The organism is Actinocorallia populi (assembly GCF_002995495.1).
In the GTDB taxonomy this organism is placed as follows: domain Bacteria; phylum Actinomycetota; class Actinomycetes; order Streptosporangiales; family Streptosporangiaceae; genus Actinocorallia; species Actinocorallia populi.
In genome coordinates this window covers 1-224,472 of the sequence record NZ_PVZV01000007.1, presented here as the reverse complement: position 1 = coordinate 224,472, position 224,472 = coordinate 1, and the positions used below count along the sequence as shown (strand labels likewise).

General features: G+C 71.1%; 214 protein-coding genes and 6 pseudogenes (1 of these 220 only partly in view). 124 read left to right on the top strand and 96 right to left on the bottom strand.

From position 1 onward, the window contains the following. Both C2865_RS27800 and C2865_RS27795 read left to right on the top strand, forming a co-directional pair. Nucleotides 1-513, top strand: partial view of a phosphotriesterase family protein gene (locus C2865_RS27800; RefSeq protein WP_106401547.1) — the 3' portion only. 471 nt of this gene lie to the left of the window's left edge; only the last 513 of its 984 coding nucleotides appear in the window; its start codon lies beyond the left edge, outside the window; it ends in the stop codon at nt 511-513. A gap of 109 nt (nt 514-622) precedes the next feature. Next, complete coding sequence (locus tag C2865_RS27795; protein ID WP_106401546.1) at nt 623-979, top strand: group I truncated hemoglobin; 357 nt, start codon at nt 623-625, stop codon at nt 977-979. Nucleotides 980-988: 9 nt separating this feature from the next. Here C2865_RS27795 and C2865_RS27790 read toward each other — a convergent pair whose 3' ends face one another. Together C2865_RS27790 and C2865_RS27785 are read right to left on the bottom strand one after the other, a co-directional pair. Beyond that, nucleotides 989-2,230, bottom strand: a complete 1,242-nt coding sequence (locus tag C2865_RS27790) for a methyltransferase family protein (protein ID WP_106401545.1) — start codon at nt 2,228-2,230, stop codon at nt 989-991. Further along, nucleotides 2,227-3,111 carry a hypothetical protein gene (locus tag C2865_RS27785; RefSeq protein ID WP_106401544.1) on the bottom strand — a complete coding sequence of 295 codons (885 nt, stop codon included), beginning with the start codon at nt 3,109-3,111 and terminating at the stop codon, nt 2,227-2,229. Before C2865_RS27785 ends, C2865_RS27790 begins: the two co-directional genes overlap by 4 nt. A 99-nt stretch (nt 3,112-3,210) precedes the next feature. Between C2865_RS27785 and C2865_RS27780 the strand changes: the two genes are divergently transcribed. Continuing rightward, a complete protein-coding gene (locus C2865_RS27780; protein WP_106401543.1) occupies nt 3,211-3,828 on the top strand; it encodes a TetR/AcrR family transcriptional regulator in 618 nt (205 codons plus the stop codon). Nucleotides 3,829-4,020: 192 nt separating this feature from the next. Here C2865_RS27780 and C2865_RS27775 read toward each other — a convergent pair whose 3' ends face one another. From C2865_RS27775 to C2865_RS27760, 4 genes are all read right to left on the bottom strand, one after another. Next, complete coding sequence (locus C2865_RS27775; protein ID WP_198653655.1) at nt 4,021-4,647, bottom strand: PaaI family thioesterase; 627 nt, start codon at nt 4,645-4,647, stop codon at nt 4,021-4,023. A 50-nt stretch (nt 4,648-4,697) separates the two neighbouring features. Next, complete coding sequence (locus tag C2865_RS27770; protein ID WP_106401542.1) at nt 4,698-5,564, bottom strand: acyl-CoA thioesterase; 867 nt, start codon at nt 5,562-5,564, stop codon at nt 4,698-4,700. Between the two features lie 95 nt (nt 5,565-5,659). Beyond that, entirely contained in the window at nt 5,660-6,682 is a 1,023-nt protein-coding gene (locus tag C2865_RS27765; RefSeq protein ID WP_106401541.1) for a DUF2889 domain-containing protein, read from the bottom strand. 104 nt (nt 6,683-6,786) lie between these two features. Then, complete coding sequence (locus C2865_RS27760; protein WP_106401540.1) at nt 6,787-8,016, bottom strand: CoA transferase; 1,230 nt, start codon at nt 8,014-8,016, stop codon at nt 6,787-6,789. A 65-nt stretch (nt 8,017-8,081) separates the two neighbouring features. Here C2865_RS27760 and C2865_RS27755 point away from each other — a divergent pair, with 65 nt between their 5' ends. Together C2865_RS27755 and C2865_RS27750 are read left to right on the top strand one after the other, a co-directional pair. Beyond that, entirely contained in the window at nt 8,082-9,134 is a 1,053-nt protein-coding gene (locus C2865_RS27755) for an enoyl-CoA hydratase/isomerase family protein (RefSeq protein ID WP_106401539.1), read from the top strand. Nucleotides 9,135-9,249: 115 nt separating this feature from the next. Further along, nucleotides 9,250-9,843 carry an alpha/beta hydrolase family protein gene (locus tag C2865_RS27750; RefSeq protein ID WP_106401538.1) on the top strand — a complete coding sequence of 198 codons (594 nt, stop codon included), beginning with the start codon at nt 9,250-9,252 and terminating at the stop codon, nt 9,841-9,843. Between the two features lie 68 nt (nt 9,844-9,911). Here C2865_RS27750 and C2865_RS27745 read toward each other — a convergent pair whose 3' ends face one another. Beyond that, on the bottom strand, nt 9,912-10,115 hold the full coding sequence (locus C2865_RS27745; protein WP_106401537.1) for a DUF5999 family protein: 204 nt from the start codon (nt 10,113-10,115) through the stop codon (nt 9,912-9,914). A gap of 180 nt (nt 10,116-10,295) precedes the next feature. On the opposite strand from C2865_RS27745, the gene C2865_RS27740 reads away from it, so the two are divergent. From C2865_RS27740 to C2865_RS27730, 3 genes are read left to right on the top strand one after another with little or no spacing between them, the layout of a single operon-like run. Continuing rightward, nucleotides 10,296-11,012, top strand: a complete 717-nt coding sequence (locus tag C2865_RS27740) for a (Fe-S)-binding protein (RefSeq protein WP_106401536.1) — start codon at nt 10,296-10,298, stop codon at nt 11,010-11,012. Beyond that, nucleotides 11,006-12,250, top strand: a complete 1,245-nt coding sequence (locus C2865_RS27735; RefSeq protein ID WP_106401535.1) for an LUD domain-containing protein — start codon at nt 11,006-11,008, stop codon at nt 12,248-12,250. Before C2865_RS27740 ends, C2865_RS27735 begins: the two co-directional genes overlap by 7 nt. Then, nucleotides 12,247-12,864: a LutC/YkgG family protein gene (locus C2865_RS27730; protein ID WP_106401534.1), complete on the top strand. Its 618-nt coding sequence runs from the start codon at nt 12,247-12,249 to the stop codon at nt 12,862-12,864. Before C2865_RS27735 ends, C2865_RS27730 begins: the two co-directional genes overlap by 4 nt. 6 nt (nt 12,865-12,870) lie before the next feature. Here C2865_RS27730 and C2865_RS27725 read toward each other — a convergent pair whose 3' ends face one another. Then, nucleotides 12,871-13,431 carry a TetR/AcrR family transcriptional regulator gene (locus tag C2865_RS27725; protein ID WP_106401533.1) on the bottom strand — a complete coding sequence of 187 codons (561 nt, stop codon included), beginning with the start codon at nt 13,429-13,431 and terminating at the stop codon, nt 12,871-12,873. Between the two features lie 175 nt (nt 13,432-13,606). Between C2865_RS27725 and C2865_RS27720 the strand changes: the two genes are divergently transcribed. The 3 genes from C2865_RS27720 to C2865_RS27710 all read left to right on the top strand — a co-directional run bounded on the left by C2865_RS27720 (nt 13,607) and on the right by C2865_RS27710 (nt 15,140). Further along, complete coding sequence (locus C2865_RS27720; protein WP_106401532.1) at nt 13,607-13,996, top strand: plectin; 390 nt, start codon at nt 13,607-13,609, stop codon at nt 13,994-13,996. Between the two features lie 172 nt (nt 13,997-14,168). Beyond that, complete coding sequence (locus C2865_RS27715; RefSeq protein ID WP_106401531.1) at nt 14,169-14,822, top strand: maleylpyruvate isomerase N-terminal domain-containing protein; 654 nt, start codon at nt 14,169-14,171, stop codon at nt 14,820-14,822. Between the two features lie 69 nt (nt 14,823-14,891). Beyond that, nucleotides 14,892-15,140, top strand: a complete 249-nt coding sequence (locus C2865_RS27710; RefSeq protein ID WP_106401530.1) for a hypothetical protein — start codon at nt 14,892-14,894, stop codon at nt 15,138-15,140. Between the two features lie 27 nt (nt 15,141-15,167). Here C2865_RS27710 and C2865_RS27705 read toward each other — a convergent pair whose 3' ends face one another. Next, on the bottom strand, nt 15,168-15,662 hold the full coding sequence (locus tag C2865_RS27705) for an NUDIX domain-containing protein (RefSeq protein WP_106401529.1): 495 nt from the start codon (nt 15,660-15,662) through the stop codon (nt 15,168-15,170). A 145-nt stretch (nt 15,663-15,807) separates the two neighbouring features. Here C2865_RS27705 and C2865_RS27700 point away from each other — a divergent pair, with 145 nt between their 5' ends. The 6 genes from C2865_RS27700 to C2865_RS27675 all read left to right on the top strand — a co-directional run bounded on the left by C2865_RS27700 (nt 15,808) and on the right by C2865_RS27675 (nt 24,430). Then, nucleotides 15,808-17,931: a molybdopterin oxidoreductase family protein gene (locus C2865_RS27700; RefSeq protein ID WP_106401528.1), complete on the top strand. Its 2,124-nt coding sequence runs from the start codon at nt 15,808-15,810 to the stop codon at nt 17,929-17,931. Between the two features lie 51 nt (nt 17,932-17,982). Continuing rightward, nucleotides 17,983-19,476, top strand: a complete 1,494-nt coding sequence (locus C2865_RS27695; RefSeq protein ID WP_106401527.1) for an FAD-dependent oxidoreductase — start codon at nt 17,983-17,985, stop codon at nt 19,474-19,476. A gap of 184 nt (nt 19,477-19,660) precedes the next feature. Further along, a complete protein-coding gene (gene nirB, locus C2865_RS27690; RefSeq protein ID WP_106401526.1) occupies nt 19,661-22,180 on the top strand; it encodes a nitrite reductase large subunit NirB in 2,520 nt (839 codons plus the stop codon). Then, nucleotides 22,177-22,515: a nitrite reductase small subunit NirD gene (nirD, locus tag C2865_RS27685; protein ID WP_106401525.1), complete on the top strand. Its 339-nt coding sequence runs from the start codon at nt 22,177-22,179 to the stop codon at nt 22,513-22,515. Before nirB ends, nirD begins: the two co-directional genes overlap by 4 nt. A gap of 14 nt (nt 22,516-22,529) precedes the next feature. Further along, the gene (locus C2865_RS27680; protein ID WP_198653654.1) at nt 22,530-23,696 is read left to right on the top strand and encodes a uroporphyrinogen-III synthase; all 1,167 of its coding nucleotides are present in this window, start codon (nt 22,530-22,532) and stop codon (nt 23,694-23,696) included. 47 nt (nt 23,697-23,743) lie between these two features. Then, the gene (locus tag C2865_RS27675) at nt 23,744-24,430 is read left to right on the top strand and encodes a sirohydrochlorin chelatase (RefSeq protein ID WP_198653653.1); all 687 of its coding nucleotides are present in this window, start codon (nt 23,744-23,746) and stop codon (nt 24,428-24,430) included. 6 nt (nt 24,431-24,436) lie between these two features. Here C2865_RS27675 and C2865_RS27670 read toward each other — a convergent pair whose 3' ends face one another. The 3 genes from C2865_RS27670 to C2865_RS27660 form a co-directional block, all read right to left on the bottom strand. Further along, nucleotides 24,437-24,901 carry an SRPBCC family protein gene (locus tag C2865_RS27670; protein WP_157963931.1) on the bottom strand — a complete coding sequence of 155 codons (465 nt, stop codon included), beginning with the start codon at nt 24,899-24,901 and terminating at the stop codon, nt 24,437-24,439. A 154-nt stretch (nt 24,902-25,055) separates the two neighbouring features. Then, nucleotides 25,056-26,471: an RNA polymerase sigma factor gene (locus C2865_RS27665; RefSeq protein WP_106401522.1), complete on the bottom strand. Its 1,416-nt coding sequence runs from the start codon at nt 26,469-26,471 to the stop codon at nt 25,056-25,058. A gap of 295 nt (nt 26,472-26,766) precedes the next feature. Further along, on the bottom strand, nt 26,767-27,912 hold the full coding sequence (locus C2865_RS27660; protein ID WP_106401521.1) for an AMP-binding protein: 1,146 nt from the start codon (nt 27,910-27,912) through the stop codon (nt 26,767-26,769). A 58-nt stretch (nt 27,913-27,970) separates the two neighbouring features. Between C2865_RS27660 and C2865_RS27655 the strand changes: the two genes are divergently transcribed. Genes C2865_RS27655 through menD form a run of 3 tightly spaced genes read left to right on the top strand, consistent with a single transcriptional unit; the run spans nt 27,971 to nt 31,451 of the window. After that, complete coding sequence (locus tag C2865_RS27655) at nt 27,971-28,870, top strand: 1,4-dihydroxy-2-naphthoyl-CoA synthase (RefSeq protein WP_106401520.1); 900 nt, start codon at nt 27,971-27,973, stop codon at nt 28,868-28,870. After that, complete coding sequence (locus C2865_RS27650) at nt 28,870-29,787, top strand: o-succinylbenzoate synthase (protein ID WP_106401519.1); 918 nt, start codon at nt 28,870-28,872, stop codon at nt 29,785-29,787. The genes C2865_RS27655 and C2865_RS27650 overlap by 1 nt, the downstream gene beginning before the upstream one ends. Further along, nucleotides 29,784-31,451: a 2-succinyl-5-enolpyruvyl-6-hydroxy-3-cyclohexene-1-carboxylic-acid synthase gene (menD, locus tag C2865_RS27645; protein ID WP_106401518.1), complete on the top strand. Its 1,668-nt coding sequence runs from the start codon at nt 29,784-29,786 to the stop codon at nt 31,449-31,451. The genes C2865_RS27650 and menD overlap by 4 nt, the downstream gene beginning before the upstream one ends. A gap of 67 nt (nt 31,452-31,518) precedes the next feature. Here the strand turns inward: menD and C2865_RS27640 are convergent, their stop codons facing one another. After that, complete coding sequence (locus C2865_RS27640; protein WP_157963930.1) at nt 31,519-32,742, bottom strand: phosphodiester glycosidase family protein; 1,224 nt, start codon at nt 32,740-32,742, stop codon at nt 31,519-31,521. A 174-nt stretch (nt 32,743-32,916) separates the two neighbouring features. Here C2865_RS27640 and C2865_RS27635 point away from each other — a divergent pair, with 174 nt between their 5' ends. Beyond that, on the top strand, nt 32,917-34,323 hold the full coding sequence (locus tag C2865_RS27635; protein WP_106401516.1) for an amidase: 1,407 nt from the start codon (nt 32,917-32,919) through the stop codon (nt 34,321-34,323). Between the two features lie 28 nt (nt 34,324-34,351). Here the strand turns inward: C2865_RS27635 and C2865_RS27630 are convergent, their stop codons facing one another. Continuing rightward, nucleotides 34,352-35,989, bottom strand: coding sequence for a serine/threonine-protein kinase (locus C2865_RS27630; protein ID WP_106401515.1), 1,638 nt, complete (start codon nt 35,987-35,989; stop codon nt 34,352-34,354). Between the two features lie 131 nt (nt 35,990-36,120). Between C2865_RS27630 and C2865_RS27625 the strand changes: the two genes are divergently transcribed. Further along, the gene (locus tag C2865_RS27625; RefSeq protein ID WP_106401848.1) at nt 36,121-37,005 is read left to right on the top strand and encodes an aminoglycoside phosphotransferase family protein; all 885 of its coding nucleotides are present in this window, start codon (nt 36,121-36,123) and stop codon (nt 37,003-37,005) included. Between the two features lie 111 nt (nt 37,006-37,116). Here C2865_RS27625 and C2865_RS27620 read toward each other — a convergent pair whose 3' ends face one another. Both C2865_RS27620 and uxaC read right to left on the bottom strand, forming a co-directional pair. Then, nucleotides 37,117-38,481, bottom strand: a complete 1,365-nt coding sequence (locus C2865_RS27620) for a mannitol dehydrogenase family protein (RefSeq protein ID WP_106401514.1) — start codon at nt 38,479-38,481, stop codon at nt 37,117-37,119. Then, a complete protein-coding gene (uxaC, locus tag C2865_RS27615) occupies nt 38,478-39,884 on the bottom strand; it encodes a glucuronate isomerase (RefSeq protein ID WP_106401513.1) in 1,407 nt (468 codons plus the stop codon). The genes C2865_RS27620 and uxaC overlap by 4 nt, the downstream gene beginning before the upstream one ends. A 101-nt stretch (nt 39,885-39,985) precedes the next feature. Between uxaC and C2865_RS27610 the strand changes: the two genes are divergently transcribed. Both C2865_RS27610 and larC read left to right on the top strand, forming a co-directional pair. Further along, nucleotides 39,986-41,212, top strand: a complete 1,227-nt coding sequence (locus tag C2865_RS27610; RefSeq protein ID WP_106401512.1) for a lactate racemase domain-containing protein — start codon at nt 39,986-39,988, stop codon at nt 41,210-41,212. Beyond that, the gene (larC, locus tag C2865_RS27605) at nt 41,209-42,426 is read left to right on the top strand and encodes a nickel pincer cofactor biosynthesis protein LarC (RefSeq protein WP_198653652.1); all 1,218 of its coding nucleotides are present in this window, start codon (nt 41,209-41,211) and stop codon (nt 42,424-42,426) included. The genes C2865_RS27610 and larC overlap by 4 nt, the downstream gene beginning before the upstream one ends. Nucleotides 42,427-42,430: 4 nt before the next feature. Here larC and larB read toward each other — a convergent pair whose 3' ends face one another. The 7 genes from larB to C2865_RS27570 are packed head-to-tail and all read right to left on the bottom strand — an operon-like array spanning nt 42,431 to nt 54,226. Further along, on the bottom strand, nt 42,431-43,111 hold the full coding sequence (gene larB / locus C2865_RS27600) for a nickel pincer cofactor biosynthesis protein LarB (RefSeq protein ID WP_106401846.1): 681 nt from the start codon (nt 43,109-43,111) through the stop codon (nt 42,431-42,433). After that, nucleotides 43,104-43,949, bottom strand: coding sequence for an ATP-dependent sacrificial sulfur transferase LarE (gene larE, locus C2865_RS27595; protein WP_106401511.1), 846 nt, complete (start codon nt 43,947-43,949; stop codon nt 43,104-43,106). The genes larB and larE overlap by 8 nt, the downstream gene beginning before the upstream one ends. 14 nt (nt 43,950-43,963) lie before the next feature. Continuing rightward, nucleotides 43,964-45,757, bottom strand: a complete 1,794-nt coding sequence (uidA, locus tag C2865_RS27590) for a beta-glucuronidase (RefSeq protein WP_106401510.1) — start codon at nt 45,755-45,757, stop codon at nt 43,964-43,966. Further along, a complete protein-coding gene (locus tag C2865_RS27585; protein ID WP_106401509.1) occupies nt 45,751-48,246 on the bottom strand; it encodes an alpha-L-rhamnosidase in 2,496 nt (831 codons plus the stop codon). The genes uidA and C2865_RS27585 overlap by 7 nt, the downstream gene beginning before the upstream one ends. Nucleotides 48,247-48,255: 9 nt before the next feature. Next, entirely contained in the window at nt 48,256-50,574 is a 2,319-nt protein-coding gene (locus C2865_RS27580) for a beta-glucosidase family protein (protein WP_106401508.1), read from the bottom strand. Further along, entirely contained in the window at nt 50,567-52,990 is a 2,424-nt protein-coding gene (locus C2865_RS27575) for a glycoside hydrolase family 2 TIM barrel-domain containing protein (protein WP_106401507.1), read from the bottom strand. Before C2865_RS27575 ends, C2865_RS27580 begins: the two co-directional genes overlap by 8 nt. A 24-nt stretch (nt 52,991-53,014) precedes the next feature. After that, on the bottom strand, nt 53,015-54,226 hold the full coding sequence (locus C2865_RS27570; RefSeq protein WP_106401506.1) for a glycoside hydrolase family 1 protein: 1,212 nt from the start codon (nt 54,224-54,226) through the stop codon (nt 53,015-53,017). A 112-nt stretch (nt 54,227-54,338) separates the two neighbouring features. On the opposite strand from C2865_RS27570, the gene C2865_RS27565 reads away from it, so the two are divergent. From C2865_RS27565 to C2865_RS27555, 3 genes are all read left to right on the top strand, one after another. Then, on the top strand, nt 54,339-54,959 hold the full coding sequence (locus tag C2865_RS27565) for a TetR/AcrR family transcriptional regulator (protein WP_198653651.1): 621 nt from the start codon (nt 54,339-54,341) through the stop codon (nt 54,957-54,959). 59 nt (nt 54,960-55,018) lie between these two features. After that, entirely contained in the window at nt 55,019-56,002 is a 984-nt protein-coding gene (locus C2865_RS27560) for a LacI family DNA-binding transcriptional regulator (RefSeq protein ID WP_106401504.1), read from the top strand. A gap of 284 nt (nt 56,003-56,286) precedes the next feature. Beyond that, nucleotides 56,287-57,735: an L-fucose/L-arabinose isomerase family protein gene (locus tag C2865_RS27555; protein WP_106401503.1), complete on the top strand. Its 1,449-nt coding sequence runs from the start codon at nt 56,287-56,289 to the stop codon at nt 57,733-57,735. Nucleotides 57,736-57,745: 10 nt separating this feature from the next. Here C2865_RS27555 and C2865_RS27550 read toward each other — a convergent pair whose 3' ends face one another. The 4 genes from C2865_RS27550 to C2865_RS27535 all read right to left on the bottom strand — a co-directional run bounded on the left by C2865_RS27550 (nt 57,746) and on the right by C2865_RS27535 (nt 62,918). After that, nucleotides 57,746-58,597: an ATP-binding cassette domain-containing protein gene (locus C2865_RS27550; RefSeq protein ID WP_106401502.1), complete on the bottom strand. Its 852-nt coding sequence runs from the start codon at nt 58,595-58,597 to the stop codon at nt 57,746-57,748. Then, nucleotides 58,594-60,357: a dipeptide/oligopeptide/nickel ABC transporter permease/ATP-binding protein gene (locus C2865_RS27545; protein WP_106401501.1), complete on the bottom strand. Its 1,764-nt coding sequence runs from the start codon at nt 60,355-60,357 to the stop codon at nt 58,594-58,596. Before C2865_RS27545 ends, C2865_RS27550 begins: the two co-directional genes overlap by 4 nt. Next, nucleotides 60,354-61,295 carry an ABC transporter permease gene (locus C2865_RS27540; protein ID WP_106401500.1) on the bottom strand — a complete coding sequence of 314 codons (942 nt, stop codon included), beginning with the start codon at nt 61,293-61,295 and terminating at the stop codon, nt 60,354-60,356. The genes C2865_RS27545 and C2865_RS27540 overlap by 4 nt, the downstream gene beginning before the upstream one ends. Before the next feature lie 72 nt (nt 61,296-61,367). Then, complete coding sequence (locus C2865_RS27535) at nt 61,368-62,918, bottom strand: ABC transporter substrate-binding protein (RefSeq protein ID WP_106401499.1); 1,551 nt, start codon at nt 62,916-62,918, stop codon at nt 61,368-61,370. Nucleotides 62,919-63,096: 178 nt separating this feature from the next. Here C2865_RS27535 and C2865_RS27530 point away from each other — a divergent pair, with 178 nt between their 5' ends. Then, nucleotides 63,097-64,134, top strand: coding sequence for a LacI family DNA-binding transcriptional regulator (locus tag C2865_RS27530; RefSeq protein ID WP_106401498.1), 1,038 nt, complete (start codon nt 63,097-63,099; stop codon nt 64,132-64,134). A 49-nt stretch (nt 64,135-64,183) separates the two neighbouring features. Here C2865_RS27530 and C2865_RS27525 read toward each other — a convergent pair whose 3' ends face one another. From C2865_RS27525 to C2865_RS27510, 4 genes are read right to left on the bottom strand one after another with little or no spacing between them, the layout of a single operon-like run. Beyond that, on the bottom strand, nt 64,184-65,662 hold the full coding sequence (locus C2865_RS27525) for a class I adenylate-forming enzyme family protein (protein ID WP_198653650.1): 1,479 nt from the start codon (nt 65,660-65,662) through the stop codon (nt 64,184-64,186). Beyond that, nucleotides 65,659-66,375 (bottom strand): ABC transporter ATP-binding protein, encoded by a 717-nt coding sequence (locus C2865_RS27520; RefSeq protein WP_106401496.1) that lies wholly within the window; start codon nt 66,373-66,375, stop codon nt 65,659-65,661. The genes C2865_RS27525 and C2865_RS27520 overlap by 4 nt, the downstream gene beginning before the upstream one ends. Next, nucleotides 66,372-69,176 carry a branched-chain amino acid ABC transporter permease/ATP-binding protein gene (locus C2865_RS27515; protein WP_106401495.1) on the bottom strand — a complete coding sequence of 935 codons (2,805 nt, stop codon included), beginning with the start codon at nt 69,174-69,176 and terminating at the stop codon, nt 66,372-66,374. The genes C2865_RS27520 and C2865_RS27515 overlap by 4 nt, the downstream gene beginning before the upstream one ends. Nucleotides 69,177-69,218: 42 nt before the next feature. Then, nucleotides 69,219-70,502 (bottom strand): ABC transporter substrate-binding protein, encoded by a 1,284-nt coding sequence (locus C2865_RS27510; protein WP_106401494.1) that lies wholly within the window; start codon nt 70,500-70,502, stop codon nt 69,219-69,221. Between the two features lie 282 nt (nt 70,503-70,784). Between C2865_RS27510 and C2865_RS27505 the strand changes: the two genes are divergently transcribed. The 10 genes from C2865_RS27505 to C2865_RS27460 all read left to right on the top strand — a co-directional run bounded on the left by C2865_RS27505 (nt 70,785) and on the right by C2865_RS27460 (nt 79,928). Next, complete coding sequence (locus C2865_RS27505) at nt 70,785-72,002, top strand: CaiB/BaiF CoA transferase family protein (RefSeq protein WP_198653649.1); 1,218 nt, start codon at nt 70,785-70,787, stop codon at nt 72,000-72,002. Then, nucleotides 71,999-72,433: a Zn-ribbon domain-containing OB-fold protein gene (locus C2865_RS27500; protein WP_198653648.1), complete on the top strand. Its 435-nt coding sequence runs from the start codon at nt 71,999-72,001 to the stop codon at nt 72,431-72,433. Before C2865_RS27505 ends, C2865_RS27500 begins: the two co-directional genes overlap by 4 nt. Further along, nucleotides 72,430-73,632 (top strand): thiolase family protein, encoded by a 1,203-nt coding sequence (locus C2865_RS27495; protein ID WP_106401493.1) that lies wholly within the window; start codon nt 72,430-72,432, stop codon nt 73,630-73,632. Before C2865_RS27500 ends, C2865_RS27495 begins: the two co-directional genes overlap by 4 nt. A gap of 37 nt (nt 73,633-73,669) precedes the next feature. After that, nucleotides 73,670-75,139, top strand: a complete 1,470-nt coding sequence (locus C2865_RS27490) for an aldehyde dehydrogenase family protein (RefSeq protein ID WP_106401492.1) — start codon at nt 73,670-73,672, stop codon at nt 75,137-75,139. A gap of 26 nt (nt 75,140-75,165) precedes the next feature. Next, nucleotides 75,166-76,371 carry an amidohydrolase family protein gene (locus C2865_RS27485; RefSeq protein ID WP_106401491.1) on the top strand — a complete coding sequence of 402 codons (1,206 nt, stop codon included), beginning with the start codon at nt 75,166-75,168 and terminating at the stop codon, nt 76,369-76,371. 1 nt (nt 76,372) lies between these two features. Further along, nucleotides 76,373-76,597 (top strand): ferredoxin, encoded by a 225-nt coding sequence (locus C2865_RS27480; RefSeq protein WP_198653647.1) that lies wholly within the window; start codon nt 76,373-76,375, stop codon nt 76,595-76,597. Further along, on the top strand, nt 76,594-77,370 hold the full coding sequence (locus C2865_RS27475; protein ID WP_106401490.1) for an SDR family NAD(P)-dependent oxidoreductase: 777 nt from the start codon (nt 76,594-76,596) through the stop codon (nt 77,368-77,370). The genes C2865_RS27480 and C2865_RS27475 overlap by 4 nt, the downstream gene beginning before the upstream one ends. Before the next feature lie 5 nt (nt 77,371-77,375). Then, nucleotides 77,376-78,623, top strand: coding sequence for a cytochrome P450 (locus C2865_RS27470; RefSeq protein WP_106401489.1), 1,248 nt, complete (start codon nt 77,376-77,378; stop codon nt 78,621-78,623). A 10-nt stretch (nt 78,624-78,633) separates the two neighbouring features. Further along, nucleotides 78,634-79,068, top strand: a complete 435-nt coding sequence (locus C2865_RS27465; protein WP_106401488.1) for a nitroreductase family deazaflavin-dependent oxidoreductase — start codon at nt 78,634-78,636, stop codon at nt 79,066-79,068. Nucleotides 79,069-79,244: 176 nt separating this feature from the next. After that, nucleotides 79,245-79,928 (top strand): TetR/AcrR family transcriptional regulator, encoded by a 684-nt coding sequence (locus tag C2865_RS27460; RefSeq protein WP_106401487.1) that lies wholly within the window; start codon nt 79,245-79,247, stop codon nt 79,926-79,928. 78 nt (nt 79,929-80,006) lie between these two features. Here the strand turns inward: C2865_RS27460 and C2865_RS27455 are convergent, their stop codons facing one another. From C2865_RS27455 to C2865_RS27440, 3 genes are all read right to left on the bottom strand, one after another. Further along, on the bottom strand, nt 80,007-80,927 hold the full coding sequence (locus tag C2865_RS27455) for an aminoglycoside phosphotransferase family protein (RefSeq protein WP_198653646.1): 921 nt from the start codon (nt 80,925-80,927) through the stop codon (nt 80,007-80,009). A 203-nt stretch (nt 80,928-81,130) separates the two neighbouring features. Continuing rightward, the gene (locus C2865_RS27450; RefSeq protein WP_198653645.1) at nt 81,131-82,669 is read right to left on the bottom strand and encodes an SMP-30/gluconolactonase/LRE family protein; all 1,539 of its coding nucleotides are present in this window, start codon (nt 82,667-82,669) and stop codon (nt 81,131-81,133) included. 696 nt (nt 82,670-83,365) lie between these two features. After that, entirely contained in the window at nt 83,366-83,944 is a 579-nt protein-coding gene (locus C2865_RS27440) for a recombinase family protein (protein WP_198653644.1), read from the bottom strand. A gap of 140 nt (nt 83,945-84,084) precedes the next feature. Between C2865_RS27440 and C2865_RS27435 the strand changes: the two genes are divergently transcribed. After that, entirely contained in the window at nt 84,085-85,026 is a 942-nt protein-coding gene (locus tag C2865_RS27435) for a hypothetical protein (protein WP_106401483.1), read from the top strand. Between the two features lie 16 nt (nt 85,027-85,042). Next, on the top strand, nt 85,043-85,573 hold the full coding sequence (locus C2865_RS27430; protein WP_106401482.1) for a hypothetical protein: 531 nt from the start codon (nt 85,043-85,045) through the stop codon (nt 85,571-85,573). 17 nt (nt 85,574-85,590) lie between these two features. Here the strand turns inward: C2865_RS27430 and C2865_RS40245 are convergent. The 3 genes and pseudogenes from C2865_RS40245 to C2865_RS41000 form a co-directional block, all read right to left on the bottom strand. Beyond that, nucleotides 85,591-86,369: pseudogene (locus C2865_RS40245) on the bottom strand (Tn3 family transposase). After that, complete coding sequence (locus C2865_RS41005) at nt 86,297-87,268, bottom strand: hypothetical protein (protein WP_232835837.1); 972 nt, start codon at nt 87,266-87,268, stop codon at nt 86,297-86,299. The pseudogene C2865_RS40245 and the gene C2865_RS41005 overlap by 73 nt, the downstream one beginning before the upstream one ends. Continuing rightward, a pseudogene (locus C2865_RS41000) lies at nt 87,177-88,102 on the bottom strand (DUF4158 domain-containing protein). The gene C2865_RS41005 and the pseudogene C2865_RS41000 overlap by 92 nt, the downstream one beginning before the upstream one ends. A 178-nt stretch (nt 88,103-88,280) precedes the next feature. Between C2865_RS41000 and C2865_RS27410 the strand changes: the two are divergent. After that, a complete protein-coding gene (locus C2865_RS27410) occupies nt 88,281-89,003 on the top strand; it encodes a hypothetical protein (RefSeq protein WP_106401478.1) in 723 nt (240 codons plus the stop codon). A gap of 123 nt (nt 89,004-89,126) precedes the next feature. Here C2865_RS27410 and C2865_RS27405 read toward each other — a convergent pair whose 3' ends face one another. The 4 genes from C2865_RS27405 to C2865_RS27390 all read right to left on the bottom strand — a co-directional run bounded on the left by C2865_RS27405 (nt 89,127) and on the right by C2865_RS27390 (nt 93,583). Further along, nucleotides 89,127-90,014, bottom strand: a complete 888-nt coding sequence (locus tag C2865_RS27405) for an alpha/beta fold hydrolase (protein WP_106401477.1) — start codon at nt 90,012-90,014, stop codon at nt 89,127-89,129. Nucleotides 90,015-90,123: 109 nt separating this feature from the next. Next, nucleotides 90,124-92,379: an ABC transporter permease gene (locus C2865_RS27400; protein WP_106401476.1), complete on the bottom strand. Its 2,256-nt coding sequence runs from the start codon at nt 92,377-92,379 to the stop codon at nt 90,124-90,126. Beyond that, entirely contained in the window at nt 92,376-93,062 is a 687-nt protein-coding gene (locus C2865_RS27395; protein ID WP_106401475.1) for an ABC transporter ATP-binding protein, read from the bottom strand. The genes C2865_RS27400 and C2865_RS27395 overlap by 4 nt, the downstream gene beginning before the upstream one ends. Beyond that, nucleotides 93,059-93,583 (bottom strand): PadR family transcriptional regulator, encoded by a 525-nt coding sequence (locus C2865_RS27390; RefSeq protein ID WP_106401474.1) that lies wholly within the window; start codon nt 93,581-93,583, stop codon nt 93,059-93,061. Before C2865_RS27390 ends, C2865_RS27395 begins: the two co-directional genes overlap by 4 nt. Before the next feature lie 105 nt (nt 93,584-93,688). Between C2865_RS27390 and C2865_RS27385 the strand changes: the two genes are divergently transcribed. Continuing rightward, nucleotides 93,689-94,339 (top strand): class I SAM-dependent methyltransferase, encoded by a 651-nt coding sequence (locus tag C2865_RS27385; protein ID WP_106401473.1) that lies wholly within the window; start codon nt 93,689-93,691, stop codon nt 94,337-94,339. A 260-nt stretch (nt 94,340-94,599) separates the two neighbouring features. On the opposite strand, the gene C2865_RS27380 is transcribed toward C2865_RS27385, so the two are convergent. Continuing rightward, on the bottom strand, nt 94,600-95,052 hold the full coding sequence (locus C2865_RS27380) for a winged helix-turn-helix transcriptional regulator (RefSeq protein ID WP_106401472.1): 453 nt from the start codon (nt 95,050-95,052) through the stop codon (nt 94,600-94,602). A 96-nt stretch (nt 95,053-95,148) separates the two neighbouring features. On the opposite strand from C2865_RS27380, the gene C2865_RS27375 reads away from it, so the two are divergent. The 4 genes from C2865_RS27375 (at nt 95,149) to eno (ending at nt 99,973) form a co-directional block, all read left to right on the top strand. Next, nucleotides 95,149-96,441, top strand: coding sequence for an MFS transporter (locus tag C2865_RS27375; protein WP_198653641.1), 1,293 nt, complete (start codon nt 95,149-95,151; stop codon nt 96,439-96,441). Between the two features lie 208 nt (nt 96,442-96,649). Continuing rightward, nucleotides 96,650-97,624, top strand: a complete 975-nt coding sequence (locus tag C2865_RS27370) for a C-terminal binding protein (protein ID WP_106401471.1) — start codon at nt 96,650-96,652, stop codon at nt 97,622-97,624. Between the two features lie 10 nt (nt 97,625-97,634). Beyond that, nucleotides 97,635-98,636 carry a phosphotransferase family protein gene (locus C2865_RS27365; RefSeq protein ID WP_106401470.1) on the top strand — a complete coding sequence of 334 codons (1,002 nt, stop codon included), beginning with the start codon at nt 97,635-97,637 and terminating at the stop codon, nt 98,634-98,636. After that, nucleotides 98,633-99,973: a phosphopyruvate hydratase gene (gene eno, locus C2865_RS27360; RefSeq protein WP_106401469.1), complete on the top strand. Its 1,341-nt coding sequence runs from the start codon at nt 98,633-98,635 to the stop codon at nt 99,971-99,973. The genes C2865_RS27365 and eno overlap by 4 nt, the downstream gene beginning before the upstream one ends. Nucleotides 99,974-100,053: 80 nt before the next feature. Here eno and C2865_RS27355 read toward each other — a convergent pair whose 3' ends face one another. Next, nucleotides 100,054-100,992 (bottom strand): LysR substrate-binding domain-containing protein, encoded by a 939-nt coding sequence (locus C2865_RS27355; protein WP_198653640.1) that lies wholly within the window; start codon nt 100,990-100,992, stop codon nt 100,054-100,056. Nucleotides 100,993-101,285: 293 nt separating this feature from the next. Here C2865_RS27355 and C2865_RS27350 point away from each other — a divergent pair, with 293 nt between their 5' ends. The 4 genes from C2865_RS27350 (at nt 101,286) to C2865_RS27335 (ending at nt 105,348) form a co-directional block, all read left to right on the top strand. Further along, nucleotides 101,286-102,191, top strand: coding sequence for a flavin reductase family protein (locus tag C2865_RS27350; protein ID WP_106401467.1), 906 nt, complete (start codon nt 101,286-101,288; stop codon nt 102,189-102,191). Nucleotides 102,192-102,293: 102 nt separating this feature from the next. After that, entirely contained in the window at nt 102,294-103,220 is a 927-nt protein-coding gene (locus tag C2865_RS27345; RefSeq protein WP_106401466.1) for a VOC family protein, read from the top strand. 14 nt (nt 103,221-103,234) lie between these two features. After that, on the top strand, nt 103,235-104,209 hold the full coding sequence (locus C2865_RS27340; protein ID WP_106401465.1) for a fumarylacetoacetate hydrolase family protein: 975 nt from the start codon (nt 103,235-103,237) through the stop codon (nt 104,207-104,209). A 41-nt stretch (nt 104,210-104,250) separates the two neighbouring features. Then, the gene (locus C2865_RS27335) at nt 104,251-105,348 is read left to right on the top strand and encodes an FAD-dependent monooxygenase (protein ID WP_106401464.1); all 1,098 of its coding nucleotides are present in this window, start codon (nt 104,251-104,253) and stop codon (nt 105,346-105,348) included. Nucleotides 105,349-105,416: 68 nt separating this feature from the next. Here the strand turns inward: C2865_RS27335 and C2865_RS27330 are convergent, their stop codons facing one another. Next, nucleotides 105,417-106,046: a TetR/AcrR family transcriptional regulator gene (locus C2865_RS27330; RefSeq protein WP_106401463.1), complete on the bottom strand. Its 630-nt coding sequence runs from the start codon at nt 106,044-106,046 to the stop codon at nt 105,417-105,419. Between the two features lie 136 nt (nt 106,047-106,182). Between C2865_RS27330 and C2865_RS27325 the strand changes: the two genes are divergently transcribed. The 3 genes from C2865_RS27325 to C2865_RS27315 all read left to right on the top strand — a co-directional run bounded on the left by C2865_RS27325 (nt 106,183) and on the right by C2865_RS27315 (nt 108,111). Further along, nucleotides 106,183-107,016, top strand: a complete 834-nt coding sequence (locus C2865_RS27325; RefSeq protein WP_106401462.1) for a TauD/TfdA dioxygenase family protein — start codon at nt 106,183-106,185, stop codon at nt 107,014-107,016. Further along, nucleotides 107,016-107,588 carry a nuclear transport factor 2 family protein gene (locus tag C2865_RS27320; RefSeq protein ID WP_106401461.1) on the top strand — a complete coding sequence of 191 codons (573 nt, stop codon included), beginning with the start codon at nt 107,016-107,018 and terminating at the stop codon, nt 107,586-107,588. The genes C2865_RS27325 and C2865_RS27320 overlap by 1 nt, the downstream gene beginning before the upstream one ends. 79 nt (nt 107,589-107,667) lie before the next feature. Beyond that, entirely contained in the window at nt 107,668-108,111 is a 444-nt protein-coding gene (locus C2865_RS27315; RefSeq protein ID WP_106401460.1) for a TIGR03618 family F420-dependent PPOX class oxidoreductase, read from the top strand. Between the two features lie 111 nt (nt 108,112-108,222). Here C2865_RS27315 and C2865_RS27310 read toward each other — a convergent pair whose 3' ends face one another. After that, entirely contained in the window at nt 108,223-109,107 is an 885-nt protein-coding gene (locus C2865_RS27310) for an AraC family transcriptional regulator (protein ID WP_106401459.1), read from the bottom strand. Between the two features lie 87 nt (nt 109,108-109,194). On the opposite strand from C2865_RS27310, the gene C2865_RS27305 reads away from it, so the two are divergent. The 4 genes from C2865_RS27305 (at nt 109,195) to C2865_RS27285 (ending at nt 111,887) form a co-directional block, all read left to right on the top strand. Next, nucleotides 109,195-110,205: an aldo/keto reductase gene (locus C2865_RS27305; RefSeq protein WP_106401458.1), complete on the top strand. Its 1,011-nt coding sequence runs from the start codon at nt 109,195-109,197 to the stop codon at nt 110,203-110,205. Between the two features lie 673 nt (nt 110,206-110,878). Further along, nucleotides 110,879-111,205 carry a PadR family transcriptional regulator gene (locus C2865_RS27295; RefSeq protein ID WP_106401456.1) on the top strand — a complete coding sequence of 109 codons (327 nt, stop codon included), beginning with the start codon at nt 110,879-110,881 and terminating at the stop codon, nt 111,203-111,205. Between the two features lie 27 nt (nt 111,206-111,232). Beyond that, nucleotides 111,233-111,559 carry a DUF1048 domain-containing protein gene (locus C2865_RS27290; protein WP_332873394.1) on the top strand — a complete coding sequence of 109 codons (327 nt, stop codon included), beginning with the start codon at nt 111,233-111,235 and terminating at the stop codon, nt 111,557-111,559. A 1-nt stretch (nt 111,560) separates the two neighbouring features. Beyond that, on the top strand, nt 111,561-111,887 hold the full coding sequence (locus C2865_RS27285) for a DUF1048 domain-containing protein (protein WP_106401455.1): 327 nt from the start codon (nt 111,561-111,563) through the stop codon (nt 111,885-111,887). Between the two features lie 85 nt (nt 111,888-111,972). Here C2865_RS27285 and C2865_RS27280 read toward each other — a convergent pair whose 3' ends face one another. After that, complete coding sequence (locus C2865_RS27280) at nt 111,973-112,539, bottom strand: TetR/AcrR family transcriptional regulator (protein WP_198653639.1); 567 nt, start codon at nt 112,537-112,539, stop codon at nt 111,973-111,975. 96 nt (nt 112,540-112,635) lie between these two features. Here C2865_RS27280 and C2865_RS27275 point away from each other — a divergent pair, with 96 nt between their 5' ends. The 3 genes from C2865_RS27275 to C2865_RS27265 all read left to right on the top strand — a co-directional run bounded on the left by C2865_RS27275 (nt 112,636) and on the right by C2865_RS27265 (nt 114,439). Continuing rightward, nucleotides 112,636-112,920: an antibiotic biosynthesis monooxygenase family protein gene (locus C2865_RS27275; RefSeq protein ID WP_106401453.1), complete on the top strand. Its 285-nt coding sequence runs from the start codon at nt 112,636-112,638 to the stop codon at nt 112,918-112,920. Between the two features lie 10 nt (nt 112,921-112,930). Further along, nucleotides 112,931-113,542 (top strand): DUF2867 domain-containing protein, encoded by a 612-nt coding sequence (locus C2865_RS27270; protein WP_106401452.1) that lies wholly within the window; start codon nt 112,931-112,933, stop codon nt 113,540-113,542. A 282-nt stretch (nt 113,543-113,824) separates the two neighbouring features. Continuing rightward, nucleotides 113,825-114,439: a hypothetical protein gene (locus C2865_RS27265; RefSeq protein WP_106401451.1), complete on the top strand. Its 615-nt coding sequence runs from the start codon at nt 113,825-113,827 to the stop codon at nt 114,437-114,439. Between the two features lie 104 nt (nt 114,440-114,543). On the opposite strand, the gene C2865_RS27260 is transcribed toward C2865_RS27265, so the two are convergent. Next, on the bottom strand, nt 114,544-115,737 hold the full coding sequence (locus tag C2865_RS27260; RefSeq protein ID WP_106401841.1) for an MFS transporter: 1,194 nt from the start codon (nt 115,735-115,737) through the stop codon (nt 114,544-114,546). Nucleotides 115,738-115,827: 90 nt separating this feature from the next. Between C2865_RS27260 and C2865_RS27255 the strand changes: the two genes are divergently transcribed. Continuing rightward, on the top strand, nt 115,828-116,307 hold the full coding sequence (locus tag C2865_RS27255) for an RrF2 family transcriptional regulator (RefSeq protein WP_106401450.1): 480 nt from the start codon (nt 115,828-115,830) through the stop codon (nt 116,305-116,307). A 795-nt stretch (nt 116,308-117,102) separates the two neighbouring features. Here the strand turns inward: C2865_RS27255 and C2865_RS27245 are convergent. Continuing rightward, a complete protein-coding gene (locus tag C2865_RS27245) occupies nt 117,103-118,299 on the bottom strand; it encodes an MFS transporter (RefSeq protein WP_232835835.1) in 1,197 nt (398 codons plus the stop codon). Nucleotides 118,300-118,401: 102 nt separating this feature from the next. Here C2865_RS27245 and C2865_RS27240 point away from each other — a divergent pair, with 102 nt between their 5' ends. From C2865_RS27240 to C2865_RS27230, 3 genes are all read left to right on the top strand, one after another. After that, a complete protein-coding gene (locus tag C2865_RS27240) occupies nt 118,402-119,019 on the top strand; it encodes a TetR/AcrR family transcriptional regulator (protein WP_106401448.1) in 618 nt (205 codons plus the stop codon). Between the two features lie 298 nt (nt 119,020-119,317). After that, a complete protein-coding gene (locus C2865_RS27235; protein WP_157963929.1) occupies nt 119,318-120,295 on the top strand; it encodes a serine/threonine-protein kinase in 978 nt (325 codons plus the stop codon). Nucleotides 120,296-120,500: 205 nt separating this feature from the next. Continuing rightward, entirely contained in the window at nt 120,501-120,707 is a 207-nt protein-coding gene (locus C2865_RS27230; RefSeq protein ID WP_106401446.1) for a hypothetical protein, read from the top strand. A 278-nt stretch (nt 120,708-120,985) separates the two neighbouring features. On the opposite strand, the gene C2865_RS27225 is transcribed toward C2865_RS27230, so the two are convergent. Further along, a complete protein-coding gene (locus tag C2865_RS27225) occupies nt 120,986-121,864 on the bottom strand; it encodes a MerR family transcriptional regulator (protein ID WP_106401445.1) in 879 nt (292 codons plus the stop codon). 217 nt (nt 121,865-122,081) lie between these two features. Here C2865_RS27225 and C2865_RS40995 point away from each other — a divergent pair, with 217 nt between their 5' ends. Next, on the top strand, nt 122,082-122,528 hold the full coding sequence (locus tag C2865_RS40995) for a transposase (RefSeq protein ID WP_106401444.1): 447 nt from the start codon (nt 122,082-122,084) through the stop codon (nt 122,526-122,528). Here C2865_RS40995 and C2865_RS27215 read toward each other — a convergent pair. Next, a complete protein-coding gene (locus tag C2865_RS27215) occupies nt 122,523-123,116 on the bottom strand; it encodes a TetR/AcrR family transcriptional regulator (protein ID WP_106401443.1) in 594 nt (197 codons plus the stop codon). The two genes, C2865_RS40995 and C2865_RS27215, sit on opposite strands and share 6 nt — an antisense overlap. Nucleotides 123,117-123,248: 132 nt before the next feature. On the opposite strand from C2865_RS27215, the gene C2865_RS27210 reads away from it, so the two are divergent. Then, a complete protein-coding gene (locus C2865_RS27210; RefSeq protein ID WP_106401442.1) occupies nt 123,249-123,650 on the top strand; it encodes a nuclear transport factor 2 family protein in 402 nt (133 codons plus the stop codon). 305 nt (nt 123,651-123,955) lie between these two features. Here C2865_RS27210 and C2865_RS27205 read toward each other — a convergent pair whose 3' ends face one another. Further along, nucleotides 123,956-124,807: a coiled-coil domain-containing protein gene (locus C2865_RS27205; RefSeq protein WP_157963927.1), complete on the bottom strand. Its 852-nt coding sequence runs from the start codon at nt 124,805-124,807 to the stop codon at nt 123,956-123,958. Between the two features lie 222 nt (nt 124,808-125,029). Between C2865_RS27205 and C2865_RS27195 the strand changes: the two genes are divergently transcribed. Both C2865_RS27195 and C2865_RS27190 read left to right on the top strand, forming a co-directional pair. Then, entirely contained in the window at nt 125,030-126,643 is a 1,614-nt protein-coding gene (locus C2865_RS27195; RefSeq protein WP_110554892.1) for a pentapeptide repeat-containing protein, read from the top strand. A gap of 35 nt (nt 126,644-126,678) precedes the next feature. Next, on the top strand, nt 126,679-127,431 hold the full coding sequence (locus C2865_RS27190) for a tyrosine-type recombinase/integrase (protein ID WP_106401438.1): 753 nt from the start codon (nt 126,679-126,681) through the stop codon (nt 127,429-127,431). Between the two features lie 306 nt (nt 127,432-127,737). On the opposite strand, the gene C2865_RS27185 is transcribed toward C2865_RS27190, so the two are convergent. Next, nucleotides 127,738-127,989 (bottom strand): hypothetical protein, encoded by a 252-nt coding sequence (locus C2865_RS27185; protein ID WP_198653638.1) that lies wholly within the window; start codon nt 127,987-127,989, stop codon nt 127,738-127,740. A 120-nt stretch (nt 127,990-128,109) separates the two neighbouring features. On the opposite strand from C2865_RS27185, the gene C2865_RS40225 reads away from it, so the two are divergent. After that, nucleotides 128,110-128,262 (top strand): hypothetical protein, encoded by a 153-nt coding sequence (locus C2865_RS40225; RefSeq protein ID WP_198653637.1) that lies wholly within the window; start codon nt 128,110-128,112, stop codon nt 128,260-128,262. 108 nt (nt 128,263-128,370) lie between these two features. Beyond that, entirely contained in the window at nt 128,371-128,508 is a 138-nt protein-coding gene (locus C2865_RS40220; protein ID WP_198653636.1) for a hypothetical protein, read from the top strand. Nucleotides 128,509-128,521: 13 nt separating this feature from the next. On the opposite strand, the gene C2865_RS27175 is transcribed toward C2865_RS40220, so the two are convergent. After that, complete coding sequence (locus C2865_RS27175; protein WP_157963926.1) at nt 128,522-129,319, bottom strand: endonuclease/exonuclease/phosphatase family protein; 798 nt, start codon at nt 129,317-129,319, stop codon at nt 128,522-128,524. Between the two features lie 135 nt (nt 129,320-129,454). Here C2865_RS27175 and C2865_RS27170 point away from each other — a divergent pair, with 135 nt between their 5' ends. After that, nucleotides 129,455-130,675 (top strand): MFS transporter, encoded by a 1,221-nt coding sequence (locus C2865_RS27170; protein ID WP_106401437.1) that lies wholly within the window; start codon nt 129,455-129,457, stop codon nt 130,673-130,675. Here C2865_RS27170 and C2865_RS27165 read toward each other — a convergent pair. Both C2865_RS27165 and C2865_RS27160 read right to left on the bottom strand, forming a co-directional pair. Then, a complete protein-coding gene (locus C2865_RS27165; protein ID WP_106401436.1) occupies nt 130,654-133,140 on the bottom strand; it encodes an excinuclease ABC subunit UvrA in 2,487 nt (828 codons plus the stop codon). The genes C2865_RS27170 and C2865_RS27165 overlap by 22 nt on opposite strands. A gap of 1 nt (nt 133,141) precedes the next feature. After that, nucleotides 133,142-133,669 carry a pyridoxamine 5'-phosphate oxidase family protein gene (locus tag C2865_RS27160; RefSeq protein WP_106401435.1) on the bottom strand — a complete coding sequence of 176 codons (528 nt, stop codon included), beginning with the start codon at nt 133,667-133,669 and terminating at the stop codon, nt 133,142-133,144. 380 nt (nt 133,670-134,049) lie between these two features. On the opposite strand from C2865_RS27160, the pseudogene C2865_RS41895 reads away from it, so the two are divergent. Beyond that, a pseudogene (locus tag C2865_RS41895) lies at nt 134,050-134,172 on the top strand (hypothetical protein); the annotation flags it as partial. 61 nt (nt 134,173-134,233) lie between these two features. Then, nucleotides 134,234-134,560 carry a recombinase family protein gene (locus C2865_RS40210; RefSeq protein WP_198653635.1) on the top strand — a complete coding sequence of 109 codons (327 nt, stop codon included), beginning with the start codon at nt 134,234-134,236 and terminating at the stop codon, nt 134,558-134,560. Between the two features lie 229 nt (nt 134,561-134,789). Here the strand turns inward: C2865_RS40210 and C2865_RS27150 are convergent, their stop codons facing one another. After that, a complete protein-coding gene (locus tag C2865_RS27150; RefSeq protein WP_106401839.1) occupies nt 134,790-135,992 on the bottom strand; it encodes an MFS transporter in 1,203 nt (400 codons plus the stop codon). Nucleotides 135,993-136,048: 56 nt separating this feature from the next. Here C2865_RS27150 and C2865_RS27145 point away from each other — a divergent pair, with 56 nt between their 5' ends. The 3 genes and pseudogenes from C2865_RS27145 to C2865_RS39100 form a co-directional block, all read left to right on the top strand. Continuing rightward, on the top strand, nt 136,049-136,627 hold the full coding sequence (locus tag C2865_RS27145; RefSeq protein ID WP_232835833.1) for a CGNR zinc finger domain-containing protein: 579 nt from the start codon (nt 136,049-136,051) through the stop codon (nt 136,625-136,627). Nucleotides 136,628-136,883: 256 nt separating this feature from the next. Then, a complete protein-coding gene (locus C2865_RS27140; protein WP_106401433.1) occupies nt 136,884-137,672 on the top strand; it encodes a GNAT family N-acetyltransferase in 789 nt (262 codons plus the stop codon). 62 nt (nt 137,673-137,734) lie between these two features. Next, nucleotides 137,735-137,845, top strand: a pseudogene (locus C2865_RS39100) (transposase); the annotation flags it as partial. A 405-nt stretch (nt 137,846-138,250) separates the two neighbouring features. Here C2865_RS39100 and C2865_RS27125 read toward each other — a convergent pair. Next, nucleotides 138,251-138,883, bottom strand: coding sequence for an FMN-dependent NADH-azoreductase (locus C2865_RS27125; protein WP_106401430.1), 633 nt, complete (start codon nt 138,881-138,883; stop codon nt 138,251-138,253). Between the two features lie 133 nt (nt 138,884-139,016). Here C2865_RS27125 and C2865_RS27120 point away from each other — a divergent pair, with 133 nt between their 5' ends. Next, complete coding sequence (locus tag C2865_RS27120; protein WP_106401429.1) at nt 139,017-139,631, top strand: TetR/AcrR family transcriptional regulator; 615 nt, start codon at nt 139,017-139,019, stop codon at nt 139,629-139,631. Between the two features lie 53 nt (nt 139,632-139,684). On the opposite strand, the gene C2865_RS27115 is transcribed toward C2865_RS27120, so the two are convergent. Next, nucleotides 139,685-141,928, bottom strand: a complete 2,244-nt coding sequence (locus C2865_RS27115; RefSeq protein WP_106401428.1) for an LLM class flavin-dependent oxidoreductase — start codon at nt 141,926-141,928, stop codon at nt 139,685-139,687. Between the two features lie 135 nt (nt 141,929-142,063). Here C2865_RS27115 and C2865_RS27110 point away from each other — a divergent pair, with 135 nt between their 5' ends. Continuing rightward, a complete protein-coding gene (locus tag C2865_RS27110; protein ID WP_106401427.1) occupies nt 142,064-142,558 on the top strand; it encodes a MarR family winged helix-turn-helix transcriptional regulator in 495 nt (164 codons plus the stop codon). Nucleotides 142,559-142,598: 40 nt separating this feature from the next. On the opposite strand, the gene C2865_RS27105 is transcribed toward C2865_RS27110, so the two are convergent. Together C2865_RS27105 and C2865_RS27100 are read right to left on the bottom strand one after the other, a co-directional pair. Further along, nucleotides 142,599-142,955, bottom strand: a complete 357-nt coding sequence (locus C2865_RS27105; protein WP_106401426.1) for a hypothetical protein — start codon at nt 142,953-142,955, stop codon at nt 142,599-142,601. Nucleotides 142,956-143,097: 142 nt separating this feature from the next. Further along, nucleotides 143,098-143,622 (bottom strand): DUF6326 family protein, encoded by a 525-nt coding sequence (locus C2865_RS27100; RefSeq protein ID WP_106401425.1) that lies wholly within the window; start codon nt 143,620-143,622, stop codon nt 143,098-143,100. Between the two features lie 162 nt (nt 143,623-143,784). On the opposite strand from C2865_RS27100, the gene C2865_RS27095 reads away from it, so the two are divergent. Together C2865_RS27095 and C2865_RS27090 are read left to right on the top strand one after the other, a co-directional pair. After that, nucleotides 143,785-144,930, top strand: a complete 1,146-nt coding sequence (locus C2865_RS27095) for a sensor histidine kinase (RefSeq protein ID WP_106401424.1) — start codon at nt 143,785-143,787, stop codon at nt 144,928-144,930. Continuing rightward, complete coding sequence (locus C2865_RS27090; RefSeq protein ID WP_106401423.1) at nt 144,927-145,574, top strand: response regulator; 648 nt, start codon at nt 144,927-144,929, stop codon at nt 145,572-145,574. Before C2865_RS27095 ends, C2865_RS27090 begins: the two co-directional genes overlap by 4 nt. A gap of 312 nt (nt 145,575-145,886) precedes the next feature. Here C2865_RS27090 and C2865_RS27085 read toward each other — a convergent pair whose 3' ends face one another. Together C2865_RS27085 and C2865_RS27080 are read right to left on the bottom strand one after the other, a co-directional pair. Further along, nucleotides 145,887-146,675: a hypothetical protein gene (locus C2865_RS27085; protein WP_106401422.1), complete on the bottom strand. Its 789-nt coding sequence runs from the start codon at nt 146,673-146,675 to the stop codon at nt 145,887-145,889. A gap of 99 nt (nt 146,676-146,774) precedes the next feature. Further along, on the bottom strand, nt 146,775-147,884 hold the full coding sequence (locus C2865_RS27080) for a LacI family DNA-binding transcriptional regulator (RefSeq protein ID WP_198653634.1): 1,110 nt from the start codon (nt 147,882-147,884) through the stop codon (nt 146,775-146,777). A gap of 288 nt (nt 147,885-148,172) precedes the next feature. On the opposite strand from C2865_RS27080, the gene C2865_RS27075 reads away from it, so the two are divergent. The 4 genes from C2865_RS27075 to C2865_RS27060 are packed head-to-tail and all read left to right on the top strand — an operon-like array spanning nt 148,173 to nt 153,062. Next, complete coding sequence (locus tag C2865_RS27075; protein WP_106401420.1) at nt 148,173-149,417, top strand: sugar ABC transporter substrate-binding protein; 1,245 nt, start codon at nt 148,173-148,175, stop codon at nt 149,415-149,417. A 33-nt stretch (nt 149,418-149,450) separates the two neighbouring features. Beyond that, nucleotides 149,451-150,431, top strand: a complete 981-nt coding sequence (locus C2865_RS27070) for a carbohydrate ABC transporter permease (protein ID WP_106401419.1) — start codon at nt 149,451-149,453, stop codon at nt 150,429-150,431. After that, a complete protein-coding gene (locus tag C2865_RS27065) occupies nt 150,428-151,246 on the top strand; it encodes a carbohydrate ABC transporter permease (RefSeq protein ID WP_106401418.1) in 819 nt (272 codons plus the stop codon). Before C2865_RS27070 ends, C2865_RS27065 begins: the two co-directional genes overlap by 4 nt. A gap of 49 nt (nt 151,247-151,295) precedes the next feature. After that, entirely contained in the window at nt 151,296-153,062 is a 1,767-nt protein-coding gene (locus tag C2865_RS27060) for an amylo-alpha-1,6-glucosidase (protein WP_106401417.1), read from the top strand. A gap of 199 nt (nt 153,063-153,261) precedes the next feature. Here the strand turns inward: C2865_RS27060 and C2865_RS27055 are convergent, their stop codons facing one another. Further along, a complete protein-coding gene (locus C2865_RS27055; protein WP_198653633.1) occupies nt 153,262-154,419 on the bottom strand; it encodes a tyrosine-type recombinase/integrase in 1,158 nt (385 codons plus the stop codon). 128 nt (nt 154,420-154,547) lie between these two features. Here C2865_RS27055 and C2865_RS27050 point away from each other — a divergent pair, with 128 nt between their 5' ends. The 3 genes from C2865_RS27050 to C2865_RS27035 all read left to right on the top strand — a co-directional run bounded on the left by C2865_RS27050 (nt 154,548) and on the right by C2865_RS27035 (nt 157,541). After that, nucleotides 154,548-155,660: a coiled-coil domain-containing protein gene (locus tag C2865_RS27050; protein ID WP_106401415.1), complete on the top strand. Its 1,113-nt coding sequence runs from the start codon at nt 154,548-154,550 to the stop codon at nt 155,658-155,660. A gap of 352 nt (nt 155,661-156,012) precedes the next feature. Beyond that, nucleotides 156,013-156,531: a ricin-type beta-trefoil lectin domain protein gene (locus tag C2865_RS27045; protein ID WP_157963925.1), complete on the top strand. Its 519-nt coding sequence runs from the start codon at nt 156,013-156,015 to the stop codon at nt 156,529-156,531. Nucleotides 156,532-156,956: 425 nt separating this feature from the next. Further along, complete coding sequence (locus tag C2865_RS27035) at nt 156,957-157,541, top strand: hypothetical protein (protein ID WP_106401838.1); 585 nt, start codon at nt 156,957-156,959, stop codon at nt 157,539-157,541. A gap of 244 nt (nt 157,542-157,785) precedes the next feature. Here the strand turns inward: C2865_RS27035 and C2865_RS27030 are convergent, their stop codons facing one another. The 3 genes from C2865_RS27030 to C2865_RS27020 all read right to left on the bottom strand — a co-directional run bounded on the left by C2865_RS27030 (nt 157,786) and on the right by C2865_RS27020 (nt 160,014). Then, the gene (locus tag C2865_RS27030) at nt 157,786-158,763 is read right to left on the bottom strand and encodes an alpha/beta fold hydrolase (protein WP_232835858.1); all 978 of its coding nucleotides are present in this window, start codon (nt 158,761-158,763) and stop codon (nt 157,786-157,788) included. 91 nt (nt 158,764-158,854) lie between these two features. After that, nucleotides 158,855-159,343 (bottom strand): DinB family protein, encoded by a 489-nt coding sequence (locus tag C2865_RS27025; RefSeq protein WP_106401411.1) that lies wholly within the window; start codon nt 159,341-159,343, stop codon nt 158,855-158,857. Nucleotides 159,344-159,387: 44 nt separating this feature from the next. Continuing rightward, entirely contained in the window at nt 159,388-160,014 is a 627-nt protein-coding gene (locus C2865_RS27020; RefSeq protein WP_106401410.1) for a class I SAM-dependent methyltransferase, read from the bottom strand. Between the two features lie 87 nt (nt 160,015-160,101). Here C2865_RS27020 and C2865_RS27015 point away from each other — a divergent pair, with 87 nt between their 5' ends. After that, nucleotides 160,102-160,710, top strand: a complete 609-nt coding sequence (locus C2865_RS27015) for a helix-turn-helix domain-containing protein (protein ID WP_106401409.1) — start codon at nt 160,102-160,104, stop codon at nt 160,708-160,710. A 112-nt stretch (nt 160,711-160,822) separates the two neighbouring features. Then, nucleotides 160,823-160,963: a hypothetical protein gene (locus C2865_RS39590; RefSeq protein ID WP_157963924.1), complete on the top strand. Its 141-nt coding sequence runs from the start codon at nt 160,823-160,825 to the stop codon at nt 160,961-160,963. On the opposite strand, the gene C2865_RS27010 is transcribed toward C2865_RS39590, so the two are convergent. Then, nucleotides 160,960-161,661 (bottom strand): TetR/AcrR family transcriptional regulator, encoded by a 702-nt coding sequence (locus tag C2865_RS27010; protein ID WP_106401408.1) that lies wholly within the window; start codon nt 161,659-161,661, stop codon nt 160,960-160,962. The genes C2865_RS39590 and C2865_RS27010 overlap by 4 nt on opposite strands. A 207-nt stretch (nt 161,662-161,868) precedes the next feature. Between C2865_RS27010 and C2865_RS27005 the strand changes: the two genes are divergently transcribed. From C2865_RS27005 to C2865_RS26990, 4 genes are all read left to right on the top strand, one after another. Then, nucleotides 161,869-162,798, top strand: coding sequence for an SDR family oxidoreductase (locus C2865_RS27005; protein ID WP_106401407.1), 930 nt, complete (start codon nt 161,869-161,871; stop codon nt 162,796-162,798). Nucleotides 162,799-163,554: 756 nt separating this feature from the next. Further along, nucleotides 163,555-164,475: a hypothetical protein gene (locus tag C2865_RS27000; protein WP_106401406.1), complete on the top strand. Its 921-nt coding sequence runs from the start codon at nt 163,555-163,557 to the stop codon at nt 164,473-164,475. Between the two features lie 208 nt (nt 164,476-164,683). Further along, nucleotides 164,684-165,925, top strand: coding sequence for a pentapeptide repeat-containing protein (locus C2865_RS26995; protein ID WP_106401405.1), 1,242 nt, complete (start codon nt 164,684-164,686; stop codon nt 165,923-165,925). A gap of 621 nt (nt 165,926-166,546) precedes the next feature. Continuing rightward, a complete protein-coding gene (locus C2865_RS26990; protein ID WP_106401404.1) occupies nt 166,547-166,951 on the top strand; it encodes a hypothetical protein in 405 nt (134 codons plus the stop codon). A gap of 764 nt (nt 166,952-167,715) precedes the next feature. Here C2865_RS26990 and C2865_RS26980 read toward each other — a convergent pair. Next, a complete protein-coding gene (locus tag C2865_RS26980) occupies nt 167,716-169,086 on the bottom strand; it encodes an MFS transporter (RefSeq protein WP_232835832.1) in 1,371 nt (456 codons plus the stop codon). A 76-nt stretch (nt 169,087-169,162) separates the two neighbouring features. Between C2865_RS26980 and C2865_RS26975 the strand changes: the two genes are divergently transcribed. Next, entirely contained in the window at nt 169,163-169,897 is a 735-nt protein-coding gene (locus C2865_RS26975) for an AraC family transcriptional regulator (protein WP_106401837.1), read from the top strand. Between the two features lie 59 nt (nt 169,898-169,956). On the opposite strand, the gene C2865_RS26970 is transcribed toward C2865_RS26975, so the two are convergent. The 9 genes from C2865_RS26970 to C2865_RS26930 all read right to left on the bottom strand — a co-directional run bounded on the left by C2865_RS26970 (nt 169,957) and on the right by C2865_RS26930 (nt 179,287). After that, nucleotides 169,957-170,703, bottom strand: coding sequence for an SAM-dependent methyltransferase (locus C2865_RS26970; protein ID WP_106401403.1), 747 nt, complete (start codon nt 170,701-170,703; stop codon nt 169,957-169,959). A gap of 17 nt (nt 170,704-170,720) precedes the next feature. After that, nucleotides 170,721-170,921: a hypothetical protein gene (locus C2865_RS26965; RefSeq protein WP_232835831.1), complete on the bottom strand. Its 201-nt coding sequence runs from the start codon at nt 170,919-170,921 to the stop codon at nt 170,721-170,723. A gap of 497 nt (nt 170,922-171,418) precedes the next feature. Then, nucleotides 171,419-172,471: a dienelactone hydrolase family protein gene (locus tag C2865_RS26960; protein WP_106401402.1), complete on the bottom strand. Its 1,053-nt coding sequence runs from the start codon at nt 172,469-172,471 to the stop codon at nt 171,419-171,421. After that, nucleotides 172,471-173,751, bottom strand: a complete 1,281-nt coding sequence (locus C2865_RS26955; protein ID WP_106401401.1) for a Gfo/Idh/MocA family protein — start codon at nt 173,749-173,751, stop codon at nt 172,471-172,473. Before C2865_RS26955 ends, C2865_RS26960 begins: the two co-directional genes overlap by 1 nt. 81 nt (nt 173,752-173,832) lie before the next feature. Beyond that, nucleotides 173,833-175,095 (bottom strand): ABC transporter substrate-binding protein, encoded by a 1,263-nt coding sequence (locus C2865_RS26950; RefSeq protein ID WP_106401400.1) that lies wholly within the window; start codon nt 175,093-175,095, stop codon nt 173,833-173,835. A 47-nt stretch (nt 175,096-175,142) separates the two neighbouring features. Beyond that, nucleotides 175,143-176,006, bottom strand: coding sequence for a carbohydrate ABC transporter permease (locus C2865_RS26945; RefSeq protein WP_106401399.1), 864 nt, complete (start codon nt 176,004-176,006; stop codon nt 175,143-175,145). Further along, complete coding sequence (locus tag C2865_RS26940) at nt 175,987-176,970, bottom strand: carbohydrate ABC transporter permease (RefSeq protein ID WP_106401398.1); 984 nt, start codon at nt 176,968-176,970, stop codon at nt 175,987-175,989. The genes C2865_RS26945 and C2865_RS26940 overlap by 20 nt, the downstream gene beginning before the upstream one ends. A 374-nt stretch (nt 176,971-177,344) precedes the next feature. Next, a complete protein-coding gene (locus C2865_RS26935) occupies nt 177,345-178,328 on the bottom strand; it encodes an aldose epimerase family protein (protein ID WP_106401397.1) in 984 nt (327 codons plus the stop codon). Beyond that, nucleotides 178,325-179,287 carry a LacI family DNA-binding transcriptional regulator gene (locus C2865_RS26930; protein ID WP_106401396.1) on the bottom strand — a complete coding sequence of 321 codons (963 nt, stop codon included), beginning with the start codon at nt 179,285-179,287 and terminating at the stop codon, nt 178,325-178,327. The genes C2865_RS26935 and C2865_RS26930 overlap by 4 nt, the downstream gene beginning before the upstream one ends. A gap of 147 nt (nt 179,288-179,434) precedes the next feature. Here C2865_RS26930 and C2865_RS26925 point away from each other — a divergent pair, with 147 nt between their 5' ends. The 6 genes from C2865_RS26925 to C2865_RS26900 all read left to right on the top strand — a co-directional run bounded on the left by C2865_RS26925 (nt 179,435) and on the right by C2865_RS26900 (nt 186,502). Continuing rightward, complete coding sequence (locus C2865_RS26925) at nt 179,435-180,322, top strand: NAD-dependent epimerase/dehydratase family protein (protein ID WP_106401395.1); 888 nt, start codon at nt 179,435-179,437, stop codon at nt 180,320-180,322. Beyond that, a complete protein-coding gene (locus C2865_RS26920) occupies nt 180,319-181,221 on the top strand; it encodes a 5-dehydro-4-deoxyglucarate dehydratase (RefSeq protein ID WP_269802752.1) in 903 nt (300 codons plus the stop codon). Before C2865_RS26925 ends, C2865_RS26920 begins: the two co-directional genes overlap by 4 nt. Further along, nucleotides 181,218-182,261: a mandelate racemase/muconate lactonizing enzyme family protein gene (locus C2865_RS26915; protein ID WP_106401393.1), complete on the top strand. Its 1,044-nt coding sequence runs from the start codon at nt 181,218-181,220 to the stop codon at nt 182,259-182,261. The genes C2865_RS26920 and C2865_RS26915 overlap by 4 nt, the downstream gene beginning before the upstream one ends. After that, nucleotides 182,258-184,150, top strand: a complete 1,893-nt coding sequence (locus C2865_RS26910; RefSeq protein WP_106401834.1) for a DUF6807 family protein — start codon at nt 182,258-182,260, stop codon at nt 184,148-184,150. Before C2865_RS26915 ends, C2865_RS26910 begins: the two co-directional genes overlap by 4 nt. A 31-nt stretch (nt 184,151-184,181) precedes the next feature. Next, on the top strand, nt 184,182-185,693 hold the full coding sequence (locus tag C2865_RS26905) for an aldehyde dehydrogenase (NADP(+)) (RefSeq protein ID WP_106401392.1): 1,512 nt from the start codon (nt 184,182-184,184) through the stop codon (nt 185,691-185,693). Between the two features lie 68 nt (nt 185,694-185,761). Then, the gene (locus C2865_RS26900; RefSeq protein ID WP_106401391.1) at nt 185,762-186,502 is read left to right on the top strand and encodes an alpha/beta hydrolase; all 741 of its coding nucleotides are present in this window, start codon (nt 185,762-185,764) and stop codon (nt 186,500-186,502) included. 73 nt (nt 186,503-186,575) lie between these two features. Here the strand turns inward: C2865_RS26900 and C2865_RS26895 are convergent, their stop codons facing one another. The 7 genes and pseudogenes from C2865_RS26895 to C2865_RS26860 form a co-directional block, all read right to left on the bottom strand. Further along, nucleotides 186,576-187,001: a VOC family protein gene (locus C2865_RS26895; protein WP_198653690.1), complete on the bottom strand. Its 426-nt coding sequence runs from the start codon at nt 186,999-187,001 to the stop codon at nt 186,576-186,578. A 283-nt stretch (nt 187,002-187,284) separates the two neighbouring features. Next, nucleotides 187,285-188,052, bottom strand: a complete 768-nt coding sequence (locus tag C2865_RS26890) for an SDR family NAD(P)-dependent oxidoreductase (protein WP_106401389.1) — start codon at nt 188,050-188,052, stop codon at nt 187,285-187,287. A 156-nt stretch (nt 188,053-188,208) separates the two neighbouring features. After that, a complete protein-coding gene (locus tag C2865_RS26885; RefSeq protein WP_106401388.1) occupies nt 188,209-188,619 on the bottom strand; it encodes a (R)-mandelonitrile lyase in 411 nt (136 codons plus the stop codon). Between the two features lie 107 nt (nt 188,620-188,726). Beyond that, nucleotides 188,727-189,011: pseudogene (locus C2865_RS41760) on the bottom strand (IMP dehydrogenase); the annotation flags it as partial. A 416-nt stretch (nt 189,012-189,427) separates the two neighbouring features. After that, entirely contained in the window at nt 189,428-189,787 is a 360-nt protein-coding gene (locus C2865_RS26870) for a MarR family winged helix-turn-helix transcriptional regulator (protein WP_232835830.1), read from the bottom strand. A gap of 95 nt (nt 189,788-189,882) precedes the next feature. After that, the gene (locus C2865_RS26865) at nt 189,883-190,263 is read right to left on the bottom strand and encodes a hypothetical protein (protein WP_106401385.1); all 381 of its coding nucleotides are present in this window, start codon (nt 190,261-190,263) and stop codon (nt 189,883-189,885) included. 75 nt (nt 190,264-190,338) lie between these two features. Then, nucleotides 190,339-190,797: a nuclear transport factor 2 family protein gene (locus C2865_RS26860; RefSeq protein ID WP_157963923.1), complete on the bottom strand. Its 459-nt coding sequence runs from the start codon at nt 190,795-190,797 to the stop codon at nt 190,339-190,341. 130 nt (nt 190,798-190,927) lie between these two features. On the opposite strand from C2865_RS26860, the gene C2865_RS26855 reads away from it, so the two are divergent. From C2865_RS26855 to C2865_RS26825, 7 genes are all read left to right on the top strand, one after another. After that, nucleotides 190,928-191,311 carry a winged helix-turn-helix transcriptional regulator gene (locus tag C2865_RS26855; protein WP_232835829.1) on the top strand — a complete coding sequence of 128 codons (384 nt, stop codon included), beginning with the start codon at nt 190,928-190,930 and terminating at the stop codon, nt 191,309-191,311. A gap of 203 nt (nt 191,312-191,514) precedes the next feature. Continuing rightward, nucleotides 191,515-192,525 (top strand): LacI family DNA-binding transcriptional regulator, encoded by a 1,011-nt coding sequence (locus C2865_RS26850; protein WP_232835828.1) that lies wholly within the window; start codon nt 191,515-191,517, stop codon nt 192,523-192,525. A gap of 94 nt (nt 192,526-192,619) precedes the next feature. Continuing rightward, nucleotides 192,620-193,762: a Gfo/Idh/MocA family protein gene (locus C2865_RS26845; RefSeq protein WP_106401381.1), complete on the top strand. Its 1,143-nt coding sequence runs from the start codon at nt 192,620-192,622 to the stop codon at nt 193,760-193,762. Next, nucleotides 193,759-194,916 (top strand): dihydrodipicolinate synthase family protein, encoded by a 1,158-nt coding sequence (locus C2865_RS26840; RefSeq protein ID WP_106401380.1) that lies wholly within the window; start codon nt 193,759-193,761, stop codon nt 194,914-194,916. Before C2865_RS26845 ends, C2865_RS26840 begins: the two co-directional genes overlap by 4 nt. Continuing rightward, the gene (locus C2865_RS26835; protein ID WP_106401379.1) at nt 194,913-195,821 is read left to right on the top strand and encodes a sugar phosphate isomerase/epimerase family protein; all 909 of its coding nucleotides are present in this window, start codon (nt 194,913-194,915) and stop codon (nt 195,819-195,821) included. The genes C2865_RS26840 and C2865_RS26835 overlap by 4 nt, the downstream gene beginning before the upstream one ends. Continuing rightward, nucleotides 195,821-196,966, top strand: a complete 1,146-nt coding sequence (locus tag C2865_RS26830) for a glycerate kinase (RefSeq protein ID WP_106401378.1) — start codon at nt 195,821-195,823, stop codon at nt 196,964-196,966. The genes C2865_RS26835 and C2865_RS26830 overlap by 1 nt, the downstream gene beginning before the upstream one ends. A 24-nt stretch (nt 196,967-196,990) precedes the next feature. Then, nucleotides 196,991-198,022 (top strand): dipeptidase, encoded by a 1,032-nt coding sequence (locus C2865_RS26825; RefSeq protein WP_106401377.1) that lies wholly within the window; start codon nt 196,991-196,993, stop codon nt 198,020-198,022. Nucleotides 198,023-198,086: 64 nt separating this feature from the next. Here C2865_RS26825 and C2865_RS26820 read toward each other — a convergent pair whose 3' ends face one another. From C2865_RS26820 to C2865_RS26805, 4 genes are all read right to left on the bottom strand, one after another. Continuing rightward, nucleotides 198,087-198,872: a MerR family transcriptional regulator gene (locus tag C2865_RS26820; RefSeq protein WP_106401376.1), complete on the bottom strand. Its 786-nt coding sequence runs from the start codon at nt 198,870-198,872 to the stop codon at nt 198,087-198,089. 143 nt (nt 198,873-199,015) lie between these two features. Then, nucleotides 199,016-200,110, bottom strand: a complete 1,095-nt coding sequence (locus C2865_RS26815) for a serine hydrolase domain-containing protein (RefSeq protein WP_269802751.1) — start codon at nt 200,108-200,110, stop codon at nt 199,016-199,018. Between the two features lie 262 nt (nt 200,111-200,372). Beyond that, complete coding sequence (locus C2865_RS26810; protein WP_106401374.1) at nt 200,373-201,464, bottom strand: sensor histidine kinase; 1,092 nt, start codon at nt 201,462-201,464, stop codon at nt 200,373-200,375. Continuing rightward, nucleotides 201,457-202,152 carry a response regulator transcription factor gene (locus C2865_RS26805; protein ID WP_106401373.1) on the bottom strand — a complete coding sequence of 232 codons (696 nt, stop codon included), beginning with the start codon at nt 202,150-202,152 and terminating at the stop codon, nt 201,457-201,459. Before C2865_RS26805 ends, C2865_RS26810 begins: the two co-directional genes overlap by 8 nt. A 219-nt stretch (nt 202,153-202,371) precedes the next feature. Between C2865_RS26805 and C2865_RS26800 the strand changes: the two genes are divergently transcribed. Both C2865_RS26800 and C2865_RS26795 read left to right on the top strand, forming a co-directional pair. Continuing rightward, nucleotides 202,372-203,400, top strand: a complete 1,029-nt coding sequence (locus C2865_RS26800) for an endonuclease/exonuclease/phosphatase family protein (RefSeq protein ID WP_106401372.1) — start codon at nt 202,372-202,374, stop codon at nt 203,398-203,400. A 69-nt stretch (nt 203,401-203,469) separates the two neighbouring features. Beyond that, nucleotides 203,470-204,201, top strand: a complete 732-nt coding sequence (locus C2865_RS26795) for an HAD family hydrolase (RefSeq protein ID WP_106401371.1) — start codon at nt 203,470-203,472, stop codon at nt 204,199-204,201. A gap of 92 nt (nt 204,202-204,293) precedes the next feature. Here C2865_RS26795 and C2865_RS26790 read toward each other — a convergent pair whose 3' ends face one another. Together C2865_RS26790 and C2865_RS26785 are read right to left on the bottom strand one after the other, a co-directional pair. Continuing rightward, nucleotides 204,294-205,286 carry a VOC family protein gene (locus tag C2865_RS26790; protein ID WP_106401370.1) on the bottom strand — a complete coding sequence of 331 codons (993 nt, stop codon included), beginning with the start codon at nt 205,284-205,286 and terminating at the stop codon, nt 204,294-204,296. Next, nucleotides 205,283-206,029, bottom strand: a complete 747-nt coding sequence (locus tag C2865_RS26785) for a TetR/AcrR family transcriptional regulator (protein ID WP_106401369.1) — start codon at nt 206,027-206,029, stop codon at nt 205,283-205,285. The genes C2865_RS26790 and C2865_RS26785 overlap by 4 nt, the downstream gene beginning before the upstream one ends. A gap of 189 nt (nt 206,030-206,218) precedes the next feature. Here C2865_RS26785 and C2865_RS26780 point away from each other — a divergent pair, with 189 nt between their 5' ends. The 10 genes from C2865_RS26780 (at nt 206,219) to C2865_RS26735 (ending at nt 214,130) form a co-directional block, all read left to right on the top strand. Further along, the gene (locus C2865_RS26780) at nt 206,219-207,262 is read left to right on the top strand and encodes an iron-siderophore ABC transporter substrate-binding protein (protein WP_106401368.1); all 1,044 of its coding nucleotides are present in this window, start codon (nt 206,219-206,221) and stop codon (nt 207,260-207,262) included. 32 nt (nt 207,263-207,294) lie between these two features. Further along, the gene (locus C2865_RS26775; RefSeq protein ID WP_106401367.1) at nt 207,295-208,374 is read left to right on the top strand and encodes a FecCD family ABC transporter permease; all 1,080 of its coding nucleotides are present in this window, start codon (nt 207,295-207,297) and stop codon (nt 208,372-208,374) included. Next, nucleotides 208,371-209,384, top strand: coding sequence for a FecCD family ABC transporter permease (locus C2865_RS26770; RefSeq protein WP_106401366.1), 1,014 nt, complete (start codon nt 208,371-208,373; stop codon nt 209,382-209,384). The genes C2865_RS26775 and C2865_RS26770 overlap by 4 nt, the downstream gene beginning before the upstream one ends. Before the next feature lie 84 nt (nt 209,385-209,468). Further along, complete coding sequence (locus tag C2865_RS26765; protein ID WP_106401365.1) at nt 209,469-210,065, top strand: DUF1349 domain-containing protein; 597 nt, start codon at nt 209,469-209,471, stop codon at nt 210,063-210,065. Between the two features lie 74 nt (nt 210,066-210,139). After that, the gene (locus C2865_RS26760) at nt 210,140-210,613 is read left to right on the top strand and encodes a carboxymuconolactone decarboxylase family protein (protein WP_106401364.1); all 474 of its coding nucleotides are present in this window, start codon (nt 210,140-210,142) and stop codon (nt 210,611-210,613) included. A 270-nt stretch (nt 210,614-210,883) separates the two neighbouring features. Continuing rightward, on the top strand, nt 210,884-211,240 hold the full coding sequence (locus tag C2865_RS26755; RefSeq protein ID WP_106401363.1) for an RNHCP domain-containing protein: 357 nt from the start codon (nt 210,884-210,886) through the stop codon (nt 211,238-211,240). Next, on the top strand, nt 211,240-211,653 hold the full coding sequence (locus C2865_RS26750; RefSeq protein WP_106401362.1) for an RNHCP domain-containing protein: 414 nt from the start codon (nt 211,240-211,242) through the stop codon (nt 211,651-211,653). The genes C2865_RS26755 and C2865_RS26750 overlap by 1 nt, the downstream gene beginning before the upstream one ends. Before the next feature lie 115 nt (nt 211,654-211,768). Beyond that, complete coding sequence (locus tag C2865_RS26745; protein ID WP_106401361.1) at nt 211,769-212,653, top strand: DUF2268 domain-containing putative Zn-dependent protease; 885 nt, start codon at nt 211,769-211,771, stop codon at nt 212,651-212,653. 10 nt (nt 212,654-212,663) lie between these two features. Next, nucleotides 212,664-213,422, top strand: coding sequence for a MerR family transcriptional regulator (locus C2865_RS26740; protein ID WP_106401360.1), 759 nt, complete (start codon nt 212,664-212,666; stop codon nt 213,420-213,422). 270 nt (nt 213,423-213,692) lie between these two features. Next, entirely contained in the window at nt 213,693-214,130 is a 438-nt protein-coding gene (locus C2865_RS26735; protein WP_106401359.1) for a hypothetical protein, read from the top strand. A 157-nt stretch (nt 214,131-214,287) separates the two neighbouring features. Here C2865_RS26735 and C2865_RS26730 read toward each other — a convergent pair whose 3' ends face one another. Then, nucleotides 214,288-215,232, bottom strand: a complete 945-nt coding sequence (locus tag C2865_RS26730) for an alpha/beta fold hydrolase (protein WP_106401358.1) — start codon at nt 215,230-215,232, stop codon at nt 214,288-214,290. An 85-nt stretch (nt 215,233-215,317) separates the two neighbouring features. Here C2865_RS26730 and C2865_RS26725 point away from each other — a divergent pair, with 85 nt between their 5' ends. Then, complete coding sequence (locus C2865_RS26725; protein ID WP_106401357.1) at nt 215,318-216,274, top strand: helix-turn-helix transcriptional regulator; 957 nt, start codon at nt 215,318-215,320, stop codon at nt 216,272-216,274. A gap of 275 nt (nt 216,275-216,549) precedes the next feature. On the opposite strand, the pseudogene C2865_RS40985 reads toward C2865_RS26725, so the two are convergent. Both C2865_RS40985 and C2865_RS26715 read right to left on the bottom strand, forming a co-directional pair. Next, nucleotides 216,550-216,855 (bottom strand): annotated as a pseudogene (locus tag C2865_RS40985) (NUDIX hydrolase); the annotation flags it as partial. Between the two features lie 335 nt (nt 216,856-217,190). Next, nucleotides 217,191-217,946: a DUF6461 domain-containing protein gene (locus tag C2865_RS26715; protein ID WP_106401356.1), complete on the bottom strand. Its 756-nt coding sequence runs from the start codon at nt 217,944-217,946 to the stop codon at nt 217,191-217,193. A 428-nt stretch (nt 217,947-218,374) separates the two neighbouring features. On the opposite strand from C2865_RS26715, the gene C2865_RS26710 reads away from it, so the two are divergent. Both C2865_RS26710 and C2865_RS26705 read left to right on the top strand, forming a co-directional pair. Beyond that, entirely contained in the window at nt 218,375-219,289 is a 915-nt protein-coding gene (locus C2865_RS26710) for a phosphotransferase (protein ID WP_106401833.1), read from the top strand. Nucleotides 219,290-219,559: 270 nt separating this feature from the next. Beyond that, nucleotides 219,560-219,862, top strand: coding sequence for a hypothetical protein (locus C2865_RS26705; RefSeq protein ID WP_106401355.1), 303 nt, complete (start codon nt 219,560-219,562; stop codon nt 219,860-219,862). Nucleotides 219,863-219,936: 74 nt separating this feature from the next. Here C2865_RS26705 and C2865_RS26700 read toward each other — a convergent pair whose 3' ends face one another. From C2865_RS26700 to C2865_RS26690, 3 genes are read right to left on the bottom strand one after another with little or no spacing between them, the layout of a single operon-like run. Next, nucleotides 219,937-221,751 carry an ABC transporter permease gene (locus C2865_RS26700; protein WP_106401354.1) on the bottom strand — a complete coding sequence of 605 codons (1,815 nt, stop codon included), beginning with the start codon at nt 221,749-221,751 and terminating at the stop codon, nt 219,937-219,939. A gap of 5 nt (nt 221,752-221,756) precedes the next feature. Continuing rightward, nucleotides 221,757-222,503 (bottom strand): ABC transporter ATP-binding protein, encoded by a 747-nt coding sequence (locus tag C2865_RS26695; protein WP_198653631.1) that lies wholly within the window; start codon nt 222,501-222,503, stop codon nt 221,757-221,759. After that, on the bottom strand, nt 222,500-223,027 hold the full coding sequence (locus C2865_RS26690) for a PadR family transcriptional regulator (RefSeq protein WP_106401352.1): 528 nt from the start codon (nt 223,025-223,027) through the stop codon (nt 222,500-222,502). The genes C2865_RS26695 and C2865_RS26690 overlap by 4 nt, the downstream gene beginning before the upstream one ends. 185 nt (nt 223,028-223,212) lie before the next feature. On the opposite strand from C2865_RS26690, the gene C2865_RS26685 reads away from it, so the two are divergent. Together C2865_RS26685 and C2865_RS26680 are read left to right on the top strand one after the other, a co-directional pair. Further along, complete coding sequence (locus C2865_RS26685) at nt 223,213-223,557, top strand: PadR family transcriptional regulator (RefSeq protein ID WP_106401351.1); 345 nt, start codon at nt 223,213-223,215, stop codon at nt 223,555-223,557. Beyond that, on the top strand, nt 223,544-223,918 hold the full coding sequence (locus tag C2865_RS26680; RefSeq protein WP_106401350.1) for a DUF1048 domain-containing protein: 375 nt from the start codon (nt 223,544-223,546) through the stop codon (nt 223,916-223,918). Before C2865_RS26685 ends, C2865_RS26680 begins: the two co-directional genes overlap by 14 nt. The last annotated feature ends 554 nt before the right edge of the window (nt 223,919-224,472 follow it).

Below are 224,472 nucleotides of genomic sequence, written 5' to 3'. Positions count from 1 at the left end.
ATGACCCCCGGCGTGGCGCGGGTGATGCGCGCCGTAGCCGAGGCCCACCGGCGGACCGGCGCCCCCGTCACCGTGCACACCCATCCCGGCACCCGCACCGGCCTGGACGTCAGGCGCCTGCTGTGCGACGAGGAGGGCGTCGACCCCCGCCGGGTCGTGCTGGGCCACAGCGGCGACAGCGCCGACTGCGACCACCTCGCCGAACTCGCCGACGCCGGTTTCCTGCTCGGCATGGACCGCTTCGGCCTCAACCTCGACACCACCTTCGAGGCCCGCGCCGACACCGTCGTGGAGATGTGCCGCCGCGGCCACGCGGAGAGCATGGTCCTCTCCCACGACGCGGCCTGCTACATCGACTGGATCGACCCCGGGGTCATGCCCTTCCTTCCGCAGTGGAACTACCTGCACATCGAGCGGGACGTCCTTCCCTACCTGCGGGCGAAGGGCGTGACCGAGGAGCAGATCACCACCATGCTCGTCGACAACCCGCGCCGCTTCCTCGGCGGGGCCTGACCCCGCGGCGGGCCGTGCCCGGTCGTTTTCTTTCGCGAGGGATCTAGTACTGATAACGGGCGTTTCCTATCATGCCCGGGACACGGCACCCTTCCGGAAGCAGGAGAACATGAGCATCTACGACACGATCGGCGGCTCCGCCGCGGTCGGCGCGGCGGTGGACGACTTCTACGTGCGCGTCATCACGGATCCGAAGCTGGAGGGCTTCTTCACCGGCACCGACCTGGCACGCCTGAAGTCCCACCAGCGGGCGTTCATCGCCGCCGCGCTCGGCGGACCCGAACTGTACGAGGGGCGCGACCTCGCCGCCGCCCACGCGCACCTCGCCATCGCGGACGAGCACTTCGACGCCGTCGTCGCCCACCTGGCCGCCACCCTCGCCTCCCTGGGCGTCCCGGAGGAGACGATCGGCGAGATCGCCGCCGCCCTGGCCCCGCTCCGCGCCGACGTCGTCTCCGCCGGCTGACCCACCGGTTCACGGGCGCCGCGCCGCCTCCCGCGACGGTCCCGCGCCGAAGGCGTCCGCGCACAACTGCGCGCAGTGCCCCAGGCCGGGCAGGAGGAGGAGCCAGCCGAGCAGGGCCCAGCCGAGGGAGATGTGCCCCGCGGCCTCCGCCCACGCGGCGACGCCCTCGGCGCGGCGCCCGTCGGCGCGCTCATAGGTCATGCGGCGCAGGCCCGCCGGATGGTCCGCGGCGTCGCGGACGTTCAGCGCGACGGGGGAGCGCCGCAGGACCCAGGAGGCGACGGGGTGGCAGCGGTCGCAGCCGTCCGCGATCCACAGGACGGCGTGTGGCATGCCGGGGTAGGGGCGGACGCGCGGCAGCCAGGGGCGGACCCGGGAGCGGTAGTGCTCCCACGCCCGGCCGTGCGCCTCTTGCAGCTGCGCCCCCTCATGCCAGGCGGCCAGGCCCAGCCCGTAGGAGACGGCCGCGGTCACGGCGTAGAGGAAGACCGGGTCCAGCAGGGACAGGAGCAGGTAGACGAGCGTCATGCCGAGCTGCATCGGGTTGCGTACGTAGGCGTACGGACCGGTCGTCACCAGGCGTACCGGCGGGTCGTAGGGAAGAGGGGTGCCGCCGCCGGAACGGGCGAACTCCCCGACGGCGGCGGTGGCGATCGCGGCGGGGACGAGCATCAGCTGGGCCACCGTGCCGAGCGCCCACTCCGGCCGTCCGGGCACCCGGCTCAAGGCCACCGGCAGGACGACCATGAGCCCCGTGGCCAGCGCCGCCTGGAGCACCACCCGGGCCATGAGCCGGCGTCCCTCGAACGTCCACCGGGCCAGGAGAAGCCCCGGTAGCAGGGCCGCGGCGACCGCCACCGCCTCCCCGGTGAGCCAGGAGCCGTCCAGCAGCAGGACGGGTTCGCCCAGCGGCATCGCCGCCAGGTCGATCCACACGGCGAAGCCCGCCACCAGGGGCAGCGGAAGGCCGTGACGCAGCGCCAGGACCGCGACGCCGCCCCACAGCACGGCCCAGCCCAGCAGGAGGTCGACCGGCACCCCCGCGACCGTCCCGCCCTCGGCGGCGAACGACCACCATCCGACGCGCAGCGCCAGGACGTTGACCGCCGACAGCGCCAGCACGTTCCAGCAGAAGCCGAGGATGAGCGCCGCGGTCTCCCGCCGTGCGGGCGGTCTGAGGCGGAGCAGCACCGCGGCGATGAGGACCGGGCCGAACAGGCCGACGCCGCGGATCAGCGCGGGATCGTTCACACCGCGCCGCCCGTGAAGGTCTCGGCCAGGTACGCGGCGGCCTCCCGCATGCCGTAGCGCTGGACGGGACCGAAGTACCAGGCGGGGTCGAAGGTCCTCTGGTACCGGAGGGTGACGCTCAACCGGCCCTCGTTCCAGCGGAACTCCGCCTCGGTGAGCCGCAGCCAGCGCGCCAGCGTGGTGTCCCGCGTGATGGCGAAGACCGCGAGGCCGGGTTCGCTGCGCACCACCGTGAGGTCCATCGACCTCGGGGTCGGCTGCGCCCCGATCCCCAGCGACCGGCGCGGGGTGAAGACGATGTGCCGGGTGTCACCGGGCTCGAGGCCGCCGCCTTCCGCCCGCACCGGGTGGGGGAACTTGAGGCGCAGGAAGCGGGAGCGCACCGGCCCGAAGGCCGGCGCCGCGGCGATCTCCGCCGCCAGGTCCGTCCCCGCGGGCGCGGTCCGGGTGACCGTCACCTCTCCGTCGCGCGGCAGGGAGACCGCCGCGCCCTCGAGCCCGAGCAGCAGGGGGACGACGAGCAGCGCCTGCATGCCCCTGCCGGGCCGGGAGCGGTCGGCGATCACACCCACGACCGCTCCGCACAGGTAGAACAGCGGCGCCGCGATGACCAGGCAGACGACCCCCTCGTCCAGCAGCGGTCCCGCCAGCGCCAGGCCCACGGTGATCGTCGCCATGATCGTTCCGAGCGTGCTGCGCGGGCGCGCCGCGGACACGACGGTGAGCGCGATGAGCGCGGGGATGCCGACGTAGAACAGCGCGGTCTGCTCCAGCCGCCCCGCCTCGAGCACCTCCTGGACGAGCATGGCGGCGAACAGCGCGGCCACGACGCCCAGCAGCGTCCTTCGGGCGTGGCGTTCGCGCCGCGGATCGGTCTCCATCAGGGGCACCTCTTCATCGGTCGGTTTAACCAGTCGTTTTAATCGAGTGATTAAACCGTATGATGAACTCCTGGGGAACCGCCTGGCGCGAGGAGGAAAGTGAGCAAGCAGAGCAGTGAGGAGACCAGGGACCGGCTCATCGAGGCGGCCGCGCACACCTTGCGGACCGAGGGATACGCGGGCACCAGCGCCCGCACCATCGCCAAGTCCGCAGGCTGCAACTCGGCGCTGGTCTTCTACCACTTCGGCGGCGTCGACCCCCTGCTGCTCGCGGCCCTCGACCGCTCCTCAGCGCAACGTATGGCCGCCCACCGGGAGGCCGCGGCCCAGGCCAGGACCCTGGAGGAGCTCGTCGAGGCCGCCACCGCGATCTACCGCACCGATCTCGAAGGCGGCCACATCACCCTGTTCACCGAACTGGTCGGGGCCGGCATCGCGCGCCCCGAACTGCGCAAGGAGATCGTCGAGCGCGCCGAGCCCTGGATCGACTTCGTCGAGCAGACCCTCGACCGCGTCATCGGCGGCTCGCCCCTGGCCGCCCTCCTGCCCCCGCGCGACCTGGCCTACGCCGCCATCACGTTCTACCTGGGCGTCAACCTCTTCACCCACCTGGACGCCGACCGCACCCGCACCGAGGCGCTGTTCGGCCTGGCCGCCCGCGTGGCGCCCCGCGCCAGGCTCCTCACCCTGCGCCTGCCCCGCCGCAGGGAACGCTGACGGCCCGAAGCCGCTTCCGCCGGGAGGCGCGGTGGCCGTACGGGGGCGGCACGGTGTCCGGCGCACGGCCGGGAGCGCGCCGAGCGGGCTCCGGCTTCCGCGCGGGCCGCGCGTCCCGGACGGGGGACGTTCCGGGGATGCCGCGGGCCGAGGGAGCGGGGCCGGTCGGCCCGCACGGGCGCGGGAGCGGGGTCAGGGCTGGCCGGGCCTGAGGGCGATGAAGAGGCCCTCGGCCTCGGCGCAGAGGGTCTCGCCGTGGTAGATGGCGCCGTGGACGTAGCGCTTGCGGCCCTCCTCGCGGGTGAAGCGGACCTCCACGCGCAGGTCGGCGTCGATGGGGGTGATGGCGCGGTAGTCCACGTGCAGGTAGGCGGTGCGGCTGGGGGAGCGTCCGCCGGAGGCGGCCAGGCGGCCCAGCAGGGAGTCGAAGACCAGGGGGACGGCGCCCCCGTAGACGGCCCCGTTGCGTCCCAGGTAGTAGCGGCCGAACCGGGTCGTGGCGCTGATGTGGTCGGGCCCGGAGGAGTGGACCTCGATCAGCGGGATGAGGGTCTGGCCGCGCCCCGGCATGTCGATGCGGCCGATGACCTGCCGGCTCTCGGGGATCTGGTGCTCGGCGAGCTCGTCGTTGAGGAGCTCGATCTGCCGGAGCATCTCCTTGGTGAGCTCGGGGGGAGCGTCCGCGCCCGTCCTCAGGTCGAGGAACCTGCGCAGCGCGTCGGCGAGCGCCGGGAGGTCGGGACCTCCCCGGTCGGCGGGCAGCAGGGCGAGGTTCCAGTTGGGGTGGTCGGCACCCTCCCCGGCGGGCATTTCTGACATGGCAGATTAATATCCGACGGCCTCGGACGCTCCGCGCACCGGGTCCCGCGCTAGGCGCGGGGGAGCGGCCTGATCAGGCCCTCCTGCGTCACGCTGCCCACCAGGCGGTGGGAGCGGTCCGAGAGGGTGCCGCGGCACAGGGCCCGGGCGCCGCCCGACCAGACGGCCTCCTGGTCGTAGAACAGCCACTCGTCCGCGCGGACGGGGGCGTGCAGCCACAACGTGTGGTCGAGGCTGGCGAACTGGAAGGCCGACTCCAGCACCACGCCGTGCGGCGCGGCGGCCGTGGTGAGCAGCAGCAGGTCCGAGGCGTAGGCGACGACGCAGGCGTGCAGCAGCGGATCGTCCCCCAGCCGCTCGCGGGTACGGAACCAGAAGCCCTGGACGGGCGGTGCGGGTTCCCCGCGCATCGCGGCGAAGCGCGGCAGCTCCCCGACCGGCCGCACCTCCAGCGGAAGGCCGCGGTGGGTGTCGCTGAACCAGCGCCGGGTGCGTTCGTCGGCCGCGCCGAAGACCTCCCCGGCGTCCGGCAGGCCCTCGGGCTCGGGCCGCTCCACCTTGGCGGACTGGTACTCGTAGCCCTCCTCGGGCCGGTGGAACGACGCGGTCAGGTGGAAGATCGGCTTCCCGCGCTGGACGGCCACCGTCCGGCGGGTGGTGAAGCTCCCGCCGTCCCGCATCGGATCGACCTGGTAGACGATCGGCACGGCCGGGTCGCCCGGCCGCAGGAAGTGGGCGTGCAGGGAGTGCGCGAGCCGGTCCTCCGGGACGGTGCGGCCCGCCGCCATCAGCGCCTGCGCGGCGACCTGGCCCCCGAACACCCGGGCCGAGCCGGTCTCCCGGGAGCGGCCGCGAAAGAGGTGGTCCTCCAGCCGGTCCAGTTCCAGGATCTCCTGGAGCCCACCCGTCGTGCCCACTCCCGCTCCCCTCCGCGTGCCCCGTGCCGGGGCCGACTCGCTTGAACAGGCAAAGTCTGGCTCATCGCCAGGAGAGAGAGGCCGCCGGTCCCGGGTCAGCCCGCCAGGCCGAGCAGGACCGGAACGTCGTGCAGGGAGCGGAGCATGTCGTTGAGGTGGGTGCAGGTGGAGACCCCGGCGAACCGCGTCCGCACATGCGAGCGCAGTTCGTCCAGCCGCACCCCGGCGATCCGCCCGGCGCTGGCGACGGCCCCCGGGCACTCAGTCCAGGGCAGGACGCGGGCCTGCGCGCGGCACTCGGTGACGACGCCGTCGCGGGCCCGCGCCGTCAGGGTGTACTCGTGGATCACGGTCTCCCGGCCGTCGCCCAGCACGTAGGAGTCCCGGAAGAGCGCCTCGATCTCCGCCTCGGAACGGCCGTCGCGGGCGGGGGAGACGTCGATGCGGCGGGAGCGGCGCATCCCGGTCGGCGGCAGGGGATCCATGTCGTGCCAGCCCGCGGGGTCGTCCGGATCGTCCAGCGCCGGGGCGAGCGGGCCGGTGACGACCGGGGGCGTGCCGAGCTCGAGCACCCCGCTGATCAGCGTGCCGCCGGTGACGAACCCGGCGCACAGGTCGGCGGGGAAGTGCCGCCGCCTCTCCGGGGGGATCTCCGAGCCGGGAAGGCGCTCCACGGTGACGGCGTGCCCGGAGACCAGGGTGGTCACGGGGACGTCGTCGAGCAGGAGGTAGAGCAGGTCGCACTCGTCGATCAGCGCCGGGTCCAGGACGTCCAGCCCGCGCCGGAAGCCCGAGGCGACGCTCCTGCCGCACAGCTCCGCCAGGGCGGGCCGCGCCGGATCGGTCCGCAGCTCCAGCAGCGTCTTGCCGTCGTGGTAGTCGACGACGGCCTCGCCGGAGGCCTCGGCCAGGAGTTCGGCCTCACCCGCGGGGCCGGTGCGCAGGTCCCGCCCGCGCAACCGCAGGACGAGCGGCCCCTGGACGCCCTCGGGGCGCAGCATGTCCGTCGTAACGGTGCGCCGCACGGTGCCCGGACGCCGGACGGGGGTCCCCGAGGTCGGTTCGTGGATGCCGTGCCGCGGGTGCAGGACGAGGGGCTCGTCGGGGATGGTCGTCACGGGTCGTGCCTCCGGAGCGGCGTGTTCGTCTTCCTACGGGGCTGCGCGCTGTCGGCTTCCCGTGCCGGACGGCGGCCGCCCGGCCGGACAAGTCTGACGTATCGCTAAGGGAGCGGGATCCCCAGCCCCTGAAGGACGTCCTCGGTGTCGGCCCCGCTCTCCGGCGCGGGAGGGACGGAGCCGGTCCGCCGTTCGGGGACCGCGACGGGGACCGGGCCCTGCGCGGTGTCGACGGACCAGCCGCCGGGGCCGGGGCGTGCCGCCTGGCAGGGGCCGGGCGGGTCCTCCGGAAGGGTCGTGGCGACGACGTCGGCCATCGCCACCTCCCACAACACGCCGCGCCCGCCGGGAGGGGCGGTGGCGGCCAGGACCGCGGCGGTCAGGCCGGTCAGCGGGTCGGCCAGCGCGTCGCCGCAGAACACCGGGCCCTCCCCGTCCCAGGCGATCAGTCCGGCGCAGGCGGCGACGTCGTCGCCGAAACCGACGCGGTCGGCGCCCCGGCCGTGGGAGGTGATGGACACCCACGTCTTGCCCGCCTCCACCGCCTCCCCCGCGTCCAGGCCCCAGCGGGCCAGCGCGCGGGGACGGGACGCCTCGATCACGATGTCGGCGGCGTCCACCAGCCTCGCCAGTGCCCGGCGGCCGGAGGGGGTGTCCGGATCGAGCACCACCGAGCGGTGTCCGGAGTGCAGCAGGTCGTAGAAGTCCCGGTTCCCCCGGCGCGCCCCGTCGGGCCGCGCTGGCGTCTCGACCTTGACGACGCGGGCTCCCGCCAGGCCCAGCAGGTGGGCGCACAACGGCCCCGCCCACAACGCGCTGAAGTCGACGACCAGCGCGCCCTCGAGCGGGCGGGGCTCGGCGGGGGCGGGGACGGCGGGCCGCGGCGGGCGGCGCACCGGACCGGCCGCCACCCCCAGCAGCGCGGCGCGCTCGGCCAGCTCGTCCCCCGAGTGCGCGGCCAGCCAGCGGCCGAGCGCCGGCCACGGCTCCTCGCCGGGCCCGGCGAAGGCCAGCGCGGCCAGCAGATCGGGATCGTCCGGCCGGGCGCAGGAGACCGCGGCCCAGCCGTCGGCGGTCGGCAGCAGCCGGCAGCTTCCGCCCAGCGATACCGCCCCCTGGCGGGAACGCCGGGTATAGGCGGCGCGTTCGGAGAGCAGCCGGGGCCCGTCCACCCGCACCGGGCGGCCGGTCCGCGCGGTGGACTCCGCCAGCAGCTCCGCCAGCCCGGCGGCGCGCAGGGCGGCGCTCCCCGGCGGCACGAGGGGCGGCTTCCCGGGACGGCCGGTCAGCGCCACCACGCCGCTGCGCGCCCAGGCCGCGGCCCGCGCCGTCATCGGCTGCTCCGCATGGCCCGACGATACACTCGCGGTGCTGGAAGATCGTCAAGGGCGGAGCACAGATGAACGGGCCTCTCCTGCTGTCGGTCGCCGACCTGGCCGACGGCGCCGCGCACACCCGCGTCCTCGGCCCGGACGCGGCGCCGGCCGATCCCCTCATCGGGATCGACCTCGGCTCGGCACCCTCCGCGCCGGTCCTCTCCCGCGCCGTCGAGCGGGCCCGCAGCCACGACCGGCTGCTGGTCGGCGTCCACGACGGGACCGGCCTGCCGGAGGCGGCCCGCGCCCTGTCGGCCTACCTGGACCTCACCCTGGTCAGGTCCGGCCGCCCGGCCCCCCGCCCGTACGTCGGCGTCGAGGACCCGCGGGCCGCCCTGCGGCGGCTGGGGGAGGCCGCTTCGGCCAACCCGCGCGCGTCCTTCGTCCTGGGCGGGGTGCTGCGCGCCTCGGCTGCGCTGCCCGTCGCCGAGGCGCTGGACGTGGAGTCCTTCGCCTACTCCACGCTGCTGGCCGGGCCTGAGTTCACCTCCTGGCTGGCCGGGCGCGGCACCGTCGACCCCCCGCCCGCGGCCGACGAGCCGGTCCGGATCGTTCGCGACGGCGACACCCTGCACCTGACGCTCAACCGCCCCGAACGCCGCAACGCCTACGGCCGCCTCCTGCGCGACGCCCTGGTGGACGGCCTGGCGGTCGCCGAGTCCGACCCGTCGGTCCGCCGTGTCCTGCTGGACGGCGCGGGCCCGGTCTTCTCGGCCGGAGGCGACCTCGCCGAGTTCGGCACGGCCCCCGACCTGACCACCGCCCACCTCGTCCGCACCAGGGCCGGCGCGGCCCTGCCCCTGCACCGGCTGCGCGACCGCCTCACCGTGCGCGTCCACGGCCGCTGCGTCGGCGCCGGCGTCGAGCTCCCGCCCTTCGCCCGCACCCTGATCGCCGACCCCGCCACCACCTTCCGCCTTCCCGAGGTGGCCATGGGCCTGATCCCCGGTGCGGGCGGCACCGTCAGCCTCCCCCGCCGCATCGGCCGCTGGCGCACCCTCTACCTGGCCCTCACCGGGGTGGAACTCCACGCCCCCACCGCTCTTTCCTGGGGCCTCGTCGACCGCCTCGCCTGAGCCCGCCGCCGCGGGACGGCGCCCGGCCCCCGAGGGGCGGCGGCGGACGGGAAGGAGCTCCCAGCCCGCGGGGGCCCGTGGGGGCGGTGGCGGGCGGGGCTGGGAGCATGGGCGCATGGAGATCGAGACCGTGGCGGGACCCGCGGCCGTCGTGATCGACGAGACCGAGGACGCGCGGCTGCTGGTGGTGCTGACCCACGGGTCGAACGGCGGTGTGGACGCGCCGGACCTGCTGGCGGCGCGGGAGGCCGCGCTGGGGCTGGGGGCGGCGGTGGCGCGGGTGACGCAGCCGTTCCGGTTGGCGGGCAGGCGGGCGCCGGGCGGCGCGGCCAGGCAGGACGCGGCCTGGGTGGAGGTCGTCGAGGCGCTGCGGGCGCGTCATCCGGGGATCCCGCTGGTGCAGGGCGGGCGCAGCAACGGGGCACGGGTGGCGTGCCGGACGGCGGCGCGCGTGGGCGCGACCGGTGTGCTGGCCCTGGCGTTCCCGCTGCACCCGCCGGGGAAACCGGAGAAGAGCCGGGCGGCCGAGCTGCGCGGGGCGGGCGCGCCGGTCGTGGTCGTCAACGGCGACCGCGACCCCTTCGGGGTGCCGGCGGCGGGGGACGCCGCCGAGGTGGTGGTGCTGCCGGGGGAACGGCACGACCTGACCAGGGACCCCGCCCGGGTGGGCGTCGCCGTGGAGCCGTGGCTCCGGCGCTGGCGGGGATGACGGGACCGCCCGGCCGACAGAAGATCACCCGAACGGACTAGTTCGGCCTGGCCCGGACGGCTCCGGGCTCAGGCCGCGGAGGTGGCGTGCACGTCCGTGGGGCGGTGCGGCGCGATGATCTCCCCGTCGGGCAGCAGCTCACCGGTGTCGTCGAACACCACCACTCCGTTGCACAGCAGGCTCCAGCCCTGCTCCGGGTGGTTGGCCAGGGTACGAGCGGCGTCGCGGTCGGGGTCGTCGGACGAAGGACAGGCTGGCTGGTGCGGGCACATCGGGGTGCCTCCGGTTCTCACACTCGTGGGTTTGTGTCTTGTGTCACGTTGGACGTGTACCAGTGTGCAACGGTTCGGCCTTTCATGGACATAGTCCGATGGGACTGTTGTGACAACGTCTCCCCGGAGACAGCCCCCCGTGCGACCTACGATGGCCGTTCCCCACGAGGAAGGGCACGAGTGCGCGTCGCGTTGTTCGTCAGCTGTGTCAACGACGCCCTGCAACCGCGGACGGGTAGAGCGGTCGTGCGGTTGCTGGAACGTCTCGGCCACGAGGTGGTCTTCGAGCCCGCGCAGACCTGCTGCGGGCAGATGCACTGGACCACCGGCTACCACAGGGAGGCCGCCGGCCTGGCGGCGAGGTTCGCCGGGGTGTTCGGCCGCCACGAGGCGGTCGTGACGCCCTCCGCGTCCTGCGCGGCCACCGTCCGGGCCGTCCATCCGAGGCTGACGGGCGGCGCCCCGCCGCCCGTCTACGAGCTCACCGAGTTCCTGGTGGACGTGCTGGGCGTGACCGACGTCGGCGCCTGCTACCCCCGCAAGGTCGTCTACCAGCCCACCTGCCACTCGCTGCGCGCCACCCGGCTGGGCGACAGGCCGCTGCGGCTGCTGCGCGCCGTCCGGGGCCTGGAGTTCGCGGAGCTCCCGGACGCCGAGGAGTGCTGCGGGTTCGGCGGGGCGTTCGCGCTGAAGAACGCCGACACCTCGGTCGCGCTGGGCGCCGACAAGGTCCGGCACGTGCGCGGCACCGGCGCCGAGGTGGTGTGCGCCGTGGACGACTCCTGCCTGGCCCACATCGGGGGGATGCTCTCGCGGCTGCGCACGGGGGTCAGGGCCGTGCACCTGGCCCAGATCCTGGCGGCCACGGGATCCGGCGGCGAGGGGGAGGAATGGTGACGCCCCTGCCGCTGCCCGTCCGGTTCGCCGACGCCGCCCGGACGACGCTGGCCGTGCCGGGCTCCGAGGAGGCCGACTCCCGGCGGCGCAGGGCCGAGGCGGTGGCCGAGCTGCCCGACTGGGAGGAGTTGCGCCACGCCGGCGAGGAGCTGCGCGACCGGACCCTCCGCCATCTCGACACCCTGCTGGAGACGCTCGAGGCGGCAGTCGTCCGGGCGGGCGGGACGGTCCACTGGGCGCGCGACGCCGCCGAGGCCCGCCGGATCGTCACCCGCCTGGCGTCGGCCGCCGGCGGGGGAGGGGCCGTCGAGCTCCCCTCGCCGCTCACCCGCCGGATCGACGCGGCAGGGGCGCTCGCCGCCGCGGGGATCACCCTTCACCGGGCCGGGGGCCCCGCGCGCGAGCGCCTCCTGGACGCCGCCCTCGCCGTCTCGGGCGCCCGCTTCCTGGTGGCCGAGACCGGCACGGTGGTGGCCTTCGAACCGGACGGGGACGCGCGGATGTGCCTCACCCTGCCCCGGACGCTGATCACCGTGGCGGGCATCGAGCAGGTCGTGCCGCGCCTGCGCGACCTGGAGGTGCTGCTGCAGCTCCTCCCCCGCTCGGCGGGGGAGCGGATGAGCCCGTACGTCACCATGTGGACGGGCGTCACCCCGGACGACGGGCCGCGGGAGTTCCACCTGGTGCTGCTGGACGACGGCCGCACCGCCGCGCTGTCGGACGGGACGGGCCGCACGGCGCTGCGCTGCGTCGGATGCGAGGCGTGCCTGCGGGTGTGCCCGGTCTACAAGCGGGTCGGCGACGACCCCTACGGGGAGCTGCCCGGCCCCATCGGCGCGATCCTCACCCCGCAGCTGCGCGGGATCGAGGCGGCGCACGAGGCCTCCCTGCCGTTCGCCTCCACTCTGTGCGGGGCGTGCGCGGACGTCTGCCCGGTCCGCATCGACATCCCCGACGTCCTGGTGCACCTGCGCGCCAGGGTCGTGGAGTCCCGGCGCCGCCACCCGGTGCCCACGCCGGAGCTGGCCCTGATGCGCGCCGCCGCCTGGACGATGGGCGACCGGTGGCGCTACGAGCGCGCCCTGGCCAGGGCCACCCGCTGGGGCGGGCTGCTGCCCGGGGGCCTCCTGCGCAGGCTGCCCGTCCTGCCGCTCCTGCTGGGCAGGTGGACCGATGCCCGGGACCTGCCCGCCCTGCCCGACCGGTCCTTCCGCGACTGGTGGAAGGCGCGCCGGTGAACGCGCGCGAGGAGATCCTGCACCGCGTCCGCGAGGCGCTGGGCGCGGACCGGGGCGGCGGGTTCCCCGCTCCGTCCGGGCGCGTCCGGCGCACGGACGGGCGGGCGTCCGGGCAGGGCGAGCTCGCCGCCCTGTTCGCCGAGCGGGCGGCCGAGCACGCCGGGGGAGGCACCGCGGTCCGGCACGTGGGGGCGGACGGCCTGGGCACGGCGGTGGCCGCGGCGCTGTGGGCGCGCGGGGCCGGGCGCATCGCCGTCCCCGCCGACCTGCCCTTCGGGTGGCTGGCCGCGCTGCGGGGCGTGGAGGCGCTGGCCGACGCGCCCCCGCTGGAGCCCGACGAGCTGGCGGGGGTGGACGGGACGGTGACGGGCTGCGCGCTGGCCGTCGCCGAGACCGGGACGGTCGTGCTGGACGGCGGCGGGACGCAGGGCAGGCGGGCGCTGACCCTGGTGCCCGGCTACCACCTGTGCGTGGTGCGCGCCGAGCAGATCGTCGCCACCGTGCCCGAGGCGGTCGGGCGGCTGGCGCCGGGCCGCCCGCTGACGTGGATCTCGGGCCGGCCCGCGGACGGCGCCGGCGCGCGGGTCCTGGAGCTGCTCATCGTGGAGGAGTGAGGCGGCCTACAGCAGCGCGGTGAGCATCCCCGACAGCAGGACCTCGAGCCCGTCCTCGAACCGGCGGTCCCAGTCGACCGGATAGGGCTGGGGGCCCTCCATCCCGCGCACCTCCAGGGCGGCGTGGCCGATGAGGAAGGACAGCAGGGTGTGGGCCGCGGGCGCCGCGGCGGCCTCCAGGAAGCCCCCGAGCCGCAGGACCTCGGTCAGGGAGCGGGAGGTGGCGGCGAGCGCGGCGGGGTTGCGGCGGGTGACGACCAGCGGCAGCACCCCGGCGTGCTCGACCAGCCGGGACCGGTAGTCGCGGGCCCAGACGCGGATGCGGTCGCGCCAGTCCTCCCCGGCCAGGGGGCGGGTGTCGGCGGGCAGGGCGGCCACGTGCGCGACCAGCCCGTCGAGCAGCTCCTCCTTGCCGCGCGGCAGGTGGTGGTAGATCGCCATCGCCTCGACCTGCAGGGCGTCGCCCAGCCGGCGCATGGTCAGGCGCCCCAGGCCCTGCCCGTCGACGATGTGCAGCGCGGCCTGGATGATGCGGTCGCGGGTGAGCGGTTCACGCAGGGTGTTCATGGCGGCCCTTCATGGTGCTCTCGGCGGACACCCCGCACCTTACTACGTAAAGGCCACGTCCGTCGCGCCTTCCGGCGCGCCCCCCGAGAAGGCGCCACGAAACCTTCCGGCGGGGATGCCGTCCGGGCCGGGGAAGCGTAGGCTGCTGGGCCAGACGTGAACGGAAGGATTGATCATGGTCTTCGGCCGACGCACCAGCCCGGAGGACGCGGCGCGGTACGCCGCCGACCGCGAGATCGCCGGGGGCTATCCCGACCGGATCGCCGCCGTCGAGCGCGCCGATGCCGCCCTGCGCGAGGCGCAGGCCGAGGGCGGGGACGGCGCCGGGCTGCGGGGCCTGCACGGCGCGCTGGAGGCCGCCCTGCGCGAGGCGATCACCGCGGCGGAGGCCGCCGAGCGGGTCGCGATGGGTCCGCGCACCTACGGCTCCACCAGGGCCGCCGAGATCTCTCGGCGCAAGGCGCGGGCGAAGGCCTCCGTGCGCCCCTACAGTGAGGAACTGGACCGGTTGCGGACCGCCCGCGAGGCGCACAAGCTGAGCTTCCGGGCCCTCACGCGGGTCTAGTCGCGCGGCCCTCCGCGGGCGGGGAGACGGGTGTTCCGGCGTGCTGTGCGCCGAGTGGCACGGCGGCCGGAACTCTGAGAATCTGACCTGCGCGCACGCGGATGGTCGCGGTGGGTCACCAGCGTGGCGAGGTACCTGAGCCAGCGGCTCGGCGGGGGATGGGGGAGACGACTTGGATCGCAGGCCGCCGGACGGCGACCGGGTACTGGAGTCCTACCGGGCGGGCGTCGCCGCCATCAGGTGGTTCGCCGCCCGCTGCACGGACTGGGACGCCCTCACCCCCTGCCCGGAGTGGCTGGCGGTCGACCTGGCGGGGCATCTGCGCTGCGTCGCGGAGAACAACCTGGAGTACCTGCAGGACGCCCCCGACAGCCGGCTGGCCAAGCTTTTCGCCCAGGACACCGCCACGGCGGTGCTCATCCGCCAGCAGGCCCGCCAGAACGCCGCCGAGCTGGCGGTCCTGCCGCCCGAGTCGGGCCGGGAGCGGATCATGTCGTTCACGGTGTCGGCCGACGCCTACCTCGACCTGATCCCCGACTCCTGGAACCGCACCCACCTGATCTACCGGGGCACCAAGTACACCGTCGGCGACCACACGGGCTCGGCGAGCGTCGAGTGGCACCTGCACGCCTGGGACCTGGCCAGGGCGGTCGGCGAGGACTACCGTCCCGACGACCCCGAGGTGCTCGTGGCCGCCTGGGCGTGGGGGGTGCCGCACCTGCCCCTGTGCCGGGAGGACGACCCGTGGATCCGGGTGCTGCGCTCGTCCGGGCGCTCACAGGAGTGGACCAGGGAGAACCCCGTCCGGGCGCGCCGCCGCAGGTGAGGCGCATGAGCGGGCGCCCCCGGGGGTAGGTCCGCCTCCGAAAGGATGCGATTTCGGGGGGAGTCCGGCATGGGTAGGTGCGAGGTCTGCGGCAACGATTACGACCTGGCGTTCGAGGTGCACACCCAGGGGGTGGTGCACGTGTTCGACAGCTTCGAGTGCGCGATCAGCCGGCTGGCGCCGGTCTGCGAGCACTGCTCGTGCCGGGTGATCGGCCACGGGGTGGAGGTCGGCCGGCACTGGTACTGCTCGGCGCACTGCGCCAGGGCCGGCGATCCGGTCGGCGCCGAGCAGATCCGCGACCGCGCCCCCGTCTGACGGCCGCCGGCCCCTGGCACGTCCTGCCTAGCGCGCTCCCGGCCGGGGCAGCGCGGCGCGCGGGTGCGTCCCGTCCTCCAGGTAGAGCGTCCGGCCGTCCGCGGCCAGGACGGATTCCAGGCGGCGGGCGATGTGCGGCGGCGCGAAGTCGGGGATCTCGGCCCGCGTCACCAGCCGGTGGTCGGAGAGCTCGTCGGGCGGCAGGGCGATCCGGGCGACCTGCCCGGCGCTGATCCGGCCGGCGAAGACCCAGACGTTGGTGGCGTCGATCTCGCCTTCGGGCGGGGCCCAGTCGAAGCAGGCGATCCCGTCGAGGTCGGGGACGAGGCCCAGTTCCTCCATGCATTCGCGCAGGCAGGCGGCGAGGGGGGACTCGCCCTGTTCGATCACCCCGCCCGGCAGGAACCAGCCGGCCTTGTAGGTGGGTTTGACCAGCAGGACGCGGTCGTGTTCGTCGAGGAGCAGGGCGGAGGCCGCCCCGCGGGTACGGGGAAGGGAGGCGAAGAACGCGGCGTCGGACATGTCTCGACATTAGGCCAGGAACTATGGCGGAAACCTACGGTCCAACCATTTGCTGACAAGTGGTCGTGGTCCGGGTGAGTCCCAATTAACACCGCGGTCATGCGAGGGACGCGGGCCGGAAACGGCTCCCGAACACGATCGTTGCATGGCCGCAAGCGAAGTGGGCGCCACACCCACCCATTGCCCGTACTGCGCCCTGCAGTGCGGTATGTCGATCGCCGCCGGAGCGGGGACCGCGGTGATCGCCCCGCGCGAGGACGTGCCCGCCAACGCGGGCGGCCTCTGCCAGAAGGGCTGGTCGGCGGCGGAGATGCTGGATGTCCCCGACCGGGTGACCGGCCCGCTCATGCGGGCGCACGAGGGGGCCCCGCTGGAGCCGGTGTCCTGGGAGGCCGCGCTCGACGCGATCGCGGCCCGGGTCACGGCGCTGCAGGACGCCCACGGCAGGGACGCGGTCGCGGTGTTCGGCGGCGGAGGGCTGACCAACGAGAAGGCCTACCAGCTCGGGAAGTTCGCCCGGATCGCCCTGGGGACCTCGCAGATCGACTACAACGGGCGCTTCTGCATGTCCTCGGCGGCCGCCGCGCTCAACCGGGCGTTCGGCATGGACCGCGGGCTGCCCGGCCCGATCACCGACGTGGGCGACGCCGACGTGGTGTTCATGGCGGGCGGGAACGTCGCCGAGACGATGCCGCCGTTCATGCGGCACCTGAGCAGGCTGAAGGACGGCGGCGGCGCGCTGATCGTCGCCGACCCGCGCCGCACGCCCACGGCCGCGCGGGCCGACCTGCACCTGCAGCTCACCCCCGGCACCGACCTGGCGCTGGCCAACGGCATGCTGCACCTGGCGATGAGCGAGGGACTGCTGGACGAGGCCTACATCCGGGACAGGACCAGCGGGTTCGACACGCTGCGGACCACCGTCAACTCCTACTGGCCCGAGCGGGTGGAGCGCGTCACCGGGGTGCCGGTGGCGCACATGCGCGAGGCCGTGCGGATGCTGGCGGCGGGCCGCCGCTCCCTGATCCTCACCGCCCGCGGCGCCGAGCAGCAGGCGCAGGGCGTCGACACCGTCACCGCCTTCATCAACCTGGCGCTGGCGCTGGGCCTGCCGGGCACCGAGGGCTCCGGGTACGGGTGCATCACCGGGCAGGGCAACGGCCAGGGCGGCCGTGAGCACGGCCAGAAGGCCGACCAGCTGCCCGGCTACCGCAGGATCGACGACCCGGCGGCGCGGGTCCATGTGGCGGCCGTGTGGGGGGTGGAGCCGGAGGCCATCCCCGGTCCCGGCCGGTCGGCCTACGAGCTGCTGACGGCTCTGGGCACCTCCGGCGGGCCCCGCGCGCTGCTGCTGTTCGGCTCCAACCCGGTGGTCTCGGCACCGCGCGCCTCGGTCGTGGAGGAGCGGCTGAACGCCCTGGACCTGCTGGTGGTCGCGGACTTCGTGCTCTCCGAGACGGCCCTGCGCGCCGACATCGTCCTGCCCTCCGCCCAGTGGGCCGAGGAGTCGGGCACGATGACCAACCTGGAGGGCAGGGTGCTGCGCCGCAACCGGGCGCTGCCGCCGCCGGAGGGGGTGCGGACCGACCTGGAGATCATCCGGGGGCTGGCGGTCCGGCTGGGCGCGCCCGGCACCTGGAGCACCGATCCCGAGGAGGTCTTCGCCGAGCTCGGCCGGGCCAGCGCCGGCGGGATCGCCGACTACTCGGGCATCACCTACGAGCGCATCGAGCGAGAGGGCGGGGTGTTCTGGCCGTGCCCGTCCCCCGGCCACCCCGGCACGCCGCGCCCGTTCCTCGAGCGCTTCGCCACCCCCGACGGGCGCGCCGTGTTCACCGCGGTGGAGCACCGCGGGCCCGAGGAGGACGTCGACGACGGCTACCCGGTCTACCTGACCACCGGCCGGGTGCTGGCCCACTACCAGAGCGGCGCGCAGACCCGGCGGGTGAAGCAGCTGGTGGAGGCCTCGCCCGAGCCGTTCGTCGAGCTGCACCCCGACCTCGCCGAGCGGCTGGGCGTCGAGCCCGGCTCGCTGGTGCGGGTCTCCAGCAGGCGGGGGGTGTCGGTCGCCCGCGCGCGGCTGACCGACACCATCCGCGAGGACACCGTCTTCATGCCGTTCCACTGGGGCGGGGAGGGCAGGGCGAACACGCTCACCAACCCCGCGCTGGACCCGGTCTCCCGCATGCCGGAGTTCAAGGTCTGCGCGGTGCGGGTCGAGCCCGCCGGACCGCACGCCCAGGACCCGCTCCCGCAAGGCTTCCGTTGACCTTCTCCCCTGCCCGCGCGCAGGGGCCGCACCCCGACCGAGGGATTTCCGATGAGCATCGTCGTCGTCGGCAACGGGATGGCCGGATCACGTCTGGTCACCGAGTTGCGAGCCAGGGACCGCAAGGTCCCGATCACCGTCTTCGGCGCGGAGCCGCAGCGGCCCTACAACCGGATCCTGCTGTCGAACGTGCTGGCGGGATCGGCCAGGCCCGACCACATCGGGCTGGTCGACCCCGCCTGGTACGAGCGGCAGGAGGTGGACGTCCGGGCCGGGGTGCCGGTGGTGTCGATCGACCGCCGGGCGCGGCTGGTGTCGGCCGCCGACGGGTCGGTGACCCCGTACGAGACCCTGGTGCTGGCCACGGGCAGCACCGCGTTCATCCCGCCGATCCCGGTCCGCCACCCGGACGGCGGGGAGGCGAGCGCCGTCGACGGGCTGCCGGCGGGCGCGCTGGCGTTTCGCACCCTGGAGGACTGCCAGGAGATCATCGAGATGGCGCGGACCGTCCGCAGGGCGGTCGTCGTGGGCGGCGGGCTGCTGGGGATCGAGGCGGCCCGCGGCCTGGTCGGCCGGGGCCTGGAGGTCACCGTCCTGCACCTGGCGGGGCATCTGATGGAGCGGCAGCTCGATCCCGAGGGCGGCAGGGTGCTGGCGCGGACGCTCGCCAGGCTGGGGATCGGCTCGAGGCTGAACGCGGCGGTCTGCGCGTTGGGCACGGTCCCGGGCGCGGACGGCGCCCCGGTGGTCTGCGGGGTGGAGCTCGCCCTGCCGGACGGCGGGCGCGAGTTCGTCGAGGCCGATCTGGTGGTGCTCTCCTGCGGGGTGCGGCCCGAGGTGTCCCTGGCCCGTGAGGCGGGCCTGGCCGTGGGCCGCGGGATCCTGGTGGACGACGAGCTGCGTTCGGTCACCGACCCGGACGTCCGGGCGATCGGCGAGTGCTGCGAGCACCGGGACGAGGTGTACGGGCTGGTCGCCCCGGCCTGGCAGCAGGCGGAGGTGCTGGCGGACCTGCTGGCCGGGACCGAGCCGGCGGCCCGGTTCACCGGCGCCAGGCAGATCACCCGGTTGAAGGCGGCGAGCATCGAACTGGCCTCGATGGGCGAGACCCACCACGACGACGAGGCCGAGGGCGTGGAGGTGCTGCAGTTCGCGGACTCCTCGCGCGGCACCTACAAGAAGGTGGTGATCCGGGACGGCCGGCTGGTCGGCGCGATCCTGCTCGGGGACACCTCGACCGCCGGGACGCTCACCCAGCTGTACGACCGGGCCGCGGCGCTGCCGTCGGAGCGGCTGAGCCTGCTGTTCGGCGGGATCGGCGGTGCCGAGCCGGCCGGCACGCCGTTGCGGATGCCGGATGCGGCGACCGTCTGCCACTGCAACAATGTGACCAAGGGCCGGATCCGTGCCTGCTGGCAGGAAGGCGCCCGCACCGCCGCGGACGTGGCGGAGCGGACCAGGGCCGGCACGGGCTGCGGCTCCTGCCGAAGCGCGCTGGAGGGCATCGTCTCCTGGTTGGGCGAGCAGGAGTCCGTGGACGCCTGAGACCCCGACCGCAGATCCGCCGTGACTCGAAGTCACGGCGGGTTTTACGTTTTGGGGAAAAAGCGAAGTTTGTCTGCTTATTGGTCACGCCATGACAACGGCCGCGTCTCGACGTGAGCGTGTTTTAACACAGGGGTGACAATGGGGACGCCGACGCGAAACGCGTTCTTCCGAATATCTGTTCATGGCAGTTGGAGGAGAGGCAACCCCGGAGAACCTGGTGGTGGTGGGCCACGGCCCGGCCGCGCACCGGCTGGTCGAGGCCCTGCGCGAGCGTGACACCGCAGGGGCATGGAAGGTCACGGTCGTGGGCGAGGAGCCGCGCACCGCCTACGACAGGGTCGCGCTGACCACGCACCTGGAGGGCGCGGAGCTGGCCTACCCCCCGCACGGCGACGAGGTCACGGTGATCACCGGCGAGCGGGTCACCGCGATCGACCGCGAGGGGCGCACGGTCACCACCTCGGGCGGGCGGGTCCTCGGCTACGACGCCCTGGTGCTGGCCACCGGCTCGGCCCCGTTCGTCCCTCCGGTCGAGGGCAGGGACCTGCCCGGCGTCTTCGTCTACCGCACCATCGACGACCTGGACGCCATCCGCGACTACGCCGCGGGCCGCTCCAGCGGCGCGGTGATCGGCGGCGGCCTGCTCGGCCTGGAGGCCGCCCGCGCCGTCCAGGGCCTGGGCCTGGCCAGCAGCGTCGTGGAGGTGGCGCCCTGGCTGATGCCGCGCCAGCTCGACGAGGGCGGCGGCGCCATGCTGCGCCGCCACATCGAGGCCCTGGACATGGCCGTGCACGCCGGCACCCCGATGACCCGCCTGGAGGCGGGCGGGGACGGCGCGGTCGCCAGGGTCGTGCTGCAGGACGGCTCGGAGATCGACGCGCAGGTCGTGGTGTTCTCCGCCGGCATCCGCCCGCGCGACGAGCTGGCCCGGGAGAGCGGCCTGAAGGTCGGCGAGCGCGGCGGGATCGTCGTCGACGCCGCCTGCCGCACCGAGGACCCCGACGTCTACGCCATCGGCGAGTGCGCGCTGATCGGCGGCATGGTCTACGGCCTGGTCGGCCCCTGCTTCAGCATGGCCGAGGTGGTCGTCGACCACCTGCTCGACGGCGACAGCTCCGCCTCCTTCGAGGGCGCCGACCTGTCGACCAAGCTCAAGCTGATGGGCGTGGACGTCGCCAGCTTCGGCGATCCCTTCGCCGACACCGCCGGCGCCCTGGGCGTCACCTACACCGACCCGGTCGCCGGGGTCTACAAGAGGCTCCTGGTCAGCGACGACGCCCGGACACTGCTCGGGGGTGTCCTGGTCGGCGACGCCGAGTCCTACTCCACGCTGCGCGCCTACGTCGGCGGCAGCCTGCCCGGCGCGCCCGAGCAGATGCTCTTCGGCGGCACCGAGGCCGCGGGCGGCGACCTGCCCGGCACCACGGTGATCTGCTCGTGCAACAACGTGACGGCCGAGAAGATCCGCTGCGACATCGCCGAGCACGAGCTGCGCGACGTCCCCGCGGTCAAGAGCTGCACCCGCGCGGGCACCAGCTGCGGCAGCTGCGTCCCGCTGGTCAAGAAGCTGCTGGACGCCGAGCTGGCCGCCGCCGGCATCGAGGTCAGCAAGGCCATCTGCGAGCACTTCGAGTACTCCAGGGCCGAGCTGTTCGACATCATCCGGGTCCGTCAGATCACCACCTTCAGCCGGCTCATCGCCGAGCACGGCACCGGGCGCGGCTGCGACATCTGCAAGCCCACGGTCGCCTCCATCCTGGCCAGCCTGGGCAACGGCCACGTCCTCAAGGGCGAGCAGGCCGCGCTGCAGGACACCAACGACCACTTCCTGGCCAACATGCAGAAGAACGGCACCTACTCGGTGGTGCCGCGCATCCCCGGCGGGGAGATCACCCCGGAGCGGCTCATCGTGATCGGCGAGGTGGCCCGCGACTACGGCCTCTACACCAAGATCACCGGTGGGCAGCGCATCGACCTGTTCGGGGCGCGGGTCGAGCAGCTCCCGCAGATCTGGAAGCGCCTGGTCGACGCGGGATTCGAGTCCGGCCACGCCTACGGCAAGTCGCTGCGGACGGTGAAGTCCTGCGTCGGCTCCACCTGGTGCCGCTACGGCGTCCAGGACTCCGTCGGCATGGCGATCAGGCTGGAGCTGCGCTACCGCGGCCTGCGCGCCCCGCACAAGCTCAAGTCCGCCGTCTCCGGCTGCGCCCGCGAGTGCGCCGAGGCCCAGTCCAAGGACTTCGGCATCATCGCCACCGAGAAGGGCTGGAACCTCTACCTGGCGGGCAACGGCGGCATGCGGCCGCGCCACGCCGACCTGTTCGCCACCGACCTGACCGACGAGCAGCTGCTCACCTGCATCGACCGGTTCCTGATGTTCTACATCCGCACCGCCGACCGGCTGCAGCGCACGTCCGTGTGGATGGAGTCGCTCGAGGGCGGCCTGGACTACCTGCGCGAGGTCATCGTCGACGACCGGCTGGGCATCTGCGCCGAGCTGGACGCCGCGATGGCCCGGCACGTGGCGAGCTACTCCGACGAGTGGGACGACGCCCTCAACGACCCCGAGGTGCTGCGCCGGTTCGTCTCCTTCGTCAACGCGCCCGAGACCCCCGACCCGAGCATCTCGTTCGAGGTCGAGCGTGACCAGATCAAGCCGGTCCTGGTGGCCGGCACCAGCCTGGAGGTGATCAGCAAGTGACCGTTACCGCCGTCGCTACCTGGGTGGACGTCTGCTCCTACACCGAGCTCCTGCCCGAAAGGGGTGCCTGCGCGCTGGTGGAAGGCCGGCAGGTCGCCGTCTTCCGCACCTACGACGGCGAGCTGTACGCGTTGTCCAACCTCGACCCCTTCAGCAACGCGTACGTGCTCTCGCGGGGCATCCTCGGCAGCCGCAACGGGGTGCCGACGGTGGCGTCCCCGATGTACAAGCAGGTCTTCGACCTCACGACGGGCCTGTGCCTGGACGATCCGGCCACGTCCGTCCCCACCTATTCCATCAGGCTCAACGGCGACCGTGTGGAAGTGATGACGTGACGATTCAGGCGGGTGTGCTGAACAACAGTGAGCCCCTTTCGGGGTTCGCCGTCGGGGTGACAGCGGCCCGCCGGCACGAGGAGCTGGCAGCCCTGCTCGAAAGGCGGGGCGCCCGCGTCGTGCACGCCCCGGCGATCCGGCTGGTGCCGCTCCAGGACGACGCCGAACTGCTGCACGCCACCGAGGAGTGCCTGAACCGCCCGCTGGACTACGTCGTCGTCACCACCGGGATCGGCTTCCGCGCCTGGCTGGAGACCGCCGACGGGTGGGGCCTGCGGGACGCGCTCGTCGGGCGGCTGGGCGGTGTCAGGATCATGGCGCGCGGCCCCAAGGCCCGCGGCGCGGTCCGGTCGGCGGGCCTGCAGGAGGAGTGGTCGCCGGAGTCCGAGAGCTGCGAGGAGGTGCTCAAGCACCTCCTGGAATGCGGCCTGGAGGGCACCCGCATCGCCGTGCAGCTGTACGGCGAGCCGCTTCCGGAGTTCACCGACGCGCTGCGCGAGCGCGGCGCGGAGGTGATCGAGGTACCGGTGTACCGCTGGTCCAGGACCGACGACCCCACCCCGCTGCGCCGCCTGGTCGGCCAGGCCGTCGCGGGGACGGTCGACGCGATCGCCTTCACCAGCTCCCCGGCGGTGAACGCCACCCTGGCGGTGGCCGCCGAGGACGGGCTGGAGGGCGCGCTGATCGAGGCGCTGCGCACCCACGTGGTGGCGGCGTGCGTGGGGCCGGTCACGGCCAACGTGCTCACCGAGCGCGGGGTGCCGACGGTCCAGCCGGAGCGCGCCCGCATCGGCGCGCTGGTGCGCGCGCTGGTGGAGAACCTCCCGATCCGCCGCTCCCGCAGGCTGCACGTGCGCGGCCACTCCCTGGAGCTGCGCGGCCACGCGGTCGTGCTGGACGGCCAGCTCAAGCCGATCGCGCCGGCCCCCATGGCGATCCTGCGGGCGCTGGCGCACCGCCCCGGCCACGTGGTCTCGCGCGCAGAGCTGTGCGGGGTGCTGCCCTCCCGGGTGGTGGCCGCGGGCTCGGCCTGGGCGGTCCGCGACAACGGGCGCCCGCAGGCCGACGAGCACGCGGTGGAGATGGCCGTGGCGCGGCTGCGCCGGGGGCTGGGGCGGACGGGGATCGTCGAGACGGTCGTCAAGCGCGGATACCGGCTGGCCTGCGACCCGGTCCGCTAGGGCGGGCGGCGGTCGGGGCGGTCGGAGGACATCGGGGAGGTAGGGCGTTGTCGATTCTGCTCGCAGTGGCGCACGGGACCCGTGATCCCGCGGGTGCCGGAGTCGTCGGGGAGCTGCTGGCACTGGTCCGGGCGGCGCGTCCGGAGCTGACGGTGGGGGAGGCCTACGCCGAGATCGCCGCCCCGTCGGTGAGCGAGGCGGCGCGGGCGCTGGGATACAGGCCGCTGGTGGTGGTGCCGCTGCTGCTGGGCCGCGGCTACCACGTCCATGTGGACATCCCCGAACAGCTGGCCGAGGCGGGCGCGGACGCCGTGGTCTCGCGCCCCCTCGGCCCCCACCGGGAGCTGACGGGCGTGCTGCTGGACCGGCTCGGCGACGCGACGGCGGCCGACGCGGTGGTGCTGGGCGCCGCCGGTTCCACCGACCCGCGGGGCCTGGCCGACGTGCGGGCCGCCGCCCGGCTGCTGGGCAGGGCGCTGGGCCGTCCGGTGCCCTACGGGTTCGCGGGCGGTCCGGGCCCGGCGCTGCCGGACGTGGTGGACCAGGCCAGGCGCGGCGGGGCGCGGAGCGTGGCGGTGGCGTCCTACCTGCTGGCGCCGGGGTTCTTCCAGCGGCGCCTCGAGGCGGCCGGAGCGGACTTCACCGCGGCCCCGCTGGGCGTGCACCAGGGCCTGGCGCGGCTGATCCTGCGCCGGTACGACGAGGTGGGCCTGCGGGCCCGCGAGGTGGCCTGAGGGCGTTCATCCGGCGGCCTCCAGGCCTCGGGGCCGGCCGTCGGCCGCGAGCAGGTCCAGGGCGGCCAGGGCGGCTCTGGTCTGGCTGCGCGCCTCGGCGCCGGCGACCCGCACGAGCACGCCTCCGGCGCGCCCGCCGGACACCTCGTAGCGGCAGGTCATCAGGGTGCCGCCTCCTTCCGGTTCGAGCCGGAAGGAGGCGCGCAGCCGCGCGCGGGCGGTGAGCCGGGTCTCCAGGACGGCCAGGCGCGCCGGCAGCACCTCCTCGAACGTCCAGTGGAGCTCGCCGGTCATGCCCAGGACGGTGACGCACTGGACGAAGGCGTCGCCGGCCCGGGGCGGCGTCTCGGGCGGCTCGGGGAAGGAGTCGTGGACCGCCAGCCACTCGTGGTAGCGGTCGAACCGCTGCAGGAGGCGCCACAACCTCTCCGGCGGCGCGGTGAGTTCGGCGGAGACGGTGAGGATCGCCATCGGCACTCCGGGATGTGGGGATGACCCCCTCATGCCCGGTGACGGCGGCCCTCATGCGTCGGGCCGGACGACCGCAGCGAAGCGAGGATCGGCCGGCCCGTTCTCGGGGGTCTGGGGGTCGTCCCCCAGGCGGGTGGCAGGCGACCGGAGCGACTCAGACCGCGAAGTCCAGCAGCGGCTGGGCGTTGCTGGGGTGGCGCAGCTTGGACAGCGACTCCTTCTCCAGCTGGCGGATGCGCTCGCGGGTGAGGCCGAGGTGCTTGCCGATCTCGTCCAGCGTGCGCGGGGTGCCGTCGTAGAGCCCGAACCGCATCGCCATGATCTTGGCCTCGCGGGGCGAGAGCACCGCCAGGGCCCGGCGCAGCTGGTCGGCCATGAGCTGGCGGTCGACCAGCTCGGAGGCCTCGGGGCTGTCGGTGTCCTCGATGAGGTCGCCGATGCGGGTCTCGCCGTCCTCGCCGATGGTGGAGTCCAGGCTGATCGGCTGGCGGCTGGTGCGCAGCAGCTCGCGGACCTGCTCGGGGCTCTTGCCCATCTCGACGGCGATCTCCTCCGGGGTGGGCTCGCGGCCCAGCCGCTGGTGCATGTCGCGTTCGATGCGGCTGAGCTTGCTCAGCAGCTCCAGGACGTGGACGGGCAGGCGGATGGTGCGGGCGGAGTCGGCGAAGCCGCGCTGGATGGCCTGGCGGATCCACCACATGGCGTAGGTGGAGAACTTGTAGCCCTTGGTGTAGTCGAACTTCTCCACCGCGCGGATCAGGCCGAGGTTGCCCTCCTGGACCACGTCCAGCAGGGACAGGCCGCGGTCGGAGTACTTCTTGGCGACCGAGACGACCAGCCGCAGGTTGGCCTCGAGCATGTGGGCCTTGGCGCGGTTGCCGTCCTCGGCCAGCCACTCCAGCTCGTCGCGCAGGCGGGCGGGCAGGTCCTGCTCGGTCTCCAGCTTGTGCTCGGCGTACAGGCCGGCCTCGATGCGCTTGGACAGGTCGACCTCCTGCTCGGCGGTGAGCAGCTGGCGGCGGCCGATGGCCTTGAGGTAGGTGTGGACCGAGTCGCCCATCACCGAGCTGTTGTCGTCGAGGTCGCGGGTGCCGACCTCCTCGACCTCCTCCTCCTCGGCGGCGGGGTCGAAGCCGGTGTCGTCGTCGTCCAGGGAGGTCTTGTCGGGCGCGGTCTGCACGGCGGTCGCCTTGGCGGGCGGCCCGGCGTCCCCGCCCTGGGCGGCGGTGGCGCGCGTCCCGGCCCGCCGGGCGGGGGCGTCGGCGGCGCCGGCGGTGCCGGCCTTGCCCGCCGCCTTCTTCGCGGTGGCCGCGGTGGTCTTCTTGGCGGGGGTCCTGCGCTGCTTGAGGGCGGTTCCAGAGGTCTGGACGGTGTCGGCCAGGCTGACGCCGTCCTCGGAGAGCTGCTTGAGCAGGGACCGTCCCTGGGCGGGGGTGATCCCGGCCTCCTCGAACGCCTCGCGGACCTCGGCGAGGGAGAGGCTGCCACGGGAACGGCCCAGCGCCAGCAGGTCGTCGAGGTGCTTGCCGTCCTGCTCGACGGGCGAGTTCACTGAGGGCTTGCGGGGCATGGGGACCGGCCCTCCCTTCTGAAGACTGGCAGGTGAGCCATGCTGAGCCATTTTGGTGCGCACTATCCGAAACGGAGGGGCATGTCCAGAATGTTCCCGAGCGGCAGAACTCTTGGCCACCGATCTACGGTGTGAACTGGGGAGATGTGCCGCCCGCCCGTGCGCCGCAGGCCGGCGGCGGTGCGGGGTTTCGGATGCGGTCGAGCCGGTTCCTGACGGCTTCTGACATCTCAAGAGACGCGTGAGGGCCCCGGGGGGTTCACCCCGTCCACGGCGTTCTGGCTCACATCTTGACTTACTTTGTAAAGGCGCCGGGCGTCGCGGGCGCCCGCAACGCCTCCCGGTCGGGCTTGCCCGAAGGCAGCAGCGGCAGCGCGTCGCGCAGCTCCAGCTCCCGCGGCGCGGCGGGAGCAGGCAGTTCGGCGCGCACCCACTTGCGCACCTCCTCCAGGCTCAGCGGCGTCTCCGCGACGACGACGGCCGTCACGCGCTGGCCCCACTCGGGGTCGTCGCGCCCCACGACCACCACGTCCCGGACGGCCGGATGGCGCGAGATCACCGCGGCGACCTCCCCGGCGACGACCTTCTCGCCGCCGGTGTTGATGACGTCGTCGGCCCGCCCCCGCACGCGCAGCCGCCCGTCCTCGTCGAAGGCGCCCAGGTCGCCGGTGGTGAACCACTCGCCGTCGCGGGGCGCCTCCCCCCGGTAGCCGGAGAAGAGGACGGGGCCCGCCAGCCGGATCCGGCCGTCCCCGGCCAGGGAGACGCGCACCCCCTCCAGGGGCACGCCGTCGTAGACGCAGCCGCCGCTGGTCTCGCTCATCCCGTACGTGGTGAAGATCCGCGCCCCCGTGGCCAGGGCGCGTTCCAGCAGCGCCGCCGGAGCCGCCGCGCCGCCCAGCAGGATCGAGGCGTACCGGGTGAGATCGGCTCCGGCGTCCAGCAGCCTCGCGAGCTGGGTGGGCACGAGGGAGACGTGCACCCGTCCCGCGGCGGCCACCGCGGCGAGGTCGAAGCCGGGGTGGACCACCGGATCGGTCCCGGCCAGCAGCGCCCGCACCAGCACCTGGATCCCGGCGATGTGGCTGGTCGGCAGGCAGCACAACCACGGCGCGCCGTGCCCGCCCACCCGCTCGAGGGTGGCGCGGGCCGAGGCCAGCAGCGCCTCGGCCCGCAACTCCACGATCTTGGGGGTCCCGGTGGACCCGGAGGTGGCGATCAGCACCGCGGCGCCGGTGGGGGACCCGCCGGGCAGCGGACGCAGGCCCCCGGCGTCCAGCAGGGCGGCGGGCCGCGCGGCCTTCAGAAGCCGCTCCAGCGCGGCGGGCGGCAGGCCGGGGGACAGGGGCAGGAGAGCGGGGCCCGAGCCGTCCAGGGCGGCGGAGAGCGCCTCCAGCAGGCGGGGTCCGGGCGGCAGGACGGCGGCGTGAACGGGTCTCATGGCCCGATCAGGCTACCGGTGGCCGAAGAGGGGCCGCGGAAGCGATTGAATAGAGCGCATGGTCTCCCAGCTTTTCGACGCGAACCGGTGGAAGGAAGTCGAAGGTTTCGACTTCACCGACATCACCTACCACCGGGCAGTGGACCAGGGCACGGTCCGCATCGCCTTCAACCGCCCCGAGGTGCTCAACGCCTTCCGCCCGCACACGGTGGACGAGCTGTACCGGGCCCTGGACCACGCCCGCCTGACCGGCGACGTCGGCGTCATCCTGCTCACCGGCAACGGCCCGTCGCCCAAGGACGGCAAGTGGTCCTTCTGCTCCGGAGGCGACCAGCGCATCCGCGGCAAGGACGGCTACAGGTACTCCGAGACCGAGACGGCCGAGGGCATCGACCCGGCGCGGGCGGGCCGGCTGCACATCCTGGAGGTGCAGCGGCTGATCCGGTTCATGGGCAAGATCGTCATCTGCGTGGTGCCGGGCTGGGCCGCGGGCGGCGGGCACAGCCTGCACGTGGTCTCGGACCTGACGCTGGCCTCGCGCGAGGAGGCGCGGTTCAAGCAGACCGACGCGGACGTGGCCAGCTTCGACGGCGGGTTCGGCTCGGCGTACCTGGCCCGCCAGGTCGGCCAGAAGTTCGCGCGGGAGATCTTCTTCCTGGGCGAGACGTACTCGGCCGAGGACGCCCACCGCATGGGCATGGTCAACGCGGTCGTGCCGCACGAGGAGCTGGAGAACGTCGCGCTGGAGTGGGCGGCGAAGATCAACGGCAAGTCGCCGACGGCGCAGCGGATGCTGAAGTTCTCCTTCAACCTCATCGACGACGGGCTGGTGGGCCAGCAGGTGTTCGCAGGCGAGGCCACGCGGCTGGCCTACGGCACCGCCGAGGCGGCCGAGGGCCGTGACCAGTTCCTGGAGAAGCGCGACCCCGACTGGTCGCCCTACCCCTGGTACAGCTGATGCGGGCCTTCTCCATCCCGATGCGCACCCGGTTCCGGGGGCTGACGCGCCGGGACGGCGCGCTCGTCCGCGGCCCGGCGGGGTGGGGGGAGTTCTCGCCGTTCGCCGAGTACGGGCCGGCCGAGGCGGCGCGCTGGCTGGCCGCGGCCCGCGAGGCGGCGTTCGAGGGCTGGCCCGCCCCGCTGCGCGACCGCATCCCGGTGAACGTGACGGTCCCCGCGGTGGGGCCGGAGCAGGCGCACCGGATCGTGCGGGAGGGCGGCTGCCGGACGGCGAAGGTGAAGGTCGCCGAACGCGGCCAGAGCGACGCCGACGACCTGGCGCGGGTCGAGGCCGTCCGCGACGCCATCGGCCCCGAGGGCAGGGTGCGCATCGACGTGAACGGCGGCTGGGACGTCGACTGCGCGGTGCGGATGGTCCGGCTGCTGGACCGCTTCGGCCTGGAGTACGTCGAGCAGCCGTGCGCGACGGTGGAGGAGCTGGCGCGGGTGCGCCGGCGCGTGGAGGTCCCGGTGGCGGCGGACGAGTCGATCCGCTGTGCCGAGGACCCGTACAAGGTCCGCGACGCCGAGGCCGCCGACGTCGCGGTGCTGAAGGTGCAGCCGCTGGGCGGGGTGCGTCCGGCGTTGCGGATCGCCGAGGAGATCGGGCTGCCGGTCGTGGTGTCCAGCGCGGTGGAGACCTCGGTGGGGCTGGCCGCGGGGCTGGCGCTGGCCGCCGTGCTGCCGGACCTGCCGTACGCGTGCGGGCTGGCGACGCTGCAGCTGCTGGAGGGCGACGTGGTGTCCGATCCCCTTCTGGTGGAGGACGGGTGCATCGCGGTGCGCCGCCCCGAAGTGAAGGAAGAGGAGCTGGCGCGCTTCGAGGTGGATCCCGGAGCGTGGCGTCGGCGAGCTGAAGAAGCGGGGAGCGCATGAATCCAGCGACCGCGCTGGCGACGGTGCTGGTGGACGAACTGCTGTGCGCGGGGATGGCGGAGGCCGTGCTGGCGCCGGGGTCGAGGTCGGCTCCGCTGGCGCTGGCGCTGGAGGCCGCGGACCGGGCCGGGCGGGTCCGGCTGCACGTGCGCGTGGACGAGCGGTCGGCGTCGTTCCTGGCGCTGGGCCTGGCCAAGCGCACGGGTCGGCCGGTGGCGCTGGTGTGCACGTCGGGGACGGCGGCGGCGAACTTCCACCCGGCGGTGATCGAGGCGTCGGAGACGGGGACGCCGCTGCTGGTGCTGACCGCCGACCGGCCGCCGGAGCTGCGGGGGACGGGCGCCAACCAGACCATCGACCAGGTGAAGCTGTACGGCTCGGCGGTGCGCTGGACGTGCGAGGTGGGCGCGCCGGAGGAGCGGCCGGGGATGGTCGCCTACTGGCGGTCGATGGCCAGCCGCGCGTACGCGGTGGCGATGATGCCCGACCCGGGTCCGGTGCACCTGAACGTGGCGTTCCGCGAGCCGCTCATCCCGGGCGGGGACGAGTCGTGGTGCGAGCCGCTGGACTCCGGCGCCGGGAGCGGGCCGTGGACGAAGGTGCGGTCGGGGATGCCGGGGGCGGTCCTGCGGGTCCCGGCGACGCGGCGCGGTGTGCTGGTGGTGGGCGACGGGGCGGCGAACGTCAAGCGGTACGTGGCGGCGGCGTCGATGGCCGGCTGGCCGGTGCTGTCCGAGCCGATCGGCAACGGCCGCTACGGCGACAACGCGATGTCGTCGTACCACTTCCTGCTGGGGGTGCAGGAGTTCGTGGAGCAGCACCGCCCCGAGGTGGTGGTGACGCTCGGCAAGCCGGGGCTGTCCAAGCCGCTGCTGTCGCTGCTGCGGCGCGCGCAGGAGCACATCGTGGTGAGCCCGTCGCTGGCGCGCTGGCCCGATCCGGTGCGGTCGGCCACGCAGGTCGCCCAGGAGGTGGAGATCCCGGTCGTGTCGGGGGACGACGGGTGGCTGAAGTCGTGGAAGGCGGCCGACCAGGCGGCGGCCGCGGCGGTGGACAAGGTGCTGGACGAGGGCGACGAGGTGACCGAGCCCCGGCTGGCCCGCGACCTGGCGGCGTCGATCCCGGGCGGTTCGCTGCTGTTCGCGTCGGCGTCGATGCCGGTGCGGGACCTGGACCAGACGATGCGTCCGCGCCGCGGCCTGCGGATCCTGGCCAACCGGGGCGCGTCGGGCATCGACGGGCTGGTGTCGACCGCGATGGGCACGGCGCTGGCGCACAGCGGCCGCTCGTACGCGCTGCTGGGCGACCTGGCGTTCCTGCACGACCAGAACGGGCTGGTGATGGGTCCGGCGGAGCCCGTCCCGGACCTGGCGCTGGTGGTGGTCAACAACGACGGCGGTGGCATCTTCTCGCTGCTGCCGCAGGCGTCGCTGCGGGGTTCGTTCGAGCGGATCTTCGGCACCTCCCACCAGGTGGAGCTGGCGCACATCGCGGCGGCCCACGGGATCCCCTACAAGCGGCTGGAGAAGGCCTCCGGGCTGTCCCGCGCGGTGGCGGGCGAGGGCCTGCGGATCGTGGAGGCGCGCACGGACCGCGAGGTGAACGCGGCTCTGCACGTCCGGATGCGGCAGGCGGCGCACGACGCGGTCAAGACCATGCTGTAGGCGTCGCGCCGGAGCCCTTCCTTCCTCGCCCTCCCTTGCTTTACTGCGTAAAGGCGCGGGCTTGTCGTCAGGAACGGGCGAAGATGCCCAGACCGTTGGCCACGGGACGCTCCCGGCCGTCGGAGGGGACGTTGCGGACGGTCACGGTGGGTCGGCCGGGGAGCCGTGTGACGAGTTCGGAGGAGCCTCCGCTGTCGAGGGCGGCGGCGTCGGAGGCTCCGAGGGCGGCCATGAGGTCGGCGAGACCCGACATGGTGAGGCCGCCGCTGCTCTCCGACCGGCCGTCGACGACCACCAGGAGGACATCGTGCCCACCGGGGCCGGTACCGACGGCGGTGTGCGGGGCGCGGACCTCGTCGTCCAGGGCCGTCGCCTTCCGGCCGTCGCGCAGGATCGGGTAGGCGCCGACGGCCTCGGCGAACGGCGGTTCGGCGCCGGTGAGCCGGTAGGCCAGGCGGGCGGGACCGCCGGCCGTCAGCGTCCGCAGGGTGCGGGCGCCCCGTTCCCGTCCGACGAGCTCGGTGGTGCCGGGCGGGATCGCGTCGTCGGTGAGCGGTTCGGGCCCGCGGGTGACACGGCCGCCGGAGATCCATACCCGGGCGGTGTCGGCGGCGCAGGGGGCCTTGCGGCGGGTGTCGCTGCCGCAGGTGGCGCGGACCCGGGATGCGGCGCCCCACAGGGAGGTGAAGATCCCGATCCCGTTCTCGGGAAGCGCGTACTGGTTGAGTCCGTCGACGGCGTGGCGCGACCGGCCGGTGGTGAGGACCGCGTCCAGGCGCAGCCGTCCCAGCCGGGCGACGCCGTCCAGGCCGATGCCGAACACGTCGCGGGCGGAGCCGCCGGGCGGCAGTGAGGGACCGAACCGCTGCCGGTCGGGCACCGCCGCCTTGCGCGGCCGTCCGCCGGCGACCTCGGGCCCGCCGGCCGAACCGGTCTCCACCACGCCCGGGTGCTCGGACCTGATGTCGAAGAAGTCGCCGTTGACCCCCGCGACCGCCGCCCGGCCGTTCACCATCGCGCTCACGGTGGTCCGGGCGGCCACGGGCCCGGGGTGCAGCAGCCCCACCGACACCCCCGGTGCCCGCAGGTCGGCCCGCACCTCGTGGCCCGCCACCGGCTTCGACCCGTCGACCAGGTGGAAGGCCCGGTAGACCACTCCCGGCGCGAGCCGCACCACCGGGCCGCCCCGGTCCGGCCGGGACGCGACCGCACCGGCGGAGCACATCACGACGACGCAGCAGGCCGCGGTGGAACAGGCCACCGCCCGAACCCGGTCACCGATGGAGAGCATCGTGTCACTTTAGGTGCGGCATGGCGCGCCGTGCGGTTCCCCGGCCGTATGCCGGCCGATCCGTGATGGACAAGTCCCGTGTTGTGATCTTTGGCCCTGTATGCTCCGCACGGTCCACCTTGCGTAGACGACCGCCCGGGACGAGCCGGAGTTCAGCGGAGGCACGGAAAACTCATGAGCACCGTTCATTCCTTCACCGACGACGCGCTCGGCGACCTGGACGCGGTGGGGTTGGCAGAGCGGATCCGGTCGGGAGAGGCAAGCCGCGCGGAGGTCGTCGAGGCGGCGATCGCCCGGGTGGAGAGGGTCGACGGACGGCTCAACGCGGTGCAGGCGGAGTGTTTCGAGAAGGCCAGGCGGGATGTGCTCCACGGGCGGCCCGGGGCGTTCTCGGGTGTGCCGTCGTTCGTGAAGGACAACACCGATGTCGTCGGGCTGCCGACGTGCCATGGGTCGGCGGCGTTCGATCCGCGTCCGGCGAAGCGCAACGGTCCGCCCGCGGACCAGTTCCTCTCGCAAGGGTTCGTGCTGCTGGGCAAGTCGACGCTGCCGGAGTTCGGGTTGACGGCCAGTACCGAATACGTGGATCGTCCTCCGACGCGAAACCCGTGGAACACCGCGTACTCGGCGGGCGCCTCTTCGGGCGGTGCGGGGGCGTTGGTGGCCTCGGGAGCAGTGCCGATCGCGCACGGGAACGACGGCGGAGGGTCGATCCGGATTCCGGCCGCGGTGAACGGACTGGTGGGGTTGAAGACGACGCGCTGCCGCCTGCTGGACCCGCCGGGGGCGCGCGGCCTGCCGGTGAATCTGGGGTCGGAGGGGGTGCTGAGCCGGACGGTCCGCGACACGGCGCGCTACTTGGCGGCCGCTGAGAAGTTCCGGCCGAACAGGAGGCTGCGTCCGGTCGGGCTGGTGGAGGGCCCGGCGGAGCGGCGGTTGCGGATCGGTGTCGTCCGGTATGACGTGCTGGGCCGTCCGGTGCACCGGGAGACCGGCGCGGTGCTGGATTCGGCGGTGGAGACGCTGGCGGCGCTCGGCCATGAGGTCCGCGAGGTGCGTTTGGACCTCGACGCGCGGTTCGTGGAGGACTTCAAGCTGTACTGGGCGTTGTTCGCGATCCTGCTGTCGGTTTCATACAAGGCCGGACACGGGCGTTCCTTCCGTCCCCGTGACCTGGATCCTTTCACCAAGGGACTGGCGGGCCTGGTGAGGCGGAGCCCGCTGGAGATCGTGCCGGCGGTGCGGAGGCTGCGAGGGGCGACCGCGCTCTACGACGCGCATTTCACCGATGTGGACGTGCTGATGAGCCCGGTGTTGTCGCATCCGGCGCCGCTGCTGGGGGAGCTGGCCCCCGACCGGCCGTTCGAGGAGACCTTCGCCAAGCTCGTCGATTACGTGGGTTTCACCCCGATCAACAACGTCGGCGGAGGCCCGGGAATCTCCGTGCCGCACGGTCTCTTCTCCAACGGCATGCCGGGTTCGGTCCAGCTCTCGGCCGCGCGCGGCGGCGAGCGCACGCTGCTGGAACTGGCGTACGAGCTGGAGGAGGCCTGCCCGTTCCCGCGGATCCACTCGTCATGACACGGCCCGCCGAGGTCCGGCCGCGGGTTCAGCCGCAGCGGACCCAGCCGGTGGATTCCCGTCCGTGGGGGCCGCCGCCCGCAATGCGCACACAGACGCCGGGCGCCAGGATGCTGGCCGTGGCGTAATACCGGTAGGAGCCGCGTTCCGCCTTGATAAGGCCGTCGGACTGGCGGGCGATCTCCACCCAGATAGGCGTGTACGTTCCGACGTCGGCGGTCTTGATGACCGTCACGCAGTTGAGCCGGCTCGTCCTGCTGTAGAGCAGGTGGAGGGTGCCGCCGGGGAACGTGCGCGACTCCTGGAGGTGGAAACCGTCGCCTTCTTGCTCGTTGCAGGCGTGGACGGCGTCGTAGGGCGGCGTGGTGTGGGCGGGCGCGGGTGCGGGCGCGGCGGGTGCCGGGTCGTTCGCGGGAGGTCGCGGTTCGGTGGAGGGCGGGGGCCCGGGTTCCTCTGTGGCCGGGGGAACGTCGTTCTTGGGTGCGTCTTGTTCCGGCTGTTCTTCCTTCTCCGGCTTGTGATCGGTGGGCTGCGGGGAGCCGGTGCGCGGGGGGCCGGTCGGTGCGGGAGCCCGGGAAACGCTTCGGGTGGGACTCTGCGTAGGACTCTGCGTGGGGTTCGGCGGCGGGGCGGAGGCGGCCGGTGGCGGCGTGGACGGGGTGTTCACGGCTGCGTTGGTGTTGCCGTGGCTCGGATCGGTACGAGGGAGGATCCAGGCGGCGGCCGTGCCCAGCACCACGACGGCCGCGGTGGCGAGGACCGCGGCGGCGGCCGGGTTCGCGGAGGGCCGCCGCGGCCGGTCCCTCCGGGTGGGCGGTGCGGGATCGGGTTCGGTGGCGGGCGCGGCGGCGCGGGCCGGGAGGGGCGGGACCTCTTCGCCCAGGAGCAGGGCGTGGGCTCGCGCGGCGTCCGGGCGTGCCGCCGGATCGTGGTCCAGGCAGGCCTCGACGACGTCGCGCAGCGGCTGGGGGAGGGACGAGGTGTCGGGGCGGACGTGGAGGATGCGGTGCACCGTGGCGCCGACCTCGGAAGCGGCGAACGGGGAGGTGCCCGTGGCGGAGAACAGCAGGCATGACGCCCAGGAGAACAGGTCCGAGGCGGGGGTCAGTGTCCGTTCGTTGAGCTGTTCGGGGGACATGTAGGGCAGCGTCCCGACCCGGCCGCCGGAGGTACCGGCGTCCAGGGCGCGGGCGATGCCGAAATCGACGACCCTCGGCCCGTCGGGGCCCATGATGATGTTCGCTGGTTTGAAGTCCCGGTGCACGAACCCGGCACGGTGGATCGCGGCCAGAGCGGTGAGCGTGCTGACCGCCAGCCGTTCCAGGGCTCCGCCGGTGCGCGGCCCGTCCTGCAGTACCAGTTCCTGGAGCGAGGGCCCGGGGACGTACTCGCTGACGATGTAGGGGCAGCGGCCCTGGACGTCGGCGTCGAGCACCTGGGCCGTGCAGAACCGCGCGACCTTCTTGGCGGCCTCGAGCTCACGGACGAACCGCCGCCGCGCCCGGGCATCCTGGGCGTACCGCTCGTGCATGAGTTTGATCGCGACGCGCCGTCCTGCGAGCGTGCCCAGGTAGACGGCGCCCTGGGAGCCCTCGCCGAGGACGCCGAGCAGCGTGTACGGGCCGATCGAGGTCGGATCGGCGGGATGCAGCGGCCGGGACGTCACCGTGAGAGCTCCTGCCCTGAGCGCTTGGGTCGACGAGCCACACTCTAGAGCAGCGGGTGAGAATTTCGGATCTTTCGTTGCATCTGTGGAAGGAGGGGTTTGCCGCCCTCGGACCGGTCAGGGTGAAGGCCATGGAAATCTTCGAGGGGCTCGTGCCCGCTGAAGCCAGGGAGCGGCTCTCCGTCCGGTTCGGTCCCGGCGTACTCGCCTGGTGCGAGGCTCTTCCCGTACTGGTGGGGGAGTTCGCCGCTCGCTGGGGTCTGGAGCTTTCGGGGGCCGATGGCGGCGGGACGTCGCGGGTGTTCCGGTGCCGGCGGGAGGACGGTTCGCAGGTGTGGTTGAAGCTCACGCCGGATCCCGTGATCGCGCGTGAGGAGGCCGAGGCGCTGCGGTCGTGGGCGGGCAGCCCGTCGGTGGTCTCCCTGCTGGAAGGGGACCTGGAGGCGGGGGTGCTGCTGCTGGGCGGGGTGGAGCCGGGTGTGCCGGCTCTGCGGTCGTCCTGGAGCGTGCCGCAGGCCGCCGCGCTCCTGCGCGGGTTGCGGGATGCGTCGCCGCTGCGGGGGGAGGGCTCGGTGCTGCGACCGCTGGAGGAGAGGGTCCGTTTCCTCTTCGACCTGGCGGGGCGCGGGCCGGCCGCGTCGCTGGGCGGTGCGCTGGAGCGGGGCCGGGCGGCGGCCTTGGAGCTGGCCTCCGGCGGGCACGCCGCCCTGGTGCACGGGGACCTGCATCCGGGCAACGTGCTGTGGGGGCCCGGGGGACGGCTGGTGGCGATCGATCCCCGTCCCGCTTGGGGGGACCCGGATTTCGACGCGGTGGACTGGGCGCTCGAAGGCGTCCGCGACGGGGAGGAACTGGAGCGCCGGGCGGCGGAGCTGGCGTCGCTGGTGCCCGGGTCGTCGCCGGAGCGGGTGCTGGGGTGGTGCGGGGCGCTGGCCGTCCTGTTGGCGGCCTCCCGGTTGCGGGCGGGCCTGCACGGGCCGGAGACCCGCTTCTTGGTGGAGCTGGCCTCCCGGTGATCCAGAAGAACCTTACTGCGTAAAGGCCCCGGGTGGATGAACCCCACAGACCCGACAACAAATGGACTGAAGACTCATCAAAGAAGCGGTGTCGGCGTCCAGGTCCGGAGGTCACGCTGTTCGTGCGGCCTCTGATGCCCGTGCGGTGATCGCATCGGTCAGGGCGGTGTCCTCGCCCAGCCGCGGGTCGAGTGCGGTGAGCACGGTGCGGGCGGCGTCGCGCAGGGGGCCGGCGGCGGGTGGGGCGGCGGTGTCGTGTACGGGTGCGCCGTGTCCGCGCAGGTGCAGCAGCCAGGATGCCAGGATTCGAGTAGCGCCTGGTGGCAGGGTGCCCTTCTCGCGTTCGGCGCGGAGCACCGGTAGGAGCCGGACGGGCAGTTTCTGTGTTCCGTCCTGGGCGATCTTGGCGAGGGTGTGGCGGATTCCCGGGTTGGCGAAGCGTTGCAGCAGGGATGTCCGGTAGGCGGCTGTTTCGTGCTGGGGGGAGTTCAGGTGGCGGGAGGCCTCGTCCCACCATTGTTGCAGCCAGGTGCGGCATACGGGGTCGGCGACGGCTTCGGCGACGGTGGTGTGTCCGCGGAGCGGTCCGGCGTAGGCGAGGAGGGAGTGGCCTCCGTTGAGCAGCCATAGTTTGCGTTGCGCGTAGGGGCCGGTGTCGGTGGTGAAGCGGGCGCCGGCTTCTTCCCAGCGGGGTCTTCCCGCGGGGAATTCGCCGCTGAGTATCCATTCGGTGAAGGGTTCGGTGATGACTGGTGCGGTGTCGGTTCGTCCGGTGGCGGCCGTTGTGGTCTTGGCGTCTTGTTCGGTGGGTGAGGGTGTGATCCGGTCGACCACGGTGGTGATGTAGGAGGCGTGTTCGGCCGCGGTGCGCAGTGTTCTGGTTCCTGTGGCTTCGGCGAGTTCGCGTATTGCGCGGGCGGTTGTTCTTCCGTTGTCGGGCAGGTTGTCGCAGGGCACGATGGCGATTGGTCCGTATCCGGCTTTGTGTCGTGCTGCGAGTCCGGTCAGGAGTCGTCCTGCCACGGTGATGGCCGGGGCGGACGGGTTCGTCGCCAGTGTTGCGATATCGGTTCGTACGTCTTTGTGGGCGAGGTCGAGGCCGCCTTCGGGGAGGGTGGTGTAGGCGGCTTCGGTGACGGTGAGGGTGACTGCGGCGAGTTCCGGGCGTCGCCAGTGTTCCAGCCATGCGGTGTGGTCGGTTGCGGTGTGTACGGCGCTGAGTGCGCTGATCACTTCGTGGCGGTCTCCGTTCTGTGTTCGGGTGACCAGGGTGTAGAGGTTGTCTTGGGCGGCGAGCCTGTCGGCCAGTTCTCGGCTGCGGCCGCTGAAGGCGGTGATGCCCCAGGCGGCGGCGTCGGGGGCGTGTTCGGTGTACCAGGCTTGGTGGGCGCGGAAGAATCCGCCGAGGCCCAGGTGCAGGAGGCGGGTGGGGGCTGCGGGGCGTCCGTCTGTGGTGCGGTTCAGGGGTCGGGTCATAGTTTGAAGGCCTTTTTGGGGTTGGTGGTGACCAGTTCCATGGCGGTTTCCAGTGCTTCTTCTTCGTTCAGTCGGTGTTCGGTGACGAGTTCGGCGAGGTATCCGCAGTCCAGTCGTCGGGACATGTCGTGGCGGGCGGGGATGGAGCAGAAGGCGCGTGTGTCGTCGATGAATCCGGAGGTGCGGGAGAAGCCGGCGGTTTCGGTGACGGCTCGTCGGTAGCGGCGGATGGCGTCGGGTGCGTCGAGGAACCACCAGGGGGCGCCTGCGTAGACCGAGGGGTAGAACCCGGCGAGTGGTGCGATTTCGCGGGAGAAGGTGGTTTCGTCCAGGGTGAAGAGGACGATGTGGAAGCCTTCTGCTGTTCCGTAGCGTTCGAGGAGGGGGCGCAGGGCATCGGTGAACTCGGCGCGGAGCGGGATGTCGTGGCCGGTGTCGGGTCCGAACCGGTGCAGGGTCGGGGTGTGGTGGCCGCGGCGTACTGCGGGGTGGAGGGTCATCACCAGGCCGTCTTCGCATGACATGCGTGCCATTTCCAGCAGCATGTGGCGGCGGAACGCGGTGGTCTCGGCTTCGGTGGCCTTTCCGGCGAGGGCGGAGCGGTAGATGCGGGAGGCTTCGGAGTGCGGTAGCGGGTCGGTGCGCAGGTCGGTGTGGCTGTGGTCGGCGGAGGTCGCTCCGTGTGCCGCGAAGTACCGGCGGCGTTCTTCCAGGGCGCGGGTGTAGCCGTCGTAGTGGGTGGTGTCGTGGCCGGTGGTCTCGCCGAGTCGGGTGATCAGTGTGGTCCAGCCGTTCTGGCCGGGTTCGAGGTAGGGGTCGGGTCGGAAGGTCGGGATCACGCGTGCCGTCCAGGTGGGGTCGTCGGCCAGTGCGCGGTGGGCGGTCAGGTCGTCGCAGGGGTCGTCGGTGGTGGCCAGTACCTCGATGTTGAACCGGTGGAAGAGTGCTCTGGGCCGGTAGGCGGGGTCGGTCAGGCGGGTGGCGATCTGGTCGTGGACGCGGTCGGCGGATCGGGCGGTGAGGGGTTCGGTGATGTCGAAGATCTCGCTGAGTTCGGTTTCCATCCAGGAGCGGACGGGTGTGCCGCGGAAGATGTGCCAGTGTTCGCACAGTCGTCGCCACACTTGCCGGGCTTGGGGTTCGGGCAGGGGGCCTTGTCCGACGCCGAGTTCTTCCAGGGGGATTCCGGTGGCGTGCAGGAGTCGGGTGACGTAGTGGTCGGGGGTGACCAGCAGGCTCGCCGGGTCGCTGAACGGGGTGTCGTCCGCCAGTAGTCGTGCGTCGACGTGGCCATGGGGGGAGATGATCGGCAGGTCGCGGACGGCCTCGTAGAGGCGGCGGGCGACCGGGCGTGTGTTCGGGTCGGCCGGGAGGAGCCTGTCGGGGTGGGGGTAGGGCGGCATGTGACGCATCGTGATCGTTGCGGGGCGGCGGCGGCAAACGGTTGCCATGTGTTGCCGTGCGGGTTTGCGCGGGGGAGTGCGGTCGTGGTCGGCTGCCGGGCATGGTCCAGTGCATCGGAGAAGCCGGAACGGTCCTGGCCGAAGACCGGGTTCGGGAGTTCGTCGCGGCCCGGTTGGCGGCTGAGGATCTCGATGGGCGCAGTGTCTGTCTGGTGGTTCCCGACGCGACGCGTTCCTGTCCGCTGCCGTTGTTGCTTCGGGCGGTGCACGGTGCGTTGTACGGCCGGGTGAGCCGGATGACCGTGTTGGTGGCGCTGGGTACTCATGCCCCCATGAGTGAGGCCGAGTTGGCGGCGCATGTTCCGGCGCTGCCCGGTATGACGGTGCTCAATCATGCTTGGTGGGAGCCTTCGACCTTTGTTTCGCTCGGCACGATCAGTGCCGGGCGGGTGGCGGAGTTGTCCGGGGGGTTGTTGTGCCGTGAGGTGGATGTGCGGCTCAACCGGGCGGTCGTGGAGCATGATGTGGCGTTGGTGGTCGGGCCGGTGTTCCCGCATGAGGTGGTGGGGTTCTCCGGTGGCAACAAGTATTTCTTTCCCGGGGTGGCGGGGGCCGAGATCATCGATCTGTCGCATTGGCTCGGGGCGCTGATCAGCAGTGTGGAGATCATCGGTGCTCGGGGTGTCACGCCGGTGCGGGCGTTGATCGATGAGGCCGCTTCTTTGGTTCCGGGCCGGAGGTCGGCGTTGTGCGTCGTGGTGAAGTCGGGTTCGGATGATCTGCATGCGGTGGCGTATGGGGCTCCGGAGGAGGCGTGGGCGGCGGCGGCCGAGGTTTCCGCCGCTGCTCATGTGCGTTATCTGGATGCGCCGGTCAAGCGGGTGGTGTCGCTGGTTCCGGAGAAGTACGGGGACATGTGGACGGCGGCGAAGGGTTTTTACAAGTTGGAGCCGGTCGTCGCCGACGGGGGTGAGGTGATCTTGTATGCGCCGCACGTCACGCGGGTCTCCGAGATGCATCCGGAGATCGAGGAGGTCGGTTATCACTGCCGTGACTACTTCACGGCTCAGTGGGAGCGTTTCGAGCATCTGCACTGGGGCGTCCTGGCGCATTCCACTCATCTGCGCGGTGCGGGCACCTATGATCCCGAGCGTGGTGAGCGTTGCCGGGTGAAGGTCACTTTGGCCACCGGCATCCCTGAGGATGTGGTTCGCCGGGTGAATCTGGACCATCTCGATCCGGCTTCTGTCGATCTCGATGCCTTGGCCGCCGATCCGGACACTCTCGTCGTGCCGCAGGCGGGCGAGGTCCTCTACCGGTTGCGATGATGCGCAGCGCCTGGATCGATGCTTCGGGTGGTGTGGCGGGGGACATGCTTCTGGCTGCGCTTGTGGATGCCGGGGCTTCGCTGGAGGCGGTGCGTGCCGCTGTGGGGGACGTCATTCCCGGTGAGGTGCGGATCGTGCCGGAGCAGGTGACCCGTGCCGGGCTTCGCGCATTGCGTGTTCGGGTGGTTCCTGCGGATGGTGGTCATCCGCATCGCGCTTGGTCGGGTTTGCGTGTTCTCCTCGCCGGTGCGGGTCTTCCCGAGCCGGTCCGTGACCGTTCGTTGGCGGTCTTCGCCCGGCTCGCCGAGGCGGAGGCCCGTGTTCATGGTGTGCTGGTCGAGGATGTGCATTTCCACGAGGTGGGGGCTTGGGATTCCATTGCCGACGTCGTCGGGGTCTGTTCCGCTCTTCATGATCTGGCGGTCGAGGACGTGTCGGCGGGTCCTGTCGCTCTCGGGTCGGGCGGGGTGGCCGCCGCCCATGGGCTGCTGCCCGTCCCGGTTCCCGCCGTCGCCGAGCTGGCCGCCGGCCGGCTGGTTCTGGCGGGGGGTGAGGGTGAGCTGGCCACTCCGACGGGCATGGCGCTGCTGTCCGTTCTGGCGCGTGAGCAGCCGGGGCTGCCTTCGATGCGGTTGGAGCGGACGGGGGTCGGCGCGGGTGGCCGGGACACGCCCGGCAGGCCCAACGTCGTGCGGGTGTTCCTGGGTGAGTCTGTCGCGGAGCCGGTGGTGGAGGCTTTCGTGTTCGAGACCAACGTCGATGATCTCGATCCGCGGGTCTGGCCGGACGTGCTGGCCTGTCTTCTGCGGGAGGGCGCGCTCGACGCGTGGCTGGTTCCGATCCTGATGAAGAAGGGCCGTCCCGCGCACACGCTGTGCGTGCTGGTTCCGCCTTCCCGTGCTGATGCGTTGCGGGACGCGGTGTTTCGTCTGACGAGCACTCTGGGGATGCGTGAGCGGCCCGTTCGCCGTACGGTGCTGGATCGCGGTTGGAGCGATGTGGAGGTCTTGGGCGCGTGTCTTCCCATCAAGGTCGGTCATCGTGACGGTGTGATCGTTCAGGCGACTGCGGAGTACGAGCCCGCCGCGCGGCTCGCCGAGGTGCGTGGTCTGCCTTTGCGTGCCGTTCTGGATGCGGCGGGTGTCGCCGCGCATGCCGCGGGTCTGCTTCCGGGTGCGCCCGTGCCCCGCCTCGTCTCCGTGCTTTCCGTCTGAAGGGTCAGCGCGGTTGGGGGGCGGCGATCTGGGCGGCCAGGTGTCCGGCTCCGTATCCGTTGTCGATGTTGACGACGGCCACGCCGGGGGAGCAGGCGTTGAGCATGGACAGCAGTGGTGCCAGGCCTCCGAAGGCCGCGCCGTAGCCGACCGAGGTCGGGAGTGCGACCACCGGTGCGGACACCAGGCCGGCCACCACGCTCGGCAGGGCGCCGTCCATGCCCGCCGCGACCACGATCGCCCGTGCCGAGCGCAGCAGGTCCAGGCAGGCCAGGACGCGGTGCAGTCCGGCCACTCCGACGTCCGCGACGAGTTCGCATGGGCGGCCGAGGTAGCGGGCGGTCAGTTCGGCTTCGCGGGCGATCGGCAGGTCGGAGGTGCCGGCGGCGAGCACGGCGACGAGCCCTCCGGAGGTTTCGGGTGGGTCGGGGGGCCAGGCCACGAGCCGTGCCTGCGTGTCGTGGCGGGCGTCGGGGAGTTCGGCCAGGACGGCGCGTGCGTGTTCGGGGTCGGCGCGGGTGAACAGCGCCACCCCTGTTCGGCGTTCGCGTAGTTCGGCCGCGATCGCCCTGACCTGCTCGGGGGTCTTGCCCGCGCAGTAGACGGCTTCGGGGTAGCCGCGGCGGGCGGTCCGGTCGTGGTCGAGCCGGGTGAAGGAGGCCGGGGGGCTCCAGGTGTCATCCATGCCGGACACCCACCAGCGGCAGTGTGAACGCTCCGGACCGGATGCCTTCCAGGTCGGCCGTGACCGTGGTGAATCCCGCTTCCCGGACGGCGGCCAGTGCCCGTTCGCGCAGGCCTCCCGCCAGCAGGGGCAGTTCGTCGACCGGTATCTCGATCCGGGCGGTCTCGCCGTGGTGGCGTACCCGGCAGTCGGTGAATCCCAGTTCTCGCAGTGCCCGTTCGGCTCGTTCGATTTGTGCCAGTTTGTGTGGTGTGACCTCGCTGAAGTGCGGGATCCGGGAGGCCAGGCAGGGCGCGGCGGGCTTGTCCGCGCACGGCAGGCCGAGCGCGGTGGCGATCCGCCGGACCGCTGTTTTGTCCAGTCCGGCGTCGGCGAGCGGCCGCAGCACCCCGTGGAGTGCCGCGGCGCGGCTGCCGGGCCGGTCGGGCCGCAGGACGTCGTCGGCGTTCTCACCGTAGGCCAGCGCGGTGATGCCGTGCTCGGCCGCCGTGCGCGCCGAGATCCGGGTGAACAGTTCGTTCTTGCAGTGGAAGCAGCGGTCGGGGCCGTTGGCGCGGTAGGCGGGCAGGTCGCCTTCGCGGGTGTGGACCTCGACCACTCGTACTCCGAGGCGGTCGGCGACCCGGTGGGCCGCCGACCGTTCGTCGTCGGCCAGGCTGGGTGAGACGCCGAGGACGGCGATCACCCGGTCTTCGCCCAGTGCCCGCGCGGCCAGGGCCAGCAGCACCGAGGAGTCCACGCCCCCGGAGAAGGCCACGCCGAGCTTTCCGGGTGTGTCCAGCAGTGCGGCGACCCGGTCGGCGGCCGCGGCGTCGGTGTCCTTCAGTTCCGGGAACACGGTTTTCCTTCTTCTCAGTTCGTGTCCGCCGGTTTGCGGTCGCCGAGTTCTCTCCAGCGCCGCCGCAGGGAGTGCGCGGCGCTCTTGGGGCGCCGGTCGCGGGTGAAGACGCCCTTCTTGTTGCCGTCCACCCGGTGGATGCCGTTGGAGGTGGCGAAGTCGGCGAAGTTCCACACGTGCTCGCCGACGAACGCCTCGACGCGGTCGAAGACGCGGTGGTGCATCTCCAGGTAGGCCTGCTGGTACTCCTCGGTCCACGGCACGTCCCATACCGAGTGCAGGCCGGTCTGGGTGTCCGCGCCGTACTCGCCCATGATGATCGGTTTGCCGAACTTCTCCGCCCAGGCGCGCAGGTCCGTCTCCAGGTAGGTCTCGGCCGTGGCGAGGTCTCCGGTGGCGACGTACCAGCCGTAGTAGCGGTTGAGGCAGATGACGTCGAACAGGTCGGCTATGAGGTCGTTCTTCGAGCTGGCGAACATCACCGCCGTGTAGCACAGCGGCCGGGTCGGGTCGAGTTCGCGGGCCAGTTCCACCAGCGGCTCGAAGTACTCGCGTGCTCCCTGCTCGCTGGAGGACGGCTCGTTGGCGAGGCACCACATCACGACACTGGGGTGGTTCTTGTCGCGGGCGATCAGCTCCCGCAGGTGTTGTGCGTGCGCCTGCCGGGTGGTGTCGCCGAACGTCTCCGCAGACCAGGTGGGGTCGTGCGGCCGGCCCGCCAGGCCGCCCTGGACCGCGAGGTTGAGGCCCACGGCCGCGGTCTCGTCGATGACGACGATGCCGTGCCGGTCGGCGAACTCCATCACCTCCTCGGCGTAGGGGTAGTGCGCGGTGCGGAAGGAGTTCGCGCCGATCCAGTCCATCAGCTGGAAGTCGTGCACGAGATAGGCGTCGTCGTGGCCTTTGCCGCGCACGGGTGTGTCCTCGTGCTTGCCGAATCCGGTGAAGTAGAACGGTTCGCCGTTGATGAGGAACCGCGTGCCGCGCACCTCGACCGTGCGCACTCCGAACGGTTCGGTGTAGGAGTCCACGACCTCCTCGCCGTCGAGCACCTCGACGACCAGGTCGTAGAGGTAAGCAGCGCCAGGCCGCCACAGGTTCACGTCGTCGATCCGCAGGGTTCCACTCGCGCCCTCACCTGAGGTGACCTCGGCTCCGGCGGCGTCGAGCACCCGTACGCGTACCGGCGCGGGCGCGCTGGTTTTCACCGTGTAGCCGACCGTCCCGGTGCTCCCCTCCACGCCCGTCACGATCGTGACGTCCTGAACGTGGACCTGCGGGACGCTGTACAGCCACACCGAACGGGCCAGGCCCGCGTAGTTGTAGAAGTCGTGCAGGTACTTCTGCTGCCGTCGGCCGTCCTGCGTGACGGTGATGGTGCCCGGCGGGATCGTGGTGTTCGTCAGTTCGTTGCTCACCCCGATCGTGAGCCGGAACTCCCCGCCCGCCCACACGTGTTCGGTGATGTCTGCCTCGAACGGCGTGTACCCGCCGACGTGCTCGGCCACCAGCACGTCGTCGACGTAGACGCGGCCTTCGTGGGTGGCGGCGCCCACGCGAAGGAGGACCCGTTCACCTGCCCAGCCGCGCGGCACCCGCACCTGGCGCTGGTACCACGCCCAGCCCACGTGGTCGCGGATCGCCGGGTCGGTGAACAGGTCGTTGTAGCTCGCGGGCACGGCCGCCTCGAGCGGGGTGTCGAGCAGGCCCTCCCAGGGCCGCTCGCCGACCCGCCCGGACACGGCGAACCGCCAGAGACCGTCCAGGTTGACCAGTTCGCGGGTCGGGGTGGAGCGGGGTTTCAACATGAGGGCGTTTCCTTCAGGGCGTTGACGAAGGCGGACTCCAGGGCGTCCGGGACATCGGGGAGCCTGTCCAGGACGGTCCGCAGGGTCGTGTCGGGGGAGGCCTTGGCGGCGTGTTCGACCGGCAGGTGGGGCAGGTGCTCGGCGAACACCCGCTTCACCGCCTCCCAGACCCCGGTGTCGGACAGCAGGGTCCTGATGGGGGTGGTCAGGGTGTAGCGGTGCAGCGGGTCGTATCCCTCCGGCAGGTCGTAGGTCCAGATGTGGGCGCCGGGGGAGATGACGGTCTCCAGGGCCTCGGGGTGCAGGGGGAGGACGACCTCCGCCTCGGTGCCGGGGGGGATGGCGGCCTCGACCGTGATCCGGCCGTCGGCGGTCTTCCAGGAGACGGTGACCTCGCCATGGACGGTCAGATGGCGCAGGGACGCGTGGGTGAGGCCGATGCCGGGCCGGGGAGCGATGCGCATGCGCCCGTAGCCGGGCTCGATCGGGGTGAGGCCGCCGACGGTGGTGTGGAGCCAGTGCACGGACGCGCCGAGGGCGTAGTGGTTGAAGGAGGTCATCTCGGCCGGATGCATGGTGCCGTCCGGCAGGAGGGCGTCCCAGCGCTCCCAGATGGTGGTGGCGCCCATGGTGACCGGGTAGAGGAAGGAGGGGCGGCCGGTCTGCAGCAGCATCCGGTATGCCTCCTCCAGGTGGCCGGTGCGGGTGAGGGCGGGCAGGACATGCGGGGTCCCGGCGAAACCGGTGGAGATCCGGTATCCGGCGTCGGTGACGAGGGCGGCGAGGCGGTCACCGGCCTTGCGCTCCTGGACGGGGTCGAGGAGGCCGAAGGCGATCGCCAGCGAGTAGGCGGTCGCCGTCTCCCCGGCCAGGCGCCCCCCGGGAGTGGTGTACTCGCGCCGGAACGCCGCGCGTACCCGGTCGGCGAGCGCGGAGAAGTGGTCGGCGTCGGCGGCCTCGCCGAGGATCTTCGCGGTCTCGGCCAGCTCGCGGGTGGTCCGGGCCAGGTAGGCGTTGGCGACGAGGTACCTGTCGGTCTTGGCCGCGGCGGCGTTGTCGGCGGGGGCGTCGGGGTCGAGCCAGTCGCCGAACTGGAAGCCGCTGCTCCACAGGCCGTCTGCGTCGAGCCTTGCTTCGACGTCGCGGACGAACCCGGTCATGGACGGGTAGGCGCGCCGCAGGATCCCGGCGTCGCCGTACTCCTGGTATAGGGCCCAGGGCAGGCTGACGGCCGCATCCGCCCACAGGGCGGTCGGTTCGCAGGGGCTGTGCAGCGCGTCCGGGACGACGAACGGGACGTACCCCAGCTCGCGTTGTTCGGCGGCCAGGTCGTCCAACCAGGAGCCCAGGACACCGCGCACGTCGTAGAGGAAGGCGGCGGTGGGGCCGAAGGCGTTGATGTCGCCGGTCCAGCCCATGCGCTCGTCCCGCTGCGGGCAGTCGGTGGGCACGCCCACGAAGTTGTCGCGCATCGACCAGACGGTGTTGGCGTGCAGCTTGCCGACCCTCTGGTCGGAGCAGTCGAACCAACCGGTGCGCCTCATGTCGCTGTGCACGACGACCGCGGCCACCTCGTCGAAGGGACCGTCGATCTCGGCGTAGCGGAAGCCGTGGAAGGTGAAGCGCGGCTCCCAGGTCTCCGGACCGCCGCCGCGCAGGGTGTAGCGGTCGACGGCCTCGGCCCGGCGGAGCGACCGGACGTTCAGCTCCCCGTCAGTGAGGATCTCCGCGTGGCGGATCGTCACGGTCTGCCCGGCCCGGCCGGTGGTGGTGAGCCGCACCCGGCCGGAGATGTTCTGCCCGAAGTCCACGATCGTCCTGCCGGACGGGCTGGTGGTGACGGCTACGGGGGAGAGCTCCTCGACGCGGCGGATCGGCTCGGCGGCACGCGGGATCAAGGCGGCCGGGTCCCAGTCGAACGGCTCGGCCGGAGACCAGCCGGAGTCGTCGAACCCGGCCGTGCTCCAGCCTTCGGGCTCCAGCCGCGCGTCGTAGGTCTCCCCGTCGTACAGGCTGTGGCCGACGACGGCTCCGGAGGCGCAGGTGAAGGCTTCGTCGGTGCGGATGGTCTCGGTGTGGTCGCCGTAATCCAGCTCCAGCTGGAGAAAGAGCGCCGGCCGGTCGGTGTAATGGAAGCGGTCGGCGTTCTCACCGGGCTTCGTCAGCGACTCGAAGCCGATCCGGCCCACCGCCCAGCCCTCGCCGACGATCGCGCCCAGCGCGTTCGTGCCGGGCTCGACCAGGTCGGTGACGTCGTGGGCGCTGACGGGCAACCGGTGCCTGTAAGAGGTCCAACCGGGGGAGAGGGCCTCGTCTCCCACCCGTGTCCCGTTCAGGTACGGCTCCACGATGCCGAGCGCGGTGACGTGCAGGGTCGCCCTCTCGGGCCGTCGGCCGACGGTGAACTCGCGCCGGAAGTACGGTGCCGGGCCCTCGGGCCTGCGAGGAAACGACGCCGCGACGAACCCGGCACGGTATTTCTCGTTCATGGGCCTCTCTCAGGCGTTGATCGCGTCGACCGTGACGGTCGCGGTGCATCGGATGTCGGCGCTGGCGAAACCGGCCAGGAGCGTGACGTCGCCCGCCTCGAGCCCGCGCTGGCCGCCGGGCAGCGTGTGGCACAGCCGCTCGAGCGGCGCTTCGAGGACGAGGTCGGCCGACTGCCCGGCGGCCAGGGCGACGCGCTGGAACTGCAGGAGCTGCCTGACCGGGCGGACGACGCTCGCGTACTCGTCGCGGGCGTACAGCTGCACGACGGTCTCGCCGTCCCGCTGTCCGGTGTTGGAGATCCGGACGGGGGCCCGCAGCGTGCCGTCGCGCACCTCGGCCTCGCCGGTGTACTCCAGGTCGAAGGCGGTGTAGGACAGGCCGTGGCCGAAGGCGAACAGGGGGCTCTGGTCGTCCAGGTCGACGTAGGTGTAGGTGTCTCCGGTCGGATGGTCGTAGCCGCTGCCGTGGCGGTGGCCGTGGTAGATCGGGATCTGGCCGAGGTGGCGGGGGAAGGAGGCGGGCAGCCTCCCGCTCGGGTCGGCCGTGCCGAACAGCGCCGCGGCGATCGCCTCTCCGGCGGCCTCGCCGAGCAGCGGGGCGAGCAGCAGCGCGCTGGACGCCCGGGCGACCGGTTCCAGCAGCAGCGGTCTTCCCGAGACCACGACGGTGACGACCGGCAGGCCCGTCGCGGCCAGCAGCCCGAGGAGTTCCTCCTGGTCGCCCGGCAGGGACGGGGAGACGCTGGAGCGGCCCTCGCCTGCGGTGTTGGCGCCCACCCGCCCGGTGCGCTCGCCGACGGCGGCGACGACCAGGTCGGCTCCGGCGACGGCGGCCTCCACCGCCGCGGCGTCCAGCGGCCCGCCGCGGTCGAACCCGCCCAGCGGGGCGTACTCGATCCGCGGGTCGAACTCGCGCAGGGCCTGCAGGACGGTGCGGGCGGTGGGGTGCAGGGCGCGGGCCATGTCCTCGAAGACCGGCCCCAGGGCGGGCAGCGGAGTGGTGACGATGTCCTTCGCGTCGAAGGCCGCCGGGTCGATCCCGGGGATCCGTCCCGTCCGGACCGCCTTGACCGCGGTCGGCATCTCGGCGGCGGCCACCGAGGTGTAGGCGCCGAAGTGGACGCGCAGCTCGTCGGCGGCGGGTCCGGTGACCACGATCCGGTGCCGGCCGGGGGCCAGCGGCAGGATGCCGTCGTTGGCCAGGAGGACCGTGCCGCGGGCGGCGATCGCGCGCCGCACCTCGGCGGCCTCCTCGCGGTCCGGGCGCCGCCGGGGCGCGGCGGGCGCGCCGAACCCGGGGACCAGCCCGACCCTGGCCTTGATCTCCAGGACCCGGGCCGCCGCCCGGTCGAGCACCCGCTCGTCCAGGCGGCCGCTCGCGACCTCCTGCACCAGGTGGGGGAAGTTCAGCGCCTGCGGCAGCTCGGCGTCCAGCCCGGCCGTGAGCGCCTGCGCCGCCGCCTCGCCCGGCGTCTGCGCCGTGCGGTAGCGGGTGCGCAGCATGTCGACCGACTCGTAGTCGCTGACGACCATCCCGGTGAAGCCGAGCTCGCCGCGCAGCAGCTCCGTCAGCAGCCAGTGGTCGGCCGCCGCGGGCGTCCCGTCGATCTCGTTGTAGGAGTTCATGACGACCGACAGCCCGGCTTCGGCGATGGCGCGGCGGAACGGCTCGGCGTACTCGTCGACGAGGGTGCGCCGCCCCAGCTGGGTGGCGGCCATGTTCAGGCCGCCCTCTGAGGCGCCGAAGCCCAGGAAGTGTTTGCCGGTGGCCAGCAGTCCCGTCCCTTCCTGGACGCCCCGGACGAACGCGACGGACAACCGCGCGGCCAGTTCCGGGTCCTCGCCGTAGGTCTCGTGCACCCGGCCCCAGCGGGGGTCGCGGCTGAGGTCCATGACGGGGGAGAAGAGCAGCTGGACGCCGATGTCGCTCATGTGCGCGGCGGTGACCGCGGAGGCGCGCCGCACCAGTTCCGGATCCCAGGTCGCGGCCTGCGCCCACGCGGTGGGGAACTGCTCCCCGGCCGCGTGCAGGAACCCGTTGATCCCTTCGAAGTGCACCAGCCCGCCGATCCCGAACGGCGAGGCCTCCCGTACGGCCTCCTGGACCCGGGTGAGCGCGTCGCGCAGGCTGTCGGCGTCCTGGCCGAGGAACCACGCCAGGGACAGGTGCCCGACGCCGTGCGGGCACAGCCCGGCGAGCCGCCCGGTCTCCAGCCGGGGTCCGGTGCGCGGGTCGAAGGCCATCAGGCTCGGCAGGCTGAGGCCGCCGAGCTGGGCGGCCTTCTGCTCGAGCGTGAGCCTGGAGACCAGCCGGTCGATATCAGTCATGGGACACCTCGACGGTGAGGGAGGCGTTCTCGCACTCCGGAGCGGACACGGTCAGCTGGATCTCGCCCGGACCGGTGGGGCGCACGACCGCAAGGGCGCGGCCGTCGTAGGTGGTGTGGGTGCCTCGGGTGAAGGTCTCCTCGGTGGCGGGGCGGGCGCTGCCCAGGCCCGCCAGCGTGCCGGGCCCCTCGACCGCGACGGTCACGGCCCGGTCGGCGAGGTGGTGGAGGGCGCCGGCGGCGTCGGTGAGCGTGATCGACACGAACGCCAGGTCGCCGGGGGAGGCGGTGATCTTCGGCCGGTCGGCCTCGGCGGACAGCACTACCGGGCCGGTCGCGGAGGCCAGCCGGGTGCGGCCGGTCTCGACGCCCCCGGCGTAGGCGACGGCGACGAGCTCGCCGGGCCGGTAGAGGGTGTCGAACACGGCCCGGTACCGGTGCTCGGGACCGGCCGGGGCGCGGCCGAGGGGCTCGCCGTCCAGGAGTAGTTCCACCTCGTCGGCGGCGCTGTAGACGTCCACCTGGACGGGTGCGCCTTCGCGGTCGCCCCAGCTCCAGGAGGACACCACGTCCGGCCACGACCACGGCCCGGCGACGGTCTTTCGCCCGTGGTCGTCCGGCCGGTGCACGGCGAGGTACGGCTCGGTGCGCAGCCCGAAGACGATCTCCCGGTAGTAGGAGGGGGCGCGGCGGTGTCCGGTGATGTCGAGGTCGCCGGTGCGGGCGGTCAGCCAGGGGAACGGTCCGGCGATCCCCTGGCCGCCGGAGTCCTCGTCGGCGTAGCCGATCCGGCCGATTCCGGCTTCGCCGAGGTAGTCCCAGCCCGTCCAGGTGAAGTCGCCGATCACGTGGCTGTTGCCGGTCACCAGCCGCCACAGGGTGTCGATGCGGGTCGGGTGGGTCTCGGAGCCGACGATGATCCGGTTCGGGAAGAGTTCGCGGTCGGCCTCGTAGCGGACGTCGAGGTAGTTCATCCCGGCCACGTCCAGGGCCGAGAAGAGCTCACGGGTCTGCTCGGTGACGAGTTCGGAGGTGCCCAGTTCGTGCAGGACGTCGCCCATCACGGCCATCATCGTGTTGACGCCCATGGTCTCGGCGGACTCCCGCACCCGCTCGCGGGCGATCTTCATGGCCTCCTGCATGACGCCGAAGGTGGCGTTGGTGGCGTTGGTGACGAACCTGGTGGGGTCGAGGGAGCGGACCTTCTCGGCGATGCGGCGCGCCCGGGCGGCGCCGTGGGGGGTGGCGGCCTCGGGGATCTCGTTGCCGATCGAGTAGAAGATCACGCTCGGGTGGTTGAAGTCCTTGCCGACCATCGCCTCGATGTCGTGCTCCCACCACTTCGGGAAGGACAGGGCGTAGTCGAAGTCGGACTTGACGGCCGTCCACATGTCGAAGGCCTCGTCCATGACGAGCATGCCCAGGCGGTCGCAGGCCTCCAGCATCGCGCGGCTCAGCGGGTTGTGGGAGGCGCGGACGGCGTTGAACCCGGCGGCCTTGAGCAGTTCGATCCGGCGTTCCTCGGCGCGTGCGATCGCCGCCGCGCCCAGGACGCCGTTGTCGTGGTGGACGCAGGCGCCGCGCAGCTTCACCGTCTCGCCGTTGATGCGCAGGCCGTGCTCCGGGTCGAGCCGCAGGGTGCGGATCCCGAAGGAGGTCTGCTCGCTGTCCAGGCCGGCGAGGGTGACGGTGGCGGTGTACAGGTGGGGTGTCTCGACGCTCCACAGCGCGGGTCGGCGTACGTACAGGCGCTGGCGGACGGTCGCGGGTTCGCCGGGCAGGACCGTCACGGTGGTGGTGTCGCAGGCCACGACCGTTCCCGCGGGGTCGCGGATCTCGGTGAGCGCCTCCACGGTCGAGGTGGTGGGGTCTGTGTTCTCCACGATCGTGGCGATCTCGACGACGGCTCGTTCGGCGTCCACGTCCGGGGTGCTCACCCGCACCCCTTCGAAGGCGACGCGCACCGGTCCGCCGACGACCAGGTGGACCGGCCGGTGCAGCCCTGCCCCGGAGTACCAGCGGGAGTCCTGGTGCGCCCGGCACTCCACGCGTATCTCGTTGGCCTCCCCGTAGCGCAGGAACGCGTCGGCGGGCACGGTGAACTCGCCGTACCCGTTCGGGCACTGCCCGGCGAAGGCTCCGTTGAGGTAGACCATCGCGTCCCGGTAGACGCCCTCGAAGTGCAGGAGCACCTGCTTGCCGCGGTGGGCCTCGGGAGCGTCGAACGTCGTGCGGTACTCGTAGACCCCGCCGGGGAAGAAGCCGCCCGCTCCGCCCGCCTCGGGCGTGCGCACGCCTTCCAGCATGGCGTCGTGGGGGAGCGTCACCTTCTTGAAGGGCTGGGCGCGGCCTCCCATCTCCAGGAAGCGGTTGGCTTTGGGGCGGAACTCCCAGTCGGCCAGCGGTGTGCGGATCAAGGTGTCTCCTTGCTGGGGCCGGGTCTACAGGCGGCCGCGGCGGGCGACGTCGCCGAGCCAGGCCAGGCTCGGCTTGGGGTGGCGTTCGAAGGTCTCGCGGTCGACGGCGATGAGGCCGAAGGTGGGCTTCCAGTGGCCCCATTCGAAGTTGTCCAGGGCGCTCCAGTGCAGGTAGCCGCGCACGTCGACGCCCTCGTCGATGGCGGCGGACAGGTGCTCGAGGGCTTGGGAGGTGTAGGCGATGCGGCGGGTGTCGTCGTCGGTGGCGATGCCGTTCTCGGTCACCAGGACCGGGGTGCGGCCGGTGCGCTCCCAGGCGTGGCGTACGGCGATGCCCAGGGCGTCGGGGCGGTAGGCGTTGCCGGTGAGGGTGGTGTCGGGGCCCTGGGGGTGGGGGACGATGCCGTTCTCGTCCACGTCCTGGCTGGAGTAGGACTGCACGCCGATGAACTCGTCGCCGCGGGCGGCGTCGAGGTAGAGGTCCTCGCGGGTGTAGCGGATCTTCTCCAGCAGTTCCCGGCAGCCGGGCCGGGCCACCAGTGCCTGGCTGGCGACGGTCCAGCCGACCTTGGCGCCGGTGTGCTCGCGCAGGACGGCGCGGGCGGCGCGGTGGGCCTCGACCAGGCGCCGGCCGACCTCGGGGTCGGGGTCGGGCAGCACGGGGCGGGCGGCTCCCTCGACGGTCGGGCTCATCCACTTCCTGGCGTCCTCGCCGGACTCCGCCGCGGCCTTGGCCGCGCGGCCCATGCCGACCATGAGGGCGAGCATGTTCGGCTCGTTGATCGTGCAGACCCACTCGACCCCGTCGAGGATCTCCGCGGCCTTGCGGACGTAGCCGGCGAACCGCTCGATCCCTTCGTCGGCCATCCAGCCGCCGCTTTCGGTGAACCAGCGCGGGTGGGTGAAGTGGTGCAGTGTGACGACGGGCTCGAGGCCCAGCTCCAGCGCGGTGTCGATCATCCGCCGGTAGTGGGCGAGCTCGGCGCCTGAGAAGTGGCCGGGGACCGGTTCGATGCGCGCCCACTCGATGCCGAAGCGGTAGGCGTTCAGCCCGGCCTCGGCCAGCAGCCGCATGTCCTCGGCGTAGCGGTGGTAGCTGTCGACCGCGTCGCCGCTGCGCTCCATGCCGGGCATCAGCTGCTCGCGCACCCACCAGTCGCTGTTGAGGTTGTTGCCCTCGATCTGGTGCGGCGCGGTCGAGGCGCCCCACAGGAAACCGGGAACGGAAAGGGTCATCGGCGGGTCCTTGCTGGAGGCGTGGGTGGGCCGCGGGGTCGTGGCGGCCGTCTCAGGTGATATGAAAACAGTATTGCAACACTAATTTCAACCGTTGAGGCAGGATGGTCCCGTGGCATCTCAGACGAGTCGTGGTCCGTACGCGAAGTCGGCGGCGGTCCGGCGCCGGGTCCTGGAGGCCTGCGTCGAGGCGTTCGCCCAGACCGGCTTCCACGGCGCCACCATGAAGGACATCGCCAAGCGCGCCGGCATCAGCTACACCGGCCTGCTGCACCACTTCCCCCGCAAGGAGGACCTGCTCATCGCCGTCCTGGAGTTCCGCGGAGAGCAGAGCGCCCGCCTCCTGGAGGCCGTCGACGCCCTCGACCCCGCCGAGCACCCCCTGGAGGTGCTGCGCGGCATGCTCGCGGTGACGGCCGACAACGAACGAAGCCCCGGCCTGCTGGAACTGCACTGCGTCATGTCGGGCGAGGCCGTCTCACCGGAGCACCCCGCCCACGCCTACTACACCGAGCGGTACCGCAACCTCCGCCGGTTCTACACGGCCGCCTTCACCGCCCTGGCCGAACGCGGCGAACTTTGCTCACCGGTCGCCCCGGCCGCCCTGGCGACCATGACGATCTCCCTGCTCAACGGCCTGCAGGCGCAGTGGCTCTACGACCGCGACACCGTCGACCTGGCGGGCTGCCTGCGCGCCTTCCTGGTGACCTTCGCCCCCGCCGTGGGCGACTAGAATTCCCTGGCACGGGCGGAGGCCCGATCGCAGGCGGCACGGACGGGAGGACGGCGAACATGGACCGTCCCGCGCGCATCCAGGACGTGGCCGCGGCCGCGGGGGTCTCGGTGGCGACGGTCTCGAACGTGCTGAACCGCCCGGAGCGGGTCAACGCCCGGACGGTCGAGAAGGTCAGGTCCGTCATCGCGGAACTCGACTACGTGCGCCACCCCGGAGCCGCCGGCCTGCGGACCGCCCACGCCAGGTCCCTCGGCCTGGTCCTGCCGGACATCGCGAACTCCTTCTACGCGCGCATCGCCAAGGGCGCCGCGGACGCCGCCTACCGGCAGGGCTACGCGCTGTCGCTCTGCCACAGCGGCGACGACCCCGAACGCGAGCAGGGATACCTGTCGATGCTCGTCGAGCAGCGCGCGGGCGGAGCGGTCGTCGTGCCCCTGGGCGCCGCCTCCGGGCGGCTGGAGCGGCTGGAGCGGCGCGGCGTGCCGCTGGTGCTGGCCGACCGGGCCAGGCCCACCGCGGAGGGCTGCTCGGTCTCCGTGGACGACGTCGCCGGCGGGGCGCTCGCGGTGCGGCACCTGCTGGAGGGCGGCGCCAGGTCCATCCTCGTGGTGAACGGGCCCCGCGGGATCCGCCAGTGCGCCGACCGCCACCAGGGGGCGCGCCAGGCGGCGCGGCGCTTTCGCGGCGCCGTGCTGGAGCAGGTCGTCGTGGAGAGCATGACCATCGAGTGCGGGGCGGAGGCCGCCCGGCGCCTGGACCGGCTGCCGGACGCCGCCTTCTGCACCAACGACTTCCTGGCCGCCGGTTTCTGCCGCGGCCTGGCCGAACGCGGCGCGGCCGTCCCGGGAGACGTCCGGGTCGTGGGGTACGGCGACCTGGACGTCGCGGGCCTGGCGGCCCTCACCACGGTCCGCCAGCCCGTGGAGGAGCTCGGGTCCGCCGCGATCGAGCTCCTGCTCGACGAGGTGGAGGCCGGGGCCGACCACGTCCACGAGGCCCGTGTCCTGGCGTCGTCGCTCGTCGTCCGGGAGACGGCCTGACACTCGCGGCCACCCTCGCATGAAACGTTACACATCGGGGCCGCCCCCCGTGGAAGCCGGATCCCGTACCAGGTCAAAGCGGATTTCCCTGGGGGCCGGGTGCGAATAGCGGATGCCGCATTCGCAGGATTTTTCACCCTGTGCGCCGGATTCATCACCTAAAGACAGGGCATGGCGTGTGCGCCCCTGAGGGCTTGTAAAACGTTTCATAAGGTCTTATCGTCGCACCGGTACGGCCGCGGCACCCCGCACGCCCCGCCCTCCCGCACGAAGGGATCTCGACGATGACCTCCACCGGACCCCGCACACCGGTCCTGGACCTGCTCGCCCCCGTCACGCGCCGCAAGACGCGCATCGGCCTGGTGGCCGGCGGGCTCGGCACCTACTGGCCGCAGTTCCCCGGCCTGCTGCCCCAGCTGCAGGAGAGCGCGCGCTACGTCGCCGAGAGGTTCCAGCAGATGGACGCCGAGGTCACCGACGTCGGCTTCATCTCCGACGCACAGGAGGGCGCGGCCGCGGCCGAGAAGCTCCGGCAGGCCGACTGCGACCTCATCGTGCTGTTCCTCACGACCTACCTGACCTCCTCCATGGTCCTGCCGATCGCGCAGCGCTCCCACACCCCGGTCCTGGTCATCGACCTGCAGCCCACGGAGAAGATGGACCACGCCTCCTTCGACACCGGCGCGTGGCTCGCCTACTGCGGCCAGTGCCCCGTCCCGGAGGTCGGCAACGTGTTCCGGCGGGCGGGCATCCCGTTCCGGTCGGTCTCCGGATGGCTGCGCCAGGAGTCGGCGTGGGAGCGGATCGGCCGGTGGATCAAGGCCGCGCACGTGCGCGCCGCGCTGCGCCACGCCCGCCACGGCCTCATGGGCCACCTCTACCCGGGCATGCTCGACGTCTCCACCGACCTGACCCTGCTGCCCTCCACCTTCGGCTCGCACGTGGAGGTCGTGGAGTTCGACGACCTGCGCCACCGCGTCGAGAAGGTCACCGACGCCGAGACGCGCGCCCGCATGGACCTCGCCCGCCAGATCTTCACCCTCGACGACACCGTCGTCGAGGAGGACTTCGCCTGGGGCGCGGCCGTCTCGGTCGCCCTGGACCGCCTCGTCGAGGACTTCGGGCTCGACACCCTGGCCTACTACCACCGCGGCCTGGACGGCGAGCAGCACGAACGGCTCGGCGCCGGCATGATCCTCGGCGCGTCCCTGCTCACCGCCCGCGGAGTCCCGGCGACGGGCGAGTACGAGCTGCGCACCACCGTCGCCCAGCTGGCCTCCCAGGCCGTCGGCGCGGGCGGCTCCTTCACCGAGATCCAGGCCCTGGACTTCGAGGCCGGGGTCGTGGAGATGGGCCACGACGGCCCGGCCCACCTGGCCGTCAGCGCCCGCGACCCGCTCCTGCGCGGCCTGGGCGTCTACCACGGCAAGCGCGGCTGGGGCGTCAGCGTCGAGTTCGACGTCAGGCACGGCCCCGTCACCGTCCTGGGCCTCGGCCAGGACGCCGACGGCACCCTGTCCTTCATCGCCTCCGAGGGCACCGTCGTGCCCGGCCCCCTCCTGGAGATCGGCAACACCACCAGCCGCGTCGACTTCGGCCGCGACCCCGGCGAGTGGGTCGACGCGTGGAGCGCCACCGGCGTGGGACACCACTGGTCCCTGTCCGTGGGCCACCACGCCGCCGACTACCGCGCCGCCGCCGACCTCCTCGGCATCCCCTGCCGGCAGGTGTGACCGCCGCCGCTCACGCGGGCGGGGCGGCCCGTTCGGCCTCGGCCAGGCGGCGGCGTTCCTCGCGCCGCCCGGCCTGCACGACGGGGTCGGCGACGGGCGAGGCGAGCATGAGACGCCGGGTGTAGGGGTGCCGGGGAGCCGAGGTGACGGCCGCCGCGGGACCGGTCTCGACGATGTCGCCGCGGTGGATGACGCTGACGCGATGGCACATGTGGCGCACCACGGACAGGTCGTGGGAGATGAACAGGTAGGCCACCCCCGTGCGGCGCTGGAGGTCCAGCAGGAGGTCCAGGACGCGGGCCTGGGTCGACAGGTCGAGTGCGGAGACCGGCTCGTCGCAGACGATCAGCCTCGGCTCCGGAGCCAGGGCGCGCGCGATCGCCACGCGCTGGCGCTGGCCGCCGCTGAACTCACGGGGCAGCCGCTCGGCCGCGTCCGCGGGCAGCCCGACCCGGTCGAGCAGCTCGCGGACCCGCCTGCGGGCGTCGGCGGGGGCGGAACCGTGGACGACGAGGGGCTCGGCGAGGATGTCGCCGATCGTCAGGGACGGGTTGAGGGAGGTGTAGGGGTCCTGGAAGACGACCTGGATGTCGCGGGACAGGGCCCGGCGGGCCCTGCCCGACGCACGGGTGATGTCGCGGCCGCCGAACGAGATGGTCCCTGCGGTGGTCTTGACCAGGCCGAGGACGGCCCGGCCGATGGTCGTCTTGCCCGACCCGGACTCACCCACCAGGCCGTGGGCCTCGCCCGAGCCGACCGTCAGATCGACACCGTGCAGGACCTCGACGGGCTCGGCGCGCCATCCGCGTCCGGGGAAGGCCACGCGCAGGCCGCTCACGTCGAGCAGGGGTGCGGTCGTCATGCCGTCGCCTTTCCGAAGGCCCGTCCGGCGGTGGCCGGGGGATCGGTCCGCACGGTGTTCTCGTCGAGGATGGAGTCCAGCAGCATCCGGGTGTAGTCGTGTTCGGCCCCGCCGAAGATCTTCTCCGCGGTTCCGGTCTCGACGATCTCGCCGGTGCGCATGACGGCGACGCGGGCGCAGACGTCGGCCACGACCCCGAAGTCGTGGGTGACCAGCAGGACCGCCATGTCGAGTTCTTCCTGCAGGTCGCGCAGCAGGTCGAGGATCTCGGCCTGCACGGTGACATCGAGTGCGGTGGTCGGCTCGTCGGCGATCAGCAGCTTCGGGCGGCCGGCGACGGCGCCGGCGATGAGCACGCGCTGGGCCATGCCGCCGGAGATCTGGTGGGGGTAGCAGCCGAAGGTGCGCTGCGGATCGGGGATGCCGACCCGCTCGAGCAGGGCCAGTACCCGCTCCTTCGCCTCGCCGCGGGAGATCCCCGAGACGGCGCGCAGGCCCTCGACGAGCTGGGCGCCCACCGTGAACGACGCGTCGAGGTTGGACATGGGCTCCTGCGGCACGTAGGCGATCGCCTTTCCGCGCAGCTTGCGCAGCTCCCGCTCGCTCAGCCCGAGCAGCTCGCGCCCGTCCAGGCGGATCGAGCCGCGGGTGACGACCGCCTCCGAAGGCAGCACGCCCAAGGCCGCGAAGGCGGTCTGGGTCTTGCCGGAGCCGGACTCGCCGACCAGCCCGAGCGTCTCACCCGCCGCCAGAGTCAGGTTCACCCCGCTGACGACCTCCTTCAACCCGCCTGAGGGAGTCGGGTAGGCGATCGTCAGGTCCTCGACCGTCAGCAGCGCGGGCGGCGCGGTACTGGCGGGGCTCGCGGGCCCGGCCTTCGGAGCGGCGATCTTGGCGGGCTTGCGCTTCGCGCCTTCGAGGGTGTCGCGCAGCGCGTTGCCGAACAGCACCAGGCAGGAGGTGAGGGCGCCGAGCACGAGACTGGGCCAGACGAACTGCAGGGGGGAGACGTAGAGGTTGTGGAAGCCCTCGGAGATCATCGCCCCGAAGCTGGGGACGGTCGCAGGCCCCACGCCCAGGAACGCCAGCCCGGACTGCACCCCGATGGACGAGCCGCACAGGAACGCCGCCGCGATGATCACCGGCCCGCGCACCGCGAACAGCACATGGCGGGCCAGGATCCGCCGGTCGCCCAACCCGGAGACGCGTGCGGCATCGACGAACAGCTCCTTCTTCACCCCCACCACCTGGTTGCGCACGATCCGGTAGATGCCCGGCGACAGCAGCACCCCGAAGATCGCCATCGTGACCCGGAAGTCCCCACCCGTCAGCGGCATCAGCACGATGAGCAGCAGCAGACCCGGGAACGTCATGACCAGGCTGAACACCCACTCGGTGATCGAGCGGGCGCGGTCGTAGTAGCCGCCGACCAGCCCGGCCGTCACGCCGATGACCAGGGCGATGCTGGAGCCGATGAGCGCCGAGACCGTGCTGGTGTTGATCGAGTGCAGCAGCCGCGCCCAGATGTCGCGGCCGCTGCGGTCGCCGCCCAGCGGATAGCCGTCGGTGCCCACGCCCGCGTCGATGTGGTCGAGCGAGGCGTGGTCGGGGCTGTGCGAGGCCAGCACCGGGGCGAGGAGGCCGAGCACCACGATGATCAGGAGCACGCCCGCGGTGACGACCGCCTGCGGGTCTCTCAGCAGCCTGCGGAACGCCGACCTGCGGCGCACGGCGGTCGCGGGGGCGGTTGCGGCGGTCAAAAGATCCTCGCCTTCGGGTTGAGCCAGCCGTTCACCAGGTCGACGGCGAGATTGACGGTGATCACCAGGAGCACGGCGAACACGGTGACGCCCATGATCGCGGGGACGTCTCCCTGCAGCGAGGACTCGAAGGCGTACCCGCCGAACCCCGCGATCGCGAAGATGCTCTCGATGATGAGCGCGCCGCCGAGCATGGTGATGAACTCGAACGACAGCACGGTCAGCGCCGGCCCGGCGGCGTTGCGCAGGGCGTGGCGCAGCACCACCGAACGGGTCGAGATCCCGCGGGTGCGCAGGGTGCGCACGTAGTCCTTGCGCAGCTCGTCGATCATGGTGCCGCGCACCTGCGCGGTCAGCCCGGCGATCCCGGCGATCACCAGAGCGGCCACCGGGATGGCGATGGACCGCGCCCACTGGAGCGGGTCCTCGGACAAGGGCGTGAAACCGGTGGCGGGCAGCACCTCCAGCTCGACGGCGAACACGTAGACCAGCACGATCGCCAGCAGCAGGCTCGGGAAGAGGTTGCCCGCCAGCGAGACGCCCTGGGTGGCCCGGTCGACCGCGCCGCCCCGCGAGGCGGCCAGGACACCGAGCACCACGCTGATCACGACCGTGACGCCCAGCGCGACGACCACGATCGACATCGTCACGCCGAACCGCTGCAGGATCGTGTGCGCCACGGGCTCGCCCGTGAACAGCGAGGTCCCGAAGTCGCCGCGCGCCGCGTGCGCGAGCCAGTCGAGGTACTGCACGAGCAGCGGCCGGTCGAAGCCCAGCTCGGCCTTGAGCGCCCGGACGGCCTCGGGGGTGGCGCCCGGTCCGAGGCGGTTGCCGACGACGCCGTCGAAGGAGGGCGCCAGCAGGAGGAAGGTGATCAGGGTGACCAGCACCGCGAGCACCACTCCGGTGCCCAGGCGGCGCAGTACGTACAGGAGCATGAGCGGTTCGTCTTTCGAGCCGGTCCGATGAGAGGGAGGAAGCCGGGCCGCCCGCGGGCGGCCCGGCCCCGCTCAGCCGCCGGTCCCGAAGGCACGGATCTGGCTGTAGGTGGAGGAGCCGTCACCGAGGTACCTGACGCCCTCGGCGGTCACCCAGGTGGATCCGATGTAGAAGACCGGGGCGAACCAGGCGTTGTCGACGGCGAATTTGTTGACCTTCCGGTAGGCCTCGGCCGCGGCGGCCGGGTCGGCCGCCTTGTTCGCCTCGTCGATCAGCTTCGCCAGCTCCGGGTCGGTGCTGGCGAACGGGTTGCGCTGGTTGCGCGGGGTGAAGAACACCACGGTCGACGCCGCGTCGCCGGCCAGGCCGTCGATCATGAAGTACATCGGGTACTTCTTCGAGGACAGCGCCGCGGCCTGCTGCTGCGGCGGCACCGGAGTCCAGTTCACCTTGACGCCGATGTCGGCCAGGCTCTGGGCGATGGTCGGCTCGAACATCTTGGTGATGGCGAGGCTGGGCATCGTCACGGAGAACCCGTCCGGATGCCCGGCCTCGGCCAGCAGCTTCTTGGCGGCGGCGATGTCGTGGGGGTAGGTCTCGTCCAGCTGCGGGTCGTGGGCGCCGCCGCCCTTGGGGCTGAACACCTGGGCCGTGGGACGGCCGGAGCCGCGCAGGAAGGTCTCGGCGAGCTTGGCGCGGTCGAACGCCATGTTGATCGCCTTGCGCACCCGCAGGTCGCCGAGCGGCCCGGCCGTCTCGCCGCCGCGGTCGGCCAAAACCAGGCTCGCCACCGCGGTCGCCTCCACCGAGGTGATCTGCATGCCCTTGGCCTTCAGCGGCTGGAGCTGGGTGAAGTCGACGCTGCCGGCGTTGAGCTCACCGGCCTGCAGGGCGTTGGTGACCGCGGACCGGTCGGCCATCACCCGGACCTTCACCGTCTCGAACGGGTAGGCGGCGGCGTTCCAGTAGTCCTCGCGTTTCTTCAGCACGTACGTCGATCCGGTGACGGTGGCGCCCTTGTCCAGGGTGTACGGGCCGGAGCCGACCGGGTCGGCCGCGGCCGCCGGGCCGGTCATCGTCGCCGGATCGGCGATCACCCCGTTGAGGAACGACAGGTTGCCCAGCAGGGCGCCGTCGGGCCGCTCGAGCTCGATCACGACGGTGCCCGCGTCGGGGGCCTCGACCGCCTCGACCGCCGCCATGGCGGACTGGTTGGGGCCCGGGGTCCGCAGGATCCGCTCCAGGCTCGCCTTCACCGCGGCCGCGTCGACCGGGGCGCCGGAGCTGAAGGTCATGCCCTTGCGGAGCTTGAGGGTCAGCGTCCGGCGGTCCTCGGAGTAGGTGTGGCTCTCGGCGGCGTTCGGCTGGATCCGCCCCTGGTTGTCGGTGTAGAGCAGCGTGTCGTAAAGGGCGCTCCAGATGTAGGCCGACTGGCCGCCGTTGAGCTGGGTGATCTCGAGCGAGGGCGGCGTTCCCTGGATGGCGAGCGCGAGCTCCTGGGTGCCCGCGGACTTCGAGGACGAGTCCGATCCGCCGCACGCGGCCGTCGCGAGCAGCGCCGTGGCGGCGAACGCGGCGAGGAGCCGCGAGCGGGGCCGCACGGAGGGGGAGGGGGTGGACATGGGGACTCCTCGTCTTGGTGCCTGGAGTGGGCGTTCCGTTTCTGGAGACGTGTCGGCCATTAACGTTGTGTCCCCGGTCACTCGGCAAGCGGTTGCCATCAGTTGTCACCGCCCGGAGCGGAATTGACGTTCTTTATATCGGCATAGCATCCTCTCGTGAAAGCAGGGGAGGATCACCATGCAGGATCCGGCCGACGGCCGAGCGGACCGGCCTCCGACGATCTATGACGTGGCCAGGGCCGCGGGGGTCTCGGCCTCGACGGTCTCGCGGGCCTTCGCCCGGCCCGGACGGGTGAACGCCGGGACCGTCGAGCGCGTCCGCCTGGTCGCGGCCGAACTCGGCTACCGGATCAACCCGCTGGCCTCCGCGCTGCCGACGGGCCGCACCTCGATGCTCGCGCTGGTCGTCTCCGACGTGACCAACCCCGTCTACGCGGAGATCATCCGCGGTGCCGAGTCCGCCGCCGCCGAGGCCGACCACGTGCTGATCCTCATCGACGCCCAGGAGTCCGTCCGGCTCGAGCGCAGCAGCCTGGAGCGGGTGCTGCTGGGCGTCGACGGCGTCGTGCTCGCGGGCACCCGCATGTCGGACTCGGCGATCCGCACGGCCGCCCGGCGGCGGCCGGTCGTCGTGCTCAACCGCGACGTCGCCGACGTGCCCAGCATCGTGCTGGACAACCGCTGCGCGATGCGCCTGGTGGCCGGGCACCTCGCGGAGCTCGGCCACCGCGACGTCCTCTACATCTCCGGGCCCGAGGCCTCCTGGGTCAACGGCATGCGCTGGAGCGGGCTGCGCGAGGCCGCCGCCGAGCTCGGCCTGAAGGTGCAGCGGGTCGGCCCGTTCGTGCCCACCGTCGAGGGAGGCAGGCACGCCGCGGGCGCGCTCGACGCCGGCAGGCCGACCGCGATCCTGGCCTACAACGACCAGCAGGCCATCGGCCTCATGCGGGTGCTGCAGTCCCGGGGGATCCGGGTGCCCCAGGACGTCAGCGTGGTCGGCTTCGACGACATCTACCCCGCGCGGATCGTCACGCCCGGCCTGACCACGGTCGCGGCGCCGCTGCGCACCCAGGGCGAGGCCGCCGTGACCGCGCTGCTGTCCTCGTGCCCGGCCACGGCGCCCAGCCGCCTGATGACGCTGCCGGTCAAGCTCATCGTCCGCGGCTCCACCGCCCGGCGCCGCCCCCTCCGGATCCCGCGGCCCGCCGCCTCCTGAGCGCTCACCTGCCGACGGGCGGGCGTCCGCCGGCCGGTGAGCGCCTCGTTCAGCCGCCCCGGACGGTGACGAGCGCGCGGCGGTTCACCTTGGTGGCCTCGCTGCGCGGGATCGCCTCCACGAACTCGACGGTCTTGGGCACCTTGTACGCCGCGAGGCGGCCCTTGGCGTAATGGATGACCTCCTCCGGTGCCGGCGGGGCCTCCGGACGGGCGGGCTGGACGATCGCGTGCACCCGGCGGCCCCATTCCGGGTCGCGGAGCCCGACCACGACCACGTCGGCGATGCCGGGATGGTCGATGAGGGCCGTCTCGACCTCGGCGGGGAAGACGTTGGCGCCGCCGGTGATGATGAGGTCGGCCCGCCTGTCCACCACGTACAGGTAGCCGTCGTCGTCGAGGCGGCCCATGTCGCCCGCGCTGGTGAAGCCGTCCTCGGTCTCGGGCATCCGGGGGGCGTCGCCGAGGTACTCGTAGCCGGAGTAGACCGGCGAGCGCAGGTAGATGTCGCCGATCTCGCCGGCGGGCAACTGCCTGCCGTCCTCGTCCAGGATGCGTATCTCGGTGCCGCGCAGGCCGCGTCCGACGCTGCCCTCGTGCTCGAGCCACTCGTCGCCGCGCAGCGCGGTGATGCCTATGCCCTCCGTCATCCCGTAGGCCATGACGATCTTCTCGGCGCCGACCAGCTCCACCCAGCGGTGCACCAGCGACGGGGGCATCGGCGCCGCGCCCTGGGTGAACCACACGATGCTCGACAGGTCCCGCGAGTCCACGTCCGGCAGGTCCGCGATGCGCTGCAGCATGGTCGGGGTGGCGGTGAAGTTGGTGATCCGGTGCCGTTCCACGACGTCGACGACCCGCGCGGCGTCGAACTTCTCCAGCACCACCAGGCGGTCGCCGGTGAGCATGCTGAAGATCGTCGCAAAACCGTTCGCGTGGTACATCGGCGCGATGACGAGGATCCTCTGCGGCCGCGGCACCGGCCCCCACCGCTCGGCCAGCGGCGTGGCCAGCACCGGGTCGTAGAGCCCCGGCCGGGCACCGAGGATGATCTTGGGTGTCCCGGTCGAGCCGCTGCTGCAGATGCCGTTCATCCGCGGGGAGACCGCGTCCGGCAGGTCGGGCACCGCGTGGTCGGCGGTCGCGTCGATCCAGGGCAGGTCCGCCGGGTCCAGGAAGACCGGGGCGCCGACGGCCTCGCGCAGCCGGGCCAGCTCCCACTCGGGCAGGTCCCAGCGCACGGGCACCGGGACGGCTCCGAGCTTCCACGCCGCCAGGACGGCGAGGACGAACTGCGGCGAGTTGCGCAGGCCGAGCCCGAGCCGGTCGCCCAGGCCCAGGCCGCGGGCGGCGAGCCCGCCCGCCAGCTGGGCGGCGCGCCGGTCCAGCTCGCCCCAGGTGTACACGGATTCGCCGCCGTCCAGCGCGATGTGCCGCAGAGCCTCCTCATCGGGACGCTCCCGGGCGAGCCGCCGGATCCTGCGGGCGTTGCTGACCGTTTCCACCTCGGCCTCCTCCTTCATGGTCATTCCGGGTTCTCTCCCTGGCCGAAGTACGCGTCCCGCAACCGTGCCGGGTCGGCGGCCAGCTCCGCCGCGGGCCCGCGCGCCACGACCTGCCCGCTGCGCAGCACCATGGCCTGGTCCGCGGCTTCGAGCGCGAGTTCCACGTGCTGCTCGACGAGCACCACCGCGCATCCGTGGTCCGCCGCGATGGCGCGGACCGTTTCGAACAGGCTCTCCACCACCAGGGGCGCGAGCCCCATACTCAGCTCGTCCACCAGGAGCACCTTCGGCTGCTGGATGAGCGCCCTGGCCAGGACGAGCATCTGCTGCTCCCCGCCGGACAACGCCCCGGCGGGGAGCTTCCACCGGCTCTCCAGCGCGGGGAAGACCTCGAGCATCGCGGTCGGCCCGGGACCGCCGCGGCGTGCTGCCACCCGCAGGTTCTCCTCCACCGTGAGGCCGGTGAACAGGCACCGGTCGTCGGGGACGAGCACCAGCCCCGCCCTGTTCGCCGCCGCGGGCCTTCCGTTCCTGAGGGGCGTCCCGTCCACCGAGACGGATCCCCGCCGCGAGGGCAGCAGGCCCGCCAGGGTGAGCAGCAGCGTGGTCTTGCCCGCGCCGTTGGGCCCGAGCAGGGCGAGCACGTTGCCGCTATCGACCGAGAGGTCGATGTCCCGGATCACGGTGTCGGTGCCCCGGCCTCCGGCGAGGCCGGTGGTGGTGAGTCCGCCCGTCATGATCCCGCCTCCGCTGAGTCTCGGACGGATCCCAGGTACGCCTCGGCGACCCTGCCGTCGGCGCGGATCTCCCCGGGGGTCCCCTCGGCGATGAGGGAGCCGAAGTCGAGCACGTAGATGTAGTCGCAGACGTCGAGCACCAGGCTGATGTCGTGGTCCACCAGCAGCACCCCGGCTCCGGCGTCGGCGATGCCCTGGATGCGTTCGCCCAGCCATCGGCTCTCCTGCGTGTCGAGCCCGGCGGAGGGCTCGTCCAGCAGCAGGACGCGTGCTCCTGTGGCGCACGCACGGGCGATCGAGACGAGCTGTCGTTCTCCCTGGCTGAGCTCGCGGGCCGGGCGGTCCGCCCGGTCGCCGATGCCGACGAGGTCGAGCGCGCCGGTGAGCGCCCGCCGCCGCTCCCGCACCGGGACGCCGGCCAGCGCGGCGCTGATGTTCTCCTCGACGCTCAGGTCGCCGTACAGCTCCAGGGACTGGAACGTGCGCGCCATTCCCCGCCGCACCAGCTCGTGCGGGGCGAGCCCCTCGACGTGCTCGCCTTCGAGCAGGACCGTGCCGCTCGACCCGGCGAAACCGGTGGCGGCGTCGATCGCGCTGGTCTTGCCCGCGCCGTTCGGGCCGATGAGCCCGACCACCGCGCCCGCGGGTATGCGCAGGGAGAGGTCCGACACCGCCTTCACACCGCCATAGTGCACGGTGAGCCCCTCCAGGCGCAGGAGTGGTTCAGTCGGCCGGGGCGGTCCCGGCGGCGCGCCCGGTGGCGTTTTGCCTCGGGCGGGCTCCGCCGCCGGACCGGTGACCGGCTCGGGCGGGGCGGCCACTCCCGGTGCCTGCGCTTTCGCGGACGTCCGGCCGCTGCCCGGAGCGAACCGCGAGAACGACCTCCGCAGGCGCGCGGCCGCGTCGTGGCCGACGCTGGCCAGCCCCTCGGGATGGCCGATGAGGATGCCGATGACCCCCAGGCCGCCCAGGAGCTCGAACCAGTCGCCGATGTGCACCCACCGGTCGAACATGATGGACACGATGCCCGTGGTGGCCATCATCCCGGCGATGATGCCGCCCGACACGGAGGTGACTCCGGCCAGGTAGGCGGCGGACAGCACCGCCAGGCCGGCGATGGCGGTGAACGACTCGTAGGTGACGACGGTCTGCCGGTAGGCGATCAGGCCGCCGCCCAGACCGGCGATGAACGAGGCGATCGCGAAGCTCACCACCTTCACCCGCACCACGTTCACCCCGATGCCGGCGGCGGAGTTCTCGTTCGCGCGGACCGCGAGCATCTGCAGGCCGAGCGAGCTCATGCGCAGCCGGGCCACCCCCCACGCCACCAGCACCAGGACGAAGAGGCACAGCAGACCGAAGTGCAGGCGGGGGAACGCCGCGCCGGAGCCGACCGACAGGTCGAGCCCGAAGAGGGACGGCGGCGCGACCTGCGCGCCGTCGGTCCCGACGAGGTCGGTGTTGCGGAACCACACCGCTTCGATGGCGTACGCCAGGGCGAGCGTGACGATGCCCAGGGTCAGCCCGTGCAGGCGGAGCGCCGGTATGCCCACCAGGACGCCGATCACGACGGTGACGCCGGCGGCCAGCAGCGGTGCGACGGGGAACGGCACGCCCCAGCTCTGGGTGAGGTGGGCGAGGGTGAACGCCGAGGTGCCGGCCAGCGCCAGCTGGGCCAGCGACACCTGCCCAGCGTAGCCGGTCACGACGATGAGGGACAGGCCGATGATCGCGGCGATGAAGGTGTCGATGACCGACGCGCGCCAGGTGCCGGTCGTGGCCAGCAGGGCGATGAGCCCCACGGCGGTGCCCAGGACGGTGGGCAGGGCCAGTGACCGCGGGCGGGGCGCCCCGGCGAGCGGCTGGCGCACCAGCCGCCCCCGGACGGGCATGCCGCGCCCCGTGGCCAGCAGCGCCACGACCAGCACGATCAGGGGGACGAGTTCGGACAGTCCGACCTGCGGGAGCCAGGAGTGGCCGGCCGCCAGGCCGCTCGCCCCCGACTGCAGCATGCCGATGGCCAGGCCGGCGAGCACGGTGGGCACCATGTGCTGGAAGCGGCCGACCACGGCGGCCGCGAGCGCCGGCACGACGAAGAGCGTGTAGGTGCTGGGGGCGAGCGGGCTCAGCGGCGCGATGAGGATGCCGGCGGTGCCCGCCACCAGCGTGCTGATCATCCAGTTCGTCAGGGCGACGCGGTCGGGCGAGATGCCGCTGAGGTAGGCGCCGGACTCCGACTCGGCCGTCGCCCGGGTGAGCAGCCCGAACCGGGTGCTGCGGAACACCACGGCCAGGGCGAGGGTGAGGAGCAGGACGGTGACCGCCAGCCAGAACCGGTCGGACAGCAGCGCCACGGGGCCCCATTCCCAGCGTTCCGCCGGGAAGACGGGGTCCACGCTGACCGGGTTGCCGCCCACCTTGATGACGAGCAGCGTCTGGATCACCGTCAGCACGCCCAGCGACGCGACCGCCTTGGCCAGCGGCGGCGCCTCCCGCAGGGGGCGGAAGACCAGCAGGTACAGCAGCGCTCCGAGCGCCGCGGCCACCGCCAGGGAGATCGCCAGCGCGGGCACGAGCCCGAGCGGCCCGCCGATGTCGACATAGGTCGGCAGCCCCGGGACGACCACGAGGAGCTCGCCGTCGCGCAGCGCGGCGTAGGTGTAGGCGACGTACAGCGCCACCGCTCCGGTGCCGAAGTTGATGACCCCGGAGCTGCGGTAGGTCAGCACGATGGCCAGCGCGAGCGCCGCGAAGACGCCTCCGTTGCCGAGCCCGAGGAGAAGCGAGCCCACGTCACTCATGGCGGTCCCTCCACGCGTCGCAGATCCGGTCGGGGAGGGCGGTCACGAGTCCTCGTCCAGGGTGTACTCGGCCGGGTGCCCGTCCTCGCCGAGGATCCCCATGAACCCGCCCTTCGCGCAGACCGCGGGCATGGCGGGCTGTGCGCCGCCTCCGCACCGGAAGGTCCGTCCGCCCGCCACCGGCAGCTCCTGCTCGGGCATGTTCTTGATCGCGGCCGTGATGCTCTGCGGGGTGACCTCGCCCTCGAGGGTGGTGGTGGCGGCCTGGACCGCGAGCACCGCGGAGAACATGTTCATCCCGGCGGGCATGCTGGTGTCGATCTCCTTGCCCTTCTCCCCGTACGTCGCCACGGCCGTTTTGTACAGGAGTGTCGAGGGGTTGTCGGCTCCCGAGGGGTGCGAGGCGGCGACGACGATGCCCTTGAGGGAGCTTGCGGGCACGGCCTTGCGCGTCGCGTCGGTGAAGCACTGCTCGGTCGCGGTGACGGGGCCGTCGAAGCCCACGGCGCGCAGGCCGTTCAGCGCGCCGATGCAGAAGGAGTCGTTGCCGATGACCTGCACGAGGCCGGGTTCGCCCGACGCGATGCGCTGCATCTGCGGCGTCATGTCGGCCGTGCCCAGCGGGACCGGCACGACGTTCAGGGTGATGCCCTGCTTCTCGAAGACGTCCGGCGTCGCGATGGTCTGGTAGGGGGCCATCGCGGTGGGGACGTCGATCACGACCACCGTGACGCTCTTGAGGTTCTTCTCCTTGGCCAGCCTGACCGGCAGGGTGACCAGGGGGAAGAAGGGGTCGGCCAGCGCGAAGGTCGTCTCGCGGTCGCCGAGCATCTTGGCGCCGTTGGCCGCGTAGAACATCGTCGGCACCTTGGCGTCGTGCAGCGGCTGCCACACGTTCTCCACCGCGGGGGTGGAGCCCACGACGACGACCGCGGCCTTCTGCTCCACCATGCGGTTCGCGCAGTCGGCGGCCGTGGCCGGGGTCGCGCCGGTCTCACAGGTGATCAGCTCGATCGGGCGGCCGGCGATGCCTTTCTTGTGCTGGTTGAGGTATTTCACCGCCGCCTGGCCGACGAGGGCCTCGAGTTCTCTGGCGCCGGTGGAGCCCTTGCCGGAGATCAGCCCGAACTTGACGGGGGTGCCCGCGGCGGCCTGCTCGGGGCCGAGGACCTCGGCCGCGTTCACGTCGGCGGGGACGCCGTCCCGGTCGGTCTCGCCGCCGCAGGCGGCTGCCAGCACCAGCGCGGCCAGCGCGAGCGCGGCACGGCCGGTCGGTCGCCGCCCGGACCGGGCGGCTTCGTTGACGGTGGTCTTCCTGCGTCCCATGCGGTCCGCTCCCTTGGCGTCGAAGGATCTGGGGGGTGGGTGCCCATGGCGCGGAGGCGATGGGCCGAGTCTTCGGCGTAACGCTCGATGCGGGCGGTGGGGGTGGAGCCGGCCGCCTGGCGCGTCGCCGCGCTGCGGGGCTCGATGCACGAATCCTCATTCCACCCCTGGCAAAAGTCAACCTCTCCTTTTTTGTGGAATCAGGTATTCCCAGCAACGAGAGTGTCGTTCTACATTGGTCCGCAGTCACGTTCTACACACGAGGCGATCAAGGAGGCAGACGTGCCGGAGGCTCCCTTCGAGGGCGTACGCGTCATCGAACTGGCCCAGTGGGTCTTCGTCCCCGTGGCCGGCGCGCTCCTGGCCGACTGGGGCGCCGACGTGGTGCGCGTCGAGCACCCCCGGGGCGATCCGTACCGCAACCTGTCCACGCAGGGCATCGGCGCCGACGGCGGCGGCGTGAACCTGTCGGTGGCACTGGCCAACCGGGGCAAGCGCTCCCTCGCCCTCGACCTGCGCGACGGCGAGGGGAGAGCCGTCCTCGACAGGCTCCTGGAGGACGCCGACGTCTTCCTCACCAGCCTGCGGCCGGGCGCGCTGGAACGGCTGGGGCTCGGCGCCGGGGAACTGACCCGGCGCTTCCCCAGGCTCGTGTACGGCAGGGGGCACGGCTACGGAGTCCGCGGCCCTGACGCCGGCCTGCCGGGCTACGACTCGTCGGCCTTCTGGTCCCGGGGCGGCCTGGCCCACGTGCTCAGCCCCCCGGACCGGGACCTGCCCGTGAGCCAGCGGGGCGCGATGGGCGACCGCAACGGCGCCATGGCGCTGGCCTTCGGGGTGTCGGCCGCCCTGCTGAAGCGCGACCGCACCGGCGAAGGCTCGGTCGTCGACGTCTCGCTGCTCTCCACCGCGCTGTGGACGCTGTCCTCCGACCTGCTCGCGGCACTGCAAGGCGGCAGACCGCGGGCGGTGTCCGGGAGGGAGTCGTCCCCCAACCCGCTCGTCGGCGCCTACCGGACCAAGGACGGGCGGCACATCCAGCTCGTCTTCCTGCAGCCGGACCGGTACTGGCCCGAGTTCTGCCGGCTGATCGGACGGCAGGACCTGGCCGCCGACCCCCGCTTCGCCGACATCGAGGCACGCCATGAGCACCGGGCGGCCTGCGCTGCGGAGCTGGACGCGGAGTTCGCCACCAGGACCTACGAGGAATGGAGAGAACTGCTGAGCGGGATCGACGCCCCGTGGGCGCCCGTGCAGACCGTCGAGGAACTCCTCGACGACCCCCAGGTCACCGCCAACGGCTACATCAGCGAGGTCGCCGACGACGGATCGGGCCATCCTCCCTACCGGCTGCCCACCGTGCCGGTGCAGTTCGACGAGCGCCCGCCCGTACCGCGCCGCGCCCCCGAGCACGGCGAGCACACCGAGGCCGTGCTGATCGAACTCGGCTACACGTGGGACGAGATCGGCCGCCTCCAGGAGGCGGGGGTGATCCCGTGACCCGCCCGCGGCCCCCGCGCCCCGTGCCGGTGCCGGACGGGCTGTCCGCGCCGTACTGGGAGGCGGCGGCCCGCGAGGTCCTCGTCGCCGCCCGGTGCTCCCGCTGCTCGGCCCTGTCGGTTCCCCCCGACCCGGTGTGCCCGCACTGCCGCAGCACCGATCCGGCCTTCACGTTCGAGCCGGTGAGCGGGCGCGGCGTGCTGCGGTCCTGGACGATCGTGCGGCAGCCGTTCCTGCCCGGCTTCAAGGCCGACGTGCCGTTCGTCCTCGCCGATGTCGAACTGGCCGAACAGGCCGGGGCCCGCATGATCGGGCGCCTGCTGGACGGCCCCGACGCCCCGCTCCGGCAGGGAGCCGCGGTCCGGGCGGCGTTCGAGGACGTCGCGCCCGGCGTCCGCGTGCCCGCCTTCGTCCTGGAGACCGGCGCATGAGCGGGACCTTCGCGGCACGCAACCGGGTGGCCGTCGTCGGCTACGCCCACAGCCAGGTCCAGCGGCACGCGGACCGGCCCCTCGGATCCCTGGCGGTGGACACCGCCCGCGCGGCGATCGCCGACGCCGGGCTCGAGCCCACCGCGGTGGACGGCTTCGTCACCGCCGCGCTCTTCCCCACCGCCGGCTCGCACACCGTCCAGGACGGCGTCAGCACCGTGTCGGCGAACTGGCTGGCCGAGCACCTGGGCGCGGACCCCCGCTACACCGCGGGCTTCCAGGGCGTCGGGCAGATCCCCGGAGCGGTCGGGCTCGCGGTGAACGCCGTCGCCAGCGGCGCCGCCGATCACGTCCTGCTGCACCGGGCACTGCACAACCCCCGCGGCTCGTACCACTCCAACCCCATGACGCAGGTCGCCGGACCCCAGCAGTGGACCGCGCCCCAGGGCTACTTCGGCCCGCTGTCGGCGATAGCGCTGCCGTACAACGAATACCTCCAGCGCTACGGCGCGAGCAGGGAGGCCATGGCCGCCGTCCTGGTCGAGGCCCGCAAGAACGGCGCCCGGATCCCCTGGTCGTACTGGCACGGCCGGCCGCTCACCGCCGAGGACTACCTCGCCGCCCCGATGATCAGCGACCCGGTGTGCCGCCTCGACTGCGACATCCCCGTGGACGGCGTCGCGGCCTTCGTCCTCACCTCCGCCGAGCGGGCCCGGGACCTGCCCCACCGGCCGGTGTACGTCTCCGGCTACGCCTCCAGCCCGCCCCCTCCGCGGCGGCTGCCACTGCACTGGCCGCTCGACGACATCATGGCCGGCGGCGCCGCGACGGCCCGCCGCCTGTGGCGGCACGCCGGGGTCGGGCCGGACGAGATCGACCTGCCGCAGGTCTACGACGGGCTCTCCCCGTTCGTCTGGTTCTGGCTGGAGGCCCTCGGCCTCTGCCCGGAAGGCGAGGCGCACCGCTTCGTCCAGGACGGCGGAATCGACGGCGACGATCCCAAGGCGATCCCCGCGCTCTCCGGCGGCGGAGCCCTCGGCAACGGGCGCATGCACGGCATCCCCCAGATGCTCGAGTGCTACCTGCAGCTGTCCGGCCGGGCCGGCGACCGCCGGCGCGAAGGGCTGACGACCGCTCTCGCCTGCCACTCCTCGCCGCACTTCGGCGGCGCCGTGGTCTACAGCAACGAACCGTTCTGACGCCCCCGACCCCGATACAAGGAAGGCCCCGACACCCGTGGCAGACATCATCCCGCAGCGGCTCTCATACGTGGCCGGCGAGTGGGTGGAGGGCGACGAAGCCCTCCCCGTGGAGAACCCCGCCGACGAAACCCAGGTGGCCGAGCTGTCCGCCACCCCCCTCGCCCAGGTCGAACGGGCGGTCCTGGAGGCACGCCGCAGCTTCGACTCCGGCGTGTGGGCCGACGCCTCGCCCGCCGACCGGGCCAAGGTGCTCTCCGCCCTCCTCGACCACCTCGAGGCGAACCGGGCCGAACTCGTCGCCACGATGGTCGCCGAGGCGGGACAGCCCCCCGCCTTCGCGGAACGGGCGCAGTTCCTCGCCGGCATGGCGGTGGCGCGCGGCACCCTCGACCTCTACCTGTCCATGCCGCACGAGGACACCAACCCCGTCCCGGTCGACGAACTGGTGCGCGGCAGGGTGGCGCTGAGCGTGCGCCGGCACGAGCCGGTGGGCGTCGTCACCGCGATCACGCCCTACAACGGCGCGATCATCATGGCGCTGCAGAAGCTCGCCCCGGCGCTGATGGCGGGCAACTCGGTGGTGCTGCGGCCCAGCCCGCTCACGCCGATCTCCTCGCTGGCGATCGCCGCCGCGGCCGAGGCCGCCGGGATCCCGCCGGGCGTCCTGAGCGTCGTGGTGGAAGGCGGCGCGGCCGGAGCCGAGCTGCTCACCACCCACCCGGCGGTCGACATGGTCTCCTTCACCGGATCCACCACGGTCGGCCGTCGGATCCTCGCCCAGGCCGCGCCCACGGTGAAACGGGTGGCGCTGGAACTCGGCGGCAAGTCCGCGCAGATCCACCTGCCCGACGCGGTCGACCGGGCGGCCGCCGCCGCGGTCGCGGTCGTCGCCGCCACGGCGGGCCAGGCGTGCGTCGCCGCCACCCGCATGCTCGTCCCCCGAGAGCGCAAGGACGAGGTGCTGGAGGCGGTGGCGAAGGCCTACTCCTCGCTCGTCGTCGGCCCGCCCACCGACCCGGCCACCACCCTGGGCCCGGTCATCAGCGCCGCCCAGCTCGAGCGCGTCGAGCGGTACACCGCGCTCGCCACCGACCACGGCGCCGCCGTCGTCACCGGCGGGAGGCGCACGCCCGGGCTCGACCGGGGCCACTACTTCGAACCCACCGTCCTGGACCTGCCGGACAACGACAACCCCGCCGCGCGCGAGGAGATCTTCGGGCCGGTCATCGGCGTGCTGGGCTACCGCGATCTCGACGACGCCGTCCGGATCGCCAACGACAGCCACTACGGGCTCTCCGGCCAGGTCTACGGCTCCGACACCGCCACCGCGACTGCCGTCGCCCGCCGGCTGCGCACCGGCGCGGTCAACGTCAACACCGGCATGTACAGCGCCTACGCCCCCAGCGGCGGCTACAAGCAGAGCGGACTCGGCCGCGAACGCGGACCCGAGGGCATCCGCGCCTTCCAGGAAGTCAAGCACATCCTCATCGGCGAATTCCGCTGACCACCTCTGAGAACGGAGCGACCACCATGGCATCCGAGCCGAACCTCGACTGGATGATCTCGGTCGACGACCACATCCTGGAACCGCCCCACCTGTGGACCAGCAGGGTCCCCGCGGCCGACCGGGACCGGGCCCCCCGCATCGTGAAGGACGACAAGGGGGAGGCCTGGGTCTACGACGGCAAGCGCTTCCCCAGCTCGGGCCTGTCCGCCGTCGCCGGCAAGTCCAAGGAGGAGTTCAGCCCCGAGCCGCTGCCCTACAGCGAGATGCGGCCGGGCTGCTACGACCCGAAGGCACGCCTGGCGGACATGGACCGCGCAGGGATCCTGGCCTCCCTGTGCTTCCCGACCATCACCCGGTTCTGCGGGCAGATGTTCATGGAGGCCGGCGACCGGGAGTTCGGCCTGGTGTGCCTGAAGGCCTACAACGACTGGATGATCGAGGAGTGGTGCGGCTCCGCCCCGGGCCGCTACATCCCGCTCGTCCTCATCCCCCTGTGGGACCCGCGGCTGGCGGTCCGGGAGCTGGAGCGCTGCGCCGCCAAGGGCGCCACGACCTTCGCGTTCTCCGAGAACCCCGAGCCGCTCGGCCTGCCCACCATCCACGACCCGAACGGGTACTGGGACCCGGTGATGGCGGCGGCCGACGAGCTGGAGATGGTCGTGTCGATGCACGTCGGCTCCTCCTCCCAGCTCCCCAAGATCTCGGAGGACGCGCCGTTCATGGCCAACCTGGCCTGGGGCGCCATGCGCACCTCCGGCACCATGCTGTCCTGGATCTTCAGCGGGATGTTCCAGCGCTTCCCGAACCTGAAGATCGCGCTGTCCGAGGGCGAGGTCGGCTGGATGCCCTACTTCCTGGAGCGGGCCGAGCAGGTCCTGGACAAGCAGCGGCACTGGGTCCAGCGCGGCGGGAGGTTCCAGACGCACGCCGGAGGCGGCGGCGTCGACCTCGACACGCTCGACATCCGCGAGACGTTCCGCGCGCACGTGTTCGGATGCGTCATCGAGGACAAGCACGGCATCGCCAGCATCGCCGAGATCGGCGAGGACAACATCATGTGCGAGACCGACTACCCGCACTCGGACTCGACCTGGCCGAACTGCATCCAGAAGGCGAAGGAACTCGTCAGCCCGCTGTCTCCCGAGGTCCAGTACAAGGTCCTGCGGGGCAACGCCGAGCGGCTGTACCGGTTCACTCCGGCCGAGCCCCCCGTCCTCACCGAGGCCTGAGTTGACCGCGCAACCAGCCGTCGTCGTCGACCGCGCCCGGTGCATGGGCACCGGAGTGTGCATCGCCCACGCACCGGGCGCCTTCACGCACGACGAGAAGACGAAGGCGGTCGTTCTCTCCCCGATCGGCGACCCGCTGGAGGTGGTCGCCGAAGCGGTGGAGGCGTGTCCTACCGGAGCCCTGCGCCTGCTGGACTCCGCAGAAGAGGAAGGGACGGGAGCATGACGAGCATGCTGCTCGACGGCAGGACCGCCGTGGTCATGGGCGCCGCCTCCGGCGTGGGGCTCGTGACGGCCCGGCGCTTCGCCGAGGAGGGCGCACGCGTGGTGTGCGCCGACATCGACGCGGCGGGGGCCAAGGAGGCGGTACGCGTGATCGAGGCGGCCGGCGGCACGGCCGCCGCCGCGGAGTGCGACGTGTCGCGGGAGGAAGACGTGGCGGCCGCCATCGCCAAGGCGGTGGAGCGGTTCGGCCGCCTGGACGTCGTCTTCAACAACGTCGGCATCCCGACACCGCGGCTGGGCGCTTCACTGGAGGAGCACACGGTTGAGGACTTCGACCGCCTGGTCGCCGTCAACCTCCGGGGGGTCTTCCTCGGATGCAAGCACGCCGTGCTGCAGTTCAAGCGGCAGGGCGGCGGCGGTGTCATCCTCAACACGGGCTCGGTCGCCGGACTCGTCGCCTGGGGCGGATCGGTCTACGGCGGGACCAAGGGCGGCGTGCACCAGCTGACCCGCGCGGTGGCGATCGAGGGAGCGCCGTTCGGCATCCGGGCCAACGCCATCTGCCCGGCGGGCATGCCCTTCACGAACTTCATGGCGGCGGGAGGGCTGGCGGGCAGCGAGGAGGCGGTCGCGCGGGTGGGCGCCAACCACCCGCTCGGACGTCCGATCACCGCCGAGGACTGCGCCGAGGCCGCCGTCTATCTGGTCTCGGACCGCGCGGCGAACATCTCCGGCGTTCTGCTGCCGGTCGACGGCGGCTACGTAGCGAGGTGACCCGAATGAGTACCACTCCCACTCTCGACCGCGAACGCGTGCGGCAGCTGTTCAATCTGCGCGGCTCCTACCACGCGGAGGTCGGCGGCGGATACGAGGACGATCCCTACCCCGCCTGGCACCGCCTGCGCGAGCAGGCGCCGGTGCACCCCGGCGTGGTGCACGAGCTCACCGGGTACCCCGGGCCGGCGGTGTTCATGGGGCTCCCCTTTCCCGACCGGCCGCACTTCTCGGTATTCGGCTACGCGGCGTGCGCCGACGCGTACCGCGATCCGGAGACCTTCGCGTCCTCGCCGAGGCCGGTCGACCTGAACGACGGGACGCTGAGCGCGAGCAACAGCATGATCTCGATGGGCGGCGCCCGGCACCGCCGCCACCGGGCGCTCGTCCAGCCGTCGTTCGTCCCGGCCAAGGCCCGGTGGTGGATCACCAACTGGATCGAGGAGGCCGTCCACGATCTGATCGACGGGTTCGCCGCAGAGGGCCGGGCCGAGCTCAACGTGGACTTCTGCGCGGCGATCCCGATCCTGACGATCACCGGGAGCTTCGGCGTCCCGGTGGACCGGGCGCTGGCGCTGCGCGCCGCCCTGCGCGAGCCCGAGGAGTTCGTGCGGATCCTGCGGCCCATCGTGGCGGCCCGGCGCGAGTCGCCCCAGGACGACCTGATCAGCGTGCTGGTGGAGGCCGAGCTGACCGACGAGGAGGGGGCGACCCAGCGGCTCTCCGACGCCGAGATCCACTCGTTCGCGATGCTCCTGCTGACGGCGGGGTCGGGCACCACCTGGAAGCAGATGGGCATCACGCTCTCGGCCCTGCTGCAGCGGCCCGACGTGCTGGAGGCGGTCCGGGCGGACCGCGGCCTCCTCGGGCCGGCGATCGAGGAGTCGCTGCGCTGGACGCCCACGGACCCGATGTTCTCCCGCTTCGTGACCCGCGACGTCGACTTCCACGGCGTGCGCCTGCCCGCGGGATCCGTCCTGCACCTGTGCGTGGGCGCGGCGAACCGCGACCCGGCCCGGTGGGAGCGCCCGGACGAGTACGACATCACCCGGCGGGTGCGGCCGTCGTTCGCCTTCGGCGGGGGCGCCCACGTCTGCCTCGGCATGCACGTGGCACGGGCGGAGATGCGGGTCGGGATCGGCGCCCTGCTCGACCGGCTCCCGAACCTCCGGCTCGATCCGCACGCCGAGCCTCCGCGCTTCATCGGCATGTACGAGCGCGGTGCCACCGAGATCCCCGTCGTCTTCGGATAAGGACGTGATGATGACCGAGCCGCACTACCGGGCCCCCGACCTCTCGCTGCGGGGCGCCGAGCACATAGCCCGCTACCGGGAGACCGACGGCGAGATCGGCCACCTCTGGAACGGCGTGCCGGTCCTGCTGCTGACCGCGAGGGGGCGGCGGACCGGCGAACCGCGCACCTCGGCCCTGATCTACGGCCGTGACGGCGACGACCACCTGGTGGTCGCGTCCACGGGCGGAGCACCGAGGCACCCCGCCTGGTACCTGAACCTCCGGCAGACGCCGGAAGCCGAGATCCAGGTCAAGGCGGATCACCTTCCGGTCACGGCACGCACCGCCTCGGACGCCGAGAAGCCGCGGCTGTGGAGGATCATGACCGAGGTGTGGCCCAACTACGACGCCTACCAGGCCCGCACGCAGCGGGTGATCCCGGTGGTCGTCCTCAGCCCGCGCTGAGCCCGCAGGGATCGGGGCCGTCGCGGCCGCCGGCGCTCCGGCGCCGGCGGCCGCGGCTCCGCCGGCCGGTCGACGGAAACTATGATGGTCACCGAAGCCTCCTGGGCAGCCCATCCGCCTCACTGCTGCAGCACGACGACGGAGCCGGAACACGAGGACGGAAGCGACCCGACGACATGAGCGACTCTCGAGAGACGGCCCCCGCTGCGTCCGGGAACCCGCAGCGGGCCTGGGCCGACCGGGCCGCCGACCGGTCTCCCGCCGTGCGGCGGTCCCGCGACCGCACCGTGCAGCAGGCCATGGTCATGGTCCAGGCCGCCCGGCGGCTGATCGAGGCCAAGGGCACCTCCTTCACCACCCAGGAGCTGGCGGCCGAGGCCGGGGTCGCGCTGCAGACCTTCTACCGGCACTTCTCCAGCAAGGACCACCTGCTCCTCGCCCTCTTCGAGGAGCTGCTGGCCGAGTGGACCACCCGGGTGGACAGGTCGGTCCGCGACCTGCCCGACCCGCTCGCCCGGCTGCGCTTCCTCATGACCATCGCGCTCGACTCGTTGCGCGGCAACCTCAACCCGGTCGGCCCGAAGTTCATGACCGCCGAGCACTGGCGGCTGTACCAGCTGTTCCCCGAGGAGATGTCGCGGGCGAACCAGCTCTTCGCCGACCTCATCGAGCGCGAACTGCGCGCCGCGGCGGCCGCGGGGCAGCTGCGCTCGGCCGACCCGGCCGCCGACGCGTGGCTGGTGATGAAGCTCGTCATGTCGGTCTACCACCACTACGCGTTCGCGACGTCGCATGAGGACGCGGACGAGGTGGCCGACCGCCTGATGTCCTTCTGCCTGAGGTCGTTCGGCGTCCATTGACCTTTGGGGGTCCGGCAGGACTCCTTTTCGGGGAACGGCCCTGTCCGGGCGAGGCGAACGCCTGCCCGGACAGGGCTTTCAGACACCGAGAGCGGCGAAGGAGTCGTGGTCGGCCACCGCCGTTCCGAGGCGCGCCTGGAGCACGCTCGTGATGCCGGGGTCGACTTTCAGGGTGATCGACCACAGGAAGAAACCGTGGACGATGCCCAGGCGGAATCCCCGCCATGCGTCTTGCCCGCCGGGCGCGTCGACGCCGCCAGCGCGCAGCCGGTCGAGGTAGTGGTGGAGGAGGTCGCGTTCCGACTTCCGGCGGTCGGCGATCGTCAGGGCGCTCGCGATGTGGTAGCCGACGTCGAGGTACCACGGGCCCCGCTTCACCAGCTGCCAGTCCGCGAAGCACGGCCGGCCCCCGCCGTCGAGGTAGAGGTTGCCGATGTGGGCGTCGCCGTGGATGACGCACCAGGGTGACTCGTCCGCCGCCAGGACGTCGAGCGCCCGGTACGCCTCGACGAGGCGCCGCGCGTCGCGCGCCTCCTCGGGCACACCCGCCCCGACGGGGCCGTCGAAGTTGCCGCTGATCTCCTTCAGCCCGCGCCTCTCGAGATGGATCCCCAGCCGTTTGCCCAGCCACGAGGAGGCGCCCACCGCGGGGTCGCACCAGGTGGCGGCGTGGAGTTTCGCCAGTTCCGCCAGGCTCTCGGCGGCCTGATCGGGGGTGTACTCGCTGTGGGCGTCGAGGAACACGGCGCCTTCGGCGATCGCGTCCTGGGTGATGAGCACGTTGTCGTGGGTCGCCGGATCGAGGTCGGCGTAGATGTTGCGCAGGGTGCGCATCCCCGTCCCGGCCGCCAGGTCCCGGTAGAAGCGGACCTCCGACACGCCGGTGCCGCGGGTCATCCGGCTGGCCTCGGTGAAATAGCCCTTGGCGTGCAGATGAGGGGGCAGCCCTTCCGGGAGCCCGTCCGCGCATTCGATGCGAAAGCGCAGGTTGGCCGACATCCGGTTGACCATGGGGCCAGGGGTGGCGGCGGTGACCGCGATCCCGGGAAAACGTGTTCCGAGAGCCGCGCTGAGCCATTTCGGGGACAGGAGATCTTCAAGGCGGGTGGGTATGTCGACCTGCGGGTTCACCGACATGCCTTTCGTTCGTGATTCAGGTGTGGAACTCTCTATGGGCCCCTGTCGAATGTGGGGAGACCCGCTCAGGCCGTCTCGCGAAGCACCAGAACGCCGCCCTCGCCGTCGGCGGAGAGGTAGAGCGATCCGTCCGGTCCGGCGGCGATGCCGGCGAAGGGCCCCTGGGGTCCGGAGAAGAGCGGCATCCCCCGCAGCGGCCTGGGGGTCACGCCGGGCGGGGAGCCCACCGGCAGGTCGCGGGCGATGACGTGCCGGGCCCCGGTGTCGAGATCGAAACCGATCACCGCTTTGAGGGCGGCGTCGACGACGTAAAGCCGCCGGCCGCGCACGAGGATCCCGTGCGGGTCCCGCAGCCCGTCCACCAGTGTGTCGGTGCCGGAGCCGGTGATCGAGAGGATTCGTCCGGTACCCGATTCGGAGACCAGGCACGCCCCGTCCGGGCCGAACGCCACACCGCGCGGTTCACTGAGACCGGTGGCGAGCTCCTCCACCCGGCCGCCGGGCCGGACGGACAACACGCGGCCCGTGCCGAGCTCCGCGGTCACCACGGCCCCGCTCGGGGCGACCTCCACCCCGTAGAGCTGGTCGAGCCCCTCGGCCAGCACCTCGCTTCGGTGCTCTCCGGGCAGGTAGCGGACCACTTCGCCGAAGGAGGTGGTGGCGATGAGCTCGCCCGCCGCGACGGCGGTCATCCCGCGGAGGTAGCCGGGGTATCCCGGAGTGGAGCGCCGGGCGAGCGTCCGCGGTTCGCCGCCGGGCGGAATCACCTGCACGGACATGCCGTCGGCGACGTAGAGGGATCCGTCGGGTCCCACCGTCAGGTCGAGCGGCCAGTTCAAGCCGCCCGGCAGCGTCGAGCGGGTCCGGCCGTCCTCCAGGACCTCCGTGATCCGGCCGGTGAGATGGGAGACGAACAGCTGGTCGCCGACGAAGGTGAGGTTGTCCAGGTCGGGGGACAGGCGGGCCAGGACGGTGCGCTCGCCGCTGCGCGGATCGATGCGCAGCACCTCGCCGGTCATGATCTGCGTGGAGACGATGCGGCCTCGCGCGTCGAACTTCACCGAGTCGGGGACGCCGAGGTCGCCCGCGACCCGTTCGGGCGCGCCGCCGTCCGGGTCGACCCGCCAGATGTCGTTGGTGCCCATCACCGGGTAGTACAGGAGGCCGTCGGGTCCCACCTCCATGGCGTTGGGCAGCGCCAGGTTCTCGAGGATCACGCGGGGCGCGCCGCCGTTCGGGTCCAGCTCCAGCAGGCGCCCGTCCCTGCGGCACTCGTTGACGAACAACCGGCCCCGGTGCACGGTGATGCCGTTCGCGCACGGAACGTCGTCGCGCAGCACCCGCGTGCGGCCGTCGGCGCCGCGCACGCTCACCCGCCCGTCCATGACCTCGGTGGCGTAGAGCTCGCCCGAGGGGCCGAAGGCCAGGTCGTCGGGCGCGACGATGTCGCAGCCCCTGGCGCTGACGACCTCCAGTGCCCCGGTCTCGATGTCGAGCGCGCTGATCTGGCTGCCGGTCACCTGCGCCACGTAGACGCGCCCGTCGGCGCCGGTGCGCAGGCCGTTCGCGCCGAACAGCCTGCTCGGGCCCGTGAGCCGCTCCACGCTCCACCCGTCCGCGAGGCCGATCGGCGGAGCGCCTGCACAGCGCCCTCCTGGAAGCAGCATGATGATGGACTCCCGGCGACCTTGAAGTTAGAGCGGCCTTCACATTTAGCAAGAATGTGACTCTCGTAGAACGTAAACTACTGTTCTACCTCAGTGCAATGGGAAGACCCCGAAACGTCCGCGATCGTCTGCGCCTCATCGAAGGGCCTCGCCGACGGAGCGCCACACGTGCGGACAACGGGTCCTGGTCGTCTGAACACCGGCCGCGCACCGCCCCTGCCCTGCGTTCCCGAAGGCGTCCCCGGCCCCCGAAGCAGGGTGTCGGTAAGACTCGTGCAACCAGGTACAAGGGTTTGATTTAGCCCAGCTCAGCAGCGGGATGGTGCGCCGCGCAGGGGGCTCTAGCCCGAGAGAACAGCCAGCTTGGCGATCTCAATCAGCCGGGTGACGTACGGGGCGTCGTCTTCGGTCAAGGACGGGAGCACAGCTGAGAGTTCGCTCGCGCAGACGTGCAGGATCTGGTGTCGTTGGGGGTCGAGGGTGCCTTCGTTGGCGAGGTAGGTGGTGATGCAGCCTGCGATGTAGGCGTCCAGTGCGGGGACCGATTCTCCGCTGGGTGCGTCGACCCGGCGCAGGCGTCGGGGAGGGGCTGGTTCATGTGGTCTGCCCAGAGGGCGGTGATGGTGTCGAGGTTCATGGTTCCCGAACCGAGGTGATGGAGGTGACGGAGCGTTCGGGGTCGGGGAGGAGGTCGCGGGCGGCTTTGAGGAGTTCGGTGTTGACGACGGTGGGGCGTCCGCCGGTGCGGCCATGGGCTCGGGTGGCGGCGAGGTCTTCGTGGGTGCCGATGACGACGAGTTCGCGGATGAACTCGGCGAGGGCGGCGAAGACGTGGAAGATGAGCCGTCCGCCGGGGGTGGTGGTGTCGAGTTCCTCGTGGAGGGAGGTGAAGCCGATCTGGCGGCGTTGGAGGTCGGCGACCATGGTGATGAGGTTTTTCATGGTGCGGCCGTACCGGTCGAGGCTCGGAACGACGAGGGTGTCGCCTTCGGCGAGGAAAGCATGACAGGCCTGGAGTTCGGGACGCAGCGCGGTCTTGCCGGACTTCTTGTCGGCGAAGATCCGGCGGCAGCCGGCCTCCTTGAGGGCGTCGATCTGCCGTTCGAGGTTCTGGCCCCGGGTCGAGTCCCGAGCGTAGCCGATGCGGATCTCAGACCGGGCTGCGAGGAAGGCTTCGAGGAGATCGTCGGGGAGCTCCGGAGGGGGTGTCACGACTCCGATTCCCTCAATAAAGGGTCTACGAGGTTGTTGAAGAGGGTTTTGAGGGAGATCTGGCCGGTGACGCCCGCGATCGCGATCTCTTCATTAAACGATGGTTTCTTGAAGGTTCATGAAGGCGCTAACCTCCCGGAATGGTCCAGCCCCCTCGCTCCCTACAGATCATCACGCGGCTCATTGACGGACAGATCTGCGCCTACGATGTAGCCTCTCCCTCTCCGGGCGCCCTGTCGCCGGCTGCGGTCTTCACCCCGCGCCCTGGAGATGACGTCATTGAACACGCCGCGACGGTCGATCTTGGTCGGGTCTTCTATACGACACTGAACAGCGTCGTATGCGTGACGAGCTCCGGGGATGAGCGGTGGAGGGCCGTGTTCGAGCCGCACTCGGATCAGCTGCACGGGCACCGGCCAGGATGCGTCCTGTCGCTGAACGGCCGCACGGTCTGGGTCTATCGGCCCGATGCCATGGCCGGCCGCAATCTGCCGGACCAGTGGGTCGTGCTCGACGCCGAGAATGGAGCGGTCCTGGCTCGGTCGGATCTGGAGACCGTCGGGCACGGCGGCCAGCAGTACCGGCACCCGACCGACGAGCACGTCCTCCTGGATATCGGCGAGGGTCAGGACGGCTCGGTCATCTACTGGGCCTCCCTGTCCGATGGTCGACTGGCTCCCGTCCGGTATCCGTGGGCGGACCGGGTCCTGATCGACTTGGCGCCCGACGGGCAGCAGTTCATGACGGTCGATCACGGCCAGGCCGACGTCGCCTTCCACACCTACCCCAGCGGGGAGATGACAGCGACGCTGCAGATCGAGGACTTCGGCCACGACCCGGACGAGGTGTTCCTGGAGTGGAGCGGCGGCTACCTCTCCCCAGACGTCGCCGTCGCCACGTTGGTGGGCGAAGACGAGGACGGCGAGGAATGGTTCCGCCACTACCGGATCAACGTGGCCGCAGGCAGGGTCGAGGAGGAGTTGGCGTCCAACGCCGAACATGCTTATGACCTTCAGCCTCTCGGAGACGGATCCTGGCTCACCACAGACCCCTCCGGACATCCCGTCCGCTGGTCCGCCTGACGAGCGGAGGGAGACCATGACGGACAGCATTGACGGATGGTCGTTCGCCTCCGCCCGGGAACCCGCCAGGTTCGGGGCCGCCGAACAGCGACGATCACGCGGGACGGAGCACGCGCTCGGCGGCAACCACACCACCCTGTGCGGTATCCCTGAGGCCCAGCTCGTGGTCTGGATGCACCTGTTCGAACCTGACGGTCCGCAGGCCTGCGCCGACTGCAGGAGCCACGCCTTGGAAGCACCGAGCGTGCCATGCGGTCAAGAACGCCTGCATGACAAGCTCGTCTCTGCCCCGGCCAGCCCTCTGCAGCGGCGCGTGCTTGAGGCTTTGCTGGCCGGCGCCAAGATCCGCATCTGGATCAGTGGGCCCGCACAGAAAATGGCGGTCTACGCGAACGTCGATAGTCTCACCGACGGCGCCGCGGCAGCGAGCGATCTACTGGCGGCAGGCTGTCGACTCAGTGTCGCCCGGGTCGTGCAACCCTCCGGCGAGTTCGTCATCCTCATGCCCGAGGAAGCCGACCCGGTGATCGCCTGGTCCGTAGCCTGACCTCGGGCCGTCGAGGTTCAGTTCTTGGCCGTCGGCGCGGGTGCCTCGATGGTGCTGAGCGCCAGCCGCTTGGTCAGGTTGAGTTGGATCTCTCCGTACGGGGTCATGTTGGTGATGTAGTCGTTGACGCCGTTGTAGTTCTCCACCACGTTCAGCCCGAATTCGGTCTCCCGCGGGCTCGGCCCACTTCGAGCATGGCGGCGTAGGCGGGGCGGGTGGTCTCGCTGGTGAACCGACGCAGCAGCGCTCGGTGGAGGCGGGCCGAGCAGCGGATAGGAGAACTCGTCGCCGCGGCCAGGCACGTAGAGCTTCATCCGGTTGATCTGCTTGAACCGGGCGACCAGATCGAAGTCCAGCAGCCTGGTGATGCAGAACCCGACGAAGCTGGCACCGTGGGAGTCGACGTAGTTGGCCTCGATCTCCATGTCGGTGCCGTGCCGCATCGCACCCTCGACCATCGCGTGGACCTCCGAGGCCGAACAGCCGATCAGCTGGCTGTGCACGGCCATCGCCCCGGACGTCTCGACCGTCCAGTAGATCAAGACCCCGCGCTTGGCGCGCCGGTAGCGGGAGTGCCATTCGGTGAAGATGTTCTGGTCGTAGGCGGAGAAGTGGGTGGAGTCCGAGGCGACCGCGGTCGTGCCCTCGCCCCACAGGGCGGTGCGACGCGCGGAGAATGTGGCGTTGGCGATCGTCCGGGCGACCTCACGGCAGCCTCCACGCTCAGGTAGCGGCGCCGCACGTACCGCAGGTCGTCCTCGCTGTGGTCGTGGGCGCCGGCCGCCGCCGCGCGGATCCCCGTCCCGGTCCCGTAGGCGTAGATGACCAGCAGCAGCCGTTCGAACAGCTGCTGGGGGTCCACATGGCCCTGGACCGGATCGCAGCCTTCAATCGGCGCAGGTTGACCGGCTCGGGCAGCACGTCCAGCGGGCTCAGCTGGACCGCGCCGGTCTTTTGCTCGGAGATCTTCAGCCAGGGCAGCTTCTGGTTGCCGAGCACGTCGTTCAGCTGCCCCAACTCGTGGTCGAGCTCATCGCGCAGGTCGTCGATGAACTGCCTGGGGTCCAGCGGCTTGCGGAGTTTGGCGTAGTTCTCGGCCCGCCGCGCTTCGTAGTCCTGGGGCAGGTCGTCGTCGGGGTTGCGCCACTTCTCGGCGCCCTTCACCCAGATCTCCTTGCACCGCAGCTTCTCCCGCAGGGACTGGAACACCCCGCACTCGTACACGCTGCGCAGGATCCGCTGGCGGCGCCTGCTGTCGGCCCGGTAGAGCAGGTCCACCAGCTCCGGCGGGACGATCCCGTCGATCGGGACGGCCTCACCGAGCTCGTAGCAATTGATCCGGTTGGACTTCTCCGACTTGTACCGCTTGATCAGTGCCAGGGCCTGCATCATCGGCGCGTGCACGGTGTTCGTCGACCCGAACTCCAGCGCCTCGATGATCTGGATCAGGCCGGTCCGGTAGTGGTTGGTGTAGGAGGCCTTGAAGACCCGCTGCTTGTGCTGCCGGTAGGAGGTGCCCTTCGCCCGGTACTCGTGCAGCAGCGACACCAGCGTCTTGTGCCCGCCCGGCACCGCCGGATAGATGACGTCCTCGACCCGAAATTCAGGCGCCTCCAGCGCGGCCTCGGTCATCTTGAACAGGATGTTCTCCTTGCCCGAGACCCGATTCAGCTCCGCTACGAAGTCGCTGGTCACCTTCGTCTCCGCGCGGGCGTTGATCCGATGCACCGTCGTGATCAGCAGATCGACCAGGGTGTCGGTGATCTCCCGACCCCGGCAGAACAGAGCTGATCGAGTGGAGCTTGAGCACCTCCTTCTCGATCGTCTTCACGCTCACGTTCCCCGGCTCCTCCTGGATCTTGGCGAAGAGGTCGACGCCCGTCACCTCCTCGGCGTCGAACAGAGCGCCGTCCTCGGTTTCGGCCTGGTCTTCCTCCGCGCCCGGGTCGGCGGACTGTGCGATCAACGCGAGCATCCGCGCCACCGCCTCCGCCGGCACCCTGCTCGCGATCAGGGCGGTCTGGGCCTTCTCCTCCTGGCTGATCGCCTTCCCCACGATCCGGCGGATCCGGTCCGGCGCGGGCTGCTCGACCTTCTCCTCTCGCAGGTGCGTCAGCAGCTCCGCCCGCACCCGGTCGGCCTGGCGCTCCTTGTCGCAGACGTTCGCGGCCAGCCAGTCTGCCGCCTTGTCCGAATCGGCCATCGAGCACTCACGGAACCCGAAATGCCTCCGGACCTCCTTGCGGTGCTCCTTGCTCGTCCGGCCGTCCCACCCATACGACGCGAGCTCGCCAACGGGACCTTCACCAGCCGGGCCACGTAGTCGACCACTTGGTCCGGCAGCTCGTACCGGCCCCGGGGGAACCGGCCGCGCAACGCGTAGAACCTCAGCATCAGCGCGAAGGCCAGCTTCGTCGCCGGCCGCCGATTCGACAGCAACGCCAACTCGTCCCCGACGAGCGTCCAGTTCCCGAGGAACTCGTCGTCATCCAGCACACGCGCCACGACGCATCCGGCTCTCTCGCGCATGGGCGACACCAGAAGCCGCCACAAACCCTACGAATCCGGATCAATACTGGCTGCCCAAGATCGGGCGCGTCCCGAGAACCAGTGAAGAGCTCTTTCCTCTGCCCATCGGCGCAATGCCGCTTCTGAGGCGGTTCCTGGGGTCGAGTGATCGCTCCCCCTCGTCTGCTTTACTCACCAGGTGATCGACTGGGCGCGACTGCAGAACATGTGCAACGAGCCGACCACGGATGTACCTGTTCTCCTTGCCGCGGCTGCAGAAGGCAGTGCGCATGCCTGGGACGGGTTCTGGGGGCACCTGGTGCATCAAGGGACTACCTGCGAGGCCGGCGTCGCTGCACTGCCCGCGCTTGCGGACCTCGCCGGCAATGACTCCGCCCAGGCAGTGGCGCTCCAGGCGATAGAACTCGCCGGAGCGATTACCGTCAGCGCCATAGCCCTGAACCTCATGGCAGACGACCGCTCCGAACTCCTCACCGCACTCAGCCAACAAGCCGATCAACGGCTGTCGGCGAAACCCGACTCCTACCTGCTCTACTTCGCGGCCAAAGCCGCCCTGGACGGACTCCTTGCTCTCAGCGAGACCGCGCTCGACTTCGACGACACCTGCTTCCCGGTGCCCTGCCCGGCCTGTGCGACCGAGGTCGACATCGTCCTGGGCGACTACGGCCAGTACTCCTCGATCCGCGACTGGGACCTCGGCGACGACGCACCTGTACCCCTGCGACCGGCCGACCCAGAGGCGATGAGCGGTCCTCAACGGGATCTGTACGACATCGCCGTGCGCGACGAGCAGCCAAGGCTTGCCTGGGGGCTGCGGCATCTCTTCGGCGACGCCGAGTGCGGCGTCTGCAGCGCGGTCTTCCCGATCGGCGAGGCCCGGGAACGGTCATGGCGGCAGTAGCACGAACACCGAAGGCTCGATCAGCGCGCCTGCTGTTGAGCTGCGATTACTCAAACGCTTGTACCTGGTTGCACGAGCCTTACCGACACCCCGAAACAGCCGGGTGAGCGATTCAAAGACTGATCATGGGCGGCGGCGCACCAGCTCGACGATGACCGCAGCCGTCTCGGCGGGCCGTGTCATCGGCACGTTGTGGTTGGCCGCGACCTCCACCAGTTCCCGGTCCGGAGAGGCATCGGCCAAGGCCTGCACCTCGGCGCGGCGCTGGGCGTAGAAGCCGCGGTCGGGCAGCACGTACGTGATCGGGCACTCGACATGCGCGTACACATCCACGCTCGGGTAGATCGCCGCGTGAGGGTCGGGAGCGCTGACGGTGGCGATCTCCTCGATGGTCGGACGGCGCTCCCCGAGCCCGTCCGCACGACGCAGGAAGGAGCGCCGCATGACCTCACGCACCAGTTCCGGGCGCGCTCCGGCGTTGAGCCAGTCGGTCCCGCTCGCGTCCACGCATTCTTCGACGTATGCATGCATCTGCTGCTCGTCGGCCCGCCAGCCGTAACGGAACATCTCCCGTAGCCGCTCGGCCGCGTCCGGGCCCTGCCATTGAGCCTGGGAGAGTGCCGCGGTGTCCCTGTCGTCGAGCACCAAGCCGTCGACCACGCACAACGCCGCCGCGTCCACCAGGCCGGCGGCGGCTGCCGCGGTCACCGCGTACCCGCCCGTGGAATGACCCACCAGCACGGGACGCTCCCATCCCAAGGCCGCCACGACGTCGCCGAGATCCCGCCAGTACCGCTCGGGCGTGCTCGACGCGAGCAGGCTGTGCCCGTGCCCACGCAGGTCCACCGCCACCGGGTGGCAGTGGTCCACCAGATGGGATGCCACATCAGTCCATACCGCGGCGTTATGACCACTGCCGTGGACCAGCAGCACGCCCGCCCCCCGACCGCCGAAATCCAACCCCGCCAGAACACCGTCGCCGACGGGAAACTCGACCTGCCTTCCCCACATTGTCGACACCCTGCCCGCAGTACCCAGGAGAGGCGACCCGTTAACGCGACAGGTAAATCCCACTACCTGCCGCCACTGCGAAACAGCGACGGTGACCCGGGCCCCGGCGTCACTCGTTGCGGGCGGTCTCGGGGCCGGTGATCCGGCTGAGGAGGGGGAGGGTGGAGGCGATGACGGTCAGGGCGGCGACCAGGCCCGTGACGACGGTCAGGTGATAGCCGATGCCGGGCGGTTGGAGTGAGTGGCCGAACTGGGCCTTGAGGAACAGGTGGGCGGCCAGGAACCCGGCGCCGATCGCGACGGCGGCCACGGCCAGCAGCGGGACCGCGCTTTCGAGCAGCACCGTGCGGCGCAGCACGCCGAGCGGTACGCCGGTCAGGCGCAGCAGGCTGAACGGGCGTTTGCGGTCGTTGAGCCCGCCGACCACGCTCACCGCCAGGCTGCAACCGGCGATGGGGAAGCTGAGCAGCAGGATCATCGAGGCCAGGTGCTGGAAGGCCGCCAGTTCCCGCATCGACCGGTCCCGGTCCTCGGCGATGGTGGCGAAGGGGCGGGTGCCGGGGAAGGCGGACACGAGAACGGTGCGTGCCCTCTCGATCGCCGAGGTCGATCCGTCGGTGGCCACGACGATCTGCTGGACCGGAAGCTCCCGGAGCCGGTCGGCGGAGATCGCCGCCGCGGGCCATGTCCCGGGCCAGTCCTCGAAGCCGCGACCGCCGAAGTACTGGAAGTCCGGGGTGACCGAAGCAGCCTCGGCACCGTCTCGGCAGGTCCCGAACACCGGCATGGCGGCCAGCTGGGCGCACGACGCCAGGCCGGCCGGCTGCGGCGGCCCGTGCAGGGCGGGGTCACCCCAGGCCGGGTCGGCGGTGCCGAGCGGGTTGGTGCGGATCGCGGCGACTCCCCGGACCCCGGGTATCGCCTGGAGTTCGGCCATGGTCCCGTCGGGGAGCGCGGGCGCCGACCCTTGCGGTTCCGCGTCGGAGAGTTCCGCGACCAGGGCGTCGCCGGCCGCGGCGCTCGGTGCCGGCAGGCCACGCTCGGCGACCATCGCGGTGATGACTCCGACGGTCGCGCTCATGATGCAGAGCGCAAGCACCAGCCCGCTGACCGAACGGAATCCGCCCTTGGGGTCGTCGGCCAGGCGGCGCCCCGCGACGAGCAGGGCCGGCCGGCCGGTGCGCCGGGCCAGGGTCCGGGCGCCGACCATCGTCAGCCACGGCCCGGCGATCACGAGCCCGGCCAGCACCAGCAGCATCCCGGAGGCGTAGGCCAGCACCTGCCCGTTCGTGCTCTGGGGCACCCGGCCGACGAAGTACGCCAGCTCACCCAGCCCGGCGGCCAGCGGGATCACCCGGTAGGCGCGCGGCGGCTCGGGGGTGACCCGCCGGGCGACGCCGAGCGGCGAGATCCGCACCCGGTGCAGCGAGATCCAGGAGGCGACCGCGGCTCCGATCGGTACCCCGGCGGCGACGAGCAGGACGTCCCGCCACCCGAGGGCCAGGTCGTCGGCGAAGAACCGTGCTCCGGTCAGATCAACTTCGGCCAGCAGCGGACGGCACAGGAAGAACAGCCCGAACCCGGCCGCGACACCGATGGCCGAGGCGACCGCCGACTCGACCGCCGCGATCACCGAGATCTGCCCCGGTCCCGCCCCGACCAGCCGCAGCGCGGCGAACCGCTGCTCGCGCCGCGCCGCCGACAGCCGCGTGGCCGTCCCGATCAGGATCAGCACCGGGAAGATCAGCGCGACCGCCACGACCGCCAGGACGAGGGCCATCCCGTTGGCGTTGATCCCGGCGCGGACCGTGCAGTCGGTGCCGGAGCACCCGCTCGGCGAGTTCGTCGAGATCGCGGTGACGCGCCGGGCCCCGTGGACCTCGGCGAGCTGTTCCGGGCTGCGCCCGACGACGACGATCAGCGAGTCCGGACCGGGCAGCGCGGCACGGCCGAGGGTGTCGGCCGGACGCCCGGGGAACCGGTCGCCGAGCCGGGCCGCCGGGACGGTGCGGAGCAGCGCGCCGAGCGCCGGTGAGACGTGGTACTCCCCAGGCCCAGGTGGCCGCGTGAGGCCGGGCGGGACCGGCGAGTCCGGCCCGGTGGCCGCGACGTCCACCCGGGCGATGGCCCGGCCGTCGAAGGTGTCGGCCCGCAGCAGCCACCACAGCGGGTCGGTGGCCCCGGGCGGGCCCGCCTCGGTGTTGAGCCAGGCGTTGCGGGCGTTCTGGGTTCCGGTCGCGTTGATGCCGGCCAGGCAGCCGAGGAGCAGGCCGGCCCCCAGCGCCACCGCGGAGGCGATGACGGTGAGCCGGATCGCCGCCTCCCGGCCGCCGGCCAGCGCCAGCCGCAGCGCGAGCCGGATCACGACGCGGTCCTGGTCAGGGTGGTGACCTTGCCGTCGCGGACGACGAGCTCCCGGTCCGCGCACGCCGCCACCCGGGCCTCGTGGGTGACGAGGACGACGGTGGTGCCCCCGTCGCGGGCGGCGGTCACCAGCAGGTCCATGACGTGTTCTCCGGTCAGCGAGTCCAGCGCCCCGGTCGGCTCGTCGGCGAACAGCACGTCGGGCCGGGCGACCAGGGCGCGGGCCAGCGCGATCCGCTGCGCCTGCCCGCCGGACAGCTCTCCGGACCGCCGTCGTTCCAGGCCGTCCAGGCCGAGCCTGCCGAACCACGAGCGGGCCTCGGCCAGCGCCCGCGCCCGGCGGACACCGGCCAGCAGCAGCGGCATGGCGACGTTCTCCTCGGCGGTCAGCTCGGGCACGAGCTGACCGGACTGGAAGACGAACCCGAACCGCTCCCGCCGCAGTGCGCTGCGTTCCCTCTCACGCAGCGTGTCGAGCCGCCGCCCGTCGAACCGGATCTCCCCGGAGTCCGGTGTGAGGATCCCGGCCAGGCAGTGCAGCAGCGTCGACTTGCCCGACCCGCTCGGCCCCATGATCGCGAGGATCTCGCCGGCGGTCACCGCCAGGCTCGCCCCGCGCAGCGCGGGCGTCCGCCCGAACGACAACGTCGCCTCCCGCGCCTCGACGAGCACCGTTTCCGTCATCGTCCGACCTCCGAGGCCAGCGCGCCCAGGCGGGCCTCGGTCAGGTCGATCCAGCGCAGATCGGCCTCCAGATGGAACATGGCGTGGTCGGCGAGCAGCTTGTCAACGAGCGGGCCGGACCGCTTGATCTCGGTCAGCTCCCGCATTCGCTGCAGGTGGGCGGCTCGCTGGGCGTCGAGGTAGGCGGCCGCGTCCCGCCCCAGCATCAGCGCCAGCACGACCTTGGTGAACAGCACCGTCTGCAGGTGCGGCTCGGCCTCGGCCGGCTCGGCCAGCCACGTCTCGACCTCGGTCACGCCGAGCTCGGTGATGACGTAGCGCTTGCGGTCGGGCCCGGCCCCCGGCTCCGGATCCCCGGCGACCACCTTCCCGTCACGGGCGAGCCGGCCCAGCGTCGAGTACACCTGCGAGGTCGACAGCGGCTTACCCCGCCCGAAGTACGTGTCGTAGTCGCGTTTCAGGTCGTAACCATGGCTCGGCTCCCGCTCCAGCAGGCCGAGCAGCGCAAGAGGAACACTCATGCCTGAGTGTATACACCACGTCTATACACTCGGTCTATAGTTAGAATCAGGCCACCGCACGAGCACGGACGGGGCGCCGGGCCGTGCGGGCTAGGGTCGTCAGCCATGATCGAGACTTCCTCCCTGGACGCCACCCGGGCGGCCTACGACGCCGTCGCCACCCGTTACGCCGAGCTGTTCCGCGACTCGACCGAAGGTCTTCCGCTGGACCGCGCCCTGGTCGACGCGTTCGCGGAGTCCGTACGGGCCGCGGGCGCCGGGCCGGTCGCCGACCTCGGATGCGGTCCCGGCGGCGTCACGGCGCGCCTGGCCTCCCTCGGCGTGAGCGCCTTCGGCGTCGACGCGTCACCGGCGATGATCGAGCTGGCCCGCCGGGAGTACCCGGACCTGCGGTTCGACGAGGGATCGATGCTCGCGCTGGACATCGAGGACGGGACGCTGGGCGATGTTCTCTCCTGGTACTCCATCATCCACACGCCCCCGCGGGACCTCCCGGTGATCTTCGCGGAGTTCGCAAGGACGCTGGAACCGGGCGGCCACCTGCTCCTCGGGTTCTTCGCGACCGACGACGACCCGCACCCGGCCGAACCGTTCGACCACAAGGTCTCCCTCGCCTACCGGCTCTCCATCGACCACGTCGCGGACCTGGCCGCCAAGGCCGGACTCATGGAGATCGCCCGGCTGCGCCGCGAGCCGAGCGAAGGCGAGAGGTTCCGGCACGGCCGCCTCCTCGCCCGCAAACCGACAGAGCCGTAGGCCCGGTCGACGCTTCGACGAAGCGCCCGCTGGATCCTCGGCGCCCTCCTGCTCGTCCAGGGATGCGGCTCGGCCGCCACCGAGGCCTGGAACGGCACCGGCTTCGGTGTGGCGCGCGGGCCCGCCCCCGCGGACGGAACTGGTGCTCGGCACCGCAGGCGCCGTCCCGCTCGTCTGGGGCCCGGATCGCGCCGTCGCGCGTAGGAGCACCTGCGCCTGAGGAGCCGCCCGTCCGCGCGGTGCCAAAGCTCCGGCTCGGATCACCCGGGGGAGAGCTTGTGGACGGTGGTGTCTTCGGGGTCCAGCCGTCGGCCGTCCGCGGACAGCACCTCCAGGGGGCGGAGGCGCTGCCCCTGCCGGCGGTCGACCAGCTGTGAGTGCGGTTCGCCGGGGGTGAAGAAGTTCTGTTCGCCCCACTGCCGCAGGGCCACGATGACGGGGAAGAGCGCCTTGCCCTTCGGGGTCAGCACGTACTCGCGGTAGGCGCTGCCGTCCGAGGCGGGGACGGACTCGAGGACGCCGCCGGCGACCAGGGCGCGCAGGCGCGCGGTGAGGATGTTCTTGGCCACGCCGAGGCTGCGCTGGAACTCCCCGAAGCGCCGGCTTCCGTCGAAGGCGTCCCGCACGATCAGCAGGGACCACCAGTCGCCGATCGCGTCCACCGACCGGGCGACGGGGCATTCGTCGTCGTCGAAGCGCGTCCTGGACACCATGGCTTCCCCCACTCTCACAACGGTTGCAACATGCTACCAGTACGGCTACGGTTGCCATCGGTAGCAAGTTGAAACCAGATAGGCGGGGGAGTGCCGATGCTCGACAACGGTGAGGCCGCGACACGACGGGCCGAGGCCCGAAGCGGGGGAGGTTCCGCGTTCGTCCTGTCCCGTGGCGTCGTCATACTGTTCGCCGTCGCCTGCGGAGCCGCGGTGGCCAACGTCTACTTCTCCCAGCCGCTCCTGGTGACCATGGGCCAGGATCTCGCCATGAGCCCGGCACTCGTCGGCGGCGTGGTCACTCTCACGCATGTCGGATACGGGATGGGACTCTTCTTCCTCGTGCCGCTGGGCGACATGGTCGACCGCAGACGGCTCGTCGTGGCCCAGTTGCTGCTCCTGGTGCTGGCGCTGGCCGTGGTGGCCGTCGCCCACACGGCGGCGGTCCTGCTCGCGGGCATGGCCGCGATGGGTCTTCTCGCGGTCGTCACGCAGACGCTGGTGGCCTTCGCGGCGTCGCTGGCCCCTCCCGCAGGACGCGGACGGGTCGTCGGCCTGGTCACCAGCGGCGTGGTCATCGGGATCCTGCTCGCCCGCACCGTGTCCGGCCTGATGGCCGACCTCGCGGGCTGGCGCTCCGTCTACCTCGCCTCGGCGTCGCTCACCGCTCTGCTCGCCCTGGTCCTGTACCGGGTGCTGCCGCGCCACCATGACGCTCCGCCGGCGACGCTGCACTACGGGCGGCTCCTGCGCTCCACGATCACCCTGTTCGCACGGGAGCGGACGCTGCGGCTCCGGGCCCTGTTCGGCCTGCTGGTCTTCGCGGCTTTCAGCACCCTGTGGAGCAGTGTCGCGCTGCCGCTCAGCGAGGCCCCGTACTTCCTGTCCCACAGCACGATCGGGGCGCTGGGGCTGATCGGCGTCGCAGGAGCCCTGGCCGCGACCGTGACGGGCCGCCTGAACGACCGCGGACTCTCCAGGCAGACCACGGGCATCGCCCTGGCACTGCTGACCGCCTCCTGGTTGCCCTTGGCCTTCACCCGCAGCTCGCTCTGGGCCCTGGTCGTCGGGGTGGTCCTTCTCGACCTCGCCGTGCAGGCGGTCCACGTCACCAACCAGACCCTGATCTACGCGCTGCACCCGGACGCGGGCAGCCGTCTGATCGGTGGATACATGGTCTTCTACTCGATCGGCAGCGCCACCGGCGCCATCGCCGCGACCTCCCTCTACACGGTGGCCGGCTGGGGCGCCGTATGCGCGCTGGGCGCCTCGTTCAGCTGCCTCGGGCTCGTGCTGTGGGCGTCCACCCGGCACGACGACCGCGCAGGCGGGACCGAATCTCGCCACCATGCCCGCAGGCTCTTCTCACGCGGCAATCCGCACTCCTGATACCACATATCTGCGATGGAAATCCGAAAGCCAAGACACTCTTTTCTGCAGTGCATTCGCCGTGCGAATGCCAGCGATCGCCACTGCATATTTCCGGTGACGGCACCGCTGGTGGTGGGATGGGTGCGTTCCAAGCCACGAGGAGGCGACGGGGGTCGGTCTCGGCCCGTCGAACGCCGTCTCCGCTGTTCGCAGAAAGGCTGGTTTCATGAAACCGACCGTCCTGGTCACCGATTACGCATGGCCGGACCTGGAGGTCGAGCGAAGCGTCCTCGATGCCGAACTTCTGGTGGCGCGCACAGGCGAGAGAGAAGAACTCCGCGAACTCGCCCCCGCGGCGGATGCGATTCTGACGTGCTGGAAGACCGTCGACGCATCGGTCCTGGACGAGGCGAAGCGGTGCGTCACCATAGGCCGGTACGGCGTCGGCCTGGACAACATCGACGTCGCTCACGCCACCGCGCTCGGCATGGTCGTGACGAACGTCCCGGATTTCTGCGGCGACGAGGTCGCCGACACCACGCTGCTGCTGATCCTGGCGCTCGCCCGCCGCCTGGGCCCGCTGTCCACCGACGTGCGGACCGATGGCTGGGACAACCGGGCGGGCGGGATGCCCGTGCGGCTGCGCGGCAAGAAGGTCCTGCTCGTCGGTCTGGGCGGCATCGCCCGGCGCGTGGTCACGCGGGTGCAGGCGCTCGGAATGGAGGTGCTGGCGCTGCGCAGCGGACGGGGCTCCGGCGACCTGCCCGAAGGCGTTCGCGTGGTCGGCGGCCTCGCAGAGGGGCTCGCCGAAGCCGACGTCGTCTCCCTGCACTGCCCGCTGACCCCGCAGACCCGGGGCCTCATCGGCGCCCGCGAACTGGCCGCGATGAAGAGCAGCGCCTACCTCGTCAACACCTCCCGCGGCGGGCTGGTGGACACCGAAGCACTGGTTCAGGCGCTGGACACAGGGATCATCGCGGGCGCCGGCCTGGATGTCACCGACCCTGAGCCGCTCCCGGCCGGACACCCCCTGCGCACCCACCCCTTGGCGGTGATCACCCCCACGTCGGGTTCTACTCCGACGGGTCGACGGCCGAACTCGCCGAGAAGGCCGCGCGGAACGTCGCCGCGGTGCTGCGGGGAAGGCGTCCGCCGACCGTGGTCAATCCCGAGGTCTTCCGCACCCCGGCCCTGCGTATGAAGGAAACACCATGAGCTCCCAGCCATCGGGCGAAGTCCAGGCGCTCCTCGGCCATCTGACAGCGCGAGGACTGGTCACCGTTCCGGACCGCACGAAAGCGGTTCCGCTCACCGGCGGGGTCTCCAATGACGTGTTCGCCGTCTCCGGGCCCGGGGTCGACGTCGTCGTCAAACGCGCGCTGCCCGTTCTCCGGGTCGCCAGACCGTGGCAGGCCGACGTCGCGCGGATCGGCATCGAGGCCAGGGCACTGCGCTTCGCCCACGCCGAGACACCGGAGGCGGTACCCGCCGTCCTGGACTTCGACGGCGGCTACCTGGTGATCGAGCGCGCGCCCGAGAGCTGGACGAACTGGCGGGACGACCTGCTGGCGGGCGTGGTGGACGCCGAAGTCGCCCGAGCGCTGGGACACGCCCTGGGCGTCTGGCAGACCCGGACCGCCACGGAGCGGTCACGCCTCTCCGGCTTCGAGGACCGGAAGGTCTTCGCGCAGCTGCGCACCGACCCCTTCCACCGCGAGGTCGCCGCGGCCCACCCGGACCTCGCTCCCATCGTCACCAGGACCGTCGACACGATGTACGCGGCGCGCGACTGCCTGGTCCACGGCGACCTCAGCCCCAAGAACGTGCTGGCCTCCGGCGGCCGCATGTGGGTGCTCGACTGGGAGGTCGCCCACATCGGCGACGCGGCCTTCGACCCGGCGTTCATGCTCAGCCACCTTCTGCTCAAGAGCGTCCACGCCCCCCGTCGCGCGGACCTCTACCGCGGCCTGGCCGCGGCCTTCCTCGAGTCCTACACCCGGCAGGTGAAGGACACGCTCACCCTCGACGGCGGGCACCTGATGCGGCAGGTCGGATGCCTGCTGATCGCCAGAGTCGACGGCAAGAGCCCCGCCCCCTACCTCACCGGGCCCCAAAGGCCGCGCACCAGGGACCTGGGCAGGGCGCTGCTCGTCGACGACCACCGGAACGACCAGATGAACGGCGTCCTGAACGCCTGGGAGTTGATCAAATGACGTCCGATACCGCCATCTCGACCCTGCACGCCTGGCAGGCCCTGGATTCGCGCGGCAAGCCCACGGTCGGCTGCGAGGTCGTCCTGGCCGACGGCAGCCGCGGCGACGCCACCGTCCCCTCCGGCGCGTCGACCGGTACGCACGAGGCACGGGAACTGCGCGACGGGGACGCGGGCCGCTACGCGGGCAACGGCGTCCTCAAGGCGGTCGCCAACGTCGAGGGCGAGATCGCCCGCGCGGTCCGCTGCCGGGACGCCGCCGACCAGGCGGCCCTCGACCGGCGGATGCGCGAACTCGACGGGACCGCCGGACTCGGCCGGCTGGGCGCGAACGCGATCTTGTCGGTGTCCGTCGCCGCCGCCGTCGCCGCGGCCCGCAGCAGGGGACGGGAGCTGTGGGAGCACGCCGCCGCGATGGCCGGTCGCGAGGGCGAGGCCCCGCTGCTGCCCGTGCCGATGGTCAACATCATCTCCGGCGGGGCCCACGCGGGCCGCTCGATCGACGTTCAGGACTTCCTCGTCGTCCCGCTGGGCGCCGGTTCCTTCGCCGAGGCGATCGAGTGGGCGTCGCGCGTACGCGAGGGGACCGCGCAGGTCCTGGCCGAGCGGGGGCTGCCGGTGGCGCTGGTCGCCGACGAAGGAGGACTGGGGCCGGTCCTGCCCGCCAACCGGACCGCCCTGGAGGTGCTGTGCCGCGGCATCGAGCGGGCCGGGCTGGCACTCGACGGCGGGGACGGCCGCGGGGTGGGCATCGCCATCGACATCGCCGCGACGCAGTTCTTCGACCGGGACGGCCACTACGTGCTGGCCGCCGAGCAGCGGCGGCTGACGTCGGCGGAGCTGATCGCGGAACTGGCGCAGTGGTGTGCGGAGTTCCCGATCGTCTCCCTGGAGGACGCGCTCGCCGAGGACGACTGGGAGGGCTGGCCCGAGGCCACCCGCGTGCTCGGTTCGGCGAGGTCCGGACAGCACGTGCAGTTGCTGGGCGACGACTTCTTCGTGACGAGCCTGGACCGCCTGGAGGACGGCATCACCGCCCGCGCCGCCAACGCGGTGCTCGTGAAGCCCAACCAGGCCGGCACGCTGTCCGACGCGCTCGACGTGGTCCGCCGCGCGCACTCCGCCCGTTACACCACCGTGCTGTCGGCTCGCTCCGGCGAGACCGAGGACACGTGGCTGGCCGACCTGGCCGTGGGGTGGCGCACCGGTCAGATCAAGGTCGGGTCGACCATGCGCTCGGAGCGTACGGCCAAGTGGAACCGGCTCATCCGGCTGGAGTCCGCGCTGGGCGGCAAGGCCGGCTACGCCGGCGGCCGGGAGCTGTCCCGCTTCGCCTGAACCCCGAGGGCACGACAGGCCCGCGTGGCTGACACGCGGGCCTGCGCCGTCCTACCCGGCGCTCCGGCCAGGCCGGCCGCTCACGCCGGGGCATCCGGGTCGGCGAACTCCGCCTGCGAGGTGGCCAGCAGTTCCCGCCTCAGCCACACATGGCCGCCGTCCCGGTCGCGTCGCGGATGCCAGAAGGCGGACTGGGTGAGCGGCCGCAACCGGAAGTCCGGCTGGACGACGACGACCTGCGCGGCGGGCGCCACCCTGGCGGCGAGCCGCTCCGGAAGGAAAGTGATCATCATGGTGTCCGGAAGCATGAACGCCAGGGAGGCGAAGTTCGACCCCGTGGCCTCCACGGAGCGGCTGATGCCCAGTTCGTTCAGCCCGTCCTCGACCAGGCTCGTTCCCTGGGGCGGGGCGAAGGCCAGGTAGGGCCAGCGGCCGAGGTCGGCGGCCGTCAGCCGGCCCTGGGCGGCGGCCGGGTGCTCCTTCCAGACGACGGCGACGAAGCGGTCCTCGATCAGCCGCGTGCTCGAGAGCGATTCGAGGTCGCTCCCGGTGACCATCCGGTCCGGGACGATCGCGAGGTCCACCTCGTCGCGCTTGACCTGGTCGAGCCACCCGGCGGTGAGCGCGCTCATGTCGATGCGCACGCGCGCGGCCTGGTCGCCGATGCGGGCCAGCAGCGGCCGCAGGAGGGCGATCCCGACATAGTCGCTGGCCAGGATGGAGAAGGTCCGGGTGTCGCTTTCGGGATCGAATCCGGGCGACTGCAGAATGCTCTGCTCGATGGTCGCCAGCGTCTCGCGGACCGGCCCGATGAGCGCCTCCGCTCGCGGCGTGAGGGCGAGGTGCCGTCCCTGCCGGACCAGCAGGGGGTCGTCCAGCATCTTGCGCAGCCGCGACAGGGCCGTGCTGACTCCCGGCTGGGACAGGTGCAGCCGTTTGGCGGCCTGGGTGACGTTCTTCTCCCGCAGCAGCGCGTCCAATACGACCAGCAGGTTGAGATCGAATCTACCCAGTTCCATGCGGCGCCGCTTTCCTCGAAAATCTCCGGGCATGGGGTGGTGCCCGGCCACTCGACACTACCGGCAAGTGTGACGTGCGATACAACCCCCGATATCGCGGTGCGGAAAATGCGCATTTCATAACTGGTATCGCGTCCGCACATGATCCACTCCGGCGGGGGCGATGCCGCGCTCATTACCTTCCAGGCATGACCTCCGAACCTTCCCCTCTTCCGGCACACGGGTGGCGATCCCCCTACGGGCGCACCCGCCCCCCCGCGCGCAGACCGGGCGGCCCAGGGGGGTCGCTCGTCGTGGCGGACAAGACCTTCCTCAGCCCTTCCCTCGTCGCCGTCGGCCTGCGGGACCCGGACGGGCGGCCGCTGCCGCGATGGGCGGCCGGCAGCCATGTGAACCTGGTGCTCGCCGAAGGGCTCGTCCGCCCCTACTCCCTGTGCGGGCGCACTGAGGACCGCGGCCGCTGGCTGGTCCTCGTGCGCAGGCACGGCGCCTCCAGGGGAGGGTCGGACCACGTCCACGACCGGCTGCGGGCCGGCGACCGGATCGGATACCTGGGAGTCCTCCCGGGCCTCACGCTGGCCGGGGCCGGCAGGTACACGTTCGTCGCGGGCGGCGCGGGAGTCGCGCCGCTGATCCCCTTGGCACGCCTGGCCGACGCGGCCCGCCGGCCCTGGTCGCTGGCCCTTTTCGGGCACGACGCCCGGCAGGTCGCCGACTGGCGGGAGCTGGCGGACCTCAGGCACGCCGTCACGGTCGCGCGGGAACGCGAGGACATCGCATCCGTCCTGCACGATGTGCGGGACGGATGCGCGGTGTACACGTGCGGTCCTGAACCGTTCGTCGCCGCGATCGATCGCGTGCTCGCCGACCGGCCCGGTGTCCGCCTGTTCCGGGAGAGTTTCGAGCCCCCTGCCGGAGCGGGCGGCGACTCCCCGGCGGTGGATCTGGTCCTGGCGCGCTCGAAGTTGTCGTTCTCGGTCCCGGCAGGCACGTCACTGAACGAGGGGCTCCGCGCCATGGGAGTCGAGGTGCCCGTCTCCTGCGGAGCGGGCTTCTGCGGAGCGTGCGCGGTCAGGGTCCTTCGCGGTGTTCCCGACCATCGTGACGGCCTGCTCGACACCGGGCAGCGCGCTGCGAACAACGTGATCCTGACCTGCGTGTCGCGCTCGCGAACCCCCGAACTCGTTCTCGACCTCTAGGCCTCCCGGGTCGGCGTAATAGCACATATCTGTGACATTGATTTCCGGAAATGCACTCTGCGTGTCTAGATTTCGCAGACACTCAGCAGAAGGAGTTCTCTCATGACGGAGATCGCAAAACTCGGATATGTCGGAGTCGAATCACCGGACCACGCCGAATGGCGCACCTGGGCGCCGGAGACCTTCGCGTGCATGCTCGGTCCGGACGGCGACGACGGCGCCGTCCGCGTCAAAATCGACGACGCCGACTACCGCCTGTCCATCCACCCCGGCCCGGAGCACAGACTCGCCTACGTGGGGTGGGAGGTGCTCAACCACCGCGACCTCGACTCCCTGACCGACCGGCTGGAGAAGGCCGGCGCCGCCCCGCGGCGGGCCGGCCGGGAACTCTGCGAAGCGCGCGGCGTCCAGGAACTGGTGACGTTCACCGACCTGTACGGCCAGCCGTACGAGGCGTTCTGCTACCAGTCCAGCGGCTACCGCGACTGGGACCCGCCCCGCCCCCACCAGGGCTTCGTCACCGGAGACCAGGGCCTGGGCCACGTGGTGTTCGTCGTGCCCGACGCCAAGGAGGCCTCGGAGTGGCACACCGAGGTCCTGGGCTTCCAGACCACCGACATCATCCGCCTGAACCCGCCGCTGGGCGACATGTGGTTCCTGCGCTCCAACCCCCGCCACCACAGCATCGCCTTCCTGCAGATGGAGGACATGCTCGGCCTCCACCACGTCTACCTGGAGTGCAACTCCCTCGACGACGTCGGCTACGCCTACTACGACGTCCTGGGCGGCGACCAGAACCCCGACCTGCAGATGAGGCTCGGCCGCCACATCGGCGACCAGACCGTCTCCTTCTACATCCGCAACCCCTCCGGGTTCTTCATCGAGTACGGCTGGGACGGCCTGCCCATCCCCGAGGGCGAGGCGCACTCCCCGCGGTTCATCGACGTCCGCAAGGGCAAGCGGCCCGAGATGTGGGGGCACCACTTCGTCATGCAGCCCAACGAGACCGTCCGCCCCTACAAGCGCTGAGGAAGGAGAACCGGGTGAGCGACACTCCCGCCACCACGCGGCGCTTCGCGCTCGGCACCTTCACCCGCTCCTCCGGCGGCCCCTTCGCCGGCCTCGTGGTGGACGACCGGGTCCTGCCCCTTTCGGACGTCGGACTCATGGACGGTCCCGTCACAGTACGCGGCATCCTGGAGCAGTGGCAGGAGAACCTCCCGCGGCTCGAAGAGCTGGCCCAGAGCACCCGTGACACCGACGGGTTCGACCTGAGGGACCTGCGCGTCCTCCCGCCGGTCGCCCCGCGCCACATCATCCAGGCGGGCGCGAACTACCGCGCCCACCTGCTGGAGATGGCCACCGCCCAGGCGCGGGCCGCGGGCGGCGACGACGCCGCGGCGCGGGCGGCAGCGGAGCAGCAGCTCAAGGCCTTCAGCGAAGGCAGGCCCTTCCTGTTCATCGGCCTGCCGTCGGCGATGTGCGGAGCCCACGACGACATCCTCCTTCCCGAGGGCGCCACCCAGCCCGACTGGGAGGCCGAACTCGCCGTCGTCATCGGGCGCCCCGCCCGGCACGTGACGCCCGAGCAGGCCTTGGAGCACGTCGCCGGATACACGGTGTGCAACGACATCAGCGCACGGGACTGGCAGTTCCCTCCCGAGCACCGGGCCCTCGGAGGGGACTGGCTGCGCGCCAAGAACCAGCCGACGTTCCTGCCCACCGGCCCGTTCATCGTCCCCGCGCGGTTCGTGCCCGACCCGTCCCGCCTGCACCTGACCCTGAAGCTCAACGGGCAGACCATGCAGGACGAGACCGCCGACGACATGATCTTCGACGTGGCCCGCCTGGTCGCCGAGGCGTCGGCCTCCGTACGGCTGCTGCCCGGCGACCTCGTCCTCACCGGAAGCCCCAAGGGCAACGGCGGCCACTGGAAGCGCTTCCTTCGGCCCGGAGACGTCCTGGAAGCCGCGATCGACGGCATCGGCGCCCAGCACAACCGCTGCGTCCCCGCCTGACCTACCGCCCATCCCCCCAGACCACCCCACAGCGAGGCATCATGAAGGTTCTCATCGTCGGCGGCGGCATCGCCGGGACCAGCCTGGCGATCCTGCTCGCACGCGCGGGCGTCGACGTCGAGCTGGCCGAACTCAAACCCACCTGGACCGCCCTGGGCTCCGGCATCACCCTGCAGGGCAACGCCCTGCGCGTCCTGCGCGACCTCGGCGTCTGGCCGCGGGTCGAAGCCGAGGGGTACGCCTTCGACTCCGTCGGCATCCAGACCCCCACCGGAGAGCTGCTCTTCGAAAGCCAGGACATCAAGTCCGGCGGACCGGACCTTCCCGCGTCCCTGGGCATGTACCGGCCCGCCCTGTGCTCCGTCCTCGTCGAAGCGGCGGAGAACGCCGGCGCCGAGCTCATGCTCGGCCGCACCGTGACCTCCGTCGACCCCGTCGCCTTCGACGACGGCACCACCGGTGAGTACGACCTCGTCATCGGCGCCGACGGCATCCGCTCCTCCGTCCGCGAAATGATCGGCATCGACACCCGGCCGCAGCCGGTCGGCATGGGCGCGTGGCGCGCCCACGTCCCGCGCCCCGCCCGGGTCCGGCGCACCGAGCTCATGTACGGAGGCCCGTGCTACATCGCCGGGTACTGCCCCACCGGCGAGGACTCCATCTACGCCTACCTCGTCGACAAGGTCACCGACCAGGCCGTCATCCCCCGTGAACGCCTCGCCGCGATGATGCGCGAACTCGCCCGGCCCTACGGCGGCGCCTGGGAGGAGATCAAGCCGACCATCACCGACGACGCGCCGATCAACTACACCCACTTCGAGTGGCTCCTGGTCGACGGACCCTGGAACCGCGGCAACGTCCTCCTGCTCGGGGACGCCCTCCACGCCTGCCCGCCCACCCTCGCCCAGGGCGCCGCCCAGTGCCTGGAAGACGCCTCCGTCCTGGCCGAACTGCTCCTGGAGAGCGGAACCGCCGACCAGAAGCTGTTCGACGAGTTCCGAGACCGCCGCATCGACCGCATCCGCACCGTCGTGGACACCTCACTCCAGATCGCCAGGTGGCAGATGGAACCCGGTCCCGACGCCGACGTCCCCGGTGCCATGGCCCGCGTCGCCGCCATGATGACCGCCCTTCCCTGAAACCCGGCGGCGATGGCGAGGGGAGCCTCCTCTCTCGCCATCGCCGCAGGCCTGTCCGGGCTCCTGGATCAAGACTTGAGATCTCCTCCGGGCAGGGCCTGTCGTTCGGTTCGCGGCTCGACCTGGTCGAGGAAGCGCTCCACGAGGGCGACGGTCTCGGCGTGGCCGGTGAAGGTGCCGAACGACTCCTCCAGGTGCATCATTCGCGGGATGCAGGACATGAGGAAGAGCAGGGCGGCGGGCGGCAGGTCGTCCTGCGAGAGCCCGTAGCGGCTCCAGGCCCGGGTGAGGGCCTCCGATTGCGCCCGCCGGACGCGTTCGCCGCCCTCGCCGATGACGGGTCCCAGCTCCTTGCGGTGGTTGGCCAGCGCCATGAACTCCATGAGGAGCGCGGTGCCGGTCCTGTCGCCGGCGTAGTCCCATATGGCTCTGAGGGGCTGCTCGGCCTCCGGCAGCCGGGCCATCCGCTCGACGATCCTGTCGGTGCCGGCGCGCAGCACGGCGACGAACAACTCCCCGATGGCGGGGAAGTAGTACTGGACCAGCCCGGGTGTCACCCCCGCCTCCGTGGCGACGCTGCGATAGGTGATCGCCGCGTAACCCTGTTCCAGCATGATCCGCTCGGTGCTGCGCAGGATCACCGCCCGGGTCCTGGAACCCGCGGATCCGGCGCGGCGCCGCGGTCGGGGCGAGGTCATCCCGGGTGCCTCCCTGTCTGTCGTCCAGGCCGCTGGTCCGTACTTCAGCATATCGCCGTCTACAAGGAAGAGAACTTGACTCTCGCCATTTAGATGCGGTGTTCTTGTACACAACACCAACATCTGAGGAGGCGAGATGGCCGTCACCTTCACCCCGCTCGAACCGTTCGGCCTCGAGGTCACCGGCGCGTCCGGCGGGCAGCTGGTCGATCCCCGGGCCGCCGAAAAGGTCCGGGCGGCGCTGGACGAGCACGGCGTCGTGGTCTACCGCGGGCTCGACATCAGCGACGAGGACCTGGTGGCGCTCAGCCGCCTGCTGGGCGAGGTGGTCTCGGCCAGGACCGGCGAGCACCGCCTGCCGGAGATCGCCACGATCACCCTGGACCCGGCCAAGACCAACACCGTGCTGGCCCGCTACCGGAAGGGCAACTTCCTGTGGCACATCGACGGCGCCACCGACGAGCTCCCGCAGAAGGCCACCCTGCTCACCGCCCGCGAAGTGGACCCCGCCGGCGGTGACACCGAGTTCGTCAACACCTACCTGGCCTACCAGGAGCTGCCCGAGGCCGAGAAGGCCGAGCTGGAGGCTCTGCGCGTGGTGCACAGCTTCGCCAACGCCCAGGCGCGGGCCGTCCCCGATGCCTCGGAGCGGGAGCGCGCCGCCTGGGAGAAGGTGCCCGCCAAGATCCACCCGCTGGTGTGGACCCGCCGCACCGGCCGCAAGTCGCTGCTGCTGGGCGCCACCGCGGGCGATGTGGTCGGGATGGACTCCGAGCAGGGGCGGGCGCTGCTCGAAGGCCTGCTGGAACGGGCGACCCGTCCCGAGCGGGTGCTGCGCCACCGCTGGCAGCCGGGCGACCTGGTGATCTGGGACAACACCGGGATGCTGCACCGCGCCACCCCCTTCGAACCCACCTCCCTGCGCCTGATGCACCGCACCACCCTGGCCGGTGAAGAGATGGTCGCCTGATGGCCGCCGACCACGACCTGCAGGAGCTGCGGCAGGATGTGCGCCATCTGAAGGACCGCACCGAGATCCTCGACTGCATCACCCGCCACGCGCGCGGCTGCGACCGCCACGACGTCGGCCTGATCACCGGCGCCTACCACCCCGACGCCACCGACGAGCACGGCCTGGCGACCAACACCGGCACCGATTACGCCGCCTGGGCCAACGCCGCACACGAGGCCACCTCCCAGGTCCACACCCACAACATCACCACCCACGCCTGCGAGATCGACGGCGATGTCGCGCACTGCGACAGCTACGCCATCGTCGTCCTGCTGAGCAAGAACGGACGCACCGCGCAGTTCATCAGCGGCCGCTACCTCGACCGCCTGGAGCGGCGCGACGGCCAGTGGCGCATCGCCGTGCGGCGCTCGACCGTCGAGGTCATGTTCACCGCCGACGCCTCCGTCCTGCAGTCCTCCTTCTTCCTCGAGCAGGGCTACCTCCAAGGCACTCGAGACAAGGAGGACCTCTCCTACCTCCGCCCGCTCCTGCAGGAGACCCCGGCCCCCGCACGCTGGTCCTCCGCGTGACCCGCCTCAACGAAAGGAACCCCATGGCGAACCGTCCCGTCCTCCTCCGGCCCACCGGAGCCCTCCCAAGGAGGTCGTCATGAAGCCTCCCGCGCAGGCCGATCTGTGGAAGATCGTGGCGGCCCGCCGCGAAGGGATCCTGGCGACGGTCGGCCAGGACGGGACGCCCCAGCTGTCGAACGTGTACTACGTCGCCGACCCCGAGGCCCGAACCATCCGCGTCTCCACGACCACCCGGCGCGTCAAGGGCCGCAACCTGCTACGCGACCCCCGCGCGGTCCTGCACGTGCCCGGCGAGGACTTCTTCAACTTCGCCGTCGCCCAAGGGACGGCCACCACCGCCATCGCGACCACCCCCGGCGATGCAGCGATCGACGAACTCCACGCGGTGCACTCCGCCCTCGAAGCGGGGGAGGAGCGGCCCGCCTTCGACCGCAAGATGATCGAACACGGCCGGATGGTCGTGCGGATCTCCGTGACGAGGCTCTACGGCCAGGTCTTCCACAGCCGACGACCATCCTGAACCACCGTCAGGGCAGCGGGCCGAGGGGTCCCCGTAGCGAACGGCGAAAATCCAGAAGATGAACGCCTGGGCGCGCTGATGAGGGGAAGGGGACGGCTCTCGGGGCGAGGTTCACAGTCGGGTGGTGGTGCGGGTGGGTCGGGTGCGCAGGCGGGTTGCGTCCTGTCCGGGTGGGAGGCCGTAGGTGCTGCGGTATTCGCGGTTGAACTGGGTGGGGCTGGTGTATCCGACTGCTCGGGCGATCTGGGTGACGGTGGCGTCGCCGACGGCCAGGCGGCGTCGGGCTTCCTGGAGCCGTAGGTGTTTCTGGTATTTGAGCGGGCTCATGCCCGTTGCCGCTTTGAAGTGGCGGTACAGGCTGGCGGGGCTCATCTGCGCAACGGCGGCGATCGCGTCGATGCTGAGCGGCTCGTTGTAGTGCTCGCAGATCCATCGCGTGACCTGCCGCACCCGGCTCGTGGTCGAGTCGGCCAGCGTCCCCTGACGCAGGATGGCGCCGAAAGGGCCGCGCAGCAGCCGGTAGAGGATCTCGCTCTCGATCCGGGGTGCGAGGGGACCGATGTCCTCAGGGGTGTCGAGGAGTTCGACCCAGCGGGTGGCCGCGTCGAGGAGTTCCGGTGGCATCGGCGCTTTGACCTGCCCTGCCGCGGGCGACGGAACGGCCGGGCCGGTCTCGTCCAGTTCGACGAGCAGGTCGGCGAGCGCCTGGCCGTCGAGGTGCATCACGGCCGACCGGTAGGGCAGTTCCTCCAGGTCGACGGCGACGGGCAGGTCGATCGTGGTGAGGAGCATCTCGCCGGCGTGGGCGACCTCGCTGAGATCTCCTGCGGTGGTGCGTTTCGCGCCGCCGGCGACGAAGCAGATCATCGGCTCGTACAGATGGCCGGTGGACTCGACGGGTTCGTCGACCGCGATCAGGGACAGCCGCGGGATGGCGGTGTCCGAACCCGGTCCCGCACAGTGCCGGTCGATGGCCGCAGCGAGACGATTCAGCATGGCGTGCTTCTTCCCTGAGAGGATCAGGCAATCCTATGCGGCCATTGCCCCATGACCCCCGGGTCGCACGTGCCTAACGTTGAGAGCATGGAACAACACACCACGAACCTTCCTCGCCGTACTCTGGGCGGTCAGGGCCTGCAGGCCGGGGCGATCGGCCTGGGCACCATGGGCATGACCATCGGCTACGGGGCGCCGGACGAGCAGAGCAGCATCGCCACGATCCGCCGCGCCCATGAACTCGGCGTCACCCTCTTCGACACCGCCGAGCTGTACGGCCTGGGCATCGGCATCAACGAGCAGCTCCTCGGCCGCGCCGTCAAGGGCTTCCGCGACGACATCCTGCTCGCCACCAAGTTCGGCTACGACTTCAGCGACCCGTCCAAGATCTCCATCGCCCTCGACAGCCGCCCCGCCAACATCCGCAAGGTCACCGATGACAGCCTCCGCCATCTCGGCACCGATCACATCGATGTGCTCTACCAGCACCGCGTGGACCCGAACGTCCCCATCGAGGACGTGGCCGGCACGGTCGCAGAGCTGATCGCCGCAGGCAAGGTGCGCTACTTCGGGCTGAGCGAAGCCGGCCCCGACACCATCCGGCGCGCCCACGCGGTTCACCCCGTCTCGGTGCTGCAGACCGAGTACTCGGTGTTCGAGCGGTCCGTGGAGGCCGATGTCCTGCCGGTGGTCCGGGAACTGGGCATCGGCTTCGTGCCCTACTCGCCGCTGGGCCGCGGCTTCCTCACCGACGCCGTCAAACCGGCCGCCGAGTACCCCGCCGACGACATGCGCGGCCGGGACGACCGCTGGCAGCCCGGAAACTACGAGAAGAACCTGGCTGCCGTCCGCGAGCTGACAGCCCTGGCAGAGGGCAAGAGCATCACCGTCACCCAGCTGGCCCTGGCCTGGCTGCTCGCCCAGGGCGACGACATCGTGCCCATCCCCGGCACCCGCAGCCCGCAACGCCTGGAGCAGAACGTCGCCGCCGCGCAGATCACCCTCACCCCCCAGGACCTCAACCGCATCCAGGAGATCCTGCCGCACGGAGCAGCCGGCTCCCGCTACCCCGACGCCATGATGCCCACCTGGCACTGACCAGCGCACGAGTTCCCTCCCGCACCCCAGCACCGACAGACGCCGCACCGAGCTTTGAGTTCAGGGATCGAGCAGGAAGGTCGTGCCGGCCTCGATGAAGCCGATGTTCTCGCGGTTGCCGGGGCGATGAACGACAGCAGCTCGTCGGGCACCTCGCGGCCTTGGGCGCAGAGTTCCCTTGATGCCCGTCGCGTAGTACCCGATCGTCCAGGCGGACCGTGCCGACGTCATCCGGCGCGGCGCTCTCCAGGGTCTCCTCGAGATCTTCCAGCGCCTGGCGGAGCCCCTCCTTGACCCGGCCGATCGCCTCGGCAGCCACGACGGGCTTGCGGACCAGCCGGCAGAACTCCGCGCGCTTGCCCTCCCACTGCTCAGGGGTGAACAGGTAGGTGCCGGGGTCGGCGTACCGGGCGGGCACGAACGACGCCGGTGCTCCAGCCGGGACCCTGCGGCCCCCGGTCCGGTTCGGCTCCTTCCCTTCTTGACCCGCTCAGCCAGGGCCGCATCCGTCCTGGCCTTGGCGTGTGACTCGCGTGCCGACAGCGCCTGGCCGAATCGCTACGGGGACCCCCGGAGGGCCGGGGCGGTGATGGCCGGGCGTTGCTTCACTACTCGGTGGCACCGTATAGTGGTACCCGGTATCACAAGGTACCCGGAGATCGAAGAGGCCCGGTTGGACGACCTGACGGAGATGTTGAAGGGCACGCTCGAAGGCTGCGTGCTGGAGATCATCGATGGCGAGGAGACCTACGGGTACGCCATCACGCGTCGGCTGAACGAACTCGGCTTCGTCGACGTCGTCGAGGGGACGGTGTACACGATCTTGCTGCGGCTGGAGCGGAACGGGCTCGTCCAGGTGACGAAACGGCCGTCCGAGGTCGGTCCGCCGCGCAAGTTCTACGCGCTCAACAACGCCGGACGCGAGGAACTCGCGAAGTTCTGGGCGAAATGGCAGTACGTCTCATCACGCATCGACAAGCTCAAGGGGGGCGGGAGATGAACTTCTGGGAGACCGTCACAGGCAGCGATCTCACCAGGGAGTGGAAGGCGTTCGAAGCGCGGGCCGAGGGCCCTGCCGGACGACTACCGAGCGGCATGGGAGCAGATCAAGGGCCACCTCTCTCCCTACGGGGACTTCACCGGCCGCAACCTGATGCCGATCTTCGATGCCGCCCTGGGACTGCTGGAAGAGACGGCGGCGGACGGGCAGGGCATCCACGAGGTGCTCGGCGATGACATCGGAGGCTTTTGCACGGCATTGGCCGGCGGCCAAGGGGCTCGAACCTATCGCGACCGGTGGCGCGAGCAGCTGAACAGGAATGTCGCAAGGAAATTGAGCCGACTGGGAGGCTGACGTGGGCATCCAGGACATCATCGAGGGCAAGAAGCAGTGGCGGGCGCACATGGCGCGCGTCAAGGCGCTCCCGCCGGACTACCAGATCGTCTACAAGGAGATGCAGAGGTACCTGTTCAAGGTCGGCCCGATCGACCTGCCCGACGGGCCCCTGCTCCCCGGGATCGTCGACTTCTTCGAGGAGGGCGTCGCCGCGGGCAAAGGGGTCTTGGAACTCATCGGCAACGACGTCGCCGCGTTCTGCGACGACCTCATCAAGGACTCTCCCACCTACGCGGAGGCCTACCAGGCATCCGTGACCAGGGAGCTCGGCGCGGCCGAGAAATGACCCCCTGGCCCGGTGCCGCGGCGACCTCGCCGTCGCTGCAGGAACGGCCTCCTTCGCACTTCGTCGCACGGACCCGGGTGCGGGTCTACTCGGCTCGGGTGCGGTCGAGGATCAGGTCGCCGGCACGGTCGAGGACGTCGGCGCGGGTGCGGCCTTCGTGGTCGACGGCCAGGGTCTGGTGGGCGATCGCCGTGCAGAAGGCGATCAGGCTGCGGGCCTCGACCTCGTCGGGGTCGGAGCAGAAGGAGCCGATCATCTCGCGCAGCAGGGCCATCCGGCGGTTGTCCACCCGGCGCAGGCGCTCGGCGACCGCCTCGTCGCGGCGGGCCCAGTCGCGGACCGCGAGGTCGAGGGGGAGCAGGCGGTCTCCGGAGAAGGTGAGCATGCCGGCCAGCTGGATCTTGTCCTTCGGGTCGCCGCCCTCGTGCTCGACGCGGTCGATCACCTCATCGACGCTCTCCCGCTCCCACGTGTCGAGCATCGCCTCCAACAACGCCTCGCGGTTGGCGAAGTACCCGTAGAAACCGCCCTTGGTGACGCCGAGCCTCTTCGCCAGCACCTCGACGCGGACGGCGTCCGGACCGCCGACGGCCAGGACCTTGAGCCCTTCCTCGACCCATTTGTCCAGCGGTGTACGGATCACGCCTGCCATATGTCCCACCTCACTTCTCCGCCATGTATACGCAGCCGTACATATGGGGCTAGCCTCGTTCTATACGTCAGCGTACATATGAGGGGAGACAGCGAGATGTCCGTCGGATTTGTCGCCTTCCACTACCCGCAGCCCAATCACTTCGAGGAGTTCGTCGGCCGTGCGCACCGGGTGCGCGCGTTCCTGGAGGAAAAGCCCGGATGCCGGTCCGCCGAGGTCTGGGCCACCCCCGATGCCGAGGCCGTCGTCACGATCGTGCGGTTCGAGACCGAGGAAGCCCTCCAGGAGGGCATCGCCGCCGCCGCGGACCTCGGCGACGTCATCGCCTACGACGAGCGTGAACGCGCGCCGCGCCAGATCTCCATGCTCCTCTCGAAGTGAGGGGGAGGCCATGACGACGAAGCTCCCCGCCACGGCCCACACCGACCGGCCGTGGCGGATCCACGAGATCGCCCACGACTTCCGGCTGGAGGACGTGTGGGCGTTCGCCGCTCCGGGCTCCGGACCCGACGACTTTCCCGCGATGCTCGCCGCGATCATGGGTTCCGGCCCCGGAGAGGAGGGGCCGTGGCCGATGCGGTTCCTGTTCGCGGTGCGGTGGAAGCTCGGCGCGCTGCTCGGATGGGATACGGACGATGCGGGCATCGCCGCGCGGGTTCCGTCACTCCGCGACCGCGTGCCGGATGACCTGCGGCGGACCGCGAGGGATCCGGGGTCCAGGAGCACTCCGTTCATCCCCCTGTACGAGACCCACGACGAGCGCGCCGGCGAACTGGCGAACAAGACCGTCCACGCGGTCATGCACCTCGGCTGGGCGCCGTCCGCGAACGGTGGGCACGAGCTGCGGATGGCGGTCCTGGTCAAGCCCAACGGCCGGCTCGGACGGCTGTACATGGCTCTCATCGCACCGTTCCGCCACCTGGTCGTCTACCCGGCGCTGACCCGCCAGTGGGAGCAGGCGTGGCGGGACCGCGCGCGCCTGCTCCGCGAGGAGGCCGGCTGACGTTCCCCGGCCGGCTGCTGTTCCGCTCCGGAGTCCACTTCGACACCGCTTGGTGATGCGCCTTGCCCACCGAGGTTTTCCCAGAGACTTCATTTCGGCTCCCTGCACCCTGTGCATGGTCTTGCTAAATGGTGTTTTCCCCGTTCAAAGAAAGTGCGGGACAAGCCTTCGGTGACTGGCCCATTCCCCTTCTCGCGGGCCACCCGGATTCACCCGCGAGGGGGAGCATCCGGGTTCGCATGGGTGATCACAAAGGCGGGACGGGAGAGAAGACTACTGACCATGGTGATCGACAAGTTCGTGCGCATGGTCTTCCACACCGCTCCGGCCGTCAACGACACCGAGCGGCCCGTTCCGCGCTGGGCACTGCGCCTGGCCTACGCGATGCCGTTGCTCCTTTTGCCCTCCTGCCTGTGGCGGCTGCCTTTCGCGTTTCATTTCGAAATGGGGCAGCAGGGTGAGGGCGGCATGCCGAGTCTCTGGGTGAGCATTCCGTATGTGTTCGGATTGAGCGTGGTGTCGGAGCTGATCGCCTTCCTGTGCATCGGGCTGGTGCGCGGCTGGGGTGAGGTCGCGCCCGCCTGGATCCCGTTCGTCGGCGGCAGGCGGGTCCGGCCCCTCGCGGCGGTCGTTCCCGCGGTGCTCGGCGGGCTGATCCTCACCGTGCTGTTCGCTTCCGTGCCGGTCGGCGACGGTCAAACCCTCACCGTGTTCGGTGTGGGGCAGGACGTCTCGTACGAAAACGGCTGGTGGAAGGCACTCGCGATGATCAGCACCGCCCCGCTCCGGGTATGGGGGCCGGTCGTTCTCGTGCTCGCCGTCGCCTACCACCTGCGCCGCCGCCCCGCCAAGACCGGCCGGACCCCCGCGCTTGCGGAACAGTCCGCGGACATGTGACCTTCCGCGACGAGACGGGGCATGACGAGCACCGGACCGGAAGTCACGCTGAGGACAGCGGCCAGGCCGCTTCGGCGTGACTTTCGTCGTCTGAACCGGTCCCTTCAAGGGCTGACGGTACTGCGGAGGCGTGCGACGGGCACGAGCATCAGCAGGCCGAGCCCGCCCAGCACGCCGAAGGCGAGAGTGAAATCACCCGTGGTATCGCGCAGCACACCCGCCATCAGAGGGGCCAGCGCGGCGCAGCCGTAGCCGACGAAGAAAGCCATCGCGCTGATCCGTCCCGCTTCGTCGGCGTCGCGGCCGACCAGGACGGGCAGGGTCAGCACGAGGGTGAACAGCCCGCCGTGTCCCACACCCAGCACCGCGATCCACAGCCACGTCGCCGTGTCCGGCGCGTACGCCAGCCCCAGGAAGCCGGCAGCGGTCAGCGTCGTCATGAGCGCCAGGCCCGCCCGTGTGCTGCGGCGTTCTCCCAGCAGGGCCGGTACGGCCAGCATCGCGACGACCTGGATGGAGATCATCACGGTCATCATGGCCCCGGCGGCCGCCGTGTCGCGCCCGGCGTCATCGTGCAGAAGCGGCGCCACCCAGGCCAGCTCGCAGTAGTACAGGGCGGAGTTGGCGGCCGACAGCATGGTGATGTGCCAGGCCGCGCCGCTGCGCCAGGGCATGCCCTTGGTCGCGGGCCCGGCGGGGGCCGTGACGTCGTCCAGGTTCAGGGGGCCCTTGGCGGCCGACCACAACGCGATGCCCGCCAGGGCGAGCACCGCCCAGGACGCCAGCGCTCCCGGCCAGGAGCCGAGGGCGTCGGCCAACGGCGCGCTCACCCCGGCCGCCACCGCGCCGCCCAGGCCGAGTCCGGCGGTGTAAAGGCCGGTGGCCAGGCCGGCGCGGGCGGCGAAGCGCGCCTTGACCACGGCGGGCAGCAGCGTCTGAGTGACGGCGATCCCTGCTCCGACGACCGCCGCACTGCTCAGCTGCAGCCAGGTGGAGTCGCCGAGCAGACGGGCCGCGGTGGCCAAGGCGATGATCACGAGCCCGGCGAGCACGCCGGACTGCAGCCCGTATCGTCGACCCGCATACGCGCCCAGCGGCGCGCACACTCCCATGGCGAGCGTCGGGACGGCGGTCAACAGCGACACCCCGGTCGCCGACAGATCCAGGTCGGCGCGGATCTGGTCCACCAGCGGCGAGACCGCCGCGATGGCCGGCCGCAGATTCGCCGCCGCGACGAACAACGCCAGGGCCGCCACCCCCAGTGACGTGCGGCCGGTCGGCACTGCTTCGAGTGTCATGGACTCTCCCACCATTGATCTCGGATATTTCTTGTCCGAGTTCCTATCACATCTCGGACATCTCATATCCGAGATGGGTAGGGTGGGTTCATGAAGATGTCCAGCGGAGTGGAGTGGGCGCTGCACGGCTGCGTCACGCTCAGCCAGAGCCGCGAACCGGTGCCGGCGGCGCGACTCGCGGAACTGCACGGCACCCCGCCTGCGCACACGGCCAAGCACCTGCAGGCGCTGTCGCGGGCCGGGATCGTCCGCTCCACCATGGGCCAGGCCGGCGGCTACATCCTCACCAGGCCCCCCGCTCAGATCAGCGCTCTGGAGGTGGTGCGGGCCATCGACGGAACCGAGCCCGCATACCGGTGCTCCGAGATCAGGCAGCGCGGACCGCTCGGCATTCCCGCCGAACGCTGCTCACGGCCATGCGCGATCTCCCGCGCGATGGCCGCCGCCCAAGACGCCTGGTCGGACGCACTCGCCCGCATCTCCATCGCCGACCTGGCCGCCGGCATCGACGCCGACAGCGACGGCACCGCCATGGCCGACGTACGCCGCTGGTTGACCACCGGGAACTGACCGCCGTGAAGCCGCAGGAGACCAATGACTGCGTCGAGCACCGAGCTTGCGCCGGGCGGCAGCCACCGCTGATCGCGTAGCAGGACTGTGTCGGCCACGGCGATGGCCCATCTGCGGCCGCCACACGACGGGGCCGCGGGTTCGGAAGAGGGGCCGGTAGCAACGAAGAAATTTCGGTCCGATATGCCGATGACCTGCGCTTTCACAGGCGGCGCTCGCCGGGAGGTCTTGGCTGGGGCGGCGGCTCACGGCTGGTGTCCGTATCGGTGACAGACCAGGGCGCGTGGCGTTGACCTGCAGCGGAGCGGGGGGTGATCAGGCAGAGCTGGAAGTCTGTTGCGTCTCCGCACCCCAGGCGCATATTCGTCGGAGATTTCTTCGTTACTACCGGAACCCCTGGCTGGACCGTGCCGACCGTGACACGCTCACCGTCCACCCACGCGCGACGCCACCCGCTCCCGCACCGGCGTCTTCGCCACCCGCAGCCCGACCTGACCCGATCGGCCTGCATGAGGTGCACATCCTCACAAGCCAGCACCAGGCCTATGAGCATGAACCCTTGTACGGGGGAGAGGACCGACCAGTTCTCTCGTCCCGGAAGCGAACGTTTCCGGGACGGCGGAGACCAGACGCGTTCGCCCAGATCACACCTTCCCGAAATCCGTCCCACAATCATCGCAAGCCGTCCGACTTTCGGGACGAGTTCCGGGACGCCTGGAAAACGAAGCACGCACAGTAACCGCCATCACGCACCGCTACTTTGCGGCTCGTCGTAGCCGTAGGAGTTCGGGGCCGTTACCGCAGGTTGGCGTTGCCTCGTGCGGTCCACACCGCCAGTGCAGCGACCAGGGCGGCAGCGCCGCCGATCCACAGCACGCCCGGCAGGCCGAACGAGTCGAGGATGACGCCGCCGACCAGCGCGCCGAGGCCGATCGACAGGTTGAACACCGCCACCCACAGCGCGGAGGCCGCCTCCACCGCGCGCGGCGCGGCCTTGATCATCCAGGTCTGCAGTCCGACCGACACCCCGCCGTAGGCCAGGCCCCACACGATCAGCAGCGCGATGCCGCCGGTCGTGCCTCGGCCCAGCAGCACGAACAGCGGCATCGCGACGGCCAGGGCCAGGGTGATCACCTGCACGGTGCGGTACGTCCGGCGGGCCAGAGCCGCACCGGCTGCGAAGTTGCCGACCATGCCCGCGATGCCGAACCCGAACAGCAGAGGCCCGACCAGCCGCGCGTCGATCCCGGACAGCCGCTGCAGGGCCGGGCTGACGAAGGTGTAGGCCACGAAATGACCGGTCACCAGGAGGAAGGTGGCCAGGATGCCGACCCGGACGCCGGGGTTGCGCAGCTGCCGGGCCAGCAGGCGCGGGCTCATCACTTGTGACGCGGCCAGCGGCGGCAGCACGGTCAGTAGTGCGACCAGCGCGACCAGCGCCAGCGCGCTGAGGGTCGTGAACGCGATCCGCCATCCGGTCAGCCCGCCGATCACCGTGCCGATCGGCACGCCGAACACGTTCGCCGCGCCGACTCCGCCGAAGACGATCGCGGTGGCCCGCGGCACATGCGCCTCGTTCACCAGCCGGACCGCCAGGCCGCCGGCGACCGCCCAGAACCCGCCGATCGCCACTCCGACCAGCACCCGGGACGACACCAGCACGGCAAAGTTCGGCGCCAGTGCGGACGCCAGGTTGGCGAGCGTCATCAATCCCATCAGGCCGAGGAGCAGCAGCCGCCGGTCCAGCCCGCCGACCAGTGCCGGGACCACCGGGGCCGCGACCGCCGCGACGAGGCTGGGCACGGTCACCATCAGCCCGGCCGAGCCTTCGGACACCCGCAGCGCCGAGCCCACGTCGGTGAGCAGCCCGATGGGCAATTGTTCGGCGGTGACCAGCAAGAACGTGCCCAGCGCCACGGCCGCCACGGCCGCCCAGCGGCTTGGCTCCGGCTCTTGCCGGACGGCCCGGGTGGTCTGTCCGGTGGTCGTCACGTCTACCTCCACAGGGGATGCCAATTTGGGAGCGATCGCTCCCATATGATGTCGGACCTTAGTATGGGAGCGATCGCTCCACAAGTCGGCTAAGGTAGGCGCATGGCACGACCTCGGCAGTTCGACGAGCAAGAGGCGGTCGCCCGGGCGACCGACCTGTTCTGGCGTCGCGGCTACAACGCCACCTCGGTCCGCGACCTGGGCGCCGAACTCCACCTCACGCCCAGCAGCCTCTACCGGACGTTCGAGGACAAGCACACGCTGTTCCTGCGCGCCCTCGACCACTACCGCGCCACCGAGTCCGCCCAGGCCAGGGAGCGGCTGGCGACCGCCGGTCAGCCGGTTCGCGACGTGCTACGGGACTGGCTGGGGTGGCTGGTGGGCTGCACCGCCGACGCCGAGCCCGGACCAGGCTGCTTGGTGGTGAACACCGCCACCGAACTGGGCACCACGGACACCGAGGTCAGCGCGCGGACCGAGGCGGCCTTCGAGGTCACCCGGTCGGCACTGCGGTCACTGCTGGACGAGGGGCGTCGCACCGGCGAACTGCCCACCGACCTCGATCTCGACGCCGCCGTGGAACTGCTGTTCACCACGGTGCTCGGACTGCGGGTCCGGGAACGCGCCGGACATGATCCACAGCGGCTGGCCACCGCGATCGACTTCGCCATCCACGGGCTGGGCCCCGCGCCGGCGGAGCCGATCCGTTCAGAACGTTGAGTGCGCGCACTCCACCCGACCCGGGGAACATCAGCGACTCCACAGAAGCCGGGGAACATCAGTCAGCGCCGCGGACTGCGGATGGAGGGCGGATACCGGGAGTTGCATTCGGTTTCGAGGTCGTCGGAGCGCCGTTGGCCTTGAGGGAAACCGACTGGCTCCGCCTGGGCGGAGGTTTCCCGTGTTATGGGCGGCTACAGGTTCAAGCCGGAAAAGCCATGATCTTGGGGCATGTTCTAGCCTTGGCCGGATACAGCCCCTCCACCCTCGCGATCATGAGGTCCTCGGCCGCTACCGGTTGCTCGGCCGCATCGGCGAAGGCGGCCAAGGCATCGTCTACCTGGGTGAGAGGGACGACGGGGGCAGGTACGCGGTCAAGCTCATGCGGGGAGCGATCGACGGCTCCTTCCAGCGGGAGGTCGCCGCGGCGCGGAAGGCCGCGCCGATCGTCGAGGTCGGGCCGGACTTCATCGTCACCGAGTACATCGACGGTCCGTCCCTGCGGGAGGTCGTCGAGGGATCCGGGCCGCTGACCGGGCCGTCTCTCTACCGGCTGGCCGTCGGCACCGCGACCGCGTTGGCCGCCATCCACCAGGCCGGCGTCGTCCACCGCGACTTCAAGCCCGGCAACGTCCTGCTCGGCTCCGAGGGTCCCCGCGTCATCGACTTCGGCATCGCACGGCAGTTGGACGCCACCGTCTCAGCGACCAGTTCCGTCCTCGGCACTCCCGGCTACATGGCGCCCGAGCAGGTGTCAGGGCAACGGGTGATGCCTGCTGCGGACGTCGTCGCCTGGGCGTCGACCCTCACGTTCGCCGCCACCGGACAGCCGCCCTTCGGCCAGGACACCCTGCCCGCCATCCTGCATCGCATTCTGAACGCAGCACCCGTTCCCGGCCTTCTCGATCGCCCCCTGCACGAGCTTCTCACCGCCTGCCTGGCTAAGGACCCCGTCCGCCGCCCCGACATGCAGCAGGTCCTGACCCGCCTCCTCGGCCACACGACCATGCCCCTGCCGGACGTCCTGGCCGAGGGCCGCACCATCGCCCTGACCCCGGACACCGCACTCGCCGATGCCCGCACCTACCGCTGGACGACCCTGCGCCTGTCCCCGCTGGCCAGGCCCCGCCGCATCAACCGCCCGGTTCCCGGCCGTTCCGTCCCCGCTCATGACCGCAGACGCACCCGGAACTCCGAAGACCGGAGCGGAATTCGCAGCCACGGACATCAAATTCGTCCTCCTCCTGACTTCCGAACATCTCCCGCAATCCTTTGAGGTCAACATGCTCGTCGAACTAAGACCGGGAGCCGTCGTCCGATCCCCCTTCACCATGACCTACAAGTCCTGGGGCACCGCGGGCACCGTCGCCGCTCCCTACTGAACCCCGGAGAAGGGAAACGTTCAGCGGTTACCGCTCAATCAGCGGGCCGGGCGAGGGCCTCAGCGCGGGCGCGCGCTCACGCAGCTCGGCTGCCTCGGTGTGCAGGGCGCGGACCTCCTCCTGAGCGGTCAGGAGCGCGGCGTCAGCGACGGCCGCCGCCTGCTGGGCGGCGGTCCTCTCGCGTTCCGCGCCAGCCGCGCGCTCGGCCGCTGCGGCGGCGCGGTCTTCGGCGGCCTGGCGGGCTGCGTGAGCGGCTTCAAGCTAGGCGTGGCTGGTGGCCAGTGCGGCTGCGGCCTCGGCGGCTGATGCTGCGGCGTCGCGGGTGGCCTGCTGCGACTCTGCAGTTTTCTGTTCCTGGGATTCTGCAGTTAGTTGTCCCTTGTCTGCATGAGGTGTCCCGTGGGAGGGCTAGGACCTGTTTCGTGGATCTGCTGACAGCGGGCGTGTGGTTGTTCACGCTTGGTGTGTGGGCCGTAGTGATCTGACGAATGAGGAATGGAGCTGCGCTCGACGTCTGACCCGATCGGTCACATGCGGATGAACACAACCGGTTGTCGGGCCACGTCAGTGCCGAGCACAGGCGATCAGCTGTCCGCGGAGTGGGCGTCGGCAAGGGCCTCGTCGAAGAGCCGTCCGGCGAGTTCCACGCAGCGCATCCGGGCAGGAGAGAAGTCGTAAGGCATCTTGGTGATCGCTGTGGCGGTGCTCATCTCTGTGCCCTCCTCCCCTTTCAGGTCGGCGTCGTAGATCTCGAAGATCTTCTCCTCGGCCGCGTCGAGACCAGCTGCCTCGATGGCCTGGTTCAGGGCCATTTGGTGAGCGCATCGCTGTACGGCGAGCTCTTCGACGCGCGGGTCGTCGGGTTCGACGCCGTCGTCGAGGGCGGCCTCGGCCGCCTCAAGACGGTCCTCCTCGGCCCGCAGGTCGGGGTGGGTGGCCAGCACGATGAACGTGCCGGCCTGGATGGCGGCGCCCAGCGGCCCGAAGATCCGTTCTGTGACCAGCAGGGCGTCCAGATCGGAGGGGCGCAACGCACCCGGGGGCAGGGGGCTGAGCCGGTCCGTGACCGGTTCGGAGAGCAGCCCCAGCGGGCTGCCCACCGCCTGCAGGCGCTGGACAGCCGCGCGCCGACGTTTGATGGCGGCCTCCTGCGCCGCCAAGGTTTCCTCCAGCCTGCTCAGGACCGACTCGATATCCAGGGCTTCGTCTCCAGCTTCGTCCCGGGCTTCGCCGAAGGCGGCCCGCATGTCGTCCAGGCTGATACCGGCATCAGCCATCTTGCGGATCCACAGCAGGCGGGTCATGTCGTCATGGCCGTAGCGGCGGCGGCCGTCCCCGCCGCGCTCGGGCTCCGGCAGCAGACCGATCTCGTGGTAGTGGCGGATGGCGCGTGGGGTGATCCCGGCGAACGCAGCGGCATCACCGATCTTGACCTGCCGGGGAGGCGTGAGGGAGGGGTACATCGCAGACAGAGCCTTTCGTGATGTGGTGCCCCGACCCCACCACATGCCGCTACGGCATGTGCAACAACCCCATCCAGGTGCCACCGGAGCCAGGCCCTGGCTGCCGCCGGGACCGATCAAGAACGACGAACCATCCGGGAACGCAGAGTGACCACCGGCGGCCAGATGGCTCCCCGCCAAGTGGCCGCCGCTGGGGAATTCCCACTGACCGCCGACACTGCGGCCGATCCTGCCAGTCGGTGGTGTGCGCGGGAGCCGGTGGAATGATCACCGCAAGGTGATCAACGGGGCGTTCTACCGGGCGCGCACAGGTGTGCCGTGGCGGGACCTGCCGGAGCGGTTCGGGCACTGGGTGACGGTCTATAAACGGCATCGTCGCTGGTCAGAAGACGGGAGGTGGGCACGGTTGCCGACGGCGGTGCAAGCAGGCGGGGGCGCCGAGGGCTTGATCGACTGGCGTGCGGCGGTGGGACTCGACCGTCGTGCAGGCGCACCAGCATGCCGCGGGAGCACCCCGCGAAAAGGGGAATCGGGCAGGACGAAACGGTCGGACCGAGTCCGGGCAATCCGGCGAACCGGCTGGAGGAACTGCTGCGGGACAGGATCCAGGAAGGTCGCGCGGCGGTTCCTCCACTCAAGGGGCCCGGCGAGGGGACGGTCATGAACCGATGCCGCCGGGTGAGGTGATCGCCCCGCGCACCAGGCGCAGGAACAGGGCCCTTTGCCGATGCCAGAGCGCCGGGTCCGCGCTCGTCTTCTGCAGCCCGTCCACGACGGCCAGCAGGAGGAGCGCGATGTCCTCGGCGGTCGCGTCGACGTGCGAGAGCCGTACCTCCCCCGCTGCCGCGGCCGCCTCCAGCGCGGAGACCAGCCGGGCCACCAGGGCGGCACGGGCTTCGCCGACGATGTTCCCCGTGATGGCGAGGGTGGCGTCGACCAGTTCCCCGCCGTGGACGCTCGATGAGATCTGCGCCTTCAGTTCCCCGAAGTAGGCGGTCATCGCGGCGTCGACTCGCGACAGCACGTCGCCCTGCTCGGCGAGGGCCGCGTCCGCGTGTCCGAGCGCCCGGGAGTGAGCTCTTCGGGATCCCGCCCGGAAGAGCTCCTCTTTGCTGGCGAAATGGAGGTAGAGCGCGGCACGGGACATCCCGGCGGCGCGGGCGATGTCCTGCATGGTCGTCTTGGCGTACCCGTACTGGCTGAAAACGATCAGCGCGCTATCGAGGATGTGCCCGATTCGGTCGTCTGCCATGCCGATACGCTAGCCTTCTGGACGAACAGAGTCCAGTTGGACAAGCTCCGATAGTTTGTCTAGCGGTGTCGGCGGCCGACACCGCCCCGCCATCGCCCCTCGTCCGACCGCAGAACCCAGGAGCGAAGCCCCATGCCACAGACAGCCGACGTCCCCGCCGTCCACGCGGTCGCAGAACAGATCCGCGAGGTCGAGCGCGCCCGGCTCCGCGCGCTTGTAGCAGGCGATACCGCCGTCGCGTCCGAGCTGCACGCACCGGACTTCCAGCTCGTCACCCCCATCGGTGCGGCGCTGTCCAGGGATGACTACCTCGGGGCCATCGCGACCGGACATATCGACTATGTCGCTTGGGAGCCCGGTCCCATCGACGTCCGCGTCCACGAGAACGCCGCCGTCATCCGCTACCAGGCCACCCTTGAAGTGGTCTTCGGGGGCCATCCGGTTCCTCGCGCCACCTACTGGCACACCGACAGCTACGAGAACATCGACGGCCAGTGGCGGGTGGTGTGGTCCCAGGCGACCGAAATCAGGTAGACCTCCAGGAACCTCGCCACGCGGCCCGACCGTAGGCCTCGCCGGCGCCAACAGGGTGGCGCGGACTCGCCGAGGGGAACGGTCACCAGCCCTTCGGGCAGGGCTCCGTCTGCACAGGTCAGAGATAGATCCGTTGTTTCTTCGGCGAGTACTCCTGGCCCTCCTAGGTGCATGATCTGTTCTTTACCAGGGGTGCTGCGGTGCCGTGCAGTACGTCAGACCGCTCCTGCCCGGGCCGGCCCTCCGGCCCTCTGCCGCTGCTGGGAGATCTGGGCCAGGAGGGAGCGGGAGGAGGCCGCAGTGCATCACTCCCGCGGGCGTTCCTCTTCTTGCGTCTCGAGCTGCCGGATCCTCGCGCGTGTTTTCGTGAGTTCGTCTTCGACGGCCGCTGCCCGCTGCTCTGCGGCCATGCCCCGCTCGACCTCCGCGCGCAGGAGCCCGCGCTCCTCGGCGACCTGGCGCCGGGCCTCGTCCCGCGCGGCGACGGCGATCGCGGTGTCGCGTTCGGCGGCCGCGGCGCGCTCCTGGGCAGCTTGGGCCTGGGCGCGGGCGGTTTCGGCGTCCTGCCGCGCGCTCTGGGCGGCGGCCAGGTTCGCCTTGGCCTCCCCCAGGGCTTCCAGGTGCCGGCCGGCCTCGGCGCGGGCCTGCTCCTCGCGGTCTTCGGCCTTGTCCTGGGCGGCCTGGGCGGCGGCCACCTCGCGGTCGGCCCGGCCGAGGCCCTCTTTGCGTGTGCGCTCGGCCTCGGCCGCGCGGTCTTCGGCGGTGGTGCGGTCGCGCAGGGCCTGGGCGGCGGTGGCGCGGGCGTCGTCGGCACTCTTCTCGGCGGTGCGCACCCGGGCCAGGGCGCCGGTCTCGGACTTCTCCAGGGCCTGGTTCAGTGCGGTGAGGGTGTGCAGGGTGCGCTCCAGGTCAGGCGCGAGCGACTCGCGCAGGGACTGGGCGTGGCGCAGGACGGCCAGGAGCGGGTCGGCGCCGACGACGGAGGTACGGCCGTCGCGGCAGTCGGGGCACTTGGTGGGCGGGCGGCCGCCGCGGCGGCCGGGGGAGTGCTCGAACGGGCCGGCGCAGACGCTGCAGAACCCGGTGCGGATCGTCTGCGGCTGCTCGCTCGAGGCCTCCTCGCCGTGCTCAGCACGGCCGTCCTGGGATATGTCCACGCGGACCATGCTGGCGAGGTTTCTCACCCAGAAATCGAGAACCTTGGTTTCGGTTTCAAAACCTGAAACCCATCCCACGCAGTGTCGGTGCCATATTCCTAGATATGTCACCGGTCACCGGAGCGGGTGCCTGCATACGGGTGCCGCGCCGCCGCCGGGGAACCACCCGCGTGCGCCGGGACGTCTGACCACGGATCGCACCAGCAAAGGGAGCCCACCGCGATGACCCCTCCGCCTCCCGCCTGCGCCGAGCCGTCCCTGCGCCCAGGCGCCGAACCCGGGGACCTGTGCGGGGCGCCGGTCGCCGCCGGAGGCCGCTGCCTGGCACATCTGCCGAACGACAATCTCGCCGCCTACCTCGATGGGCTCGCCCCCGGAGCGACGATCGACGCTCGCAACGTCGTCTTTACCGCGGCCCTACTGGACCAGCTACTGGACAGTGTCACTGACGACGGCTCCCCCCGGTTCGGTAAAGCCGACTTCGGCGGGGCGGCCCTCACCCAGGACGCCAACTTCGACATGGCGATCTTCACTCAAGACGCCAACTTCAGTAAAGCGACCTTCAGCGGGCGCGCCGACTTCTTCGGGGCGACCTTCAGCGGGCACGCCGACTTCGACAGGGCAACCTTCACCCAAAACGCCCACTTCGGCGGGGTGACCTTCACCCAAGACGCCCACTTCGACAGGGCGGCCTTCACCCAAGACGCCCGCTTCAGCAAAGCGGCCTTCAGCCAAAACGCCAACTTCAACGAAGCGACCTTCAGCAAGGGATTGTTCGAGGGGTCGCGGTTGCTGGGGGATGCGGTGTTTCGGTGCGTCGCCGACAGGCTGGTCTTCGATCGTGCCGAGGTGCAGGTGGAACTGGTGGTGGAGGGCGCCGTCGGTGAACTGTCCTTCGTGCGGTTGAGGTCGCACGGCCGGGTGGTGCTGCGGTTGCGGGGGACCGCGGTGGACGCAGGATATGCGGTGTGCGCGGGACCGTTGAGCGTGCACGGGATGGCCCAGCCGTTTGAGGGGATCTCCGAGACTCACCTGTCCCGCCCGGACGGCGGGGTGCGGATGGTCTCGCTGCGGGGGGCGGATGTCGAGCGGCTCGTGCTCACCGACGTCGACCTGAGCGCGTGCAGGTTCGCCGGGATCCACCGGCTGGATGAGATCGTCCTGGACGGCCGCTGCGTCTTCGCCTGGGACCCCTCAGGGGACCGGCAGGTGCTGGCTGAGGAGCACCACTGGCGCGCCGGCCTAGGCGGGCGGGCGGGCCGGGGCTGGACGGCGGCGCCCGAGAGGGTAGACGTGGTCGGACCCGAGCGGGTACAGGTGCTCTACCGGCAGCTGCGCAAGGCGTTCGAGGAGGGCAAGAACGAGCCCGGCGCCGCGGACTTCTACTACGGCGAGATGGAGATGCGCCGCGCCGCCGCCCGCACCGATCGTCGTCCGGACCGGTGGCTGCTGTTCCTGTACTGGGCGACCTCGGGGTACGCACTGCGGGTGAGACGGGCGCTGGCCTGCCTCGCTCTCGTCGTCGCGGCCACCGTCATCGCCCTGACCCTGTGGGGGTTTCCGGTCAAGGGTAAGGACTTCAAAGCCGACGGGACCCTCACCGCGCCCACTGGCGCGCAGCCGATCGCGGTGACCGTCCACCAGAGCAAGCCCATCCGCAAACTCGACGACCGGATCGGCAAGGCCGTCGAGATCACCCTCAACGCCGTCATCTTCCGCGCTCCCGACGCCGAGCTGACCGACCCCGGCAAGTACATCAACCTCGCCGCTCGGCTGCTGGGCCCGCTGTTCCTGGGCTTCTCCCTGCTCGCCATCCGCAACCGGGTCAAACGCTGACCACCGGTGCGCCGAGGAGCTGAAACCAGAGCCTCGTGAGGCTGATTGACGGGCTGCCGCGGGTGCCGGTGTGGGTGACGGTGGCGGCGTGGCTGGCGGACTCCCAGCAGGTCAATACGCGGCAGGCCCACCTGGCGGACCTGGCGGCATTCGTGCTGTGGCTTCGGGTGCACGCACGGGGCATGGGGCTGCTGGCGGTGCGGGAGGACGTCGTGGTCGACTACCGCAACTCACTGCTGGAGGGCTCGGCGCGGGCCGGGGTACGCACCCCGGGCCAGCCGCTGGCGGCCGCGAGCATGGCGCGCCGCCTGTCGTCCCTACGGAAGTTCTACGGGTATGCGATGCGGCGGGCGGGACTGACAGCCAACCCGGCGGATCCGGAGATGGTGGCGCGGCCGCGGCTGGCGCGGGTGGGCAAGACGCCGGCGTTCAGCCGCGAGCAGGCGGCGGCGATGCTGACGGCCGCGGAGAGCGAGGATTTCGTCGACCGGTACGGGCTGGCGGAATCGGTGGCGGTGCGGCTGCTGCTGGTACTGGGGCCGCGGGCGGGCGAGGTGTGCGGGCTGCGGCCGTCTTCGTTCGAGGTCAGCGACGGGCAGCTGCGGGTGGTGCTGCAGCGCAAGCACGGCTCGCTCTCGCACATCCCCGTGCCCGGCCGTCGAACGGGGGAACCTCACCAGTGCGCGTACGGCAGCCGAGGTGGAGTCGGTGGGGTGGTTGTCCAGTGCTGGTCGCCGAGCAGGTTGACCGGTCGTCTTGGTGCGGTGCTGTTCGATCAGCGCGCGTAGTTCAACGTGCCGGTAGAGGAAGTCGGTACTCACCGCAGCCTCCCGGGCGACCGCAGCGAAATTAATCGGCCGACGCGCGTCGACGAGTTTCTTGAGTCCATCTCGGGCTCGCTGTGCGGCTGCATCGGTGCGCGTGGTCGCCGAGTCTCTCAGGTGGTCAGGAAGCCGGTTCACGGTCCCTCTCTATCGTTGCTCGGAGCCATCGGCGTTCACCGCAGAGGCGGGGTCGGGTCGGTCGGCAAGGCGTCCTGCTCCCGAACGTGGCCTCAGCCCCAAAGTAGCTGGGTGATTGATCACGATTGTGGTTCATGATCGCCACGGAGGGCCGTCCGTCGACAAACTCATGCCCGGCCGGGATTCTGCGCCGTCGACGGTGAAGAGGGCGAGCTGGTCGACGCCTTGTGGCTGGGGGTCGGCCAGGCGCAGGCACCGCCTGCAGGTCACCTCTCCCCGATCCGGATGAGCGGCATACGGGTCCCAGCCGGCCACCCCGGCCATGCACGCCGGGCCGGGCAGCAGTTCGTCGGCCAGCCACCTGGTGAGTGTTACCGCGTGCACCACGCCTGAGCGTGGCCTCAGCCGCCGGGTAGGGGTGCGGTAGGCCCGCGAGGAGGATCGCCACCTCAAGAATCACAGTTTCGATGTTCGTCAAGCCCCGGCACGGCGCTGATCGACGCGGTGTGGCCGCGCCGCGAGATCGGCCCGTACCAGATCCAGGCGGCGATCGCCGCGGTGCACGCCTCCGCCGAGACGCCCGGGCACACCGACTGGCCGCAGATCGCCGTGCTGTACCTGTGGAGCGCCTCGCGCCCACCGCTCCGGTGCGGCTGAGCCGGGTGGTCGCCGTCGCCTACGGAGCCGACCGAGGCTTGGCGCTGCTGGACGGCCTCGGCCGCCGCCACGCTCTGGAGGACGATCCCCTGGTGCGCCACCGCGTTCGTGCCGTCCGCGCCCCACCTGCTCCGCCTGACCGGTTCGGCGTCCGACGCAGCTTCCCTCTACCGGGAGGCCGCCGAACTGACCCGCAACGAAGTGGAGCGCCGCTACCTGCTGGAGGAGGCGGAGCGTCTCGTCTGATCGTCGGCGGCGCTCAAAGGTCGAGGATCAGGGCGCGGTGGTCGGACACCTCGGGGTCGGTCATGATCTCGAACCGGGCGACGGCCGAGGGGTCGGAGACCAGGAGGTAGCTCGCGTGCCGGACGGGCTTGGTGTAGCGGGAGCTCCTGGTGTCGGCGTCTCGGACGAGGTCGGTCAGGCCGATCTCCGCGAGGACGGAGAACGTCTCGCTGTCGGGCAGCAGGTTGAAATCGCCGCACACCACCGTCAGGTCGTCCTTCTCGCGGGCTTCGGCGACGAGGCCCGCGAGCCGTTCGGCCTGCACGCGGCGCTCCGAGGTGTCGATCTTGCCTCGGGAATCGCGGAGGCCGTGGAAATTCACGACGGTGACGAAACACCCGGCCCGCCGGTCGAGGACGCGGACGGCAAGGGCGGCGCGGGGACGGCCGCTGCTCGGCCACTCGCCGACGTGGTCGGCGTGGTCGCCGTGCACGAACCCCGAGCGCAGCCCGACGAGGGGAAGCTCCTCCGCGACGAAGGTCGCGAGCCCGAAGTCCTCCCGGTGCGGGCGGTTCTCGCTGTCGTGGACCGGCCCGGAGTCGCTCGCGGTGAACAGACCGTGGTGGCGGGGAAGGCGCGCGCGGACGTCGGCCAGGAGGCTCGCCCGCTGCGGCAGCGCTCGTTCGGCGTCCTCGAAGTGCGTCCAGCCGCCGACTCCTGAGGTGTGCGTCACCTCTTGGAGGCACAGGATGTCGGCGTCGCACGTGTCCAGCCAGGCGGTGAGTCCGTTGAACAGCGCACCGCCCCAGGCGTTGAGAGAAATGATCCGCACGATGACGAATCTAGACCAGATCTTGGTGGGCGAAGGACGGACCGTCACGGGATGAAACGGCTGGTAGCGTACGGAATCCGGCGCGGGTCCCGGACGCGCTGACCACGGCGTCCACGGCTCACAGGAAGATCGTCCATGTCCGCGCTCCCGTCCGTCCCGTCCTCTCCGCCCGGCCCGGTCGGCGGCCGCCGCTTCGTGCTCGCCGTGCTGACGCTGGCCGTCGGCGGCTTCGCGATCGGCACGACCGAGTTCGTGACGATGGGGCTGCTGCCGCAGATCGCCGAGGGCATCGGTGTGGACGAGCCCACGGCGGGGCACACGATCTCCGCCTACGCGCTCGGTGTGGTCGTCGGCGTCCCTGTCATCTCGTTCTTCGCCGCCCGGCTGCCGCGCCGCGGCCTGCTGGCTGGTCTGATGGCCGCCTACGCAGTGTTCAACCTGATGAGCGCGGCCGCCACCGGCTACGGCATGCTCACCGCGGCCCGGTTCCTCGACGGGCTGCCGCACGGCGCCTACTTCGGCGCGGCGAGCCTGGTCGCGGCGGGCCTGACGACGCCCGAACGCCGCGGCAGGGCCGTGGCGGGGGTGTTCATGGGCCTTTCGGTCTCCAATGTGATCGGGGTGCCGGCCGCCACCTGGCTCGGGCAGCACACCGGATGGCGTTCGGCTTACCTGGCCGCCGCCGCGCTCGCAGCGCTGACCGCCGTCCTGGTGCTGGCGTTCGTGCCCTCGGTGCCGGGCGACGGGCAGGCCGCCGGAGGCCGGGAGGCCGGGGAGTTCTTCACCCGCCGCCAGGTTTGGCTCACCCTGGCGGTCGGCTCGATCGGCTTCGCGGGCATGTTCGCCGTCTACTCCTACATCGCCACCACGGTCACCCGCGTCAGCGGGCTCGCCGAGGGGGCGGTGCCGGTGTTCCTGCTGGTCTTCGGCCTCGGCATGGTGTTCGGGACGTGGCTGGGCGGCGAGCTGGCCGCCCGGTCGGTCCTGCGGACCTTGATCCAGGCGACCGCCGCCTCTACCGCGGTCATGCTCGTCTTCTGGACGGTGGCGCCCCATGGCTGGTGGCTGCTCCCGGTGGTGTTCGCGGTCACCGCCACCGCCTCGGTCCTCGTCACCAACCTGCAACTGCGGCTGATGGACGTCGCCGGGGACGCCGTCAACCTCGGTTCGGCGATGAACCACGCATCCCTCAACCTCGCCAACGCCCTCGGCGCCTGGCTCGGTGGCCTGGTGATCGCCTCCGGGTACGGCTACCGCGCGCCCGCCCTGGTGGGTGCGGTGCTGTCGGTGGCCGGACTCGGCATCCTGCTCTTCTCCACCCGGCTCGAACGGCGTCACCCCGCCAAGGCCGGGTGACGCTCCAGGAGCGGCAGGCCCGCCGCGTACCGGCGGAGGAACCCGGCGGTCGGGGTCTCCGCCGCCGCGACGACGTCCGGGGCACCCTCCGCGACCACCGCTCCTCCGTCCGGACCGGCGCCCGGCCCCAGGTCGATCACCCAGTCCGCGGACGCGGCGACGGGGATGTCGTGCTCGGCCACGACAACGGTGTTGCCCGAGTCCAGCAGCACGTCCAAAGCGTCCACCACGCGCTGGACGTCGGACGGGTGCAGGCCTGAGACGGGTTCGTCGAGAACGACGAGGCCGGCCTTGCGGCTCGTGGCGCCACGCTGGATCGCAGACGCCAGCTTCAACCGCTGCGCCTCACCGCCGGACAGCTCCGTGGCGCTCTGGCCGAGCTGCAGGTAACCGAGCCCGACCTGATCCAACGCCCTCAAGGTCTCCGCGAGCCGCCGGGGTTCGGGGAATCGCTCGACGGCCTCGGTGACGGTCAGCTCCAACACCTGGTCGATGGCCAGGCCCTGATATTTGATCTCCAAGGCCTCCGGTTCGTACCGGCGGCCCTCGCACGCGTCGCAGACCACCCACACGTCCGGTAGGAAGTGCATGTCGACCAGCTTTCGGCCGTAGCCCGTGCAGGTCTCGCAGCGGCCGCCGCCCGCGGTGTTGAAACTGAACCAGGAGGCGTCGACTCCTCGTTCACGAGCCGCGTCGGTTTCGGCGAACAGAGCGCGGATGATGTCGAACGCCTTGCTGTACGTGGCCGGGTTGGAGCGCGGTGTCCGTCCGAGCGGGTCCTGGTCGACGACGGCGACCCAGCCGAACCCGTCGAGGCCGCTCACCTTCCGCACCGTGTCGGACGCCTTTCTGCTGAGGGCCGCTTCGGCACCCGTCCCGAGCGCGCCGAGCAGGCTGCTCTTGCCGCTGCCGCTCACCCCCGTCAGGCAGGTGAGCCGCCCGACGGGGAAACGCACCAGGTCCGCGGTCACGTTGTGTGCGTGCAGGCCGTGCAGCTCCACCCAGCCGGTGCCGTCCCCGACCGGACGGCGGGTCCGGCGCAGCCGCGGCCCCTCACCGGCCAGGTAGCGGCCGGTCAGTGACTCAGGGTGGGCGGCCACGTCGGCGGGAGGCCCCGACACCAGGACCTCGCCGCCGAGGCTGCCCGCGCCCGGCCCCATGTCGATCACCCAGTCGGCCCGGGCGATGAGTTCGGGGTCGTGCTCGACGAGAAGCACGGTGTTGTCGGCTTCGCGCAGCTCCAGGGCGATGTCGAGCAGGTGCGCCTTGTCCGCCGGGTGCAGCCCCGTCCCGGGCTCGTCCAGGACGAAGACGATGCCGCTCAGCTCGGTGCTGAGCTGAGCGGCGAGCCGGGTCCGCTGCAGCTCGCCCCCTGAGAGGGTCGCTGCGCTCCGGGACAGCTGGAGATGGGCCAGCCCGAGCCGGTCGAGGATGCCGAGCCTGCGGCCGAGGTCCTGCAGCAGCGGCTCGCCCACCTCGCGTTGCCGGGCGTCCAGGCCGTCGGCCACACGCTCCGCCCAGTCGCGGACCTCCCGCACCTCCACCTCGAGCAGGTCCGGGTACGTCAGGCCGCCGAGCCGCACGGACCGGGCCGCCTGGTCGTATCCGCTGCCGCCGCAGGCCCCGCAGGGCAGCTTGCGCATGTACGGGAGGTAGCGCTGCTTGGCGTTGGGCGTCTGGGCGTTCACGAACACCCGCTCGACCTCGGCGAGCGCACCTCGCAGCGGCTGGCTGGAGGTGTAGGTCACCAGGGCCGTCTCGTTCTTGTTCGGTATGTCGACGCTCGCCTCGACCGTCTCGTCGCCCGTGCCGTACAGCACGCAGTGGCGGAACTCCTCGGGCAGCGACCGCCACGGCAGATCGAGGTCCACACCCCGTTTCTCGGCGAGCGCGGGCACGAACGCATGCTCTCCTGACCGCCATTTCGCGTACCAGGGCGAGGCTCCCTTGAAGAGCGGGAGTTCCGGGCGGGTGATGACCAGGTCCTCTTGGGCCTGCCAACGTCCGCCCACCCCGTGGCAGTCCCCGCAGCCTCCTTCGGGCGTGTTGCGGTCGAAGTGGGCGGTCGTCAGATGCCTGCTTTCGTCCGCGGCAGGGTCCGCTCCGATCGCGGGGAGGCGCGAATACAGCAGCCCCAGGTGGCCGTCGATGCCGGTGATCGTCGCGACCGTGGAGCGGGGATTGCGGTTCAGGCGCCGCTGATCGACCGCGAGCGTCGCGCCGAGCCCGAGGATGCGGTCGACCTTCGGCCGGTTGCGCTGGGTGATGTACTGCCGCACGAACGGCGAAAGCCCCTCCAAGTACCGCAGTTGGGCCTCGTTGTGCAGGGTGTCGACGGCCAGCGAGGTCTTGCCGCTGCCGCTCACCCCGGTGAACGCGACGAGCCGCCCCTTGGGGATGCTCAGGGACACGTCCCGCAGATTGTTGGTGCGGGCCCCCACCACGTCGATGGTCTCGCGTCCCATGTCACCGGCCGTCGGCTTCGATGAGCTTGGCGAAGTCGGGGGCGTAGACGCTCATCCAGTGCGGATGCAGCCGGTAGTAGACCACGTCGTTGTCCCAGTCGGAGTCGTCGCCGTAGAAGTCCTTGAGGTAGGCGAGCAGGTCCGGCCAGTCTGCGGCCGGCTCGCCGTGCTGGGGGTTGAGGATCTCCACCGTGCCGTGCGTGAACACGCCTAGGTCCTCGCCGCGCATGTGCGCGGTGCTGGCGGCGGGGCGGGCGGCCAGATGGCGGGCCTTGGCGGCGCCGCGCGCCGTGCCGAAGTGCCACTTTCCGTGCAGGAGGTGCCCGTCCACGCCGCTGATCCGCGGTTCGCCCTTCGCGGTCACGGTGGACAGGGCGAGGGTGCACATGCCGGTGAGGACCTGGGTGAGCTGCTCTGCGGTCAGTGTGCTCTCGGTATTGATGATCGAGCGGAGGTGCGAGGTGGAGCGGGAGAGCGAGGCGTCCAGGAGGGCCTGCAGCTCTTTGAGTTCTTCTGGCGTTTCGCGCATTGCGGTCCTGTCTGTCGATCTATCCGTGGGCGCCGGTCCACGTCCGCCATCGGCGCCGACCGGTCGAACCATGCTCGCCCCATAACCAGACACCTTTTGTCAGGTTTTTTTGTCTTGCGGACGCCACCGGGCCGCCTGGCCGGCGCCCTGCTCCCGAACGTGTCCCCAGACAGCCGCCAGGTGGGCGAGCGGTCGGTCAAATCGTCTCGATGACGGCCCGCCAGGTCTGTGGCTGAGGTGGCGGCCGTTGGTGGGTGTTCCGTTAGGGGATCCTCCAACGGAACGCCAGCCGCCCGAACAGAACCCCAGGTCAAGGTGTTCCGTATAGCTGTTCCGCGAACTGTTCCGGTGAAGGTCCCCTATCCGGAGCACTTGAGCGCGTGAACGGAGCCCGGGTCGGCTACGCCCGCTGCAGCACCGACGGACAGGACGTCGTGATCCAGGCCGAGCAGCTGCTCGCGCTCGGCGTCCCGCAGGACCGCATCTACATCGACCGCGGATTCTCCGGCACCACCCGCCGCGACCGGGCCGGCCTCGACCAGGCCCTCGCCGCCGTCTGGGACGGTGTTCACCGTCACCAAGTTCGGCCTGGGCGCCAGCGTCTACGACTGGAGCGACCCCTTCGGCCGGCTGTTCCTCCAGACCCTCGCCATGGTCGCCGAGTTCGAAGCCAAGATCGGGCACCAGCGCACCCGCGAGGGCATGGCCCTGGCGAAGAAGAACGGCAAGCTCAAAGGCAAGCAACCCAAACTGCCCGAGCCCGCACGCCACTCCATCCGCCGCCGCTACGCCGAAGGCCAGGTCTCCCTCGCCGACCTGGCCACCGAGTACAGCGTCGGCCGCTCCACCATCCACCGCATCATCCACGGGAACCCAGAAAGCCCCGGGTAGAACGCAGGCTCACTACTGCGGCCGAATCACCCGCACTCGACGGCGCCCGGCACGAGGAAGTACGAGCGGCCTTCCACGGCGATGGCTCACCTGCGCCCGCCACACGACGTGGCCGTGGGATCGGAAGGGAACGCACAGCCGGGTCGGGCATGCGTTGTCCGGTATGCGGCCAGCGGTTCGCGCGGGGCACGGCCGCCGCGACGGGATCCGCTGCTCGAGTTGAGCGTGGTCATCGAAGGTCGGGCGATCGTTCAGGGCCGGACGTGGGAGCCGACGGGATCGCGAAGAACGCCAGTGCCGCGAGGGCCGCCACACTCGCTGCGAATGCCAATGCGCCTGGAAGGGACCAGGTCGCGAGCGGTCCGGCGACCGCCGCGCCCAAGGCGAATCCCGTGATTTTGAGGCTGGCGCCAGTGGTGAAGATCTGGCCCCGCAGGTGTTCGGGTGCCTCTCGGTGGCGAACGGCGAACAGGGCGGTCAGCTGAGGCCCCTCCCCGACCCCTGCGATGAGCACGGCCACGATGAGCGCGACCGGCTGACCCCCTATGGCAAAGGTCAATGCGGCAGCCTGAACGAGAGCACCGACCCAGATGATCGTGTCAGGGGCGACTGCACGCGGGAACCGGGCGAGTACGGCATTGGCCGCCAAGGCGGAGACCGCCGCACAGGAGAGCAGCGCCGCGCCGTGGCCGGCTCCGCCCAGGACGCGTTCGCCCAGGAGCGGGATGCACGCCATCAGCATTCCCTGGGCGACGCAGGAGAGGACGGAGGTGAGGGTAGCTCGGGCCAGTGCAGGCCTTCCGGCGATGACCCGCGTTCCGGCGACAAGGTCGCTGAACATCGAAGTCGCCCCGGTCTGTGGCGTTCGGCCGGGACGAGCGGGCAGCCTCCACGCGGCGGGCAACGCCAAAGTGATGAGCACCGCGGAGACCACCACGGCCGTCGGGGCTCCCAGCGCCTCTGCCGCGCCGCCGGCAAGGACCGGACCGGCGAGACTCGCCGCGCTGAACGTCATGGCGTCGAGCGTGTTCGCCCGGGGCAGGCGGTCGCCCGGCAGCACGCGCGGAAGTTGGGCCGTCCAACCACCCGAGAGGGCCGGTCCCAGCAGCCCTGTCAGCACCGCGACCAAGATGGTGACAGCGAACGGCAACCGGCCCAGTCCCGCGATGATCATTCCCAGCCCGGCCGCATAGAGGACGAGCGCACCGGCCAGCAGGCGTCCCGGCCGCCCTGTCCTGTCGAGGAGCGCCCCCAGCATCGGGCCACCGACCGCAGCGGAGACGGTGATGCCCGCGAGCAGCGACGACGCTTCGAGGGCCGAACCGGTCAGGGCGAATCCCGCCAGCATGAGCGCCGGTCCTGACATCTCGTCCCCGGTACGGGCTGTCGCCGCCCCCACGAGATACAAGCGAAGTGGGTAACGCTTTCTCATGGCCGGGACGTTACGGACGTAACTCAAAACCATGCAAGATGCGTTACATTGCTTCCGTGTCCTTCAACGGCGACGACCGGTCCACCCGGCACTCCGTGCTGACCACGGCCCGGCGGGCCGCCGCCCTGGTCAACGCCCTGGCCGACGAGCACCCCGACCCGGCCGACGTCGCCGACGTGCTCCGCGCATACGGAGAGCCCGACCCCATCGACCTCACCGCCCGCGACATTGCCGGTATGCGCGCGGCAGCCGCATCGCTGCGGCAGGTCTTCGCCGCCGAACACGCCGACGACGCCGCGGCCGCCCTCAACCGCCTCCTGAAGGATCACACCGGCCCGCTCCGCCTGACATCGCACGGCGGCGGCACCCCCTGGCACCCCCACCTCGACCACGACGACAACGCCCCCTGGGACGAGTGGCTCCTCGCCTCGTCCTGCATGTCCCTGGCCGTACTCGTCTGGGACCGCCAACGCCCGCCCGGCAGGATCTGCGCATCGACCAGCTGCCAGAACGCCTTCATCACCCAGGGCAGCGGCCCGGAACGCCGCTACTGCTCCCGCCGATGCGCGACCCGCGAACGAGTCGCGGCTCATCGACGGTCGCGCTCTGCCGAGCAGCCGGACGAAACCGCATAAGACCACGGCTTACGTGGCTTTCGGGTGGTCTGATGTCGTAGCGGGCGGGGCGGGAGCCAAGCCGGTCCTGAACGTAGGCGGCGGGCAGGTCGCGCGAGCGGAAGCGGGCTCCGGTGGCGGTCGAGGCGGAAGATGCGCCGGCCGGCACGGTCGAGGTCCCAGGCGGCCAGTTCCAGGCCGGGCCGGTGGCGGTGGGTCCGCGGCAGGGGCAGGTGGGATCGGCACAGGTCAGAGGGCCTGTCCCTAGGATGACGGGGTGCACATCCAGAGCCTCGCCTACCGGACCGACCTGCATCTGCGCCGGATCGCGGGAGCCGACGTCACCGAGCATCCCGACTATCTGGTGGTGCGGACTGCGGATAACCCGCACTTTTGGTGGGGGAACTTCGTGCTGGCCGCGCCGGACGTTCTGCCGCGCGCTCTGGAGATCTTCCGGAGCGAACTGCCGGACGCCTCCCACATCGCGATCGGGGTGGACGGGACCGGACCAGAGCTCCTCGGACGCGTTCGGGAAGCGGTCGCATCGTGGGGACTTGCCGGGTCGGAGACCGGGGCCGACACCGTGCTGACGGCCGAAAGGCTGCGCGCTCCAGGCCACCCGGCGGGGGCGGAGATCCGGCCGCTGGTCTCGGCGGGGGAGTGGGACGGCCTCGTCGCGCTGCGGCGGGTGACGTCCGAAGTGGCGCCGACCGCGGAGAACGATGCGTTCCTGGTGGCGAAGGCCGCCGAGGACCGGCGGCTGTGCACATCCGGCCTGGCCACCTGGTTCGGGGCGTTCGAGGGGGGACAGGTGGTCGCCGCGCTCGGGATCGTCCCGGACGGCCGGGGTCTGGCCCGCTACCAGCAGGTGTCGACCCATCCTGCCCACCGCCGCCGCGGGCTTGCCTCCGCCCTGCTGCACGCCGCCGCCGAGCACGCCCGCGCGGCCGGAGCCCGCACCCTGGTCATCGTCGCGGATCCGGACGCCGAGGCGATCGGCCTGTACCGCCGCCTCGGCTTCACCGCGACCGAACACCAGGTGCGCGTCCAGCGGCCACCCGCTTGAGCCCCTGCCGGCACCTCCGGCGGATCGGGGACGGGAACCGCCCCACGAACCGGCCTGTCGCAGGAATCCGGGCCGGCGACGGAGGCGAGGGCGCCAAGTCGTGGGCCCATGTCCTGACCGACCTGAAGAACCGCGGCGTCAAAGACGTGCTCATGGCGGTCTGCGACGGGCTCGCGGAGGATCGGTGAAGGAATCAACGACAGCCGGGCTGGGTCTGGCCCGTGTCTTCACAGTGGGAGCATGCTGGCCTGTAGGTGATGTGCTCCCGTGTTGGATTCCAGTACCGTTCCTCGATTTCGGCGAGGTCTGCGGCGTCCGTCGGGCGGCATCACTCACACCGACACCTCGATCCGCGTCGCGCGTGGTCTCGGCGATCGACGGCGGACGCATTCTCAACGAGAAGACGGCCACCAGCCAGATCGTCGGTGGCACCGTCGGCGGAGGCGCATGCCGCCGCCCGCAACGTGATGGCGTCCACGTTCGGCCCGGCCGGACACCGAGCGGTATCCGGGGAGAGCGGCCGCCTTCAGCGAGATCGGATGGCCGTCTTGCACCGCCGCGGTCGTCACCGCGCGGTGTCAGGCGCGCAGGAGGGTGCGGGCGCTGTCTCGGGCCTCGGTGAGGGCGCGGGCGTGGTGCTCGTCGGCGAGGTCGCGCAGGTCCGCCATGGCCGGGGTGGTGCGGGCCAGGGTGAGCTCGCGCTTGACCACCGTCAGGTCGGCCTGCCAGACGTCGCGCAGGATGCGCTCCAGGTAGGGCGTCGAGTGGTCCCAGCCCTCGCGGGGGGTGCCGGGGCCGTAGCCGCCGCCGAGCGTCGCGATGAGGACGGTCGGGGTGCCCTTGAGAAGGGGGTCGGTCGGGCCGGCGCCGGCCAGCACCAGGTCGATCCAGGTCTTGAAGTGCTGGGAGACGCCGAAGTTGTAGAGCGGCACGGCCAGGACGGCCGCGTCGGCCGCCCGGATCTCGTCGGCGAGCGCACCGGCCAGGGCGACGGCGTCGTGCTGGGCCGGGGTGCGCTCGGTCTCCGGGACGCCTCCCGCCGTGGTGGCGTGGGCCCAGGCGTCGGCGGGCAGCGGGTCGGTGCCGAGGTGGCGTCGCACGATCGGGGCGTCGGGCCGGGCCGCGGTCCATTCCGCTTCAATGATGTCGGCGATCTCGGCGCCGGCGGAGGTGGCGGGAAGGATGCTGGCGTCCAGGCGGAACAGCGTCATGGGTCTCTCTCTTCGGGAGGCGGGCCGCGAGGAGCGCGGCCTCGGACGGCGGGCGGGACTCCGTGGTCGCACCCGCCACAGAAGCATAAGCGGACTTTACCCCGTTTAATTCCCGGGGGGATAGTTTGTTTCCGTGAACTCCCCGGTCATCCCCTTCGGCAGACCACGGCCCGAGCGCGCCGACGCCGCCCGCAACCGCGAGCTCCTGCTGGAGACGATGCGCGCGATGATCGCGGAGGACGGGGTCGAGAAGCTGACGATGGACGGACTCGCCGAGCAGGCCGGACTCGGCAAGGGCACGGTCTTCCGCCGGTTCGGCAGCCGCGCCGGCATCTTCCGCGCTCTCATCGACGAGGACGAGCGGCGCTTCCAGGAGAGCGTCCTGGCCGGCCCGCCCCCGCTCGGACCCGGCGCCGGCCCGGTCGAGCGCATGGTCGCCTACGGCCGCGCCCGGACGGCCTTCCTCGTCGAACGGCACGCGATCGCGCGCGCGTCCCTGGAACGCGACCACCCAGCCCCCGCCGGCGAGGGCAACTTCTCCCGCGTCCACCTGCGCATGCTGATCGGCCTGGCGGACCGCGAGCTCGCGGACCCCGACACGCTCTCCGTCCAGCTCGCCTCCGCGCTGGAGGGCGCCTTCCTGCTCTTCCTGCAGGATCCCGGCTCGGACGACCGCGCCCTCGAAGGCGCCGTCCGGCCCGTGGCCGACAGCTGGCAACTCCTCATCGAGCGGCTCTTCCGCCCCTGACGGGAAGTGCGGGGGCCGACCGCAGGAGTGCGGCCGGCCCGGTCGAGGCGGCTTCAGGCACCGGCTTCGGGGTCGATGGGAAAGTTGTTGCGAAAGACGTTGTCGGGATCGTAGGCGCGCTTGACCGCGCGGAGCCTGGCCAGCGTCGCCGCGGGGAAGGCGCGGGGAAGCGCGGCCTCCTGGTCGTGGGTTTCGAAGCTGAGATAAACGGCGTCGGAGCCGAGCTCGTCCCATGCCTCGCCACGGGCGCGCAGGACGGCGTTGAGGGCGAAGCGCCGGTCACGGTGGGCGAAGGCGGTCGCATCGGCCGGAACGTCAGAGACGGCGCCGCCCATCGAGCGGATCTGCACGATGCCGGTGTCGCCGCGTTCGAACATCTCCGCGAGCACCTTCACGGTGTGCGCGTCCAGGTGCTCGGCGAGCGCCGAGCGCGAACGCAGCCTGCCGTCCCCGTGGTGGGCGTTGTGGGCGGGCGCCATGAGCGCCGCGTACGGGACGAGATGTGCCTGCTGCCCGAGGACCGGGCCGAGCTCGAGGAACGGCTCCAGCGCGGCGATCGCCGTTTCGGTATCCGCGTTCGCCCACACCGCCGTGGTCTGTGCGAGGACGCGGCCTGCCTGCCGGAACAGGCTGAGGAAGGCCGTCAGCTCCCGGGGCGACGCCTCGACGAGTTCACCCCAGCGTTGGAGGAACACCGCGGTGTCGGCCGCGTCGTAAATAAATGTGCCCTGGACGACGTCGTCCACCTCGGCCGCCTCGATCTCCAAGGAAGTGACGACACCGAGGTTGGCGCCCGCTCCGCGCAGCCCCCAGAACAGGTCCGGGTGGTGGTCGGCGTCGGCTCTCACCCGACTGCCATCGGCGAGGACGACGTCGGCCGCCACGACGTGGTCGATCGTCAACCCGTAGGAGCGGGCGAGAAGGCCGAGCCCTCCGGCCGTCGCGAGCCCGCCGACGCCGACGTCGCCGTAGTCGCCGGAACTGATCGCCAGGCCGTGCTCCGCGAGTCGCGCCGCGACGTCGCCCCAGCGCGCGCCCGCTCCGACCCGCACCAGTCTCCGGGACCGGTCGATCACCTCGACGTCGTCCAGCGCACCCAGGTCCAGGACGACCCCGCCGTCGTTCGTGGCCCGGCCGCTGATGCCGTGGCCGCCGCTGCGCACGGCGAGCGGCACCCGCTGGGTGCGGGCGAACGCGACGGCCTCGGCGGTCTGGGCGGCGTCGGACGGCCGCAGGACGAGACCGGGGGAGCCGTCCCAGAGATAGGTCGAACGCAGGCCGTCATACGCGCGGTCGCCCGGTTCGACGGCACGGTCGGCGAGCGAGGCGGGCACCGCGTCGTAGTCGATGTCCGCGCGGCGGGCGGCGAGGACGGCGGCTGGACGGACCCTGCCGGAAGGCGTTCCGGCCCGGGCTCGCTCGGCGGCGACGGCCTCTCGGACGGCCGGCGCGACGTCCCGGGCGAAGGTCTCGATGGCCCGCGGGTCGTCGGACGCGATGAGGAACGTGCTCATCCCGTCCTCCAGGACGAGTGGCAGGAGCAGGTCGATCCACTGTTCGGACGGCCCCTGGAACGGCTCGGCAGAGGAGCCGAAGCCGCCCATGATGTTGAGCAGGCGCCGGATCTCCCGCGGGTCGCGTCCGGCCTCCTCGGCGGCCTCGTCGATGAGCGTGTTGCCTTCGCGCAGCGACGGTGAGGAAAGGTAGGGCAGGGACGGCAGCCACCCGTCGGCTTCGGCCCCCACGAGCCGCAGCATGCGCGGTTTGTAGGCGCCGAGCCAGATCGGCACGTCATGCGCGGGGGCGGGCCCGCGCTTGGCCCCGTCCACCCGGTGGAAGTCCCCGCGCACCCGCAGCGGTGCGCGGTCTTCGGGGCGCCAGACGCCGCGGATGATCCGCATCGCCTCGGCCAGCGCGGTGACGGACTCCCCGGCGGTGAGGGAGGGGCCGCCCATCGCGGCGACGGCCTCCAGGAACGCGCCCGCGCCCAGGCCCAGGTCGACGCGCCCGCCGGACAGCAGGTCGAGGCTCGCGACCGCGCGCGCGAGCACCGCGGGGTTGCGCAACGGGAGGTTGAGCACGTTGCCGGCCAGGTGGACGCGCTCGGTGCGCGCGGCGACCCAGCTGAGCAGGGTCCAGGTGTCGAGGAACCCGGGTTGGTAGGGGTGGTCTTGGAAGGTCACCAGCCCCAGCCCTGCCTTCTCGGAGAGGACGGCGAGGTCCACGGCCTGCCGCGGGTCGGCGGCCGAGGGGGTGAGGAAGGAGCCGAAGCGCAGGTCGTGACCGTAGTCGGGCATGAAAGGCCTCCACATCATTGAGGATGACGTGTCAACCATAACTCTAGATTTGGATGATGCATCAACCTGTTCGCGTGGGCTTCCTCACCTTCGCCGATCAGGGTGATACGTCAACCTTGTGGCTATGCTGGAAGGATGAAGTACGAGCTCGAGCACCTGTCGGAGGAAGAGGGCCGGGCCTGGCGCGCACACCTGCAACTGCACGCCCGGCTCGGTGCGCGGCTCACCCGCTCCCTGATGAGCGACTCGGGCCTGTCCGGCGCCGACTACGGCGTCCTCGTCACCCTCGCCGGCGCCCCCGAAGGACGGATGACGTCCCTGGCCGTGCGCTGTGCGCTGCTGTGGGAGAAGAGCCGCCTGTCCCACCAGGTCCGCCGCATGGAGCAGCGCGGCCTCATCACCCGCGAGGCCAACCCCGACGACGCCCGCAGCTCCCTCCTCTGCCTGACCCCCCAGGGCCGCGCCGTGATCGAGGCGACGGTCCCCCCTCACGCGCAGCGCCTGCGCGAGCACTTCCTCGACCTCATGACGCCCGAGGAACGCGCCGTCCTCACCGCCGTCAACGAGCGCGTCCTCGCCCACCTGGATCAAGAGGACGAAGCCGACCCGCCGTGCGAAGAGGCCTGTTAACAAAAAGGGGGAGAGACGGCCCTGAGCCGGGCGACAGAGGTTACGAGCGGGACGTCCACAAGGCTTGGAAGGTCCCTTCGGGGTCGTAGTGCTTCCAGAGCCGGGTGACCCGGCCACCTGTCACGCCCGGGTAGATGCGGTCGAACGCGTTGGTGTCCGGGCGGCTTTCGAAGCCCAGGTAGGCGCCCTCGACGCGCCGGGCGAGAGGTCTCCAGACCGCGTCCAGTCCGGCGCCGCGTTGCGGCGGGAACACCGAGGCGATCACCAGCGTGCCGTGGCGCCGGTGCGGGAAGGCGGTGGCGTCGGCGGGCACGTCAGTGACCGCCCCGCCGAGAGACCGCAGCGGCGAGTTCGTCTGCAGGTTGCGCTGGAACCGGCTGACGGCGGTCGAGAACATCGGGCCAGAACCCCTCGATCGCCTCCGTCTACCGCGCCCTCGCCGAGGCCGACGAAACCGCCTAACCCGAGCCATCGGCCGTCGCCGAACCGACGCGGGACCAGCCCGCTATCGCCGAAGTCCGATCCTCCTCACGGGCCGGTCACGCCTGCTGCGGCGGGCGGAGCGGCTCGCTGTCGAGGCCGGCTGCCAGGGTCGCCGGTGATGCGGTGCGGCGTGGCCAGTTCCAGGCGGAGCGCAGGATGAAGGCCAGGAGAAGCACCTCGAGTCCGATGGAGAGGCCGTAGAAATAGGAGTAGGACCACGGCTCCCCTGCCGCGTTGAACACCGAGACGGGGATGTAGAGCGTTGCCACGACGAGGTTGATGGTGCGGTTGACACGGGCGGGCAGCGTCGCGGAGAGCAGGATCATGAGGATCGGGACGGCCATGAGCGTGAGCGCAACGGCGACGAAGGTCGGGCCCAGGTCGAACTCGTGGACGATGCCGGCCAGGAGGTCGTCCACGAAGCCGGGCTTGTACAGAGCGAGGTAGTCGACGTAGATGTAGAGGAACATGAAGCTGGTCCATGCTGCGGCGAGCTTGGCCTGCACGGGCAGGCGCAGATCTTCCAGCGTGCTCTGGGACGGCGGATTCTCTGGTGCGGTGGGGGATTGAGGCGTTCTCATCACCATGCTCCTTGGCTTGATCAGGTGGGTGCTTCCACCTTCACGGATGCCGGCGGCGGGCACATCGGCTCCGGAGCCTGATCCGACCTGGCCGTTGGCACAGCCGACCTCTTGTACTTTCGGCGGATGCACCGAACACGCGGGCTGCCTAGGCTGATCAGGATGGCCACCAACGCACTCCGCTCGCTGTGGGCCGAACCTCGACCCGCGAATCCCCCGGACCGGAGGCTGCGGGACCGGGCCCTGGTCGCGGTACTGATCTGCTGGTCAGTGCTGGAAGCGGTGCTCCGTGAGGACATGGCGCCGCTCCCGCTGCTGGTCATCGCTGCGCTCGCGGTCGTCGCACCCCTTCCGTGGCGACGTACGCACCCGCTCGTCGCGGCCGCGGTGGCTTTCGGCACGGTGACGGTGGTCGACATCGTCCGAGTCCTCACCGGAACGCAAGGCACGCTGCCCTCGAGTGTCTCGGCCACCCTGGTCATCGCCTACGCCCTGTTCCGGTGGGGCTCCGGTCGGGAAGCCGCCAGCGGCCTCGGCGTCCTCCTGCTCTGGCTGGCCGTCACCTACGTCGCCGAACCGGGCAGCGTGGCGGAGAAGGTCGCCGGATACGCGTTCTTCCTGTTCGTCGCCGCGCTCGGCGCCGCGATCCGCTATCGCACGAGGATCCGCATCCGCGACATCGACCAAGCCAAGGCCCGCGAACGCGAACTGCTCGCTCGTGAACTCCACGACACCGTCGCCCACCACGTCTCGGGCATCGCCATCCAGGCCCAAGCAGGACGTGCCATCGCGGCCTCCCACCCCGAGCGTGCCATCGAGGCACTGGCCGTCATCGAGGACGCAGCGACCCGCACCCTCACCGAGCTGCGCGCCATCGTCGGCGTGCTCCGCTCCACACAGGACACCGAGTTCGCGCCGCAGCCCGGCGTGGCCGAGGTCGAGCAGCTCGCCACCGATGGCCGGACGCGTCCCCGCGTCGAGGTGACGCTGTTCGGCGAGCTCGACGACCTCAGCCCGGCGGTCGGGGCCGCGATCTACCGCCTGGCCCAGGAGTCCATCACCAACGCTCGACGGCACGCCCGCCACGCGACCCGGGTCACCGTCGCCGTCACAGGCGACGCCGACCGGGTACGGCTGACCATCGACGACGACGGCTCCGCCGCCGGCGGCCGCGCCCCAGCAGGCTACGGCCTGGTGGGCATGCGGGAACGCGCCTCACTGCTCGGCGGCACCTTCCACGCAGGCCCCGCCGCCGAGCGGGGCTGGCGGGTAGAGGCGGTCCTGCCCCGAACAGGGACACCACGATGAGCATCAGGGTCCTCATCGCCGACGACCAGCCCATCGTGCGCACCGGGCTGACCATGCTGCTCGACGCCCAACCCGACATCGAAGTGGTCGGCGCGGCCGCCGACGGGCGCGAAGCGATCCGCCTGGCGCTCCAGCTGCGCCCCGACGTCGGCCTGTTCGACATCCGGATGCCGCTGGTGGACGGCATCGAAGCCACCCGACACCTCGCCGGCCCCGGCGTCACCGACCCCCTGCCGATCGTGGTCATCACCACCTTCGACCTCGACGAGTATGTCCACGGGGCACTCAAAGCCGGCGCCCGCGGGTTCCTGCTCAAGGACGCCGGACCCGCCCTGTTGACCCAGGCCATCCACGCCGCCGCCGACGGAAACGCACTGATCGCACCCAGCGTGACCGTCCGGCTGCTCGCAGCGTTCGCGCGCGCAGAGACCTCGCCACCGAGGCAGCCGATGGAACCGCTCACCGCCCGCGAGGAGGAAGTCCTCGTGTCCGTAGCCCAAGGCCGCACCAACAATGAGATCGCCAGCGAGCTCTACGTCACCCCGAGCACCGTCAAAGCCCACCTCGCCAGCCTCATGCGAAAGCTCGGCGCCCGAAACCGCGTCGAGGTCGCCATGTGGGCCCACGAGACCGGCCGCATCTGACGCCGCAAAGGCTCCCGCCGCCGTTCATCGCCGGGTCGTCGGCCTGTCGCTGCAACACGACCATGTCCGAGGCCAGCCGCTTCTGGATCTGGGCCATCCCGGGTCGGCTGGAGGCTCGTCACCGAACCGACACCGCGATCCTCAGCTTGTCGCTACCGGCCGTTCCAATCGGACTGCGCGACCTGTGCCCAGCAGTGCCTTGGCGTGCCGGACCTGCTCGAGCGCCATCGCCGGGGGTCGGCCGAGCTTGGGGGACGACCGAAGTACGCCGGAAAGCGGTTATGGCGATCTTATGAAGGGCTGAGCCGCAGGTCAGACTGCGCGGTCGGAGCCACGGGCGATGTGTTCGAAGAACTCGTCCATCAGGCTGATGAGTTCATCGACGGCATGCTGGTCGTCCTCATGGGACCACGGCTCGGCAGGACGTCCATCGGGGAAGGCCAGGATCTCCACGAGAGCCCACCACACCAGGTTCCATCCGGACCCCAGCTTGACGGCGAGCCACTCCCGGAATCCGTCCAGCAAGACCCCGTCGGAAGCCGTGTCGTATCCCGCGAGGAACCCGGTGACACTCCCAAAGCTGACGCGGCTGACGAACATGCGCGGGCGCTTCTTGAAGTGCTCCCAGAACTCCTGGCGCGACCACACCGGTCTGGTCCGGTCTCGCCTCCAGGCGGCCGGCACTCGGGACAGATCGGTACCCGATCCCCAGACGGAGTACGCCACCGCTTCCGGCCCTACCCCGAGGGCCGCGAGGAGGCTGCCTACGCGCTCGGCCGAATCGATCGGCCCGCCATCCCTGGTCCAGACATGTGTTCCCGGCGCGTCGCCTTCGTGGTGGGTGACCACGAAGTCCGTCCCATCCAGCACGAAGAATGCAGCCCGCAGTGCTCCGTGCCCGTCCCACGACGTCTCCAAAGTCAGCCGCAGGCGCCGAGCCACCGCCTCCAGGTCCACCGACAGCAACGCCAGCATACGCAGCGTCCAGGCGGCACTCTGAAAGGCCGAGGCCTGCCATGCGGGATTGCGCCTGCCTGCCTGGAACGATGTCGCAGGCTCCCAGTCGTTCCCCGCGTCCGGCACATCGATCAGTTCGGTCATGGCGCACAGTCAACCAGCGCTCACTAGGGCCTGTTCGTAGTTCAGACTGTCCCGCCGTTCGCTGGACGCTGCCGCCGCGGCATGCGGCGCGGGAGGACGTCAGGAGGGGGGCAGGGCGGCGGGTCCGGTGCTGGCACGGAGGATCACCGGCGGTGTCAGGAGCCGGGTGCGGTAGGGAGCCGAGGGTTCCGCGATGCGCTCCAGGAGCAGGTCGATCGCGATCCGCCCCATGTCGTGGGCGGGGACGTCGGCGGCGGTGAGGGCGGGGGTGACGGCGTCCGCCCAGCGGGCCCCGGCGATGCCGGTGACCGAGATATCACGCGGGATCTTCCGGCCCGCCTCGGTGAGCCCCCGGTAGAGGCCGCCCAGCGCGGCCTCGTTCACGGTGACGATCCCTGTGACGTGCGGATGTTCGGCCATGATGCGGGCCGCGCACGCCTCTCCGGCGGCGGCGTCGTCGTCGCACGGGTAGTGGATCCCGGTGAGGTCGAGTTCGCGCACCGCGATCTCGAAGCCGTCCAGGCCGCGCCGCGCCGATTCGTATCCCGCGTCCAGGAGCGCCTGGGAGCGGTTGACGAACGCCAGGTGCCGGTGGCCGAGATCCGACAGGTGCCGGACGCAGCGGGTCACCAGGGCGAGATGGTCGAGATCCACCCAGGCGGTCCCGTCGGGATGGCGCGTGCGGCCGATCGTGACGAACGGGAAGCCGGACGCGCGCATCTGTTCGACACGGGCGTCCTGGAGCCGGATCTCCATGAGGATCGCGCCGTCGACCCGGCGTTCGCCCACCAGGCGCTGGAAGGACCGGTCCTCGCCGGCGCCCGCCTGCGACATGAGCACGTCGTAGTCACGGGCTCCGGCGGCCTCGACCAGGCCGCCGATGAAGTCGAGCTGCATTTCGGTGTAGTGGCTGCTGGCCGGCGGGAAGACGAGGCCGAGCGTCCGGGTCTCGCCGCGCGCCAGGGCCCGGGCGGCGGCGTTCGGCCGGTACCCCATCTCCTCGATCACCTTCTGGATGCGTCGGCGCGTCTCCTCCGAGACGGGGCGCTTGCCCGACAGCGCATAGGAGACGGTGCTGCGCGACACCTGGGCGCGGCGGGCGATCTCGCCGATGTTGACCGGCGAACTCTCAGTCCGGCTGATGGGACACCTCCGGGGACGGATGGCGGGGCCGACCAGGAGAACGCATCGGCGAACCGGTTCGACCACACGGTAGAGAGTCTCGTGCCGCCGCGTCAAACACAGGGCGGCGACCAGAGGCCCGAGGCCGGAGGAAGAACCGATCACGCAGGTCATCGAATCGGTTCACATCCTTCTGTCCAACCTCGATCTCGCCTGATCGCCCCCTAGAAAGCCTTTTAGCTGGGCGTTCCCGGAAAACTTCCGATGGACTGTTGACGCTCGTCGGCCGCATGCCTACTGTTCGTCGAACCGATTACGCGAATCGGTTCGACCCGCCGGGATCCCCCCCCTTGCACCCTCCGGGAAAGGACGACGATGACCACCCGCGCCATCCCCGACAGAGCCCGCATCCTGGGCGCCGCACTCGCACTGCTCACCGTGACGGGGCTGGCCTCGGCCTGCTCGTCCGATGACACGAAGGGCTCCGCGGCCAGCGGCGCCTACACCGTGTGGGACCCCTATCCCCAGTTCGACGGCACGGCCGCATGGGCGAAGCTGATCGACAAGTGCGGCGCCGACGCGGGCGTCACGATCAAGCGCACCGCCTACGACACGACCGACCTCACCAACAAGGCCCTCCTGGCCGCCCAGCAGGGCTCGGCACCGGACGTCCTGATCGTCGACAACCCCGTCGTGTCGACCCTCGCCGAGGCCGGTGTCCTCACCACCACCGAGGACACCGGGACCGACGTCACCCAGATCGTGCCGAACCTGCTGGCCGCAGGGCAGTCGGGCGGCAGGTCCTTCGGCATCCCGATCGGCGCCAACACCCTGGCGCTCTACTACAACAAGGAGGTCCTGGACGCCGCCGGCGTCGACCCCGCCTCGGTCAAGGACTGGGCGTCGCTCACCGCGGCCCTGCAGAAGGTGAAGGCCAAGGGCAAGAAGGGCATCACCTTCTCCGCGATCGGCACGGAGGAGGGCAGCTTCCAGTTCCTGCCCTGGTTCTGGGGCGGCCAGGGCAGGCTGACCCAGCTCGACGACGCCAACGGCGTGGCCGCGCTGTCGCTGTGGGAGGGCTGGCTGAAGGACGGGCTGGCGCCCAAGTCGGTCCTCAGCAACACCCAGACCACCAGCTGGCAGGAGTTCGCCACCGGCGACTACGCCTTCGCCGAGAACGGCACATGGCAGCTGGAGAACGCCAAGAAGGCCGGTTTCGACTACGGCATCATCCCGATCCCGGCCAAGGACGGCGGACTCGCGCCGGCGCCGACGGGCGGGGAGTTCGTGACCGTCCCGGTCCAGAAGGAAGCCGGGCGCTACACCACCTCCTCCAAGATCGTCTCCTGTCTGACCAGCGGTGACAACGCCCTGACCGCCGACACCACGCTGTCGTACATCGCGGCGACCACCGCGATCCAGGACCGGCAGGTCCAGGCCACGCCCGAGCTCAAGGTGTGGGTGGAGGCCGTCAACGCCGCCAAGGGCCGCACCAGTGACGACCTCGGCACGAAGTATCCGAAGATCTCCGAGCAGCTGTGGACCGCGGTGCAGGCCGCCCTGTCCGGATCCGCCGCCCCCGCCGACGCGCTGAAGACCGCGCAGTCCTCGGTCAAGTAACCCGTTCCCGAACGGCACTCTGGAGACCTCGGCATGGATTCCACGCGCCTTGCCGGGCGTGCGGCGGCGGACGCCCCTGTGTCCGCCGCCCCGCGTCGCCCGGCCCCCGCCCGAGCACGCCGCACCGCGCGCGCACGCTCCCCGCAGTGGACGGCATGGGCGTTCCTCGCCCCTGTCGTGGCCTACCTGCTCCTGTTCTACGCCTACCCCCTGTACCGCAACCTCGACCTGAGCGTGCGGGACTACACGGTCCGGTCGTTCGTGTCCGGAGACGCCCCCTTCATCGGCCTGGACAACTACCGCGAGGTCTTCGCCGACAAGACCTTCCTGCCCGCCCTGTGGCACACGGCGGTGTTCACCGGCGCCTCGCTGCTGTTCCAGTTCTCGATCGGCCTGGCCCTGGCGGTCTTCTTCTCCCGCCACTTCCGCCTGTCGGTCCTGCTGCGGGCGCTGTTCCTCGTGCCGTGGCTGCTGCCGCTGATCGTCTCGGCCTCGACCTGGTCATGGATGCTCAACACCGAGACGGGCGTCGTCAACCACCTGCTCGGCCTGGTCGGGATCGGGCCGGTCGGCTGGCTGACCTCACCGGACTGGTCACTGGCCGCGGTGACGCTCGCCAACATCTGGATCGGCATCCCGTTCAACCTGGTCGTGCTCTACAGCGGTCTCCAGGCGATCCCGCAGAGCCTGCACGAGGCCGCCGCCCTCGACGGCGCCAACGCCTGGCAGCGGTTCTGGAAGATCAGCTTCCCGCTGCTGCGCCCGGTGTCGGCGGTCACCCTCCTGCTGGGCCTGATCTACACCCTGAAGGTCCTCGACATCATCTGGATCATGACCAGGGGCGGGCCGGTCGACTCCTCGACGACGCTCGCGACCTGGTCCTACCGGCTCGGGTTCGGCAGCATGCTCCCGTCGTTCGGGCCCGGCGCCGCGGTGGGCAACCTCCTGGTCGTCACCGCCCTGGTCTTCGGACTGCTCTACATCCGTGCCGAGCGGAGGAAGGTGCTCGCATGAAGGCCGAGACCAGCCGGTGGAAGACGGCGCTGGCCCTCCTCCTCACCGCGATCATGCTGTTCCCCGTCTACTGGATGGTCAACAGCTCCCTCACCCGCGACGCCGACATGCGGCGCACTCCGCCGCGACTGTTCCCCACCGATCCCACCTTCGAGGGCTACCGGGCGGTGTTCGACCAGCAGCTCCCCTACCTGGGCACCAGTCTGGTCATCGGATTGGGGACCGTCGTGCTCACCCTCATGGTCGCCGCCCCGGCCGGCTACTCCCTGGCCCTGCTGCGGCCTCGCGGCGGCTCCGCGTTGAGCTTCCTGCTCCTGTCCGCCCAGATGATCCCGGGGATCATCATGGCGATGGGCTTCTACGCCATCTATCTCAGCCTCGGCTTCCTCAACACCGTCCCCGGGCTGATCGTCGCCGACTCCACCCTGGCCGTCCCGTTCGGCGTGCTGATCTTCACGGCGTTCATGTCGGGGATTCCCCGGGAACTGCTCCAGGCCGCCACGGTGGACGGCGCCGGGCCCGTGCGGACCTTCTGGTCGATCGTCCTGCCGGTCAGCCGCAACGCCGTCGTCACCGTCTCACTGTTCACCTTCCTGTGGTCGTGGTCGGACTTCGTGTTCGCCAGCACCCTCGACGGCGGCGGCACCCACCAGCCCATCACTCTCGGCATCTACCACTACATCGGCAACAACAACCAGCAATGGAACGCGATCATGGCGACGGCCGTCGTCGCCTCCATCCCCACGACGCTGATCCTCGTCGCAGCCCAGCGCTACATCGCCGCGGGCGCGACCACCGGGGCCGTCAAGGACTGACCCGTCCCGTCCGACGCGCCCCGACGACCCAGAAACGAGAGATCCCCCCATGACCGCTGCGCCCCGTACCGCCCCGCCCTCCGACGCCCCCCGCGCGTCCGGCCCGACGTTCACCGTGCAGGAGATCCCTTTCAGCCGCCAGGGCTCCTGGCTGGCCGTCTCCCCGGTGACGGCGCTGGCGACCTACGCCGACGACCTGCATCTCATGACCCACACCACCGGGATGCACCCCGTACTGCGGCTGACCCCGGTGAACGGCTCCACCCGGGCCGAGACGCAGATCACGGCGACGCCGGCCGTGCTCACCTGGGCGCAGGGCGACGGGCAGGTCCAGGCCGTGTTCGCCACCACCGACACCGTGCGCCTGCGCGGAGACCGCCTCGGCCTGCGGCTGTCGGTGGCGGCCGACCGGCTCACCCCCTTCACCGGCGCCTACCTCTACGCCGACCCCGTGGGCGGCGGGTTCGTGCTGACCTCCTACGAGACGGGCCGCCGCTACCGGATCACGGTGCTGGCGGGAACGGTCCACGCCGAAGGGCTGCAGGAGCTCGGCGAGGTCCGGCGCGCCCTCACGGTGGGCGCCGACGGCCGTCCCTGGGAGATCGCGCTGGAGGAGTACGAGGCCGCGCGCCCGCCCTACCGCAGTGACCAGCCGTTCGATCTGCTCGCGCTGGAGTCCGCCGCCTCCTTCCGCGCGTTCGCCGATGCCGTCGCCCCCTGGCGTGACGCGACGACTCCGGCCGCCGAGCTCGCCGCGTACGTGCTGTGGTCGGCGACCGTCCGGCCGGCCGGATTCCTGGGCCGTCCCGGCGTGCTGATGTCCAAGCACTGGATGGACAAGGTGTGGAGCTGGGACCACTGCTTCAACGCCCTCGCCCTGGCCGCCGGCGCCCCGGACCTCGCCTACGACCAGTTCCAGGTGATGTTCGACCATCAGGACTCCTCCGGCGCGCTACCCGACTCCGTCACCCACTCCGAAGTCCTCTACAACTACGTCAAGCCGCCCATCCACGGGTGGGCGTTCGGCCTCCTGCGCCGTCGGATGTCCCGGGAGCTCACCCGGCGGGAGCTCTCCGAGACCTACGACCGGCTCGGTCGCTGGAGCCGGTTCTGGCTCGACTCCCGCCGGGCCGCCGGCAGCCCCCTGCCGCACTACCAGCACGGCAACGACAGCGGCTGGGACAACGCGACCGCCTTCGACCCCGAACGGGTCATCGAGACCGCCGACCTGTCGGCCTTCCTCGTCCTCCAGCTCCGCCGGCTCGCCGACCTCGCCGCCGAGCTCGGCCTGCCCGCCGAGGCCGCCGAGTGGACCGCGACCGCCGACCAGCTGAGCACCGACCTGTTCGCCCTCCTCTGGCGCGACGACCACTTCCACGCGCGCGGGGTCGTCTCCGGCGACGACTGGCACACCGACGGGCTGCTCGACCTGATGCCGATCATCCTCGGACAGGAGCTGCCCGCCGTCGTCGCCGACGCTCTGGCCGCCCGAATCGCCGCCCACCTGACGGAGTTCGGCCTGGCCACCGAGCTGACCGGCTCACCGCACTACCACCCCGACGGCTACTGGCGCGGCCCCATCTGGGCCCCCGCCACGATCCTCATCGAGGACGGCCTGCGCCGCGCCGGCCACACCGCCTTGGCCGACGAGATCAGCGCCCGTTTCCGCGCCCTGTGCGAGCGGTCCGGCTTCGCAGAGAACTTCGACGCCCTCACCGGCGCGGGACTGCGCGACCGCGCCTACACCTGGACCGCCAGCGCCTACCTTCTGCTGGCCTCCGCGCACCTGGACCGGACTGGCCGCGCAAAAGAATGACGTGAGCCCCGCAACCTCATGGCAGGCATTTCTGGCGACTTGAGCGCGGAGTCCATCGGCCCGAACGGGTTGAGATCCGAGACCGGCGGCTCCGTGGCCGACAGGATCGGCATCGCCGGTAACGGAACCCGCGCGATCCTCTTGCAGATAGGTGATTCCTGTCAGTGGGCCCGGCCATCAGGCCGTCAGAGTCTGCTTCTCACTGGTCGGGGGAGGGTGTGCGGTCGGTGAGGAGGGAGGCCAGGCGGTAGGCGCCGTGGCCGGACAGGCGGCGGGTGCCGCGGTCGTAGCGCTGGGTGGTGACGGGGGAGGCGTGGCCGAGGAGGGTCTGGACGACTTCGATGGGGACGCCTTCGTCGAGGAGTTCGGTGGCGGCGGTGGTGCGGGCGGTGTGCGGGGTCAGGCGGGCCGGATCGATGCCGGCGGTGTGGGCGGTTCTTCGTAGTGCGGTGGTGACGCGCCACCGGTTCCAGGGGCGGCCGTCGTCGTGGGCGAAGACCAGGGCGCTTTTGGGGCGGCCGTCCAGCAGCGGCTGCAGCAGAGCGAGGGCGTCGGGCGGGACGGGGATGCGGTCGGTCTTGCCGCCTTTGCGGATGAAGACCAGCACGGTATGTCCAGCGTCGGTCTGCACCTGTCCGGCGGTGAGCGTGACGAGCTCGCCGACGCGTAGCGCGCACATCAGGAGCAGTGCGACCGCGGCCGCGTCCATCGGGTACTGCTCGGCGAAGGACGTGGCCTCAGCCGCGCTCAGCAGGCCGCGGGCCTCGGCGCGGGTGCGGGCCGGGGTCTTGCCCGCGCCGGAGACCTCGGGGCGTTCGACCAGGGTGGCGTCGGCGGGGTTGCGGGTCAGGCCCGCGCGCCGGACGGCGTAGGCGTAGAAGGACGCCAGGCTCGACAGGCGTCGGGCGATCGAGGCCGCGGCCAGGGGTTTGCCGGGGGCCTTGACGCCGGCGAGGGCGGTGCCGGCGGCGATGCTCTCGCGGTAGCCGGTGATGGTGTCCTCGGTGACGGCCAGCAGCGCCAGCCCGGGGGCGTGTGCGTCCAGCCAGCGTAGGAAGGCCGCCAGGTCGGCCAGCCGGGCTCGGCGGGTGGCGACGGATTTGCCCGTGGTCAGCCAGGCGGCGATGGTCGGCCAGACCAGGTCGCGGGGCAGGGCGTCGACGAGGTCCACGTCCGCGCCGGGCACCTCGCCGCCGTCTCCGCGTTTGCGCTTGGGGGACAGCCCGGCGATGTCGCCGACGCTGGCGATCATCGGTGCGGGCACGTCGATCGTGCGGCCGTCGGCGGTGACGGCGACTTTCGCGCGCGAGGCGGCTGCGGCCGGGGTGAGCAGGGTGCCGGAGAGGGGTTCGTCCACGCGCCGCATCATTTCACATAATGCTAATTATGTGAAACGCCCGCACGTGAGATTCTGTGACTACTTACACCTATCGCGATACGCTTAATTATTACGCGCGAGCATTGCGCGAAAGCTATGATGGAGGCGTGACTGAAGCCAACGCTGCGGCAGAACAGACCTCGACCGAGCCGAACGGCGTTTCTCCCGTTCCCGTACCGCGCGGCGTATGCGGCCTGGACGGGTGCGAACTCCCGCTGCCGCCCGCCGGACGCGGCCGCCCGCCCAAGTACTGCAGCAAGGCACACGCCGACCAGGCCAGCAGGGAGCGCCGCGCCGCCGATACCGCCCTCGTCGACGAGCCGCTCAAGCAGGCCGAGGCGCTCGCCCAGCACGTCCCCGCCGCCATCACCGCCCTGCAGGCTCAGCTCACCGAGCTCTCAGGCCTTCTCGACAAGGCCCAGACCGGAGCGCTGGTCCGCGTCGAGCGGGCGGAGGCCGAGACCCGCACCGCCCGGCAGGCCGCCGCCGACGCCGAGGCCCGCGCCGACGCCGCAGAGACCGCCGCCGCACGGGCCATCGAAGACGCCCGCGTCCACCGGACCGCGCGTACCGCCGCTGAACGCGAGGCCGCGGACGCCCGCGCCGAGACCGAACGTGTCCGAGCCGAGGCCGCCGAGCGCATCGAGGCCCACCAGCAGGCCCGCACCGCAGCCGAGACCGCCCGCACCGCCGCCGAGCAGGCACGTGACAGGGCAGCCGCCGACCTGGTCGAGGCGCGGCAGGCACGCCGCCACGACGCCGAGCGCGCCCGCACGCAGATCACCGAGCTCACCGTGCTGCTGGAGGCACGCGCCCGCGAGAACGCGGAGCTGCACGGCTTCCTCATCCAGGCCCGCGAAGCGCTTGCCGATGCCCGCGGTCAGGCCAACGCCCAGCAGACCCGTGCCGAAGCCGCCGAGCAGGCCCTGCAGGAGGAACGGCGTGAAGCGGCCGAGGTCCGCACCCAGATGAGCAACGCCTTGGAGCAGGCGGCCGCGCAGATCACAGCCGCCCAGGCCGAAGCCGAGCAGGCCCGCAACGTCCTCGCCGACACCCGCGCCGGCGCCGCCGCCGCGCAGGCTCTGCAGGCACGGCTCGAGACCGACCTCCAAGCAGCCCGCGTCGAAGCCGCCGCCCAACGCGAGCGTGCCGCCCGCGCCGAAGCCCGGCACACCTCCTCACGCACGACGGACGGAGGTGGATCCGCAGCCCGACCATGATTGCGAAGGCTTCATGTACGTGATGACGGTCCTTTGTCTGGCACATCGGAAGCGGGGCCAGGCGACGAGGTCCGCTCTGCGGGCCAAGCGGTTGAACTGTGGAAACGCGGTCCTGTTGTAGGTTTTGCCCATATACGGACTGGACCCCCATGAGGGCTGAGGAACAGTGGGGGGCTCTCAGCCTCCGCGGTCTTCGATCGGATTGTGAGCGGTCGCGAAACCGTCAGTAGATCCGTCGCGGCCGATCACCGTTGTCCTGGGTCTGTCCGGGACTCTGGCCTCTGGGGGGCGGGCGGGGCTCGTTCCTATCCTTCGGTAAAGCGGTGGCCGGGTCTGGGAAGGATCGATGGAGATGTCGTCGAGATGGGTGAAGCGGGGCGCCGCAGTGGGCTTGGCGGCGGCGGCGCTGGTGGGGGCGGGGGCCTCCCCGGCCGCTGCGGACGCCTTCAGCATCGTCAACGACCTGCGCGACGAGTGTCTCGATGCGATGGGTGAGAGCACCCCCACCATCACCTACGCCCAAGTCGTCTTCTGCGACCAGGGGCAGGGGCAGTACTGGGAGCACTACTGCGGGGCGACGGGGTCATGCGACCGGATGTTCCTCGTCAACCTCCGGATGAACAGGCAGATGTACTGCCTGGAGGCGACGGCGAACGCCGACGGAGCACGGGTGCACGCCCCGAACTGCAACTCCATCACGTCCTTGTCCGTCTGGTCGAAGCATCCGATCCCCGACTCGGCCGACGCCGTCAAATACGTTCTGGACGAAACCAAGAGTGAAGCGCGCTGGAAGTGCCTGGGCCGACGCGGAACCGATGTCGTCCTGGAGTACTGCTCCACCGCCGGCACCCAGCTGTGGCGCTACCGCTGATACCCCGAAGGACGACAACCGCCACATTCTCACCGAGGGCGTCGCCGAAGGATTCCGCCCTGCCGACGGGATGCTGCTGTTCGAAGACCCGGCGACCACCTCGCAGATCCCCGCGCTAAAAGGCGCCCGCCGCCAAGAGGCGCGCAAGGGGTTCCAGGACCAGGGGACCTCCATCGCCGCCCTCGCACGCGCCCCTGGGGTGAGCCGCCGTACGCCCGCACTCGCCGACCTCCTACCCGACCAGCAGATCCCACGCCCTCGACCGGAGTGACCGAAGCGAGGAACACAGGCAGCCAGGCATCCGGCCCAGACGAACCCGTCACCACAATCACGCAGAGCTATTTTGGGGCTCGTTGCACCGACCCGAGTGGAGGGCCTTGAAGGGCGGCCCCGCCCTTGTCAGTGGCCACCTGTTTACTTGGCATATGACCGACAAGGCGAGTCACAGCGATGTCCACCGAACCACGGCTCTCACTCCTGGCACCGAGACGGTCGAGCCGTACGGAGGCGGGAAGGGATTTCGGTTCAAGATCCGCAATGTGAGGATCGATGGCCAGACCGACGTGGTACGCGTCCGCGGAGGAGGTTCGCACAAGGTCAGTTTCGACGTGCTGCATGATTGCTCGGAGTGCGGCAACGCCGTCAACCAGGTGATCGTCGGTCTGGCGGGCCAGGATCGTGCCCAAGCGTCGGTCTGGAACGGTAAGCGGCGCAGCGGGGGCGGCTTGAAGGTGGTCAATGCCGGCACGCACGTCGAGGCGTTGGCGGAAGACAACCCGGGTCCGGCGGAGTGGGTGAATGTGTCGTGCGACCTTGTTGTTCCCGACGAACCCGGCGTCTACTCAGTTCGAGCACGTTATGCCCAGGCGTATCAGGGACGCCTGATGACTGCCGAGGGACGTGCGATCCCGCAGCCGGAGTACCAGGATGTGCTGGGTTGGTGGAAGGTCGACCGTCCGGAAGGGCCCGGCCCGGAATCGACCATAGGCACCATCATCGTCGAGGCGTGAAGCCGCTGGTCAGCCTCTTCGGCCGACCCCATGACCTCGACCGAGCTGGGCATGGTCTCACCGCCGACGTCGATCGCGGCCCGGGGAGTACAACGACCGGCCCCGGCCGGATGCGGCGGTCAGCGTATCTGTCGGGGTCCCAGGAGTACTCGCCGAAAAACAAGAGCCAGTCGGTGAACTGGATGGTGACGCCCGATACCGCGGCCCGTGCCGAGCGGCGTCCCGCGCCGCCTTGGTGGCGTGGTCATCCGTCGAGGAAGCGCAAGAGCTCGGCGGTGACGAACCGGGGGTTCTCCTCGACGAGCCAGTGCCCGGCGTTCGGCACGTCCACCGCCCGCACGATGTTGGTCATGCGCGGGGCCACTGTGCCCTGGATCGCGTTGAGCTGCCCCTGGGCGGTCATGAGCAGGGCTGGGACACGTATCGGTGCTGCTGCCACGGTGTCGCGGACGTCTTTGTCGAGGGCGCGGTAGAGCTCGAAGCCGCCCGACAGGACCTTGGGCCGACTGTAGGTTCGTGCGTACTCGTTGATCTCGGTGATGGTGAACGGGGACCGGTCAGAGGTGCCACCGAACGCCGTGCCACCGAACGAGACCTGGGGATAGAACAGTGCCAGGTACTCGCGGACGTCGTCGCCTACGACCGCCTCGGGGACCCGTCGCTGGGAGTGAAAGGCGATGTGCCAGCTCAGTGAGCGGTAGGTGGGCGCATCGATCGCGGGCCCAGGCAGCGGCAGGTCGAGGTAGCCGAGGCGTGCGGTGTCGTCGGGGAATTGGCTGGCGTACTGGAATGCCACTGCGGCGCCGAAATCGTGCCCGATGACACGGGCGTCGCTCACTCCGAGACGATCGGCGATCAGCGTGTGCACATACCGCGCCAGCGTGGCCTTGTCGTAGCCGGACGGTGAGCCGGTGCTGTCACCCAGTCCGGGAAGGTCAACGGCGTAGACGGTGTGGTGCTCGGCGAGTTCCGGCATGATCGGCCACCAGCCGTACCAGGTCTGCGGCCAACCGTGTATCAGCACGACTGGCGTGCCGCTGCCGCCGGTCACGTAGTGCATACGGACGCCGTCGACGTCGGCGAATTCGTGTCGGAAGGCGTTCTCGAACCGGGGATCGTCCTGGGTGGCGGCGGCGTAGGAGGGAACGTCTTCGCCGGCTGTCGGCGTGGAAGTGGACAGGGAACAGGCTGCGGTGACGATCGTGATCAGGAGGCTGAGCATCACGGTTGCCACCGTGCACGTGGATCGGAGGAAGCGGCGCGGCAACGGTCGTGGTGCTGTGATCATGTGTTTCCCTCCTGGAGAAGGTGGATCAACGGCCGGTCGTGCCGTCGATGAGTTCGCGGAGGATGTCCGCATGGCCCGCGTGCCGGCCGGTCTCCTCGATCATGTGGGTGAGTGCCCAGCGGATGCTGGGAGCGGGGCGGTCCGGCCGCGGTCGGGGGACGGGTGCGCCGAGATCAGTGCACTCGTCGAGAACGTCGTTCGCACGCTCGACCGCGTCTCGGTAGCGGGCCACGACATCGGCCACGCTGTCCGCCGGTGCGGCTTGGAACGTCGCCTGCCAGTCGGTGACGTCGTCCCCGAGGAACATCGAACGCTCGACGAAAGTCAGGTGGTTGAGCAGGCCGAGCAGGTTCGTGCCCGACGGAACCGCGGCTGTTCGCACCTGCGGCTCGGGGGCGCCGTCGACCTTCGCGGCGATCGAGGCCCGGAGGTAGTCGAGGAACCCGCGCAGGACCTCGGTCTCGTTGCTTCCGGTCCGGGGCGGCGGGATGTCGCGACGGGTGGTGCTGGGCATCGTGGTCTCCCTTCCTTTGTCGGGGACGGGCGCCGGCCGCCGTGTCAGGCGGTGCGGCGGATGAGGAGGACATGGTCGGTGACCTCGGCGGTGCGCCCGTCTGGTCCGGTTGCGATCCGGCGGGGTGCGTCGGCCCGCTCGACCGTCCATGTCTCCGGGGCCGGATCGATCCCGGCGGCGACCTCTCGCGGGCTCGGATAGCGGGTGTCGGGGTCCTGGTTCCACGACCATGGCGCGGCCGAGCCGTGGTCGACGACCAGCAGCCGCCCGCCCGGGCGCAGTGCGTGCGCGGCCGAGTGCAGTACGGTTGCCCGGTCCAGGTCGAAGGGGGTGTGCAGGTAGTGGGCGCAGACCAGGTCGAATCCGCCGGGTGGGAAAGACTCGCGCAAGTCGGTCCGCATGGTGGTGACGCGGTCGCCCAGGCCGTGTGAGCGGGCGAGAGCGGCGAGCCGCTCGACCGCCACGGCCGAGATGTCGGCGGCGGTGACCTGCCACCCCCGGCTGGCGAGCCACAGCGTGTCGCCGCCGTCGCCGCATCCGAGGTCCAACGCGTCACCGGGCGGCAGGCCCGTCACCGTCTCGGTGAGGCGGGCGTTCGGCTGCGGGTCGCCGGTCGCCGGTCGGGCCGCGTAGACGCCGTCCCAGAAGGCGACCGCTTCGGTGGTGCTCATCAAGGCTCCTTGTGTCGGTAGGCGCTCAGTCTTGCCAGGCGCACCATGAATCGGTAAGAAAACTTGCGGTAATGGCAAAATGGCCTGATGGAACGCAAGTCGGACAACGATGTGCTCGACGCGGTGGGGCCGCGCCTTCGTGCGCTGCGTCGTGACCGCGGCATCACCCTCGCCGATCTCGCGATGACGATCGGCGTGTCGGAGAGCAGCCTGTCCCGACTGGAGAGCGGGCAGCGCCGGCCGAGCCTGGAACTGCTGCTGCCGCTGGCCCGTATCTACGACGTTCCGCTGGACGACCTCGTCGGCGCCCCGCGCACCGGCGACCCCCGAATCCACCTCAAGCCGATCAGGCGGTTCGGAATGACCTTTGTGCCACTGTCGCGGCAACCGGGCGGGGTACACGCGTTCAAGATGATCATCCCTGCCCGGCCGGAACCCCTCGAACCGACCCCGCAGACCCACGAAGGCTTCGAATGGCTCTACGTGCTCAACGGACGCCTGCGGCTCGTGATCGGTGAGCGCGACCTGATGTTGCCGCCCGGTGAGGCAGCCGAGTTCGACACGTCCTTGCCCCACTGGCTGGGCAGCGCCGACGGCGGCGTGGTCGAGCTTCTCATCCTGTTCGGCCTGCAAGGGGTGCGTGCGCACGTACGCACCGACCCTCATCGGTCGTCTCAGGCCGGGAGCCGGCGGTGAACTCAGCGAGAGATTTCGTATGCGCGCCAGCAGCGAACCTCACCGCGCAAACGCCGCAGTCGATGATGTCGCACCCGCAGATCCCGCCTGCCCCGAGGGATGGGAGGGGTTCGTGCCCGGCCTGGAACTCCAGACGGTGTTCCTCGTCGAAGGCATCCCCGACGACCGCTTCTCCGTTAAGGGCGAACTGCGGCCCGTCACGGTCTACCACCAGACCGAAGACGCCCTGGACCGGGGTCGGGGCCGGTGTTAACGCTCAGGACCGATCGGTTGATCGCGGGGCTCGGCACGGCTGAGCGTGCCGGCGATGAGGGTGGCGACGGTCTCCTGGAGGGCGGAGGCGAAGTCCATGCTGAGGGCGGCGAGGGCGGGGTCTTTCGCGTAGGCCTCGAGCATGGCGGGCGAGGGGCGCGAGTGGGTCCAGATGGCGCCGGTGGCCATGAGGATCTGGGCGCACGCCTGCTGTGCGGTGTCGCCGAGTTCGGGCAGGTGGTGGCGGGTGAGGGCGGTCAGCGCGGTGAGGTTGACGGCGGCGGCCCTCTTGTAGCGGGCGGCGACGTCGGGTGAGACGTTGTGTTCCAGGACGCCGGCTTGGGCACTGAACAGGTCGCACAGGACTTTCCGGTCGGCCAGGGAGGCCGCGTACACCTGCGCGTACACCTCTGCGCGCCGCGCGACGGGGTCGGCGGGGTCGATGGCGGCGTCCAGGAGGGCGGGCAGGGCGGAGTTCCACTCGCTCCAGGCCCGGTCCAGCAGTTCCAACAGGATGGCCTCGCGGGATTCGAAGTAGCGCAGGACGTTGGACTTGGCCATGCCCGCCTGCCGGCTGAGCTCGTTCAAGCCGACCTTGGCGGCCGGCATCCGGGCGAGCATCCCGGCGGTGGTGTCCAGGATCGTTCTTCGCCGTTCCTCCTGCTGCTCGTGGCTGCGGGCCCGCTGGAAACCTGTCATCTCCCCAGTTTAGTGACCGCCGGTCCTTTGACAGGAGACCGGTGGTCGCCTAACTTGGGGGGCACACAAGAGACCGTCGGTCTCTAATGATGTGAAGTGCGCTACCGCGGCCGCCCCACCCGGCGCGACGGTCCACGAGACGTTGAAACCCACCGCCGCGCTCCCGCGGCGTCCGACCGAACCCCGACCTCCGAAGGAACAGCGAACATGTACCAGGTCCCCGACCAGACCGGTCGCCTCGCCATCGTCACCGGCGCCAACAGCGGCACCGGCAAAGAAGCGGCCGCACGCCTCGCCGCGGCCGGCGCCCACGTCGTCATGGCGGTGCGGACGCCCGCCAAGGGCGAGCAGGCCCGCGCCGACATTCTCGCCCAGAACCCCGAAGCACGACTGGAGGTCCGCCGCGTCGACCTCGCCGACCTCGCCTCGGTGCGGACGTTCACCGACAGCCTCCTCGCCGACGGCACCCCGGTCGACGTCCTGGCCAACAACGCCGGAGTGATGGCCCCGCCGACCCGGATGACGACCGCCGACGGCTTCGAGCTCCAGTTCGGCAGCAACTTCCTCGGCCCGTTCGCGCTGACCGTCCGGCTGCTCCCGCTACTGCTCGCCGCGCAGGCGCCCCGGGTGGCGACCATGACCAGCGGAACCGCGAGCTACGGCCGGATCCACTGGGACGACCTGCAGTTCGAACGCCGGTACTCGGCCCACCGCGCCTATGCCCAGTCCAAACTCGCCGACCTCATGATGACCCGCCGACTCGCCGCCCTCGCCCACCAGTACCGCTGGAACCTGCGCAGCACCGCCGCCCACCCCGGCTACACCCGCACCAACCTGCAGAGCGCCGGACCGAGCCTCGGCCGCGACCGGCCCAAGCGCTCGCTCCTCAACAGCCTGACCTTCCTGCCCAGCCAAAGCCCCGACACCGGCGCCGAACCCCTCCTGTACGCCGCCACCGACCACGGCGCCGCCAACGGCGGCTACTACGGGCCCAGCGGCCGGTTCAACCTGGTCGGGCCCACCGGCCCCGCCCGGCTGCCCCGCCGCGCCCAGGACGCCGACGCCGCCGCCCGGCTCTGGACCCTCGCCCAGGACCTCACCGGGACCCACCTCGCCCAAGACCTGCACCGGCCCTGAACAGCACACCGACCTGTGGGGAGGCGACCGGGTCGTCCGGCGCCATTCGAACCTCATCAGCTGACCCGGCCCCAGCTGAAGCACAAGAACTCGCGCCACCGCTTGCGGCCGCGGATGCGGTAGTAGAGACGGCCGGTGGCCAGATCGAGTGCTCCGGGCAGACGGCACCCCGTCGTTGCGGTTGAACGTGGTGCGCAGCCGGGCCGGATGTCCCTGCAGCCCCGCCAGGTCTTGCCCTTGCGGGGCTGCAGGTTCAAGGGGGCGGATTCGTCCACGCAGACCCCCCGACCGTCCTTCGGCGGGGTGTCGTAGAGGGTCAGGACGGCATGCATCTTGGCGATGAAGTCCGGATCGTTGCTGCTCTTCCACGTTGTCGTGGTCTGCCAGGAGGCCCCGCCGGCTTTGAGGGTGCGGGCCGGGCGTCAAGCCACTAGACCCTTTCGTGAGCGATGAACCGTCACAGCATCGTGGAGAACGGATACCGAGAACTCGGACCGACGCTGTACTACAGCCAGGGAGAGCGGCTACGAGGTGTTTCGGTCGATGCCCTTCGAGGGCCGCAGGCCAGACCCTTATCCGGTGGATTTTCGCTGTTCGCTACGTCAACGCCATCGATGGCCGGCCCACATCGACATCCTGTCCGATCCCAAGCGACAGGCCGTCCTCGCTCTCACCGGTCCGGAGCACTGGCCTCGACCCGAGCCGCGACACAAGCAGCCGCTGGTGTTTTCGGCGAAAAATTGAGAAGCTTATATTGTGATCGATTTTCCCTACATCGGCTCAGGCCCTTATTGCTACTCGAATTGCCTGGCGATGATGCTGGGCGCCGACGCGCCACCGGTCGCGGTCATCGAGACGGTGACCGGCAGCCCATTCGGCATGCAATTCGTCGGTGGCACAATGCCGTTCTTCGACCCCTATGGCTGGAACCCCGAGATCGGCATCGAGGATGCGCTGGCCGCCCTCGGCTGGACCGCGCAGACCAGCAGCGAGAGCCAGGTCGACGCAGCACTCGAGCGTCTCACTTCCCACTTGGCCCACGGCCCCGTCATGGTCGGACCCATCGAAATGGGACATCTGTGCTACCAGCCGGGCAAGACCGGCCCGATGGGCGCGGACCACTACGTCATCGTCCTCGAAGTCGGCGACGAGCAGGTGATTCTGCACGACCCTCAGGGATATCCCTACACGTCCCTTCCGCTGGCGGACTTCGTCAAGGCATGGCAGGCCGACACCATCGACTACGGCGAGCCGTACACGATGCGTACGAATTTCAGACGAATGAGACGTGTTGACATTAAAGAGGCCATCACCGCGTTCATTCCCCGCGCGGTCGACTGGCTGCGCGCCGACCCCGACCACACCATGCCGCCGGGAAGCTCCGGCAACGGCGACGCCGCCCTGGCTCTGGCAGCGTCGCTGGAGACCGACCGCGACGAGGAGCTGTACGACCACCTCGTCCACTTCGCGATCCGCGTCGGCGCGCGGCGTGCGACCGACGCGGCCACCTGCTTGCGTGGAGCCGGCCGGGTCGAAGCGGCCGCGATCATGTCTCGGCAGGCCCGGCTGATCGGCTCGCTCCAGCAGCCGCTGGTCGCCGGCGACGGCCCCACCGCAGCCGACGTCCTGCGCGCACTCGCTCCCACCTACGACACCCTCCGGGCCGAACTCCAATAATCACAGGCCAGCCCCGTATTCGATGGCGTTGGCCGAGCAGATGAGGGGGCTTGAGCAGCAACGGAACGGCCAGTGACATTGGGAACCAGGAGGAGCCTGTCTTATCGTCACGGGTCGTTCAATTGCAGGTGGGGGCCGGTCGGTTTGCCGGGCGGTCCAGATCATCGGAAGCAGGATCTTTGCGGCACGAGCCGGCGTCTGAGTGGTTATGAGCGATCCCCCCGGCTCTCCCACCCCTGCTGACGATCCAGCCGTCGAAACGCCGGAACCCGAGTCCGCCGCTCCCTCCACCGCCCCAGCGCCGCGAGTCACTCCGCCGACCCAGGCGGAGCTGGACGCGCTCCCGGCCGATCGGCGGCTGGAGCTGATGGATCTGGACCACCAAGAGGCCGACCGCAAGGACCAGCGCCGCCACCGTTGGTTCAACACCTGGATCCTGGGCATCGGTGTGCTGGCCACCGTGGGGACGCTGCTGGTGACCGCACTGACGCTGCGCAGCGGCCAAGAACAGCTCAACCTCGCCCGAGAAGGCCAGGTCACCGATCGCTACACCAAGGCCGTCGAGCAGCTCGGCTCCGACAAGCGCGAAGTGCGCACCGCCGCGGTCTACGCCCTGGAGCGCATCGCCAAGGACTCCGAACCCGACCGCCAGGCCATCCGCGACCTCATGGCCGCCTTCATCCGCGAACGCGACCCCGCCTCCACCGTCAAGACCGACGACCTGCCCATCGAACCCGCCACCGACATCGCCGCCGCCCTGACCGTGCTGGGCCGCCGCCCACCCGACCCCGACACAGCCCCCAGACTGGACCTGCACTCCACCCGCATTCCCCGCTCCGCGCTTTCCTCCGCGGACCTGAGCCACGCTTACCTGAACGGCGCGGATCTGAGCGGCGCGGACCTGGGTGGCGCGAACCTGAGCCGCGTGAATTTGGGCGGCGCGACCCTGAACGGCGCGTACCTGAGCCACGCGGACCTGCAAAGCGCGTACCTGGAAAATGCAACCCTGAGCCGCGCGACCCTGAGCGGTGCGAACCTAAGATTCACGAACCTGATCCGCGCGGATCTGAGCCGCGCGGATCTGAGCAACGTGGATCTGAGCCGCGCGGACCTGGGTGGCGCGGACCTGCAAAGCGCGTATCTGAGTGGCGCGAACCTGAGCTTCGCGTCCCTGCGCACCGCGAACCTGCACAGCACCGTCCTGTTCAGCGCGAATCTGAAAAGCACGGACTTGAGTGGCACAGACCTGAGTGGAGCGGATCTGCAAAGCGCGAACCTGAACGGCGCGGACTTGAGTGGCGCGAACCTGAGCGGCGCGGATCTGAGCCACGCGGATTTGAGCGGCGCGGATCTGCAGGACGCGGACCTGCGGGGAACCGGCCTGTCCGAGCAGGATGTCCGCGCGATAACCGACTATTGGGGCGGCGCTCGATTCGGACCTGCGGAGTAAGAGCCCGGGCTCGAAGCTACGGCGAGCCGCAAAGTAGCGATGAATCCGCAGGTTAAGGCACTGTAGCGAGGCGACGGAGTCGCCCTCGGTCTGACCGGGTTTCGGCAGTGGCCGGTGTGCGCCGGCCGGGGACCGCAACGACCTCCTGATCGCCGCGACGCGCTGAACTGCGGTGGAGCAGCTCAGGCATCCGGACAGAATCAACGTTCTGTCGTGCTACCGGCCCAGATAGCGGCTGGGACACGTTCGGGAGCGGAGGGCCGTCACGGCCATTGTCGTCTTCTGCACCGCCCTCGCCAACTTTGCCCGAGCCGTACGCAACGGATGAGCACCGACGCTCTCGACGCCGACTCCAGCAACGAGCGGTAGGCTCCACCCTCGAGTGCTCAGTGGGACAGGCCGCCGAGGCGGGGTCGGAACCCGGCGGAAACTCGGCGGATGGCAAAGGCTGATCGGGTGGCCGACGGCAACGGCGATTGGCGCAGTCATACCTATCTCCACAACGACCGGCTGGCGGAGACCGGTGGCTGGCCGGACTGGCTGCAGCCTCCGCATCCTCCTGTTGATCTGGGCCCGTGTCCGGTCTGTGGTCAGGCGACGAAACGGTGCAGCACCTGGCAGATGCACGAGGAGACCGCGACCGACTACGCGTGTGTGTGGTGCCGGGCCGATCTGGTGGTCTTCCACACCGGCCCGGTCGGCCACGCCCCCGTCCCGACCCGGCCGTACTACGCCCCGCCGGACATGCGCTGGGACATGTGCAGGGACCTGGCCCGCAACGGCGAACCCCGCCGTTACCATGCCTCAGGACACTGGGGACTGACCCTGTGCGGGCTGACGGCCGCCGACCTCGCCGAACTCGGACCCCAGTGGCGGCCCGACCACCCCGACGTCTGCACGCGATGCCAGAGCGCGGCCGCCGAGATCGACACACGCTGGCCCGCCGACCAGCGCACCGGCGGGACCTTCCTGATGCGCTGCCCCTGTCCCACCTGCCGAGGCGCCAGCACCGCAGACACCCGATGAACAGCAACCTGCATCCGTCCGCCATGCTCAGTGCCGGGCTCAGCGCCGCATCAGAACGGCCGACGGCGATAACCCCGAGCCCGAAGACTCGCTAACGCCACCGGCCGTTCGATTGCTGCTCAGCCCCGTACCGGAGTCCGAGGAACATCCATGTCAGATCGTGCGCTAAGCGTTCGCCGGGCTGGTCGTCCTGGGGTGATCGAGCGTCGGGGCCTTCGAGGGTCGTTGTCGTCGATCTCCGGAGAACTGTTGTGGCGGTCGAGTTCCTGACGGATGAGCAGGCGGCCCGGTACGGCCCGTCGCACGCCGGGGAGATCCAGGAGGCCGGGGACCGGCGGGACTTCGACGACGACGGGCGGTTGCACTTCACCGCCCTGGAGCCGGAGCCCGAACCGGCCTCCGTGCTGGACCTGCGGACGGCCGTGAACGCGATGCTGCCGGAGGTGGAGACGTGTCGAGTAGACGTGGCACCTCGCGGCCGGAAGACGCCGGAAAGGGATCACCCGGGGGCCTTGGGCGGTGGACCACGTGGTGCCGAGGCCGCGGGCGCGGGCAGGATCGAGCCCCATGTGCCGGATCGGACGGCCGCCGAGTCGCGGTCGGTGCGCCCTTCGATGGCGGGGATGACGAACGCCGAGGCGCGGTGGATGTCGTCGGTCAAAGGGAACGCCCGTCGGGCGCTCCACCATCCACCGCATCATCCATGGACCGGATGCCTGATCTGCGGCTCGGCGTCTGGCCCCGATGCCCGGCCGTGGCTTGCCTTACTGCGGAGCTGCTGCCGGCATGTTCGGGGCGTCGGCCTGGTGCTCGCCAGGACGTCGTGGGCCGGCGGCGCGTGACGGCAGCAGCACGGCGATGAGCACAGCAGCGAGTGCCATGCAGACAGCGCCCGCCGTGATCCCGCCCGCGTAACTCATGGTGGCCAATGCGGCCACCCCGATGGCGCCGCCGATCTGCTGGACGCAGGTGAAAAGGGCCGAGCCGAGACCCGCGTCCTCCTCGGTGGTTCCCTCGACCGCAGCGGCGGCCATGACGGGCAGGCACAACCCATTGCCCACGCTCAGTAGGAGCATTCCCGGCAGGACGTGGGCGGCGTAGGAGTCGCCCGCCGCCACGCCGGACAGCAGCAGCAGACCGGCGATGTTGACCGCGAACGCCAGGAGAAGCGCCCACCGCGTCCCGACTCTGGACGAGATGCGGGAGGACGACCACATGCCCGCCAGGATGCCGCCGCCATAGGGCAGATAGGCGAGGCCGGCCAGGAGCGGGCTGTATCCCAGGGCGGTCTGTACCTGGATCATCAACAGGAACGACATCGCGTACATCGCCATCGAGAACAGCAGGGTCGCGCCGTTGGCGGCCGCCCGCGTCCGCGAGGCCAGGAACGATCCGGGCACCAGTGGTGCCACCGCCCGCGACTCGACCCTCAAGAAGACCGCCGCCAAGGCAGCCGACAGCGCAAGGGCGCCGATGGCGATGGGATCGCTCCAGCCGGTCTCGCCGGAGTGCAGCAGCCCGTACACCAGCGACACCGCGGCACCGGTGACCAGGACCGCGCCGGGAACGTCGAGGCGGTGCCGGCCGGGGGCGCGGGACTCGGGGACCAGGCGGGGGAGCAGCACCAGGGCGACGACGACGGCGGGCAGGTTGATCAGGAAGATCCCGCGCCAGGACACCAGGTCGGTCAGTGCTCCGGAGATCACCAGGCCCGAGGTCGCGCCCAGCGCCGCGATGCCGCCCCAGATGCCCAGTGCCCTGGTCCGCTCCTCCCGCCCCGGATACAGCAACGTGATCATCGACATCGCCGCCGGGCCGGCCATCGCCGAACCCGCGCCCTGCACGAACCGTCCGGTCACAAGCTGCCAGGGCTGCTGCGCGAGCCCGCACACCAGGCTGGCCACCCCGAACAGCGCCACGCCGATGAGGAACACGCGGCGGCGGCCCAGCAGGTCCGCCATCCGGCCGCACAGCAGCAGCAACCCGCCGAAGGCCAGGAAGTAGGCGTTGACGACCCAGGGCAACCCGGAGGCGCCGAACCCCAGGTCGTCGCGGATGCTGGGCAGCGCGACGTTCACGACGGTGTCGTCGAGCACGAGCATGAACTGGACCAGGCACAACACGATCATCGGCATCTGACGAGGCTACGATCCGTCGCATTTGGCCACAATCCGCGATGAGGCCAGACTATGTCGCATGAAGGACAGGCGCATGGAGGACGTAGGCGCGATCACCGTCGGCCGCTTCCCGCTGGCCTCGGGAGAATGGATCGCCCCGCACAGCCACACCCACCATCAGATCGCCTGGACCCGGCGAGGCGTCCTGAGCGTCGGCGTGGACGAGGTGTACTGGGTCCTGCCGCCCACCAGGGCGCTGTGGCTGCCCGCGGGTGTCGTCCACGCGACGGGCGCGACCCGCGAAGCGGTGCTGTGCAGCCTGTACCTGGCGCCGGAGCGCTGCCCGGTGGACTGGTCCGAGCCCACGGCGGTCGGCGTCGACGGCCTGCTGGCCGAGTTGATCGGGTACCTGGCCCGCACCGACCTCACCGACGGCGCGCGATTGCGCGCCGAGGCGGTGGTGCCCGACCTGCTGCGCCCGCTGCCCACCCGGCCGATCGATGTCCCGCAGCCCACCGACGAGCGGGTCCGGGTAGTGGCGGCCGCCCTGCTGGCAGATCCAGCCGACCCGCGCGGCCTGGAGGAACACGCCCGCGCGGCGGGCGTGAGCAGACGAACGATGACACGGCTGTTCGTCCGCGACACCGGCATGAGCTTCGACCAATGGCGCACGCAGGTACGGCTGCGCGCCGCCCTGCCGCTGCTGGCCGAGGGGCAGCCGGTATCACGGGTGGCGCACAGCGTGGGATACGCCACGGCGAGCGCGTTCCTGGCGGCCTTCCGCCGCACGGTCGGCACCACACCCCGGCGCTATCTCCTCAGCCGTTGACGACGTGTCCCGTGCGGGCCCGGACGGTGTGGTGCCCGGGTCCGCACGGGGTGGGAGCGTCAGCGCTTCATGAGGGCGAAGACTCCCCAGCCGAGGTACTCACGCGTGTAGCGCGTGTAGCGGGCGGGCTCGTCGGCGAGTTCCTCCCGCACCTCGGGGGCCATTTCGTCGTCGGGGTTCTGGTCGAGCCAGCGGCGCATGCTGAGCCACTGGGCCGCGGCGTAGCGGTCCCAGCTGTCCTGGTCGGCCAGCATCATCTCCACGACGTCGTACCCGAGGTCGCCGAACTGCTCGATCAGGCCGTGCAGGGGCAGGAAGTCGGCCAGGCCGGTGGCGTGGCAGGCCTTGGCGGTCTCCTCGTCCGGAGGGGTCCGCCGCCAGTAGGGCTCGCCGATCAGCATCATGCCGCCGGGGCGGAGGCTGCGGTCGAGCAGTTCGACCGTTCCGGCGACGCCGTTCCCGATCCACGTGGCGCCGACGCAGCAGGCCAGGTCGACCGGCTCGTCCGCGACGTGGCCGGCGGCGTCGCCGTGGACGAACCCGACCCGGTCGGTGACGCCGAGCTCGACGGCGCGGGTCTGGGCCTGCTCGGTGAAGAGCGTGCTGATGTCCACGCCCGTGCCCGTGAAGCCCAGGTCGCGCGCCCAGGTGCACAACATCTCGCCTGAGCCGCTGGCCAGGTCGAGCACCCGCGTCCCGGGGGCGAGGCGGAGCGATTCGCCCAGGGTCGCGAACTTGGCCGGGGTCAGCGGGTTGTGGATGCGGTGGCCGCTCTCGCGGATGGTGAAGATGCGGGGAAGGTCCATGACCAGATTCCTTTCCGTCATGCCTTGAAGTCCGGGGATCGCTTGATGGCGCGGCGCAGGCGCGCGCCCTGCTTCTTCGGCCGCTCCAGCTCCGCGCGCAGCCGCGCGTCGGTGCGGGAGGCGGCATGGGCGTTCTCGCGCTGGAGCCGGTGGTAGCTGTCGAGCCGCCGCCAGGTGAGAAGGACCCTGCCGTGGGGAGCGGCAGCAGTTCCCACCACGCGGCCCGGAATCCGTCCGGCGGCCCGCGACGGGGTGAAGGAACGTTCACGTTCGGTGCCCCAGCCGTAGTCGGCCAGCGTCAGGACGCGCGAAGGAGGAGAAAAAGAAGGATGGCGTGAAGTGTGTTGGTGAGACAACGTGGAGACCCTTGAAAGGGGCCCCGCCGGACGGTAGGCGTGCCGGGACTCCTCCCGATGGGGAGGAGGGCAGGCGAGGGTCAGGCCGAGGCCCGGGAAGTGAGGATGGTCCGGGCACCGCGCACGGCGGTGGTCTCCACGACAGTCATCAACTCACCTCTCTCGTCTCCGTAAACGACCAGATTGTCGCTGCTGCAATGATTTTATCACCCGTCGTAGATGCCGGAGATGGAGATCCGGCAGGCACTCGGGGAGGTGATCGGCGCGGCGCTCAGCCCGATCTCGATCATCGCGGTGGTGCTGATGCTGATGTCCCCGGCGGCGGCGCGACCACCGGGGCGATCACGGTACCAACATGTTCACGCGGAAGACTTGTGTGCTGGTGTTTGGTTCTCGGTGAGCCAGGTGAAGGCCGCTTCCTGCATGGGGGCGTTGAAGCAGTGCGGTGCGTCGAAGAACAGGCCGGTGTACCCCTGGGGAGCATTTCGGTAGGTCTCGGTGATCTGCTCGTGGGCCCGGTGCATTCCCTGGATGGGGAAGAGCGGGTCGGCCGTGGCGTAGAGCACCAGCAGCGGTGCGGGAGCGCGGCTGGAGATCACGTGCGGCCAGTCGGCGAGGCCGGTCAAGCCCGGCGGGAACAACATCCACGAGTGGGAGGCCACGTGTTCCTCGCGCAGGTCGCGGAACGAGGAGACCATCGCGGCCACGACGACCGAGGCGACGTCGGGATCGAGGGCTCCCAGCAGCGCGGCCCGCGCTCCGCCGCCCGACAGGCCGATCGCCGAGACCGAGGTGACGTCGGGACGCGAGCGCAGGTAGGCGGCCGCCGCCAGGTCTTCCGAGGCCAGGACGCCCGCGAAGGACGTCCCGAGTACTGTGCATGCCTTCGCCACGACGTGTTCGTGTTCTCGGGCGGCCCGGTCGTAGTCGTCGGGCGTGTTCGCGGCCAGGGGAAGGCGGCGGCTGCCCCAGGCGAACACGTCGTGGACCAGGACGGCGAAGCCGCGCCGGGCCAGGTCGCAGGCGTAGGCGCGGCCGCCGTACAGTTGGCCGCGCAGCCGGACGACCTCGGTGGACGGGCCCTCGGGACCGTCGGCGATCTTCTCCTTGCCCGCCCACTTCATGCCCGCGTGGCAGTGCATCGCCACGATTCCGGGGAGCGGCCCGGCGCCGCGGGGCCGCAGCAGGTAAGCGCGGGTGCGCGGCCCGAACCCGACCGTCCACGAAAGCTCCTCGCCCTCGAGCTCCCCGTCCGCGGAAACCCAGCGGCGCTCTACCCGCACGCCGTCCGCGGACAGGTCGAGGACGCCGAGGGCGTCGCGGAGCGCGGCACGCAGGCCGGGGCCCGGCGCAGGGAACAGGACGCGCCCGCGTGCCGCGATCTCCGCCAGGCCCTGGAAGCCCTCCAGCATCAGCCCGCCGGCCGGATGCCGTCGTCCAGCAGCACCGGCTCGCCGCTCGTGGCCGACAGACCGGCCGCGACGCCGATCATCACGCTGGCCACACCCGCAAGATGCCCCGCCTGCCGGGCCAGCGGGTCGTCGCCCGCGCCGCGGAACACATCGTCCAGCAGGAGCGCGTCGCCGCCGCCGTGCGCGCCCGCGCCCGCGTCGATGGCGATCTCCTCCGGTTCGCTCCAGTGCCGGTGCAGCACGAGCCGCTCGGAGGCGCCGACGGCGTGCTCCTTGCTCGCCGCGGTCGGGTCGATCGCGGCGTGCGGCGGTGTCCAGGCGCGTTCGACGACCTCGAGTTCCAGCCGTCCGCCGGTGCCGTTGAACGCCACCCGGTAGCCCTCGAACGGGCCGTGGGCGTTGAGGGAGTAGGTCAGCAGCGCTCCTCGCGCGTAGCGGACGAGGACGGCCATGTTGTCGTCGATCGTCACGCCCTCGCCGAACACGTCCTGGTCGCGGATGTAGCCGTCCTCGTGCTCGGCGTCCAGGTACAGGCGCTTGAGCCTCGGGTCGGCCGACAGGTCGAGCAGGTACGGGTCGGTGCCGAGTCCCGGCGCGCCCTGGGCGCGCTCCGGGCGTTCGTCCAGGCCGCGGGCGCGGGCGTTGTCGGCCCCGTAGAAGCGCAGCGCCGCCTGGGCGTAGACGGAGCGGGCGGTGTCGTCCAGCCACCAGTTGGCCAGGTCGAAGTGGTGCGTGGACTTGTGCACCAGCAGGCCGCCGGAGCTGGCCTTGTCGCGGTGCCAGCGCCGGAAGTAGTCGGCGCCGTGGATGGTGTCGAGCACCCACTCGAAGTGCACGGACGTGACGTCGCCGATCGCGCCCTCGGCGATCAGCCGCCGGACCGTGCTGTTGCGCGGGGAGTAGCGGTAGTTGAAGGTGACGACGAGCCGGCCCGTGCTGCGCTCGGCGGCCTCGACGATGGCCGCGCAGTCCTCGGCGGTGGTGCACAGCGGCTTCTCGCAGATGACGTCCTTGCCCGCGTCCAGCGCGGCGATGACGTAGCGGGCGTGGGCGGCGTCGACGGTGGCGACCACGATGGCGTCCGCGAGCTCGAGCATCTCGTCGAACTTCTCCGGCGCGAAGCAGGGGACGTCTCGTCCGATCAGGTCGAGGTAGTAGTCGAGCCGGGTCCGGTTGGCGTCGCAGAGGGCGACGATCTCGCCGGTGTCGCTCCACTGCCCGAGCAGTGCGTCGATGTACATCTGCGCCCGGTGGCCGAGGCCGACGAAGGCGTATCGCATCGGGAACCCCTTCAAGAAGGATGCGGAAGAGACGTGCCGTACGGCCCGTGGCGGGCCGTACGGCACGTCAGCGGATGCGGCTTACTGGGAGAGGGCGGAGTTGGCCTCGCTGATGAAGGTCTTGGCGGCGTCGTCGGGGGAGGCCTTGTCGAACAGGACCGAGTCGGTGGCGCGGATGAGGACGTCCTCCATCTCCATGGCGCCCTTCGGCGGGACCGCTGCGGTGCTCAGCTCGCTCCTGACGGACTCGATGAAGGCCAGCACCTTCTGGTCGGCCGGGGACAGCTTGTCCTTGACCGCGGCGACGACCTCGCTGTTGGTCGGCAGGCCCCGGTCGCTGAGCAGGATCGCGGCGGCGTCGGGGTCGTTGACCAGGAAGTCGACGAACTTCTGGGCGGCCTCGGCGTTCTCGGACTTGGCCGAGAGCGTGTAGTACATGGCGGGCTGGAGGAACATGCCGCCGGTGGCCGCGCCAGGGGCCTTGGGCATGCGCAGCAGGTCGAGTTCCTGGCCGGAGCCCTTGCTCAGCGCGGTGAGCTGGTTGCTCCACCAGCTGCCGAACGCGCTCTTGTTGGTGGCGAGCAGGGCCTGGTCGACCTTGGTGCCGGTCTCGTTCATCTGGGCGGCGTCAGGGCCGGCCTTGGTGGCGGAGATCTTCTGCAGGAGGGCCCACCAGTCCTTGATGGTCTGCTCCGAGAGCCCGATCTTGCCGTCCTTGTAGAACTCCTCGCCGCGCTGGCGGGCGAAGATCTCCAGGAAGGCGGGGTTGCGGTTCCACTCGGTGCCCCAGACCTCGCCGTCGGTCTCGGTGGTGATGCTCTGGGCGAGCGCGATGTAGTCGTCCCAGGTCCAGGCCTTGTCGTCCGGGACCTTCTTCCCGGCCTTCTCCACCGTGGCCTTGTTGACGATCATCGGGAAGGCGTTGACGCCGGTGGGGATGGCGAACTGCCTGCCGTCGACCTGGCCCGCCTTGAGCACGTCCTGGTCGAGCTTCGCGGTGTCGACCTTGCCCGCGAGGTCGGCGAGGATGCCGCGGCCGGAGTACTCGGCCAGGCCGCGGATCTCGATGGACATCACGTCCGGGGCGTCGCCGGCCGCGGTCTTGGTGGCGAGCTTCTCGTAGTAGCTGTCCCAGTCGGAGAAGTCGCCCTCGACGTCGATCGTCGGGTTCTTCTCCTCGAACTTGGAGATGGCCGTCTCGGTCAGCTGCTGCCGCGCGTCGCTGCCCCAGTAGGAGAACACGACCGTGGTCCTGCCGTCGGAGCCGCCGCCGTCGTCGCCGCCGCACGCGGTGAGCGAGGCCGCCATCAGGGTGGCGGCGGTGGCCGCCAGAATGCGCTTCACAGGGATACCTCCTGGGGGGGTGGGGGGGTGGGGGAAAGCGGAGGGTGCTACTTCAGGCCGGTGGTCGCCATGCCCTGGACGAGGTACTTCTGGCCCGCGAGGAAGAATCCGAAGATCGGGCCGAGCGAGATGAGCGACATCGCGAACAGCGGACCCCAGGAGGATTCGCCGCTGGAGTCCATGAACTGCCTGAGCGCGACGGGGACGGTGAGGTTGTCGGAGTCGGTCAGGTAGAGGTTCTGGGTGAAGAAGTCGTTCCACGTCCAGATGAACGTGAAGATCGCGGTGGTCGCCAGCGCCGGGACGCACAGCGGCATGATCACCCGGGAGAACGTGCGCCAGTGGCCGGCGCCGTCGATCGCCGCGGCCTCGTCGAGTTCCCGGGGGAGGGTGCGGATGAACTGCACCATCAGGAAGATGAAGAACGCGTCGGTGGCGAGGAACTTCGGCGCGACGATCGGCCAGATCGTGTTGATCCAGTCGAACTTGGCGAACATGATGTACTGCGGCACGACCGTGACGTGGTGCGGCAGCATGATCGAGCCGAGCATGACCGCGAACCACACCTTCTTCAGCGGGAACTCCAGCCGCGCGAAGGCGTAGGCCGCCAGCGAGCAGGCCAGCAGGTTGCCGACCACGGCCAGGCCGGTGATGACGGCGGAGTTCCACAGGTAGTAGCCGAAGGAGTGCTTGAGCGCGTCCCAGCCCTGGCTGTAGTTCTCGGTCGTCACCTCCGTCGGCACCAGCCCCGGCTCCCGGAAGATCAGCTCTTCGGGCTTGATGGAGCTGGAGACCATCCACAGCAGCGGGTAGAGCATGAAGAGCCCGAAGGCGATGAGCAGCAGATGCCTGAACAGGCGCGGAGCGGGCCGGAAGAGGACCGGCACCCGCTTACTTGTCGTCGTCGCCATAGAAGACCCAGAATCGAGACATGAGGAAGTTGACGGCGGTCAGGGCTCCGATGATGAGCAGCAGCACCCAGGCCATGCCGGCCGCGTAGCCCATCTCGTAGTTCTTGAAGCCCTTGATGTAGAGGTAGAGCGTGTAGAAGAGGGTCGAGTCGACCGGTCCGCCGTTGCCGCCGCTGACGATGAACGACTGGGTGAAGGACTGGAACGACTTGATCACCTCCAGCACCAGGTTGAAGAAGATGATCGGGGTGAGCAGCGGCAGGGTGATCGAGCGGAACTTGCGCAGCGGTCCCGCGCCGTCGACCGAGGCCGCCTCGTAGAGGCTCTGCGGGATCTGCCGCAGGCCGGCGAGGAAGATGACCATCGGGGCGCCGAACGTCCAGACGTGCAGGATGATCAGCGTCCACAGCGCGGTGTCGGGGCTGGTCACCCAGCCCTGGCCCTCGTAGCCGAACAGGCCGAGGACCGAGTTGACGATGCCGTCCGTGCCGAAGATCTTCCGCCACAGGATCGAGATCGCCACGCTGCCGCCGAGCAGCGACGGCAGGTAGAAGACCGAGCGGTAGAACGGCAGGCCGCGCAGGCCCCTGTCGAGCACGAGCGCCAGCGCCAGCGCGAAGGCCAGCTGCAGCGGCACGGACACCACGACGTAGACGGTCGTCACCTTCAGCGAGGTGAGGAACCGGTCGTCCTCGGTGAACATCTTCTCGTAGTTGTCGAGGCCGACCCAGTGCGCCTCGCTCAGCATGCTGTAGTCGGTGAACGACAGGTAGAGCGAGGCGATCATCGGCCCGAGGGTGATGGCGAGCAGGCCGATGAACCAGGGGGCCAGGAACAGGTAGGCCGCGCGCGCCTGCGATCGGCTGTGTGAGCTCCTGCGGCGTCCGGGGCGGGAGGCGCCCGCCTTTTCGGGGAGCGTGACCGGTGCTTCGGCCTTCCTCGCCGTGAGGGGACTCAGCGTCATCACTGGCCCTTCGGGGAGTCGGTGGATGGGATAGCGCTCTTCCTATAGCTTCGCCGAAGATGACGTCAACCCTTTGCAGTGAGCTGGCTCACGGGCTCCCGACCTACCGCTTGGTGAACAGCCAGGTCAAGCGGCATGAGCCCGGTTGCGGACGCAGCAGAAAAAACTCTCCGCATCACGCGTTAGTACAACCGATTGCAGTGAAGTCGCGGCCTGTGCTCGGTTCCGCCGAGGCGGGTTCCAGGCGAAGAACAGCAGGTGGCGGGGCTGTTTCACCCCCCGGAGCGCGGCAATGCCGGACCGCCGGCCGGCTCCTGCCGGTCGGCGGTGGACTGCGACGGGTTGCGGTCGCGTTCCCGCTGTTCAGGGCTCCGTCAGGCGGATCCCGTCGAGAACAGGTAGGTCGTGGTCGAGGTGTACTCCTCGCCGGGGCGCAGCACCGTCGAAGGGAATCCGGGCCGGTTGGGGGAGTCGGGGAAGCGCTGGGTCTCCAGGCACAGTCCCGCGAACGGTCCGTAGGGCGTGGCGGCGCCGTCGAGCATGTGCCCGGTGTAGAACTGCACGCCCGGTTCGGTGGTGGTGACGGTCATCGTCCGGCCGCTGCCGGGATCGCTCACCGTCATCCCGCCCCGCAGCACGAAGCAGTGGTCGTAGCGGCCGCCGAGACGCGCGTCGACCCGGGCGGGGCGGGTGAAGTCGAACGGGGTGCCCGCCACGGGCGCCAGTTCCCCGGTGGGGATCTTGCCCTCGTCGACGGGCAGGTAGCGGTCGGCTTCGATCGTCACGACGTGCCCGCGCACGTCGCCCGAGCCGGCGAGGTTGAAGTAGGAGTGGTTGGTCAGGTTGACGACGGTGGGCGCGTCGGTGGCCGCCCGGTACTCCAGCCGCAGCGCGTCCCCGTCCAGGACGTAGCGGACGGCGGCCCGCAGGGTGCCGGGGTAGCCCTCCTCGCCGTCCGGGCTGAGCAGGCTCAGCGTGATCTCCTGCGGTCCCGCCTCCTCCACCCGCCACACCCGTTTGTCGAAGCCGCGGACTCCGCCGTGCAGGCTGTGCTCCCCGTTGTTGACCGCCAGCCGGTGCTCCCTCCCGTCGAGGGTGAACCTGCCGCGGGCTATGCGGTTGCCGTAGCGGCCGACGACCGCTCCGAAGTAGCGGCTGCGGTGCAGGTAGTCGTCCAGGGTGTCGAGGCCGAGCACCACGTCGGTGCCGTCGGCGACCTCCAGCCGCTGGATGGTCGCTCCGTAGCTGAGGACGGCGACGCGCAGCCGCCCGTTGTCGAGCACGTGCCGTTCGACCGGCTCGCCGCCGGGGGCGACACCGAAGAGAACGTCCTCGCGCTGGGCGGGATCGACGCTCATGAGACTCCTTTCGGGGGTGCGGTGGACTCGCGGACCACCAGGTGGGTCTCCAGAACGGTCGCCGCGCTCATCGACTGGATGAGCAGGTCGACCGCCATCCGGCCGGCGTCGCCCGTGGGCATCGCGACCGTGGTGAGTTTGGGCCGGTGCAGGCGGCCGGTGATGCTGTCGTCGAAGCCGATCACGCTGACGTCCTGCGGGACGCCGACGCCGAGTTCGCCCAGCCCTTCGATGAGGCCGATGGCGAGGAGGTCGTTGTAGGCGAGCACGCCGGTCACCTCCGCCTCGACGACCTGGCCGGCCGCGGCGATGCCGCCTTTGGCGGTGGGGGAGTTGGGGCCGATGACGACGGTCTCCATGCCGGGGACCTCCGAGACGGCCCTGCGGATCTCGCCGCTGGTCCACGAGCCTGCCGGGCCCGTCACCAGGGCGACGCGCCGGTGGCCGAGCTCCTTGAGGTGCTCCATGGCGGCGCGGGCGCCCTGGGCCACGTCCATCACGACCGTGGCCAGCCCGCGGATCCGCCGGTTGACCAGGACGAACGGGACGTTCTTGGCGAGCTTCTCCAGCGCCTTGTTCGACAGCCGGGGGCTGCACAGCACGATGCCGTCCACCTGTTTGGAGAAGGCCAGCACGAGGTCCTCCTCCTCGGTGGGGTCCTCGTCGGTGTCGGCCACGAACAGGTGGTAGTCCTGGCGGCGCGCCGCGGCCTGCGCCGCCTTGATCAGCGGCGGGAAGAACGGGTTGGCCAGGTCCGCCACGATCAGCCCGATGTTGCCGGTGCGGCCCGTGGTGAGCGAGCGGGCCGCCCTGTTGGGCCGGTAGCCGAGCTCGTCGGCCGTCGCCAGCACCCGGGTCCGTGTCTCGGCGTTGACCAGATGGGGTGCCGAGAAGGTGCGGGAGACCGTCGACACGTGGACGCCTGAGGCCTGGGCGACGTCCCGAATGGTGACTGACATGCCGCACACCCTAACGCAACCGTTTGCAGGCCCATCAAGCGTTTTGAGATCGGTTGCTGGTGATTGACCACGGTCACTTGACGCCTCCCCTCTTTTGGCGCAATGGTTTACTGCAACTGATTGCAATCTTCGGAAGGAGCCCACACGGTGAGCAGAGTGCTCGTCACCGGAAGCGCGGGCCGCCTCGGCCGCAGCGTGGTCGTCTCGCTCGCGCAGGCCGGCCACGAGGTGATCGGCGTGGACACCGCGCCGGGCAGCCCGCGCGAGGCGGCCGCGGTCCTGCCCGCCGACCTCACCGACCTCGGCGAGGCGCACTCGGTGATCGCTCGGTTCCGGCCCGACGCGGTGGTGCACCTCGCCGCCATCGCGGTGCCGTTCAGCCGCTCCGAGGCCACCACCTTCCGCGTCAACACCCAGCTCGCCTTCAACGTCTGCGCCGCCTCCACCGCCCTGGGCGTGGGAAAGCTCATCATCGCCAGCAGCCCCACGGTGATCGGGTACGGCGCCCCCGGCGGCTGGACGCCCGCCTACCTGCCGCTCGACGAGGACCACCCGGCCGAACCCTGGAACGCCTACAACCTGTCCAAGCTCGTGGCCGAGCAGACCATGCGCTCCTTCGCCAGGGCCTGCCCGACCACCCGGATGGCCGCGTTCCGGCCCTGCTTCGTCGTCGCGCCCGAAGAGTGGGAGGGCGCGCCCACCCAGTCCGGGCACACCATCGCCGAGCGGCTCGACCGTCCCGAGATCGGCGGCGTCTCCCTGTTCAACTACCTCGACGCCCGCGACGCCGGCGACTTCGTCGACACGCTGCTGGCCAGGCTCCCGCTGCTGGAGACCAACGGCGAGGTCTTCTTCGCCGGGGCCGCCGACGCCCTGGCGCGCGAACCGCTCGCCGAGCTGCTGCCCGCCGCGATGCCCGGGACCGAGGGCTTCGCCGACCGCCTGACCGGCACCGCCCCCGCGTTCTCCAGCGCCAAGGCCGAACGGCTGCTCGGCTGGACCGCCAAGCGCAGCTGGCGCACCGAACTCTCCTGACCGCCGCCCCCTCTTCGAAGGAAGCACCGAACATGAACCTCGAAGGCGTTCTCTTCTTCCCCGTCACCCCCTTCGGCCGCGACGGGGAACTCGTGCCGGACCTGCTGGCCGAACACATCCGCCGAGGCCTCGAACACGGGCCCGGCGGCGTGTTCGTCGCCTGCGGGACCGGTGAGTTCACCGCCCTGTCGGAGGCCGAGCACGCCCAGGCCGTCCGGATCGCGGTCGAGACGGCGAACGGCGCCGTCCCGGTGTTCGCCGGAGCGGGCGGGCCGTTCGGAGCCGCGCTCGCCCAGGCGCGCGCCGCCCGCGAGGCAGGCGCCGACGGACTGCTGCTCATGCCGCCCTACCTCGTCCAAGGGCCCGGATTCGCCGACTACGTGCGGGCCATCGCCGCCGAGCTGCCCGTCATCATCTACCAGCGCGGTCCGATCGCCCTCGACCCCGCGACGGCGGTCGAGCTGGCCGCGATCCCCGGCGTCATCGGGCTGAAGGACGGCCTCGGCGACATCGACCGCATGCAGCGCATCGTGCTGGCCGTCCGCAAGGTCCGCGAGGACTTCCTGTTCTTCAACGGGCTGCCGAACGCCGAGCTGACCCAGCCCGCCTACCGGGCGATCGGCGTCGACCTGTACTCCAGCGCCGTGTTCTGCTTCGCGCCCGAGATCGCCAAGGCCTACCTGAACGGCGACGAGCGATTGATCCCCGAGTTCTACGCGCCGCTGGTGGAACTGCGCTCCAAGGTCCCCGGCTACGCGGTGTCGCTGGTCAAGGCCGGGGTGCGGCTGCGCGGCCTGGACGCCGGCGGGCCCCGGCCGCCGCTGGTGCCCGTCTCACCCGAGCACGAGGCCGAACTCGAGGCGCTCATCAAGTCGGGACTCGCCCTGGTGGCCCCGTGATCAAGGATCTTGCCGTCGTCCTGCGGTCGGTGCCCCTGGCCCGGCCGTGGGGCGCGGACGTGCCCTGCAACCACGCGCTGCTCGTCACGCTCACCCTGGAGGACGGGCGGCGCGGCACCGGCCTGGCCTGGACGCCGCAGATCGGCGCCCAGGCGGTCAAAGCCCTGCTCGAACACGACATCCGCGACGCGGTGACCGGCCTGCCCCCGCACCCCGAACTCGTCTGGGACCGGCTGTCGGCGCACCTCGGCGAGGCCGGGCGTGCCGGGATCGTGCCGATCGCCATGGCCGGGGTCGACCTCGCGCTGTGGGACCTGCGCTGCGGCGAGCGCCCCCTGGCGGACGTCCTCGGCGCGCGGCGCGCGAGCGTCCCCGTCTACGGCAGCGGCGTCAATCTCCACTACCCGCTCGAGGAGCTGCGCGCGCAGGCCGAGCGGTGGGTGGCCGCCGGGCACACCGCCGTCAAGATCAAGGTCGGGCGGCCCTCCCTCGCCGAGGACGTCGCACGGGTCGCGGCGGTCCGCGAGGTGATCGGCCCCGACCGGCTGCTGATGGCCGACGCCAACCAGCGGTGGGACCTGCACCGCGCCCGCACCGCGCTGCGGGCCCTGGAAGGCTACGACCTGTTCTGGATCGAGGAGCCGCTGCCCGCCGACGACCTCGCCGCCCACGTGGAGCTGCGGCGCGGCACCGGCGTCCCGATCGCGGTCGGCGAGAACGTCGCCACCGCGCACGGCTTCCGCGACCTGCTCGCCGCCGGGGCCTGCGACGTCGTCCAGCCGAACCTCGTGCGCGTCGGCGGGATCACGCCGTTCCTGCGGATCGCCGAACTGGCCCGCGTGTTCGACGTCCCCGTCTACCCGCACCTGCTCACCGAGCTGTCGGGCCAGCTCGCCCTGGCGCTGCACCATCCCGCGATGGTGGAAAGAGTGGAGGACGCCACGTTGACCGAGCTGGGACTGCTCGCCGCACCGTCCCCGGTGGAGATCACCGGGGCGGAGCTGCGCGCCACCGGGGCGCCGACGAGGTGGACGGCATGAAACCCGTGCGCGTGGTGGTCGCCGGGATCCACGGGTACGGACGCCACCACCTGGAGAACATCCGGCGGCTCGCCGCGGCCGAACTCGTCGGCGTCTGCGACACCCGGCCGTCACCCGGCCTGGACGTGCCGTCGTCGGCGGACCTGCCGGCACTGATCGCCGAAACCGGCGCGGAGGTCGCGGTGATCGCGACGCCGATCCACACGCACGCGCCGCTGGCCGTCGCGGCCCTGCACGCCGGGGCGCACGTGCTGCTGGAGAAGCCGCCCGCACCGTCGGTCGAGGAGTTCGAGCGGATCTCCGCCGCGGTCGCCGAGACCGGACTGGCCTGTCAGGTCGGCTTCCAGTCGCTCGGCTCGGCCGCCATCCCCGCAGCCGCGGAACTGCTGGGCGAACCGATCCGCGGCATCGGCGTCGCCGGAGCCTGGACGCGCCCGTTCGCCTACTACTCCCGCGCGCCCTGGGCGGGCCGCCGGCGGCTGGACGGCGTGGACGTCATGGACGGCGCGCTGACCAACCCGTTCGCGCACGCGACCGCCACCGCGCTGGCGGTCGCCGGAGCCGACGAGGTCTCCTCGATCGAGGGGATCGAGCTGGAGTTGTACCGGGCCAACGGCATCGAGTCCGACGACACCTCCAGCGCCCGGATCCGGCTCGCCGACGGGACCGTCATCGCGATCACCGTGAGCCTGTGCTCCGATCGCCGCACCGAGCCCTACCTGCACCTGCACGGCGAGACGCGTTCGGCCCGGCTGTTCTACACCCTCGACGAGATCGAGGTGGACGGCGTCCGCACCGGCTTCGACCGGACGGACCTGCTCGGCAACCTCCTGGCGCACATCCGGGAGGGGGAGGAGCTGCTGGTGCCGCTGGCGCGGACCGGCGGTTTCACCCGGCTGCTCGACGAGATCCGGCGCGCCCCCGATCCGCTGCCCGTCGAGGGGGCGCGCACCGAGCCGTCCCGGCTGGTGCTGCCCGGCATCGACGGCCTGGCCGTGCGGGCCGCAGCCGAGCTGAAGACGCTCTCGGAACTCGGCTTCCCCGGCAGCCTCGGGCCGCAGCCGGACGCCTGGCCGGAGACCCACCTGCACGCCGGCTCCCAGGAGGTCGCCACCTACGTCCAGCGGGGCGACCTCCAGGCGACGGACGCCCCCCGGCCCCATCTGCACCCGGTCCGGACGCTCGGCGGGACCGTCGTCACCGAATGCCAACCGGACGACCACGTGCACCACTTCGGGGCAGGCGTGGCGATCGCCGACGTCAACAGCGTCAACTTCTGGGGCGGCTCCACCTACGTGTCCGGCGTCGGGCCGAGGATCCTGCCCAACCACGGACGGCAGCGGCGCCGGTCGCTGCGCCCCGTGGACGGCGGCCACACCGAGCGCCTGGAGTGGACCGGCCCGGACGGCACCGTCCTGGCCGCCGAAGAACGCACCCTCACGGCCCGCTCCCTGACCGGCGCGTGGGCGCTGGACTTCGCCTTCACCCTGCACAACCGCACCGGCGAACCGCTGTCGATCCAGAGCTCGGCGTGCAAAGGCCGTGCCGGCGCGGGTTACGGCGGGTTCTTCTGGCGGGCGCCCAAGGACTCCGCCGGGCTGGACGTCTTCACCGCCGAGGCCTCCGGCGAGCAGGCCGTGCACGGCAGCTCCACGTCGTGGCTGGCGCTGGTCTCCGACGACTGGAGCCTGCTGTTCGCGCAGACCCTCGGGCTCGACCCGTGGTTCGTGCGCGTCGCCGAATACCCGGGCGTCGGACCGGCCCTGGCCTGGGCGGAACCGCTGATCGTCCCCGACCGGCTGGAACGCGCGGTCACCGTGGTGGTCGCCGACGGCCGGCTCACCACCGGACGGGCCTTCGCCCTCATCACGGAGCTCACGACCTCATGACCCTCACCGCCCACCGACCTGGAGGAAACACGTGACCGTCTGGAGCATCGACGCCCGCTCCGGCGAGCGCCGCGCCGAGTACGCGAGCACGACGCCCGAAGAGGTCGGCGCGGCCTGCCGCCGCGCCCACGCCCTGCTGCCCGTCCTCGACGAGGCCGGACCGCAGGGCCGCGCCTCTCTGCTGGAGGCCATGGCCGACGCGCTCGACGCCCGGACCGGCGAACTGGTCGCCGTCTCCGACGCCGAGACCGCCCTCGGCGAAGCGAGGCTGACCGGCGAGGTCGCACGCACCAGCGGCCAGCTCCGCCTGTTCGCCGAGGTGCTGCGCGAAGGGTCCTTCCTGGACGTCCGCCTCGACTCCGCGGACCCCGCCTCCGCGCCGCCCAAGCCCGACCTGCGCCGGATGAACATCCCGCTCGGCGTCGTGGGGGTCTTCTCCGCCAGCAACTTCCCGTTCGCCTTCAGCGTCGGCGGCGGCGACACCGCCAGCGCGCTGGCCGCGGGCTGTCCGGTCGTCGTCAAAGCGCACTCCCTCCATCCCGACACCTCGGTCCTGACGCTCCAGGCCCTGCGGGCGGGCGCCGTCGCCGCCGGATTCCCCGAGGACGTCGTCCAGCTCGTGCACGGACGCGAGGCGGGCACCGTCCTGGTGCAGGACCCGCGGGTGAAGGCCATCGGGTTCACCGGCTCGGTCTCCGGAGGCCGCTACCTGCACGACCTCGCCATGGCGCGGCCGGAGCCGATCCCCTTCTACGGCGAGCTCGGCAGCCTCAACCCCCTCGTGATCACCCCCGGCGCGGCGAAGGCACGGCTGGAGGAGATCGCGGCGGGCCTGTCGGCGTCCGCGACGCTCGGCGCGGGCCAGTTCTGCGTCAAGCCCGGCCTCGTGCTGGCGCCCGAGGGGTCCGGTCTGGCCGAGGCGATGGCCGGGCACTTCACCGCCCTCGGCCCCCAGACGCTGCTCGGCGACTCCATCCGCGAGGGGTTCACCGCGGGCGCCGCCGAACGCGAGGCCGTCCCCGGCCTGCGCACCGTCGCGACCGGCCTGGCGGGAGAGGGCCGCCAGGTCACCGCCCGCCTGCTCGCCGGACCCGTCTCGCTCCTGGGCTCCTCCGCGCTCCTGCTGGAGGAGTGCTTCGGGCCCCTGACCGTGATCCTGGAGTACTCCGGCGAGGACGACCTCGCCGCGGCGCTGTCCGCCGCCTCCGGCTCCCTGACGATGACCCTGCACAGCGCCCCGGAGGAGGAGGAACTCGCCAACCGCCTGGTCGCCCTGGCCCGCGACCGCGCCGGCCGCCTCGTCTTCGACGCCTACCCCACCGGCGTCACCGTCGGCTGGGCCCAGCAGCACGGCGGCCCCTACCCGGCCACCACCGCCCCCACCACCACCTCGGTCGGCGCCGCCGCCATCTTCCGGTTCCTGCGGCCCGTCACCTACCAGAACTGCCCGCCCGCCCTCCTGCCACCCGCCCTGCGCGACGGCAACCCGTGGAAGCTGCCCCGCCGCCGCAACGGCATCCTGGAGCAGCCCTCCCAGGGCTGAGCACGGTGCCGCCGGACCACGGTCACGGGCCCGGCGGCACCACCGGCCCCCGAACCGAAAGGCGATCCATGAACCACGCCGTCCAGCTCGGCGACGGAGCGGTCCTGCACCCCTTCCCCGCCTCCAACCGGGCGGGCCGGACCGCGGCGATGCTCGTCCTGCCCGGAGGCGGCTACGCCCACCTCGCCGAACACGAAGGCGCTCCCGTCGCGCAGTGGCTGAACCGGCTGGGCGTCTCGGCCTTCGTCCTGCGCTACCGGGTCGCGCCCCACCGCCACCCGGCCCCCCTCCAGGACGCCCGCAACGCCCTGCGCCACCTGCGCGAGAACGCCGGCCCCCTGGGCATCGACCCCGGCCGGATCGGGGTGCTCGGCTTCTCCGCCGGAGGCCACCTCGCAGGCCTGCTCGCCACCGACCGGGACGACCGCCCCGACACGGCCGTCCTGTGCTACCCCGTGGCGAGCCTGCTGGAGCTCCCGCACCAGGGCTCCGTCACCAACCTGCTCGGCCCCGACCCCGACCCCGCCGCCCTGCGCGACCTCTCCCTCGAGAACCGCGTCACCGCCGCCACCCCGCCCACCTTCCTGTGGCACACCGCCGAAGACACCTCCGTCAGCCCCATCCACTCGACCCTCGTCGCCCAAGCCCTCGCCCGCCACCGGATCCCCTTCACCCTCCACATCTACGAAACCGGCCGGCACGGCCTGGGACTGGCCGAAGACCACCCGGCGGGGGAGTGGACCACCGCCTGCACCGCCTTCCTCCGCGCCCGCGGCTTCCTCCCCGAGACCACGTCTCCCTCGGGCTGAGGGCGGCGCTCCCTGCCCGGTACGACCACCAGAGCCCGCGAAGCGAGCGGCTACCCGGCTCTGGAATGTCGCGTCAGCCGAGCTGCTGGGCCAGACCGACGAAGATGCCCTCGGGGCCGCGGACGTAGCAGAGCAGGTAGCTGTCCTCGTACCGGGCCACGCCGCCGACGAGTTCGGCGCCGTGAGAGCGGAGGCGGGCGACGGTGTCCTCGATGTCGTCGACGGCGAACATGACGCGATGCATGCCCAGCGTGTTGTGCGACCGGTCTTGCTGCCCGGCGTCGATCGCCGCGGGGGCCCGGTACTTCGCCAGCTCCAGTCGGCTGTGGCCGTCCGGCGTCCGCAGCATCGCGATGTCGCAGCGGACGCCGTCGAGTCCGACGGTGCGGTCCGCCCAGGGGCCCTCGACCTGCGCTTCACCCTCCAGCTCCATGCCGAGTTCGGTGAAGAAGGCGATGGCGGCCTCCATGTCGTCGACGACGATGCCGACGTTGTCCATCCGCTGAATCGCCATGGTGGTTCTCCTTCGTTCTTTGTCGCGCGGCCCTTCGTGGCCACTGGTGTACCTGGGACGGAGCCGGTGCCGCATTCTCGACACCCGGAAACCTGCTGATTTCCGGACGACACCACTCTGGCCGCGATCATCTACAACCTGGCCAAGTCAGCCTCAGGCGGAGACGTGTTCGTCGCCGGGGTCGAGCCGCCCCCCACGGGCGGGTTTCGCGACCTCATCTCCGGGATGCTGCTGGAGGTCTTCGACGCACCCAACTCGCCAGGCCAGGTCATTGGGCGGTGTAGCCGCCGTCGACGGGCAGGGCGATGCCGGTGACGTAGCCGGCGCCGGGGCTGCACAGCCACAGCACGGCTTGGGCGATCTCCTCGGGTGTACCGAGCCGGTCGATGGCCTGGCCTTTCTCGGCCTGGCCGCGGTCGAGTTCTCCGGCTGCGATCATGGTGTCGACCATGGGGGTGTGGATGGTGCCGGGGCAGATGGCGTTGATGCGGATGCCGCGCGGGCCGTATTCGAGGGCGGCGCTCTTGGTCAGGCCGATGACGCCGTGTTTGGAGGCGTGGTAGGCGGCGCGGCCGGGGTTGCCGACCAGTCCGCCGAGGGAGGAGCAGTTGACGATGGCTCCGCTGCCCTGGGCGCGCATGTGGCGCAGCTGGTGTTTCATGCTCGCCCAGATGCCGCGCAGGTTGACGGCCTGGACGCGGTCGAACTGGTCGGCGTTCTCGTCGGCGGCGTCGGTGGGCGGGGGCATGATGCCGGCGTTGTTGAAGGCCGCATCGAGTCGTCCGAAGGCTTGCACGGTGCGGTCGACGGCGGCGGCGACCTGGTCCTCGTCGGTGACGTCGCAGACCAGGGCGAGGGCCTGATGCCCGGCGTCGGTGAGTTCCTGTGCGGCGGCTTCGACGGCGCCTGCGTCGATGTCGGCGAGGCCGACGGCGGCGCCGGAGGCGGCGAAGGCGCGGGCGGTGGCAAGGCCCATGCCGGAGGAGGCGCCGGTGACGAACGCGGTCTTGCCGCGGAAATCGTAGGTCACACTCATGCCGGTTCTTCTCCCGTCTGGTGTGCCCGGTGTCAGGGGGCGGTCTGAAAAGTGACGCGCTCAGCGTCGATGTGGCCGAGGATCAGCAGGTCGGCGGAGACCGACGGGCGTTCCCTCCATCGTGTCGGCGGCTCGGCGCCGTGCCCGCAGAGCGGGTCATCCGGTGGCCGGGGCGGCGGCGTACTCGGCGTCGGTGACGGGGGCCAGCCAGTGCACGACGTCATGGTCGGCGTCGCTCTCGTTGATGGCCAGGTGGACCATCAGCCGGTTCGGAGCGGCGCCGTGCCAGTGCTCCTCGTCGGGCTCGAACAGCACGCGGTCGCCGGGCCGGATGACCTCGACCGGCCCGCTCCGGCGCTGGCACAGGCCGATCCCTTCGGTGACGAAGACGGTCTGGCCCAGCGGGTGGCGGTGCCAGTGGGTGCGCGCCCCGGGCATGAAGTGCACCAGGCCGGCGGTGACCCGGGACGGGGCGGGCGCCGCGGCGACGGCATCGATGTAGACGTCCCCGGTGAACCAATCCGCGGGGCCTTTGGCGGTGTCGATCGAGCTGCGCGTGATCTGCATGGTCGTTCTCCCTGTCGGTGAGTGGTCGGTGAGTGGTCGGTGAGTGGTCGGTGAGCGGCGCAAGGTGAGCCGGTGGGGCCCGGGCGCGGGCCGGTCAGGCACCCGGATCAAGGCTTCGAGAAGGTCTTGGTGGCGCGACGCTCGTCCATCGCCCGGTAGCCCTCGGCGACCGGCTCCAGGGGAAGAGTGAGGTCGAAGACCTTGCCCGGGTCGATCCGGCCGGGCAGATATCGGCGTACGGGTACGGGACCGCCGCGCAGGCCGACGCGGGAGAAGAACAGCTCCTGCCCGCCGACCGCCGCGTCGTGGGGGACACCGATGAAGCCGACGTTGCCGCTCGGCCGCACCGAGTGCAGAGCCTGCTGCATGGCCTGGGCGGTGCCGGCAGCCTCGGCCAGAGCTCCTCCCCAGACACGCCATCGGTGGCCACGAGCGTGCCCTGGGCGTTGGACGGTCGGCCTGGCCACCGCGGTGCGGATGACCGCGTCGGTGGGGTGAAGGATCTTCGGGTCGTCCAGCGTCTCCAACCGGATATCGCCGGGGGCGTGGATCGTTGCTCCGCGCATGAAGGAGTTCCTTCGCTTTCGTGACACGCCCCTGCAAGAGGTGCGGGCGCCGCCGGGTGCAGATATGCCCGGAGCACCAAGTGGCGGACCATCCAGACCTTGGCTCGGGCCAGGAACACCGCGGCGGTGGCTCCCTTCTCGTCGGCCAGGGGCTCGGTGTAGAAGAGCCGGGAGATGCCCATCTCTGCGGCCACGTGCGCGATGGGGCGCGTCTTGCAGCGCTCGACGAGCCGACGCGATGCTCAGCGGGGCGTTGGCGTGGCACATGCGTCCATCGCATAGGAGCGCTCCATCAGGTCGGTCATCGCCTGCTGGAAGTCGCGGCGCTTCTTGTCGCTCCAGCCTGTGGTCAGCTCAGCGAAGATGTCCTCCTGCCAGTGATGCGCCTGGTCCAGCATCGACCGGCCCGCCGGGGTGAGTGATGCTTCACGTCGTCGACCATCGGCCGGGGACGCCGCCATGACCAGGTAGCCGGCTGCTGCGGCGCTCTTGATCAGTCGTGAAGCACCGCTCTGGTCGATCCCGATCTCGTGCGCGATCGAGTTCACCGTTGCAGGGGTCGCGCGCAGGTCGAGCGCATGGACCGCCTCGCAGACCAGCACGAGTCGCCCCTGCTCACCTCCCGTGTCTGCTGCGGCAGGTCGGCGTGACCAGTGCCGCACGAAGTGGAACAGGACCTGTCCCGGGCCCCGATCCGTCATTCGGTTGCCGCCATCTCACGGCAGATGTAGGCCAGCTCGAGAGCGGCCTTGAGGTCCGGCAGCCTCAGCGCAGCCGTGATCTTCCCGGCGGAAGCACGGAAGACCGTCGCCACCCGCGCGGCCTCCGTGCTCTCGGGCCAGGTGGCGTCCTGCTCGACCACCATCAGTCGCTCGCTGACCGGGTGCCAGGAACGAGGGATCAGCTTGATCCTCGAGCGCTGCACCCACTCCGCGAACTGCGCAGGTGTGATCGGACCCGCCCCCTTCGGGCCGAGTACGACGACCGGATCACCGACCGCCTGTGCAGATCGCTGCAGGTCGCCGGTATTGACGCTCGCGTGCCACTCGTTGATCGCTTCTTCAAGGTTGGATTCCATGCCTGGAAGTGTATGCGATTCGCATATATCCATCTCTCGGGCGGGGCAATGGCATCAACCTCCCGCCCCGCAACATCAGAGCGACGATGGCTGCGCCCGTTGACGCGCTGCGGCTTCCAGGTCGCGGTTGCCCTCCTCGTACAGCACCCGGACACGGGAGGAACACAGTTTCCACCCGCCGTCTCGCCGTGCGAGGCCGAGGGTGTAGTGGCAGCCGATCACCCAGATAGGGGCATCGGCGGCTTCGGTGATCAGGTGCGTGACACGGGCGTCGAACCGCGCCGTCGCCTCGGGTTCCTGGCCCGGTTCGACGACGACCGGACCCAGCAGGTGCTGCGTGGCATCGAAACCAGGAAGGAAACTCTGCAGGCCCGACACGAAATCGTCTGCAGACACCAGTTCCGGACCACCCTGTTTCGACGGGTAATCAAGATCAACGGAATCCGTCGCCAGTGCGCCGATCGTTTCCCAATCATGCGCGTCCAGCGCATGAAAGAGCCGAGTCACCACTTCCGCGATCGCTATCTTCTCCATGGGTTGCACCACGTCGCTCCTCCGCTCGGATGGTCGCCTGGCCGGTGGTACGGACATGCCGAACCGATGTCCGGGCCGGCTCCCGGCCCTGGCACGCTGGGATGTGCCGACAACCCTAAGGAGGCCCTCCGTGGCTCACCAAACGGTCAGCTACACAGCGACCGAGTTCCTGCACAGCTGCCCGGGCCCGGTGGTCGAGCCCTCCCCGTCGTGCCCAGTAGAGATCACCCTCGCCGCGATACGCGGACGGTGGACCGCCCTGGTCATCCTCGAACTGCTGCATGGCCCGCGCAGCTTCAGCCAGCTCGCACAGGCCCTACCCGCACTCTCGGACAAGGTCCTCACCGACCGGCTGACCCAACTGGTCGAGGCCGGCGCCCTCGACCGGCACCGCAAGCCGGGCTGGCCACCAAGAGTGCGCTACGCCCTCACCGAACGCGGCAGTGCCCTCGCACCGGTCCTGCAGGCGCTGTGGGAGTGGGGCTCGACCGCCACAGCCCCTCGGTCACAGTAGGCGACGACCAACGCGAGCGGGGCTGGCCCAGTCCACACCCCTGCGGGCAGCCCCGCCGACGGGGTGCTTCGTGCGGGTTTTCCGAGCATTTTGGAAATCGATTTCCGCAGCATAGGATGCAGGCCCGGCGTCCGTCAACGGGCGCCTCGCGGGGAGCCTGGCGGCGGGACGGGAGAGGCGGGGCCGTGGCCGAGGAGCGGGTCGTGCGGTTGCAGGACGTGGCGGCGCTGGCGGGGGTGTCGGCGGCGACGGCGTCGCGGGTGCTGAACGACGAGAGCGGGCGGCGGGTCCGGGAGGAGCTGCGGCTGCGGGTCGAGGCGGCCGCCAAGGAGCTGGGGTACGCGCCCAACCCGCACGCCCGTGCGTTGTCGCGGTCGGCTTCGGACCTGGTGGGGCTGGTCGTGCACGACGTCGCCGACCCTTACTTCGCCGCGATCGCCTCGGGCGTGATGCGGTTGGCGGGGGAGCGCGGGCTGCTGGTGTTCCTGGGCAGCACGTTCCGGGATCCGGAGCGGGAGATCGAGTTCGTCGGCGCGCTGCGCGGGCAGCGGGTGCGGGCGATCGTGCTGGCCGGGAGCCGGGTGGCCTCGAAGAAGCTCAACGAGAGCCTGGCCGCGGAGGTCGGGCGGGTGCACGCGGCCGGCGGGCGGATCGCGGTCATCGGGCAGGACAGCCTGGGCACGGACGCGGTGCTTCCCGACAACCGGGGCGGGGCGAGGCTCCTGGCCGAGGAGATGGTGCGGCTCGGCCACCGGAGCTTCGCCGTGCTGGGCGGGCAGCGCGCGCTCGTCACCGCGAACGAGCGCGTGGCGGGATTCCTCGAACCGCTGAAGGCGGCGGGCCTGACCGCCGACGTCGTGCACTCCGACTTCACCCGGGACGGCGGCCACGCCGCGGCCTCGCGCCTGGTGGCGGAGGGCAGGCTCCCCACCTGCGTCTTCGCGGTCAACGACGTGATGGCGATCGGGGCGCTGACGGCGCTGCGCGAGCGCGGCATACCGGTGCCGGAACGGGTGTCGGTCGCCGGGTTCGACGACATCCCGGCCGTCCGCGACCAGGTGCCCTCGCTGACCACGGTGCGGCTGCCGCTGGAGTACATGGGCGAGCGGGTCCTGGAGCTCGCGCTGGCCAACCAGGCGGACCGGCCGCCGACGCTGCTCACCGTGCCCGGCGAGGTCGTGCTGCGCGAGAGCACCGCTCCGCCCGCTTCCTGAGGGCCCTCTCCGCGTTTCGCGGCGGTCGGACGTCTTGACGCGGCCGCCGGTCCGTCTCTAGCCTCTTTGGAAATCGATTTCCAAAGGAGAGTCCATGCGGACGATCAATGTGATCATGAACGGTGTGACGGGCCGGATGGGCTACCGCCAGCACCTGGTGCGGTCGGTGCTGGCTATCCGCGAGCAGGGCGGTGTGCTGCTGTCCGACGGATCCCGCGTGATGCCGGAGCCGATCCTGGTCGGGCGCAACGAGGCGAAGCTGAAGGAGATCGCCGACCGCCACGGTCTCACCCGCTACACCACCGACCTGGACTCCGCCCTGGCGGACGGCACCGGCATCTACTTCGACGCCCAGATCACCCAGACCCGCGAGAAGGCGATCCTCGCCGCGATCGCCGCGGGCTGGGACGTCTACACCGAGAAGCCGACCGCCGAGTCGGTGGAGGGCGCGCTGCGGCTGGCGCGGGCCGCCGCGCAGGCCGGCGTCCGCAACGGAGTGGTGCACGACAAGCTCTACCTGCCGGGCCTGGTGAAGCTGAAGCGGCTGCTGGACTCCGGTTTCTTCGGACGTGTCCTGTCGGTGCGCGGCGAGTTCGGCTACTGGGTCTTCGAAGGCGACTGGCAGAAAGCGCAGCGCCCCAGCTGGAACTACCGCAAGGAAGACGGCGGCGGCATCACCGTCGACATGTTCTGCCACTGGAACTACGTGCTGGAGAACCTCTTCGGCAACGTCCAGGCGGTGACGGCCAAGGTCGTCACGCACATCCCCACCCGCGTCGACGAGCGGGGCGACGCCTACGCCGCGACCGCCGACGACGCCGCCTACGGCATCTTCGAGCTGGAAGGCGGCATCATCGCCCAGATCAACTCCTCCTGGGCGGTGCGCGTCAACCGGGACGAGCTGGTGGAGTTCCAGGTCGACGGCACCGAGGGCAGCGCGGTCGCGGGCCTGCGCAACTGCAAGGTCCAGCACCGGGCGAACACCCCCATGCCGGTGTGGAACCCCGACCTGCCGGTCACCGAGCCGTTCCGCGACCAGTGGCTCGAGGTGCCCGACAACGCCGACCTCGACAACGGCTTCAAGACGCAGTGGGAGCAGTTCGTCCGGCACGTCACCGACGGCGCCCCGCACCCGTACGACTTCATGTCCGGGGTCCGCGGCATCCGGCTCGCCGAACTCGGCCTGCTGTCGTCCGAAGAGGGCCGCCGCGTGCAGATCCCGGAGGTGGCGCTGTGACGGCGCTCTGGCTGCCCGACGAGAACGGCGGCTCGGTCCACACCCTCGGCGCCCCCGCCGACTGGACGCCTCCGCCGTCCCCGCCGAAGTCCCGCGTCGTGTACGCCGCCGCGCACGTCGTGGCCGACCCGCTCGGTGACAACACGCCCGGCGCTCCGGCCGTGGTCGACTGGGACACCACCCTGGACTTCCGCCGCCACCTGTGGCGGCAGGGTCTCGGCGTCGCCGACGCGATGGACACCGCCCAGCGCGGCATGGGCCTGGACTGGGCGGCGACCGCCGAACTGATCCGCCGCAGCGCCGCCGAGGCCCGCGCCTGCGGCGGCACGGTCGCGGTCGGCGTCGGCACCGACCACCTGCCGTCCGGCCCGCAGAGCCTCGACCGGATCGCCGAGGCCTACCTGGAGCAGCTCGCCGTCGCCGAGGACGCCGGAGCCGGTGTGATCCTCATGGCCAGCCGCGCGCTGGCCGCCACCGCCCAGGGAGCCGACGACTACCTCGACGTCTACCGGCGGGTGATCGGCCAGTGCGGCGGCAAGGTGATCCTGCACTGGCTCGGGGAGGCGTTCGACCCGGCTCTGCGCGGCTACTGGGGCTCCACCGACATCGGCGCCGCGACCGCGACGTTCCTGGACCTGATCAAGGAGAACTCCGGCAGGGTCGACGGCGTCAAGGTGTCCCTGCTGGACGCCGGGCACGAGATCGCGCTGCGGCGCTCCCTGCCCGAAGGCGTCCGCCTGTACACCGGTGACGACTTCAACTACCCCGAGCTGATCCGAGGCGACGAACTCGGCCACTCCGATGCCCTGCTGGGAATCTTCGCGGGCATCGCCCCCGTCGCGGCCCGCGCCCTGCAGGCACTCGACCAGGGCGACCTTTCCCGCTACGACGCCCTGCTCGCCCCGACCGTGCCGCTGTCCCGGCACGTCTTCGCCGCCCCCACCCCCTACTACAAGACCGGCATCGCGTTCCTGGCGTGGATCGCCGGCCTGCAGCCCGCCTTCGTCATGGTCGGCGGCCTGCAGTCGGGCCGCAGCATCCTGCACCTGGCCCGAACGTTCAGGCTCGCCGACTCCGCGGGCCTGCTGCCCGACCCCGACCTCGCCGCGACCCGCATGCGTTCGCTGCTCGAGACCGCAGGACTGGCCCGATGACCGCCACCGTGAACCCCGCCCCGCCCGAACTCGACGTCCCGTCCGGCCGTCCGGCGACCGTTCCCACGCCGGAGCCGGGCGACGCGCGGCTGCGCCGGTTCTCGCTGAACCAGAAGACGATCGACCGGTGGAGTGTCAGAGACGCGGTCGCCGGATGCGTGGCCGCGGGCGTGCAGGCGATAGGCCTGTGGCGCGAACCCGTCCAGGAATACGGGGTGAAGGCCAGCGCCGAGCTAGTCGCCGACGCCGGGCTGCGTGTCTCCTCGTTGTGCCGCGGCGGCTTTCTCACCTCACCCGACCCCGGCGCCTGGCAGCATGCCCTGGACGACAACCGACGCGCGATCGACGAGGCCGCCGAGCTCGGCACCGACTGCCTGGTCCTGGTCGTCGGCGGCCTCCCGCCCGGCTCCCGCGACCTGCCCGCGGCCCGCGCGCGCGTGGCCGAGGCCATCGGTGTGCTCGTCCCGTACGCACTCGAACGGAACGTGCGCCTGGCGCTGGAGCCGATGCACCCGATCTACACCGCCGACCGGGGCGTGCTGTCCACGCTCGGCGAGGCACTCGACCTGGCCGAGCGGTTTCCCGTCGAGGCGGTCGGCGTGGTCGCCGACTCCTTCCACACCTGGTGGGACCCCCAGCTGGCCGTGCAGATCGCCCGCGCGGGCGAGCGGATCGCGAGCGTCCAGCTCGCCGACTGGATCACCCCCCTGCCGCCCGACGCGCTGCTGTCGCGCGGCATGCTCGGCGACGGCCACATCGACCTGCGGGGCTTCGTCGCCCTCACCGACGCCGCCGGTCACACCGGCGACATCGAGATCGAGATCTTCAACGCCGACGTCTGGGCCGCCGACGGCACCCGGACCCTGGACACGCTGCGCCGCCGCTGGATCGAGCACGTGATCTGATGTCCAACGCCGCTTCCCCTCTGCCCGTCGTGGTCTGCCTCGACAAGTTCCGCGGCTCGGCGACGGCCGCCCAGGCCTGCTCATGGCTCGCCGCGGGAATCCGCGCCGCCGTGCCCGGCATCCCGGTCATCGAACGCCCCCTGGCAGACGGAGGCGAGGGGACCGTCGAAGCGCTGGCCGCCGCCGGCTACTCCCTCGTACGGACCACCGTGATGGGCCCCGTCGAAGGCATGGAGGTCTCCGCGGCGCTGGCCGTCCGCGGCACCAGGGCCGTCGTCGAACTCGCCCAGGCCTCAGGCCTCGACCTGCTCCGCATAAGATCCCCCCTGACCGCCACCACCTATGGCACGGGCCAGCTCATCCGCACGGCCCTGGACCTCGGCTGCACCCAGATCATCCTGGCCGTCGGCGGCAGCGCCACCACCGACGGCGGCGCGGGAATGCTCACGGCCCTGGGCGCGCGACTCCACGACGCCTCCGGCACGCAGATCCCCCTCGGCGGCGGCCACCTGCGCGACGCCGTCACCCTGGACCTGTCCGGCCTCGACCGACGTCTGGCCCCCACCGAGTTCGTCCTGGCCAGCGACGTCGACAACCCTCTGCTGGGCAGGAACGGCGCCGCCCAGGTCTTCGCCCCCCAGAAAGGAGCCGACCCCACCCAGGTCGAACAACTGGAAGACGGTCTCGAGCACTTCTCCCGCCTGATGACCCTCCGCATCGGCCGGGACCACACCTCCAGCCCCGGGGCAGGCGCCGCCGGCGGCACGGGCTTCGCCGCCCTGACAGCCCTGGAAGCCCGATGGGAGGCGGGCTCCACCTTCATGCTGACCGAACTGGACGTCCCCCGCCTCCTGCGGGCCGCTTCTCTGTGCGTGGTGGGCGAAGGCCGGTTCGACGCCCAGTCCCTGCGCGGCAAGGCCCCGTACAGCGCCATGGCCCTGGCCCGCAAGGCAGAAGTCCCCGTCGTCCTCGTCGCCGGGGACATCGCCCTGGAAGACCCCGACCTGACCTCCCTCGACCTGCTCCACTCCTACTCCCTGCTCGAGACGGCCGAAACCCCGGAAGACTCCTTCACCCGGACCGAAGCCCTCCTGACCGCCCTCGGAGAACGCATCGGAACCACCTGGAAGACCGAGAACCCATGATCGGTCGATGGTGACAATGGGGTCATGTCTGCTGATTTGCATGAGAGTGCCGTGGTGGCCGACGCGCACAACGACCTGTTGATGGCGGTGGTGGCCCGCCCGCCCGCGCGGTGGGCGTCCTTCTTCGGGGAGCGGTGGCTGCCGCAGCTCCGCGAGGGCGGGGTCGATCTCCAGGTGCTCCCGGTGTTCATCGACGACCGGTTCAGGCCCGAGGGGGCGCTGCGCGAGACGCTCCGGATGATCGAGTGCGCGCATGTGATCGCCGAGGGGAACGCCGAGGACGTCCGGCTCTGCCTCGACGGGCCGCAGATCGACGCGGCGCTGGCCGAGGGGAGGACAGCGCTGGTCCTGGCGTTGGAGAGCATGCCCGGACTGGACGCGAACATCGAGCTCCTGGCGACCGTGCACCGGCTCGGCGTCCGGGTCGCCTCGATGGCGCACTGGGGACGCACCCCGCTCGCCGACGGCAGCGGCGAGGACGCCGCCGGCAGCCGCCTGACCGCCGCGGGCGTCGAGGCCGTGGCCGAGATGGAGCGGCTCGGCATCCTGCTGGACATCTCGCATCTGGGTGCGAGCGGGGTGGAGCACGCGCTCGAGCTCGCGTCCCGGCCGGTGATCGCCACCCATTCCAGCGCCCGCGCCCTGCGCGACCACCACCGCAACCTGACCGACGACCAGATCCGGGGCGTCGCGGCGACCGGCGGCATGGTCTGCGTGAACTTCCTGCCCGGCTTCCTGGCCGACGACCCGTCCGGCTACACCCTCGCCCGGCTGGCCGAGCACATCGAGCACGTCGTGTCCGTCGCGGGCGTCGACCACGTCGGCCTCGGCCCGGACTTCGTCCACGAGGTCTTCACCGACCTCACCCCGCCCTGCTGCGAGGACCCGGCCGGGGACGTCGGCTTCGACGTCATGGCCGCCCTCCCCGGCCTGGCCGGTCCCTCGGGCCTGCCCCTGCTCACCGGCGAGCTCCTCGCCCGCGGTCTGCCCGAACCCGACATCCGCAAGATCCTCGGCGGCAACCTCCACCGGCTGCTCGCCACCTGTCTCACCTGACCGCCCGTCTCCTGCATGGTGTTCGGGGCGTTCCGCATGACCCGCGAGGACGAGGTGCGGCGCGTCAGCGGGAGGCCGGTCTCGGGATACGGACACCGGCGGCACGGAGCCTGGCCTCGAAAAGCGCGGCCAGCCGTACCGCGGCCGGCTTCTCGTCCTCACCGTGGTGGGCGACCAGCGTGTACCGGGTCGCGGCCTCGGTGCGGGCCTGCAGGCCGGTCACGGTCTTCAGCAGGGCGGGGTCGGCGAGGTAGTGGTCGGCCACGGCGGTGGCGAGCTCGGCGATGCGGGGGTCGTCCGGTTCCCAGGACGCGGCCTCGGCCACGCGCTTGGTCAAGGCGACGAGCCGGGGGTCCTCGATGGCGTGCTCGAACCGGGTGAGGTAGTCGTCGAAGCCTTCGGGTACCAGGGCCTTGGCCAGCACCCAGCTTTCCCTGGTGGCCGCCACCTCCTCCGCGGGGAATCCGAGGCCGGGCATCCGCTCCAGCAGCGCCACCGCGCGGTCGGGCAGCAGGGCCCGGTCGCCGTCGGCGAGCCGGTGCAGCGTGTCGCGCCGCGCGGTCAGCTCCTCGATCCGTTCGGTGAGCTGCCGCTCGACGTCGGCGAGCGCGGCGGCGAACAGCGCGGCATCGGCGTCGAGCAGCGGCCCGATCCCGGCCAGCGGCACTCCGGCGGCGGCCAGCGTCCGGACCTGCACCAGCCGCAGCAGTTCGGCCGACCCGTACCGCCGGTAGCCGGAGCCGTCGCGTTCCGGCTCCTGGACCAGGCCGAGCTTGTGGTAGTGCCGCACCGTCTTCACCGTGACGCCGACGAACGCCGCCGCCTGCCCGATCGTGACTCCGGTCCTCATCCGCTCAGCCTGCCTTGTGCTCGAGCCCGGCGGCCTCACACCACGACCGAGCGTATGGACGGGTCACGCCGGGCCCGGCGGGCTCGGCGTGACCACGGGCGCATTCTTCCTGATACGCCACCGGAAGAGGCATACGGGTGTGCTCAGCCCGCCTGCCGGTCCGGATCGGCCTGTCCACCGCGGAACACCTCGTTGACGAGCCTTTGCTGGGCGTTCTGGAACGCCGCGCCGACGGAGAGGTCCGCGTCGTCCACGCAGTTCAGCGCGGCGATCAGGGTCCTGCCGCCGTCGGGTGTGCCGTACATCAGAGCCGCGTGGCCCACGGAGGCGCCGTTGTGGGAGATGAGGGTGCCGCCGTCCGTGCTCACCACGAACACTCCCAGGCCGTAGTCCATGTTCGGGATGCCCGTCGGGTGCGGGGCGCACATCTCGGCGAGCAGCGGGGCCGGCAGGAGCCTGCCGCCCAGCAGCGCGGAGACGAACGTGTGGAGGTCACGGGTGGTGGAGATCATGTCGCCGCCGCTGGAGATCCAGGAGGGGTTCTGGCGGGTGACGTCCACGGTCTTCTGCTCGCCGTCCTCCTCGTACCGGTAGTAGGCGTGGGCGTGCGGCTCGGGGATCTCGGGACCGTCGGGCACCACGGTGCCGGTCAGGCCCAGCGGTCCCAGGATCAGCCGCTGCATCTCCTGGGCGACCGTGCGGCCGGTGACCTTCTCGATCAGCAGCCTGGCCAGTACGTAGTTGGTGTTGGAGTAGCTCCAGCCCGTTCCCGGCTCGAACCGCGCCGGCCGCGACAACGCCAGCTCCACCAGCTCCTGCGGCCGGTAGGTCCTGAACCGGCCGTCCAACCACTCTCTGCCCGTGGTGCTGTAGGGGATGGGGATCCCCAGCGCGACCGTCCCGTCGTCGTAGACCTCGCCGCTGAAGTTGAACAGCCCGCTGGTGTGCTGCAGCAGCATCCGCACCGTGATCCGCCGGTCCAGCCCGAACTCCGGCAGGTGGTCCGCCGCCGGAGTGTCCAGTTCGATCCTGCCCTCGGCCACCAGTTGCAGCACCAGGGTCGCGGTGAAGGTCTTGGTGTTGCTGCCGATCCGGATGTGCCCGTCGACCGGCGGCTTCGCACCCCCGCCCAGCTCGGCCGCCCCGGCACTGCCGGCCCACTCGCCGTGCTCGTCGTGCACGCGCAGAGACACCCCGACGAAACCCGAATCGACGATCTCCTCAAGCGCTTTCTGCAGCTCCGGGCGCGTCTGTCCGACGGTAGCCGACGGTGCAGCCCCGCTGTTCGCGGTGGGGATCTCGCAGGCCGTCTCGGCCGTGATGGCGCCGGAATTGTCTGAGTCGGCCTGAGTGGAAAAGGTGGTGGACATTGAGGTTTGCCCCTTTAGGTTTGTTGTGCCCGGTCGGCGTTGTGCCGTTGCGCCGAGCTTTCACCCTGACCTCAGGTCAACCTCAAGTGTGTTCTGGCTCACAGGCATCCGAGATGGCCGCTCATCGACTTCATCTGTCGGTGTGCGGGGCCATTGCGGGTAGTTCCACGGTGACGCGGAGCCCTCCGTCGGAGCGCGGGGTGAGGGTGAGCGTTCCGTCGTGTGCGCGCGTGATGGTTCTGACGATGGCCAGGCCGAGGCCGACGCCTGCATGGTCGGTGTGCACGCGCTCGGTGCCGCGCTGGAACGGCTCGGTGAGCGTCGAGGCCAGTTGCGGGGAGATCCTCTCGCCGGTGTTCTCGACGGTGAGCACCACCGTCTCGGGGCGGACGCCGGTGCTCACCCGCACGGTGCCCTGTTCGGGCAGGTTATGGATGATCGCGTTGTGCACGAGGTTCATGGTCAACTGCAGCAGGAGTGCTTGCGATCCGGCCGTGGGGGTGATGTCACCGCAGGTCTCGATGGTGACGCCGTGCTTTTCCGCGAGGGGGAGGAGCGTTTCGGTGGCTTCTTCCGCCAGGAGGGACAGGTCGACGGGTTCCCGGGTGAAGGACCGCTGGTCCGCGCGGCTGAGCAGGAGCAGCGCCTCGGTGAGGCCGATCGCTCGGGCGTTGACGACGTGGAGGCGGTCGATGACCTCGCCGACGTCCTGGTCGGGGTCGGTGCGGGCCACGTCGAGAAGCGCCTTGGAGATCGCCAGCGGGGTGCGCAGTTCGTGAGAGGCATTGGCCGCGAATCTCCGCTGTTCGGCGACGTGTGCCTCGAGCCGCGCGAGCATCGTGTCGAAGGCGTCGGCGAGTTCGCGGAACTCGTCTTCGCGGCCCGGCAGCCGGATGCGGTGGGAGAGCGATCCGTTCGCGGCCATGCGGGTGGCGTAGGTGATCCGGGTCAGCGGGTCGAGCATGTGACCGGCGAGAATCCATCCTCCCAGGAGACCGAACACCAGCAGGAATGCCAGTACCGCGGCCGTCGCCGGGGCGTAGGCGCGCAGAATGACGGAGCGAAGAGGCACGAATTCGCCGGGGCGGCTCGAAACGACGCTGAAGTCGCGCAGGAGGAAGACCCACACGGTGGCGAGCAGCAAGGCGCCTGCGACCATGAGGAATCCGGCATAGCTGAGGGTGAGTCTGAGGCGGACGCTCAACCCGGGCGCCCTATTCACGCTCGGCTCCCTCGCGTCCGGTCTTCGTCCGGGTGTCGATGCGGTAGCCGACGCCGGGGACGGTGGCGATGATCCAGGGTTCGCCGAGCCGTTTGCGCAGTGCCGAGACGGTGATGCGCACGGCGTTGGTGAACGGGTCGGCGTTCTCATCCCACGCCCGTTCCAGCAGTTCTTCGGCGCTGACGACACCGCCTTCGGCGGCGACGAGGACTTCGAGCACGGCGAACTGCTTCCGGGTGAGCGCGACGTAGCGGCCGTCGCGGTAGACCTCGCGGCGGAACGGATCCAGCCGCAGGCCTGCGATCTCCCGCACGGGCGGCCTGCTGTGCGCGCGCCGCCGGTCGAGCGCCCTGAGCCGCATGGCGAGCTCTCGCAGCTCGAAGGGTTTGGTGAGGTAGTCGTCGGCGCCGAGTTCGAACCCGGTGGCCTTGTCGTCGAGCCGGTCGGCGGCGGTGAGCATGAGGATCGGCATGCCGCTGCCGGAGGCGACGATGTGCTCGGCGATCTCGTCACCGGACGGCCCGGGGACGTCGCGGTCGAGGACGGCGATGTCGTAGGTGTTGACGCCCAGGAGCTCCAGGGCGGTGTCGCCGTCACCGGCGATGTCGGCGGCGATCGCTTCCAGGCGCAGACCGTCGCGGATGGCCTCCGCCAGATAGAGCTCGTCCTCGACGATCAACACGCGCATGTTCTCGATGCTACGAGCCGGTGTATATCGCCGGCGTATCGAAAACCGTATACGCGCCGGCAACACCGGGCCGCCTTGACTGACGGTATGACCTCGAATCCCCCTATTGGCACAAATAGCGACTCGCGGGAATCACCGGTACCCCGCCCAGGGCCCGGGGATGCGGCGGTGACCGGTACTTTTCCTACGAGCGAGACCGACAGCGAACGAGGACGGCCCATGGCGCAGGGGGAGACCGGCCGAGAAGGCATCCGCCGGGTGATCCGCGTCGTCTCCCGGCCGGGCCCCTGGAAGCGCGGCCCGGTGCTAGCCGCGCTGGCGCTGCTGCTGGGCCTGTTCATGCTGCTGCACGCGAAGATCCCGAACCGGATCGGTAACCTCGGCAGCCTGGTGGAGACCTTCCTGCCGTGGTTCGGCCTGTTCATCCCGGTGCTGCTGGCCGGAGCGTTGTGGCGCCGCTCCGCCTCCGCGGTGGTCGCGCTGCTGCTGCCGGTCATGGTGTGGCTGAACCTCTTCGGCGCGCAGCTCGGCGACAGGTCCCACCCGGGCGGCGACCTCACGGTGGCAGGCCACAACGTCGGCGCCGGCAACCCCGACCCTGCCGGCACCGCCCGCGTGCTGGCCGCCTCCGGCGCGGACGTGCTGGCCCTGCAGGAGGTGACCGAGCAGGCCCGGGGCACGTACGAGAAGGAGCTGGCGAAGGCGTATCCGCACCACACGGTGCAGGGCACGGTCGGGTTGTGGAGCAGGCTGCCGCTGTCGGACATCCGGCCGGTCGACACCGAGATGGACTACGGGCCGCTGGGTGACGCCAAGCCGGTCGAGGTCAAGATGACCTACAACCGGGCGCTGCGTGCCACGGTGGCCACGGACCGGGGCCCGCTGGCGGTCTACGTGGCCCACCTGGGATCCGCCCGGGTGAATCTCAGAGCCGGCTTCTGGACGGCTTCGCGGGACAGGGGCGCGCAGGCGCTCGGCAAGGCCGTCGCCGCCGACCGCAACGAGCGGCTGGTGCTGCTCGGCGACCTGAACGGCACCACGGACGACCGCGCGTTCGCCGGTCTCACCGCACGGTTGCGCTCGGTCCAGACCGCGGCCGGTGACGGTTTCGGCTTCACCTGGCCCGCGTCCTTCCCGGTGGTGCGGATCGACCAGATCCTGGTCCGGGGCGTGGAACCGGAGAGCTCGCGGGTGCTGCCCGCCACCGGCAGCGACCACCTGCCGGTGGCGGCCGGAATCAGCTGGTGAACGCCGCGCCGGTCGTCAAAGTGCCATATTCGCTGGCATCGGGAACGAAAGCCGAGAGATCATCACCTTATGGCGGATGTGGTCTTCTTCGATCTGGACGGCACCCTGGTCGATCACCGAAGCGCGGTCTGGGAGACGATCGGGCAGATCGTCCGGGCCGCGCCGAACGCGACGGCCCCACCGGAGGAGCTGGCGGCGTTGTGGTGGACGCTGGAGGCCCGCCACATGCGGGAGTACCTGGCCGGTCAGTGCTCCTTCGCCGAACACCACCGACGCAGGATCCGCTCCTTCCTGCCCGCGCTCGGCGAGCCGATACCGGACGGCCCTGACCTTCTGGACGCCTGGATCGCCGAACGCTACCTCGCCGCGTTCCAGGAGTCCTGGCAGTGCTACCCCGATGTCCAGCCCTGCCTGGAGAACCTGAAACGGCTCCCCGATGCCCCGCGTCTCGCCGTTCTCACCAACGGGGATCCCGGGCAGCAGCGCGCCAAGCTCGCTCGCTTCGGCCTCCTGGAGTACTTCGAGGCCGTCCTGACCCCGACCGAACTCGGCACGGCCAAACCCGCCGCCTACACCGCCGCCTGCCGGTGGATGCGGACGGATCCCGCGCAGGCGGTCAACGTGGGCGACATGCTGGAAAGCGACGTGAACGCCGCAGCCCTCGCCGGGCTCACCGGCATCTGGCTGGACCGCGGCATCGACTTCGTCACCGGCGGGCCGTCACCGACGGCGGACGAGACGGTGCTCCGCATCGAACGCCTCACCGACCTCCCCGACCACCTGTCACACACGAACGCCTGACCGGACCTCAGCGAGGCCCGAAGGCTACGGCGGGTCGCCGGTCAGGGGCCACATGCGTTCCGGCCTTGACGAACCGTGCCCGGAGCGCCGACTCACGCGATCGTCGCGGCCTGCCGGAATATGATCGCTGCTCCGTGCGCCTCGGCGGCCGGGACGAACACCTCGCCGGTGGCGGTGTACCGGGGATGGGCGCCCTGGCTCTCCAAGAGCCGTTCGGCGGCGGTGAGGTCGGCGACTTCGACGGTGTAGGCGCTCAAGGCGGGCAGGTCGCGCGCTCGCTCGCCCGGCAGCCGTGCGGAGAGCCCGGCCGGGGTGGTGATCGTGAGCCGGTCGGGACCGAGGTCGAAGTGCCGGGACGAGCCATCGCGCCGGGCGGTGACCCCGAGATGGCGTTCGTAGCGCTCGGCGGTGCGGTCGAGTTCGCCGTCGGCGACGCAGAGAAGGCATTCGGCCAGGGCGACCGCCCCGTTGGGGTGGTCGAGGCCGATCTGGGCGTCGAGTACCGCGGGCGGGGGGTTTTCGGCGGCGCCGACGCGGCCTTCGGGAGGCATGCCGCCCCCGGTCTCCTGGTGGCCGTTGATCTCGAGGTATTTGATCGCTTCGAGTCTGGTGCCTTCGCCGGTGGTGATCGGCCGTTGGGCGGCGAGAGCCCCGCTGCTGCCGATGCCGGCCGCGGCGAGCCGGGCGGCGGTCTTCTCGGCGTCGGCGGTGGCGAAGACGAGGATGTGGGCTCCTTCCGACCGGTCGAGCCGGTCGGCGAGACCCGCGACGGTACCGCGTATCGCCTGCCTCGTCGCATCCAGCCGGTCGTCTGGAATGTGCAACGGGATGAGCTTGGCCTCGGCGGGAAGGTCTTCGCGGTTTGACGGGGCGAAGGCGAGCAGCTCTATGAAGCCGAGAGGGAAGTCCGCGTGGGTGTTGCCCGCACCGATCGGCTCCGGTGCCGTGCCGGGGGACGGCGGCAGCGCGGGGTAGGCCGGGGGGCCGATGTGGAAGCCCAACCGGCGGAAGGTCACGATCGCGGCGCTCATGTCGTGGACGACGAGGCCGACGTGGTGAAGGCCGGTGATGTCACTGGCGGTCATGGGGCGGGCCTTTCTGATCGGCTTGCGGAACGCCGGTCGGCGGTGCCGTAGGCGATGCGGCGATATTCGTCTCCGAGGCGCTCGAAGGCGTCGATGACCTGCGGTGCGGCGGCCGCGTAGCGCTCGGGTGCGGGGGGCTTGGCCGGTTCGAAGGAGCGGCGGACGACCTCGGCGAGCCGGTCGGCCTGGTGTTCCAGGGAAAAGCGCGGGTCGTCGGCCACGAGCGGTGCCGCGGAGAAGAAGCCGTAGGCGATCGCCTGCGCGGCGAAGTCGATGTCGGCCGGTTCCTGGCCCGGCCGCAGAAGCCGATGGTCGTGCAGGGCGGCCAGATGGTCGTGTGCCGCGATGAGCTTGGGCTTCGGGGACCCGGCCTGGACCGGTTGCCGGGCGAAGGGATTGAAGTCTGCATGGTCCGTGATGAAGAGGGCTTTCAGGACGGGACGTCGCATGGCCTCCAGGAAGTGCCGCCGGAGGTAGCGGTGCAGGGCGATCTCGGCCGGGTCGGCGCGGATCGCGGTGACGACCGTCTCCAGGATCGCGGCCGCCTCACGGGCGCCGACCGCCAGCAGCAGGTGTTCGCGGCTGCTCCAGTGCAGGTAGACCGTGCCCTTGCCGACGCCGGCGCGCCTGGCCACGTCCTCGATGCGGAGCTCGCGCAAGCCGGCGCCGACCAGCAGCGTCGCCGCGGCGTCCAGGAGCGCGTCGGCACGCCGGCGCAGGTCCGCTCGCTGCGTTCTGGCCATGGTCGCCTCCAGCCGTCGGAAAACTCGTGACCAGAATGCTAACTCAGTCACGAGTTTGGCGGGGTGTCACCGGGCGGACAGGGGAGGCCGGTTTCGGATGGCCGGATACGAACGGGCCGGATGGGACAGAACAAATCAGATCAATGTAAGGTTAGCCTCGCCTAACCCCCGATGTTTTGGAGAACCACCATGCTCGCCGTCGCACGGTCGCGGCCCAGGGCCGCGCTGGCCGCCCTGGCCGCGGTGACCGCCCTCGCGCTCACCGGATGTTCCTCGGCCGAGCAGGAGACCGGGGCGAACCCGGCCACGGCCGCCGCCGACGCCTTCCCCGTCACCATCGCGAGCAAGCTGGGCGACGCCGTCATCAGCGAGGCGCCCGAGCGGGTCGTCACCTGGGGGTGGTCCAGCCAGGACGCCGCCCTCGCCCTCGGCGTGGTGCCGGTCGCGATGCCCAGGTACACCTACGGCGGCAACGCCGACGGCGTCCTCCCCTGGGTCGCCGACAAGATCAAGGAGCTGGGCGGGACGACCCCGGCCCTGCTGACCGAGGGAACCGACGTTCCGTTCGAGGAGATCGTCGAGGCCGAGCCCGACGTCATCCTGGCCCCCTACTCGGGCATCGTCCAGGAGGACTTCGACAAGCTCAGCAAGATCGCCCCGGTCGTCGCCTACCCGGACGAGCCCTGGGCGATGCCCTGGCAGGACCAGATCGAGGTCATCGGCAAGGCCCTCGGCAAGAGCGACGAGGCAGCCGAACTGCTGGAGAAGACCACCTCCTCGGTGAAGGCGCTCGCCGATGAGCACCCGGTCGTCAAGGGCAGGAACTTCTTCTACGCCGCGGCCAACGAGGCCGATCTGCTCAACGTCTACCGGGACAAGGACCCCCGGGTGGGCATGCTCGTCGACCTCGGCATGACCCTGAGCCCGAGCGTCGCCGCGCTCGACGCCAAACCGGAGGAGGGCAACTTCTTCTACCAGCTGAGCTACGAGAACGTCGAGAAGATCGAGGCCGACGTGCTGGTGATGTACTTCGCCGACCAGAAGGCCGTCGACAAGTTCGTCGCCGACCCGGTCATCGCGGCCATGCCCGCCATCAAGGAGGGGCGTTTCGCGCCCATCGTCGGCGAGTCCTTCGTCATGGCCACCAGCGCGCCGACCGTGCTGTCCATCCCGTGGATGCTCGACCAGTACGTCCCGCAGCTCGCCGAGGCCGCCGAGAAGGCCGCCGAGTAGTCGACGGCCCGCGTTCACCGGAAGAGCTCTTCGTGCCCGTCCTCCCCGTCACCCGGGGCACGCCGGATCCGGCGGCCCCGGGCGCCCCGACCGGCGCGGCGCCCCGGCGCCGCCGGATCGGCCCCCTGGCCGCCGGCCTGCTCGCGCTGGCCGCCGCGCTCGTCGCGGTGTGCGTGCTCAGCCTCGCCGTCGGCGCGAACGCGCTGCCGTTCGGCACTGTGTGGCAGGCGCTCACGCACTACGACCCCGCGAACCCCCACCATCTGATCGTCGTCGAGAAGCGGCTGCCCCGCACGCTCGTCGGCATCACGGTGGGCCTCGGCCTCGCCGTCGCAGGGGTCGTCATGCAGGGCCTGACCCGCAACCCGCTGGCCGACCCGGGCCTCCTCGGGGTGAACGCGGGCGCGTCCCTCGCCGTCGTGGTCGCCCTGAGCGTCTTCGGCGTCCAGGGCAACGCCTATCTCTGGTTCGCCTTCGCCGGGACGACCCTGGTGACGGTCGCCGTGTACGGGGTGGCGGGCGCCGCCGGGCGCGGCGGCGCCACCCCGGTCACGCTGGTGCTGGCGGGTGCCGCGGTCACCGCGGCGCTCACCTCGGTGGTCACCGCGATCCTCCTCACCGACCAGGCCGCCCTCGACCAGATGCGCTTCTGGCAGGTCGGCGCGCTCACCGCCCGCGACTTCACGGTCTTCTGGCAGACGCTGCCCGGCATCGCCGCCGGGTTCGTGCTCGCGTTCGCGGCGAGCCGGGGGCTCAACGGCCTCGCCATGGGGGAGGAGGTGGCCCGCAGCCTCGGCCAGAAGGTCGGACTCGTCCGGGGATTCGCCGCGCTGTCGGTGGTGCTGCTGTGCGGCTCGGCCACCGCGGCGGCCGGGCCGATCTCGTTCGCGGGACTCATCGTCGCGCACCTCGCGGCCCGGATCGCCGGACCCGACCACCGCTGGAGCATCCCGTACGCCGCCCTCGCCGGGCCGGTGCTGCTCGTCGGCTGCGACGTGCTCGGCCGGATCGTGGTCCGTCCGGGAGAGCTCCAGGTCGGGGTCGTGGTCGCCGCGGTCGGCGCGCCCCTGCTCGTGGTGTTGATCCGGATGCGCGGGAAAGGACGCCGATGACCGCACTCTCCTCCCCGGCGGCCCGCCGGGCGCGGCTGCGCGAGGCGGGGGTCACCGCGGTCCTCGCCCTGGTGATCGCCGCCCTGGCGGTCCTCGGCCTGGCGGTCGGCAAGGCGTCGGTCAGCCCGCCGGAGGTCTTCTCCGCGGTGATCGGCCGCGCGGACGCGATGACCCGGTTCGTCATCATGGAACTGCGCATGCCGCGCATGCTCACCGCGCTCCTCGCCGGGGCGTGCCTCGGCCTGTCGGGCGCGCTGCTCCAGTCGGTCCTGCGCAACCCGCTGGCCAGCCCGGACGTCATCGGCGTCACCAACAGCGCGAGCGCGGCGGGCGTCGTCGGCCTCGTCGTCTTCGGGCTCAGCGGCTTCGCCCTCACCGGCGCCGTGCTCGGCGGGACCCTCGCCGCGACCGCCGCCCTCTACCTGCTGTCCTGGCGGCGCGCCGCCCACCAGCTCGTCATCGTCGGGATCGGCATCTCCGCCCTGTGCACCTGCGTGGTGTCCTACGTCTTCACCCGCAGCGACATCCGCGACGCCCAGGACGCCCTGGTCTGGATCAACGGCAGCCTCGGCCGGGCCGGATGGGACACCTCGCTGACCCTGGCGGTCTGCGCCGCCGTGCTGCTGCCCGTCGCGCTCTGCCACGGCAGCCGCCTGGCGGTGCTCGAACTCGGCGACGATCCCGCGGCCGCCCTCGGCGTGAAGGTCGACCGCACCCGCACGCTCCTGCTCGGCCTCGCCGCGGCCCTGGCGGCGGTCGCCGTCGCCGTCGTCGGGCCCCTGCCGTTCGTGGCCCTGGTCAGCGCCCCGATCGCCCGCCGCGTCACCGGAACGGGCTCCCTCGCGCTGCTGCCCTCCGCCCTCATCGGCGCCGCCCTCCTGCTCGCCTCCGACCTCGTCGCCCAGTTCACCATTCCGGGCGTCCTCCTGCCCGCCGGCGTCGTCACCGGTGTCGTCGGCGCCCCCTACCTCCTCTGGCTCCTCGTCAGGCCCGGCCCCCACCGCGTCTGACCGCCCCGATTGACACCGGTCGATCTTCGGCATAGGACGTTCCAGGACCGGAGACGGCGTGCGCGAGCGGAAGGCGGGACGGCCATGGGCTTCGAGGGAGACGTGCCGTGGGAAGAGGCCGGGTGGCTCAACCCGCCGCCCGGGGCGGAGCGGGACGGCGACGCCCTCGTGGTGACCACGGCCGAGGGCGGCGACTTCTGGCGCCACACGAGTTACGGGTTCGTCCACGACGACGGGCACGCGCTGCTCGCCGACCTCCCCGACGGCACCGCGGTCGAGGTGACGTTCGAAGCCGACCTGACCGCCCTGTACGACCAGGCAGGGGTGATGGTCCGCGTCGACGAGCGGACCTGGGTGAAGGCCGGCGTCGAAGCGACGGACGGCGCCCCGCACCTGGGGGCCGTCGTCACCCACGGCACCTCGGACTGGTCGCTGGCGCCCGTCCCCGACTGGGCCGGCACGCCGGTCACCGTGCGCGCCAGCCGGTCCGGCGACGCGCTGACCGTCCGCGCCCGCAGCGGCGACGGCCCCTGGCGGATGGTCCGCCTCGCCTACCTTCCGCCGGACGCGGCCGCGAAGGCGGGGCCGTTCTGCTGCTCGCCCCAGCGCGGGGGCCTCCAGGTCCGCTTCACCCGCTTCACCCTCGGCCCCGCCGACACCGGCCTGCACGAAATTCCCTGATCCGGGCCGTCACATTCGGCGGGGCTGTTCGGTCTCCTGTGTACAACCCGAAGACGACAGCAGAGGAATGAACCATGGACGCCCGTCTGAACCTTTTCGGCAACGCCGTTTCCGGCAAGGTCCTCAAGGCCCTCATCTCGGCGGACCGGGCGGTGTCCGGCTCGGGGCTGCCGACGGCGACGCAGGAACTGGTCAAGATCCGCGCGAGCCAGATCAACGGCTGCGGTTTCTGCACCGACATGCACACCAAGGACGCCCTCGCCGCCGGTGAGACGCCTCTGCGCCTCAACCTGGTCGCCGCGTGGCGGGAGGCCACCGTCTTCACGGACGCCGAACGCGCCGCGCTGGAGCTGGCGGAGCAGGGCACCCGCATCGCCGACGCGGCCGGCGGGGTCACCGACGAGGCCTGGGCGAACGCCGCCGAGCACTACGACGAGGACCAGCTCGCCGCCCTGGTCTCCCTGATCGCCGTCATCAACGCGTTCAACCGGATGAACACCATCGTCCGCCAGCCCGCCGGGGACTACCAGCCCGGCCAGTTCGGCTGATCCACACCGGCGCGGAGGGGCGCTCCCGCACCGCCCCTCCGCGCCGGTAAATGGTTGGCGCGCCCGCGACCGGCTTCGCTAGCCTCGCCGACGGCGGCTCCCTGCCGTCCTCGCGATCCCGGATTTCAGAGAGGGTGTTGTATGCCCCGGCCCACGCCGAGCGTTCCTCGGTGTCCGTTGTAACAGCACGTTCGCGTGCTCCGTCGGCACTCGAGGCCCGCTCGGCTCACTCCTGCTGTCTTGTTCGTTCCTCAGCAAGGAGCCCTTCGGGTGCCTGTCAACAACATCCCCAAAATCGATACCTTCGGCTGCACGCGGTGCGGTCTCACCGTGACCGTTCGCGCCGCCGACGGCAGCCGCCGCAACCACTGCCCGTCCTGCCTGCACTCGCTGCACGTCATCGACCAGTTCGACGGCGGATCCAGCGAGTGCCGGTCCCGGATGTCGCCGGTCTCCATCGCCGTGCTCCGCAACGGTGACTGGCGGATCATCCACCGGTGCGTGCGCTGCGACGAGCTGACCTCCAACCCGGTCAGCCCGGATGACAACCAGCTCATCCTGCTGCGCATGGCCGTGCGGCCGCTCGCCCAGCCCCCGTTCCCGCTCGAGACGTTCGGGGACCTGTGATGCCCCGGCACACGGCCCCACGTCCAGGGCGGGAGCAAAAGCGCAAGAGCGTGCTGCACGAGCACGACCAGCACCGATCACGGGACTTCCGGTGTGTCGGCTGCCGGCTCGACGTGCCCTCGATCGCGCCGGGCACGGCTCACCGCAACCACTGCCCGACCTGCCTGGTCAGCCTGCATGTGGACCGGCGGGTCCCGGGTGACCGCGGCGCGTCGTGCCGCGGCCGCATGGACGCGCTCAGCGTGTCGGTGCGGCCGGACGGCGAGTGGATGATCGTGCACCAGTGCGCGGCCTGCGGCGAGCTGAGCGCCAACCGGATCGCCGGAGACGACAACGCTCTGGCGCTGGTCCGGCTGGCGCTGCGACCGCTGTGTGATCCGCACGTCGCGAGCAAGGCACTGGTGACCTTGTAACGGCGTCGTGGAGAGTTCGGCCCGGCACGCCTCCTTTCGCGGAGGAGTGCCGGGACCGGACGAGGAGAGTCGCTGGTTTGACCTTGACGCTGCGTCAACTTCTAGCCTCGGAGCCATGTCGATCACTGTTCTTGACACCTACACCGCCATGAGGCGAATCCTGCTGGCCCCGGTCGCGGACCGCGTCGACCTGCTGCGTTCGATGCTGGAGGCCAACAAGGGCATGTACCGCTACCACCCCGGCGAGCTCGACCTGGTCGCCGTGCATCTCGAAACATCCGGGTTCCCCATCGACCGCGACGAGGAGCGTTGCCTCGACGCACTCGAGACCCTGGCGGCGGCCGGGGCCTGGGAGCGGATGCAACGCGCGCTCGACAACGCTCTCGCCGTACTGCTGGAGGCGACGCCGGGACTGGAGGCCCCGGACATCACCGTGCTGTTCGTTCTCGGAGATCCCGGTGACGAACACTTCATGGGCCCTTGCAAGGGACTGACCGGGTTCGGCGGCATCTCGGGTAACATCTCCATCACGTTCTGGCCCTTCCCCGAGAACGTGGAGCGGTTGGAGGCCACCGCTGTGCACGAACTGCACCACAACCTGCGGTGGAGCCCGGGTGGAGTCGTGTGGGACCCGATGACCGTCACGGTCGGCGAACACATCGTCGGAGAGGGCCTCGCCGACGCCTTCGCCCGCCAGCTCTACGGCGACGAGCTCGGCCACGCCCGCATCGGCGTGCCGCACCTGCACGACGACGAGGTCTTCGACAAGGTGCTCACCGGGCTCGACGTGACGGGCATGCAGAACTTCACCGCCTGGGTGCACGGCGATCCCAGTGCCGAGCTCTTCGGCCTCACCCCCGTGGGGCTGCCGATGGGCGCCGGCTACGCCGCGGGCAACCGGCTGGTCGACACCTACCTGGCGGAGACCGGGCAGACGGCGGCGCAGGCCCTGCACGCCGACAGTGCGGAGATCATCGCCGCCACGCTCCGCCGCAGGTGACACTGGAACCATGGAATGGACGATCCAGGAGCTCGCGACGCGGGCCGGCATCACCAGCCGCACTCTGCGTCACTACGACCGCGTCGGGCTCCTGGCCCCGTCCCGGGTCGGCGCGAACGGGTACCGCTACTACGGTCCGGACGCGGTCGCCCGGCTGCAGCGGATCCTGCTCATGCGCCGGCTCGGCATGGGCCTGCCGGCCATCGCCGAGGTCCTGGCCGACGATGTGGACACGTGCGACGGGCTCCGCGCCCACATCGCCGAACTGGAAGAGGAACGCGACCGCCTCGAACGGCAGATCCGCTCCGTGCGACACACGCTCGAGGCCCTGCAGGCAGGGGCGGAACCGCGCATGGACGTCATGCTGGCGGGGTTCAACGACCACTACAAGGACGAGGTGATCTCACGCTGGGGCGAGCGCGCGTTCCAGGCGGGCAACGACTGGTGGCACGGCAAGACCCTCGACCAGCAGCAGGCCTGGAAACAGGACACCGAGGACCTCGTCGCCGCATGGGTCGCCGCAGCGAAGTCCGGGATCTCCCCGACCTCGGAACAGGCTCGGTCACTGGCCGCCCGGCACGTCCGGTGGCTGAGCCGGATCCCGGGCACCCCCACGGCCGAGGGCGACCGGGAGTGTTCGATCGGGATGGTGAAAGGCCTGGGGGACATGTACGTCGACGATCCCCGGTTCGCCGGCATGTACGACGACGCCGCGGGGGCGAGGTTCGTCCGCGACGCGCTGCACGCCTACGCGCAGACCTGGATGTAGGGGCGCTCACCTCCTGAGGCGAAACCGGAGCGCCCTCTGTGTGTCGATGGGGGAGCGGGATCAGGAACGTCGTCACGGCCGGGGCAAGGGGGATCTGAGTCACTGTCCCGTCGGGCGACCCGCCTGTAGCGTCCGGCCGGAGCCGAGCGGCGACAGGAGGATCGGCGGTGACAAGGAATGCTGGGATCTGACCGAGATGAGCGCCGACGGCCCGTCTGGACGAACGGAGTCGGACGCGGTGCGGCGATCTTTTCTCTGCGAAGGGCCTGCGTGGTGCTCTTGGTGCTGACCGCGCTTCTCGTCGCGAGCGTGGCGGGGGCGTGGCTGTGGCAGTGCAGGGCGTCGCCGCTCGACCTGGAGGTCTCCGGCGCCGTCCGACTCGTACCCGACAAGGGGAAGGTGTCCTGCCAGAGCCCGTATGAAGGGTTCGACTTCTACTCGGCCGAGTTCGAGGCGGACGAGCGGAGGGCCTACCGGATGGTGGTCCTCAATGCGTTCGGAGAACGCTCGGCGTGGCTTCAGCCGGTGCTGGCCTTCCCCTACCCGGTCGGTGCCGACCGCCCGTACGAGAGCTCTTCCTCGACTGGGATGGACACCGACAGACGGCTCGGAGTGACGTCCTTCGACGTCGAGCTGAGCCGTCCGGGTGCCGAGGAGGGCGGGCCGGACGAGACCGTCCGCGTCCGCGGGGAGATCCGCTGTCCATGACCTTCGGCCCCGGCACCCCGAGCACGATGACGTCTCTCACGTCACTCGTGCCCGAGGCACCTGATGCCTGATTTCCGACTGGCCGCCGGCCTGTTCGCCTGGTCCTACCGGGGTGCTCGAGCCGGAGGGCATGCTTGACTTTGAAACGCTCTCGGAACTAGATGGCGCCCTGCTGTTCCAGCCATTTCAAAATCGCCTGGTTTGTTTCCTCCGGCCTTTCCTGCTGGATCCAATGACCGCAGTCCAGGCTGACCACTTCCGCGTTGGGCACGAAATCTGTCAGGTTCTCCGGCCGCGAGACCGTGTCCCGGTCGCCGTAGATCATGAGGGTGGGCTGTTGGATGATCGGGTTCACGTCCGCCAGCAGATGCCAGTTGCGGTCGAGGTTCCTGTACCAGTTGACGGTGCCCGTGAATCCCGATGATGTGAAGGCGGAGACGAAGACGGCCAGTTCGCCGTCGCTCATGACGGGCTCACCGAGCGGTGTTTCCGCTCTGGCGAGATCGATCAGCGCCATGCCCGGCCGAGGCTCCGCGGGGGGCTGGTTCTTCCGGTACATGTTGCGGAGGAACCGGAAGGTGTTGTCGTCGAATACGGCGTCCGCGACGCCCGGCCGTCGATTGAAGTGGACGAAGTAGAAGTCGCCGCCGAACATGTCCTCCATGAGCTCGATCCAGGGCTTTTCTCCGCGCTCCTGGTAGGGCAGGCTCAGGTTGATCACCTTGTTCACACGGCCGGGGTGCAACAGGGCCAGTCCCCAGACGACGAACGCGCCCCAGTCATGGCCGACGAAGACGGCGTCTTCGTATCCGTAGTGGTCGAGGAGAGCGACGAGGTCACCCGACAGGTGCTCGATGTCGTAGTCCGTCACTTCGGTCGGGCGGGACGAGTTGCCGTAACCCCGCTGGTTCGGAACGATGACATGGTAGCCCGCTGCGACGAGGGCGGGCATCTGATAGCGCCAAGAAAAGGCATGCTCCGGCCAGCCGTGGCAGAGCACGATGGGATTTCCCGCGTTCTCTCGGCCCGCTTCGAAGACTTCGAGCTCCACACCGTTGACCGGAACAAGGGCGGGCCCGGGAAAATCGGTTGGATTGAACATTGCATTTCCTCCTTCTGATCGGTTGCCATCACCGTAGGACGCACTGCGGACAGGACCGGTCCGTAGTAGGTGGAAAACTAAGAAAATGCGGAAAGATCCCACCGGTCGAGCGCTGCAGCTGCTCTCGCTCCTTCAGACCCGTCGATGGTGGCGTGGCGTCGAACTCGCCGAACGCCTCGAGGTCACGGAGCGGACGGTGCGCCGTGACGTCGATCGGCTGCGCGACCTCGGCTATCCGGTCGATGCCACGGCGGGAAAACACGGGGGCTACCGACTTGCAGCGGGGGCGCACATGCCGCCCCTGGTCCTCGACGATGACGAGGCCGTCGCGGTGGTCGTCGGACTGCGCTACGCCGCGGAGGCCGCCATCGGCGGCATGGAGGAGACGTCGCTGCGCGCCCTGACGAAAATCGAACAGCTCCTGCCCCACCGGCTACGCCGATGGGTGTCGGCGCTGCATTCGAGCGTCGCTTCGCTGCGGCGGGCAGCCGACGACGTCGTCGACCCCGAAGCACTCAGCGTGCTCGCCGCGGCGTGCCGAGACCGTGAGGACGTGCGTTTCGACTACCGGCGACGTGACGGCGAAAACAGCCGACGGCTCGTCCAACCGCACCAACTCGCCACCGCCGGCCATCGCTGGTACCTCGTGGCATGGGACCGACGTCGCCACGACTGGCGCACGTTTCGGCTGGATCGGCTCCGGGAGCCCCGGCCGACGGGCAGTCATTTCACACCCCGCCAGATCCCGGGTGGCGATGCGGCGAGATTCATCGCAAGCTCGGTCGGCTCGATACCCCGCCACCATGAAGCGAAGCTCGCCGTCAACGCCGCGTTCGCCGAACTCGAGGGCGTGCTCCGCCGGGTGGACCACACACCGATCGAAATGGAGGCGGACTCCTGTCTCGTCCGGATCCGCGACGATGATCTCGACCGGCTCGCCCTGACCGTCGCCCGCATCGCGCTCACCGCCCCGGTGGCCGTCATCGAACCGGCCGAGCTCGCCGACACCGTCAGACGGCTCGCCACCCACCTCACTGCCTGAGATGCCCCCTCATCACAGCAACCGAGACACTCGCTCCGCTCGTCCGGCTCCGTGACACGTTCCTCACCGGCCTCCCGTCCAGAGTGCCGACGTGGTGGCCCATCGTCGTTCAATGCTGGATCAGACCGCCGACCGGGACGGGAGTGGCATGGCCGGTCGCCGGGGGCCTGCGCCAGGGCGAGGCCGATGTCGACCAGCGATGACCGGCGCAGGCGGGCGACGTCGGGGACCGGGGTCCAGGTCGGGTCGGTGGTCTCGCCGTTCGGCTCGGGCCGGAGTCGGCCGCAGGTGATGCGGACCTGGTAGAAGATGCCGACATTGTGGTGCTCGGGTCCACCGGGAATGGTGCGCTCGGCCGCGGGGATCACTCTTGAGTCCACGCCCAGCAGGCGTTCGACCACCGCGTCGCAGCCGGTCTCCTCGGCGACCTCCCGGATCACCGCGTCGAACGGGTCCTCAGCGTGCTCGACCCTGCCGCCCGGAAACGTCCAGTTGGTCGCGCCTTTCGGCGGTAGGTGACGGGCGAGCAGCACGCGACCGTCCTGGATGCACACGGCATACGCCGCCAGCCGAAAGCTCATCCCCGTATCCCCCGTATCCCCGGAACCCCGAAGAACCCTGGCCCATTACCCAAGAACAGACCCGCTGTCGGTTCCATAGTCCTCTTCACCGGTCGGTCCGAACGCTTCCCGGCCCCACGTTTTACGCCGGCAGGAGATCCATCATCCCGGTGATGTGGCCAATGGTGTGATCAGTCCTGCGACAGGGAGCCCTCGGTCGATCCAGCTGGTCTTGAGGCCGACATCCTGGCCGGCGAACTGAACACCGGGTCGGCCTCGAGCTCTCCGAACAACCGCACCACCGTCTGCCAGCCCACACAGGCGTCGATCTCCGGCCCCTTTCGCAGACCCCCGCGTTAAACCTGCTGGTGAACGGCTTCGTACTGCTCGACAATCGAAGCGGGGATCGCACCATGGTCGTTTATTTTGATGCCGACGCCGCGAGCCCAGTCGCGGATCTCGGACTCCGCGGGGGCGACCCTGCGGAACGGCCCGCGTCGTCGTGCCTCGTCGTCCATGGGGATCAGCGCTGTTCGGTAGCGGGAGCCGCGTAGCAACTCCTCGGTGATGCGAATGCCGGATAGCTCCTCGGTGAGGGCAAGCTGACCCGGACCCCAGGGGACGTCGAATGAATTCGAGGGATCCAGCAGGCCGAGGCGGGCGAGCGGCTCGTCCAGACCGGTGGGTGCGGCTCCGTATCTCGGCCCGCCGAAGGACTGGAACGCCGTGCGGATCTTGCCGTCCAGGTACCAGGTGAAGCCAGGATCGCCCGCACCGTTCAGGTAATGGGCAACCGCCATGGAACTCTCTGAGGCGATGCTGAAGTCGGAGGCGCTCATCAGTCCGCCGAGTTCGAACAAGAGCGTCCACGAGCCGTCCGTGCCGGCGGCCTCGACGACACCCGCCGGCATGAAGTCGCTCAGATACCGGTCAGGGGTGGCGCCGAGGTAGGTGTGGAAATGGCCGACCAGGCCGCCGAAGCCGTCCGTTTCATCCTCGTCAACGGCGTGCAGGCGTTCCAGAAGCACGTCGGGAGGAAGCCGGAACAGGGCCAGGCCGTAGAAGTCGACGGGAAACGAGGCCCACCAGGCGTAGTCATCGATCAAGCTCATCCCGACATCTTGGCGGGATTGTCAGACATTCCAGTAGGTCAGGGGTTGAGCAGGACCGGCAGGATCACGTCCATCAGCAGCCGGCGGGCCTCACCCTTCTTGGCCCGCTCGGCCAGCGGCCCGTCCGACTTGGCCTTCGCGTGGGACTCCCAAGCCGACAGAACGAGGCGATGACCTCGTCCAGCTGATCGACCGCAGACTCCGCGAGCAGGATCGGATCGCGGCGCGCCTCCCGGTGGCCACGTCCAGGCTCCACTCTGCCGGGCAGGGCGCACATCGCGAGGAATCCGGAACAGAGTCGCAGGTGTCGTTCTCTCGGTAGGCCCTGCGCTTTCGAGATGTCCCGGCCCCGAAGTGGGTCTTGATCGTGCTGTGGGGCCTTCAGCGGAAGGAACCGGTCAGTTGCCGTCGGGCTAGTGTTGTTCTGCATGACGCACACCGAGATCGAGATCACCGCGGAGTTGGTGCGGGATCTGCTGCGTGACCAGCATCCTGATCTGGCCGATCGTCCCGTGCGGCTCGGGGCGCGTGGTTGGGACAACCAGCTGTGGCGGGTGGGTGACGATCTCGCCGTTCGGTTGCCTTGGGCGACGCAGTCGGCGGACGCGCTGTTGCGCAAGGAGTACGACTGGCTGCCTGGCCTGGCTCCGCGTCTTCCGTTGCCGGTTCCCGTTCCGCAGCGCTTCGGTGAGCCCTCTGCTCTGTTTCCGCGGCCTTGGATCGTCACCACCTGGGTGCCGGGCGAGCCTGCCGACCGTGCTCCTGTCACGCGTGCCGCGGAGGCCGCCGACGCATTGGCGGCCTTTCTGACCGCTCTGCACCGGCCCGCCCCTGACGGGGCGCCCATCGGCCGAGACCGCGGAGGGCCGTTGGGCGAGCACTCCGAGGGTTTTCTCCGGCAGCTCGCCTCGGCCGCCGAGATGGGGCTCGTCCCCGATCCGGACGCCGTCCGCGCGGTCTGGGACGACGCCGCGGCCGCGCCCGGTTGGGCGGGTCCGGCGCTGTGGCTCCACGGCGACCTTCATCCGGCCAACGTCCTCACCGCGGACGGCGCCCTCTGCGGCGTGATCGACTTCGGCGACCTGTGCGCGGGCGATCCGGCCTGTGACCTCGCCGCGGCCTGGATCCTGCTGCCGGACGACACCGTCGACCTCTTCCACGCCGCCTACCGGCCGACCGCGGACGCCGCGACCCTGCGCAGGGCTCGGGGGTGGGCGGTCGGGCGCGCCCTCAGCGGCATCCTCATCGGGGAGGCCGGCGTCCACGGCCGTCCCGGCGGCAAGCCCACGTGGGGCCCGCCCGCCCACGCCGCACTGCGGCGACTCATCGCGACCCACCGTTGATCGACCGCCTCGTCGAGCCGCAGGTACTGCGCCATGTTCGCCGGAAGCCCGGAAGCGAGTCGCTGTCCGATCCAGACGTTCAACTGTAAATCCCATAAGCGGTCGGGGGCGCCGGCCCGGCCGCGGACTCGTCATCCGCACGTTCCTGCGGATCGCTGTAACGTTGTTCTCGGTGTCGATATGTCGTGCGTGAAAGTCGGAGGTGATCACGGTGCATCCGGTGTTGTGACCGCCCCAGCCCGGGGTGTCACGGAGCCGAAAGGTGACCGTATGAGCAAGACCGACAAGACCCGGCCCTGGTGGGTGCGGATGGCCGACGCGCCGCTGGTGACCTGCGTGCCCGTCCATGACCATCGCTTCGGGCCGTGCACGCTGCCGGACGAGATCACCGCCGTCGGCGCGTCCCTGAACCGCCGCACGAGCGGCTGCCACTGGCACGCCAGTGCCTACTACCTGTTCGACCTCGGTGGCGTCGGCGGGGGCCGTGAGTGGTACCTCCTGCGGCGTGAAGAGCGCCGCCGCAGCCGCCGCCAGGCGCGCCTCGAGCTGCGCGCCTGGCACGGCGAAGACTGAAAAAAGGGGGCGGGGCCCGGATATCGGCGGGCCCCGCCCCCTTTTCCCGTTCGCCGGCCGACCCGTTGTCGAGGTCAGAGGACCTCGGTCACGGGACGGCGGCCGCCGAGCCGTGCCGGGATGGCGGTGAGCAGCGCCACCGCCACCACGGTCGCCGCCGTCAGGCCGATCAGCTGCCAGGGCGCCGGAAGCACGGCGTCACCGCCGTCGGCGCCGGTGATCGCGTTGATACCGGCGAACAGCAGCCGGCCGCACGGGAAGACGCCCAGGACCGCGCCGACGAGGGCGGGCAGCACCTGCGCGATCGCCAGGGCGACGGTCACCTCCTGCGGGGTCGCGCCCAGGGCACGTGCCAGGGCCGATGCCCGCCGGTTGTCGAGCACCGTCGCCCAGGTGATGACGATCGTGTTGACCGCCGCCAGGGCCAGCAGGACGACCGTCCAGACCATGAGCACGTGCCGCAGCGTCTCCACCTGGTCCGCGGTGTATACGCCGGTGCCCGTCTGCGATCCGAGGAAGGTGTCGAGCACCAGCAGGATGTACATCCCGCTGACCGTGACCGCGATGCCGACCACGCCCAGCACCACCCGACGCGGACGGCGGGCGGCGACCCGCAGGGCGAGCATCAGCGGGACGGGCAGCCGCCGGGACAGGGAGATCAGCCAGCCGGTGCGGCGGGGCGGGCGCGCCGCGTCGGCCAGCGCGCTGACCGTGCTGGAACGGGCCGCGCGCACGGCCGGGACCGTGGTCGCCGCCACCGCGACGCCGAGTGCCACCCCGGTCACCACGAGGGCCGTGGACCAGGTCGGCGAGGCCGTCCCCACACCGCCGACGAGGCCGGCGCTGGACCCGGTGAGCAGCGGGGCGGCCAGCGCGCCGATCGCCAGCCCGCCCGTGGCTGCGACGACGGCCACGAGAAGGTACTCCGCGAGCAGCACCGCGGCCACCAGGCCCGGGGTGCCGCCGACCGCCTTGAGCAGCCCGACGCGCCGGGTCTGGTCGGCCATCCGGCCGCCGACCAGCACCGAGAGCCCGGCCACGGCGAGCAGGCCCAGCAGCCAGGCGCCGATGAGCAGCAGGATCTGGGAGTCCTTGGCCAGTTCGGTGGCGTCGGAGCGGATGCCCTGCCAGCTCTGCAGGAAGGCGTCACCGCCGTTCCGCTCGACGAACGCCTGGGCGTCGGCCGGGTCGGAGAGCTTCAGATTCATCACGTGGGACAGGGCGTTCCGGCCGGTGGCGAGGCTTTGCACGTCCGGCTGGGTGAGCCAGGCCAGCCCGGGGTTGTGCAGCAGTCCCGCAGGCAGGTTCCGGTCCTCGGGGACGGCGCCGTGGACGCAGCCGGCCGGGACGAGGCAGAGGGTCGCGGGGTAGGGCGGCGAGGCGGCCGTGACCGCGAGGCCGACGACCTCGAACGGCTTTCCGCCGATGGTCACCGAGTCGCCGACGCCCACGTCGAGCGCGTGGGCGAAGGCAGCCTCGAGCACCGCTCCGCCCGCGGTGACCCAGCCGCCCTTCGTCACCTTGGGCCGGTCGACCGCCGCGTCGGCGGTGTCGCGCCCCACGACCTGCACGTCCGACGTCCTGCCGGACGCCTGGATCTTCCCCGAGGTGACGGGGAACGGTCCGCTGTGCCCGGTCACACCGGAAGCGGTGGCCAGCCGCTCCAGGCGGGAGAGTTCGGACACTCCGGCGGCCTTGGCGACCACGTCGGGGCCCTGGGTCGCCGCACGGGTGCTCTCGAACGGATCGCCGGCCGCGTCGCGCAGGACGAGTCCGAGCGTCAGCGTCGTGGTGGCCGCCAGGATGGCGATCAGCAGCAGCAGCGCCTCGGTGGGCCGCCGCCGGAGGTCGCGCACGGCCAGGCGGGTCACCAGGAGGACTCTCCCCATCGCGGTCAGTCCTCCAGCCCGGCAAGCGCCCCGAGCCGGCCGGCGGTTCCGCCGGTCAGCCGGGTCTCGTCGACGAGCGAGCCGTCGCGCATCGAGAACATCCGGTCGGCGGTGGCCGCGATCCGCGCGTCGTGGGTGACGATGACCAGCGTCTGCCCGGACTCGCGCAGGTCCCTGAAGAGCCGCAGGACGTCGAGAGCGGCGGCGCTGTCCAGGTTTCCGGTGGGCTCGTCGGCGAGGACGACCAGTGGCTCGTTGCACAGCGCCCTGGCCACCGCGACCCGCTGCCGCTGGCCGCCGGAGAGCGCGGAGGGCAGGAAGCCCGACCGGCCGGCGAGCCCGAGCCGCTCCAGCAGCTCCTCTGCCCGGCGCCGGGCGGCCCGCGGCGCACGTCCCGCGAGCAGCGCCGACAACTCGACGTTCTCGACGGCCGTGAGCTCCTCCATCAGATGAAAGGACTGGAACACGTGGCCGACGTCGGTCCGCCGCACGCGGGCCAGCGCCTTCTCGCTGATGTCGTCGATGCGCCGGCCGTTCAGCACCACCTCGCCGCCCGAGGGCCGGTCCAGCCCGCCGAGCAGGTGCAGCAGCGTGGACTTGCCGCAGCCGCTGGGCCCCATGATCGCCACTGTCTCGCCCGCGCCGACCTGGAGATCGACCGAGTCGACGGCGCGTACCAGGCCGTCCCCCTCCCCGTATTCCTTGCGCACCCCGCGGGCGCTCAGGACGGGTGCGCCGACGGCCTCGCTCATGATCCACTCCTTCGGTGATTCCAGTTCTTCTCGCATGCCTCGAGCCAGCGCAGGTCCGCCTGAAGCCGGAGCACGATGCCCTCCAGCAGCAGCGCCGCGGCTGAGCCGTCCGGCTCGGCCATGGCGGCGAGCTGGGCCTCGCGCACCCGGCGCAGCAGCTCGCGGCGCTGGGTGTCGACGATGGCGAGGGGATCGGCCAGCCCGGCCGACGCGGCCGCGATCAGCTTGAGGTGGAACTCCGCGAGGTCGGGCTTCGGCCAACCCACCTCGGCGATCCACTCGCCGACCCGCTGCTGCCCGGCGGGCGTGAGCGCGTACACCTTGCGATCCGCCCGGTCGGCGCCGTCGGCGGACCCCTCGACCGCCAGCAGGCCGGCCTTCTCCAGCCGGGCCAGGGTGACGTAGACCTGCCCGGCGTTCATCGCGTCGCCGAGAGGGCCGAGCGCCTCGCGTAGCCGCGCGCGCAACCGATAGCCGTGCGAGGGCTCCTTGGCCAGCATCGCCAGCACTACTTCCTGCCGCATCAGGACCCCCTCTAACCGTTAGCCCCTATGTCTAACGGTTATCCCCTTCGTCGGCAAGCCCGAGAGCCCCCGGCCCCGCCCGCCGGGCTCGCATGCCAGCTATTCGGTGTTGCTAAGTACCGGTAGTCGGCGTTACTATGTACTGGTAGTCAGCACCACTGAATAGCTGGAAGGAGGGGTGCCCCATGGGCAGGCAGGTGACCGAGATGCTCAAGGGGACGCTGGAGGGCATCGTCCTGGCGATCCTGTCCGGACGGCCCGCCTACGGCTACGAGATCACGGCGTGGCTGCGGGATCAGGGCTTCTCCGACATCGCCGAGGGCACCATCTACGCGCTGCTGGTCAGGGTCGAGCAGCGCGGCCTCGTCGACGTGGAGAAGGTCCCGTCCGAGAAGGGGCCACCGCGCAAGGTGTACTCCCTCAACGCTCAGGGACGTGAATCCCTCGAAGAGTTCTGGCAGACCTGGAGCTTCCTGTCAGAACGGATCGAACAGCTCCGCGAAGGAGGCAGAGATTATGTCCGACGCTGAGAAGAGCGGCTTCCTCGCCAAGGTGATCGGCCCCAGGAAACGCTGGAAGGCCTACAAGGCGCGCAAGGAGCAGCTCCCTGAGAACCACCGCGCGGCGGTCGACGCGATCGAGCGGTACCTGATGCACTTCGTGCCGACCGACGCCGACAGCAATGCCGCCACGTTCGAGGACCTCGCCGACCTGTTCGAGCAGGCCGCGGCGGACGGGACACCCATCCGCGAGATCGTCGGGCAGAACCCGGTGGAGTTCGCCGACGCGTTCGCCCAGAACTACACCGAAGGCGGCTACGTCCCCGCCCGCGAGAAGAAGCGGCTGGCCGACGCCATCACACGCGCCGCCGGCGAAGAATCCGAAAAATAAGACAAGACCTTCTGACAGTCACACGGCGCCTCCTGCTCGAGCGTCCCTCCGGGATCGATCTCTCCTTCAGCCGGTTCCTCAGCGGGGGTTCCGGCCCCTGCAGGAGGTGCGCCGCCTCTTCGAGGACGCGGTCTGCCCGACCCCGGCTCCGCAACAGCGGCATCACCGTCTACGACGGTTCCTCACCGGACAGGCCGCGAGCCCCGCTCTGACGCAGACGCGGGCACGGTCTGCGGTCACACCGCGACGGCCGGGCATTCCATCCGTTTCGACGTTCGACCGAGCGTGTGCCTCGGCGAAGTGATCCGGCGTCCTGCCACACGCAGAGCCCGTGTGCGACGCCCTCCTCCGAAGGTCGAGGTGCACACGCATATCAAGTATGGCGACATCGCCCTTCACCGTTCCTACCCCCCAACTCCTGTAAGGAGCCCCCTCATGAGTGATGCGATCACGGCCGAAGGGCTGGTCAAGAGATACGGCGAGAGGAATGCCCTGGACGGGTTGAGCTTCTCCGTTCCGCAGGGGACGGTGCTGGCCTTGCTGGGTCCGAACGG

Bases quoted from the DNA above. Each gene is read 5' to 3' on its own strand.
- C2865_RS27325 (WP_106401462.1), top strand. From the start codon at position 106,183: ATGGCCGTCACCTTCACCCCGCTCGAACCGTTCGGCCTCGAGGTCACC.
- C2865_RS27390 (WP_106401474.1), bottom strand. From the start codon at position 93,583: ATGAGTGTTCCTCTTGCGCTGCTCGGCCTGCTGGAGCGGGAGCCGAGC.
- C2865_RS27515 (WP_106401495.1), bottom strand. From the start codon at position 69,176: ATGAGTGACGTGGGCTCGCTTCTCCTCGGGCTCGGCAACGGAGGCGTC.
- C2865_RS27035 (WP_106401838.1), top strand. From the start codon at position 156,957: ATGACCGACAAGGCGAGTCACAGCGATGTCCACCGAACCACGGCTCTC.
- C2865_RS27470 (WP_106401489.1), top strand. From the start codon at position 77,376: ATGAGTACCACTCCCACTCTCGACCGCGAACGCGTGCGGCAGCTGTTC.
- C2865_RS26980 (WP_232835832.1), bottom strand. From the start codon at position 169,086: ATGCCGATGATCGTGTTGTGCCTGGTCCAGTTCATGCTCGTGCTCGAC.
- C2865_RS27660 (WP_106401521.1), bottom strand. From the start codon at position 27,912: ATGAGACCCGTTCACGCCGCCGTCCTGCCGCCCGGACCCCGCCTGCTG.
- C2865_RS27115 (WP_106401428.1), bottom strand. From the start codon at position 141,928: ATGCCCGACTACGGTCACGACCTGCGCTTCGGCTCCTTCCTCACCCCC.
- C2865_RS27620 (WP_106401514.1), bottom strand. From the start codon at position 38,481: ATGACCCGACCCCTGAACCGCACCACAGACGGACGCCCCGCAGCCCCC.
- C2865_RS27015 (WP_106401409.1), top strand. From the start codon at position 160,102: ATGGAACGCAAGTCGGACAACGATGTGCTCGACGCGGTGGGGCCGCGC.
- C2865_RS27370 (WP_106401471.1), top strand. From the start codon at position 96,650: ATGAAACCGACCGTCCTGGTCACCGATTACGCATGGCCGGACCTGGAG.
- C2865_RS26960 (WP_106401402.1), bottom strand. From the start codon at position 172,471: ATGCTGGAGGGCTTCCAGGGCCTGGCGGAGATCGCGGCACGCGGGCGC.
- C2865_RS27570 (WP_106401506.1), bottom strand. From the start codon at position 54,226: ATGACCCTTTCCGTTCCCGGTTTCCTGTGGGGCGCCTCGACCGCGCCG.
- C2865_RS26695 (WP_198653631.1), bottom strand. From the start codon at position 222,503: ATGAGCGAGGCCGTCGGCGCACCCGTCCTGAGCGCCCGCGGGGTGCGC.
- C2865_RS27560 (WP_106401504.1), top strand. From the start codon at position 55,019: ATGGACCGTCCCGCGCGCATCCAGGACGTGGCCGCGGCCGCGGGGGTC.
- C2865_RS27755 (WP_106401539.1), top strand. From the start codon at position 8,082: ATGAACGGGCCTCTCCTGCTGTCGGTCGCCGACCTGGCCGACGGCGCC.
- C2865_RS26785 (WP_106401369.1), bottom strand. From the start codon at position 206,029: ATGGCCAGAACGCAGCGAGCGGACCTGCGCCGGCGTGCCGACGCGCTC.
- C2865_RS27625 (WP_106401848.1), top strand. From the start codon at position 36,121: ATGGAAATCTTCGAGGGGCTCGTGCCCGCTGAAGCCAGGGAGCGGCTC.
- C2865_RS27060 (WP_106401417.1), top strand. From the start codon at position 151,296: ATGACCGCTGCGCCCCGTACCGCCCCGCCCTCCGACGCCCCCCGCGCG.
- C2865_RS27750 (WP_106401538.1), top strand. From the start codon at position 9,250: ATGGAGATCGAGACCGTGGCGGGACCCGCGGCCGTCGTGATCGACGAG.
- C2865_RS26700 (WP_106401354.1), bottom strand. From the start codon at position 221,751: ATGGGGAGAGTCCTCCTGGTGACCCGCCTGGCCGTGCGCGACCTCCGG.
- C2865_RS27465 (WP_106401488.1), top strand. From the start codon at position 78,634: ATGACCGAGCCGCACTACCGGGCCCCCGACCTCTCGCTGCGGGGCGCC.
- C2865_RS27110 (WP_106401427.1), top strand. From the start codon at position 142,064: ATGAAGTACGAGCTCGAGCACCTGTCGGAGGAAGAGGGCCGGGCCTGG.
- C2865_RS27315 (WP_106401460.1), top strand. From the start codon at position 107,668: ATGAAGCCTCCCGCGCAGGCCGATCTGTGGAAGATCGTGGCGGCCCGC.
- C2865_RS27380 (WP_106401472.1), bottom strand. From the start codon at position 95,052: ATGGTGTCCAGGACGCGCTTCGACGACGACGAATGCCCCGTCGCCCGG.
- C2865_RS26745 (WP_106401361.1), top strand. From the start codon at position 211,769: ATGTCGATCACTGTTCTTGACACCTACACCGCCATGAGGCGAATCCTG.
- C2865_RS26805 (WP_106401373.1), bottom strand. From the start codon at position 202,152: ATGCGCGTGTTGATCGTCGAGGACGAGCTCTATCTGGCGGAGGCCATC.
- C2865_RS27695 (WP_106401527.1), top strand. From the start codon at position 17,983: ATGAGCATCGTCGTCGTCGGCAACGGGATGGCCGGATCACGTCTGGTC.
- C2865_RS26900 (WP_106401391.1), top strand. From the start codon at position 185,762: ATGAACCACGCCGTCCAGCTCGGCGACGGAGCGGTCCTGCACCCCTTC.
- C2865_RS26820 (WP_106401376.1), bottom strand. From the start codon at position 198,872: ATGAGGACCGGAGTCACGATCGGGCAGGCGGCGGCGTTCGTCGGCGTC.
- C2865_RS27020 (WP_106401410.1), bottom strand. From the start codon at position 160,014: ATGAGCACCACCGAAGCGGTCGCCTTCTGGGACGGCGTCTACGCGGCC.
- C2865_RS26995 (WP_106401405.1), top strand. From the start codon at position 164,684: ATGAGCGATCCCCCCGGCTCTCCCACCCCTGCTGACGATCCAGCCGTC.
- C2865_RS27010 (WP_106401408.1), bottom strand. From the start codon at position 161,661: ATGACAGGTTTCCAGCGGGCCCGCAGCCACGAGCAGCAGGAGGAACGG.
- C2865_RS26895 (WP_198653690.1), bottom strand. From the start codon at position 187,001: ATGGACAACGTCGGCATCGTCGTCGACGACATGGAGGCCGCCATCGCC.
- C2865_RS27520 (WP_106401496.1), bottom strand. From the start codon at position 66,375: ATGACGGGCGGACTCACCACCACCGGCCTCGCCGGAGGCCGGGGCACC.
- C2865_RS27655 (WP_106401520.1), top strand. From the start codon at position 27,971: ATGGTCTCCCAGCTTTTCGACGCGAACCGGTGGAAGGAAGTCGAAGGT.
- C2865_RS27240 (WP_106401448.1), top strand. From the start codon at position 118,402: ATGGCACGACCTCGGCAGTTCGACGAGCAAGAGGCGGTCGCCCGGGCG.
- C2865_RS27435 (WP_106401483.1), top strand. From the start codon at position 84,085: ATGGTCCAGCCCCCTCGCTCCCTACAGATCATCACGCGGCTCATTGAC.
- C2865_RS27160 (WP_106401435.1), bottom strand. From the start codon at position 133,669: ATGCGCGAAACGCCAGAAGAACTCAAAGAGCTGCAGGCCCTCCTGGAC.
- C2865_RS26955 (WP_106401401.1), bottom strand. From the start codon at position 173,751: ATGCGATACGCCTTCGTCGGCCTCGGCCACCGGGCGCAGATGTACATC.
- C2865_RS27260 (WP_106401841.1), bottom strand. From the start codon at position 115,737: ATGACACTCGAAGCAGTGCCGACCGGCCGCACGTCACTGGGGGTGGCG.
- C2865_RS26740 (WP_106401360.1), top strand. From the start codon at position 212,664: ATGGAATGGACGATCCAGGAGCTCGCGACGCGGGCCGGCATCACCAGC.
- C2865_RS26795 (WP_106401371.1), top strand. From the start codon at position 203,470: ATGGCGGATGTGGTCTTCTTCGATCTGGACGGCACCCTGGTCGATCAC.
- C2865_RS27335 (WP_106401464.1), top strand. From the start codon at position 104,251: ATGAAGGTTCTCATCGTCGGCGGCGGCATCGCCGGGACCAGCCTGGCG.
- C2865_RS26835 (WP_106401379.1), top strand. From the start codon at position 194,913: ATGACCGCCACCGTGAACCCCGCCCCGCCCGAACTCGACGTCCCGTCC.
- C2865_RS27525 (WP_198653650.1), bottom strand. From the start codon at position 65,662: ATGACCATGAAGGAGGAGGCCGAGGTGGAAACGGTCAGCAACGCCCGC.
- C2865_RS27275 (WP_106401453.1), top strand. From the start codon at position 112,636: ATGTCCGTCGGATTTGTCGCCTTCCACTACCCGCAGCCCAATCACTTC.
- C2865_RS27495 (WP_106401493.1), top strand. From the start codon at position 72,430: ATGAGCGGGACCTTCGCGGCACGCAACCGGGTGGCCGTCGTCGGCTAC.
- C2865_RS26730 (WP_106401358.1), bottom strand. From the start codon at position 215,232: ATGTTCAATCCAACCGATTTTCCCGGGCCCGCCCTTGTTCCGGTCAAC.
- C2865_RS26790 (WP_106401370.1), bottom strand. From the start codon at position 205,286: ATGACCGCCAGTGACATCACCGGCCTTCACCACGTCGGCCTCGTCGTC.
- C2865_RS27125 (WP_106401430.1), bottom strand. From the start codon at position 138,883: ATGACGCTGTTCCGCCTGGACGCCAGCATCCTTCCCGCCACCTCCGCC.
- C2865_RS27710 (WP_106401530.1), top strand. From the start codon at position 14,892: ATGGGTAGGTGCGAGGTCTGCGGCAACGATTACGACCTGGCGTTCGAG.
- C2865_RS27085 (WP_106401422.1), bottom strand. From the start codon at position 146,675: ATGACCGAACTGATCGATGTGCCGGACGCGGGGAACGACTGGGAGCCT.
- C2865_RS27090 (WP_106401423.1), top strand. From the start codon at position 144,927: ATGAGCATCAGGGTCCTCATCGCCGACGACCAGCCCATCGTGCGCACC.
- C2865_RS27535 (WP_106401499.1), bottom strand. From the start codon at position 62,918: ATGTCCACCCCCTCCCCCTCCGTGCGGCCCCGCTCGCGGCTCCTCGCC.
- C2865_RS27510 (WP_106401494.1), bottom strand. From the start codon at position 70,502: ATGGGACGCAGGAAGACCACCGTCAACGAAGCCGCCCGGTCCGGGCGG.
- nirB (WP_106401526.1), top strand. From the start codon at position 19,661: ATGGCAGTTGGAGGAGAGGCAACCCCGGAGAACCTGGTGGTGGTGGGC.
- C2865_RS27225 (WP_106401445.1), bottom strand. From the start codon at position 121,864: ATGTACCCCTCCCTCACGCCTCCCCGGCAGGTCAAGATCGGTGATGCC.
- C2865_RS27280 (WP_198653639.1), bottom strand. From the start codon at position 112,539: ATGGCAGGCGTGATCCGTACACCGCTGGACAAATGGGTCGAGGAAGGG.
- menD (WP_106401518.1), top strand. From the start codon at position 29,784: ATGAATCCAGCGACCGCGCTGGCGACGGTGCTGGTGGACGAACTGCTG.
- C2865_RS27735 (WP_106401535.1), top strand. From the start codon at position 11,006: ATGGTGACGCCCCTGCCGCTGCCCGTCCGGTTCGCCGACGCCGCCCGG.
- C2865_RS27215 (WP_106401443.1), bottom strand. From the start codon at position 123,116: ATGGCAGACGACCGAATCGGGCACATCCTCGATAGCGCGCTGATCGTT.
- C2865_RS27775 (WP_198653655.1), bottom strand. From the start codon at position 4,647: ATGTCAGAAATGCCCGCCGGGGAGGGTGCCGACCACCCCAACTGGAAC.
- C2865_RS27330 (WP_106401463.1), bottom strand. From the start codon at position 106,046: ATGACCTCGCCCCGACCGCGGCGCCGCGCCGGATCCGCGGGTTCCAGG.
- C2865_RS26885 (WP_106401388.1), bottom strand. From the start codon at position 188,619: ATGCAGATCACGCGCAGCTCGATCGACACCGCCAAAGGCCCCGCGGAT.
- C2865_RS27610 (WP_106401512.1), top strand. From the start codon at position 39,986: ATGGTCCAGTGCATCGGAGAAGCCGGAACGGTCCTGGCCGAAGACCGG.
- C2865_RS26970 (WP_106401403.1), bottom strand. From the start codon at position 170,703: ATGGACCTTCCCCGCATCTTCACCATCCGCGAGAGCGGCCACCGCATC.
- C2865_RS27580 (WP_106401508.1), bottom strand. From the start codon at position 50,574: ATGACTGATATCGACCGGCTGGTCTCCAGGCTCACGCTCGAGCAGAAG.
- uxaC (WP_106401513.1), bottom strand. From the start codon at position 39,884: ATGCCGCCCTACCCCCACCCCGACAGGCTCCTCCCGGCCGACCCGAAC.
- C2865_RS26910 (WP_106401834.1), top strand. From the start codon at position 182,258: ATGAAACCCGTGCGCGTGGTGGTCGCCGGGATCCACGGGTACGGACGC.
- C2865_RS26845 (WP_106401381.1), top strand. From the start codon at position 192,620: ATGCGGACGATCAATGTGATCATGAACGGTGTGACGGGCCGGATGGGC.
- C2865_RS27745 (WP_106401537.1), bottom strand. From the start codon at position 10,115: ATGTGCCCGCACCAGCCAGCCTGTCCTTCGTCCGACGACCCCGACCGC.
- C2865_RS27065 (WP_106401418.1), top strand. From the start codon at position 150,428: ATGAAGGCCGAGACCAGCCGGTGGAAGACGGCGCTGGCCCTCCTCCTC.
- C2865_RS26685 (WP_106401351.1), top strand. From the start codon at position 223,213: ATGGGCAGGCAGGTGACCGAGATGCTCAAGGGGACGCTGGAGGGCATC.
- C2865_RS27070 (WP_106401419.1), top strand. From the start codon at position 149,451: ATGGATTCCACGCGCCTTGCCGGGCGTGCGGCGGCGGACGCCCCTGTG.
- C2865_RS27210 (WP_106401442.1), top strand. From the start codon at position 123,249: ATGCCACAGACAGCCGACGTCCCCGCCGTCCACGCGGTCGCAGAACAG.
- C2865_RS27650 (WP_106401519.1), top strand. From the start codon at position 28,870: ATGCGGGCCTTCTCCATCCCGATGCGCACCCGGTTCCGGGGGCTGACG.
- C2865_RS27530 (WP_106401498.1), top strand. From the start codon at position 63,097: ATGCAGGATCCGGCCGACGGCCGAGCGGACCGGCCTCCGACGATCTAT.
- larC (WP_198653652.1), top strand. From the start codon at position 41,209: ATGATGCGCAGCGCCTGGATCGATGCTTCGGGTGGTGTGGCGGGGGAC.
- C2865_RS26760 (WP_106401364.1), top strand. From the start codon at position 210,140: ATGGACGCCCGTCTGAACCTTTTCGGCAACGCCGTTTCCGGCAAGGTC.
- C2865_RS27670 (WP_157963931.1), bottom strand. From the start codon at position 24,901: ATGGCGATCCTCACCGTCTCCGCCGAACTCACCGCGCCGCCGGAGAGG.
- C2865_RS27640 (WP_157963930.1), bottom strand. From the start codon at position 32,742: ATGCTCTCCATCGGTGACCGGGTTCGGGCGGTGGCCTGTTCCACCGCG.
- C2865_RS26710 (WP_106401833.1), top strand. From the start codon at position 218,375: ATGACGCACACCGAGATCGAGATCACCGCGGAGTTGGTGCGGGATCTG.
- C2865_RS27310 (WP_106401459.1), bottom strand. From the start codon at position 109,107: ATGCTGAATCGTCTCGCTGCGGCCATCGACCGGCACTGTGCGGGACCG.
- C2865_RS27105 (WP_106401426.1), bottom strand. From the start codon at position 142,955: ATGTTCTCGACCGCCGTCAGCCGGTTCCAGCGCAACCTGCAGACGAAC.
- C2865_RS27635 (WP_106401516.1), top strand. From the start codon at position 32,917: ATGAGCACCGTTCATTCCTTCACCGACGACGCGCTCGGCGACCTGGAC.
- C2865_RS26940 (WP_106401398.1), bottom strand. From the start codon at position 176,970: ATGACGCTGAGTCCCCTCACGGCGAGGAAGGCCGAAGCACCGGTCACG.
- C2865_RS27320 (WP_106401461.1), top strand. From the start codon at position 107,016: ATGGCCGCCGACCACGACCTGCAGGAGCTGCGGCAGGATGTGCGCCAT.
- C2865_RS26945 (WP_106401399.1), bottom strand. From the start codon at position 176,006: ATGGCGACGACGACAAGTAAGCGGGTGCCGGTCCTCTTCCGGCCCGCT.
- C2865_RS26750 (WP_106401362.1), top strand. From the start codon at position 211,240: ATGCCCCGGCACACGGCCCCACGTCCAGGGCGGGAGCAAAAGCGCAAG.
- C2865_RS27255 (WP_106401450.1), top strand. From the start codon at position 115,828: ATGAAGATGTCCAGCGGAGTGGAGTGGGCGCTGCACGGCTGCGTCACG.
- C2865_RS27270 (WP_106401452.1), top strand. From the start codon at position 112,931: ATGACGACGAAGCTCCCCGCCACGGCCCACACCGACCGGCCGTGGCGG.
- C2865_RS27405 (WP_106401477.1), bottom strand. From the start codon at position 90,014: ATGTGGGGAAGGCAGGTCGAGTTTCCCGTCGGCGACGGTGTTCTGGCG.
- C2865_RS26725 (WP_106401357.1), top strand. From the start codon at position 215,318: ATGCGGAAAGATCCCACCGGTCGAGCGCTGCAGCTGCTCTCGCTCCTT.
- C2865_RS26865 (WP_106401385.1), bottom strand. From the start codon at position 190,263: ATGGAATCCAACCTTGAAGAAGCGATCAACGAGTGGCACGCGAGCGTC.
- C2865_RS26705 (WP_106401355.1), top strand. From the start codon at position 219,560: ATGAGCAAGACCGACAAGACCCGGCCCTGGTGGGTGCGGATGGCCGAC.
- C2865_RS26830 (WP_106401378.1), top strand. From the start codon at position 195,821: ATGTCCAACGCCGCTTCCCCTCTGCCCGTCGTGGTCTGCCTCGACAAG.
- C2865_RS27700 (WP_106401528.1), top strand. From the start codon at position 15,808: ATGGCCGCAAGCGAAGTGGGCGCCACACCCACCCATTGCCCGTACTGC.
- uidA (WP_106401510.1), bottom strand. From the start codon at position 45,757: ATGTTGAAACCCCGCTCCACCCCGACCCGCGAACTGGTCAACCTGGAC.
- C2865_RS26690 (WP_106401352.1), bottom strand. From the start codon at position 223,027: ATGCGGCAGGAAGTAGTGCTGGCGATGCTGGCCAAGGAGCCCTCGCAC.
- C2865_RS27025 (WP_106401411.1), bottom strand. From the start codon at position 159,343: ATGCCCAGCACCACCCGTCGCGACATCCCGCCGCCCCGGACCGGAAGC.
- C2865_RS27760 (WP_106401540.1), bottom strand. From the start codon at position 8,016: ATGACGGCGCGGGCCGCGGCCTGGGCGCGCAGCGGCGTGGTGGCGCTG.
- C2865_RS27550 (WP_106401502.1), bottom strand. From the start codon at position 58,597: ATGACGACCGCACCCCTGCTCGACGTGAGCGGCCTGCGCGTGGCCTTC.
- C2865_RS26825 (WP_106401377.1), top strand. From the start codon at position 196,991: ATGTCTGCTGATTTGCATGAGAGTGCCGTGGTGGCCGACGCGCACAAC.
- C2865_RS27165 (WP_106401436.1), bottom strand. From the start codon at position 133,140: ATGGGACGCGAGACCATCGACGTGGTGGGGGCCCGCACCAACAATCTG.
- C2865_RS27455 (WP_198653646.1), bottom strand. From the start codon at position 80,927: ATGTCGGCCAACCTGCGCTTTCGCATCGAATGCGCGGACGGGCTCCCG.
- C2865_RS26680 (WP_106401350.1), top strand. From the start codon at position 223,544: ATGTCCGACGCTGAGAAGAGCGGCTTCCTCGCCAAGGTGATCGGCCCC.
- C2865_RS27725 (WP_106401533.1), bottom strand. From the start codon at position 13,431: ATGAACACCCTGCGTGAACCGCTCACCCGCGACCGCATCATCCAGGCC.
- C2865_RS27075 (WP_106401420.1), top strand. From the start codon at position 148,173: ATGACCACCCGCGCCATCCCCGACAGAGCCCGCATCCTGGGCGCCGCA.
- C2865_RS26715 (WP_106401356.1), bottom strand. From the start codon at position 217,946: ATGAGCTTGATCGATGACTACGCCTGGTGGGCCTCGTTTCCCGTCGAC.
- C2865_RS27265 (WP_106401451.1), top strand. From the start codon at position 113,825: ATGGTGATCGACAAGTTCGTGCGCATGGTCTTCCACACCGCTCCGGCC.
- C2865_RS26990 (WP_106401404.1), top strand. From the start codon at position 166,547: ATGCACGAGGAGACCGCGACCGACTACGCGTGTGTGTGGTGCCGGGCC.
- C2865_RS27385 (WP_106401473.1), top strand. From the start codon at position 93,689: ATGATCGAGACTTCCTCCCTGGACGCCACCCGGGCGGCCTACGACGCC.
- C2865_RS27395 (WP_106401475.1), bottom strand. From the start codon at position 93,062: ATGACGGAAACGGTGCTCGTCGAGGCGCGGGAGGCGACGTTGTCGTTC.
- C2865_RS26860 (WP_157963923.1), bottom strand. From the start codon at position 190,797: ATGGAGAAGATAGCGATCGCGGAAGTGGTGACTCGGCTCTTTCATGCG.
- C2865_RS26800 (WP_106401372.1), top strand. From the start codon at position 202,372: ATGGCGCAGGGGGAGACCGGCCGAGAAGGCATCCGCCGGGTGATCCGC.
- eno (WP_106401469.1), top strand. From the start codon at position 98,633: ATGACGTCCGATACCGCCATCTCGACCCTGCACGCCTGGCAGGCCCTG.
- C2865_RS26780 (WP_106401368.1), top strand. From the start codon at position 206,219: ATGCTCGCCGTCGCACGGTCGCGGCCCAGGGCCGCGCTGGCCGCCCTG.
- C2865_RS27195 (WP_110554892.1), top strand. From the start codon at position 125,030: ATGACCCCTCCGCCTCCCGCCTGCGCCGAGCCGTCCCTGCGCCCAGGC.
- C2865_RS27430 (WP_106401482.1), top strand. From the start codon at position 85,043: ATGACGGACAGCATTGACGGATGGTCGTTCGCCTCCGCCCGGGAACCC.
- C2865_RS27665 (WP_106401522.1), bottom strand. From the start codon at position 26,471: ATGCCCCGCAAGCCCTCAGTGAACTCGCCCGTCGAGCAGGACGGCAAG.
- C2865_RS26765 (WP_106401365.1), top strand. From the start codon at position 209,469: ATGGGCTTCGAGGGAGACGTGCCGTGGGAAGAGGCCGGGTGGCTCAAC.
- C2865_RS27460 (WP_106401487.1), top strand. From the start codon at position 79,245: ATGAGCGACTCTCGAGAGACGGCCCCCGCTGCGTCCGGGAACCCGCAG.
- C2865_RS27585 (WP_106401509.1), bottom strand. From the start codon at position 48,246: ATGAACGAGAAATACCGTGCCGGGTTCGTCGCGGCGTCGTTTCCTCGC.
- C2865_RS27045 (WP_157963925.1), top strand. From the start codon at position 156,013: ATGTCGTCGAGATGGGTGAAGCGGGGCGCCGCAGTGGGCTTGGCGGCG.
- C2865_RS27365 (WP_106401470.1), top strand. From the start codon at position 97,635: ATGAGCTCCCAGCCATCGGGCGAAGTCCAGGCGCTCCTCGGCCATCTG.
- C2865_RS27785 (WP_106401544.1), bottom strand. From the start codon at position 3,111: ATGGAGACCGATCCGCGGCGCGAACGCCACGCCCGAAGGACGCTGCTG.
- C2865_RS27475 (WP_106401490.1), top strand. From the start codon at position 76,594: ATGACGAGCATGCTGCTCGACGGCAGGACCGCCGTGGTCATGGGCGCC.
- C2865_RS26975 (WP_106401837.1), top strand. From the start codon at position 169,163: ATGGAGGACGTAGGCGCGATCACCGTCGGCCGCTTCCCGCTGGCCTCG.
- C2865_RS26935 (WP_106401397.1), bottom strand. From the start codon at position 178,328: ATGAGCGTCGATCCCGCCCAGCGCGAGGACGTTCTCTTCGGTGTCGCC.
- C2865_RS27355 (WP_198653640.1), bottom strand. From the start codon at position 100,992: ATGGAACTGGGTAGATTCGATCTCAACCTGCTGGTCGTATTGGACGCG.
- C2865_RS27005 (WP_106401407.1), top strand. From the start codon at position 161,869: ATGTACCAGGTCCCCGACCAGACCGGTCGCCTCGCCATCGTCACCGGC.
- C2865_RS27720 (WP_106401532.1), top strand. From the start codon at position 13,607: ATGGTCTTCGGCCGACGCACCAGCCCGGAGGACGCGGCGCGGTACGCC.
- C2865_RS27555 (WP_106401503.1), top strand. From the start codon at position 56,287: ATGACCTCCACCGGACCCCGCACACCGGTCCTGGACCTGCTCGCCCCC.
- C2865_RS27485 (WP_106401491.1), top strand. From the start codon at position 75,166: ATGGCATCCGAGCCGAACCTCGACTGGATGATCTCGGTCGACGACCAC.
- C2865_RS27100 (WP_106401425.1), bottom strand. From the start codon at position 143,622: ATGAGAACGCCTCAATCCCCCACCGCACCAGAGAATCCGCCGTCCCAG.
- C2865_RS26930 (WP_106401396.1), bottom strand. From the start codon at position 179,287: ATGTCAGTCACCATTCGGGACGTCGCCCAGGCCTCAGGCGTCCACGTG.
- C2865_RS27095 (WP_106401424.1), top strand. From the start codon at position 143,785: ATGGCCACCAACGCACTCCGCTCGCTGTGGGCCGAACCTCGACCCGCG.
- C2865_RS26770 (WP_106401366.1), top strand. From the start codon at position 208,371: ATGACCGCACTCTCCTCCCCGGCGGCCCGCCGGGCGCGGCTGCGCGAG.
- C2865_RS27540 (WP_106401500.1), bottom strand. From the start codon at position 61,295: ATGCTCCTGTACGTACTGCGCCGCCTGGGCACCGGAGTGGTGCTCGCG.
- C2865_RS27150 (WP_106401839.1), bottom strand. From the start codon at position 135,992: ATGAGAAAGCGTTACCCACTTCGCTTGTATCTCGTGGGGGCGGCGACA.
- C2865_RS27170 (WP_106401437.1), top strand. From the start codon at position 129,455: ATGTCCGCGCTCCCGTCCGTCCCGTCCTCTCCGCCCGGCCCGGTCGGC.
- larB (WP_106401846.1), bottom strand. From the start codon at position 43,111: ATGGATGACACCTGGAGCCCCCCGGCCTCCTTCACCCGGCTCGACCAC.
- C2865_RS27375 (WP_198653641.1), top strand. From the start codon at position 95,149: ATGCTCGACAACGGTGAGGCCGCGACACGACGGGCCGAGGCCCGAAGC.
- C2865_RS27795 (WP_106401546.1), top strand. From the start codon at position 623: ATGAGCATCTACGACACGATCGGCGGCTCCGCCGCGGTCGGCGCGGCG.
- C2865_RS26890 (WP_106401389.1), bottom strand. From the start codon at position 188,052: ATGAGTGTGACCTACGATTTCCGCGGCAAGACCGCGTTCGTCACCGGC.
- C2865_RS27030 (WP_232835858.1), bottom strand. From the start codon at position 158,763: ATGCTCAGCCTCCTGATCACGATCGTCACCGCAGCCTGTTCCCTGTCC.
- C2865_RS27705 (WP_106401529.1), bottom strand. From the start codon at position 15,662: ATGTCCGACGCCGCGTTCTTCGCCTCCCTTCCCCGTACCCGCGGGGCG.
- C2865_RS27305 (WP_106401458.1), top strand. From the start codon at position 109,195: ATGGAACAACACACCACGAACCTTCCTCGCCGTACTCTGGGCGGTCAG.
- C2865_RS27345 (WP_106401466.1), top strand. From the start codon at position 102,294: ATGACGGAGATCGCAAAACTCGGATATGTCGGAGTCGAATCACCGGAC.